Below are 221,708 nucleotides of genomic sequence, written 5' to 3' on the forward strand. Positions count from 1 at the left end.
TGCGTGCAACAAAACAGGTTGCACAAAGACCAACTGCAGCAATGCGGCTATCAGCCCCGCTGCAGCACCAGCGAACAACGCGCTGGTCAGTATACGACTGAACATGGTCTTAGTGGCAGGGGAAGCCGGTCGCGTGGCGCACGTCGTGTGCTGCGTCATGCAGCGCCGCGGCCTGTACGTGACCGGTCAGGGTGATGATACCCAGACCCAGTACCACCGCGAACATGACCGGAAGGATACCAGCGCGCGAGGCGGATGCTGTTTGCGTTTGTGTTGCCATCTTTTATTCTCCTTTGCCGCCGCACCCGACGACCGGTGTTTCAATTGTCGCCTGGCAGGTCTCCTGGCTTGCGGGTCGATGCCTCTGTTCGCCTTCCCCCTGAGAACAGGAGTGGCTGGTTGAACAGGGGCTCTCCGCTTACAGTCGCGGGGGCGGCTGTGGATTTGGCTGCCATGGCAGTCGCACCACATTCCCTCTTAGCATCCGGATGTCTCCGGCAGGACCAGACGCGTTCATTTAGCCTCTATGATGCCGCTGGTGCAATCGTCATTTGCGACCTTTTAGGTCAGATCACGCGCTTTTTCAGCAAATAGATATCCATGATCCAGCCATGATCGGCACGTGCCTTGGCACGGGTGTCCAGAATCTCCTGCGCCACATCGGTCAAAGCGCCTTTGATCAGGATTTCCTCTTTCATGCCGACATAGGCACCCCACCAGATGTCATAATCGGCCATGTCCAGGGATTGAAACGAACACTCGCCATCCAGCATTACCGCTACTTTCGAGGCATTTGCCGGCCAGCCTTCATCCCTGATCCGCCGTCCGGTGGTCACAACATAAGGCGCGCCCAGATCATTGATCGGGATGGCGTGGGCGGCCGTCAATGCCTGCAGCGCGGTGATGCCAGGGATCACCCGTGTCGTGGGCTCAGGGTCCAGCCGCGACGCGATTCGCAACGAGCTGTCATAAAGCGACGGGTCGCCCCAGATCAGCAGTGCCACTTGTCGCGCATTCGGGTGGGCCGCAATCGCCTCGTGCCAGCGCAGGGCAATGGCATCATGCCATTCGTCGACCCCGCGTAGATAACCATCATCGGCCCGACGCTTGGGAATGTCGAAATAGGCGATCTGCGGCGGAGTGTCAGTCACAGCTGCAATGATCTCTTCGCGCAACCCGGCCAGATCAGCCTTGTTCTCGCCCTTGTGCGGGATCAGGATCAGGTCTGCATCGCGGATGGCATTTGCCCCTTGCAAGGTCACGTGATCCGGGTTGCCAGTGCCAATTCCGATTAGAGACAACTCAAACATCGTCGAACTCTGCCAGCGGGCCATACAGGATCAGCGCCGGGGCTGTGCCGATCTCGGCCTCCAGCTTTTGCGACAGCGCGCCAATTGTTGCACGGTGCAGGCTCTGGTCGGGAGTCGATACGGATTCGGCCATTAGGGCAGGTGTCTCCAGCGGCAGACCATGCTCATGCAGCGCATTTACCAACAGAGGAAAGGTCCGTTTGCCCATGAACACCACGGTCGTTGCGTCCGGATCGGCCAGCGCGGGCAGGTTCAGATCTTCGGGCAGTTTGCCGCTGACATCGTGGCCAGTGACAAATTGTACCCGCCGCGCAGTCAGGCGTCGTGTCAGGGGTATTCCTGCTGCCGCCGCCGCCGCAACCGCCGAGGGGATGCCAGGGATGATTTCATATTCGATCCCGGCCGCACGCAGGGCAACCAGTTCTTCCTCCAGCCTGCCGAACAACCCGCCATCACCGGATTTCAACCGCACTACGCGAGCACCGGTTTTGGCGTAATCCACCAACAGGCGGCTCACGTGATCCTGCCTGGGTGAGGGTCGCCCGGCCCGTTTGCCCACGCCCACCAGATCTGCATCGCCATGCGCATGACTTAGGATCGGGCCGCTGCTGAGGTCATCAAACAGCACCGCATCTGCTTTTTGCATCCGGTCGACTGCTTTCAGGGTCAAAAGATCAGGATCGCCGGGGCCGGAACCTATGAAGGATACGAAACCGCTCATGCCGAGGCCTCGGCGATCAGGTGAAAGAACGTACCGGTGACGTTCCCGCGCACCGAACCTGTTTGCGGCCCTTCAGCACCTTCAGCATCAAACACCCGCGCCAGCGGTGCGTCCGGCTGTTCTACGATCGAAGAATAATGGAATTCATGCCCCCGCAGAGCCGTGTCGGCTGCAAAACCGGGCATCGGGGCCAGCAATTCTGCGCGCCGATACCCCAGATTGAACTTGCGCTTTTCATACGAGGTCACCAGCCGCAGCAGGCCTGCCATCTGATGTCGCTCGCCCTCTTTGTCGATCAAGGCCTGACCCAGCGCCATGTATCCACCGCATTCTCCATGCACGGGTTTGGATTCAGCGTGTTTGCGCAGTCCGGTCTGGAACGTGTCGGCGGCAGCCAGTGTGCCCGCATGCAGTTCCGGATAGCCACCGGGCAGCCAGACCAGATCGGCATCGGCAGCAGGTGCCTCGTTCGCCAGAGGTGAAAACGGCAGAATTTCTGCACCCGCCGCGCGCCAACCTTCCAGCAAATGCGGATAGGTAAAGGAAAACGCGGCATCGCGGGCCAGCGCAATCCGTTGCGCCGGAGGGCGCGGTAGCGCGGCTGACGATGGCCCATTGGGGCCTGAGGAAGCCGCCACCTTGATCGCCTCAAGATCCACATGTTCGCGCAGAAACGCGGCATAGCCGACAATTGCGCTTTCCAGATCAGGATGCTCGACCGCCTGTATCAGGCCCAGATGGCGTTCCGGCAGGGTCAGATCACCGCGCCGGGGCAAAACGCCCAGAACCGGCAGACCGGCGCGCTCCATACCCAGACGGGTCAGACGCTCGTGCCGGGGGCTTGCGCAACGGTTCAGGATCACACCGGCAAACGGCAGGTCGGGGTTGTACATCCGAAACCCCAGTGCAGTTGCCGCCGCTGATTGCGCCTGACCGCCCACATCCAGCACCAGCACCACAGGCCAGCCCATGCGCTGGGCGGTTTCGGCGCTGGACCCGTGCCCCAACTCGCCCGGCTTGGCGACGCCGTCAAACAGCCCCATCGATCCCTCGGCGACCACGATATCCGCACCCTCAGCCTGCGCCGAAATCGCACTCAGCAACGGGTCACCCATAGCCCAACTGTCCAAATTGAACGAGGAGCGCCCGGCAGCAGCATTATGAAAGGCAGGGTCGATATAGTCCGGGCCGCTTTTGAACGGTTGCACGGTCAGCCCATCCTCGGCCAATGCCCGCAATAGGCCCAGCATGACCGTTGTCTTACCTGTTCCCGAGGACGGGGCAGAAATCAGAAGACCCGGGGGGTTAGTCATCACCGTGGCTCCAGCTTGACCACGGGCTATCGGCACTTTGCGGACGATAGCGGCGATCGTAATCCTTTGAATACAGGCAACTTTCATCGAACCCTTCGCCTGCCAGCGCCGGGCCCACGATGATCAGTGCGGTGCGCGAGATGCTTTCATCCAGCGCCTCTTTCAAGGTGTCCAGCGTGGCGCGGATGATCCTCTCATCCGGCCAACTGGCGCGATACACCACGGCCACCGGGCAGTCCGCGCCATAGGCGGGGGTCAGATCGGCAATCACCTTGTCCAGATTGCCGATCGACAGGTGAATGGCCAAAGTCGCACCGGTGCGGGCAAAATTCTCAAGCGTCTCACCTTCGGGCATCGAGGATGCACGGCCCGGCGTCCGGGTCAGCACCACGGATTGTGCCAGTCCAGGCAGGGTCAGCTCGGTTCCCAGTGAAGCCGCCGCAGCAGCAAAGGACGGCACGCCCGGCGTCACGCTGACCGGGATGCCCATCTCTTTCAGCCGTCTGATTTGTTCACCCATCGCTGACCAGACCGACAGGTCGCCGGAATGCAGGCGCGCCACATCCTGACCAGCCTGATGTGCGGTCTCGATCTCGGCCATGATCTGATCCAGATCCATCGACGCGGTGTTTATGATCTTTGCGTCCTCGGGACAGTGACCAAGGATTTCCTCGGGCACCAGCGACCCGGCGTAAAGGCATACCGGGCAAGACGCGATGATATCACGTCCGCGCAGAGTCAGCAGGTCGGCAGCGCCCGGTCCGGCGCCAATGAAATGAACAGTCATGTTTGTCCTCCGATGGCTATGGCGCAGGTGGCCAGCCGGTCGTCTGAGATTTGTCTGGGTGAGGTCAGCCGAGCGCCGGATCCGGCAGCGGCAAGGGCGGATGCTTCGGCCACGCTGCCGGTGCCATACGTGGCGCGGCTGCGGTTCGAGCAGGTGAGGGTGCGCTGCCCGGCCAGATCGGCAGGGGCGACGAAATGCAAGGGCAGTGCGATGGCCGAGGCGAATTCGATCAACGCAGGATGTCCGTCTTTGTCCGCCACCGTGGCCAGCGCATCCACGCGCTGCCCGTCGCTGGCCCGGTCAAAGGCCGCGCGCAGGCTGTCCAACGTGGCCGTAGATGAGAATCCCAATCCCGCGACGATCATAGGGTGACGCTCCACTGCACCACCGGATAAGCGGACTTCCAGCCGCGCCGGGGGCCAAGTGCCGAGGCTTGCGCCAGTTCGATCCGCAACAGTTCGCCGCCCAGCTTGTCTTGCCACTGCGCGAGCAAAGCTTCGCTTTCCAACGTCACCGCGTTGGCGACCAGCCTTGTGCCTTTGGGTAGGGCGGCTTGCAGCCATTCCATCAGTTCGGTGCTGAGACCACCGCCGATGAAAACCACGTCCGGCAAGGTCAGACCACCCAGTGAGCCCGGAGCAGTGCCGTACACAACATTCAATCGGTCCTGGCCCAGCGTATCAGCGTTGCGCCGAATGCGTTCGGCGCGATCTGCGCGGGGTTCGATGGTTGTGGCCGTCAGGGTCGGGTCACACATCAGCCATTCGATGCTGATCGAACCCGTGCCGCCGCCGATATCCCAAAGGTGTTCGCCCCGCTGCGGCGCCAGTGCCGACAGAGTTAACGCCCGCACGGGGCGCTTGGTAATTTGGCCATCGGTTTCAAAAATCTCGTCCGGCTTGCCCGACGCCTTTGGAAAGGCGCGGCCTTCGCCTGCAACCTCAAGCCCGACGCAGACCGGGTGGTCGAATCCGCCCAGCAGCGCTTCGGTCAGCGATACACTGCGCGCCCGTTCGCGAGGGCCGCCCAGAGCCTCCATCACATGCAGGCGGGTGTCAGGAAATCCAGTTTCAGATAGGTAGGTCGCCAGTTCCGCCACTGCCTTGCCGTCCCGCAACAGAAGGATGGCGCGTACCCCCGGTGCCAGATCAGGACGCAACCGGGTTAGCGGGGCTGCGTGCAGGCCGAAGGTCAGCGTGGTCTCTAGCGGCCAGCCCAATCGCGCAGCGGCCAGTGAAAAGGTCGATTGGCCGGGCAGGGCAGTCCATTCGCCAGCCTCGAAATTGCGCGCGATAACTGAACCTGCACCAAACCAGAAGGGATCGCCCGAGGCGAGAACCACAGTCGGACGGCCCCGAAAGCCGGCCAGCATCGGAAGGCCATCGGAGAAAGGCACAGGCCACTCAACCCTCTGCGCGCCGGTTTCTGGAATCAGCGACAGGTGCCGCGGCGGGCCCATGACGATTTCGGCGCGTTCCAGCACTTGACGGCTTGCCGGTGGCAGGCCATCCAGTCCATCTTCGCCCAAGCCCAGAACGGTCAGCCACGGAGCTTTAAGCATGACACACCTCCTGATCCTTGGCGGTACGACCGAGGCCAACGCGCTGGCTAAGGCCGTGGCCGAGCAGGGCGTTCCGGCAACCTATTCCTATGCCGGACGGGTCGATAACCCCCGCCCGCAACCCTTGCCTGTGCGTGTCGGTGGTTTTGGCGGCGCGCAGGGGTTGGCGCAGTACCTTTGGGATCACGCGATCACCCACGTGATCGATGCCACTCATCCCTTTGCTGCACAAATGAGCCTGAACGCCATTGCCGCCTGCCGCGATACCGGGCTGCCGCTGGCTGCGCTGACCCGTCCGGCCTGGACGGCGCAAGACGGGGACCGCTGGCAGCACGTTTCTCATATCGACGGCGCAGTGGCTGCCCTGTCCGGCCTGGCGCAACGTGTCTTTCTGGCCGTGGGGCGGATGCACCTTGAGGACTTCGCCGCCCAGCCCCAACATCACTACCTGCTGCGGCTGGTGGATGAACCCGGTGAATTGCCCTTGCCGAATTGCGATGTGGTTGTGTCGCGCGGGCCGTTTATCGAAGCGGATGACCGGGCGCTGATGCAACGCCATGACATCGAATTGGTCGTGTCCAAGAACGCAGGCGGCAGCGGCGCGCGCGCCAAGCTGGACGCCGCGCGGGTGTTGGGCCTGCCGGTGCTGATGATCGACCGTCCGATCCTGCCACAACGACACGAACTGACGAGCGTAACGCAGGTTTTGGACTGGCTGGCTCATTCCGGTGTGAACCTCGGGGTGTAGACGATCGGGGCGCTGTTGCGATCAATCACACGGGTCAGGGATGATCCCACGATAACCACCGTCTGCATGTCCGCCATATCCGGCGTTGCCTCGGCCAGTGTCGAAACCCGGATCGCCTCATCCGCGCGGGATACGGCGCGGGCGAACAGGATCAGACGTTCGGGCTCACATTCCTCGCGCAGTATTTCCAGCGTCTTAACAAAGCCTTTGGGGCGGGATTTTGAGCGCGGGTTGTAAAACGCCATCGCGAAATCACCCTGCGCCGCCAATCGCAGCCGTTTCTCGATCAGCGACCAGGGTTTCAGATTGTCGCTGAGGTTGATGGCACAGAAATCATGCCCCAAAGGTGCCCCCGCACGCGCCGATGCGGCCAGCATCGCGGTGATGCCCGGCAACACGTCGATGGGAATTTCGCGCCATTCAACAGGGCCATTTTCCAGCGCCTCAAACACGGCGGCCGCCATGGCAAACACGCCTGGATCGCCCGAGGACACAACGACCACACATTTCCCCTCGGCCGCCATCTGCAACGCGTGCTGCGACCTGTCAATCTCGACCCGGTTGTCGCTGGCGTGCAGCGTCAGGCCGGGGCGTTCGGCCACGCGCGCGACGTAAGGGATATAGCCGACGATATCCGTGGCCTCGGCCAATGCGGCGGAAACCTCGGGCGTTACAAGGTCCTCGTTTCCGGGTCCGAGACCCGCGATCTTGACCCAACCGCTCATGGCCGCCGCCCCTGACCATGCACGATGATGATCGAGAAGTAGGGGGTGACCTTGTCACATGCCTCGGACAGTTTCGTCACGGTCTGGTTCGGCATCTGAGCGTATTCGACGATCCATGCTCGATCATACAGGCCAGCCGTTTTCAGGGCCCGTTTCACCTTTTCGATGTTGCGCCCGATCTTCATCACCACCAAAGCATCGGTCTGCGCCATGCGTTCCGCCAGAGTATCTTCGGGGAGTGTACCGACCAGAACGGTCAGGACATCATCGCCCCACGTGATAGGGTCACCGGTTGCCGTCCACGCGCCGGACATACCGGTGATGGCGGGAACAACCTCGACATCAGCTTCGTCACGCAAGCGGCTGTAAAGATGCATGAAAGACCCATAGAAAAATGGGTCACCTTCACACAAAACCACCACATCCTCACCTTCATCCGACAGGTTTTTTAAATGCGCGGCGCAGTCTTTGTAGAAGGCAGACAGCAGCTCGTTATAGCGCGGATCGGTTAGGGGGATTTCCGTGGTGACGGGATATTCCATCGGAAATTCCACAGCATCGCCGGGAATCATGCCATTGACGATCTTGCGTGCCTGACCGCTGCGGCCGGGCTTGCGGAAAAACGCCACGTGGCGCGCGTTGCGCAGTAGACGGTCGGCCCGAACGCTCATCAGGTCCGGGTCGCCGGGGCCAAGGCCGACGCCGTATATCTTGCCCGCGCTCATTCCGCGCGGCTCGCGATGGCGTTGACGGCGGCGACGGTGATGGCGCTGCCGCCCAGACGACCTTTGACGATACAGGATGGCACCGGTTGCGCCGCCCACAAAGCGTCCTTGGATTCGACCGCGCCGACAAAGCCCACCGGGCAACCGATGATGGCTGCAGGACGCGGGCAGTCGGGATCTTCCAGCATGTTCAACAGGTGGAACAGGGCAGTCGGAGCATTGCCGATGGCCACAACAGCACCTTCAAGATGCGGGCGCCACAATTCCAGCGCAGCGGCCGAACGGGTGTTGCTCATCTCGGCGGCCAGCGGACGTACGCGTTCGTCATGCAGAGTGCAGATCACCTCATTGTCGGCGGGCAGGCGGAACCTGGTCACGCCCTCGCTGACCATGCGCGCGTCACACAGGATTGGCGCGCCGTTTTCCAGTGCCGAGCGGGCAGCGGTCACAAAACCGGGTGAGAAATGCACGAACTCTTCCAGCCCAACCATCCCGGCGGCATGGATCATGCGGACGGCAACCTGCTCTTCGTCGGCGTCGAACCGGGCCAGATCGGCCTCGGACCGAATGGTGGCAAAGCTTTCCTTATAGATCGCCGCGCCATCGGTTTCATATTCATAGGGCATCAGGTCAGGTCCATGGTCATAAGTGTTTCGGGGGTCAGCCCGCGTTGGCAGGGCTCATCCCCTGCGCGGCCGTGTTTGACAAGGTCAAATCGCCCATCGCGACCGACCAAAGTGACATCCGCTGTTCCCATTCGGGCGCATCCTTTTGAGCAGCCCGAGACATGCAGGCTGCCTTCCAAATGCGGTGCCAGCGCTCGGGCGACAGCACGGGTTTCTACCTGCGCCTGCGGGCAGAACGGTGCACCGGGGCAGGCGTCGGTGGTCATCAGCGGATCGGTGCCATCTGTGACAAAGGCCGGGGCCGGGATCGCCGCCCCGCCTTCAAGCAGGAACAGCCGCCAGGGGGTCACCCGCAGGGCGGAAGCGCCTGTGTCCTCGATCAAGCTGAACAGACGCCGCGCAGGCAGTTGCCCGAATGCTGCACCATAAAGTGTGCCCAGTTCACAAATGTCAGGTTGTAGCGGTGAGCCAACAGCGTTGGCTGGGCTGCCTTGCCATTCCAGAGGCAAAGCTTGTGCTGCGACCACGCGGGCCATGCGGCGATTGTCCGAGGTTTGGTTTTCGGCAAACCATTCAGCCAACGAGATAAGCTGGTCTATGGCTTCGACTTCTGAGACGGCGCGCCCCGTCTCGCATCCATCGGCGCGAAGGATCAGGCCCTCCGCGCCGGTCTCCAGCCGGATATCCGCAGAATCCGCGGCCATCAGACGGGCCGGGCCAGTGTCGATGGCAAAACCGAATTTCGCAGGCAAGGCGGGCAGGTCTGCCAGCCGATGGATCAGGGATTGTGCCAGCCGCGCGGTCAGATCGCCCGTTTCGTAAAGCGGTGAAACCAAAATGTTGCGGCGTACTTCAATGCCCGGCTCGGCGTCCAAAAGATCCAGCGCGGAAAGTTCGGCAAGTAGCGCTTGATGATCGGCCTCTTTAACGCCACGTAATTGCAGGTTGGCTCGGTTGGTCAGGTCGATGGTGCCATTGCCAAACCGCTCGGCGAGTTCACACAGCCCTAGTGCCTGCGCTGCGTTCAAACGCGCCAACCGGGGGCGCACCCGCACCACCAGCCCGTCGCCTGACATCATTGGGCGATGTGCGCCGGGGCACCAGCCCTGAACAACAGGTTTTGAGGTGGTGGCGCTCATCCCAACCCCTCCAGATCCGCGCGGATCGAGTTCCGGCGTGTGTTCCACAACCCAGCTTCAAGCAATGCGCGGAACCGGTCCTGCATGGCTTGATGCGCTTGCGGATTGGCCTCTTGCAGGAAGGCGTCAACCTCGGCGTCACCCAGCGTCGCATCGTGGTACAGATCGAACAGGTGCGGAGCGACTGTGCCGGACAGGTGGGCAAAAGACGCCATATGGTCCAGCGTCGCCGCGATCTCTGCGGCCCCGCGGAACCCGTGCCGTTGCATCCCTGCAATCCAGCCGGGATTGGCAGCGCGGGCATGAACCACGCGGCTGATTTCTTCGGGCAGGGTACGAGCACGGGGAGTGTCGGGGTTGGTATTATCAAGATGGTACAATTGCGCGCTGCCGCCGGTGACGGTCTTGGCAGCGGCAAACCCGGCCTCGTGCGTGGCATAGTCGTTGGCCAGCAGCAGGTCGGTCTCGGTCAGGTCCTGCAGGTGGACAAAGCTGTCGGCATTGGCGACGCGTTCGGTGATGCCGGTGACATCCTGCGCGATATGGTCGCCCTCCAACGCAAAAGAGCTTGCCTGCAGCCATGCTTCACCCGCCTGCGCGCGGGCTTCATCGGTATAGATTTCAGACAGTTGCGTCATATTCACGCCATAGCTGCCGGGCGCGGGGCCAAAGACTCGCGCGGCAGGGGCTTGCCCGGCATAGGGGTTCCAATCCGGGGCTTCATCACGGTCAGACAAGGCACGGACGGCCTGACCGAACAGTGCCGAAAGCGTCGGGAACACGTCGCGGAACAGGCCCGATACGCGCAGGGTCACATCTAGGCGAGGGCGGCTGAGATCGGTGATTGGCAGCACTTCGATGCCTGACACTCGCTCGGACCCCTTGTCCCAGATTGGCTTGACGCCCAACAGGTGCAGCGCCATGGCGAATTCTTCGCCTGCCGTGCGCATGGTGGCCGAGCCCCATAGGTCGACGATCAGGCCCTTGGGATAATCACCTTCCTCTTGCAAATGCCGCCGCACCAGCTCTTCGGCCAGCTTCACGCCTTGGGTATAGGCGGCGCGGGTAGGAACCGAACGCGGATCGGTGGTATAGAGGTTCCGACCGGTAGGCAGCACATCCGACCGCCCACGATAGGGTGAGCCGGACGGTCCGGCCTCGATCCGTTTTCCCGCCAGCGCGTCAAGCAGAGCCCTGCGTTCCGCACGGACGGAAGAGGCGGGGTCAAAATTACCGGTGACCTCAGGCGTGCGACCAAAGATGTGCAACCCGTCACCGAACTGGCTTTCCTTGATATCGCAGACAAACCGGTCGATGCGGGTGATTGCCTCGGCAGTGCAGGTGGCCTGATCCAGACCTAGGTCGTTTTCCAACCCGATGGCCTGCGCCTCATCCCGGATATCTTCTTGCAGGCGGTCCCGGCGCTTGGGGTCCAGCCCGTCGGCGTTCGAAAACTCGTCCAGCAGGGATTCCAGCCGCACCATCCGGTCGGGCGTGCCGCTTTCCTTCATCGGGGGTGGGATATGACCCAGCGTGACCGCCCCGATCCGGCGCTTGGCCTGCGCGGCCTCGCCGGGGTCATTGACGATGAAGGGGTAGATCACCGGCAGATCGCGGATCAGCGCCTCGGGCCAGCAATTCGCCGACAGGGCGACCGATTTGCCAGGCAGCCATTCCAGCGTGCCATGCGCGCCGATATGGATCAGCGCATCCGCACCCAACCCTCTGCGCAGCCACAGATAAAAGGCCACATAGCCGTGGCGTGGGGTGCGTGAGAGGTCGTGGTAATCATCCTCGCGCAACTCGGGCGTGCCGCGTTCGGGTTGCAGCGCGATCAGGGCCTTGCCACGACGCAAAGCGGTGAAATTGAAAGCGCCGTCTGCTAATGCTGGATCATCCTCGGGCCGTCCCCAAACGGTTTCGAGGTCCCTGCGCAATTCATCCGGCAGATCGGCCAGCGCCGCCAGATAATCCGCAAGCGGCCACGATACCCTTGCATCCATAAGGGTTTCGGTAATGGGTTGGGCGGGGGCGGTGTCGTACCCTTCGCCCTGCAGATCGGCCAACATCGCCTCGGCTGAGGCCAGCGCGTCCAACCCCACAGCATGGGCCATCTGCCAGTCCTTACCAGGGTAAGTGGACAGCACCAGCACCGGGGTTTGATCGACCTTGGGCTTGTCATGCAAAGCTAGCCACCCGGTCACCCGGTCGATGATGGCCTCGATCCGTTCATCTTCGGCCCGGTGGGCAAATCGCGAGTATTCCAGATGTGGGTCACGTTTCCCGGGTTCTTTGAATGAGGCGATGCCCGCCGAAATCCGCCCGTCCACCTCGGGCAACACCACATGCATGGCAAGGTCGGCGGGCGAGAGGCCACGTTCCGCCTCGGCCCAGGCCTTGCGGCGTGCAGTTGACAAAGCGACCTGAAACACAGGGACATTGGCCGCGTCCAGCGGAGATGTGCCAGACGCGCCCTTGCCTGAGAATGAAGTGGCGTTGATGATGGCCGACGGCTGCATTGCTACGATATTTCCGCGCAACCACTCGGCGGCGGTTGGGGCTTTCAGCGACGGCGCGAACAGGCCCACGGCTTCGAACCCGCGCGCGCGTAGGTTACGGATCAGGGCCGCGACCGGGGCGGTGTCCGCAGAGGTCAGGTAAGCGCGGTAGAAACTCACGAGAATGCGTTTTGCATCGCCCGTGAACGCCTTTTCCACTGGGATCACGCCACGGTCAGGGCACCAGGCGCCGCACTCGGGGATGGTTTTGGCCCCCATCACAGGGCCTGCATAAAGCCCCGCCGCCAGCGCCATCTGTGCCAGCGCGGCCTGCGCTGCAACTTCGCCGCCGGTATCGCACAGATGCGCCAGCCGCCGCAGGGTTGAAACGGGTAGGGTGGAAAAGTCGTCCAACCGCGTATCTTCGCGCCCATCCGCTGGCAGGACAGCCAGCGCGATGCCCTTGTCCTGCGCCAGCGCCAGAACCTGCTGCAGGCCATAGGACCAATAAGGCACGCCGCCGATCAGGCGGATCAGAATGCCTTTCGCACCTTCCAGAGTTTGTTCGACGTAGGTATCGACGGACAGAGGGTGTTTCAGCGCCGTCAGATTGGCCAACCGCATCGTGGGCATCCGCCCCTCAGCCCCGCCACCGCGATGCCAGCCTGCCGCGAAAGCTCCGAGGTCGCTGTCCGAAAAGGACAGCACCACCAGATCCGCCGGGCTTTGGCCCAGATCGGTCGGGGTCTCGGTTTCCTCGAGCCCGTGGCTTTCGCGGAAGACGACGTGCATGGCTTACTCGGCGGCCTCGGTCACACCCACGAGGATCTCGCGGATCGCGGCCTCTTTGATGTCGTCATGTTCGGCAATCACCACCAGACGCGAGCGGCGCTCTTCGCCGGGTTCCCATGGGCGGTCGTACTGATGTCGCACGCGTGCGCCAACCGCCTGAACTAACAAGCGCATCGGTTTGCCCTGGACAGCGGCGTAACCTTTGACCCGCAGGATGTTCAGCTCATTTGCCAAGCGTTCGATATTGGCAACCAGTGCTGCCGGATCGGTCTGTTCCGGCAACTCGACGATAATGCTTTCGAAATCGTCATGTTCATGATCGTGGTGGCCATCGTGGTGCGACGGGCGTGCATCCATGTCATCCTCGGCGGCAGCCTCAAGCCCCAGTACGACGCGCACGTCCACAGCGCCTTCGGCAACTTCGACGACGGGCAGGGCGCGCGGAGCCTCGGCTGCGATCACTTCTTTGGCCTTTGCCACGCCTTCCGGGCCAGCCAGGTCAGGCTTGGTCAGCAGGATGATGTCGGCGCAGGAGATCTGATCCTCGAACACCTCGGACAAGGGCGTTTCATGGTCGATCGAGTCGTCAGCCAGGCGCTGGGCGTCGACGGCTTCGACATTCGGGGCAAAACGCCCGGCGGCGACGGCCTCGGCATCGGCCAGAGCGATCACGCCATCCACGGTGATTTTCGAGCGGATATCGGGCCAGTCAAACGCTTTCAACAGCGGCTTTGGCAGAGCCAGACCGGACGTTTCGATCAGGATGTGATCAGGGCGCGGCTCCAGTGCCATCAGCGCCTCGATGGTCGGAATGAAATCATCGGCCACGGTGCAGCAGATGCAGCCATTGGCCAGTTCCATGATATTTTCCGCCGGGCAATCGGGAATGGCGCAGGATTTCAGAATGTCGCCATCCACACCCACATCGCCAAATTCATTGACGACAACGGCCAGACGCTTGCCCTGAGGGTTCTGCATTAGATGTTTGACCAGCGTGGTTTTGCCCGAACCCAGAAAGCCGGTGATCACAGTGACGGGGAGTTTTTCGAGGTTGCTCATTTCAGGGCTCCAATCGGGGGAATGCGGGCCGCACAGTTTTTGCGGAAATGTTCGGGACGTTCGCGCCATTTGACCAGACCGTCTTCGGCGGCGAGATACTTGGTGACGCCTTCGACGATGGTGTCGACATGGTCGGTTTCGTTCAGGTTTTCGTACACAAAGGTCCAGCGGGTCGGTCCGCCGCGCAGCACTATGGAACAACCCTGATCGCAATTTGACAGGCACTCGACCGGCTTCAGCACGATACCTTCGGGCAAATCGGCGTCTTCCAGTGCCTTGTGCAGCAGGGCACCTGGACGTTGCGCATCGTCTTCAATCGGCAGGCCACGCCGACAGGTCGTGCAGACCAGCAGCTCGACTGGTGCAGTCTCGGTCACGTCTCTCATCCCCCCAAATCCTCTTTGCAGGGGACGGGGTTTCATGCGGGCCACGTCTGCACATGGACCCGACACCGGATCACCCCGTCCGGTTTCAACTTCGGGCGCTGGCAGGTCTCCCGGCTTGCGGATGTCGGGGCGCTTGCCCCGGCAGATGTCCCGCCTTCCCGGCCTTGCGGGCCAGTGGCATTGGGCACCCTCTCCGGTCACGGTCGCGGGGGCGGCTGCGTTTGACGGTTGCCCGCTGACGCATTCCCTTTTCATCCATCCGAAGATGGACACCAACGCATGCGACATGCGGCACGGGCAGGGGGCTTGTCAAGCACGAGGCGCATGGTGAAATCGTTCAAACCAAAAAAGCGACCAGCCTGTGTCAATCCGCGGCATGCGCGGCCAGCCTCTCGCGCAGCCAAGCGCAAAACAACCCTGCCGCAGCGGTCGATTGCGTAGCGCCTCGTGTACTGATCAGGTAATGCGACTGGGCAAAAGGAATCGCAGGTCCCGCAATTGCAATCGGCACAGCCTGCCGGATCGCATTCCGGGCGAACCGTTCCAGAACCGTTGCATAGCCCGCCCCTGCCATCACAAGCTGCAGTGCTGCGACCGAGGTGTCCACCGAATGTCGGGGCGGCTGGTCCGGAAGCGCGAGCCCGTTGGCCTGAAAGTACCGCGCCCAGTTGTCTTCGTATCCAAGGATATGAATCAGAGGGCCTTGCCGCAGTACGTTCAGGGTCGCGGGCGAGTCCCCGGCCCGGCATACCGGTACCAGCTTTTCATCTGTCAGCTTTTCGGACTGAACGCCGGGCCAATCGCCATAACCCAGCCGGATTTCCACATCCAAATCGCCGGGGGCCACGCTGTCATTCCAGATGTGCGAGACAAGGCGTACTGGGATCTCGGGGTGGCGAGCGGTAAAGTCGGGCAGTTCCGCCGCGACCCAATAGGTGGCTGTCGATATCGCCGCACGGATCGTCAGGGTCTGGCGCGAGGCAGGGCCGAACAGGCTGTTGGTGGACAGGGCGATGTCGCCAAGCGCACGCCGCACAGTCAACGAATAAGACTGCCCCAGCTCAGTCAGTTCCAACCGGCGGGCATTCCGGGTGAACAGCTTTTGCCCAAGCTCGGCTTCAAGCGACCGGATATGCAATGAGACCGCCGTCTGCGTCAGGCCCAGCTCTTTTGCTGTGGTGGTAAAATTCAGATGCCGCGCGGCGGTTTCAAAGCTGCGCAACCATGTGGGGTTTGGAAGGCGATCCATATATCACCAAATTATTTTGACCATAATTGGCATTATTAATCATTTTCGTTTCTAACAGACAACACAGATACTCGGCCCGAATACGACCGTCAGGAGGGAAACATGAAAGTCGGATTTATCGGTTTAGGAAATGTGGGCGGCAAACTGTCCGGCTCGCTTCTGCGCAACGGGATTGACCTGACGGTTCACGACCTTAACCCAGACTTGGTGGCCGAGTTTGTGGCCAAGGGGGCCGAAGCCGCGGAAAGCCCGGCGCAGATGATGCGGGACTGCGATGCCGTTATAACCTGCCTGCCGTCCCCGGCGGCCTCGGACGCAGTGATGCAAGATATGCTGCCCGCGGTCGGGCCGGGCAAGATCTGGATGGAGATGTCGACCACCGACGAAGCCGAGGTTAAACGACTGGGCGCCATGGTGATCGAGCGAGGAGGAGCGGCGGTGGATTGCCCGGTTTCAGGCGGGTGCCACCGGGCGGCTACTGGCAATATCTCGATTTTCGCCGGGTGTGATCGCGAAACCTTTGAGCGGATTCTGCCGTTTTTAACCACGATGGGGCGGCGCGTGCTGCACACGGGGGAGTTGGGCTCAGCCTCGGTCCTAAAAGTTCTGACCAACTATCTGGCGACCGCCAACCTGATCACCTGTGCCGAAGCGCTGGTAACGGCCAAAGCGGCCGGGATGGATTTGAACACCACTTATGAGGCGATAAAGATTTCGTCGGGTACTTCGTTCGTGCATGAAACAGAAAGCCAGGTCATTCTGAACGGGTCCCGCGATATCTCTTTCACCATGGACCTTGTCAAAAAGGACATCGGACTGTTCCAAGACGTCGCCGACCGCGCCGGAGTACCCTTGGAAATCAACCCGGTAATGATCCGCATCTTCGACGACGGTATCGCCCGCTATGGTGAACGCGAACTGTCCCCGAATATTATCAAGCGGTTGGAGGACGCGACCGGGCTGGATATCACGGCGCCCGGTTTCCCGACCGAGATGCACGATGATGAACCGGAAGAGCCGGGTTATGAAGTTATCCCACAGAGAGGTCAGGCCGAATAGCGCACACCGAGCGCAGTTGAATACCGGTTAGATAATCAAAGAAGTGGAGGCGAGTACCGGAATCGAACCGGTGTACACGGATTTGCAATCCGCTGCGTCACCACTCCGCCAACTCGCCTTTTCAAGTAAAATCAAATACTTGCTGTGGTGTGGCAGGCGTTTTAACACCTTTCGTCAGGGGCGTCCAGTGGGTTGATTGCAAAAATCCACCTCCATGTGTTGCCGCATGGCGCGGCGCGACACCAAGTCTCTGCGATCTGGTGAAACTTTCGACGTTGCAGCCGTTGCCGGTTTCTTCTGGATGTGGCAAAAGCCGGGAACACTAGGGAAAAACATGGGCGATCCAATGACAGATTTCGCAACCCGGCGCCGCACGATGGTCGATACGCAGATCCGACCTTCGGATGTAACGAAATTCCCCATCATTGACGCCATGCTGACCGTTCAGAGAGAGAATTTTGTACCTGACGCTCAGCGTGAAGCGGCTTACGCCGAAGGCGTGATCGACCTTGGTGGCGACCGTTGCTTGCCCGAACCGCGGACATTGGCCAAAATGCTGGATGCGCTGAATATCTCGAATGACGAGGCTGTTTTGGATATCGCCCCGGCTCTGGGCTATTCCACTGCGGTTGCCGCGCGTATGGCGCAGTTGGTGGTTGCCGTGGAAGAAGATGAAGATATGGCCGCCGAAGCGCAAACGATCTTGATGGAAGCAGACGCCGACAACGCGATTGTACATGTTGGGCCGCTGGCGCAGGGCGCGACCGAACACGGCCCCTATGACGTCATCATGATACAAGGCGGGGTTGAGCAGGTTCCCGAGGCATTGATCGCCCAGTTGAAGGATCACGGACGCATTGCCTGCCTGTTCGTCGAAGGAGAGCTTGGAACCGTTCGGATCGGGCATAAATCCGGCGGTCGGGTGACGTGGCGTCATGCATTCAACGCCAATGCCCCGGTTTTGCAGGCATTTTCCGCCGAGTGTGCATTTTCGCTATAATTTCATCGCTTATTTTTCTGCGACCTTGATTAGTTGAAAACATCGGCGCAAACTACGCTCAGGGCAGCGTAATTTTGATTTGAGAAGGATTTCGACATGCGTTCAAGGACAGGGGGAAAGCTAACAAAGGCGATGGCGCTGACTGCGGGGCTCGCGCTCAGTGTTGTACCAGGGCGTGCGGTATGGGCTGATAACCTGACCGACGCGTTTATCGGGGCTTACAATACAAGTGGGCTGCTGGAACAGAACCGCGCCTTGTTGCGCGCGGCTGATGAAGACGTCGCAATCGCGCTGTCAGCGCTGCGCCCGATCATCAACTGGGCGGTCGAGGTCAGTCAGAATTACAATCGCAACAGCACGAGCGCTGGTGTTGTGCGGGATGAGCCAGCCAACTTTTTCACCGGCCTCACCCTGAGCCAGCTGATCTATGATGGCGGCTTCTCGGTTCTGGGCAAGCAATCGGCGCAGGAAACGGTGCTGGCCACACGGCAAACCTTGCTGGACGTCGAACAGGACGTCCTGTTTCGCGGCCTGAACGCGTATTTGGGTGTTCTGCTGCAAGAAGAAACCGTTCAGATTCGCCTGAACAACGTGGATGTGTCTGCCGAAGAATTGCGTGCCTCTCAGGACCGCTTTGATGTGGGTGAGGTGACCCGGACGGACGTCGCGCTGTCCGAAGCACAGCTGGCCAGCTCGCAAGCGGATCTAGCGGTTGCGCGCGGTAACCTGAGCATTGCGCAGGCGGAATATGTGAACGCCGTGGGCAAGGCGCCAGGCCGTACTGCCGGTCAACCAAGCCTGCCGAACCTGCCGCGATCCGAAGGTGAAGCCGTTAGTCTTGCACAGCGCAACCATCCGGCTATTCAGTCAGCGCAACATCAGGTGCGGGCGCTGGATTTGTTCGTTCAACAGCAGCGTGCCAACCTTGGTCCGAATGTCAGGCTGAATGCTGACGCGGGCCTGCGCGAAAGCTATGACAACGATGACAGCCTCGAAGATGCGACTGTCGCGTTGCGCTTTGAACAGCCGATCTATGCCGGTGGCCGTCTGGCCGCCACGGTCCGTCGGGCAATGGCAACTCGCGACGCATCGCGCGCCAATTTGCTGAACGTGCAAAAGGATATCACCCAGGGGGTCGCGGACGCCTATGCCGCTTACCAGGCCGCCAGTGCCAGCCTAAGGGCGTCTACGGAACGGGTCCGGGCCTCGCAAGTGGCGTTTGACGGTATCCGCGAAGAAGCAACCTTGGGTGCGCGGACCACGCTGGACGTGCTGAACGCGCAGCAGGATCTATTGGACGCGCAACTGGCCGAGGTTGCATCGCGCACCGAACGGTCGCGTGCCGCTTATCAACTGCTGGATGCGCAGGGTCTGCTGACGGCTGAACGTCTGGGTCTGGCTGTCCAGATTTATGATCCTACCCTGTATTACAACTTGGTTAAAAAGGCTCCGGCGCAGATCAGCAGACAAAGTCGAGACCTGGATCGCGTCCTCAAAGCGTTGCGTCGCGACTAAGGGCCAATACTACCTGTTGTTAGGACCGGTTTGTTTAGCTACACTCGATCCCGAGGATAGAGCGGTAGAGAACAATGACGGATAAAGTCGTAAAAGCGGGAATCGAGGACGTCTTGTCCTCGATTAAGCGTCTGGTCACCGAAGAAGATCGTAAAATTCCGGGTGTTATGGCGTCATCCAACACGCGAAAGCCTGGCAGGCTGGTTCTGACCGACGCATTGCGAGTCGGTGAAGTGGCCGTGAAAGAGAAGCCTCAGCCAGAAAAAGCGGAACCGGTTTACAAGGCCGAAGATTCTGTCAAACCGATGCTTCTGCGGGCTTGTGATATCGTGAAACATGCCGAACCCGCGGTCGAACAGCAAACCACGACTGAGCCAGAGGACGGCCTGACCGGCAGTCTGAGCGCCAAGATCGAAGCGCTGGAAACCGCAATTGCCCGAACCGAAGATCAGTGGGAGCCGGACGGCGACAGCGAAGATGCTTATTCCGGCACGCCGACAAAGCCGCTGGAGTGGGCGGCGGAGGTCGAGACACCGGCAAAACCGCTGGAGTGGGCCGCAGAAGATGAGTTCAACATCACCTACTCGGCAAAGATCAGCCAAGCTGAAACGATACACGAAGACGTTGACACAGCCACAAAGGCAACCTTCGTCCGGGACCCTGCGGTCGTGGCGTCTGCGCAGGCGGTGAAATCAGAAGCAAAAGAACTGCACGTGCGGCCAACTGGCAAAAATGCGCAGACTGCAGGCAAAGACTTGCCAGTGATGAACACAGCTCCTCTGGCTACCGGACAAGGCGCGCTGACCTTGGACGAAGACGCAATGCGCGGTCTGATCGCACAGGTCGTTCGGGAAGAGCTGCAGGGCGTTCTAGGCCAGCGTATCACTCGCAACGTTCGCAAGATGGTGCGGCGTGAGATTTACCGCGCACTGGCCGAGCGCGAGGTCGATTAACCCTTAGGGCCGCTTCGGCGGCCGGGCCATACCCAGCAGGCGATCCAGGTCCATATGCTGTTCCAGATGGTCCGCCAGCGCGTCCAGCGTATCCTCGACCCCATCCTCATATGACAGGTCCGATTCTGCGCCCAACTGCTGCAGGTAGCGGGCGCGGAAAGCGTCAGAAGAAAAGATGCCGTGCAGGTAGCTCCCGCGGATGCGGCCTGTGCTGTCAGCAGCACCTTCCGGCCGCTCTTCGATCTCAAGCCAGGCGCGATCGCAATCGGGACCTTCGGTTCGGCCCATGTGAATTTCATACCCGGTGACTGGCTCATGCCCCGGAATGGTGCGTGCCGTGCGCAGTGTGACCTGCTTTTGGCCTGCCATGAGGGTGGTCACGTCCAACAAGCCCAGCCCGTCAACAGTGCCGGGTCGGCCATCGACGCCATCGGGATCGGCGATGGTTTTGCCCAGCATCTGATAGCCACCGCACAGGCCCAGCACATGGCCACCCCGGCGAACATGGGCATATAGGTCGATATCCCAGCCCTGCGCCCGGAAATAGGCCAGATCGCCGATGGTGGATTTGCTGCCGGGTAACAGCACCAGATCGGCATCACCCGGCAAGGGACGCCCGGCTGGGATGATTTCAACGCTGACCCCCGGTTCGGCGGACAGCGGATCAAGATCGTCGAAATTCGCCATGCGTTCCAATTGTGGGACAACCACTTTGCAGGCCCCGCCACTGTGCGAGCGAATGTCCATCATATCCTCAGCGGGTAATTTCCAGGCGTCATGAAACCACGGAACTACGCCCATGCATGGCCATCCTGTACGGGTGGCGATGTCGTCACGTCCCTCATCAAACAGGGAGACGTCGCCTTTGAACCGGTTGACGGCGAAACCTGTGATCATCTCAAGATCACCGGCATCCAAAACCGCCTGCGTGCCGACGATTTGCGCAATGACTCCGCCTCGGTGGATATCGCCCACCAGAACGACCGGTACATCAGCGGCACAGGCAAAGCCCATGTTAGCAATATCGCCCTTGCGCAGGTTGGTTTCAGCCGGGCTGCCGGCACCTTCGATCAGCACCAGATCGGCATCGCTGCACAGCCGGTCAAAACTTTCAAGCGCGGCATCCAACAGCTTGGACTTGTCCTTGCGATAGTCGCCCGCCTTCATCGTGCCTGCACGCTGACCCTGAACAATGATCTGAGCGCCGGTGTCCGTTTCCGGTTTCAACAGAATCGGGTTCATATCCGTATGGGTCGGACGCTTGGCAGCACGTGCCTGCAGGGCCTGGGCGCGGCCAATCTCGCCACCATTCTCGGTCACGGCGGCGTTGTTGGACATGTTCTGCGGCTTGAACGGCGCCACTTTCAGCCCGCGCCGCGTATAAGCGCGCGCAAGCCCGGCCACCAAAACTGATTTTCCGACATTGCTGCCGGTGCCCTGAATCATGATGGCGCGAACCATGGTCGTCTCCTATACGTTAGGGCGCAGATGACCTGATTTGACACCAAAGGGAAAGCCCCGGATGAACACGCCCGCGCATCTTTTGATCGGCGCTGCCGCTTTTGCGCGGCCTGCGCGGGGGGCCATTCTGTGGGCTGCGGTGCTGGGCTCGGTTCTGCCCGATCTGTCGCTGTACGTCATGGCTGGGGTGTCCTTGCACGTCTTGAGCATCCCGCCACAGGTCGTCTTTGACGAACTATACTTCTCACCAGCCTGGCAGACGGTGTTTGCCATCGACAACTCATTCATCCTGTGGGGGGTGGCGTTGATGCTTGGGTACTGGCGGGGATGGCGGTTTTTGACGGTCACCGCATCCGCAGGGCTGCTGCATCTGTCGATGGATTTCCTACTGCATGCCGGTGACGGTCGGCCGCAATTCTGGCCGCTGAGCGATTGGGTCTTTCACAGCCCGGTCAGCTATTGGGACAGTGCATATCACGCGCTTTTGGTAGCGCCTGTTTCTGTTGTTATATGTGCTGGTTCTTATGTGGTGCTATGGAACAGGGGGCTGTCAGCGCCCGCCAAGTTATTCTTTACCGCATTGTTGGGGGCCGAGATTTGGGTTGCCCGCCAATGGCTGCTGTTTTTCTGACCCGGAAATAGAAAAACGCGCCCGGAAAGTGGGCGCGCTTTTTCCTGCAGATGTCGCCTTGGTTTAAGCGGCTTCTGCCTGCTGAGCGGCATTACGACGCTCGCTTTCTTCACGCGACAGCGCGACCGAGGTACGCACGCCACGACCAACGAACTCCATCAACCCGCCGACAACCCGCTCGTTGGGGTCGATACCTGCGCAGGACAGCACCTCGCGGCCATCGCGCGAGCGGGCCCAACGGGCGATCTGTTCCGGGCCGTTGCCGTATTTCTTGTCATCGGCAATAGCGTCGTCCAGTGCAGCCAGCACAACGGCTGCGAAAAGTTTGCGTGCACGATTGCCTTGCTCATTGTTAAAGGCAGTGCCGTCAACGAAATCTCTCATCTCGTCTTCCTTGTTGTTCTTGCTCTTGCATTTTCGGCGTGACGGTCCTTATGACCTATTAGATGTGATTCGGATACAGCTAAAATGCATAGTTGCGTTGCGTCATTTGCATAGCTTGCTGCAAGTGCAGCACTAGGTCTCGTTGTCTTGTCAGGTGTGGTTACGCCAGATATAGGGACGGGAACTGACGCATCAACCGTTTGTGAAGGATTTATGTGATGCCCAAGATAAATGGGAACGAAATTCGCCCCGGCAACGTGCTTGAGCATAACGACGGGCTGTGGGCTGCTGTTAAGGTCGACCATGTAAAGCCCGGTAAAGGCGGTGCTTTTGCGCAAGTCGAACTGCGCAACCTGCGCAATGGTTCGAAATTGAACGAACGTTTCCGTTCGGCGGATAAGGTCGAGCGCGTGCGTCTTGAACAGAAAGATCAGCAGTTCCTGTACGAATCTGACGGCATGCTGGTGTTCATGGATTCTGAGACCTATGAGCAGATCGAACTGCCCGCTGAACTGTTGGGTGAACGTCGCCCGTTTCTGCAGGACGGCATGACCATCGTGGTCGAATTCTATGAAAGCGAAGCACTGAACGCCACATTGCCGCAAAAAGTGACCTGCAAGATCGTCGAGACCGAGCCGGTGGTCAAAGGTCAAACTGCTGCAAACTCGTTCAAGCCAGCCATTCTGGATAACGGCGTCAAGGTCATGGTACCGCCCTTCATCGGTCAGGATGAGATGATCGTGGTGAACACCGAAAGCATGGAATATTCCGAACGCGCGTAAATCGGTGCTTTGGCAAAACACGAAAAGACCGCGACGGCAGGGGCCGCGCGGTCTTTTTTAGTTTAGCTTTCTAGGCCGACGATATCGTTCTGGGTTCGGACCGAACAATTCCAGCATCAGGTCGTATTTGATGCGGTTGGCACTGACTTGTCGGTAAAAGGCGATCAAAAAGGCCGTGGGGCCCTGAATGCGGCCAAGACCGCTGGTGGCGGCGACCACGGTGCCCACATCCGTTTTGCCATTCAGAACCAGGTACCCGCCCAGCATCAGAACACCGACCGTGCCTGCGCCATTAATTACGCTCAGCAGAAATTTGGCGGACAGCTTCCACAGGAACATGCGGCGGCGCGTGTTGTAGATATCGTCGAACTGAGCCTCGATATCGCGCGCCACAGCGTCAATGTCTTCGGTCGTCAGCCTGTCGGTAGAGCTGCGCAATATGCGGACCCTTTCGGCAACGAAGACGTTCACCTTTCGCTGCGAGACCAGCACAATCACGATCTGCGGCACGATCATTGAAAAGGCGATCATGCCCAGCCCGGGTTGCGTTGATGAGATGTAGCCAATGACGCTGATCAGCGTGCCGATCTGCACAACCGGGTCTGAAAAGGCGCCACCGGCGAACTTTCCCAACTCCTCGGCCTCGGCGGAAATAGCCGTGGTCATGGTTCCCGAGCGCATTTTCTCACCGGTTTCACTCAGGTCCGATGAGCGCAACAAAAGCCGCTGGCGGATCATGCGGATCAGATCCTCGCCCAGCGTCCCGGCGCGATAGCCCAGCAGCCACTTTAAGGCGAGGCTCAGCAGGATGACCGACATCATGCCTGCACCCAGATATAGCAATCGCTCGGTGCTGATATCGTTCGAGGTCAGATGGTTAACGATATCGCGCTGAAACTCTAATGGCACCGCAGCAAGGCCTGCGATGGCGATGGACAGGACAATAAGAATGATTTGCCGTCCGGCGCTGGCACGCCAGATCGCAGCGTATAACTTAAGCATATGCGCATCCGTTCAGTGGACTGACCGCAGTGTGGCAGCGCCCCGAAAGGGTTCAAAGGGTACCGGGCCGCGCAACGGTTCAGCCGTGCCGGAATAGCAACATGTTAGGCGTCAAGCGTGACGGTGGCCTCGGCGGCATGCATATCGTCGTTGGCGCGGTCAAACCTCAGATAGGCGATCCCCTGACCGTTCGATTGGGTGAACAAGGTACCGGCCGGTTTGCCGCCAGATGTAATTTCGGTCCCAACGGGCGCGGTGCCATTAACCCGAACGCTACGCAGCCCTTTGCGCAACTCGGTCTTATGCTTCATCCGGGCGGTGACTTCCTGCCCGACATAGCACCCTTTTCTAAAATCGACGCCGTTCAGGCCCTCGAATCCAGATTCAAGGATATAGCTGTCGGGGGTCAGCTCGATACCGGTTTCCGGTATGCAGTGTCGCACGCGGATGGCGTCCCAATCCGTACCATCGTCGCCTTCGGCCTCGACCGTATACGCCCGCCACCCCATATCTGGATGGCGCGGGTCGGGCAGGGCGCCTGCGGGTGCCGGGCCGGTGCCGCGTTGCAGATTCAGGCCGCTATCTTCGATCGAAACATCGGCGCGTAGCTTGTACATGCCCAGCCGCTTGACGAACCCGTCGGCGATATCCTCGGCGACATCCAGTAGCACCGTATCGCCGTCACGTTTCAGAAAGAAATCCGCCAGATACTTGCCCTGCGGGGTCAGCAGTGCGGCATAAACCAGTCCCTGATCCAGCCCGGAAATATCATTGGTGACCAGCCCTTGAAGAAAGCTGTCAGTGTCCGACCCGCTAAGGCGCAGAATACGGCGATTGGGCATGGGGTGGTCCTCGTCTTTTCCCTTGGCCCCGTGATATAGGAGATCGCGTCGCCATGACCAGAGGATATCCGCCTTGCCAGCACCAATCAGCATCGTCATCCCGACCCTGAACGCGGCAGAGGCTTTGTTGGAGTCCTTACCGGCTTTGATGGAGGGTTTGCACACGGGGTTGGTCCGAGAGCTGATCGTTACCGATGGCGGTTCAACCGACCAGACCCTTGAAATTGCGGAAGAGGCAGGGGCTGAGATCGTGACCGGGCCGCCCTCACGCGGGGGGCAGTTGCTGCGGGGCTGCGCGGTGGCCAAAGGTGAATGGCTTTTGGTTTTGCACGCCGATACCGTCCTGCAAGAAGGGTGGAGCAAGGACGTCGGAGAGCATCTGCCCACGGGCAACCCCGCGGCTTTTCGTCTGACCTTTCAGGCCAGCGGGTTTTGGCCAGCCTGGGTTGCGGGCTGGGCCAATCTGCGCAGCCGGGTGTTTAGCCTACCTTATGGTGATCAGGGGTTGCTTGTGCCGCGTCGCGCCTATGACAAAGCCGCAGGTTACCCGGACCAGCCGTTGATGGAGGACGTGGCGCTGGTGCGCGCCTTGCCCCGCATCACCCTGCTGAGCACCCGCGCGGCTACGAGCGCGGACCGCTATGCGCGGGCGGGGTGGGTGCGTCGGGGCGTGCGGAATCTGTGGACTCTGACAAGGTATTTTCTTGGAGCTGATCCGGAACAGCTGGCGCAGGCGTACCGACGCTAAGCGTTGTGCGCAGTTCGACAATGGATTTGCCCAATCGGAAGGGCGCGGCAAAGCTGACCAGACACAGGGCGACGATTTGCAACACCAGTATATGCGCGTTTTCCTGCAGGTATTCCCATTCGTCTTTTAGCTTTCCGACCTGTTCAACCAGGTCATCATAGCTTTGGGCAAGGATCAGATAATCCCCGGCAATGGCGGGCACTTTCCGGCGCATGTTGTCGATCGCAACCTGTGTTGCATCGTCCAGCGTGGTGAAAACAAGGAACTGATCGATGCTGAACGCATCGGCCTTGGCGGCCATAGCGCGAATTTCCTCCTGTTCATCTTTCGCTTGCCCGCCAAGTAGGAAATGCAACCCCTGTAGCGGCGCCACTTCATTGGTCACAGCGATGAACAAAGGCAGGTCAGCATTACTGGCTGTTGAGGCCGAAAGGAATTCAACCTTATCGCACAAAACGGCGGTGTCCGGGTCATAGGCCGGATCGCAGAACCGCAGTCGGAATCGCGCGGCGTCGCGATCAAAAGCAAGCGTCGCGGCATAAGCCACATCGATTTGCCGGTCCAACCGCGAACTGTCCGAGGTGTAGAGTCCGGCCAGAACCGCCACCAGTGCGCCGATCCCGCCCAGAACGACCCAGACAAGGTCGGCCAGCTTCCATGCCCGGTGCCCGGCCGGTTTTCGAAATAGAAACGCGGTGCCAACCGAGCCAATAATAAAGAACAAGATCAGCAGGGTCAGTTGATTTTCGGTCACAAATGTCATGACACCAAAGTGACCGCGCGCCAGCGCGCTGGCAACACTCCTCACGTTCAGTTGTAGAGATTTCGCATCAATAGGGCTTGGCCTGCAGGGCAGCTATCTTGCGCTGGTCAACGGCACAATCACCGCTTCCTCCTGCGGTGGAAACCCAAACAGACTCACCGAAAACAATCTCAAAACACTGATCGAAGCTGCGTTGTGATCGGCCTCAACCTGTGCAAATAACTTGGCCGGTCCGATTTGCAGGACAGTTTCTTCCTTTACGAAAGGTTCGGATGTGACCCTGTTTGTCATTGCCATCATTTTGACGGCGGCGGTGTTGCACGCGGTTTGGAATGCGATTGTCAAAACCGCGGCTGATCGGACCACCACTCTGGGTCTGGTGGCGTTGGGGCATGTCATTCCAGCAACGGTAATGATCCTGTTGCTGCCACTGCCCAGTGCCGAAAGCTTTCCATACATCTTGATCTCAACCGTGGTGCATTTCGGCTATTATTTCATGCTCGGCAAAGCCTATCAGCACGGAGACTTAAGTGTCGTATATCCAATTGCCCGCGGTATCGTTCCGGCGCTTGTATCGCTGTGGGCGATGCTGTTGGTGGGCGAGGTACTACCGCTGCAAGCGTGGGGTGGGATCGCGCTGATCGCTGTTGGTATCCAGCTCAGCAGTTGGAAGGCATTGCGATCTGGTGTTGGCCGTTGGGCCCTTGGATTTGCGCTGGGTACGGGCTTTTGCATCTCGATATATTCGGTCGTGGACGGTATTGGCGTGCGCTTGTCCGGCAATACGCTTAGCTACTGGGCCTGGGGTGCGTTTCTGCATCTGTTTATCGCGGGGTTTGTTGGTATCCGTCGACGGAAGACCCTGGCTGAATTGCCTGCCAAAGTCTGGATGATCGGCATTCTGGGCGGGCTTGTTTCGATGACAGCCTATGGTCTTGTGCTTTATGCCAAGAACTTCGCACCGCTTGGTGCAGTTTCGGCGCTACGGGAAACCTCGGTTATTTTCGCGGCGCTGATCGGGTTTGTTTTCCTGAAAGAGGGGAACTGGATGCGGCGGCTTGGTGCAGCGGTTCTTATGGCTGCCGGAGTGGCGCTGATAGGCCTGTCTGTCTGATAGGCCTGCGACACAGCCTTGCTGAAGTCGCCCCCGATCTCTCATAGTAGCGAGAGAAAAGGGAGCGTTTTCATGACCAAAGAGATTGTTCTGATCCACGGTGCCTTTGCAGGGCCATGGTGTATGCAGGATTATGCCGGGTTTTTCCGCGACCGGGGCTGGACGGTACACACCCCCGCGTTGCGCTATCACGGCGGGGACCCCAAGGCGAACCCTGACCCGCGCCTGACCGATACCGGCGTGATGGACTATGCCAACGACATAGCAGAGTTCGTGCAGGGGTTGGACAGCAAACCGGTTTTGTTGGGCCATGCCATCGCCGGAGTTGTGGCGCAGCAGGTGGCCTCACGTGGGTTGGCCAGTGCGATTGTCCTGATCAATCCGAACGCGCCCTGGGGCACTTTGCCCGAAACCGACGACGAACGCGCCATCCCGCGTGCGTTGATGGAGGGCGGGGCGTTCTGGAAACAGCCCATGCGGGTCGAGTTCGACCTGATGGCCCCCTTCGCGCTGAACAAAATGCCCGAGGCGCAACAGCACTCGGTGTTCGACCGTTTGGGCGCCGAAAGCGGGCGGGTGATTTTCGAGATGTTTTTTTGGATGTTCGACGATCACCACGCGATGAAGGTCGATATCGACAAGGTCGACTGCCCAGTGCTGGTCGTATCAGGGACTGAGGACAGGGCGGTGAACCCCAACACCTGCCGCGCCCTGGCCGATTTGTATGGTGACCGAGCGACTTTCATGCCCGTCGAGAACCACGCGCATTTCTTGTTTATGGAGCCCGGCTGGGAAAAGCCCGCCGCGCAGATCGCGGAATGGCTGGAGCAGAAGGTGGGCTAACCCGCCCACCTTAAGCGTTCAGTTATTGGTCGAGAACGTGCTCTGCGGTTTCCACTTCATCGTGCCGTCGTCCTCACGGTGACAACGCAGCAGGCGTTCCTGGATCGTGCTGACCGTCTGGGTAACGGTGTTGTCGCCGACCAGCAGAACAAAGGCGTCCTGCGAATAGGCCATGCCGTTGTAGTAGCAGAACTTGGTCTCGGCCCCGTCCGGAATGGGGGATGCGGTGGTCAATGTCTGCTGCGCGGACGCTTGACTGGCCAGCAGCGCAACGGCCAGCCCAAGGGTTAGTGTTTTCATGTCGTCCTCCCGTTCGAAAATCTATTGTTGGTTTCATTGCGTCTTGGACGCTCGGAACCTCAATTGTCGTTCTTGAATGACGGTTTGAGAGTAAGTGTGAACGAGATCAACAGGTTAGGCAAGGGGGGTGTTTGGGAGCTGTTTGAGGAGGATCTCACGCCATCCACCCAATGCTTGATGCGACGCATCAAGCACGCGCCCGACTCGCCCCCATAGGCGGGGCACGAGGCTCGTCAGGTTACTATCAGATTTACGACCGTCCGGTTTTTTTTTGATTTCTCTTAAACAGGCCCGCTGGAGGTCAGGGAAACCCTACTTGGCGAAGCCTGTTAGCTAAGCTCAACTTCTTAGAGAACAAATGCGCACCCAAAGTTTTTGCGTGAAATGAAAGATAGTTCAATTACCAAATTTTTGATTCTTGCAGTTGCAATTTTTGCCGCTTCTATGCCTTTGGCGGCGGAAGGGCCTGAGGCTGATGTATGGACGGACTGCAGACCGACGGATACGTGTGAGATCGAATATGATCATCTTTCCAACCAATCCGCCGAGCCATTTTTATTCTTGGGTTACGTTATGGATAGTGAACAGGCGCGATGGAAACAGTTCCGAAAAGCTATTCGTAACTATCCAGATGTACAAAGCTGTTTGATCAAAGAGGAACAGAAGAAAGAAAGCCCAAACTTGCTGAAGCTGGATTGGAAAAGAGTAGGTTACGGGAGTGGCGTAGAGGTTTGCATTTTCCGTATTTCGCGAAGTCTGGGTACTCTAGATAGAATTCAAAGCTGGATGAGTTATCACGACTTCCGAGTGGTGGGATACAGCAGATACAGAAGTGAGAACTTTGTTCCTACTAGAATAAACCAACCTGTCGGGAATGTCGCAGGCTATTGGACCGTAGAACAGTATAGGGAAAGAAATCCTACGCTATTTTGGCGTTTATTTGAGTTTGACCTGATATATAGCTACGAAATTGTTTTGGGCATATCAGATGAGTTCAAAGTAGTGGGAACTCATGTCATCACGCCAACAAAATAGACTCACGCAATAGGCCTAAGCCAAATTGTCGTCCAAAACGTGGAGTGTTGGAGGCTCTTTAGGTCAAACATCCAGCTCCTCCACAAACCGCGCGTTCTCCTGAATGTACTGGACCGCATTTCGGGCTTTTCGCTCATCAGGCGCTTGCTCTTCAGTGTGGTCAATTTTGATCTCACCTATTCGATTTATTGAACTCATACAACGCGTTATGCAGCGACACAAATGCACTATTGGGCTCAACAGGTGAGGCGTTGAACAACACGACAACAGTCTCTCCGTCCGAAAATCGAAAGACGGTTGTGAAGATGCCTCGGACCCCGCCCCAATGGGTCAGGTGCTGGCCGTTCTCTTCCGGCCAGACATGCCAGCCCGACGCGTAGAAATCACTTTTGTCGTCCTGTGATGCCGTCGCCTCGAAAAACGGTTGGGGCGCTGAGGCCATGGTCCAGACCGCCTCGGCCGTGCCGATTGCCCCACCAGCGATACCCAAGCCTGAAAGCCAGCCTTGATCGTCCTTAGAACTCAGCACACGGGTCCAACCGTCGCTGCGAAGTTCCCAATTGGCCCCGGCGGGCCCCTCCAGATGGATATCGGCAACCTGCTGCAGGGCGTCTTCAGCTTCCGCCCCCAGCAGATCGGTCAGAAGGCAGAAGCCAACATTCGAGTACGCCGTCTTGCTGCCCGGCGTGTGATCCAACGGCATGGTTTGCCACACGGTCCGGGCCACTTTGGCGCAACTGGCCGACCAGTCAAGGCCAAGCCGATCGGGCGCGAAGATCGGATCAAAACTGATAGTTCTATCGAACCCACCCGTATGCGCCAAAAGCTGCCGCGCCGATACTTGTGCGGCCCGCGGGTCATGCGGCGGGGGCAGGTCGGCAAGCTCGGCTATGGGACGATCCAGGTCGATTTGGTCACGTTCCTCGGCTTTGATCAGTGCTCTGGCTGCGATGGGTTTTGTGACCGAGGCCAGGCGAAATGGCTGGTCGGTCGACATGGGCGTGTTCTCAATCGGGTCTGACACGCCAAACGCCACGACTTTGGGCTCTGCATCCGAGGGGCCGTAGGCCAGCACAGCCCCCGGAATATTATGTGTCTGAAGAAAGGACTCGACGATGTCTTCAACAGTGGCCGGTTCGCGGTAGCGACCCGCGAACATCACAATCACACCAGCGAGAACAAGAATACCAGTTGACCAGCACAGTCTTGCCTTACGTGATTTGAACATTTGGCCTCTGCACTGATTGATGTCTTTCGCGTTCGATCGTCTTAGACGTCCAACTCCTCCACAAACCGCGCGTTTTCCTGAATGTACTGGAACCGCAGTTCGGGTTTTTTGCCCATCAGGCGCTCGACCAGATCGCCGGTCTCGCCGGGTTCGTCCTCGTCGATGGTGACGCGGATTAGCTTGCGCGAGGCCGGGTCCATCGTAGTTTCTTTCAGGTCCTTGGCGTCCATTTCGCCCAGACCCTTGAAGCGTGACACGTCGATCTTGCCCTTGCCGCCCAGACCTTTCTCAAGCCATTCGTCGCGCTCGGCCTCGTCCAGACAATAGACGCGTTTTGCGCCTTGGGTCAGGCGGTAGAGGGGCGGGCAGGCCAGATACAGGTGTCCCGCGTCGATCATCGGACGCATCTGGGTGAAGAAGAACGTCATCAGCAGCGAGGCGATATGCGCCCCGTCCACATCTGCGTCGGTCATTATGATGACCTTGTCATAGCGCAGGTCGTCGACGTTGAATTTGGTGCCAAGCCCCACTCCCAAAGCCTGCGTCAAATCGTTGATCTCGGCATTGGTGCCCAGTTTCGAACTGGCCGCGCCCAACACGTTCAGGATTTTGCCGCGCAGGGGCAGCAGGGCCTGTGTTTTGCGGTCCCGGCCCATTTTGGCGGACCCGCCCGCCGAGTCCCCCTCGACGATGAATAATTCCGTGCCGTCACGTGTTGAACTAGAGCAGTCCACCAGCTTGCCGGGAAGACGAAGTTTCTTAGTGGCGGATTTGCGTTGTGTTTCCTTCTCGGCCCGTCGGCGCAGGCGTTCCTCAGCCCGCAGGATGAGGAAGTCCAAGATAGCGCCGGCGGATTTCGTGTCCGCGGCCAGCCAGTTATCGAAATGGTCGCGGACCGAATTCTCGACCAGCCGCTGCGCCTCGACCGTAGCCAGACGGTCCTTGGTCTGGCCGACGAATTCCGGTTCACTGATGAAACACGACACCAGCGCACAGCCGCCGGTAATCAGGTCGTCGCGGGTGATCTGACCGGCTTTCTTGTTGTTGATCAACTCGCCATAGGCTTTGATCCCCTTGAGGACCGCGGCCCAGAACCCCGCCACATGGGTGCCGCCTTCGGGCGTAGGGACGGTGTTACAGTAGGACTGGATGAACCCGTCGCGTGAAGGCGTCCAGTTGATCGCCCATTCGACCTTGCCGGGAGTGCCGAATTTCTCGTTAAAGTCCACGGTACCGGCAAAGGGTTGCTCAGCATAGGTGGACGAGCCATTCATCGTCTCTTTCAGGTAATCGGACAGGCCACCGGGGAAGTGGAAGGTCGCTTCGGTCGGGGTCTCGCCATCGTCGATGGCGGACTTCCAACGGATTTCGACGCCCGAGAACAGATAGGCCTTGGAGCGGATGGATTTGAACAGCCGCGCCGGTTTGAATTTGTGATGGCCAAAGATCTCGGCATCGGCGTGGAAAGTGACTGTGGTGCCGCGTCGGTTCGGGGCCGCGCCGACCTTTTCCACCGGGCCTAAAGGAATGCCGCGTGAGAACCGTTGTTCGAACAGCGTTTTATCTCGCGCCACCTGCACGACCATCGAATCCGACAATGCGTTTACCACAGATGCGCCCACGCCATGCAGACCGCCCGAGGTCTGGTACGCCTTGCCCGAGAATTTGCCGCCCGCGTGCAGGGTGCAGAGGATCACCTCCAACGCTGATTTGTCGGGAAATTTCGGATGCGGGTCGATCGGAATGCCACGCCCGTTGTCGCGTACGGTCAGGGCGTAGTCGGCGTGCAGTTCAACTTCGATCCGGTTGGCATGGCCCGCGACGGCTTCGTCCATCGAGTTGTCGAGGATTTCGGCCACCATATGGTGCAAAGCGCGCTCATCAGTGCCGCCGATATACATACCGGGGCGTTTTCGGACCGGCTCAAGACCTTCCAGTACCTCAATCGAAGAGGCGTCGTAAGTGGTGGTCGCGCTTGGCGTCAACAGATCGTCGGGCATCGGGGCTGCTCTTGTTTTTAGGTTGAGACCCATTATGGCAGGTGATGTGGTCCGGGGGAAGAGGGGCGCGAGGTGTTGTGGGCGATTGGCTGTGATCTTGATGAGTGACACCCCTGCACGAAGCCGAAGTTATTAAGGTTTTTCCGCTGTCAATCGTACCCCGCCGATCCTTCTTTGTTTCACGTCGCTGACAAATTGCGCGTACATTTTTAGGAAAGTATCCCCCTTGGACGGGTTGCCAGCGCGTTCGGCCTCGGCATCCAAGGTTTGATACATGCTAAGCCGACGCGCCAGAATTTCGCCCCAGGACGCCGTTACATCGTTGGCTGAGGCAACCGAAAATCCAGTTTTTTTCAACACAGTTTCGTACTCGGGAATGCTCAGCAGGGACTGGCAGGCAAAACGTTGGTGGTACAATTCCATCTCATCATCGGGCAGGGGCTCATGCATCACCCAATCGGTAAAGGCGAACCGTCCGCCAGTGCGCAGAACGCGGAACACTTCGGATAGGGCTTTGAGCTTGTCGGGGATATGCAAGAAGGATTCCTGACTGACCGCCGCATCGAAATGCGCATCGTCAAAGGGTATATCCATCGCACTGCCCAGAATTGGATGCACCTGATCCTGTAGTCCGACAAGCGCGTTCAGTTCCTTGGCACCGTCAACGCGGTTGGGGCTGATATCGAGGCCAGTGACGTCAACGTCATGCTCAGAGGCGTACCATCGCGCAGGTCCACAAAGCCCGGCACAAACGTCCAGAACGCGATCACCAGATTTCATCCGGACCTTGTCGGCCAGTCGGGCGTTGGCATTCAGGCCGTCATAGTGATCCTGATCATAAGGGTAGAGCTCTTGCGGGGTCACATCCTCAAGCGATCCGCGAAGGCTTGTCAGCTTGGTCAGGATATGCGGCGCGGAAATTGGGTGGTTGGCATAGAACTCAGTGACAGTTTTCTCCGCCATTTCCATGAGATACTCCCTTACTTGCGTTTCGTCAGCTTAGCCTGACATGGTGGGGCGATCCAGTTTTGTCTCAGAAGGATACGAGTGCGAAACTGGGAGGCGAAGACGCGGCACGACAACAGGGCGAGGACCATATGAGCTGGATTAAGACTGTTCCATTTGACGAAGCCACCGGCAAGCTGAGAAAGCTTTACGAGCGGGTCACCGGGCCTGACAAAAACGTGGACAACATAATGATGGTGCATTCTTTACGGCCGCATTCGATGGAAGGTCACATGGCGCTGTACAAGAACGTCCTGCATCACTCGGCCAATAAAGTCCCGAAGTGGTTTCTTGAGGTGCTGGGGGTTTGGGTCAGTTCCCTGAACCAGTGCAGCTATTGCGTCGAGCATCACTTTAGCGGGTTGCAGCGGTTGTTGGCAGACGCGGAACGGGGCGATGCCATCCGCTCCGCGATTGAGGCCGGAACGCCGGATTCCGCACCGCTGGACAACGCCCAGATCGCTGCTATGTGCTATGCGCGCAAGCTAACCGAAGCACCTGCGCAGATGGTTCAGGCTGATGTTCGCGCCCTGCGGGACGCCGGGTGGGACGATGGCGAGATCCTCGAGATCAATCAGGTCTGCGCGTATTTCTCATACGCGAACAGAACGGTTCTTGGGCTTGGATGTTCTACCACAGGCGACGTTCTGGGTCTTTCACCCAACAACTCGGATGATCCGGCGGATTGGGGGCATAGCTAGAAATCTGCCGCAGCGTGTTGAACTTCATTAGTGGAAAATTTCCTACGCTACGGCTCAAAAATTTGACCCGTGTCAAAGCGAAAATCTGCGCCTTTTGCTAGACGTTCCTGCGGATAGTGAAAAAGGAAAAATTGAATGGAAGCAGCGGCACAAATTGAACAAAAACAATCCTCTGTCAAAATTGTCCCAACACCCAATCCTGAGCCATCGCAACCCAGCCCCGAGCGAATTCGGCAGGCGTTCGAAAGCGGCAAGTATCCCTACGATCGCAAGATGGCGCGGGGCAAGTACGAGGCGCAAAAGGCGCAATTGCAGGCCGAATTGCTTAAGGTGCAGCTTTGGGCGCAAGAGACGGGGCAACGCTTTGTTCTGCTGTTCGAAGGGCGTGATGCAGCAGGCAAAGGCGGTACGATCAAGCGGTTTATGGAACACCTGAACCCAAGGCAAGCCCGCGTCGTGGCCTTGAACAAGCCGACCTGGGAAGAGAAAGGCCAGTGGTATTATCAGCGCTATGTTCAGGAACTACCTACGGTCGGTGAAATGGTGTTCTACGACCGCTCTTGGTACAACCGTGCGGGCGTTGAGAGGGTCATGGGCTTTTGTTCTCCCAACGAGTACCTTGAGTTCATGCGACAGACGCCCGAGTTGGAGCGGATGTTGGTCCGCTCGGGTATTCAGCTCTATAAATATTGGTTCTCGGTCACGCAGCCGGAACAACAGCGCCGCTTCAAAAGCCGGGAAACCGACCCGTTGAAGCAATGGAAGCTGTCGCCCATCGACAAGGCGAGCCTGGATAAATGGGACGACTATACCGAAGCGAAAGAGGCGATGTTTTTCTATACTGACACCGCCGACGCGCCTTGGACCATCGTCAAGTCGAACGACAAGAAACGTGCGCGTCTGAACTGTATGCGCCACTTTTTGTCGACGCTGGATTACCCGGACAAGGACCACAATATCGTGGGGCAGCCCGATCCCATGATCGTAGGGCAGGCGCATCACGTCATTCATCAGTCCGAGCATATTCTGGGCACTTCCCTGCATCCTGACGCGCGATGAACCAAGCGGCCAATTGCCGGCAGAACTAGTCTCACCTTGAAATTTCACTGATCACCTCTTGTCCCGGCCTCTGGCCGGGCATAAGGCTGGTGAAATGAATAAGGTAATGACATATCGCGCCCACTTCCGGGCCATTGCAGTTCTGGGCCTGCCGCTGGTCGGCGGGCATCTGGCGCAGTTTGCCATTGGTTTGACCGACACGATCATGCTGGGCTGGTACGGGGTCGAGGCATTGGCCGCAGTGACGCTGGCCAGTAGCTTTTATTTTGTGCTGTTCCTGTTTGGCGGCGGTTTCGGACTGGCGGTGATGCCCATGGTGGCGACTGCGGCCGCCGAAGAGGATGAGACCAGCATTCGCCGCTCGACCCGCATGGGGGTGTGGCTGTCCTTGTTATACGCGGTGCTGGTTATGCCTTTGCTGTGGTGGTCCCACCCGATTTTGATTGCTGCAGGGCAGGACCCGCAAGTGGCCGAGACCGCGTCGCAATATCTACGTGTCGCAGGATGGGGCCTGTTCCCGGCGCTGGTGGTTATGGTGCTGAAATCTTATCTGGCCGCTTTGGAGCGCACTCAGATCGTTTTGTGGATCACTGTGACGGCCGCTGTCGTCAACGCACTGACCAACTATGCGCTGATCTTCGGCAATTGGGGTGCGCCTGAACTGGGCGTGATGGGGGCGGCAATTGCCTCGGTGGTGACGCAGATGGTGTCGCTGGTTGCGGTCGTGGTCTACGCCGTGCGCGTATTGCCCGAACATAACCTGTTCCAACGGTTCTGGCGCCCGGATTGGGAGATGCTGTACAGCGTGCTGCGTCTTGGCATTCCCATTGGATTTACATTGCTTGCCGAGGTGTCGCTGTTCGCCATGTCCGCCTTCATGATGGGTTGGATCGGGCCGGTACCGCTGGCGGCGCATGGGATTGCGCTGAATCTGGCCTCGGCCACGTTCATGGTGCATCTGGGGCTGTCTAACGCGGCCACGATCCGTGCGGGGAACGCCCTTGGGCGCAAGGATCGACCACATCTGGAAAAAGGTGCGAAGGCGGTGACCGTGATGTCTCTGCTGGTGTCTGTTCTGACGATTATCTTGTTTGTGACCTGCGCCGAGCCGCTGATTTCTGTATTTGTCGAACCCGACGATCCGCAGCGCCCGCAAATCCTGGCCATCGGAACGGGCCTGCTGGCCATGGCCGCTTTGTTCCAGTTGGTCGACGGGGCACAGGTGATTGCACTGGGCCTGTTGCGCGGATTGCAAGATGCCAAGGTGCCGATGGTTATGGCCGGGCTCAGCTATTGGGTGGTTGGGATACCGGCGTCCTATTACTTTGGCTTTGTGCAGGGGATGGACGGGATCGGCATCTGGATGGGTCTTGTACTTGGGCTTGCCTGCGCGGCCGTCTTGCTGATGGCCCGTTTCTGGATGCGCTCGGTTCAGACCGTAGGGGTGCCTGCGGAATAGCCGCGGCTTCAGCCTTTGCTTAGGCGATCTGCCTTTTTGCGCACCAGAACGCTACGCAGGTCGTGCATCGCCAGCAACAACCGGTCGGTGACATCCTCAAGCTGTTCGTCCGACGCCTTGGATTGTGCCCATTGCGTGGTCAGATTCAGATAGTCGACCGCGCGGTGTATGTCGTCGATATCCCGTTGCGCCAGCAGGGCTTTGCGCGCGTCCATCCATCGTGCGATTTCCGCCTGATCCGCCGCTGTCAGGGTGCGCTGGCCCTGTGGCTTGACCTCGCCATTGCGGATGTTGATGACCGCGATCTGATCCATCTCGATCCGCCGTTGACGGTTTTCGGTATCGATCCGAAAAACCGCCGCGCCATTCTCGCGGACACGAAAGTAGTATTCAGGCAGTTCTGCGGTCATCAGGGGCCTCCGGATCAGGTCAGGGACGCGCAAAAGCGCTGGATACGGGTGCAGGCCTCGGTCAGGGCTTCGTCCGAGGTCGCATAGCTGACCCGGAAATTCGGTGACAGGCCAAAGGCCGCGCCAAATACAACGGCCACGTCGGCCTCTTCCAGCAGAGCAGTGGCGAAGGCCTCATCCGAGTCAATTCTGGTGCCGGCCGGAGTGGACTTGCCGATCAGTCCTGCGATCGACGGGTAGACATAGAACGCGCCTTCGGGCGTGGGGCAGGTGATACCGTCGATCTGGTTCAACATCTCGACCACCAAGTTTCGGCGGCGTTTGAACGTCTCGTTGTTCGGGGCCAGGAACGCTTGCGTTCCATTCAGCGCCTCGACCGCCGCCCATTGGCTGACCGAGCAGGGGTTCGAGGTCGACTGTGATTGAATCTTGCGCATGGCGGCGATGATCTCGACCGGTCCCGCCGCATAGCCAATGCGCCAGCCGGTCATAGCATAGGCTTTCGATACGCCGTTGCAGGTCAAGGTACGCTCATAGAGGCCCGGTTCGATCTCGGCCGGAGTGCAGAATTCGAACCCGTCATAGGCCAAATGTTCATACATGTCGTCGGACATAATCCACACATGCGGGTGTCGCATCAGTACATCTGTCAGGGCTTTCAATTCCGAACGGTTATAGCCCGCCCCCGTAGGGTTCGACGGAGAGTTGAAGATGAACCACTTGGTCTTGGGCGTGATCGCCGCCTCAAGCTGTTCGGCGGTCAGTTTGAAGCTGTTTTCCAGCGTCGTCTCGACTACGACTGGCGTACCTCCGGCCAGCAGAACCATGTCCGGGTAGCTGACCCAATATGGCGCGGGGATAACAACCTCGTCCCCGTCGTTCATTGTCGCCATCAACGCGTTATACAACGTCTGCTTGCCGCCAGTCCCGACCGAGATCTGTGCGGGCGTGTAATCCAGCCCATGATCACGCTTCATCTTGGCGCAGGCGGCTTGTTTCAATTCGGGAATTCCGTCAGGGGCGGTATACTTTGTCTTGCCCGCTGCAATGGCTGCAACAGCCGCGTCCTTGATGTTCTGTGGCGTGTCGAAATCGGGTTCACCCGCGCTCAGGCCGATCACATCACGTCCCGCCGCCTTCAACTCGGCTGCTTTGGCGGTCATCGCGATGGTTGGTGATGGTTTTACGCGTGACAGTGTCGCAGACAGGAAAGTCATGATGGCCTCAGTTTGTATGTTCAACCTGTCTGTCATAGGGTGCGCCCGAATGACGATCAAGCAGTATGAGGCCGAGACATGGAGACCCTGATGACCGACGAAAATGACTGGTATAGCCCAGAGGCAGCGACATTCGGGGACCGGCTGGCAGGCGCGCGCGAGGCCGCTGGTATGACTCAGACCCAACTGGCGCGTCGGCTGGGTGTCAAAAAAGCGACTATTGTGGCCTGGGAAAACGATCTGTCCGAACCGCGTGCCAACCGTTTGTCGATGATGGCGGGTATGATCAACGTTTCGATCATGTGGTTGCTGACCGGCGAAGGCGAAGGTATGGACGCCCCCGTCGAAGACGGCGAGGCCAATATCGAGCTGGCGGATGCGGTGGCCGAGCTACGCGCAATCCGGGGCGAGATGCGCGCCAGCGCCGAACGGGCCGCGCGGCTTGAGAAGAAGCTGCGCTTGATGTCGGAGCAGGGAAAGTGACCGAAACACGGGAAGTCAGGATCAAACGCATGAAAATGCGGTCCATGCGACGCGGGATCAAAGAGATGGATTTGATCCTTTCGGCCTATGCCGAACGTAATCTCGACGCGATGGATACAGCGGGTCTGGATCAGTTCGACGCGCTGCTACACGAAAATGATCAGGATCTGTATCAGTGGGTCACCGGGCAGGCCCAGCCGCCCGAGGGGTTTGTCCATCTGGTTTCGGATATCGCGCAGACCTTTCAAAAATAAAGAAAATCCAGCTTAACCGATTCTTGGGGAATTCGATTCATGCTGCCTGAAACAGCGCGACTGAATCGGAGGATCGGATGAGTATGGAAATGCAGGTCTCCGCGCCGGAAACCAAGGGTTTCATGACCAGCTATCTTGAAGCGCTCGCTTTGGTCGAGCGGCTGCACCGTCTGCTACTGGACGTTATAAAGGATGAGTTCGAGCGGGTGGGCGTGTTGGAAATCAACGCCGTTCAGGCCCTGCTTCTGTTCAATATCGGCGATCATGAGGTGACGGCGGGTGAGTTGAAAAGCCGTGGCTATTATCAGGGCAGCAACGTCAGCTACAATCTCAAGAAGTTGGTCGAAATGGGCTATATGCACCACCAAAGGTGTGAGATCGACAGACGCTCGGTCCGGGTTCGGTTAACGCCACGAGGACGCGAGATTCGGGATATCGTGACCGAGCTGTTCTCGCGCCATGCCGAGGGGCTGCAGACCCTTGGCGTGCTTGGGATGGAGGGAATTGATGACATCACAACCTCTCTGCGCCGGGTTGAGCGGTACTGGACGGATCAGATCCGCTATATCTACTGATCAGGGGCGCGCATCGGACAGGATCAGCCCTTCAAGCTCTCGGATCAGCTTTCGGGTCATGGCGTCCTCATAAGCGTCAAACCCCAGGGCAACCTCGACAAAGGCATCTGGCCCCAGGATGACCCAGGCGGTGTAATAGGCAGACAGCTCTCCAACCTGCACATAGCGTTTGTCGCCGTGGCTGGGATCATCCGCGCCGATGACCAGGCCGTTGATGGTGATGCCCGAAGCTTCAAGCGCGCTTTTGGCTTCCCGCGGGTGAGTGCCCAGATTGTGTTTGCCGTCGCCGGACAGATCGAGTGTTCGTTTCCAGCAACTTGTTTGGTCGGACAGCAGGTCAGCCCCAAACAGCATCGCTGAGCCAACAGCCGTACCTTGCGGGGCGGCACTGCGCTTGGTTCGGTTCAGTAAAAAGGCGATCCGGTCAAGATCGTTGCCCGAACGTATGGCGATCCAGTCTTGCAACAGACGTTGATGGCCCGGCTCGCTCCACTCGAAAATCGCCAACCGCACAGGGGCAGCAGGGTTTGACAGCAATAGCTGCACCACTTCAGGACGCTGCAAAGCGGCTGCCACACCGTCAAGTTGCAGCCGGTATTCGTGACTGTCCACCGAACCAGAAACATCCAGCCCCAGCGCCAGAGCTTGTCGGCACTCTGCCGTGGCCGAACCAGCGATCAAACTAATGACAAATGCCAATAGCCGCGTCATCTGGGCGCGAAGTCCTGCAGCACGCCGATTTGCAAGCTTGTCAGTTCACGTTCCAGCTTTCGCCGCATGGCGCGTTCGAAATCCTCGAACCCCTGTGCGACTTCTAGAAATGCGCCAGGCCCGTACAGAACATTGTTTTCGAAGTAGGGAATCAGATGAACTTCGCCCTCGAAATCGGCAGCATTGATAACCAGCCCGTTGACCACAATGCCCTCGAACGGAAAGTGGCGATAAGCGGATGCAGGTTGGAAACCGTCATTATTTGCGCCGTCCCCAGACAGGTCGATGGTCTGAAACAAACATGGTGGTGCTTGCTGCATCAGGGTCGCACCAAAAGCCAAAGCTTGCCCCATGGCAGTGGCCGAGTCACCGTCAGATCGGACTGAACGTTGTATGGTCTCTGCCGCCGTTAGCAAATCAGCTTGCGTGTTGATCATCGTCCAGTTCAGGATCATGCGCTGGGTCGAGCGGCTGCCCCACTCATACACAGCCAATGCCACGGGCAAAGGAGAGGAAAAGAACGCCTCGGTCACCTCAGGGGCGATCAGGGCAGCGGCCAGGCCCTGCCGCTGCAGGGTATCCTCGGTTGCATCCACTGAGCTTGAGATATCCATAGCCAACGCCAGGGCCAGGCGACAGGTTTCGGCCCGAAGCGGGCTGGCCAGTCCGGCCAGTCCCAGTGCTGTCAGCCAGCGGATCACCAGTGTCCGGTGCTTTCCATGCTGACCCAGGGTTCGGCGGCTTCCAGCGCGTCACCGTTCTGTAGCAACTCGACCGAGATATTGTCGGGCGACCGTACAAACGCCATACGGCCGTCGCGGGGCGGGCGGTTGATCACCACACCATTGTCCTGCAAGTGCTGGCAGACCTCGTAAATATTGTCGACGCCATAGGCCAAATGCCCGAAATGCCGACTGTCGCTGGGCAGCGCATCGTCACCATCCCAATTGTGGGTCAGCTCAATTGGGCGATCCTCTTGCCCCGGGGGCGCCATGAAGATCAGCGAAAACCGCCCCGCCTCGCTGTCATAGCGGCGGGTTTCCTTCAGGCCCAGCAACTCAAAAAACGCCATCGACTTTTCCAGATCCTTCACGCGGATCATGGTGTGAAGATATCTCAGCCCCATTGTGGCTTCCTTTCCGTTCAGGTGATGGGCTGCAGCTTAGCGCGCGGAAAATGCGTGTCGAGGGGCAGGGCGGACACAATTTTGAAAATGCGCCGCTGGGTGTACATGTCGCGGTTCCGGTCGGGGAATTGCCGATATATAGTGGTGGGCGACTCATTGCTGGAAAGGAACTTTTATGCCGCTGTCCTCTGACCAACTGGCCGAGATCGAAGCGCAACGGGCGCAATCGCATCCAACACGCCGCGTTGTGGCTGCGGGTATGGAAGATCACCTTTATACCGCTCATCAGGTGCTGGACCACGGCTTTGTGCGCGTGATCGACTATATGGGTGACGACGCGGCGATCTGTCAGGCGGCGCGGGTGTCGTATGGCAAAGGCACAAAATCGGTGCAGAACGATGAGGGTCTGATCCGCTATCTGATGCGTCACTGGCATTCGACCCCGTTCGAGATGTGCGAGATCAAGCTGCACGTCAAGCTGCCTGTCTTTGTCGCCCGGCAGTGGATACGTCACCGCACGGCAAATGTGAACGAGTATTCCGCGCGCTATTCGATTCTGGACCGCGAGTTCTATATCCCCGCACCCGATCACGTTGCCGCGCAGTCCGAGGTAAACAACCAAGGCCGGGGTGATGCGCTGCAAGGGGAAGAGGCCGCGCGAGTTCTGGATATCCTCAAGGCCGATAGCGCCCGATGCTATGACAACTATGAATCGATGATCAACCAAGACGGCCAACAGGGTCTGGCGCGTGAACTGGCGCGGATGAACCTGCCCGCGAATATCTATACGCAGTGGTATTGGAAGGTTGATCTGCACAACCTGTTCCACTTCTTGCGCCTGCGTGCCGACCCGCATGCGCAGTACGAGATCCGGGTCTATGCGGATACCATGTGCAAGATCGTCGCCGACTGGGTGCCCTTCGCCTACAAAGCGTTCGAGGATTATCGGCTGGGTGCGGTGAACCTTTCGGCTCAGATGGTCGACAGCCTGCGCCGGATGCTGGCCGGGGAAAATGTCACGCAGGAAAACTCGGGCATGACCGCTCGGGAATGGCGCGAGTTCGAAGCGGTCATTCGCAAAAGCTGATCTCGCGTATTGCGCATTATTGTGACGGAAAAAGCTAATACTCTCGCGCCTAAGCCGACCCGGCGCGAGGGTAAGGTTTCTAACCTTTGAATATTGGTCAACGGCCGGAAATTGGCCGTTGGCCTGTTTTGATCACCCGCAGCATGCGGGACTGTTTTACAGTGGCTTTAAATCAGATGCCATTTGTCGGCCGTCGCGTCCGTCTTCCAACTCATACGAGACTTTCTGATTGTCAGCGAGCCCGGTCAGACCGGACCGTTCAACGGCCGAGATATGAACAAATACGTCCTTGCCGCCCTCATCAGGGGCAATAAACCCGTAGCCTTTCGTGGTATTAAACCATTTCACGGTGCCAGTTGGCATTTCCCGTGTCTCCTTCTACTTACGCGTTGTCCCACATAATTGGTGGGGGCAGTGATTGACGTCGCCGCAATTGATTACCGTATCGCCGTAACGATACAGCGCGAATTGCGAGTTTCGTCTTTTTCAACATTGCATGGTGAAGTAAAAAATCAAGAATTTCTGAAACGTGCAGGCAAATTTGCTGAAAATTGAACCAGATACAGGAGACACCCGAAATGCGCCTTTATGGTCTGAAAAACTGTGACACGTGCCGCAAGGCTTTGAAATCACTTCCAGATACTGAGTTTGTCGACGTTCGGACCGATGGCGTACCCAAAGCGATGCTGACGCAGGCGCTGGATCGCTTCGGCGAGGCTTTGCTCAATACCCGTTCGACAACCTGGCGTGGATTAGACGATGCACAACGCGCGCGGCCTCCGCTGGAACTGCTGACAGATCACCCGACCCTGATGAAGCGCCCCCTGATCGAGCAAGACGGAACCCTGTATCTGGGATGGACGGCGGAAACGAAGGCAGGGCTTGGCGTTGCGTGACCTGATGACTATCTGAATTGACGCAAGTTAGAGGATTTTGAATGCGTAACGCTGCTATGATTTTGGGTGTCATCGCCGGTTTGATCGGGATGATCGTGGGCTTTTTCGGCTATGGCTATGTCGAACTGATTGATCGGTTTGGTGAGATCGACGGGCTGGCCGAGCAGGTGGACAACGCGCAACTCATACAGTTCGCGTCGATCATTGCGCCGCTATTGGCGATTGCTGGCGGTGCAATGGCCCATGCACGGGCCCTGATCGGAGGGGTCTTGTTGCTGATCTCAGCGGCCGGGATGTATTACGCCTTTGGTTTTAACGTGTTCACTATGTTCCCGGTGGCATTTGCGGGTGTTGCGGGCCTCCTTGGACTGGCCGCGGGTAAACCGGACGAGCCCAAGGCGCATTTCTAGATCACTTGATGTGCAGGATGCGATCGACGGACAGCGGCCCTGCGCCGTTGATCACGATCACTGCCAGCAGAAAGGACCAGAGTGTCCGATCATCCAGCAGGCTTACGGCGTTGGTGAAGTAGCTGCCCAATTCCGTGCCGTGGCCCGTGACATCTACGATCGTCTGAACCCAGACAAATGCCAGCATACCCAATGCTGCGAACCGCGACAGAAGGCCGATCACGATCAGCGTAGGTAGAAGAAACTCAGCCCAGGTCCCCGCAACAGCAATGGCCCAATGCATGATCCCCAATTGCGAGCTGTCATAGCTGACGGCTTCCATGGCTTTGGGGAAAATCTGCACATAGGCACCGTCGGACGGGAACAGGAACCCAAAGAATCCGCTACCCAGTTTGGTGGTCGCCGAATTCCAATAATACACCAGCAATGTTGCCGCAAAGACCAGCCTGGCCAAGGTCGGTGTCAACCAGCCAGAGGTCATCTCTAACCGTCCCAGGGTGTTGTTGTGCAATGAGATCAGGGCAGTCATGTTGCCAGCCTTTCGATAGTCACAGAGGTTATTGCGCCGCCTTGTAAAAGCAGCGCCAGAGTGGCCCCAAGGTCAAATTCGGGGAAATGGTTTACAGTATCTTCAAACGCGCCACCAATGGTTTGCCCGGCCTGAAGGCCCGCAATCCAGTGCGCGCCGCCTTCGGGCAGCAGATGTGGAACCGGGTCATACTCGGCCCGGGTGATCAGAACGTCTTGGGCGGTGGGATCGGGTTTGGGGGCGTCGACTTCGGTGTTGAAACGCCAGATCGAATAAATCGGCCAGTCCGAGTGCAGAACCCGCATCGACGGGGCAAATCCCAGCTGTGCCCGCATGATGTCTTCGGGCGGAACAGCCAGTGCGTCCGCCGGGGCTGGTTCGCTGTCAGCGGCGTGGTAGGAACGGCGCAAGGCAAGCTCCAATTGCGCCACGTCAGGCAGGTATCCAATATGCGAGAGCTGCTCCATTCCGGCAAGAAATTCGGGGAATTCTTCACCGTAAAACATCATCAACGGCGATGAGGGGGGATGTTTGCGCAGGAAAATACCCGACAGCCCATCCATGTTCTGAGCCCCCAGCAATTTGGTGATGACCGGAAATGCCTGATGCATCGCTTCGGTCAGCGACACCGCCACGTTGTTGCGATACACACTGAACCGCCGCCCGGCAGGTTGTGCGACCGCGTCCAGCAGTCCTTTGGGGATGGCGGCTGACGGGTTCATCAGCGCGGCGTGAAAACTCTCTTGCGAAACGCTCATGCCGGGACGCGGTCCAAGGCCGCCTGCGCACGGTCTGCTTCGGCCCGCAGCACGGGCCATTCTGGAACGTCCGTGTCCCATTCGACCAACACGGGTTTGGGACCAGATCGCTCTAGAACGTAGTCCAGCAGCGCCCAAACCGGATCAACGACTTCGCGCCCATGGCTGTCAATCAGCAGGGGGCGACCATGGTCGTCCTCATCCTCATCATGCCCGCCTAGATGGATTTCCCCCACCTTCTCAAGAGGGTAGGCATCGATATAGCCCTGCGGAGAGAATTCCAGATTGGTGGCTGAGACAAAGACGTTGTTCACATCCAGCAGCAGGCCGCACCCAGTGCGACGTGCAACTTCGCGCAGAAAATCGGGCTCGGACCAGGTGCTTTCTTCGAACGCCAGATAGCTGGACGGATTCTCCAACAACATTTGGCGACCGACGGTTTCCTGTACCTGATCGATATGCTCGCAAATGCGTGCAAGCGAGGCATTAGTATAGGGCAGGGGTAGTAGGTCGTTCAGAAAATGGCTGTCATGGGTCGACCATGCCAGATGTTCCGAGAAACTGGCCGGTTTCAGCCAGCCAACCAGGTGTTTCAATCGTGCCAGATGGTCGGCATCCAGCGGGCCTTCGCTGCCGATGGACAGGCCAACCCCATGGACCGAGATCGGAAACTTTTCCGAGAGATGGCGCAATTGCGCCAGGGGACGACCACCGTCACCCATGTAGTTCTCGGCGTGAATTTCCAGCCAGGCAACTGGCTGTGCGTGTTCAAGGATCTGTGCGAAATGCTGCGGCTTGTACCCGACGCCGGGTGCCAAAGGCAGGCGGTTCGAACGGAGTGTGTCATCCAACATTTGGCAGCTCCTTGTTCTAGAAGTAAAGGGCGGGCGAAGTCGCCCGCCCCCTGACTAGCCTAGGCCAGACTTATGCCGGTAGATCGCGGTCCTGAGCTTCCAGCGAGCCTTTGCGCGGTGTGCCGTCAGCCTCGGCCGGCAGTTCGATATCGGCGCAGGTACCTGCATCGACCAGAGTCCAGGCGTTGCCCTGATAGTCTACGGTCGAGGTGCCCGCGCAGGTTGTGCCGGGGCCCGCGGCGCAGTCGTTCTGACCGGCCAGCGAAATGCCATAGCATTTCTCTTTGGCTTGTGCGGTGGCAGTTGTGGCTGCGCCCGAAACGGCGGCTGCGACTGCGGTTGCGATAACCAGTGATTTTGCGGTGTTCGACATCTCGGTAATCCCTTTTGATGACTGCGTATGTCTGCTTGTGACAATGACAAAGGTAGTGGCTTGCGGCCCAGAGTTGAATTCACGAGCCCGTGTCTCACAAGCCCGTCAGGGCGCACAATGCCCCCTTGTAAGTTAATATACTGTTTTTGAATAAGAAAAGAGGAAATATTTCAATTCGGCCCCAAAAGCGGGGCCGAATTCATGGCAATTCCATGCCGAATGTTACAACAGATCCGGCGGTGTCGCGGCCTGTGAAAGCTCATTTGTTACAGCTTCAAGCGATTGAACCTGCGTTTGTTTTTCGCCCAGCCGGCGAACGCTGACGGTGCGTTCGTCAACTTCGCGATGACCGACGGCCAGAATGACCGGAACCTTGCCGACCGAATGTTCGCGAACCTTGTAGTTGATCTTTTCGTTGCGGATGTCTGCCTCGGCGCGGACACCGGCGGCCTTGAGCGTCTCAACCACTTCGGCCACATAATCATCGGCTTCTGACGTGATCGAGGCGACGACGACCTGACGCGGGGCCAACCAGAACGGCAGCTTGCCTGCGTGTTCTTCGATAAGAATGCCGATGAAGCGTTCGAACGAGCCCAGCGTAGCCCTGTGCAGCATGAACGGGCGGTGCTTGGCGCCGTCGGCACCGATAAAGCTGGCATCCAGCCGCTCGGGCAGGTTGGGGTCCACCTGCAGGGTCCCGCATTGCCATGTCCTGCCGATCGCGTCGGTCAGAGTGAACTCCAGCTTGGGCCCATAAAACGCGCCTTCGCCTTCTAGCAGCTCATACTCATATCCGGCGGCCTTACAGGCATCGCCCAGCGCCTTTTCGACCAGATCCCAGCTTTCATCCGACCCGATCCGTTTTTCCGGACGAGTAGACAGTTTGATCGTCCAGTCATGGAAGCCCAGATCGGCATATACCTTAGACAGGAAGGCAATGAACTTGGCGGTCTCGGATTCGATCTGATCCTCGGCACAGAAGATGTGACCATCATCCTGTGTGAATCCACGCACGCGCATGATTCCGTGCAGCGCGCCCGAAGGCTCATAACGGGCACAAGACCCGAATTCGGCCATTCGCAACGGCAGATCACGATAGGATTTCAGGCCCTGATTGAACACCTGCACGTGACAGGGGCAGTTCATCGGTTTCAGCGCGTTGATTGCCTTTTCGCGGGCATGTTCCTCGTCGACTTCGACGATGAACATGTTTTCCTGATATTTGTCCCAGTGGCCCGAGGCCTCCCACAGTTTGCGGTCGACAACCTGAGGCGTGTTCACCTCGACATATCCATCGCGCTCCTGCATCCGGCGCATATAGTCCTGCAGGGTGGTGTAGATTTTCCAGCCGTTCGGATGCCAGAAGATTTGGCCGGGGGCCTCTTCCTGCATGTGGAACAGGTTCATCTCGCGGCCCAGCTTGCGGTGATCGCGCTTGGCGGCCTCTTCCAGCATGTGCAGGTGAGCTTTCAGCTTTTCCTTGCCGGTGAAGGCCACGCCATAGATACGCTGCAGCATCGCGCGGTCGCTGTCACCGCGCCAATAGGCACCGGCGATGGACATCAGCTTGAACGCATCGCCTGGAACCTGACCGGTATGCTGCAGATGCGGGCCGCGGCACAGGTCCTGCCAGTCGCCATGCCAATACATGCGCAGCGGCTCGTCGCCCGGAATGGCGTCGATCAGTTCGACCTTATAGGGCTCGTCATTGGCGGTGTAGAAATCTATCGCACGCTGACGGTCCCAGACTTCGGTGGTCACGGGGTCGCGCTTGTTGATGATTTCCTTCATCTTCTTTTCGATCAGGCCAAGGTCTTCGGGCGTGAAAGGTTCCGCCCGATCAAAGTCATAATACCAGCCATTTTCGATGACGGGGCCGATGGTGACCTTGGTATCGGGCCAGATTTCCTGCACCGCGCGAGCCATGATGTGCGCCAGGTCGTGGCGGATCAGTTCATTAGCCTGAACCTCATCCTTCATGGTGTGAATGGCGATATCGGAATCGGATTCGATGGGCCATTGCAGGTCCCAGTGCTGGCCATTCACCGTGGCCGAGATGGCCTTTTTCGCCAGCGAGGTCGAGATATCGGCAGCCACCTGCGCGGGCGTTACGCCTGCGTCATAAGAACGTGCATTGCCATCGGGAAAGGTGAGTGAGACGGATTTTGCATCCAGGGCCATATCGGCTCTCCTCGTCGGTTTGGCGCCCACTGAACGCCCGGTTGCGGGTTATGGTGTCCGGCTCATGTGGCAGGTGCAGCAAAACCTGTCAAGTGTCGAAGGAAGCAGGACTGACGCTGCGAGACTGCAAAAATCGGGAATTGCGACCACTGGTCTGCCGTGCATGATGTGATGCAAATGGAAAGAGGGTTTCATGGCAGCTACGGAATTTCTGATCACCGCAAAAGACCGGCGGTTGGCCTATCACAAAAGTGAGGGCCATGGCCCGACCGTCGTTTTTCTGGGCGGGCTCAAATCTGACATGGAAGGCACCAAAGCGGTGCACCTGGAAGACTGGGCACAGGCGCGCGGGCAGGCGTTTTTGCGGTTCGACTATTCCGGTCATGGTGAAAGTTCCGAGAAATTCACCGATGGCTGTATCGGCGATTGGCACGAAGATACGATTGAGGCTGTGGCAGCCTTGACCGAAGGGCCGTTAATCGTTGTCGGATCATCCATGGGCGGGTGGCAGGCGCTGTTGCTTGCCAGAACGATACCCGAACGGATCGCTGGTATGGTGACCATTGCCGCCGCGCCTGATTTCACTGAGGACGGCTATTGGGCGTCGTTCAGCGCCGAACAAAAGGCTGCGCTAGATAGTGTTGGGCATGTGGAACTGCCCTCGGATTATATGGAACCCTACATCATCACCAAGCGGATGATCGAAGACGGGCGTCAACGGTTGGTGCTGCGCGACGCGCTAGACCTGCCTTTCCCGGTGCGCTTTCTGCAGGGCACGGCGGATACGGCGGTGTCCACCGAAACGGCTGTGCGGTTGCTGGAACACGCCAGTGGGCCAGATATGCGTTTATTGCTGGTCAAAGACGCAGATCACCGGTTCTCGGACGGCCCCTGTCTGGGGTTGATCGAAAATGCGGTGCTTGAGGTGATGGAGGCCAGCTGATGCAGCGCTTTGGGTGGTTTCTTGGGCGTCTGCTGCTGGCACTGATTGTTGTCGGTGGCCTGATCTATTGGTTCGGGCCGCGTGAACAGGTCGACCTGCATCCCCGCTTTGATCCGCGCAAATTCGGCGAAGGGGTTCAGGTCTACTTTGAAAGCACAGAATCCGCCTATGACGACATCGTGCCCGGAGTGGAAAAGCGCGTGGTCTGGCAAGACGGGTTCAAAGAACAACGCACGCCTGTTTCGGTTCTCTATGTGCATGGCTTTTCGGCCTCGTCCGAGGAAATCCGTCCGGTGCCGGATAAGGTGGCCGACGCGCTGGGGGCCAATCTGGTCTATACGCGCCTGAAGGGACATGGTCGCGATGGCCCGGCAATGGCCGAAGGGACGGCTACGGGCTGGATGCAGGATATGGCCGAGGGGTTGGCCGCGGCGCGGGCCGTTGGTGACAAGGTTGTTGTCATCTCAACCTCGACCGGCGGAACGCTGGCCGCAGCAGCAGCGTTGGATGAAGAACTGAGACAAGACGTGGCGGCTTTGGTCTTTGTGTCTCCGAATTTCGGGGTGAACACACCGGGCGCGTGGATTCCCGGCTTGCCGTGGGCGCGGAAGTGGCTGCCCTTGGTGATGGGGGAGGAACGGGATGTCTCTGGCCCGGACCCGGAGGTAAACACCTATTGGACCTCGGTTTACCCGTGGGAGGCTGTGGTGCCGATGACCCTGTTGGTCGAGGCTGTCTATGCGTTGGACTTCTCGAGCGCGCAGATTCCGGCGCTGTTCTGGTTTTCGGATGACGATCAAGTCGTGCGTCCTGACCTGACGCATAAAGTGGCCGAAAGATGGGGTGGACCGAAGACGGTCAATCTGGTGACAATGGGGTCAGGGGATGATCCGGCGTCGCATGTGATCGCGGGTCGGCTGATGTCCCCGGGGCAGACGGACGCGACTGTTGCAGGTATTCTGGACTGGCTGAGTGAGCAGGGGACCGAATAGTGGACCAGCGAGTAAGCTTGATCACAGTTGGGGTGGATGACCCCGAGCTTGCCGCCGGGTTCTATGAGGACATGGGTTGGAAACGGGTCAGCAGCCCCGACGGGGTAATTGCCTTTGACCTTATCGGCCAGACTTTAGGTTTGTACCCGTTGTCTGCATTGGCTGAAGAGATCGGAGTTGACGTTGACACTCTGGGCCATGGTGCGCTGACGCTCAGCTACAATTGCCGGTCAAAGGACGAGGTTGCGCAGGTGTTGGACAAGGCCGGAGAAGCCGGAGCCGAGATATTGAAACCGGCATCTGATGTTTTCTGGGGCGGGCATCATGGGTATTTCCGCGCCCCCGATGGGACGATCTGGGAAGTGGCCTTCAATCCTTTCTCTGCGCTTGCACCGGACGGTGCCTTTTGCTGGAACGGGTATGGGTAATGCGCAAGCCGGGCAGCATGTGGAGCCTTGAAACGCTTGGGCGTGTACGTCTGTCCCGGCATTTCTTCATGCGGGAATTCCTGTATTCTGAGATTGGAAATTTCCATGAAAAGCAAAACCTTCCAGACAATCCTGACCTTGCCATCGAAACGGGGCGCGCCTTTTGCCAGACCCTGCTGGACCCGCTTGAGGAAACCTTTGGACGTATCGCGGTCCGGTCCGGGTTTCGGTCACCCTCTTTGAATCAATTCGGGAATGAGAACCGGTTGAACTGCGCCCGCAACGACAACCCGTTGGAATGTCATATCTGGGATCGGGGCGAAGGGGATGCCCGGATCGCCGGGGCGTCAATCGTCATCCCTTGGTTCGCCGATCAATACGATGCGGGACGTGATTGGCGTGATTTGGCGTGGTGGATGCACGATCATCTGGACTATTCCGAAATCTGGTTCTTTCCCAAGCTCTGCGCCTTTAATCTGGTGTGGAGGCCACACCCCCATCGCCGGATCGACAGCTATATTGCACCGCGCGGGTGTTTGCTGCGCCCCGGGGCTGAGCCGGGCGAAGACCTGAAAACCCGTCGCAACCGATATGCAGATTTCCCGCCTTTCCGGGACATCAAATATCCCTGAAGTTTAACTTGCCCGAACCTGCAAAACGCCTCATCCTGAGTGCAAAGAGCATTGCTTATAAAGTTGAAGTGTTGCGAGGCCCCGCGTGATCGAGCCGCTGGTTTTACTGCCTGAAATGATGTGCGACGCACGGTTGTTTGAACCCCAGATCAACAGCTTGTCGCGGCAGCGCGCGGTTACGGTTGCACCGATTTCACTGGGCGAACGTATCGAAGAGATTGCGTCGTCCCTTCTGGACCAACTGCCGCGACGATTTGCGCTGGTTGGGTCGGGTATGGGTGGCGTGGTGGCGCTGGAGCTAGTTCGGCGCGCGCCAGATCGGGTGTCGCGTCTTTGCCTGATGGCGACGGATGCGCAGGCCGATACACCTCAGACCGCGGCGGCGCGCGAAGAGTTGTTGGTCGCCGCGAAAATAGGTCGGCTGGAAGAGGTGATGCGTCGGATAATCAGCTCGAACACGTTGGCACCGGGACCGCGGCGCATACCTATTCTGAACGACTTGGTCGCAATGGCGCTGGATCTGGGGCCAGAGGTGTTCGAACGTCAGATTCGCGCTTTGCAACGGCGTCCCGATCAGCAAGGTGGGCTGCGGCGCATCAAGGTGCCAACACTGGTTCTGTCCGGCGCGCATGACACCCTTACACCGCTACGCAAACATACCTTTATGTCCGAACTGATACCGGGTGCCGATTTGAAAGTTATTGACGAGGCCGGGCACCTGCCGACGCTCGAAGCGCCCGATTTCGTGAATGACGCGCTGAAACAATGGCTAAGCGCACCTGCTCGGGCAGCTTACGTGTAGAATTTCGCGCGCTCAGTCTTGCTGAGTATCGTCGGTGCGACCACAGGTTTGCCGTCGCCTAGGTCAAAAAACGGTGTGTTTCTCCAGCTTCCGGACAGCCACGATTTGCTGAGGCGCATCAGCATCCCAACCGCTGCATAGCGCAGTTTTTCATGCGATTGCTTACCGTTCGACTGCGGAACAAAGCCACGGGTTGTGATCGGACCAAGCCCGCTTGGATCGGAGATGCGCTTGACGTCGAACCCGGCAAAAGGAAACTTCGCGGTCCGCGCGGTAGTCGCCAGCGGCGCATTGCAGCAACTGGAATACCACCGCAACATCCCTTTGGGGCTTAGCTGCATCAGCGCAAGTTTTTCCGAGCCCCCTTCGAAGCAGATCTCCTCTGGGCTCATTTGTAGGATATTGACAGGGCCGGGGGCTGGATCGGGTTGACCGAAGTACAGCTGTGCTGCGCGGCAGTCGCGGCAAAAGCAACCGACATGGGTGCCCGAATGCACTCCTTCAGCGGTGATATGCCCGTGCAAAGTACCGCATTCGCAGGAGAAGGGCATTGGGTGGGCCGCTCTCCCGCTCATTTTGTCAGGCGATCTTGTTCTTATTGGCGGCCCGGCGTTGTGGTTTGCGGGCGTTGGCGGTCATGAAGTCGATCACCAGTGGCCGGATATTGTCACGCCAGCTGCGTCCGGCGAAAATGCCATAGTGCCCGGCTGCTTGTTCAACATGACTGGCCTTCTTCGATGCAGGCAAACCGGTGCAGAGGTCTAACGCTGCGATACACTGGCCGGGGGCCGAGATATCGTCATTTGCGCCTTCAACCGTCTTGACCGCAACATTGGTGATTTTGCCGATGTCCACCTTGTGGCCCGCGACGACGAATTCGTTCCGGGCAATTTCGCGGTTCTTGAACACACGCTCAACCGTCGACAGATAGAATTCGGCGGTCATGTCCATAACGGCCAGATATTCATCGTAGAAACGGTTATGCGCATCATGGTCCGAAGCTTCGTCTTGCATAACGCGCTGAATCTGCTCTGAGAACGCTTTGGAATGACGCTCTGCGTTCATCGACATAAAGGACGCTAGCTGCAACAGGCCGGGGTAGACCATGCGGCCAACGCCTTTGTACTTGAAGCCGACACGCTGGATCATGGTCTCTTCCAGCTGCCCCATGGTGACGCGGCGGCCAAAATCGGTCACATCGGTCGGGGTGGCATCGGGGTCTACCGGTCCACCTATCAGGGTCAGCGTGCTGGGTTGCGCTTTGGGCTCAACCTCGGCCAGATAGGCCGTGGCGGCCAGAGTCAGCGGTGCAGGTTGACAAATCGCCACCACATGAGTGTCGGGACCAAGTTCTTTCATGAAATCGACAAGATAGAGTGTATAGTCCTCTACATCGAACTTGCCTTCGGAAACAGGAATGTCGCGCGCGTTATGCCAATCAGTGATATAGACTTCGCAATTCACCAGCAGGCTTTTCACCGTCGAGCGCAACAACGTCGCATAATGCCCGGACATCGGCGCCACCAGCAACACCTTGAGGGGCTGTTCCTCGCGCCCATTGACCCGGAAATGCACCAGGTCACCAAAGGGACGTTCGACAACGGTCGTGATATCGACCAGATGGTCTTTGCCATCCTCGCATGTAAAAGTGCGGATGCCCCAGTCCGGTTTGACGATCATCCGTTGGAAAGTACGTTCGGTGACATCACCCCAGGCAGCCATCATACTAATTGCGGGGTTGGGAATCATGGAAAACGCGGGGTAGGATGCGATTGCGCTGGCAGTTGCGCCCATCCATTGGTTGGTGTTGCGCATCGTTTCCATCAGGTCGTATGTCATCATGTAGCGCATGGAAAAAGGGGCCTCCTAGATGTCAGCCAATAAGATTGGACCATTCGCCGCTTTGCCCCCCGACACCCACGACGTTATTCTGCGTAGCAGCGAGGTTAGGGGGGAATTGTTAAAATGACAACAAGTGAAGATCAGATGCCAGAACTGACCGAAGAAAACGTTGAACGCCTTAAAGAAAATATGGAAAAGGTCGAGGCGCTTTCGAAGCGGCTGATCGAAGTCATGTCGGCCAAAAAGCCTCATACCCCCGCTTTGGATGGCCCGAATCAAGAGCTTTTCGCACGAGCAGCAACAGCTTATTGGGCCGAAGCTTGGCAAAATCCGGCAAAATTGCTGGAACAACAAATAGAATACTGGGGCAAGTCGGTTCTGAACTTCGCTGAAGCCCAAAAAGCTATGACCACGGGCGAGGCCGACGATGACCAGCCCAAACCCCAGGACAAGCGTTTTTCCAACCCCTTATGGGAAACCAACCCCTATTTCCGTCTGATCCGGCAGCAATACCAGACCAACGCAGAAGCCATCGCGCAGGCCGTGGCCTCGGTTGAGGATCTGGATGCCAAGGACAAACGCCGCCTCAAATACTTCTCGCAGCAGATTGTCGACATGATGTCCCCCACGAATTTCCTGGCGACCAATCCAGACGCTCTGCAAAAGGCGGTTGAGACCGAAGGGCAGTCATTGATCAAAGGGCTGGAAAACCTTGTCTCGGATCTTGAGGCCAATGACGGCGAGCTGGTTGTCAAACTGGCCGATGAAAGCGCGTTTGAGGTCGGCGGCAATCTGGCGACCACTCCGGGCGATGTGGTCTATCGCAATCGTATGATGGAACTGATCCAGTACAAACCCGCGACTGAAACGGTGTATGAAACACCGATCGTGCTGTTCCCCCCCTGGATCAACAAGTTCTATATCCTTGACCTTAAGGCCCAGAACAGCCTGATCAAATGGATCACTGAAAAAGGCTATACACTGTTTGTGGTCAGTTGGATCAATCCTGATGAAAGCTATGCGGATGTTGGGATGGAAGACTATATCGAAGATGGCTTTCTGACCGCGATCGAAGAAACTAAGAAAATCTGCAAGGTCAAGCAGGTGAACGCGATTGGTTATTGCATTGCTGGTACTACTCTAAGTTTGACCCTGGCGTTGCAGAAGCAGCGCGGCGACAAGTCGATCAAATCGGCCACCATGTTTACTGCGCTGACGGATTTTTCCGAACAGGGCGAGTTTACGCCATTTCTGCAGAACGACTTCATTGACGGGGTTGAGGCAGAGGTAAACAAAGAAGGCATTCTGCGCTCATGGATCATGGGGCGCACCATGTCCTTTCTGCGCTCGCGCGATCTGGTCTACGGTCCAGCCATCCGCAGCTATATGCTGGGCGAGATGCCGCCAGCCTTTGATCTGCTGTACTGGAATGGGGACGGAGCCAACCTGCCTGCCAAGATGACGGTGCAATACCTGCGCGGGCTGTGCCAGCGCAATGAGTTCGCCGAAGGCGGTTTCGAACTTCTCGGGCACAAGCTGCATGTCAGTGACGTGGACGTGCCGTTGATGGCGATCACCTGTCAGACGGATCACATTGCTGCTTGGAAAGACTGCTATCGTGGTGTGCAAAAGATGGGGTCACGTTCCAAGACTTTTGTCGTCTCGGAATCCGGTCACATCGCAGGCATCATCAACCCGCCCAACAAGAAGAAATACGGCCATTACACCAACCCCGATCTGAAGGTGGACGCGGACACGTGGATGAAAGAGGCCGACTTCCACGAAGGTTCGTGGTGGCCCCTGTGGGAGGCCTGGTTGAAGAAGCGATCCGGCAAGCAGGTTCCTGCCCGCGACACCGGCGATTCGGATCACCCACGGCTTGCACCAGCACCCGGGACCTATGTGGTGGCCGATCCAAACAACTGATTTCATTTTGAAACTTAAGAATTTCTGCAATGCAGCAAGAAAAAACTTGCAATGCTGCATTGCAGCAATCATATTGTCCTCAAGCTGATGAAAGCCGGGGTGGGCCCGGTTCGGCAAAAAGGATTAGGACAATGGCAAAGACTCAAGACTTTACCGCGACCCTGAAAGACATGATGGGTGCATTCCCCGTTGACACCACCGCTCTGGAAGGTGCCTTCAAATCGACCGCTTCGCTGAACGAAAAGCTGTCGGGTGTTGCTCTGGAAGCAGCAGAGAAGTCGGCTGAAATCTCGAACAAATGGACCAAAGACACACTGTCCAAACTGACCGAGATGTCGAAAGCAAAGGCCGAGCCTGCTGAATACGCAAAAGCCGCAACCGACTTCGCAAGCGCGTCGGCTGAAGTTGCTGCTGAAAACATGGCTGCTTTCGCTGAAATCGCGAAAAAACTGCAGACCGAAACCGTCGAGCTGCTGATGGCTGCTGGTAAAGACGCTGCTGAAGAAGCAACTGTTGCTGTTCAGAAAGCCACCAACGACGTGACTGCTGCTGCCAAAAAAGCTGCAGCCACCAAGTAAAATTTGGGCGCGAGGCGCACCCACTCCTCCCATTTGGTGCAATCGCGCAGGGCAGGTCTTAGGACCTGCCCTTTCTTTTTGTTCTGCGGTCGCATAATCTCTGCTGCAACGCATCATCCTTGGGGAGGGCAAACGGTGCCAGAACAAGAAAAACCGCTGTTGATCAAGCGCTATGCAAGCCGCAGGCTGTATAACACCGAGACCAGCGACTATGTTACGCTCGAAGATATCGCGACCTTCATCCGCGATGGGCGCGAAGTGCAGATCATTGACCTGAAATCTGGCGACGATCTGACCCGGCAATATCTACTGCAAATCATCGCCGAACACGAAAGCCGGGGTGAAAATGTGCTGCCGGTCAACGTTCTGAACGATCTGGTGCGCAGCTACATGATTCCGGGTGGCGGGATGATGCCGCAATTCCTGCAAAGTTCGTTTGAGATGCTGCGCGAAAGCCAGAGCAAGATGATGGAGAATATGAATGCCATGAACCCGATGTCGCAGATACCGGGTTTCGAAGCCATGCAGGCGCAGCAACAGGCATTCCTCAAGGCGATGACCGGGGGGCTGTCAGGCAATTGGTCAGGCCCAGAAGAAGGTGAAGATGCCAATTCGGAATCGAAAGAAGATCTGGATGACATCAAAAAGCAGCTGGCTGAGTTGCAGAAAAAGCTCTCCAAGTTGAACTGACGTCTGTTGTGTTGCGCTGGCTGGTCCTGAGTGTTGCGGTGCTTTGGGCCCACCCGGTGTCATCACAGGGCGTTTTTTCAGAAGGCTGGTCTGCGGTTTGCACGATGGGCACCCAATCCGAAGAAGGGTGCGATGCCATTCGTGCGCGCGAGATCCTGGATGCGGATCAGCCCCCATGGCGTGCCATTGGGCGCCTCAATTTCGCCAGCAGGGATCGGCGGTCACATTGTACTGGCGTATTGGTGTCTGACCGGCTGGTCCTGACTGCTGCGCATTGCCTGTACAATTCCCCACGCAAACGCTGGATACCGCCCTCTAGCATCCGGTTTGCCGCTGGCTATCAACGCGGAGAGGTCACGGCCGTTGCGGGTATCGATGGGTATAAGTTGCATCCGGAACAAGGCGCTGACGGGGCGTTCGACGACCGTACCGAATTGGACTGGGCGGTTCTGGAATTGACCGAGCTTATTGGTCAAACGGTTGGTTATCTGCCGTTGGCATCTGCGTTGACGCCTTCGTCGTTTGTTGCGGGGTATTCCGGTCTTCGGCCTCATGTCCTCAGTCGGACTTTGACCTGTGCGCCGCGTCCGCTTGAAGGTGGAATGGTCTTGTCGCTGTGCCCGGTCATGATGGGAGATTCCGGTGCGCCGCTTTTAGTGGACACGCCGACCGGCCCCCAAGTCGCGGCGATCCTGTCGCGTGTGGGTGTAACCCCCGAGGGGATTACAGCCCTGTTTCTGTCGACCGAGTTGTTTGACCTCGATCCGTAAGCCTTATCAAGTTCCGTAGACGGGAACCGGACCGGTCACCTCGCCGACCGAAGCCAGTAGAATATCGGCGATCACGTCTAGTTCTTCCTTGGTCAGCCGTACAGGCAGACGGACGTCGCACGCTTTCATCAGCATGTCCCGTGTCTGCGGCAAGTCGAACTTCTCGGGCAGGAATTGCCAGTTCCAGAAGGCGCGGGCGTTGTCTTCGCTCAGGCCGAAAACCTGAACTTTGACACCGCGTGCCTCTGAAGCCGCCGCAAAGGCGCGGATTTCGGCCTCATTCATTCCGACCAGATTGAACTGGATCGAATCCGGTGCCCGGCGTTCGGGTGTCAGGGGGGCAGGGACGTCGATATGGGACGAGGTGTTCAGCCGTTCGGCCACGTAGTCGTGGTTAGACAGGCCATCCCGCACACGCCGCGCCAGTTCGGGGATCTGCGGTCGGATCACGGCAGCGCTCAGGTTGCTCATCCGCAGGTTATACAGCGGCAACTGGTTCTGCCAGCGGGCAAAGGCCTGCTCCAACTCGGGCGAGTTGTCGCCATGCGGAGTTTTGTGCTTTTTCCAGTTATGCTCATAAGCACCCGACATGATCACGGCCTGGGCCACCAGGTCGGCATCGTCGGTGATCAGGATGCCGCCTTCCCCCGCGTTGATCATCTTGTAGGACTGGAATGAAAAGCACCCCACCTTGCCGATGGTGCCAATGTTCTGCCCATGCCAGGTTGTGCCCAGCGAATGAGCCGCATCCTCGATCACCGGGATGTCGCGTTCGTTGCACAGCGCCATGATGGCATCCATGTCGGACGTGTGGCCGCGCATATGGCTGATGATTACGGCCTGTACGCCGTCCAGCTTGGTGGCGAAATCTTCCATGTCGATGCGATAATTCTCGCCGACCTCACACAGCACCGGAATGCAATCCGCATGCACGACAGACGAGGGCACGGCAGCAAAGGTAAAGCCGGGGATCAGAACCCGTGCATCCCGAGGCAAGCCCAACGCTTTGAGAGACAGGAACAATGCAGCCGAGCACGATGACACGGCCAACGCGTATTTTGTTCCCAGCAAAGCGGCAAATTCCGCCTCGAGCAGAGCCACCGGCGCATCCTGTGGCGCGGTATAGCGAAACAGGTCTCCCGATTGCATCAGAGCGTCGATGGCTTCTTTTGCAGCTGCGGGGATGGGTTCGGCGTCATGAACGTTTGGAGGAAGCGTCATATTTGATTTTCCCAAATTCTAACTTTGGGAAAGATAAAGCTAAATGGGGGGCAATAAAACCCCTCAATCGCCATGTTGGCGAAATTTCACCAATCCTTCATAGTCGGAAGGTCGCAGGTCAGCCTGCGACAGGTCCCAAAAAGTATTTTGAGCTTGCAACTTCGGGGGCAGTAAGGTGCCAATGACCCAACCTTTACGCTTTTTGTTTGATAGGTTGGATCACGGCTTTGACATTCGCACGTTTCGCCTGCTTTTGGGCGCTTTCAACGTTCGCTTCGGCAGTACATGCGGAATATGTGCTTTCGGATGGCACTGAAGTTACACCGCTTGAGATTTTTCAGGAATGCGATGTATGCCCTGAAATGATTGCCTTGCCCTTGGGTGAGTTTCTGATGGGGGCCCCTCCGGGGGAAGCAAAACGAAACTTTCACTGGGACGCAAAAGGGTTTCGACTTGCAACGCCCGAAGAGCCCTATATCGCGCATCACGAAGGGCCGGTACATCCAGTAACGGTCGATATGCCTGTGGCCATGGGGCGAAATGAAGTTACCCACGAGCAATGGATGGCCTGTGTAGATGATGGAGGGTGTGGGGGGCATTACCCAAGAGATTGTATCTCTCTACCCTACAGAGACCGATGCGCTGACATTCGCGGAAATCATCCGGTTATTGATGTGTCCTATCTGGATGCATTGGCCTACGCGCGATGGCTCAACAATAAAGTTGGGGCAGATGTTTACCGCCTTCCGACAGAGGCCGAGTGGGAATACGCAGCTCGTGCAGGGACACAAACCCCGTTTGCGCAAGGTGAAGACGTCACCACGGATCAGGTAAATTTCCACGGGAAACCCACCGAAGAAATGCTTGGGGTCAAGAGGCCAGACCTAGCGAGGCGTGGTCACCCGGTTCCGGTTGACGAGCTTGACTCCGCCAATGATTGGGGGTTGCGACACATGTCGGGGAATGTGGCTGAGTTAACGATGTCTTGTTGGACGGAAACACATCAACTTTGGAGCACGTCAAGCGTTTACTTGAATAAGGCGTTGGAGCCAGGATGTTCGGCAAGAGCAGGGCGCAATGGAGCCTTTTGGCTAGCAATGGATTTTTCACGTGTGGCCACACGGGGCAGGGTGGAGCCAACCGCGAGATCAACATCAAACGGTTTCCGTATCTTGAGAGAGTTAAAGTAAATTCGCTGGAGTTCTTCGCCCTCAAAACCCCAACCGATCCCGCAGCGCAAACCACGTCATTGCCAGAACCAGCAACGGGCTGCGCAGGGCGGAGCCACCGGGAAAGGGCAGGGCGGGGACGCGGGCCATGGTATCGAACCCTTCGGCTTGTCCCTGTATGGCCAGTGCCATCAATTGACCAGCATGGGTAGCGGTACCCACTCCGTGGCCTGAATAGCCCGAGGCCGACAGGATATTCGGCGCAACCCGCGTCAGGTAGGGCATGCGGCGCATGGTGATGGCCAGCGTGCCACCCCAAGCATAGTCGATCTTCACATCATGCAGATGCGGAAAGATCTCCGTCATAGGTTTGCGCACCTTGGCGGCTATGTCGGCGGGGAAACGGTAGCCATAACTCTCACCACCGCCAAACAGCAGGCGACCATCTGCGCTGAGGCGGAAGTAATTCACCACGAATTTGGTGTCAGCGACCGCGACGTCCTGCGTCAGGACGCGGGCGGCGTCGGCCCCCAATGGCTCGGTCGCCGCGATGAAGTTGTTGATCGGCATGACCCTTGACGCCACCCTGCGGTTCAGATCGCCCAGATACCCATTGCAGGCCAGAATAACGTGGTCGGCGGTGACCGTTCCGTTCGCCGTCTGCACCTTGGCAGGTTGGCCTTCCTCAATCCCGGTCACCTCGGTGCTTTCAAAGATGCGCACCCCGGCCTTTGCCGCGGCTTGTGCCAGACCCAAGGCAAAGTTCAACGGGTGCAGGTGTGCCGCGCCCATGTCCAGATACCCGCCTTTGTAAGAGGGCGATGGGCACAGCGCGTGGCCGGCGGCCTCGTCCAATAATTCGATCTGATCGTAACCGTAACGGCCGGATAGATGTGCGGCATGTTCGTGCAGGTCTTGCTGCTCGCCTGCGCTGAGGCCCAGAACGGCAACGCCCGGTTTCAGGTCGCAGTCGATCTGGTGCTTAGCGATGAGCGATTTGACCAGATCTTTTGCGTCCTCTGCCAGATCCCATAGCTTGGCCGCATCATCGTTTCCAACCAACCGCTCGAGGTCTTCCTGATCCATGCGCTGGGCGCTTCCCAACTGGCCACCGTTGCGACCGGACGCGCCGAACCCCACACGGTGCGCCTCAAGCAGCACCACGTTGAGCCCGGCTTCGGCCAAATGCAGCGCGGCGGACAGGCCGGTGTAGCCTGCACCAACGACACAGACATCGGCTGTCTCGTCTTTGCGGAGTGCCGGAAACCGATCCACCGGGTTGGCCGTCGCCGCATACCAACTGGCCGGATACTCGGCCTTGCGGTCGTTGGAATAGAGCAGGTTCATCGCGCACCTCAAACGTTCAGCAGCAGATGCTCACGCTCCCACGGAGAGATCACCTGCAGGAATTCCTCGTATTCTGCGCGTTTGACGATGCTGTAGACGCGGGCGAATTCTGGGCCAAGGACCTCATGCAGGGCGTCGGCCTCATCAAACAGGTCAAGCGCGCTGCCCATAACCTGTGGGATATCGCCTTCGCCTTCATAGGCGTCGCCATAGAATTGACGGCGGGGACGTTCCTGCTGTGTCAGGCCGAGATAGCCACAGGCCAGCGACAGCGCGATGCCCAGATAAGGGTTGCAGTCCATCCCGGCGATACGGTTTTCGACCCGCCGCGCCTCAGGCCCGGACAGGGGTACGCGGATACCGGTGGTGCGATTATCACGTGCCCATTCCAGATTGATCGGTGCGGCGTGGTCTTTCACGTAGCGACGGTAGGAGTTCACGTAAGGCGCCATCACGGCCAGCCCGGCGGGCAGGTGGTTCTGCAGCCCGGCAATGAAGTTATAGAACGCGTCCGTCTCACCGCCCTGTGGACCAGAGAATATGTTTTGCCCGGTCTCAGTATCGATGATCGAGTGGTGGATATGCATGGCCGAGCCCGGCTCATCCTCGATCGGCTTGGCCATGAAGGTGGCAAAGCAATCGTGACGCAAAGCGGCCTCGCGGATCAGGCGTTTGAAGTAGAACACCTCATCCGCCAGCTTGACCGGATCGCCATGGCGTAGATTGATTTCCAGCTGACCCGCGCCGCCTTCTTGCGTGATGCCGTCGATCTCGAATCCCTGGTGTTCGGCGAAATCATAGATGTCGTCGATCACCGGGCCGAACTCGTCCACTGCCGTCATTGAATAGGCCTGTCGCGCCGCCGCCGGACGGCCCGAGCGACCCATCATCGGCTTGATCCCCTGCGCCGGATCGACATTGCGGGCGACCAGAAAGAACTCCATTTCAGGTGCGACAATCGGCTTCCAACCCTTGTCGTGATACATCTGCACCACCCGTTTCAGCACGTTGCGGGGACTGAAGGGGATCGGCTCTCCATCCCGGTCATAGGCGTCGTGGATCACTTGCAGTGTCCAGTCGCCCGTCCAGGGCGCGGCCGAGGCGGTCGAAAAGTCAGGCTTGAGGATCATGTCCCGTTCGATAAACCCATCCTCGCCGGCGGCCTCACCCCAATCACCTGTGATGGTCTGGTAGAAAACGCTGTCGGGCAGATGGAAATAAGCCTGCTTTGCAAATTTCGAGGCGGGCACAGCCTTACCACGGGCGATACCGGGTAAGTCCGAGATGATGCATTCAACCTCATCCAGCCGTTGACCGTCGATATAAGTTCGGGCTGCCTGTGGCAGTTGATCTTTCCAGTCGGCCATCAGGCCCTCTCTTTCTTCAGAAACTCGGCCATCAACTGCCCGATCTTCGGATTGTCGTTCTGGGCGGGCAGGCGGTTGGCTGCCGCCTCCATCAGTGCATCGGGCACAACGCCTTTTCCGCGCGTGTTCATGAGGCCCTGAATGAAGGCATCGCCGTATTCCGGATGCGCCTGCACCGTCCAGACGTTGTCGCCATAGGCCACCATCGCGTTATGGCAGAATGTGTTTGTGCCCAACACACGCGCGTCTTCGGGCAATTCAATCACCTGATCCTGATGCCAGGCGTTCAGCGTTATGGTCTGGCCGTCATATTCATAGTCTGTGCGTCCAACGGCCCAGCCGCCTTTGAATTTCTCGACTTTCCCGCCAAGCGCCTGCGCAATGATCTGGTGGCCGAAACAGACGCCGATCAGGGGGCGCCCGCTTTGACGAATGGCACGGATCAGATCTTCAAGAGGCGGTATCCACGGGTGGTTCTCATACGCGCCGTGGCGCGAGCCAGTGATGACCCAGCCATCGGCCTGAAGCTCATCTTTTGGGAACTGCCCGTCCACGACGGCGAAGGTTTCGTAGGTAAAGCCATTGCCGTCCAGAAGCGCGCGAAACATCGCGTCATATTCGTCGAACTGGTCCTGCAATACGTCAGGAGGGTGGCCGGTCAGTAGGATGCCGATTTTCATGGGTCACCAAATTTGATCAAATTTATTCTAGCCCACCGGGTTCACGCGGGCAAGAGGGTCATACCGCTTCCAGATAGCTTAGCCAGTGTTCTTCCACCGGGCGGTCGGCAAAGCGGCGCATTTCCTGCCGCTTGGTCATGGCGAAAAAGCGGATCAGATCGGCGGGGAAGATGCGCGCTACGTTCGGGTCGGTTTCGAACGCGGTAATGGCTGAACCCCAATCTGCCGCCAGTTGCGGCAGGCTGTCGATCTCATATGCATTGCCCGAGATTGGGGCGGGGGGTTCGGTCTCATCTTCGACCCCGTTCAGCGCGGCACCCAGAACAGCGGCCAGCATCAGATAAGGGTTGATGTCGCCGCCGGCGACGCGATGCTCGATCCTCCGCGCGGTGGGGGCACCACCGGGGATACGCAGAGCGGCGGTGCGGTTTTCATAGGCCCAGCTTGCACCTGTTGGGGCATGCGCGCCGGGAACCAGCCGGGTGTAGGAATTGCCGTGGGGGGCAAAGATCAATGTGCAGCCGGGCATCGTCGACAGACATCCGGCAACGGCCCAGCGCAGCAGATCAGTGCCCTCTGGCCCGCCATTGTCGAATACGTTCCGGCCTTCCTCATCAACGACCGAAAAATGCACGTGCATCCCGTTGCCCGCGTCATCGGCGTACGGTTTCGACATGAATGTGGCCGTAAACCCATGTTTGCGGGCAAGGCCACGCGTCAAGGCCTTGAAAAGCCACGTATCATCGGCGCAGCGCATGGCATCTTGATGGTTCAGGTTGATCTCAAACTGGCCAATGCCGCTTTCGGATATCGCTGTCTGGGCTGGTATGCCCATGGCTGCGCATCCGTCGTAGAGATCGGTGAAAAACGCGTCGAACGCGTCCATCTCGGCCATGGACAAAACTGCCTCATCCGCCAGCCGCCGATCTGTGACCGGGTTGATTGGAGGCTGCGGCTGGGGGCCGGATGCGTCCAGCAGAGTGAACTCCAGTTCGGTCGCTGCGATGACAGACCAACCGCGCTGGGCATAGCGTTCCAGCACAGCGGCCAGCGCGTGCCGGGGATCCCCAGCAAAGGGCACACCTGCGTCATCATGCAAGCACATCGGGACCAGTGCGGTGTCTGCTTCCAGCCAAGGCATCGGCACCGGCCCGCGGTCCGTCGGCAGTAGCATTCCATCGGCGTCACCGGATTCAAAGACCAGCGGGCTGCCGTCGATATCCGCGCCCCATAGATCCACATTCAACGCGGAAAAGGGCATCCGCACCGCGCCTTTAGTCAGCTTGTCGGCATATGAGGGCGGCACTCGCTTGCCGCGCATCTGACCGTTCAGGTCACAGGCAGTAACGCGAAAACTGTGCAGGGCGCTCAGGTCCATCGGGGTCTCCATCCTTCGAGTTACCCGAGATGTAATGGGTTAAACGCGCCTTGTCACTAAATTTGATCAAATTATTGCCGTGGTGGTTTTGCAGCAAGTTGCTCCGCGCCAGAGGGGAACGGCGCGGAGCAGGGGCTTTAAACGAAGCTGACGCCGTTTTCAGCCATTGGCAGTTCGGCTACATGCGTGCCTGACAATGCGTTGATTGCATTGGCCAACGCCGGGGCCGAGGGTGGGGTGCCCGGTTCGCCAACACCTGTGGGTGCCTCGGCTGATGGAACGATATGTACGTCAATCGCGGCGATGTCGCCAATCCGCAGCGGCTCATAATCCGGGAAGTTGAATTGATCCACAGTGCCATCTGTCAGCGTGATCTGATCGCGCATGACATGCCCGATGCCGTAACCGATGCCGCCTTCCATCTGCGCGCGCACCACATCGGGGTTCACCGCAATGCCACAATCGACTGCACAAGTGACCTTTTCGATCTTGATGCCGTTTTCCGGATCTCCCGATACCTCGACAACCTGAGCGGCATAGGAACCAAAGGACTTGTGAACTGCGATACCCTGCGCGCGACCTGCAGGCGCGTTGCCCCAGTTGCCTTTTTCAGCCGCCAGTTTCAGAACCGTAGCTTTGCGTGCCTGATCCGGGTTGCTGGCGTCGGCAAGGTGCGACAGTCGGAACTTCACCGGATCGCGCCCTGCGGCCTCGGCAACTGCATCCATCATCGTCTCCATGACATAGCCGGTGTGGGTGTGGCCCACAGAGCGCCACCACAGTACCGTCGTTGCCTTTGGCGTGTCGGTCAGCCCAAGCGCCATTCCGGGGATGGCATAGGGACTGTCGGCGATACCTTCGATCGAGCTGTGGTCGATCCCGTCATGCACCAGAACGGATTCAAACGGAGTGCCCTTGATGACCGATTGGCCAGCTACCTGATGTTGCCAGCCAACGATGTCGCCATTGGCATTCAGGCCCACACGGACCTTGTGACCAAAGGCAGGGCGGTAATAGCCGCTGCGGATGTCATCCTCACGCGTCCAGACCAGCTTAACCGGGCGCGAGCGGTCGGTGACCACAAAGGCCAGCGCTGCCTCGACTTGGTAATCCGCATCTGGTGTCGCGCGACGCCCGAACGACCCGCCTGCCAGCATCGTCTTGATGTGGATCTTTTCGGGCGGCAGTTGGAAGATTTGCTGATACGCCATGTGCGGGCCGGTCGGCATTTGCGCACCATCATGCAAGACGATGTCGCCCTCGGCGGTCTGTTCGATGGTGCAGTTCAGAGGCTCCATCGGAGCATGCGCCAGCAGCGGGAAGTAAAAGGTCTTTTCGATGACCTTGTCTGCCCCGTCGATTGCTGCTGCGACTGCTGCGACGTCCGCCTTGTTCACGTTATAAGTTGGTTCGGCATCCAGTGCGGCCATGATCTCGGCCTTGATCTGATCCGAATGGCGGGTTTCTGCGCCCGACATATCCCAATCAACCTCAAGCGCGTCACGCGCCTGGATCGCGGCCCAGGTGTTTTCGGCGTAAACCGCGACCCCTGCCTGATTGGGCAGAACGGCGGCTGAGATATAGCCTTTGACCTCTTTCGACGCGCTGTCGTCAAAGCCGTTGGCGATACCGCCTTTTGACTCAGGGCGCTTGATCATGGCGACCATCTGGTTTGGCAGGTGAACGTCCATGGCGTACATGGCCTGACCGTTGCCTTTGATGGCAGAATCCTTGCGGCGCACGGATTCGTTGCCGATCAGACGGAATTCCGATGGGTCTTTCAGGCGCGGCTCGGCGGGCGCGTCTAGCTGAGAGGCCGCAGCCACAAACTCGGCAATCGGGGCGGATTGGTCGCCCGCTTTGACGATGCCTTCGTCGATGGTGATACCCGCGGCATCCACACCCCAGCTTTGGGCGGCGGCGGCGATCAGCATTTCGCGCGCGGCGGCACCAGCCTGACGATATTGCATCCACGAATTCGCCATCGCGGTCGACCCGCCGGTGCCCTGAAAGGGGCCGAACAGAAGGTTGTTGTAAACCTGCGCGTTAGATGGCGCGAATTCGTAGTCGATCTGATCCATGCGAAGACCGATTTCTTCGGCGATCAACGTCGGCAGGCCGGTTGCGGGACCCTGACCTTTTTCAAAGTGTTTGACGATGGCCGTCACTGTTCCATTCGCATCAATCTTGACGAAGGGGTTGAATTGCGCAGTCTCGGATGAGGTCGCAGCCAGCACGCCATCGGCACGCGCACCAACCAGCAGAACAGCACCGGCAGCGGCGGCCCCTTTCAGAAACCCACGGCGAGAGGTGTTGATGGTCATAGATCAGGCCTCCAGAATTTCGGACGCGCGCTGAATGCCGGCGCGAATGCGTTGATAGGTGGCGCAGCGGCAGGCATTGCCGTGCATGTAATCGTCAATCTCTTCGACGGATGGGGTGGGATTTTCGGACAACAGCCCAACGGCCGACATCACCTGACCCGATTGGCAATAGCCGCACTGAACGACGTCCAACTCAACCCAGGCCTGCTGAACGGCGGCGCCGATCTTGTCATTGCCGACGGCCTCGATTGTGGTGATCTCGGCATCTTCGACGTCTTCGATATAGGTCTGGCACGAGCGTACGGGCTCGCCATTCAGGTGTACGGTGCAGGCACCGCACGAGGCGACGCCGCAGCCGAATTTGGTTCCAGTTAGTTTTAGTTCATCCCGGATTACCCACAGCAAGGGCGTGCCGGGTTCGGCGTCAACCGTGTGGGTTTCGCCATTCAGTTTCAATGTCAGTGCCATGAGGGGACCTTCCGTGTTGGGCTGGTTACCTGAGTCGGTAAACTGGCGCGTTTACTTGTGGCACAGAATGTCACCCTTGTAAACTCCTGCGTTTACCTAGGATTTGACCGCCCCCTGTCAATAGGTCTATAGCTCTGACATGACCGAATGCAGCGCACCGAATGCGACCAAATACGCGCAGATCATCGAAGCTGCTGTGACCGAGTTCCAGGACAAGGGCTTTGCCGCAGCCAGCATGGATCGCATCTCGGCGCAGGCCGAGGTGTCTAAGCGTACGCTGTATAAGTATTTCGAAAGCAAGGAAAACCTGTTTCGCTCGATTGTGATCGAACTGTCCAGCCGCTTTGCCGAAGTGGTCGAAATCCGGTACAAAAAAGGCCGTGATATTCGCGAACAACTGACCGAACTGGCCTGGGCCGAAGGGCGCATCCTGATGATGCCGGATGTGATGGCGATGTCCCGGATGGTGATCAGCGAAACCTTGCGCAGCCCGGCCCTTGCTGCCGAGGCGACAGGCAAACTAGACAAAACTGCCGCCTTCATCGGCATGATGCGGGATGCAGCCGAGGACGGGCAATTGCGGATCGACGATCCGGAACAGGCGGGGCGCGAATTCATCGGCCTGATCAAAGCGCGCGCATTTTGGCCCCTTTTGTTCACCGGGTCTGTGCTGAGCGAGGCCGAAATGGCCGAAACCATCGAAAACAGCGTCGAAATGATGATCAGCCGTTATGCGGTGTAAGGGTCAAAACCCGTCACATATCATCCGCCCTGGCTGAGATTCGTCTCGAAACTGACAATTTGGCATTCCGAGTGGCACTCGGTCCCGAAATAGTGCTACAGGGCTGTTCTGAAATGATCCCCTGAGGAACAAGGCCAAGACGGGCGCGGAAAGTATGTCGAATTTAGTAAAAAACACAGCCCTGAAAGGGGGTGGACTTAGGCGCGCGGCCCGTCTGTCCGTTGCCCCCATGATGGACTGGACGGATCGGCACTGTCGCTATCTGCACCGGCTGCTCAGTGGGCAAGCGTTGCTTTACACGGAAATGGTGACGGCCCCAGCGCTGGTGCGCGGTGGGGCGATGCATTTGCTGAGATACAGCCCTCAGGAACACCCCGTAGCGCTGCAACTGGGCGGGTCCGACCCAAAGGAATTGGCGCAGGCAGCGCGGCTTGGGACCGAGGCGGGCTATGATGAGGTCAACCTGAACTGCGGCTGCCCTTCGGATCGGGTGCAGTCCGGCACATTTGGGGCGGTTTTGATGAAGGACCCGGGCCGGGTTGCCGAATGCGTATCTGCTATGCGTGAGGTTGTGGATGTTGACGTGACGGTCAAATGCCGGATCGGCGTGGATGAACAAAACCCCGAAGAGGTTCTGCCAACATTTCTGGACCAAATCCGCGCGGCCGGTTGCGAACGGGTGACGATCCACGCGCGTAAGGCTTGGTTGCAGGGTCTCAGCCCCAAGGAAAACCGCGATGTTCCGCCTTTGGATTATGATCTGGTTCACCGGATGAAGGCGGCATTTCCCGATCTACATATATCGATCAATGGGGGCATTACCTCTCTGGATCAGGCGCGAACGCATCTTGAGGCAGGGCTGGACGGCGTCATGATCGGGCGCGCGGCCTATCATCAGCCGACCGACATTTTGGCGGAAGCTGACCCGCTGATCTACGGCACCGGGCAGGCGGCTGATCCCGTCGAAGTTGTGCAGAAAATGGTTCCCTATGTCGAGGCTCACCTTGTCGAAGGGGGCCGGTTGCACCAGATCACTCGTCATATGCTGGGCTTGTTTGCCGGTCGCCCCGGTGCGCGGGCCTGGCGGCGGGCCTTGTCCGAAGGCGCGGTGCATGAGGGCGCGGGCCCCGAGGTAATGTTGCAGGCACTGGAGCGCGTGGCGCCTCTGGTCGAGGTTTGAGCGGAATAAGACACGGCCATAGGCCGCTATGGGGGGAAGATGCCCGAGACGATGTTGTTGGCCCAGATGCTGGGCCTATTACTTGTAATCGGGGCGCTGGCCGGTGTGCTGGCCGGATTGCTGGGCGTTGGCGGGGGCATCGTGCTGGTTCCGGCCTTTTTCTATGCCTTTCAGACGCTTGGCTATGGCGGCCCGCAATTGATGCAGTTGTGTCTGGCGACCTCTTTGGCGACGATCATCGTGACCTCTGTGCGATCGGTGTTGTCGCACAACAAAAAAGGCGCTGTGGACTGGGAAATTCTGCGCGGCTGGGGGCCTGGGATCGCGGTCGGGGCGATCATTGGCGTTCTGGTGGCCTCGGCGCTGCGGACCGAGGTTCTGCAGATATTGTTTGGCGTTCTGGGGATGGTCATCGGTGCCTATCTTGGGCTAGGCAAATCTGAATGGCGGTTGGGTGACGCCATGCCCAAAGGGATCAAACGTGCCGTACTGTCGCCCCTGGTGGGCTTTCTTTCGGTGTTGATGGGGATCGGAGGCGGCAGTTTCGGCGTGCCACTGATGAGCCTTTACAACACGCCCATTCACCGCGCCGTGGCAACTGCTGCCGGTTTTGGCGTGATCATCGCGGTGCCTTCGGTTCTGGGCTTTCTGTTTCTGGACGTTCCGCCGGAACACCGCCCGCCTCTGACCATCGGGGCGGTCAATCTGGTCGCCTTTGGTATCGTTGTCGCCATGACGACAATCACCGCGCCGTGGGGGGTAAAGCTGGCTCATGCGATGAACCCTAAACCCCTCAGACGCGTGTTTGCGGTGTTCCTGACGCTGGTCGCCCTGAACATGCTGCGTAAGGCACTGGGGTTATGAGCGATTTTCACGAAAATGGCTGGATCAGGTTCCCCTTCGATCCGGTGCTGGCCGAGTGGGTAGGGCACGCGCTGCCCGCTGCCCGTGCATCTGTCACTGACCCAGCCCATGCCCAATGGCTGGATTGTGAGGGGACATGGTTTATTGGCGTCGACGCGTTGGACAATGACCCGCGGGGCAGGGTTGGGCAATCGGGGGTGTTGTCCGGCCAGGCCATGGATTTCATCACCGATCAGTACGGAGAACTGCCGCTACACAAGGGGCAGGTCTCGGTCATCTACCCCGGCTATCCACGCCCGCGACAGGGCGAAAGCGCCAGCGCCGGGCAGTATCGGTTGAAGCGGGACGCGGCACATGTGGACGGGTTGCGGCCCGCGGGACCGGATCGGCGGCGGCGCGTGGATGAGCCGCATGCGTGGATATTGGGCATTCCTCTGAACGATGCCAGTATTGATGCCGCCCCCATGGTGCTGTGGGAAGGCAGTCATAAAATCCTGCGCGCCGCATTCAGAAGCGCGCTGGACGGGTATTCACGGGATAGTCTGCATCAGGTGGATATAACCGAGGCGTATCAGGCTGCGCGCCGTGAAGTATTCGACACTTGCCCACGCATCGAATTGCCCGCCAAACCCGGTGAGGCCTACCTGTTGCACCGTCATTGCCTGCATGGGGTGGCCCCATGGGGCGTCAATGCCTCGGCCGGGGCGGATGGACGCATGATCGCCTATTTCCGCCCCGAGTGCGCCGGGGGAGTAGCCGAATGGATCGAATCCGCCTAACCTCCTGCCATTATTCGGATTTGGAGGTTTTTTGATGATTACAGTCCACAGGAATTCGGACGGAGCATTGCTGGAAGTTGAACTGTCCGGCGAGGTGACCAGTACTGATTACAGCGAGGTTCTGGTGCCCGCTATCGAGGCCGCATTGACCGAACATGAAAACGTGCGTCTGCTGGCCGTCGTTCAGCCGGAATTCAAGGGTTACGACCTAAGTGCCGCTTGGGCCGATACAAAGCTGGGGCTGAGCCACTGGCGCGGATTTGATCGCATTGGCGTGGCGGCGGATCAGGGTTGGGTAAAGACCAGTATCCGCCTGGCTGCCCCGATCCTGCCATGCCCGGTACAAGTCTTTGCGCTTTCCGAACTGGAGGCCGCCCGACGCTGGATGCGCGAATCTTTGGGGTCGATTCACGTGGTTGATCTGGGTGGGCCGTGCATTCAGATCAGCCTCTTGGGAAAGCTGGACCCCGACGAATTCAGCCGGGCGGAACGGGACCTCGATAGCCTGTTGCAAGCCAAGGAGGGGTTCCGGTTGTTGATCGACTTGCGGGAATTTGACGGCTGGCAGGGTCTGTCAGCGCTGGCATCGCATTTCAAACTGGTTCGGAAACATGCCGGGATGCTGGATCGCGCGGCCATCGTTGGGGACAAAACGTGGCAACATATGGCGCAACGGGCGGCCAGTCATGTTCTGGGCACGAGAACTCAGTTCTTTGCATCTGAGGATATCGAAAATGCCAAATCCTGGCTGGCTGCCGGGTAGGCCAAGATTAAACCTGACGCTTACGTCAGGTCATGCTAGGTCAGGCTTTGTTTTTCTTGATTGAATGGTCAAAAAACGATTAGCAATGCCTTGTTCTTCCGCGTAACCACTTCGGAGGAACCTGAAAACTGAAGCGCGTCGCTGTGGGTTGCCACTCACTCACCACAAGTGTTCGAACTTGATCCCCCTCGAAGTTCAGACCAACCTGCAGCGGCGCAGATTCAGTCCATGTCCAGGATCTGGATAGAATTTAAGACTTTTTCAGGCGTGCGGCACGACCACCCCGGCGTTTGGTCAGCTGGGGTTTGCGTGAGGGCAGGTTTTCCATGATCTCAGCACGCTCGTTGCTGTCCATTTTAGACCAGCGCGAGATTTCGTCGATCGTGCGGTAGCAACCGGTACAGATACGTTCGGTCGGGTGAACGACGCAGATCTGGATACAGGGGCTTTCGACCTCGTTCCTTTTCCAAACCATGTTCGTCATTGCCGTATCCCGTTGCAACTAAAGAAAGCGCAGCCTGTCCAGCGCCCCTTGCAGAATATAACCAGCCGCGACGTGATCGATAACCTGTCCGCGACGTTTTCGTGTCGTATCCGCCTCAAGCAGTGCCTTTTCGGCCGCAACCGTGCTGAGCCGTTCGTCCCAGAACCCGATGGAAACCTCGGTCAGCCGCGACAGGTTTCGGGCAAAGGCGCGGGTGGATTGGCAGCGCGGACCTTCGGTTCCGTCCATGTTTTTTGGCAGACCCAGAATGACACCGCCAATCTCGCGGTCAGCGATCAGTTCCAGCAATCGCGCGGAATCCAGGGTGAATTTTTTGCGCCGCACGGTCTCCAACGGGCTGGCCACACCGCGCATCCGGTCCGAGACGGCGACCCCGATGGTTTTTTCGCCCAGATCCAGACCCATCAGCGCAGTCATCGGCGGCAGGGCGGCAGCAAATTCTTCGAATGCGTCGTGAATCATTGTGCAATTCCGGCCTGCAATGCGGCGGCGTCGATCAGTTCGATGGCATCGGCATTTCCGGCAAAGACTGCCATAGCCTCGTTTTTGATGTCGATGGCCCGCTGACCTTCGCCCAACACGCCAAGGGCTGCAATCAGACGCGCCCATTCCTCGGGTGAACCGCCCTCAGAGGCCAGACGTTCAGACAGTTGGTTGACCATGCCCTTGATCATTTCTTGCCGTTCTTCCGGTGTCAGTTCGGCTGCGGCGTCGACGTCACCCTGACTGGGGCCGGGGGCAGCAGGTATTTCAGGCGCGTTGAATACCCCGGCGCGGAAAGCCAGCTCGTCCAATTGGGCCCTAATGGCTTCGGCCCATGGCGCGCCGACAGGGGCATCGCGGAGGGCATCGACCCAGACCCGGTATCCAACGTCGGGGCGTCCGATCTGCACCATCATCTGCCCTAGATAGTATTGCGCCGGCCCATGGCGCGGGTCGCGTTTCAGCGCCTGCCTCAATGCCTCTTCGGCCTCGGGCGAAACATAGCCGCCCACGGACAGGATCATCATCTCGGCCAGATGGGAAAAGGCATCGGCGGGGATATCGTCGCCAGACAGCTCGATCACACGTTGCTGGGCTGCGTAAGCGGCGGGAAAATTGCCTGCATTCGCCTCGTGTTGAGCCAGCAGGATATGGCCTTGCAGATCATCGGGGCGTGCTGCAACAGTCTCGCGCAACTGATTCAGAAGATTGGCATAACTCTCATCCAGCTGCGGCAATTGTGCGGGCGGGGCGGCTGCTTCGGCTTCGGCCTGGCTGGGGCGTTCGGCACGCAGAGTTTCGGCTTGCTCCAGCCGCAGCGACAAGGGCTGATCCGGCAGCCCCGCGGCACCCATCTGGCGATACATCCAGATCGCACCGCCCACGACGACAAGCGCGATGACAGCAAAGGCGGTAACGCTGGCCCAGCGAGGAGGTCCGGCGCGATCAACCCCGGCCTGCATCTGCGCGTCGGCGGCCAGAATGCGGCGTGAGATTTCCGTGCGGACCCGGTCTGCGTCGGCCTCGCCGATAACGCCACGGGCCAGATCCTTGTCCACGCCCGCCAGCTGCTCGCGATAGACACGCAGATCATATGCCGCCGCAGGCTCACGTGTTTTGCGGCTGCGGAGCAGGGAAAAGCCCAGGAACAGGGCAATCAGCAGTGCGGTTAGAATGGTGACGACCAGGAACGACATGGTTTCTCCGATATGGCTGCCCTGACTTAGACCTCTCGGCGGGGCGACAAAAGGGACAAATGGCCGCGAGAGGACGTCATGTCGCAATAAAAGGGCGGATGTCGCAATAGTTCGATATTGTGGCGCTGTGCGGCAGGGGTAAAGTGTTCGCGCACGGCATATCTGCGCCAATCACCGAACCGGATGGATTCGCTCATGAAACACTACTCAGCCTTTGCTGTGGCGCGGGAGGCCCTGCGCTATCACACCGGATGGGAGCGCGCGTGGCGCTCGCCCGAACCGAAAAAGCGGTACGACGTTATAATCGTCGGCGCAGGGGGGCATGGTCTGGCGACCGCCTATTATCTTGGCAAGAATTACGGCATCCAGAACGTCGCCGTGATCGAAAAAGGCTGGTTGGGTGGTGGCAATACAGGTCGGAATACAACCATCATCCGGTCGAACTATCTGCAGGATCCGTCGGCGGCGATCTATGAAAAGGCGCGTGGCCTCTATGAGGACCTGAGTCAGGACCTGAACTATAACATCATGTTCAGCCCCCGCGGTGTGATGATGCTGGCGCAGACACAGCACGAAATCCGTGGTTATCAGCGCACCGCCCATGCCAATGCGCTGCAGGGCGTGCAGACCGAGTGGATTGGGCCAGAGCGTGTGAAACAGCTGGTCCCGATCATCAATATTGACGGTCCGCGCTATCCGGTTCTGGGGGCTCTGTGGCAAGAACGCGGTGGCACCGCGCGGCACGATGCTGTGGCGTGGGGCTATGCCCGCGCGTGTTCGGCCATGGGCATGGACATCATCCAGCAATGCGAAGTCACAGGTGTGCGTTCTCAGGACGGCCGTGTCGTTGGCGTAGATACCACCAAAGGCGCGATTGACTGCGAAAAACTGGGCATCGTGGTCGCAGGCCATTCAGGTCAGCTGGCCGAGATGGCAGGCTTCCGTCTTCCGCTTGAGGCGATCGCCCTGCAAGCGCTGGTCTCCGAGCCGATCAAGCCTTGCATGGACGTGGTCGTGATGGCCAACACCGTGCACGGTTACATGTCTCAGTCCGACAAGGGTGAGATGGTGATTGGTGGCGGTACTGATGCCTATAACAACTTCACTCAGCGCGGGTCCTTCCACCATATCGAGGAAACCGTCCGCGCGCTGGTCGAGACCTTCCCGATGATTTCGCGTCTGAAGATGCTGCGCCAGTGGGGTGGTATCGTGGATATGACCGGTGACCGCTCGCCCATCCTGTCGAAGACGCCGCTACAAGGCTGCTTCATCAACGGTGGTTGGGGCACAGGTGGCTTCAAGGCAATCCCGGGGTCCGGCTGGGGGATGGCGCAGTTGATGGCCACCGGCCATTCGCCGCTGACCGAAGCGTTTTCGCTGGACCGTTTCAAAGAGGGCCGCTTCATCGACGAAAGCGTTGCCGCCGGGGTGGCGCACTAAGGGCGCTGCTCGAGGTTGCCCACAAACAGAATTCAGGTCGGCCATTGTGCCGACCGACCGCCAAAAGGATGAACACATGCTGATCCTGAATTGCCCGTATTGCGGCGTCGACGCCGAAGAAACCGAACTGGCCGCTGGTGGCGAGGCGCATCTGAAGCGTTTCGGTCCGGGCTCGTCGGATGACGAGTTCCACGACTACCTGTTCATGCGCGAAAACCCCAAAGGCGTCCATTTGGAACGCTGGCGCCACGCAAATGGCTGTGGCAAGTGGTTCCACGCCGCGCGCTGTACCCAGACTCTTGAGGTGTTTGGCACGTATTCCGCACAGGTCACCGAACCTCCGAAAGAGATTAAGGATGCCATCTCGGCCAAGCGCCCCGGCTGGACTTGGAGAGAGTTCGAATGACCCGCGTCACCACCCGTAATTCCGCCTGCGAAAGGTCCGCAACATGAGCACCCGTCTCGCAAAACAAGGCCGGCTGATTGACCGGTCGAAACAGGTCACCTTTACCTTCAACGGCACCTCGATGCAGGGGTACGAGGGCGATACGCTCGCCTCGGCCCTGCTGGCCAATGATCAGATGATGATGGGCCGGTCGTTCAAGTATCACCGCCCGCGCGGCGTTGTCGCCAGTGGCGCGGAAGAGCCGAACGCACTGGTCGGTCTGGGGCAGGGCAACCGGTTCGAGCCGAACCAGCGCGCCACCACGACCGAGTTGTTCAACGGTCTGACCGCGATTTCACAGAACCACTGGCCGAACCTTGAATTCGACATCGGGGCGGTGAACACGCATCTGTCTCGCTTTCTGCCGGCTGGCTTCTACTACAAGATGTTCATCCACCCCAAGCCGTTCTGGAAACACGTTTATGAGCCGTTCATCCGCCAGTCGGCCGGTCTGGGCAAAGCGCCCGACAAAGACAACCGCGACGCGGACACCTATGAGCATTTTTATGCCTTCACCGATGTTCTGATAATCGGCGGTGGTGTGGCTGGTCTGCAGGCCGCAAAGGCGGCGGGTGCGTCCGGCGCCAAGGTGATGCTGATCGAACAAACGGCACACTGGGGCGGTCGCGCTCCGGTCGATGGGGGCACCGTTGATGGCGCACCTGTGGATAAGTTCGTGGATCAATTGGTTTCCGAACTGGAAACAATGGACAACGTTACCATGCGATTGCGCTGCATGGGCGCGGGTGTCTATGACCACGGATATGTGCTGGGATATGAGCGTCTGACTGACCATACTCCGGGCATTCAGGGCCCACGCCACCGCCTGTGGCGCATCCGTGCCAAGCAGGTTGTGACCGCAACCGGTGCAATTGAACGTCCGCTGTCTTTCGCGGGCAACGATGTTCCGGGTGTGATGCTCGCTTCGGCCATGCGCGACTATGTGGTGAACTGGGGTGTCACCCCGGGCGAGCGCGTGATCGTTGCCACCAACAATGATGATGGGTATCGCACCGCGATCATCCTGAAACAGGCCGGAGTGGACGTCCTGCGCGTGATAGATGCACGTGCCGCTGCGGGCCCGATGGCCGAAGAGGCGCGTCAGCTCGGTATCCGGGTGGACCCCGGAAAAGCCGTCGCCAAAGTCAAAGGTGGCAAGCGCGTCAAAAAGGTCGCGATCTGCAATCAGGAAGGTATCGGTGGCGCTCGCGAAGAAGTTGAGTGCGATGCAGTTGCCATGTCGGGTGGCTGGTCTCCGGTCGTTCATTTGTGGTCGCATTGCGGTGGCAAACTGATCTGGGACGACGCGAACGCCCATTTCCGTCCTGACCCCGAACGTCCACCGCTGGGCGCGAATGGCGAGGGCTTTGTCGTAGCTGCCGGTTCCGCCAACGGCCCGCTGGCGCTGAGCGATGTTCTGGCTGACGCACAAACCGCAGGTGAGGCCGCAGCCAATGGCGCGGGTTTCAAACCCAAAACAGCCGACGCGCCGAAGGTTGAAACCACGGCCGAGGCCGCGATGGAGCCGGTCTGGCTGATGCCCGCCAATGCCGAGATTCAACTGCGCATGAAGTCCTGGCTGGATTTCCAGAACGACGTCAAAGTGTCCGACGTCCAACTGGCGGCGCGTGAAGGCTATGAAAGCGTTGAACACACCAAGCGCTACACGACGCTGGGTATGGCAACGGATCAGGGTAAGTTGAGTAATATCAACGGTCTGGCGATCCTTGCTGATGCGTTGGAGTCCGAAATTCCGAAAGTTGGCACCACCACATTCCGTCCACCGTATACTCCGATCTCGATGGGGTCGATTGGCGGCGAAGCGCGGGGCGACGTGTTCCAACCGATCCGTCAAACCCCGATGCATGACTGGCACGACAAGAACGGCGCGGATTGGGAACCAGTCGGCCACTGGCGCCGGACCTATGCTTATGTCCGCCCCGGTGAATCCGTACATGACGCGGTGAATCGCGAGGTCAAGAATACGCGCGAAAACCTCGGCCTGCTGGACGCATCGACGCTGGGCAAGCTGATCGTCAAAGGCCCGGACGCAGGCAAGTTCCTGGACATGATGTACACCAACATGATGTCCACGCTGAAGGTCGGCAAATGCCGCTATGGCCTGATGTGCTCGGAAAACGGCTTTCTGATCGACGATGGCGTTGTTGCCCGCATCGATGAGGACACATGGCTGTGCCACACAACCACCGGCGGAGCGGAACGTATCCACGGCCATATGGAAGAATGGCTGCAGACCGAATGGTGGGACTGGAAAGTTTATGTCGCCAACGTGACCGAGCAATACGCTCAGGTGGCCGTTGTCGGCCCCAACGCCCGCAAGGTATTGGAGAAGCTGGGCGGCATGGATGTGTCCAAAGAGGCGCTGCCGTTCATGGAGTGGCGCGATGGCAAGATCGGCGACTTCGACTGCCGTGCCTATCGCATCTCATTTTCGGGCGAGCTGTCCTATGAGATCGCCGTTCCTGCGTCTCAGGGGCAGGCGTTCTGGGATGCTCTGGTCGAGGCAGGGCAGGAGTTCGGAGTGATGCCTTATGGCACCGAATGTCTGCACATTCTGCGGGCCGAGAAGGGCTTTATCATGATCGGGGATGAGACCGATGGCACCGTGATCCCCCAAGATCTGGGGCTGCACTGGGCACTGTCCAAGAAGAAAGAGGACTACCTCGGCAAACGCGCCCATTCGCGCACCCATATGGCCGATCCGGACCGCTGGAAACTGGTGGGGCTTGAGACTGTGGATGGTTCCGTTATTCCCGACGGTGCTTACGCAGTAGGCGACGGCGTCAACGCCAACGGTCAGCGTAATATGATCGGTCGCGTTACCTCGACCTATTACTCGGCCAATCTGGGCAAAGGCATCGCCATGGGCTTGATCAAGCACGGACCCGACCGGATGGGTGAGATCGTCGAGTTCCCGGGTACCGACGGCAAAACCTATAAAGCCAAGATCGTGGACCCGATCTTCTATGACAAAGACGGGGAGAAGCAGAATGTCTGAACCCATCAGCGCACTGAATCACGCCGGCTATGACGGTATTGTCAAAGTCGAGGAATGTGGCCTGCAGGGTATGATCACCCTGCGGGGCGACCTGTCCGATAAGGTGCTGGTCAAAGCGGTTAAGGATGCCACAGGCCAAAAAGTACCCGGCCAGCGTGAATCTCTGGTCAATGGCGACACCGGCGTTTGCTGGATGTCCACGGACGAATTGCTGGTGCTAGTGCCGTATGCCGAGGTGGAGGCCAAGTTGGCCGCAATGGCAAACGCGCTTAGCGGCACACACGCGTTGGCGGTCAATGTCTCGGACGCGCGGGCCGTATTCCGCATCTCGGGCGCCGGCGCGCGCGAGGTGGTTGGCAAATTGGCCCCGGTCGATCTGTCGGTCGAGGCGTTCCAACCTGGCCAAATCCGCCGCTCGCGCTTGGCGCAGGTGGCAGGGGCGTTCTGGATGGACGACGCCGAGACCTTCCGTGTTGTCTGTTTCCGGTCGGCTGCGGATTACGTGTTCAAACTGCTCAAGGTTGCGGCGCAGCCAGGCAGTGAGGTTGGGTTTTATTGACCTCATAAACCCCGCAGAAAAGTTACAAATAACAGCCGCCTTTCCCAAAAAAAGGCGGCTATTTTCTTTTTCATCTTGCGCAACATTTTGATGCCCTTTTATGAGAGAGGCTCAAAGGCAGTCTCCCCTTAAGATTGTATTGAATTTTAAGTGGGATAAGGCTGCAAGCTATAGTGTTATTGGTAAAATTTGAAAGCGTAAGAAGATGAAGAAAGCGATAGCCGCCTTGGCTTTGACCTTGGCTGCAACCACAGCGAAAGCTGAAGTCGTCACCTATGACTGCAACTTGCACCGGATGGAAGAAGGATGGATCGCCGAGCGTGTGATCCTGAGTGTTGATGCGGAAAACAAGCGTGCGCGGGCTTATGACGCCTACATTCATCACTATGAGGATAAGCAGCCCAAAGATGTGAAATTCAAAACAACCCGCAAGGGCGAATACAGGCTCATGTGGAAAATGAAAATTCCCGCCAGAAATAGCGGGCTTGCGTATGTAAGTTATACAGCCACACTGAACCCGGAAAAACAGCGCCTGGACATGATCGCAAGATTTCCGCAAGCCAATGTGCTGAACCGGCCATCGGGTTTTGGGGAGTGTTCAGTAAACACGATCGAGTCGCTTTACGCTTCCTGAGTTCTGCAAGCTCGCTGGTTTTGTATACTCGAAAAAAGAAAATCCCCGGAAATTCCGGGGATTTTTTTTTAACTTTCAACGCTGCAAGTGCCAAGACCGTAAGGCTTGTTAGCGGCGTTTGTACTGACGAAAGACATACGAACTTTGAGGCTGTTATCAGCGGGATTTAGGTTTGCCTGATACTTGACACGCAAATTACCACCGGCAGAAGCGCGTCGTGTTTCGGTCCAGACCATCCGAACACCCTTGTTACCACGGCTTTTGTATTTAGTGTCGATCCATTCAGGTCTGCTCGCTACCTTTGCCCAGCCGTCTTCGGCGTCCACTTGAAAGGCATAGCTCCGCGCGATCCAGCCGTGGCTGTCCTGTTTGGTCATTTTGCAATTGTAGGTAACTGTTTCCGCCATGGCGCCGTGTGCAAAAAATGCGGCCAAAGCAACAATGCTGAGAAATTTCATTTTTTTCCGATTTCCTTGTATCCGGGTACAGGAAATTTCAAAAACGGGCAGAAAGAACAAGAGGTTCCAGGCAGTTATTCAGAACGTTTTTGGGATACTGTCAATTGCGCAACAACAGTGTTTTGTATTGCGCAAGAGCGTTCGGATTCAATAGTTGTTCCGCTGTAATTGGTTGGGAGTTTTCGTCAGCGACCGCGGAATAGAAACTCAAAAGATCCAACAGGTTTTTCGTCTTCTCCAATCGATTATCCGTTGCCAACAGCGGGGCGTGCAGTGATAGCAGCAGGGCGGGGCGCTGTTTCTTCAACCAGGCAATCAGAGTGGGCAATACGAAATATTCGGCCCCTTCGATATCCATTTTGACCAGAGATACGCCGGACAGGTCATTTGCGGCCTCAAACTGATCCCATGCAATTGTCAGGGCGTCGCTGCCATGCGTGCCGTCATGCAGTAAGGAACTGGTAGAATCGCCCGGCTCGCCGCGTACCGAGGCCATGCGGGCCACGCCGAACTGGTTGGACAGCGCCACCCCAAAGGCCGACACGTTGTGGATGTCGTTCAGGTCCAGATTCCACGCCAGATACCTAAATGCAGTCGGATCGGGCTCAAAACACCACACGTGCCGGGCGCGGCGGGCACCGTAAAGCACGGTGGGGCCGATCCAGGCGCCGATATCCAGATAGTCGCTGTCGGACGAGAGATATTCGTCGAGAATGGCGAAAGTTTCGGGCTCCCACGCACCGGCTGAGGCTTTGCGCCAGAATTTCGAATGATAGGGGTCCAGATGAAACGGCTCGCCATTCAGGCTGCCTGCATAGTACCCGCGGGCGCGGTAAAACATCTTGCGCGCCTGTGTCAGCATCGCGGACCTCCGGGTTTTATTGTCACGGGCCTTGACCTATGGCGACTGTCAAAGCATTTAACCTTGGGAACCGCAACTTACATTTATAACAGGGGGCCGACATGGCTTTTGAACTTCCTGATCTTCCTTATGCACATGACGCGCTGGCAGCCAAGGGAATGTCCGCAGAAACGCTGGAATATCACCACGATCTGCACCACAAGGCATATGTCGACAACGGCAACAAGCTGATCGCCGGAACCGAGTGGGACGGCAAATCGCTGGAAGAGATCATCGTTGGCACCTACGACGCAAACGCAGTCGCGCAGAACGGCATCTTCAACAACATCAGCCAACTGTGGAACCACAACCAGTTCTGGGAAATGATGGGCCCCGGAGGCAACGCCATGCCTGGTGAGTTGGAAAAAGCCCTGACAGAGAGCTTTGGCTCGGTTGACGAATTCAAGTCGCAGTTCAGCGCTGCTGGTGCTGGTCAGTTCGGTTCGGGCTGGGCGTGGCTGGTCAAGAACGCGGACGGTTCGCTGGCTGTAACCAAGACCGAAAACGGCGTGAACCCGCTGTGTTTTGGTCAGACAGCGCTGCTGGGTTGTGACGTCTGGGAGCACTCGTATTACATCGATTTCCGCAACAAACGCCCGGCTTACCTGTCGAACTTCCTCGACAATCTGGTGAACTGGGAAAACGTTGCATCGCGGATGTAATCCTTGAACCGCAGAAGGTTCATAAAGGGCCTGCTGGCGACCACGCTGGCAGGCCTGTTTGTTGCAGCCTATGGGTTTTTTATCGAGCCCTCGCTGCGATTGCGCGTGCGCAAGTGGCGCGTGCGGCGCAAGGATTGGACAGCGCAGCCGCTACGGATCGCGGTTCTGTCCGATCTGCACGTTGGTGAGCCTTATGTCGGCCTTGATCGTGTCCGGCAGGTAGTGCGGCGTACCAATGCACTGGCCCCCGATCTGGTCTTGCTGTTGGGGGATTACGCGGGTCACTACGACGGCATCACCGCTAAAGTCGAAGCTGAAGATCTGGCTCCGGTTCTTGGACAGCTTGAGGCGCGCAGCGGAGTTTATGCTGTTCTCGGAAACCACGACTGGTGGGATGATGAGGATGCCCAACGGCGTGGCGGTGGGCCGAACAAATTCGCCACCGCGTTTCAGGGGCAGGGCATCACAGTGCTGTCCAACGAGGCAATGCGCCTGGACGATTTGGGCATCTGGCTGGCCGGGCTTGAGGATCAACTTGCCTTCAGACGCAATGGCAAGCTTGTGGGTCTGGATGATCTGCCGGGAACCATGGCGCAAGTGACCGACGACGCGCCCGTGGTAATGATGGCGCATGAGCCTGATATCTTCCCCGACATCCCGGAAAATGTGGCGCTGACTTTGTCCGGCCACACGCATGGTGGGCAGGTGCGGCTGTTTGGTTGGTCGCCGGTGGTGCCGTCCAAGTACGGCAATCGTTATGCTTATGGGCATGTACACGAAGACGGGCGCGATTTGGTCGTGTCTGGTGGGATCGGGTGTTCGATCCTGCCCGTGCGCTTTGGGGTAACGCCCGAGATCACGGTGATCGAACTGTCAGCCTGACAGGAGAAAACCCGCCTATGAACAAAGTTTCATACTGAGACGGGTTTGCACGCAACCTCGCAGTGCCTACCTTGGGTGTGGCGGAGGGAGAGAACCGCTAACCATATGAAAATGCACAGGCAACGCGCCGGAAACCTATGGTTGCGTCGGGGTAAACCTATGCCTGTTAATTGAGGGATGGCCGTAGAAACATGACAGGAGATCACGATGGTCGCACTTGAACAGGGAACCTGGGTTGTTATTGCCGATGGGGAAAAGGCGTTGTTCGTCGAGAACATCACCGATGCCGAAGACCCCAATCTGGTGGTTGTTTCGGTGGAAGAACAGGATGGGGTTAGCCGACCCACCGACCGGGCCGGGCGGCGCTTTGATACCGGGCCGAACCAGAAATCGTCGGTTGAAGAGCCGAACTGGAAAACCCACGCCAAATCCCTTTTCGTGCAGGATGTTGCCAATCTTCTAAACCGTAAGGGATTGAAAGGGGCCTTCAATCGGTTGGTTCTGGTTGCCAGCCCGCATGTGCTGGGCCTGCTGCGCCGTCGCCTGCACAGCGAGGTACTTGCCAAGGTCGTGGCTGAGGTGGACAAGACCCTGACCAACCACCCAATGCACAAGGTCGAAAAGCTTCTGACCAGCCGCCTGAACCCGGCAGTTTGACCGATTTGTCCCCCGGTGGGCGGTCTCAGCCGTCCGTCCACCGGTCAGGTCAGGAACCCGCGCAGTGTCGACATCGCCGAGGCCGGATCATCAACCCAAGTGATGTAATCCGCCAACGACTCATCCGCGAACCCCTGACCGATGACGCGCTGCACCAGCTCGTGCAGCGCGTCCCAGTAGCCACCCACATTCATGACCAGAATGGGTTTGTCATGCAGGCCCAGCTGCCGCCATGTCAGCGCCTCGAACAGCTCATCCAGCGACCCCGGGCCGCCCGGAAGCACGACCACAGCATCTGCATTCATGATCATGACCTTTTTGCGCTCGTGCATCGTTTCGGTGACCACAAAGCGGGTCAGGTCGGTTTTGCCGACCTCGCGTTTCAGCAGGTGAACGGGGATCACGCCGAATGTGTCGCCGCCAGCGGATTGCGCAGCACGGGCAACTTCGCCCATCAGGCCGACATCCCCGGCGCCATAGACCAAACGCCAGCCTTCTTGTGCCAGCATCGTTCCGAAGGCCCTTGCGGCTTCGGAATAGGCGGAATTTGCGCCATTGCGTGACCCGCAATACACACAAACAGATTTCTGAGACATCGTGAACGCTCTCCGGGGTTGTGCCTGGGCTTTTGACCCCTGATAGCGGGATTGATAGATTGGCTCAACCGCCGGGCAGAATGTGTTGAAGGCACGGCACTTGCGCTGCGGAGTGAAAGGAAAAGAATGAACGCCGAGTCGGGAAGCGGAAGCTCTGGCACCTTCACCTGGGGGGTGATCGCCGGTATCGCAGTTTTAATCGGAGCGGGTGGATTGTACTGGTCCGGTATGGTCGGGGGGGACTCGGAAGAACCGGCACCAGAGGTCGAAGTCGCAGTTCAGACCCAGGAGGACAGCGCTGAGCCCGCTGAGCAACCTGCCGAAAGTTCCACACCACCTGCCGCAGAAGATGAGCAAAGCGTCGAGGCTGCGACCCCACCTGCTGCCGAAGAGGCGGTGCCTGAAACACCGGCTGAGGAAGAGACAGCCCAAGCTGAGCCGCCTGTGAAACCGCTGTTGGATCAAATTTTTGTTGAATCGGACGGCAATACGGTTCTGTCAGGTTCTGCCGAACCGGGTTCCGAGGTCAACGTGCTGCTGGACGGAGAAGCGGTGCATAGTTTCACGGTCGATCCTAGCGGTCAGTTTGCCGAATTCGTTTCGATTCCATTCGCCGATACAGCGCGCGGTTTGACGTTGGAGACGCAGGGCGATCAACCGGTGCGCTCGGACGACTACGTGATTGCTGCACTGCCCGAACCTGAAGCTGCGGATGACGCTGTTTCTGTCGCGGATACTGCTGACGATGCAACGCAAGAACCCGAAGTGGCGCAGGCAACCGAAACGGATCAGGCGGCGTCGACCGACACAGTTTCCACTGACTTGCCCTCTTCCGAAACGGCTGAAACTGACGCGCCGTCGTCCGAAGATCAAACGGAACAGGTTGCCGAGGCTCAGGCTGAGGACACGCCGGACCAACAGGTCGCTATCCTGCGGTCTGGGGAGGACGGGGTTGAACTGGTGCAAGGTCCAACAAGCCAACCGCAGGAACCGGAACAGATCGCACTCGACACCATTGGGTATTCCGATGCTGGCGAGGTTGAACTGACAGGCCGGGTACCGGATGGATCGGCTGTGCGCCTGTATTTGGACAACCGGCTGGTCGATGATCTGTCCCCGGCCGATGACGGCAAATGGCGCAGCGAGTTGGACGGGGTCGAACCCGGCGTCTACACCCTGCGCGCTGACGAGATTGCACCGGATGGTACCGTCGTTAGCCGTATTGAAACGCCATTCAAACGTGAGGCCACCGAAGTGCTGCGCGCCGCCGAGGCGACGGATAGCCCCGAGGCAGCAGAGGATGCCCCGCCGATCCGGTCGGTCACTGTGCAGAAGGGTGACACGCTCTGGGCCATTTCCCGCGAACGGTTTGGCGACGGTGTTCTTTATGTGAAGCTGTTCGAGGCCAACCGGGCTGCTATTCGTGACCCGGACCTGATCTATCCCGGGCAGATCTTCACGATCCCCGAATAAGCTTTAGCCTCTGGCCCCTGCGGGGGCGGGGGGCTATCTCTGACCGCAGACCAGGAACGTGATGAGACGATCAGCCCCGATGCATTCAGACGATATGCCAGAAACGAACGAGCGCCGCTCAGGTTGGCGCACGATCCGCAAGGTATCACCATACCTCTGGCCCGAGGACGAACCTTGGGTCAAACGCCGTGTTGTGTTGGCAATGGGAATGTTGGTTCTGGCCAAGCTAATCGCGGTTTACACGCCAATTTTGTACAAGGGCGCGGTCGACGGTCTAGCCGGTGAGGGCGTGCCGCCCCTGGCGCTGGGTGCGGTAGGATTAACCGTAGCCTACGGTATTGCACGGATGATGACCGTGGGATTTCAGCAGTTGCGCGATGCGGCTTTTGCCCCGGTCGGGCAGCGGGCGTTGCGGGCGCTGGCGCTGGAAACCTTCCGGCACATTCATCAATTGTCGATGCGCTATCACGTGACGCGCCGAACCGGCGGCCTCAGCCGGATCATCGAGCGCGGCGTGAAGGGCGTAGAATTCCTGCTACGGTTCCTGTTGTTTTCCATCGGACCGCTGATCCTGGAATTGCTGCTGGTCGCGATCATCCTGATGTGGCTGTTCGATGTGTGGTATCTGGTCGTCGTGGCGGTGACAATTGCGCTTTATATCTGGTTCACCTTCGCGGTGACTGAGTGGCGCGTTAAATTGCGGCGCGAGATGAACGATCAGGATACTGAGGCCAACCAGCGCGCTATCGATAGTCTACTGAATTTTGAAACTGTCAAATATTTCAACGCTGAACAGCGCGAAGCTGAACGCTACGATGTCTCGATGAAAGCCTATGCTGGCGCGGCGCTGAAAACGGCTTATTCGCTGGCCTTCCTGAATTTCGGGCAGTCTTTTCTGATCACCTGCGGACTGATCGGCGTGATGGTTCTGGCCGCCATCGGTGTGCAGAATGGTACGCTGACCGTGGGTGATTTTGTCATGGTCAACGCCTACATGATCCAGATCACCGTGCCGTTGAACTTTCTGGGCACGGTGTATCGTGAAATCCGTCAATCGCTGGTCGATATGGGGCAGATGTTTGATCTGCTGGAACAACCTACCGAGGTAACAGACAAGCCCTGCGCGCCGAACCTTGCGATCAATGGCGGCGAGGTGACGCTGGACAACGTGCGGTTTGGGTATGATGCGGATCGTGAAATCCTCAAGGGCATCTCACTGACCGTTCCGGCGGGGCAGACCGTGGCTATCGTCGGGGCTACCGGCTCGGGCAAATCCACCATCGGACGGCTGCTGTTCCGATTCTATGACGTGACCGGCGGAGCTTTGAGGATCGACGGGCAGGATGTGCGCGACGTGACCCTTAACAGTCTGCATGCCGCCATCGGCGTGGTGCCACAGGATACGGTGCTGTTCAACGATACGATCCGTTACAACATCGCCTACGGCCGCGATGGCGCCACTCAGGAAGAGGTCGAAGCCGCAGCCAAGGCAGCCCAGATTCACGAATTCATTGTAACGCTGCCTGAAGGGTATGACACCAAGGTCGGTGAACGTGGCCTCAAGCTGTCAGGTGGTGAAAAACAGCGTGTCGGCATTGCGCGCACGCTGTTGAAGAACCCGCCTATCCTGCTGCTGGACGAGGCGACCTCGGCACTGGATACAGACACCGAGCAGGACATCAAGGATGCTTTGGCGCGGGCCGGAGAGGGGCGTACGGTTCTGACCATCGCGCATCGTCTCAGCACCATCGCCGAGGCCGACCGTATCGTTGTTTTAGAGCAAGGCGAGATATTGGAGCAGGGCACTCATGATGAGCTGCTGCAACGCGAGGGTCGTTATGCGCAACTGTGGAGCCGTCAGCAATCGGATGCGCAGGCTGCCTGAACCGAAACCGGCCTCCGACTGGACTATGTGATATACTGAATGGGTTTTTGGAGGAGTTGGTTTGATGCGCAGATTGAAAAGAACCTCTGTTGTTCCGGTCGTTATTGCCGTGCTGATGCCAGTGATGGCGGCGGCTGATCCCATTGTCGGTGTCTGGAAAACCGAACCGGATCGCAAGAACCTGATTTCGCATATCCAGATATCTGCCTGCGGAGACAAGTTCTGTGGTCAGATACAATCGGCCTATGACAAATCTGGGAAAGAGGTGCAGACCCCCAACATCGGCAAAAAGCTATTCTGGGATGTGGCCAGCGAAGGGGGCGGCAAATATGGCGGCGGTGATTTCTGGATTCCCATGGTCAATGTGGATGTGGTGCCGCAAATGACGTTGAGCGGAGACACCCTGACCGTGCGCGGATGCGAGCATGTTGTGTGCGGGCACCAGAAATGGACACGTCTGTCCAAGTGACCCGCTCCTTCTGACAAGATTTGTTGCAACTAAGTCTTGCGCTACGACCAGCACTCTGACTGTGGGTGATTGCCGATTGACCGATGATATTGCTCCGTTATGACGGCAGTACCAACCGAGTGGTGTTGGGCAATAAATCAGGGAAACACTAATGAAGAAGTTCTTTGCTGCGCCGATCGTTCTGGCGTCGCTGTTCGCGTCGACCGCCTCCGCCGAGGATCTGGTATTTTTGCTGGGTAATGAAAGCAGCGTCGATCTGGTCGAACTCAATGTCTCGGCAAGTGCGTCCAATGAATGGGAAGCAAACTTGCTGCAAGGCGATTACATCGCGCCGGGATACGAAGCAGACGTGTTGGTTGCTGACGGTCTGACCACCTGCGTCTATGATATTCGCGGCGCGTTTTCCGACGGGTCCAGCGCCGAGGATTACGGCGTAGACCTGTGCGATCTGGGTGAATACGTCTTTACTGACTAAGCCTGTCTGAAACGAAAAATGGCGAACCGTTGGGCTCGCCATTCTTTTATTCTGCCGCTTTTAGGGGTGATCCCGGCGGATGTTCGGGCGCTTGGGCATCTTTGGACGCAGGGGGCGTTTCGTCGCCCCAGACCACCTCGGTCGCTTGTGCCTGACGGACGGCTTTGCCAATCGCCATATCCTGCGCCAATTGGCTGGATCGACCGGACGTCGTGCGCGCCAGTGCCCGGCCCAGCCATATCGTGTAGGTCGAAACCCAAACGCGCAACGCCAACAGTGAAGGCGTCACGATCAGCGTCAGAACCGTCGCAATGCCCAATCCGAAGACCACCGCCGTGGCCAGCTGCTTCCACCACAACGCGGTGGGGCTGTTGATCGAATAACCACCATTGATGAAGTCCAGCGACAGGCCGAACATCATGGGTGTCAGACCAGCCATCGTGGTCAATGTGGTCAGAAGAACCGGACGGATACGCGCCTCAGCCGTGCGGATGATGGCTTCGATCCGGGGCATATAGCGGCTGTATTCCTGATAGGTGTCGATCAGAACAATGTTGTTGTTCACCACGATCCCTGCCAGCGCCACGATGCCCGTGCCGGTCATGATGATCGAGAACGGTTGCCCCATAACGATCATCCCGATCAGAACCCCGGTGGTCGACAGTACAACCGCCAGCAGCACCAGTACCGAGTTGTAGAACGAGTTGAACTGCGCCAGCAGGATCACGAACATCAGGCCCAAAGCACCCAGGAAAGCGCTTTGCAGGAAGGCCCCGGATTCCTCTTGATCCTCCTGATCGCCGGTCCACTCCCAGGCAATCGTGTTCGAGAAGGGGCTGGTGTTCAGCCATTCCGTCAGCACTGCGATCCGTTCATTCGGATTGACCAGCGCGAACCGCGCCCCTTCTTCCGCAATAGCTGTGCGCAGGTCCTCGACGGTTTCGGCACCGGTTAGTTGGAACAGCTCAAATACCGTGCCATCGGAGCTGGTGATGGTTGTCCCGTTGGGTTCCGCGCCTTCTTCGACCGCACGCACAACGGCCAGTCGCTGTTCGGTTCCGTCAGGGCCGTCGACTACCACCTTGGACAGGCCCGGCTCGACATCTGCTTTGACGTCATAGTAACGCTGCTGGTCGATCCGGTTGATCTCGGCCAGCTTGGCCACCGGTTGGCGGGTGACAAAGTTGGACAGCGGCACTAGCCCGTCAGGGGTGCGGACCTTGAGCGAATCCAATGTGGACAAAACTCGGTCCTGTTCAGGCAGGCGCACGCGAATCTCGACTTCTTCATCGGTGTTGTCCGGACGCATCTCGCCGAGAAGAATGCCACGGGTGACCAACTGTACCATTGCGCCAACCGTGGCGACATCAGCCCCGAAACGTCCGGCCTTGGCGACGTCCACGTCGATCTGCCAGTCGATGCCGGGCAGGGGCATGGTGTCTTCGATCTTGATCAGACCGGGCGTTTCGTCAAACACAGCCCGCGCGGCTTCGGTCGCTGTGGTCAATTCCTCCCAACCGTCGCCTTTGATACGCAGATGTACAGGTTTAGCTGAGGCCGGACCCTGTTCCAGCGGCAGGATTTCCACGATGAAACCGGGCAGTTTGGCAAGTTCTGCATTCAACTCGTCTAGAACGAAATCACCGTCGTACTCCGGGGCGATGATTTCGCGATCGAACAGACCGAAAAACGCGGGTTCGGTCAGCGTTGGGCGGTCCTCCCACGGAGTGATTTCGAACTGCACACGACCGACGGTATCTGCCGGAGCTTCGGCGCCGCCGTTGTTCTGGTTTAGGCCGCCTTCACCGGCAAAAGCGAACACGTTGGTTACGGCTGGGTGTGCCCCGATCACCTCTTCGGCGGCCAGCACCATCGCGTCTTTTTCCTGCAATGACAGGTTGCCCCGGGCCCGGACATAGGCGGTGGCCTGTTCTGGTTCGGTTTCGACAAAAAACTCAACGCCGCGGTTGTTTTCTCCGTAATACGACATCACCTGCCAGACGCAAAAACCGACTGCCATGATTGATACGAGCGGCATGACCGGGTTGCCGACCAGGAACTTTATCAGATAACCGAACACAGAGTGTTCACGCGCTGTGTGGACGCGTTCTTCCTTTTGCCGCTCGATTTTGGCGGCACTCAGGGTCACCGACCCTGCAAAGCCACCGAAGACGAACAGCAAGGCACCCGACAGCACGCCCCCGGGCAGCAGATAGTCAGGGTTCAGCATCTGCATCGCGCCCAAGAAGATCATGTACAGCGATGGGGGGACCATAATTGCGCGAACCCACCACGGGGCCACACTGCGCAGCCAATTCGAAGTTCGATCGAACGTGCGGCTCATTCGTCCGGATACGCCGCCGACGACCGGCAGGTAGATCAGCGCCACGATCAGCGAAGAGGACAGAACGAAGATCAACGTGATCGGCAGCATCTTCATGAATTCGCCGGGCACGCCGGGCCAGAACAGCATCGGCAGGAAGGCACACAGTGTCGTCGCGGTCGAGGACACGATGGGCCAGAACATCCGCTGCGCCGCCTCGACATAGGCGTGCATCGGGCCGATGCCTTCTTTGATGCGCTTATCGGCGTATTCAACCACAACAATGGCACCGTCGACCAGCATCCCCACCGCAAGGATCAGCCCGAACATCACCATGTTCGAGATGGTGACGCCCATGACCGCAAGAAAAGCAAAGCTCAGCAGGAACGAGGTTGGGATTGCAAACCCGACCAACAGCGCAGCGCGCGTACCCAGCGAGGCCAGAACGACGATCATCACCAGCGCGATCGCGGTTAGGACCGAACCTTCAAGCTGACGCACCATCGAATCGACAATGCGGCTTTGGTCGTTCGAGGTGCCAACATCTACGGCGGCCTGCAATTCGGCGGGCCATTTCTCTTGCGCTGCTGCAAGAGTCGCTTTGACGTCGTCCACTGTGTCGATCAGGTTGTAGCCTTTGCGTTTGACCACCTGAAGTGCCACCGTGGACTGGTTGTCAAACCGCGCGGTGCCTTCCCGGTCTTCGAAAGTATAGTTGATCTGCGCAAGCTCACCCATCGTCACCACGCGGTCGCCATTGACCTTGACGGGTAGGCTGTAGACATCTTCAGCGGTTTTGAATGAAGACGGGATTTTGACCGAGAAAGTGCCTTGTGCTGAATCCACCTCACCAGCAGCGATCAGCTGGTTGTTGTTTTGGACAACTGTGATCAATTCGTCGGCCGAGACGTTATAAGCCTCTAGCCGGAGCGGATCGATAATCACCTCGAGCAATTCGTCTCGGTTGCCCGCAATCCCGGCTTCAAGCACTGAATCCAATGATTCAAGATCGTCCTGCAAGTCTTTGGCGATACGCGCCATTGTTCGCTCGGGGACTGCGCCAGTTAGGTTGACGATGACGATAGGGAATTCCGAAAAGTTAATCTCGAAAAGCGAATACTGCTCAGCCCCTTCAGGGAAATCGGCCTGAGCGCTGTTCATCGCGTCGCGCACATCCGCCATGATCGCGGTCTTATCCCAGCCGAATTCGAACTCCAGCGCGATACCGGCATACCCTTCGGCAGCAGTGGCGGTCATTTCCTTGAGACCGTCCAGATCTGCCAGTTCGGTCTCCATCGGCTTGATCAGAAGGTTCTCAGAATCCTCAGCGGAAATGCCGGGAAATTGGACCGAGACGAAAAGCGCCGGGATTTCGATATCCGGTTCACCCTCTTTGGGCAGGCTGACATATGCAAACCCGCCGACAATCAGCGAGATCGCGATGAAGGCCAACACCATACGGGCCCTGTGGGCGGCCCATGCAACCAATCCTGTCATTGTGCAGCTTCCTGGTAGGTTGGTTCGACCTTAACGCCTTGCGTCACGAATTCCTGGCCGATCACAATGACATCAGAGGTTTCCGGTAGCCCATCAACCCAGACGCCTTCTGCGGTGTCGCGCAATAGCAGAATCGGCATGAATTCCACGATTTGGTCAGCGCCGACCGTGCGCACACCGATCTGCCCTTCGTTGTTCAAGGTCAGGGCGGATTGCGGCAGCAGATGGGCCTTTGCCCCGTCGGCGGCTATACGGATATTGGCCGTCTGACCATCGCGAATGGCCAGTTCCGGGTTTGGAACGGTGATTTCAACTTCGAAGGTGCGGGTCGTTTCATCCGCCGACCTGCTCAGAAAAGTTACGCGGCCTTTGACCTCAAGACCCGTGATCAGGCGCGCCGATGCTTCCGAACCGACGATGATCTTGTTTACATCCGTTTCGGGCACGAACCCCACCAGCTTGATCGGGTCTAATTGAATCACGGTCGCACACAGCGATCCGGGCTGCATCAGGCTGCCCAGTTCGGCGGTATCGCTTTCCAGCAGGCCCTTGAATGGGGCTTCGATGGTCTGACGGTCAATCTCGCGCTGGGCGGCTTTAACCTCGGCAGTGGCGGCTTCGATCCCGGCGCGAGTGGCCTCCAATCCGGCCTCGGCGGTTTTGACGCCCGCTTCGGCAGAGCGCATCGCGGCTTCGCTGGAAATCCGTCGCGTTTCCGACCCGAACCCGGTTTCCGACAGTTTCTGTGCGGCCGTCAGGTTGATTTGCGCCTCAGCAACCAGGGCATGCGCCTCTTCCAGGCGAGCTTCGGCCTCGGGGATGCGGCTTTCGGCTTCAAGTTTGGCGGCCATAGCCTCGGCCAGGCTGGCGGGGCGGGTGCCTGGGTCCAGCTCGCACAGCAGGTCGCCCGCTTCGACGAACGCACCCTTGCGCTTGGGTTCCGAAATCACGGTCGACGTTGTTTCGGCCAGAACTTCGACCTGGCGATTGGCTCTGGTCTGGCCGCGCAACAACACGGCGCTGTCAATTTCCCGTGCGGAAGAGCGCAAGACGACCACACCGATTGCATTCTGCGCCGTCCGGGGATCGGATACAGATTCTGTTTCGGATGACGTATCTGTTTCAGAGTCGCCGCGACCGGCAAATGCAAACAATGCGTCGCGTTCAAAGACCAAAAGGAATAATGCGGCAATCACCAGAATCGCATTCACGAATGAAATCAATCGCATACGGGGCCTCTCTAAAAATTCTTTGCCGATTGTCCTTCGGCGTGCATGTTTAAAAGTGGGGGCAGGCACGCGCGTTTTCTACACTAAACTGAATAGTTCGGTTCACTTTTTTTCGCAAGGGCAGCGTGACGCCGCGAAAATGTGCGAATTCCGGCCCTTGGCTTGGCAAGGTCGCCGGGGTATGACATGGCGCCATAGAAAATGTGACAGCCCAGGGAGCAGGGATGAGCGACGTCGACAGTTTTATTGATGAGGTGACCGAAGAGGTTCGCCGTGATCGCCTGTATCTGCTGCTGCGTCGTTGGGGCTGGATCGGCGTTCTGGCCGTGGTTCTCATCGTTGGCGGGGCCGCGTTTAACGAGGTTCGCAAGGCCCGTACCACCGGTCAGGCTGAAAAGCTGGGTGACGAGATTCTCAGCGCGCTTGCGCAGAATGACTCGGCCGAACGTGCAAGCAGCCTGGCCAGCATTGATGCGGTAACACCCGGCGGTGATGCGGTTCTGAACATGTTGTTGTCTTCGTCGCAGGTTGAGGCCGGGTCGCGGCAAGAGGCTGTGGACAGCCTGAACGCCATCGCTGTTCAGGGTGATCTGCCGGAAATTTATCGTGCGATTGCTACATTCAAGGCTCTGCTGCTGCAAAGTGACACTTTGCCCGTGGCGGATCGCCGTCAGCAGTTCGAAGCGCTGTCTGCGCCGGGCGCACCGCTGCGCTTGTTGGCCGAAGAACAACTTGCACTGATTGATGTCGCCGAGGGGAATGCGGACGCAGCAATCGAGCGTCTACAGGCGATGCGGCAGGACGCCGAGATTGGCGTGGACCTTCAGCAACGCGCCGCGCAACTGATTGTCGCGCTTGGCGGCGAACCGGAACCACTGGTGGCCCAGCAGGGCTGAACCGGCGGCAATTAGAATGACAGGCGAGTTCGGAGTATCATGGTGACAAGTCTTTTCTCCCGCATTGGATTGACGGCTGCGGCCCTATCGCTGAGTGTTCTTGCCGCATGTGAGGAACCCGAGGTCATCCTGCCAGGTGCCCGTGAAGACATTCGGCCCACCTCTGACAACGTGACTTTGGTAACCCAGGGTTCGAAACCGATCAGCCTGCCTGCGCAAAAAGCCAACGCCAATTGGTCGCAAAGCGCCGGGACGCCCGCATTTCGCACCGGCAACGCGGCACTGCGCGCGACGCCTCAGCGTGTGTGGTCGACCTCGATCGGGGATGGGGATTCGCGCAAGCGTCGCATCACCGCAGAAGCTGTTGTGGCCGGTGGCCTGATTTATACGCTGGATGCAGGCGCGACCGTTTCCGCGGTTACACCGCAGGGACAGGTGGCCTGGAGCAAGAATCTTATCCCGGCCAATGATGGCGACGCGGACGCGACCGGCGGCGGATTGGCCTATGCCAATGGTGTGCTTTACGTGTCGTCCGGGTTTGGGCGTCTGACGGCGTTGGATGCGAAAACTGGGGCGACCAAATGGCAAAAACGCCTGAATGCCCCAGGAAACGGCGCACCTTTGGTCAATGATGGTTTGTTGTATCTGGTAGCAGGTGATGAAACCGGCTGGGCCGTGAACACCAAGGACGGCCGCATCGCGTGGCAAGTTCAGGGTACGCCAAGCGTGGGCAATGTTCTGGGGGCTCCGGCCCCTGTGATTGCACAGGAGTTTGCCGTCTTTGCCTTTGGTTCGGGCGATATTTCCGCGTCTTTCCGCAAGGGTGGTATCGGGCGCTGGAACGCTTCGGTCGCGGGCGGGCGTCGGGGGCGTGCGGCCGCACAGATCGTGGATGTGACCGGTGGACCCATGGTAGTAGGCGATACGATTTATATCGGTAATCACTCGGGCCGCACCGTGGCATTTAACGCCACCTCGGGCGAACGAATCTGGACGGCGGATGAGGGGGCTGTGGATACGGCATGGCCTGCGGGTGATAGCCTGTTTCTGATCAGTGACCGCAGTCAGTTGGTCCGGTTGAACAGGGCAGACGGTTCGATCATCTGGGCGCAGGATTTGCCCGGTTTTGTCAAGGACAAGCCCAAGCGCCGTGGTCCAATCGTTGCGCACTATGGCCCGATCCTGGCCGGTGGGCGCATCGTTGTCGCGTCGAATGACGGTTTCCTGCGATTCTTTAACCCGGTCGACGGCACGCTGGTCAACAGCGTCGAGGTTCCCGGCGGCGCCACCACGGCCCCGGTAGTGGCCGGGCAGACGTTGTATGTCGTTTCGACCAAAGGTGATCTACACGCTTTCCGTTGATCGCAAGATGCGCTAAAGGGCGCGTCTGAGTCTTGAAAGTTGAGTATCATGTCGCTGACCCTCGCCATCGTGGGGCGCCCGAATGTGGGCAAATCCACTCTGTTCAACCGCCTTGTGGGCAAACGCTTGGCCCTGGTCGACGACCAGCCCGGCGTGACGCGCGACCTGCGCGAGGGCGAAGGGCGTCTGGGCGATCTGCGCTTTACCGTAATCGACACAGCGGGTCTTGAGGACGCGACTGATGACAGCCTGCAGGGACGGATGCGTCGGCTGACCGAACGCGCGGTGGATATGGCCGATGTCTGCCTGTTCATGATCGACGCGCGGGTGGGGTTAACCCCAACGGACGAGATGTTCGCCGAGATCCTGCGCAAACGCTCGAAACATGTGATCCTTGCCGCCAACAAGGCCGAAGGAAGCGCGGCGGATGCGGGTGTGCTTGAGGCGTATAATCTGGGTCTGGGTGAGCCCGTGCGCCTGTCGGGTGAACACGGCGAGGGGATGACAGACCTTTATGCGCAACTCATGCCGCTGGCAGATGCCGCGGCTGAGCAGGCCGAGGATGATGCCCCGCAAACCGATATCGAACTGGACGAAGACGGCGAGGGCGAGGCGCCGCTGATCACAGCCGCCAAGCCGCTGCAGGTTGCGGTAGTCGGGCGGCCAAATGCCGGAAAGTCCACACTGATCAACAAGATCATCGGCGAAGATCGCCTGTTGACCGGCCCCGAGGCTGGTATCACCCGCGATGCGATCAGCCTGCGGATTGACTGGGCCGATCCCGATGGCGACAGCACCCCGATGCGGATTTTCGACACGGCGGGCATGCGCAAGAAGGCTAAGGTGCAGGAAAAGCTGGAAAAGCTTTCGGTGTCCGACGGTCTGCGCGCCGTAAAATTTGCCGAGGTCGTGGTGGTGTTGTTGGACGCAGCCATTCCGTTTGAACAGCAGGACCTGCGCATCGCTGATCTGGCCGAGCGCGAAGGCCGCGCCGTCGTTGTCGCAGTTAACAAATGGGATATCGAAGAGAACAAGCAGGAAAAGCTGCGCGATCTGAAAGAGTCCTTTGATCGTCTGTTGCCGCAATTGCGTGGCGCACCGCTGATCACCGTATCTGCCAAGACTGGTCGGGGGCTGGAACGTCTGCGCGCTGCCATCCTGCGTGCGCATGACGTTTGGAACCGTCGTGTACCCACAGCAGCACTGAACCGCTGGCTGACGGCCATGCTGGAGCAGCACCCGCCGCCAGCCCCCCAGGGCCGCCGGATCAAGCTGCGCTATATGACTCAGGCCAAGACCCGTCCCCCTGGATTTGTGGTGATGTGTTCACATCCCGACAAGATGCCAGACAGCTACACCCGCTATTTGGTGAATGGCCTGCGCGAGGATTTCGATATGCCCGGGTCGCCTATCCGCCTGACATTGCGTGGGCAGGGTGACAAAAATCCCTATAAGGGGCGGCGCAAGAAAAACGCGGGCGCTCTGGCCAAGCATCTCAAGGGTCGCGCGTAACTGCGCCAATTTTCAGCACTTTCGGCTGAAAGGCGTGACAGTCCCGCTGCCGCAGGCTAGCATTCGCCTGTGTGCATCTGTTTTTTGTGCGCGCTGCTTGATTACAAGCAAAACGCAAATAGTTTCGTGGTGATATTAATTGGGCCAAACGTGGGGACAGGCTGAATGAATTTGCGGGAATATACGCGACAATATGCGGTACAGGACAATCGGCTGGCCGCGCTAAGCTATTTTGGGACCTTCGCCGTTTATTTCGCGTCGCTGACGCTGGCAATTATCTTTGTCGACCGCTGGTACATCATGATCCCTGCTGGGATCGTGTTCGCCTTTTCAGCTGTGCGTCTTTACGTTTTGCAACATGATTGCGGCCACCATTCCCTGTTTGAGACCCGCGAACAGAATGAATGGGCCGGGCACGGTTTGTCGCCCTTCACCTTTGCGCCGTTCGAAGTGATGAAGCAGAACCACAACCTGCACCATTCGGGGATCGGTAATCTGGAACACCGCGAAACGGGTGAGATTCACACGATGACCCTGCGGGAATGGAACGCTGCAGACTGGAAAAAGCGTTTGTTCTACCGGCTTTACCGCAACCCGTTCATTCTGGTTCCGGTTGGTGCGCTTTTCACCTACTTCATTCGCTACCGCTGGCCCAAAAACACGGTACGGTTTGGTGTGACCGGAGTTCTGCTGCACAATCTGTCGATCGTGATCTTCCTGGGGCTGCTTTATCTGATCGCGGGCACGACCGGTATTCTGGTCTGGCTGGTGTTCTCGTTGCTGGGGGGGATGCTGGGTGTGTTCCTGGTCTACCTGCAGCATAATTTCGAAGATACGTATTGGGACCGCCGTCCGGACCTTGATCCGCAATTGGCAGCCTTGCAGGGGTCTTCTGCTTTGGATTTTGGTTGGTGGTTCGACAATGCGGTGGCGTGTATCACGCTGCACGACATCCACCATTTCAACGCCCGTATTCCATCCTATCGGCTGCGGGCGTGCCACTATAACCTGCCGCCTGAATTCACCCCGCGTCGGATCAAGTTCCCCGAGGCGGTGGCGGCGCTGAATTTGAAACTCTGGGACGAAGATGCCAAGCGTCTCGTGCCATTCCCCAAAGAGGATAGACCCGGCACTCTGGCTCACGGCAATTGACGCAAAGACGTCGCCGAAACTGCTCGCAGATTAGTAGGCGTCTGGGCCCAGCGTGCATTCAATTGAAAATGTAGGGAGAGAAAGGAAGGCTTAGTAATGACCGCAGTGACCGATGTTAAAGGTGTAGGAAAGGCGCTTGGGCAGGCGCTGATCGCCAATGGGTACAAAACCGCTGAAGCCCTTGCCAAAGCCAACCCTGCCGACCTGGTCAAGGTTCCCCGAATTGGTGCCTCTAGCGCGCCTCTGTTGATCGCCGCTGCGAAAGAGGCGATTGCAACCAAGCCCGCAACGAAAGCGGCTGCGGCAAAACCTGCAGCCAAAAAGCCAACTGCGGCTAAGACAGCCAGACGCGCGCCCGCGCGCAAACCTGTGACGCGCAGGCCCGCCGCCCGGAAAACCGTTGCAGCCGCCGCTGCCGAGAAACGTGCCGAAGAGGCCGCGCGCAAAGCTGCCGAGGAAAAAGCCGCCGCGGAAGCCAAGGCGCGCAAGAAGGCGAAAGCCAAGGCCAAGGCCGAAAAGGCCGCCAAAAAGCTGCAAGAAATGGAGGCCGCGATCTCAAAGGCCAAGGACAAGGTGAAGGCCAAGGCCAAGAAGGACAAAAAGTCCAAGAAGGACGGTAAGAAAAAAGATCAGTCCAAGAAGGACGGCAAGAAAAAAAATCAGTCCAAGAAAGACAAAAAGAAGAAGGGTAAGAAAAAGACGAAGAAGTAATCCTCCTTCGCCTTACGTTCTGCAAGACCGGCACTACGCAATGCGGGTGCCGGCTTTTTTATGCCAGTGTGCCGTCCAGCTGCAGTGTTCGTTTGCCGCCCAGGTATGGCGCCAGCACTTCGGGCAGGGTCACGGTGCCATCCTCGTTCTGTCCATTTTCCAGAACCGCAATCAGGCAGCGTCCAACCGCCAGCCCAGAACCGTTCAGGGTGTGGACATATTCCGGCTTACCGCCACCTTCGGGGCGGAAACGTGCGTTCATGCGGCGGGCTTGGAAAGCACCGGTGGTCGAGACCGAGCTGATCTCACGGTACGTGTCCTGCCCGGGCAGCCAAGCCTCGATATCAAAGGTGCGGCGCGCGCCAAAACCCATGTCGCCCGTACACAGAACGACGGTGCGGTAGGGGATGCCCATTTGCTCCAACAGGTCCTCGGCGCAGCGCAGCATGCGTTTCTGTTCCTCATCCGACTTGTCGGGATGCGTGATCGAAACCATTTCGACCTTTTCAAACTGGTGCTGGCGTAGCATCCCGGCGGTGTCCTTGCCCGCGCTGCCGGCCTCGGACCGGAAACAGGCCGTGTGGGCGGTCATGCGGATGGGCAGGGCGGTTTCGTCCAGAATGTCACCGGCCACGGAATAAGTCAGCGTCACCTCGGACGTTGGGATCAACCACCAGCCATTGGTGGTCTGATAGCTGTCATCGCCGAATTTCGGCAGTTTATCAGTGCCGTACATCGCCTCATCGCGGACCAGAACCGGAGTCTGCATCTCGGTCAGGCCGTTCTTGTCGATATGGGTGTCCAGCATGAACTGGGCCAGCGCACGGTGGATACGCGCGACACCCTTCGACAGGTTTACAAAACGGCTGCCGCTGGTCTTGGCGGCGGTTTCAAAGTCCATCGCAGCGGCGACGGCGGGAATGTCGAAGTGTTCTTTCGGAGCAAAATCGAGTTCGCGCGGGGTGCCCCAACGGTTCACCTCGACATTGTCGTTCTCATCCGCACCTTGCGGCACATCCTCGGCGGGCAGGTTGGCGATGCGTGCCAGTTGGTCGGTTAGCAGCGCGTCCAGATCCTTGGCCTCGTTCTGCATGCGGGCGATTTCGGTCTTTTTCTCAGACACCAATGCGCGCAGACGCTGAAATTCATCCTCGTCCCCGCGCGCTTTGGCGGCACCGACCTCTTTGCTGGCCTTGTTCTGCTCCGCCTGGGCGGTTTCGGCGGCCAGAATCTTGGCCCGGCGGCTTTCGTCCAGCCGCAGCACATCTGACGACACCGGCGCATCCCCACGGCGCGCCAGGGCAGCGTCGAAGGCGTCAGGGTTTTCGCGAATGGCGCGGATGTCGTGCATGGTTCAGATCCTTAATGCGTGAATCGGTCTTGCAGCCTTATGCCGAGTCTTTTTCCTTATTGTAACCTTTGTAGTCTAAGAATTTATGCCACCTTTTGTGTGCTTGGTTGTGAGAATGCTTGCGACTGCTCCAGTGTTTAGGTGGGCGAAGATGCTCGGGTAATTTCACCGAGGTATCGCCGTAGGATAGTTCCAGCTGTTCTTGGGTAAGTTTAGAACCCGACAAGTCACAGTTCCTAAAAAACGCGCCTTTCAGGCTGCTGTCTTCTAAGTTCGTTCTTTTGAAAATCGTACCAACGAAAACTGATCTGTTGAGGTTCGTATCCGAAAAATGGGTGTCACCAAAAAAACTTCCATTGAATTCAACGTCGGAGAAATCGCACGCCACAACAAGGGAGTCAGTAAAATCGCACATTCTTAGGTCAAATTGAGAAAAATCTAAATTTGCGAGCGTCAGATTTTTAAAGCTACTTGTTCTCAAGTCAATAATTGTTCCTAGGTGACCTCCGGTCTCCTTAATTTGTGAGAGCGTTCGCATTGCTGTACGAACGTCAGAGCGAGGGAATTTCCAAGTTTCAATTTCTGCGATGAAGTCTTCGTCTGCGTCTTTGATTGGTGTTGCGACCTTTACTGAAACATTTTCACGAACATAGACTGAAAGTGTTTCGAGTGTGTGCTTCCTCTCAGTGGGTGTTTCTACGGCTATTTTTTCTAGCGCCAAAATGGCACCAACGCGCACCTCTAGGTTCGGGACAGTGTGCTGTTCGCCATCCTTGAAGATTGTTTTATCGGCGCCTAGCCCTTCAATCGCTTTAGTGAAGCGGTCTGTAACTTGCCCCTTTTCTCGAACCTCCGTCTGGCGGCGGCTGTATTCGGTCTGACGGCGATTATAGGACGCATTCATAACCGTAATCGGAAAAGCCACGACGACCCCCAGAACGGCGGTGGCCGCTGTGAGCTTGACCAGCGTGAATCGCCAGTCGACGCGTTCATCCTGAGTGACAGGCGCTTGAAGCCACAAAACGTCCCAGATTAGCCCTATGATCCCTATGAACAGCAGACAAAACAGCAATCCCCACAAAAGCATAGCAATCAGAAAGATGCCTGGGTTGACTTGATCTAAATTCAGACGTTGCTGAAATTGCTCTAACGGTACTGTGTGGTGTGTGCCTTTTGGGAATGCTCCAAATACCAAGAAAGTTGTCAGAAGCAGGCCTCCGGCCCAAACGGTGCCCCAGAAAATTCCTGGCTCAATAGGTAATGTAGTCAAATTCAACGTCTCGCTTTTAGGCTGTACAATGAAACGAATGCTCGCCTTTGCCAATAAGGAACGACAAGAAAACATTGAAATATAGAGGGTTAGAATAATGCTTTGTTTTTTTTGGCAAACGGCGCCTACTTTTCTGCGCCTGCCTTCGTCTCATGCGCCAGATGCCCGTCCCATTCTTCGGCGGGTATCTTCGGTTCGGGCGGATCGGCCATGTAAGACGGCGTCATGATCTGCACGTTGTTTTCGTTGAACACCGCCACGATATTGCGGTGCAGATCCGAGCGGATTTTGGGGATGATACTGCCCCGCGTCGTATAGCCATTGATCTGATAATTTATCGCGTAGTCGGCCAGTGCAGTCCACAACACGAACGGCTCGGGCTTGGTTTTGATCCCCTTGGTGCGCTTGGCGGCTTCGATCAGCATAGCCTCGACCTTCTCAGGTGGCTCCTCGTATCCGATGCCGACTGTGGTGTGCAGTAAAAGCCCACTACCATCTGTTTTCTTTGAAAAATTCACGACATCCGAATTCATCAATTGCGCATTGGGAATCGATATCAGCTCATTCTTGATGGATTTCAGGTGGGTTTCCATTAGCTTGATCTGCACCACATCGCCAATGTGGTCCCCGATCTGAATACGGTCCCCGATCGAGGTTGAGCGGCGGTAGATAACGAATAATCCAGCCAGCATGTTGGACACGACCGAATTCGCCCCCAGCGATAGCATAGCGCCAACCAATATGGTCAGGCCCTGAAACGCGGCCGAGTCCGACCCCGGAATGTAAGGAACGGCGAAAACCAGCGCGATGAGGATGACGACGACGCGGGCGATATTGAAGGTCGGGTTGACCCAGTGCTTCTCGAAATCGCCCATATCGAACGACCCTGCCTCAACGGCATCAAAGAACACGCGCATGCCCTTGATGATGTACATCGTGACCCAGGTGATCAGGGCCAGCATGATCATGTTGGGGATGTAAGAGAGAATGCCTTTGAAGATCAGCAGAACCGGTTCGGTCAGGTAGGTCAGTAGCAATTGCGCAAAATAGCGGGTTTCGGCAAAGGCGAGCAGAACAAAGGACAGGTAGTAGTAGAAGCCCAGGAAGAAGATAATCAGCAGAACGAAATTCAGACCATACCTGACCAGTGCGGCAATCGCCTCGGCCTGAACGCTTTTGGCCGTGGCGGTTTCCACATCCCGCAAGTGGCGTTTGACAAATTTCAGCGTGCGCCGTCTGATCCTACGATGCAGCCAAAGGATCGCAACGATGAAAACGGCAAACCCAAGTGTCCAGGCTGCGGCTTCGATCGCGCCGGATACGCGGGCCTGTTCCGTGCGATTAGCTCGATAGGCAAGGATGGCTTCTTCGATGGCCTGACCGTGTAGGAAGCTGAGAACATCCAGCTCCATCTGGTCCAGATCAGCATCTGCCACGGTCACAATGGACACGATCACACCATCCGCGCGAATTCGGATGCCAAGCTCGGTCTCTTCGAATGAAATGTCGACCGAGGGGTCTTCTGAGGCCTCGGCAACCTCGATGATCTTGTTCTGGACACTTTCCGCCCGTTCCGGCGCGGGCAGGGCGCTAGAGCCGCGCAGGAAGAACAGCATATCGCCGTCCACGATGACGGGGGCTTTGAAACTGTCTGTTTCCTCGGCCTCTGGTTCAACGATATCGGCGGGCGTTTCCTGTGCCCCAAGCGGTGCTGCAAGACACAAAATCAAGGTCAGCAATGACAGCAAAAGCGTCAACGATTGGAATGGTTTGTAACGAGCTGTCATTGTCCCTCCTCAGGTTTGACTATAGCTGAGTTCAGGCCTCTGGCTAGGACATATCTGCAACGCTTTGACGCGAGTTCATGCGTTGGGATCAGGTTCAGGTGGGTCACAGCACCGCCTTTGCTTGCAAAGGCGCATCTCAGGGCATAGGTTCCCGCCAAATTTGCGGAACCGTGCCGCAATCCAAAGCAAAAGGAATATCCCATGGAAGGTGGCGCATTCGCCCAGTTTCTCCCGCTGATCCTGATCTTCGCGATCATGTATTTCCTGCTGATCCGTCCGCAGCAGAAGAAGATGAAGCAACATCAGGCCATGGTCGAGGCCGTGCGCCGGGGTGATCAAGTTGTCACCCAGGGCGGTCTGATCGGCAAGGTGTCGAAAGTCAAGGAAGGCGAGAACGAAGTCGAGGTTGAACTGGCCGAAAACGTCAAGGTTCGTGTGGTCAAGTCGACTATTGCGCAGGTTCTGAACAAGACTGAACCGGCGAAGTAACTTCGCGCGACAATTCCTTGAAAAGGCAGGGTAATGCTGCAAATTAATACCTGGAAGCGGGTTCTGATCTGGTCGGTCTGTGTGATCGGTCTGCTGATGGCCCTGCCGAATGCGTTTTACACGCGCGTCGAGCAATCCAACGATGCCAAAGCCGCGATTGAGCTTGGCATCGACACCCCCGAGATGCAGGCCCAGGCCGCACAATGGCCCAGCTGGTTGCCGTCGTCGCTGGTCAATCTGGGTCTTGATCTGCGGGGTGGTGCGCATCTGCTGGCCGAAGTGAAGGTCGAAGATGTTTACGAATCCCGGATGGAGGCGATGTGGCCGGAAATCCGTGACGCGCTACGCGATGAACGCGCGACTGTTGGTACGATCCGCCGGCAGGATTCGGCACCGGATGAGATTCGCGTTCGCATCAGCCAGCCCGAGGGCATGTCCCGCGCGCTGGAGGTTGTGCGTGGTCTGGCCCGTCAAGTGCAAACGCTGACCGGTGTTGGTGCCACTGATATCGAAGCTCGCGCAGACGGTGACACCATCGTCGTGCAGTTGTCTGAGGCCGAAAAGCTGGCCTCGGACGATCGCACCGTGCGGCAGGCTCTGGAAATCATCCGCCGCCGGATTGACGAGGTCGGTACGCGAGAGCCCACAATTCAGCGCCAGGGTGCAGACCGTATCCTGATTCAGGTGCCGGGCATTGGCAGTGCAGGTGAACTGAAAGAGATCATCGGCACCACCGCTCAACTGACTTTCAACTCGGTCGTCAGTCGCGGCACCGACCCGGACGCTGTTCCGGGGATAGGGCAAGAGGTCGTCCCGTCCATTGACGAAGATGGCGTTTATTACATCATTGAATCCGCCCCGGTTGTGACGGGTGAGGAACTGGTCGACGCGCAGCCCTCGTTCGACCAGAACGGTCGCCCGGCAGTCAGTTTCCGGTTCAACACATCCGGCGCACGCAAGTTTGGCGACTACACGCTGGATAACATCGGCGCGCCCTTTGCGATTGTATTGGATGACGAGGTGATCTCGGCCCCGGTGATCCAAAGCCATATTCCGGGCGGGTCGGGTATCATCACCGGTAACTTCACCGTTGAAGAAAGCACCAATCTGGCGGTCCTGTTGCGAGCGGGTGCGTTGCCTGCGGGGCTGGAGTTCCTTGAAGAACGCACCATCGGTCCCGAGCTGGGGCAAGACAGCATCGATGCCGGTAAAGTGGCAACCATCGTGGCCTTTGTCGCGGTGCTGACCTTCATGGCGCTTAGCTATGGTTTGTTTGGCGTGTTTGCCAACATTGCGCTGATCATCAACGTCGGGCTGCTGTTCGGCCTGCTGTCGCTGATCGGGGCCACGCTGACCCTGCCGGGTATTGCGGGGATTGTCCTGACGGTCGGTATGGCGGTGGACGCCAACGTGCTGATTTTTGAGCGTATCCGCGAAGAACTGAAATCCGCCAGAGGCCCGGCGCGTGCCATTGAGCTGGGTTATGAAAAAGCCCTGTCGGCTATTCTGGACGCAAACGTTACCACTTTCATCACCGCCGTGATTCTGTTTGCCATGGGCAGCGGGCCGGTGCGCGGGTTCGCGATTACGCTGGGCCTGGGTATTCTGACCTCGGTCTTTACCGCGATCTTCGTGACGCGTTTGATGATCGTGATGTGGTTCGAACGCCGTCGTCCGAAAATGATCGAGGTTTGACATGAGACTGAAACTCGTACCCCAGAACACCTCGTTCGATTTCTTCAGCCGCTGGAAGGTCTGGCTGGGTATCTCGGCCCTGATGATGGTTGTGGCGTTTACGTCTTTCATGCTGCAAGGGCTGAACTTCGGTATCGATTTCCGTGGCGGGACCACGATCCGGACCCAATCCGCACAGGAAATCGACGTCGGCGCCTATCGCGACGCGATCTCTCCGCTGGCGCTGGGCGACGTGAGCATCACCGAGATTTTCGACCCTACCTTTGGGCCGGATGAAAACGTCGCCATGATCCGCATTCAGGCGCAAGCAGATGCCGAGGCCGTCTCGGCCGTGACGGTTACCGCCGTGGAACAGGCGCTGAAAGTGGCAGCGCCGGATATAGAATTTGTGTCCGTCGAATCCGTCGGCCCAAAGGTCTCCGGTGAGTTGATCCAGACTGCCGTGATCGCGGTGGTTTTGGCGATTGGCGCCGTGCTGGTCTACATCTGGCTGCGCTTCGAATGGCAATTCGCTTTGGGAGCAGTTGCCGCGTTGGTCCATGACGTGATTCTGACCATCGGTATTTTCTCGGAACTACAGATTCGGTTCGATCTGGCCATTATCGCGGCGCTTCTGACCATCGTGGGTTATTCGCTGAACGACACTGTGGTCGTGTTCGACCGCGTGCGTGAGAACCTGCGGAAGTACAAGAAGAAAGATCTCAAAGAGGTTCTGAACATCTCGATCAACGAAACGCTCAGCCGGACGGTGATGACCTCAGTGACCACGCTGCTGGCGCTGATTTCGCTTTACGTGTTGGGTGGGGATGTGATCCGAGGTTTCGTCTTTGCGATGATCTGGGGTGTGATCGTGGGAACCTATTCTTCGGTCTTTGTGGCTTCGACCATCTTGCTGTGGCTGGGGGTCAAACGCGACTGGTCCAAGCCGTCCAATACGGCGGGCAATCAGTTTGCCAACATCGACGCCTGATATATTCGGCCAGTCCCCAATGGGGCTGGCCGTTATCATTTTTGCGGCTTTCCTCGGCGGCGTTGTTCGCGGGTTTTCCGGATTCGGCACCGCACTGATTTTCCTTCCTCTTTCCACACCCTTCCTTGGTCCATTCGGAGCCATCATCGGCCTGACCATAATGGATATCTTCGGCCCATTGCCGAACCTGCGTCGCGCTTGGCATGTTGTGCATCGCAAGGATCTGTTGCGGCTGTTGGTGGGCTGTGCGCTGTTGCTTCCTGTAGGGTTATGGGTGCTGACCAAGGTTGAACCCGAGGTTTTCCGCTATGCCGTCAGTCTGCTGGCGCTGTTTATGCTGGCCGTGCTGATCCTAGGCTTGCGGTATCACGGCCATGTTGGTCGGGGGATGGTTGCGGGAATTGGTGCAGCGGCCGGGTTTCTGGGCGGCGTGGCGGGCTTGCCCGGCCCGGCGGTAATCCTGTTTTACATGTCGCGCCCCATACCGGTCGAAGTGATCCGCGCCACGATTTTATTGTTCCTGTTCGGGTTCGATTTCCTCCTCCTTGGGTTCCTGACCGGGATGGAGCGGATCACTTGGGCGGCGGCGGCATTGGGCCTTGCGTTGGCCGTGCCGAATTTGCTGGGCAACTGGCTAGGCGGTTGGTTGTTCCGGCCCGCGTATGAAAAGCTGTATCGCGCTGCGGCTTACCTGGCGATTGCGGTTGCGGCCTTGTCGGGCCTACCGGTTTGGGGCTAGAACACGGCCATGCGCCTGAATGAGATTTCCTATACCAACGCAGTCCCGGTTGACGGGTATGGCCCGGGCTTTTTTCGGATCGGTGGGCAGGTTTATGAGGGAGCCGTTCTGACAGGTCCCGCCGGAACCACGACCTGGAACGGGTATGAGGACAACGCGCCGCTGCTGGAACTTTCCGATACCGTGGACGTTTTGTTCATTGGCACCGGGGCTGAACTGAATCAAATTCCTGCTGATCTGCGCACGGCCCTGGAAAATGCCGGGATCGGAGTTGAGATCATGAACTCTCCGGCTGCGTGCCGCACGTATAACGTGCTGTTGTCCGAAGGGCGGCGCGTTGCGCTGGCCTTATTGCCGGTCTGATCTGTCGGCAGGGCCTGCGTCAAATCTCACCTTTTGCGCCTGACGGCAATGAGATAAGCGGGACCCATGACACTGACTGTGACCGATCTGGCCATCGCCCGTGGCGGCGTTCCTGTGCTTGAAGGGCTGAGCTTTGCTCTGCCGCCGGGCAAGGCGTTGATTCTGCGCGGGCCGAACGGGATCGGTAAGACGACCTTGCTGCGCACACTGGCCGGATTGCAGCCGCCGCTGGCGGGGCAGATTGACGGGGCTGAGGATCAGATCGCATATGCCTCGCATTCCGACGGGTTGAAGCCGACATTGACGGTGGTTGAGAATCTGACCTTCTGGGCCTCGGTCTTCGGCACTTATGATATTCAGCCCGCGCTAGACGCCTTTGCGCTGAACGAATTGTCTGATCGCCATGCTGGCAACCTGTCGGCCGGGCAAAAACGGCGGTTGGGTCTGGCGCGCATGCTGGTTACGGGGCGGCCAATCTGGATGCTGGATGAGCCGACCGTGTCGCTGGACCGCAACGCGGTGCAGATGTTCGCTGATGCCGTTCGCGCACATCTGGGGCAGGGCGGTTCGGCCCTGATCGCCACTCATATCGACCTTGGCCTGGACGGAGAAGTTCTGGATGTCGGCCGCAACAAGGCGAAACCCAAACCCATAGAAGATTTCGACGGAGGCTTCCTGTGATCGCCCTGTTGCTGCGTGACCTGAAACTGGCCTTCCGCGCGGGCGGGGGGTTTGGTCTCGGTCTGGCTTTTTTTCTGATCGTGACCGTTTTGGTGCCATTTTCAGTAGGGCCGCAATCCTCGCTGCTGTCGACCATCGCGCCGGGTGTTCTGTGGTTGGGCGCGCTGCTGGCCTGTCTGTTGTCGCTGGACCGCCTGCTTGCACTGGATTGGGAGGACGGCTCGCTTGACCTATTGGCCACCGCGCCGCTGCCGTTGGAAGCGGTAGTAACCATCAAGGCGCTGGCCCATTGGCTAACCACTGGCCTGCCACTGGTTCTGGCCGCTCCGTTTTTGGGCGTGTTGCTGAACCTGCCAGTGCCGGGGTTTTTCTGGCTGGTCGTATCGCTGTTGATCGGCACCCCGGCAATGAGTGTCATCGGCACTTTTGGCGCGGCCCTGACCGTGGGCCTGAAACGTGGCGGATTGCTGCTATCCCTGCTGGTCCTGCCGCTGTACGTGCCGACCCTGATCTTTGGGGCCGAAGTCGCGCGCCGTGGGGCGACGGGGATGGAAACCCAGACCCCGCTGTTGATGCTAGCGGGGATCACCGCCGCGACAATCGCCCTTTTGCCCTTTGCCAGCGCAGCGGTGCTGCGCATTAACCTTCGCTGACGTGGTCAAACTTTGACTGATGTCAATTGAGAACGAACCCGACTCGGACTAGATAAGGCCCATGTCTATCTCAGCCAAAGCCAACGCCCTCTGGGAATACGCCAATCCGCGCAAGTTCCTTGCCACCAGTGAACGAGTGATGCCGTTTTTCTGGGCATCATCGCTTGCATGCATCGTGGTAGGGCTGGTGTGGGGGTTCTTCTTCACACCGGATGACTACAAGCAGGGATCGACGGTCAAGATTATCTATCTGCATGTGCCTGCTGCGCTGATGGCGATCAATTGCTGGCTGATGATGCTGGCGACCTCGCTGGTGTGGCTTGTGCGGCGCCACCATGTCAGCGCGCTGGCGGCGCGTGCAGCGGCCCCTGTGGGTATTGTGATGACACTGATCGCGCTGGCGACCGGGGCGATCTGGGGGCAGCCAATGTGGGGCACCTGGTGGGCCTGGGATCCGCGCCTGACCTCGTTCCTGATCCTGTTCCTGTTCTATTTGGGCTATGTCGCACTTTGGGAAGCTATCGAAGACCCTGATACGGCGGCCGATCTGACCTCGGTCCTGTGTCTGGTCGGGTCTGTCTTTGCGCTGCTCAGCCGCTATGCCGTGAATTTTTGGAATCAGGGGCTGCATCAGGGCGCATCCGTGATGCGGGCCGCCGCCGTGACCGGGGCGGATACCGAAGAGAAGGTCAGCAATATCTATTTCTACCCACTTTTGTTGTGCATCATCGGGTTTGTACTGCTGTTCATTGCTCTTGTTTTGTACCGCACGGGCACGGAAATTCGCGCGCGCCGGGTCAAGGCGCTGTTGGCGCGGGAAAGGGTAAGCGGATGATCCCTGATCTCGGAAAATATGCCGATACGGTTCTCTGGTCCTATGCGGCCTCGATCGGATTGCTGGCGCTGCTGATTGTGTTCAGCATCGTACGTGGCCGCAAGGTCCGGGCCGAGATGGAAAAGGTCGAACAAAGGATGACGCGCAATGGCTAAAATCTCACCCCTGATGATTGCGCCGCCGCTGATTTTTGGCGCTTTCGCCGTTCTAGCGGGCATCGGCATGTTCCGCGATGACCCCAACGCGTTACCGTCGGCCCGCGAGGGCCAACCCGCGCCGCCTGTGGCGCTGACGGAATTCGCGGGCAAGACAGGGTTTGATGATGCCACGCTGCGGGACGGAGAAGTCAAACTGGTCAACTATTGGGCCAGCTGGTGCGCGCCGTGCCGGGTTGAACATCCCAACCTGCAGGCCCTGTCAGATGAGGGCATCCCCGTTTACGGCATCAATTACAAGGATCAACTGGCCAACGCCGAAGCCTTCCTGACCGAACTGGGCGATCCCTATGCCGGGATCGGACGGGACGAGCAGGGGCGTATGGGGTTGGACTGGGGCGTTTATGGCGTGCCCGAGACCTATGTGATCGATGGTGAGGGCACGATCATCCTGCGCTTTGCCGGGCCGATAACTCAGCGCGTGATCGAAAGCACGATCCGTCCGGCGTTGGAAAAAGCGGCAGGCAACTAAAGCCGCGATAGTATAACCAAATGAGAAATGAAAAAAGGCGTCCAATCGGACGCCCTTAATTTTATAGCGTGCAGGTTTAACCAGCTTTCGCCAAGTTCCGCAGCACATATTGAAGCACACCGCCATTTTCGACGTATTCGATCTCGGGCGCGGTATCTATGCGGCACTTGAGGGTGATGGTCTTTGTGGTGCCGTCGCCATAGGTGATAGTGCAGGGCACCTCTTGCAATGGTTCAACCTTATCCAGACCATCAATCGAGACCGTCTCATCCCCCTTTAGCCCTAGAGATTTCCGGGTGTCGCCGCCGGTAAATTCGAAGGGGATCACGCCCATGCCAACTAGGTTAGAACGGTGGATGCGCTCAAAGCTTTCGGCGATCACGGCCTTGATGCCCAGCAACGCGGTACCCTTTGCCGCCCAATCGCGTGAGGACCCGGCGCCGTATTGCTGCCCCCCAAACACCACAAGCGGAACGCCCTGTTCCTGATAGGCCATCGACGCGTCGTAGATCGAGGTCTGCTGACCGTCCGGACCTTTGGTATAACCGCCCTCGACGCCATCCAGCATCTCGTTTTTGATGCGGATATTGGCGAACGTGCCGCGCATCATGACCTCGTGATTGCCTCGGCGCGAACCATACGAGTTGAACTCGCGCGGCTGTACCTGACGCTCTGTCAGGTACTTACCCGCAGGCGAGGTTGCCGCAAAAGACCCCGCAGGTGAGATGTGGTCGGTGGTGACCATGTCGCCCAGAATGGCCAGAACCTTGGCGCCGTCGATGTTCGAGATGGTGCCCGGTTCGGGGCTCATACCCTGAAAATATGGCGGGTTCTGTATGTAGGTCGAGGTCGGCGGCCAGTCATAGGTTTCCTGTTGCGGAACTTCGACCGCCTGCCATTTGTCGTCGCCTTTGAACACGTCGGCATATTTCGACTGAAATGCCTCGCGGGTGACGGTTTCCTGCACCAGATCGGCGATTTCCTTCTGGTCGGGCCAGATATCTTTCATGAACACATCATTGCCGTCCTTGTCCTGACCGATCGGTTCCGAGGTCAGGTCGATATCCATGGTGCCCGCCAGCGCATAGACCACCACCAGCGGAGGGGAAGCCAGATAGTTGGCGCGCACATCCGGCGAAATCCGACCCTCGAAGTTGCGGTTGCCCGACAGAACCGAGGTGGCGACCAGATCGCCCTCGGCAATCGCTTCGCTGATTTCCTTTTGGATCGGACCCGAGTTACCGATGCAGGTGGTGCAGCCATAGCCCACAAGGTTGAACCCGATGGCGTCCAGATGCTGTTGCAGCCCTGCAGACTCAAGATATTCGGTCACAACCTGCGATCCGGGGGCCAGCGAGGTCTTGACCCAAGGCTGACGGTTCAGGCCCAGTTCATGCGCCTTTTTCGCCACCAGACCGGCCCCGATCATCACATAGGGGTTCGATGTGTTGGTGCATGAGGTGATCGAGGCGATTACCACCTTGCCCGATTCCATAGTGTAGTCTTCGCCTTTGACCGTGACTTCTTTGGCAATCGGGCGTTTGAAGGTCTCAGCCATTTCCTTGGTGAAAGCGGCTTTGGCGCCAGTCAGCGCGACATAGTCCTGTGGACGTTTCGGACCCGATATGGCTGGAACGATAGTGCCCATGTTGAGCGACAGGGTGTCCGTGTAGATAGGGGCGTAGTTTTCATCCCGCCACAGGCCGTTCTCTTTGGCGTAAGCCTCAACCAGCGCCAGGCGATCCTCGTCGCGTCCGGTATTGCGCATATAGCGCAGGGTTTCGCCATCAATCGGGAAGAAACCGCAGGTCGCGCCGTATTCCGGTGCCATGTTGGCAATGGTCGCGCGGTCAGCCAATGGCAGGCGATCCAGACCGCTGCCGTAGAATTCGACGAATTTGCCAACCACGCCTTTTTCGCGCAGCATCTCGACTACTTTCAGAACCAGATCGGTGCCGGTAGTGCCCTCGACCATCGCACCGGTCAGCTCAAAGCCAACAACCTCGGGGATCAGCATCGAAATCGGCTGGCCCAGCATCGCGGCCTCGGCCTCGATCCCGCCAACGCCCCAGCCCAGAACGGCCATGCCGTTGACCATGGTGGTGTGGCTGTCGGTGCCGACCAGAGTATCGGGATAGGCAACTTCCTCTCCGTTCTGGTCTTTGTCGCTCCAGACGGTTTGGGCCAGATATTCAAGGTTTACCTGATGGCAGATGCCGGTGCCGGGTGGCACAACGCGGAAATTGTCAAACGCCGACTGCCCCCATTTCAGAAACTGATAGCGTTCCATGTTTCGTTCATATTCGCGATCCACGTTCATCTGGAACGCGCGCGGATTGCCAAACGCATCAATCATGACTGAGTGGTCGATGACCAGATCCACCGGGTTCAACGGATTGATCTTTTGCGCGTCACCACCCAGCGCCTTGATCCCGTCACGCATTGCGGCCAAATCGACGACGGCCGGGACGCCCGTGAAGTCCTGCATCAATACGCGGGCAGGGCGATAGGCAATCTCGCGCGGGTTTTTACCACCATTTGCGCCCCATTCGGCAAAGGCTTTGATGTCATCAACCGAGACAGAAAACCCGTCATCCTCAAACCGCAGGATGTTTTCCAACACCACTTTCAGTGCCGCAGGGAGTCTGGAAAAATCACCTAGACCGGCCTCTTGCGCGGCGCGAATCGAGTAATAGGCAATGGACTTGCCGTTCACGCTCAGGCTGCGGCGTGTCTTGGCGCTATCCTTTCCAACGGAAATGGGCATTGTTGGCCTCCCTTTCAAAATATTGGGTTTGGGGATTTGCTGATTGTTTTCTGGAGCATCATTGCCGGGCATTCAAGGCTTAGATACCTTGACTTCTAAGTTGTATGCTAAGGTATACAATTCAAGGGCGATTGTTTTAAATCTCAAGAAACCTTGATTGGCGGTTGAGCGTCGATCCGTTTAAACCGGATAAGCACCCCAAAAGCCCGAGATTTCATATGTTCAGAATTACTCCTGTCACTGTGTTTGTTTCCCTGTTTCTGGCCACCTCAGCCGTGGCCGAGAATGACCCGGTTGTGGTCGAACTGTTCACATCACAAGGGTGTTCGTCCTGCCCGCCAGCCGATGAGTTGATGCATGATCTGGCACAACGTGACGATGTGATCGGACTGGCCCTGCATGTGGATTATTGGGACTATATTGGTTGGAAGGACGAATATGCCGATCCCAATCACACCTTGCGTCAGCGCGCCTATGCGCGTCAGGGCGGGCGGTCGATGATCTACACGCCGCAGATGGTTATCAACGGTCAGCAGGATGTGGTCGGTGCAAAGTCGCAGGAGTTGGAGTATCTGATCGATGCCCATCTCAAAGCTGCGCCCGAGGCCGAAGTGGTGGCGACCCGTTCGGGCAACGATGTCACGGTCGATGTGACGCCGGTCGAACTGCCAGAGGGTGAGCTTTTTGACGTGCGCGTGGTGCAGTATGCGCCGATGCGCCATGCCTCGATCCGCAGAGGAGAGCTGGCAGGGCATGAGCTGGACTATGCAAATGTTGTAGATACCTGGCAGGTCGCCGGGCAGTGGGACGGGGTGGCGCCGCAGAAGTTTTCGGCGGTGTTGACCTCGGACCTGCCAGCGGTCGTACTTGTGCAGAAGGTTGGGCATGGCCCAATCGTTGCCGCCACCAAGGTCAAGTGATCAGGGCATATCCTCGGGCTGAACGCCAAGTCCGTTCCAGGCTTTCCAGCGTCGGTGAATCCAGAACCATTGTCCCATGTGCTGCCGTACCACGGCCTCAAGATCATCATTGGTGAACTGAGTCATGGTCTTGGCGTCAGTATGCGGAACCGGGTCATGCAGGACGATTTCGAAATCAATGCCATTAGGCTGGCGGATCGCATAGCACGGGATCAGTTCGGCTTTGTATTTCATCGCCAATTCGGCGTTCAAGACGGATGTCACGGCCGGTTTGCCAAAAAACGTCAGCTCTTCCCCGCCGTGGGCGTGCAGGTCTGAGACGATGGCAATGATACCGCCGCTCTTAAGGGAGCGCACCATTTCAACCATGCCGCGGCGGCCCTGTTCGAACATGGGCGCGCCGGTTTTGTAGAACGCGTCGACATACATGTCGTTGAAATAGGGATTCGCCATACGACGATAGAGGCATCCAATGGGCTGTCCACTGCGGGTTTGCAGGGCGATCCGCGCTGCCAGGTAGTGACCGAAATGCGCGGTTATCATCATGACGGGTCGCCCTTCGGCCACGGCGGCGTCAAAGGCAGCAATGCCGGGGCCGGACACCTTGGCGCTGGCCTGCCGTTCCGTGAAGCCTTCTGGCGAAAAGTGCTCCATGATGGCGCGACCTGCATTGTCGGGTACAGCGCGACAGATGCGATTTACCTCGGCGTCCGACAGGTCGGGGCGGGTGAGCTTCAGGTTGCTGCGCACGCGCTTGGTGAACCCGACCAAAGGGGCAAGCCCGCGTACGATGGCCCCCATCGTTGCGATACGCCGTTCATACGGCAACAGCCGCATTGCCCCGATTACACCTTTCAGAAACAGGCCGGTGACATAATATTTTCGAAGCGCCCCGCGGCTTAGTTCCGACTTTTCGACGGGCATAATCTGGTCTCACCGGCTGTTGCGTTTTGCCGGGTCAGACATACAAGGCACATTCCGCGACCACAAGCATTCCTATGGCTTAAGTCGTGGTGCTTGCCTATTCCTCATTGTCTTCTTCGATAAGGGCGATCGTTCCTTCGTCAACCAGGGCACGAATAGCGCCAACAATCTGTGTCATGGCCTCTTCAGCCTCGGACTGCTTGACTTTGCCGCGTTCGCCGATTTCTTCGCGCAGGTTGTCGGCCATTCGCGATGACATGTTGGACAAAAGGAATTCGGTTGTATTTTGGTCATCCTCCGCAGTGGCCCCGGCCAACGCGGTGACCAGATCTGCCTGATCCACACTGCGGAGAACCGCCGGGACGTCGCGTGACAGAATACGGGCTGGGATATGCGTAAAGGTAAAGATCGAACGGCGCACGACACTGGCGAAATCCGAATCCTCTTCGTCTAGCGCGGTCAGCAACCCGTCTCGGGTTGAGGCCGCCGACTGGTTCAGAATTGCGCCCACGCGCTCCCCGGGACCATCCGCAAACGCCTGCGACGGCCTTTGGTCCAGCTGAGCCGCCAGCGACCAGCCGATGCGTTCTACCGCCTCGGGTGTGACATTGGCGGTTTTCGAAACCGCATAGGTGATCTGACGGGCAACAGGACCGGGCAGATTCCCCAAAAGCTGCGCGGCCTTTGCGGTTTCCAGTTTCGATAGCATCACGGCGGCGATCTCGGTGCTTTCTGCTTGTGCCATGGCAGCCAGGTCTTCGGTTGGTACCTCGCGCAGCCGTTGCCAGGGATCACCAATCTGGCGCACTCCGGCCACCTTACGCAGCCGCGCGGCTGTAGCTGGGGCAATCTTACCATCCACCGCGTCCAAAGCACCGGCCAGACCGTGCGGGAAAGACAGGCCGACGCTGTCCAGCGCCTGTGCAAACTCCTGCGCCACTGCGTCCAATGTCACACGATCCACCAGCCCCATCTCACCCAGCTGATGGGTCAGTTTTTCCTGCAAATCGTCGGGTAGATCCTCTAGCGGGATATCCGCGCCTTCATTCAGCAGCAGCCGCACGACCACGGCGGCCTTCTGTCGGTTGCTGAGCGCGCGAGGAATGACGCGAGGCGCTTCACTGTCCGCCTGATCTGTCACCGGAGCCGCCCCCGGTGCCACCTGTATCAAAGTGTTTGTATCCTGCATCTGCCTGCGGTGCCATAGTTGCGTTCCACAGGCAAATTACGGAGAGTCGGGTAAAGAAAGGCTGAAGCTTAGTAGTTATAGGTCAGCCCGGTGCGGATTGCCTCGCGCAGCGACGCCTCGGCCCAGGTGCCTTCACCACCGCGCGCCTTGATCTCGCGCCATTGTGCAATTGCCAAATCGGTTTTCCCTTCGGCCACAAAGCCCTGACCCATATAGCTGCGTGCTAGGATATTGTCGGGGTTGGTTTCGATGGCGTTGGAATAAAAGACGTTAGCCAGTTCAAGCTCACCCATTTTGCGATAGGTAAAACCCCAGTAGGTCAGCACACGATCATCGTCTTGATCCATAATGCGTAGAATATTCTGAGCGTTTTCTAACTGGCCGTCATATGCCAATTCCCGCACGGCTTCATACAGCTCATCTTGGGTGAAGTTGGTCTTGTCCGGCTTGACACAGCGCCCGGCATCCTTGTCGTAAACGCGGCCAAACAGGCATTTCTTGGTTGTGTTCGTTGGCTTGGGTGCGGCGCCGCTTCCACCGCCCGCAGCGTATGCCGCCGGTGCAAACACAAAGGCCTGAAGGGCAATAGCTGAAACTAATACAAGACGCATTTTCCTACTCCGTTCTCTCGGCTGCTCTGATCAAGCATAGTGCGATCTGATAAAAAGCTAACAATCGCGGCCTCGCTTTTATTCACAAGTAGGAAATAAAATTCTCAGCTGTTTACGATTTTCGCGCAGGTTTGGGTTTCGGAATCCCAATATGTCCCTTCTGCGCAGGACTGGGTTTGCTTGGAATGGCCAGTACAGGCCATAGCGACCGAAGCTGAAAACGTAAGGGCCAAGGCGCAGAGAATGGTGCGTATCATGCTATTTCTCCCGTTCGGAAATATACGCGCACCATAGCTGATTTTGACCCGTCTGGCAAAAGAGCAGGGCCCGGATCGCGTTGTGCGAACCGGGCCCTTTGAACTGACTGAACGGTCAGGATTTATTCGCCAAACACGCGGGCGAAGATCGTGTCGACGTGTTTGGTGTGGTAACCGAGGTCGAACTTCTCTTCGATTTCATCAGGGCTCAGCGCTGCGGTGACATCAGCGTCGGCAAGCAGTTCTTCTTTGAAGTCGGTGCGATGCTCCCACACTTTCAACGCGTTGCGCTGAACCATGGCATAAGCATCTTCGCGGCTGACCCCTGCTTGCGTCAGCGCCAGCAGAACCCGCTGGCTCATCACCAGACCGGGGAATTTGTTCATGTTCTCTAGCATGTTCTCGGGGAAGATCAGCATCTTGTCGACCACGCCGGTTAGGCGGGCCAACGCAAAATCCAGTGTGATTGTCGCATCCGGGCCGATCATGCGTTCGACCGAGGAATGCGAGATATCGCGTTCATGCCAGAGCGCCACGTTTTCCATCGCCGGGATCACCGCTGCGCGCACCATGCGCGCCAGACCGGTCAGGTTCTCGGTCAGGACCGGGTTTTTCTTGTGCGGCATGGCCGAGGAGCCTTTCTGGCCCATCGAGAAGAACTCGGCACCCTCCAACACCTCGGTCCGCTGCATGTGACGGATTTCGATGGCGATGTTTTCGATGCTGCTGGCGATGACGCCAAGGGTCGCAAAGAAGGCCGCGTGGCGGTCACGCGGGATGACCTGCGTGCTGATCGGTTCAGGCACCAGACCTAGCTGATCGCAGACATGCTCTTCAACGCGGGGGTCGATATTGGCGAAAGTGCCGACCGCACCACTGATCGCGCCGGTGGCGATTTCTGCACGGGCGTCGCGCATGCGTGACAGGTTGCGGTCCATCTCGGCATAGAATCGGGCAAAGGTCAGACCCATTGTGGTGGGTTCCGCATGGATGCCGTGGCTGCGACCGATGCGGACGGTGTTCTTGTGTTCGATCGCGCGGCGTTTCAGGGCGGCCAGCAGGCTTTCGAGGTCAGCAATCAGCAGGTCCGCGGCGCGGGTGAGCTGTACGTTCAGGCAGGTGTCAAGTACATCCGAAGAGGTCATGCCTTGATGGACAAAGCGTGCCTCTTCACTGCCGACATGCTCGGCCAGATGGGTCAAAAAGGCGATAACGTCGTGCTTGGTGACGGCCTCGATCTCATCAATACGGGCCACGTCGAATTCCACGTCCTTGGCCTTCCACACCGCCTCGGCGTTTTCGCGCGGGATGACGCCCAGATCGGCCATGGCGTCGCAGGCGTGAGCCTCGATCTCGAACCAGATGCGGAACTTGGTCTCGGGCGACCAGATGGCAACCATATCGGGGCGGGAATAACGTGGAATCATTGGCGGTGAGACCTTTTTGTGTTTGGGATAGAGCGTTGGCGCGGGGTTTAAACCCAGCCGCACAAGGGAACAAGGCACGAGTGCAAGTATGAGACGGTTTGCCCTGATTTTGGCCGTTTGGCCCGGTTTTTTGGCCGCGGAAGAGTTCCGGACACTGACCGGAGACGAGATTCTGGATGCCCTGACCGGCCAGAAGCTCGATTACGGGGACGGCGTCTGGCAGACATTCGATGAACCGATGCTGACGCAGTATTACTCGGGTCGCCCAAGCGCGGGCCGTTGGGCGGTGCGCGAGGATCGGTATTGCTCGGTCTGGCCGCCCTCTGATTTGTGGGCCTGTTATGACGTTCAGAAAAAGGGTGACGTGATCCGGTTCGTCGATGACAGCGGAGGCACCACCGACGGGACCTATGCCGAATGACCCAGCCGCGCAGCCTATCCGAGTTCGAAGGGAGCTGGAGTCTGAGCCGAACCATAAACGACGCGCGGGCAGGGCAGTTCGTGCAAGCCGAAGGTCACGCGGTTCTGCGCCCGGCTGAAAATGGGTTAATCTATGATGAAGAGGTCACGCTGCGCATTCCGGGTCAGGCCGAGATGACAGGCACCCGGCGCTACCTGTGGCGGGATGCAGGCGAAGGGATTGCGGTTCATTTCGAAGACGGACGGTTTTTTCATACATTGAAGCTGGAGCATTCGCAGTCTAGGGATCATCATGATTGTCCGCCAGACAGCTATGATGCGGTCTATGATTTCTCAGCCTGGCCGATTTGGTCGGTCCACTGGACGGTGAACGGACCGCGAAAAGCCTATGAAATGAAAACCGAATACCGCCCTCGATAGCGCAATCATCTTGAAGTCTCGATGTGAAATGGGCCATCCTGTGCCCCAATTTCCATCCGAACGTGGAGAAACGAAAATGACTACAAATGTTCTGGCCGAAGCAATCGGTCCGCGCGAGGGCACAGCGCTGCGCGTGAAACAGGTGGCCTTGGTCGCGGTGGGTATCGTTACGCTGGCGATTGCCGCAAAGATTAAGGTTCCGATGTGGCCGGTACCGATCACCATGGGTACCTTTGCCGTTCTGACCATCGGTACCGCCTATGGTGCGCGTCTGGGTCTGATCACCATGCTGGGTTATCTGTTGATCGGCGCGCTGGGTTTTGACGTCTTCGCCGGGTCCTCGGCCGAGAAATTTGGGCTGACTTACATGATGGGCGGCACTGGCGGCTATCTGGTCGGCTACCTGATGGCTACCGTACTGCTGGGCGCGTTGGCCGCGCGCGGTTGGGATCGCTCGGTCGGGAAACTGGCGCTGGCGCTGGTGCTGGCCAATGTACTGATCTATGTGCCCGGCCTGCTTTGGCTGGGTCAGCTCTATGGTTGGGATAAGCCGATCCTGGAATGGGGTCTGACGCCCTTCCTGATGGGGGATGTGATCAAACTGGCGCTGGCCGCTCTGCTGATCCCCGGCCTGTGGAAACTAGTTGGTGACGCCCGCAACTGATTTCCGAATAACCTTGTGAATGACACCGCGCCCAAAGCAATCCGGGCGCGGTTTTTTGTGGCCTATTCCAAGAGATGCTGGACAAAACCGGCCACCGCAGTCCAAGCTGCATTCAACGAAAACATCAGGTTATTTAGAAATGAGAATTTTTACTGGCTCGACTCTGGCCGCCTGTGCCGCCCTGTGGTTAGGGGCTGTGACACCGGCGTCTGCAGATACTCCTGTCACATATACCGAAGCAGGGCGCGCCCTGTTTGGCTTTTCCGTGCCCGATTATTGGGTCGTGCGAACGGGCGGTCCGCGTGAGATTGAGGATACGGAACTGGGTGATCTTCGCGCTGTCGCACGTGTCATGGCCATACGGCCTTTGACCGATGACAACGTCTGGATGGGGTTCGTTTCACCTGCTGGCGTAAAGTCAATTAAGGATGGACTGCAATATCTTGAAGATATTGATAAGTTTCTTGTTGAAGATCCCGAAGTTACCAACACGTCCGACACACGAATTGGCGGTTTACCGGCGCGGGTGATCCGGGGGACCGGTACCCGCGACGGGCGTGGCATCAACTTTACGGCCTCGGTCATTGACCTGCCAAACAGTCGCGTGGCCGTTGTTGTCGCGATCCTGCGCAATGGCGCTGATCCGGCTTATGTTGACGACCTGAATGCCGTATTCGCGTCGTTTCGGGCCTCGCAGTAAGGAGATGTGCTGATGATCACAAAACGTATCAAACGTACAATCCTTGCGCTGGGGCTTGGGGCTGCAAGTTTTACGCTTTCTGCATGTGATGGTGTTTCAGTTGGTGTCGGCTATGGATACGGTTACGACCCGTTTTATGACTCGATGCTGTGGAATGACTACTATCGACGTGATGTTGACGTAGATATTGACGTCGACCGGCCTCCGCGGCCGAAACCGCCTGCTGGCAAACCTCCGGCAAGACCAAAGCCGCCGGTTGCAAAACCACCTGCGCGACCGCGTCCGCCAGTGGCGCGACCACCCGCAGCCAGACCGCCGATCCATCGCCCGGCGCCACGACCGCGCAGATAGTTTCAGAGGGTCAGGTCAGAAGTTCCGTAGTGATATGGGCTGACCCTTCCAACGTTCTGTGTACAGGGCATTTATCTGCAATCTCCAGCAGCCGGGTACGCTGTTCCTGATCCAGCGGTCCTTCCAGGCGGATTTTGCGGCGGAACACGTCGATCTTGCCGTCTCCTGCAAAACCGGCATCCTGACCATGTACTTTATTGTGGCAGACATCGACCGAGATACCCGTCAGTGGCCACCGCTTGCGCCGCGCATACATGCGGATCGTCATCGACGTACACGCCCCCAGGCCCGAGGAAACAAAGCCATATGGCGACATGCCCCGATCCGTACCGCCATAGGATTCAGGCTCGTCCGCAACCGCGTGATGCCGGGGGCCGGATTGGATGTCCTGCAAATACCCGGAGGGATCAACTTCTGTCACGCGCACCACGCCCTCGGGCGCGCCCGGCGGTGGTGCCGGTGGGCAGAGTGTGACGTATCGCTTGACCCATGCGGCGATCACATCCGCCGCGTATTCCGCATCCGAGGCCCGCGTGATCAGGTGATCGGCATCGTCCAACGTAACAAAGCTTTTGGGATGTTTGGCAGCAAGAAAGATGGTGCTGGCATTGTCGATGCTGACGGTTTCATCCCGGGGGGCGTGCAGGACCAGCAGGGCAGCTTTCAGGTCGCCAATGGCAGGAGTCAGAGCCGTTTCTGAAATGTCGTCGACAAATGCCTTGCCGATGCGGAACGGGCGACCGCCCAGCATGACCTCGGCTGATCCTTCCTGTTCGATCTGGGGCAGTGCAGTCTCAAAATGGTGCGAGACATGTCCGGGATCGGCTGGCGCGCCCAGCGTGACCACTGCCTTGACGCTTGGGATACCAGCGCGCGCGCGTAGAACGGCAGCCCCACCCAATGAGTGACCGATCAGCAAGGCGGGAGCCATGTTTCGCCCGGCCAGATACTGCGCGGCGGCAATCAGATCTTCTACATTCGAGGTAAAGGTGGTGTTCGCGAACTCTCCGCCCGAATGACCCAGTCCGGTGAAGTCAAAGCGCAACACGGCAATGCCCATCGCCGCTAGGCGTGCAGCAATACGGCGGGCGGCGGGAATATCCTTGGAACAGGTAAAACAATGCGCAAACAACGCGGTCGCAAGTACCGGTCCATCCGGCAAATCAAGGCGCGCAGCCAGCTGGTTGCCGTCGTGACCGGCAAAAGTGATGCGTTCGGTGGGCATGACAATTCCTTACCTATCGGGATGGCCCCAATAGTGTGTGCTTCGGTCTAGGCACTCAACCCCATTGTAAGAAGCGTCACGGGAAGGTGAGGGGAATACAGATATTTGGGTCGGATTCTTGGGAGAATTCGAGGTTCAATATTTGTGATGCTTGATCAATCAAATATTCGTTTTAATTATTTCTCTCTGATGTCCATCTTGCAGGTGTCACACACAGTCAGCCAAGGAGGCTCAAATGGCACATACTGCATCCGCCCCGCGTGGCGTTGTTATTCGTCCCGATCTTTTAATCATCATTGCCCTGACCGGAATTCTGGGGTTCTCAGTGGGGCAAAATTGGCCACAGGCGGCACCGTCTACAACCGAAGCCGCCATCCCACACGAGGACTGGCATGGTAACGTCCGCCGCTCAACCTGGCCGGAATAATCCTTTATGTTAGACCCATAAGCTGAGGATCAAACGGGTATGTGCTGAGGTTTTCATACCCGTCCTCGGTGATCAGCACCTGATCTTCCAGCTTGATCGAAAAATCGCCCCCAACCTCGCCACAGGCGGCTTCGACACACAACACCATGCCGGGCTCAAGCGGATAGTCGTATGAGCCCGCAACCGCCTTGTCCGGATAAGCAACCAGAGGCCATTCATCACACAGACCCACGCCATGCATCAGGCAGCCGTATTTTTGCGCCTGAAACTTGTCGTCCAGCTTGTGTGCATTGGCGGTCAGTTCCGGAATCATCACGCCGGGTTTCAACATCTCCATATTGGTTATGATGTGTTCATGGGCGTGCTGCATGGCATAAACCATGTCAGGGCGGGGTTTCTCATCCCCGATCCACCACGTGCGCGAAATATCGATGCAGATACCGTAAGATCCGATCAGATCGGTATCAAAGGCGATGATTTCGTTCTTTTGCGTGATGCGTGGTCCGCATTCCTGAAACCAAGGATTGGTGCGCTGCCCCGAGGCCAGCAGGCGGGTTTCGATCCATTCCCCACCGCGCCGGATGTTTTCGGCATGTAGTACGGCCCAGATGTCGTCCTCGGAGGTCTTGCCGTCACCCACATTGGCGCGCGCGAACTTCTCCATCTCGGCCACCGCGGTTTCACAGGCGTGATTGGCACAGCGCATGGCCAGGATCTCATCCGGGCCTTTTACGGCGCGGGTCTTTTCGGTGACCTCTTCACCCTCCATGATCTCGAACCCTTGCGCCTCAAGCGCGCGTAGGCCGTGCAACATGATCTTGTCGACGGCCAGGCGTTTGTTGCCATCGCTATGTTCGTCGATCAGCAGCCGTACCTCGTTCGAGAACACGTCGGCCTGAACATCCACCTTGTCACCACGGTCAAAATAAAACAGGTCTGCTCCCGAGCGTTGTTCACGTACCAGAGGATTGAATTTCGACAGGAAGGGAGAGTTTTTATAGTCCCAGATCACCATGTAGCCATCGGCACACAGCAGCACGGCGCGGAACGGGTTATGAGTGTTCCACAACTGCATATTGGTGCTGTCCGTGGCATAACGGATGTTAAGCGGATCGAACATCATCAGCCCACCATAGCCACGATCGACGATGGCCTTCGTCAGGCGCTTCCACCGGTATTCCCGCATCCGCGCCAGATCGGGCAGGGCAAGCCCGGCGGCTTCCCATTCGGCAAAGGCCAGCTGCGTCGGCCCGATCTCAATCCGATCATTCTCGTTCGGGGTGCCGTCGCCAAGCGTAGCGCCCTTTGCCGGGTCAATCTTGCGGGTGTCGCGATAGTGCCGGTTCATAGTGGGTCTCCCTGCCTGCCGTCGAGCGTGGAGAATCATTTCCCCCACGTCTTGAAGGTTTGCGACCGGGCATCCGTCGCTTTTTGACCGACAATCCAGTAAACTGGTGTTAGGTCAAAGGCATGACGATCCTCCAGACCTCAATTCCTTATGATCCGCTTGCCCCACGTCCTTTGCCCGGTATCCAACCGGGCAGCATGGATGATTGGCTGCATTGTGATGATGTGTTTGCCGCGCAGATGCAGCGGCGCACGACGTTGTTGACCGAAAGACGGGCAGAGGTTCTGGCGCTGGACCCAAGTGCCGAACCTGCGGCGCAGGAGCTGTTGGACCTTGTCCTAAAGCACGCTTACCCTGGGTGTTTGGACCGGGTCATACGCCCGGACGGGCAGGGTGTTGAAATCGACCGCTCCAACCCCATGGATATGCTGTGTCGTCTGGTGCAGGAAGATTTCTGCATCCTTCAAAAGCACGGGGATGAACACGTTCTGACCGGTGCCATCCTGTGTTTTCCCGCCAGTTGGCGTTTGTCTGAAAAATTCATGCGCCCCTTGATCGACATTCATGGGCCCGTCGCCAGCTATGATGCCGATATCGCCCGCCGCGTGCAGCGCCTGTTTGATGGAATACAATCTGAACGTCCGCTTTGGCGCTTCAATGCCTTGTGGTACGAGGACGCGGAACTGCACCAACCCCGCAGTGCCAGCGCACCGCGTGATGTCCAAGAACCTGGGGTCGCGCGGTATCTGCGCAGCGAACGACAGACGCTATTGCGTCTGCCTGAAACGAAGGCCGTGGTCTTTTCAATCCATACTTATGTGCTTGAGGCAAAGCACCTGCGCAAAGCGGAAAACCCCGCCTAAGTGGCGGGGCTTCCAAGGAGGGTCTTCGGTTTAGTGCTACATGCCAAACGCGTTTGCGACACCGGCAATTGCTCCGCTTGTGCTGAGAGCGGAGATTGCGACGGAGTAGGCAAGTACCTGAGTATTAAGGCGAAAATCTTCACCTTTGATCAGGTTCACTGCGGCCAGAGAGACCGCGATCGGAACTGACACGCTTGCCACGGCCCCGGTCAATCCCCAACTGGACAGTCGCAGGATATCGCTGGGCTTATCGTGGTCGAGGGGGGGCGTATCTTCGTCCCGATCAGTAGGCTGCTCGATAGGTTCTGTCCGGAAAGCGATGCTGAGCAACTGCTCATCCGACAGCTGGATCGGCCGGGCTGCTGGTTTCAGCGCCTCTTTTTGTGGCTCATCCAGGTCTTCTTCAGTAATGACCAGCCCCGCGAACGGGCCTGTCACTGCCTCGAAAATCTGTTGTCTGTTGCGTGGTTTGGAAGGCGTCAGCGTGTTGAACGCGCTCATGAACTGTTCCACGGTCAGAACTGTGTTGGGCGACAGCCATTCGACGCGCTGCGTCGCGCAGATATCAACCATCCGATACAGGATGACCACCAACATAAGCTCTGAGATTTCACTGTCATCCAGCAGCGCTGATACCGGAGAGATTGTAATTGCCAAACGGCTCTGCGGAAGGGTCACGATCGGCCGATGGGCGGTCTTTAACCCGGCGGCACGGTCCAACCGCTCAAAACGGTCTTCTGCTCCGGTCGCCTGAGTTTCCAAAGTCAGGCGCACCAGATACTGGCTGGATACGATGCTGGCTTCGGTTGCGCTTAGCATGGTCTTACGCTCGACCAGATGGCCATAGTCTTCCAATGTCGTGGCGACGATGGCACCGAACCGCTCGATCGCGCCGTCGGTCTCACCGTCGAATTGAAGACCACCATGATAGCTGTGCTTCGTAGTCACTGCGCTGTCCCTTGTCGCATCCTGTCTTACCAAACAGGTTAACAAGCGATATGGGGCAGAATTTGGCAGAAATGGAAAAAAATCCAAATTTGGCAGGATTGATTACTCTATGGAAACCTAGACATTTTGGGGGCCACTTAATGTCTGTGGCAACAATGTGGCCGGATTGGGGTGTGCAGGCGCAGATTTGTGGCAGGTCTCAGCCGTCGATTCGGGCTGCCATAATCGCAATGGATTGCTGATAGACCGTGGCAGCGTTCCATTGCTGAATTACAGCGAAGTTGGGTTGCCCCGGCTGGTAGCCACGCCCCGGTTTCCACCCTTTTTGGCGTAGAAAATTGGCGGTTGAGGCAAGCGCGTCTGTCATATTGTAGAAATCGACCTGGCCGTCACCGGTTGCATCGACCCCATAGGTCAACGCATTGCCCGGCAGGAATTGAGTGTGCCCCAATTCGCCATGTTTGGCCCCTTGGGTTGCCGTCGTAATACTGCCTTGATCGACCAGTTTTAGCGCACCGATGGCATGTGGAATAAAGAAGTCAGAACGGCGACAATCATAGGCCAGTGTTGTGATCGCGGAAACAACCTGACTGTCCCCCATGAAATTTCCGAAACCCGTTTCCATTCCGTGAATGGCGATAAGCACTCCGCTGGGGACGCCGTATTGGCGCTCCAGCGCGGCATAGAACTGCGGGTTGCGGGCCTTGCGCTTGCGTCCTTGCGACACGATTGCGTCGGCGCCGCGTACCCGCATGAATTTGTCCAACGAGTATTTAAAGCTTTTTTGATTGCGGTCTGCCGCGATTGTACGTGTGGCGTATTGGCTTTGCGCCAGCGCCTGCAATCCCTTCTTTTTGACTCCCGCGCGTTTAGCCTGTTTGGCAAAGTCCTTCTTCCAAACCTCAAACCCGCTGCTGGTATTGCCGCAAGGGGCGCTGGCCGCAATTGTGGGCAGAGCCAGCGTAAGGGTCAGTAAAATTGCAAATCGCTTCATGAAAAGAATCCCTTAATAAGCTAAGTCCAACCGACCCCGCGATCCGAGTGGCACTTATAATGCACGCTGCAGATCCTCGGCCGTCAGGACGGGCTGAATTTCGATATTGGCGTTCAATGCGGCAAACAGGGGCTCGTTGATTTTCGGCATGCGGGCCTGATCGCTTTCCTCGAAAATGACAATGCCCATGCGTTTTCCGTGTTCCAGCGCAAAATAGGCGGCCTCGGCATTGACGTCTTTCACAAGCGCTTCGATGGCTTTTCCCAGCGATCCGTCCCGTTCTGCTTGATTGCCTTTTTCAACCGGTATTGTGAATTTCAACATCAACCGCATCGCGCCCTCCCAAAATCCTCTGATCAATACTTTGGGACGAGGCTCGGACGTTCGTGCGTGTCAGTCAAGAAGTGTTACCCTGAACGGCAAAAGGGCGCCCGGTAGGACGCCCTTTTCTTTTCTTAAGTTCAACCGCCGCTTAGCAGCTGTAGTACATGCCGTACTCAACCGGGTGCGGAGTATGCTCGTAGGTTTCGACCTCTTCCATCTTCAGTGCGATGTAGCCGTCGATCTGGTCTTTGGTGAACACGTCGCCTTGCAGCAGGAAGTCGTGATCCGATGCCAGAGCTTCCAGAGCTTCACGCAGACTGCCGCAAACGGTCGGGATATCGGCCAGTTCCTCGGCGGGCAGATCGTACAGGTTCTTGTCCATGGCTTCGCCCGGATCGATCTTGTTCTTGATGCCGTCCAGACCGGCCATCAGCAGTGCGGCAAACGCCAAATAAGGGTTCGCAGCCGGATCGGGGAAGCGGGCCTCGACGCGCTTGGCTTTCGGGCTTTCGGTCCACGGAATACGGACACAACCCGAACGGTTACGGGCCGAGTAGGCGCGCAGAACAGGAGCTTCGAAACCCGGGATCAGGCGCTTGTAGCTGTTGGTCGACGGGTTGGTGAAGGCGTTCAGGGTCTTGGCGTGCTTCAGAACACCACCGATAAACCACAGGGCTTCGTCCGACAGATCAGCATACTTGTCGCCAGCGAAGAGCGGCTTGCCGTCTTTCCAAATCGACATGTTGACGTGCATACCGGTGCCGTTATCGCCTGCGATCGGCTTCGGCATGAAGGTCGCCGATTTGCCGTAGGCGTGGGCAACGTTATGGATGATGTACTTGTATTTCTGCAGCTCGTCAGCCTGTTTAGTCAGGCTGTCGAAGATCAGACCCAGCTCGTGCTGGCACGAGGCAACCTCGTGGTGGTGCTTGTCGACCTTCATGCCCAGACGCTTCATGGTCGACAGCATTTCCGAACGCAGGTCCTGTGCTTCGTCAATCGGGTTGACCGGGAAGTAGCCCCCCTTGACGCCCGGACGATGGCCCATGTTGCCCATCTCGTACTCGGTGTCGGTGTTCCACGATGCGTCGGTTGCATCAACTTCGTAGGATACTTTGTTGATAGTGTTAGAGAAACGAACATCGTCGAACAGGAAGAACTCGGCTTCGGGGCCCATATAGGCCACATCACCGATACCCGATGCCTTCAGGTATGCTTCGGCTTTCTGAGCGGTGCCGCGCGGGTCACGCTCATAAGCTTCGCCAGTGTCGGGCTCAACAACCGAGCAGTGCACGCAGATGGTCTTTTCGGCGTAGAACGGATCGACATACGCGCTATCGGTGTCGACCATAAGCTTCATGTCCGATGCTTCGATCGACTTCCAGCCCGCGATGGACGAACCGTCGAACATAAAGCCTTCTTCCAGGAAATCCTCGTCAACCTGGTCGGCCATCAGGGTCACGTGCTGCAACTTGCCGCGCGGGTCGGTAAAGCGAACATCGACGTATTCGGCGCCTTCGTCCTTGATCAGCTGAAGAACTGCGTCCTTGCTCATACTCTTATTCCTCTATTGGGTGTTCGATTACAGGGCTTCCGAACCGGTCTCGCCGGTACGGATGCGAATGGCTTGTTCAACGGGCGAGACAAAGATCTTGCCGTCGCCGATCTTGTCGGTTTTCGCGGCGGACACGATGGCCTCGATGGCGGCGTCAACCTGGTCATCGTCCAGAACGACCTCGATCTTCACCTTGGGCAGAAAGTCGACCACGTATTCAGCGCCGCGATAGAGCTCGGTGTGACCTTTCTGTCGGCCGAACCCTTTAACTTCGATCACGCTGAGGCCCTGGACACCTACGTCCTGCAGCGCCTCTTTCACTTCGTCCAGTTTGAACGGTTTGATGATCGCTTCGATCTTCTTCATCCCGGGCTCCTATAACTCTTGTCAGAAAGGCACTGATCACGTCTAAGATCGGTCGGCAATCTGATTGCGAAAATGGCCGGGCCCTTGTGGTGAGAAATTAAGCGGTGGGTGAAATTTTGATCGACTTGCACAAAAAGTAATCAGAATTGAATCGTCAGGGGAATTTGAGATGACGGAATTGCTGACAGCCGCACAGATGCGGGCCATCGAACAGGCCGCGATTGAGTCTGGCGAGGTGACCGGGCTGGAGTTGATGGAACGGGCTGGGCGCGGCGTTGTCGAGGCTATATTCGAAGAGTGGCCAGAGCTGTCGAAAACATTGGGTCGAGCCGTGGTATTGTGCGGTCCGGGAAATAACGGTGGTGATGGGTTTGTCGTTGCGCGGTTGCTGAAAGAGTGGGGTTGGGAGGTCGAGGTCTTTCTCTATGGCGATCCCAAGAAGCTGCCGCCAGATGCGCGAGTGAATTATGATCGATGGCTTGAGTTAGGGGAGGTTATACCGCTGACCGAACAGGACATGCGCAAAGGTGGTTTTGCTGATCTTTACGTTGATGCTCTGTTCGGGACGGGACTGAAACGCGGTTTGGACGGTGAATTGTTCAACGTCGTTCGACATCTTTCTGGTGTGAATGGTGATCATTACACCGACCGCTTAGTCAGCATCGACGCCCCGTCCGGCTTGTGTTTGGACGCCGGGCGGGTGTTGCATCAAGAGCCTCCGGACCCATGGCCTCGCGAGTTTCTGGACAGTGTTCCTGCAGAGTTTCGGAACAAGGTTGCCCAAGCTGGCGGCGCGGGCGCTTTTCAAGACCGTTTTGCGCGGTTGACTGTTTGTTTCGACAGTCCAAAGCCGGGGCATTTCTTGGCGCAAGGGCCGGATTTGTGTGGCAAGCTTGTAGTTAAAGACATCGGTATCTCTATTCAGCGTTGCCGTTTTAACGGTGAACCATATGACGATGCGTTCACATTAGGCCCCAAACCTTTTCGCCGGGCGAGCCGCCCTGCATTTCTAACCCTTGCTGAGGCGCCGGGCCGCGTGAAGGACGAGCGAACATGGGGCGGGTTGCCGCTCTGTCGCTTGCCCAAATTTAGACAGCATCACAAGTTCACCCACGGCCACGCCCTTATTTGCTCGGGTGGTCCGGCTAAAACCGGTGCTGCTCGATTGGCGGCGCGCGGGGCTCTACGGATTGGGGCAGGGCTTGTGACGTTGGCGGTGCCTCCGGCGGCTCAGATGGAGGTCGCTGCGCAGGTCACAGCCATCATGTTGCAGAGGATCGAGGGGGCGGATGGCCTGACACAAGTGCTGCAGGACGAGCGGCTCAACGCATTGTGCCTTGGCCCCGGGTTGGGGCTGGAACGTGCGCGGGATTTGGTGCCAGCGGCTCTGAACGCCAAGCGCGCGACTGTACTGGATGCGGATGCGTTGACAGCTTTTGCGGATGATCCCGCAGTCTTGTCCGCGCAATTGCATGAAAACTGCATTTTGACACCACATGGTGGTGAGTTTGCGCGGTTGTTTCCGGATATTGCCGAAAAGCTGTCAGCCCCTGCAACCAAAGGCCCGGCCTATTCCAAGGTGGATGCAACACGCGAGGCCGCCAAGCGGGCAGGGTGCGTGATCTTGTTCAAAGGGCCGGACACGGTGATCGCGGCGCCGAACGGACAGTGTTCGGTCAATGCAGCAGTCTACGACCGTGCGGCCCCTTGGTTGGCTACGGCCGGGTCCGGCGATGTTCTGGCTGGTTTTATCACCGGGCTGCTCGCGCGTGGGTTTGCCCCGATGCAGGCCGCTGAAACAGCGGCTTGGTTGCATGTGGAATGCGCGCGTGCGTTTGGTCCGGGGCTTATCGCTGAAGACTTGCCCGAGTTGCTTCCTGAAGTTTTCAAACAACTTAATATATGATTTTTAGGCGAGATTTGGCCGATCCACCCGATCTTCGGCAGCATTTGGCCGACTGGTTTGCGGTGTCATCAAATCGAGTGTTTGCCAGACGCATAGCCGGGCGTCAGAATTCGCTTGGAGGGGGTCTCCGGCTGCGGTCTTCCTGCAGATAATGCGTTGATTAAAATAGGAATTATTTCTGACTTTCCTGCTCTGAGTGGCGGACATGCAATACTTTGAAAGTATCGCAAGAGGCCTCTGGAGCTATGGCGGCATGCACGCGATTGATGAGCAACGAAAGCCGGAATTTTCAAGGTGAATGAAATGACCCAGAAACTAAAACTGTCCTCAATGGCTGCGATGTTGGTTGCGACAACGGCAATTCCCGCGGCAGCGGAACTGAAATACAACAACAACAGTGGCGGTTACGTTCTGTTGTACGGACAGCTCGATCCGGTGATCGTCTCGGTCGATGATGGCGAGGAAACGGAAACGCGCTTGCTGGACAATGACCTGTCCAACAGCCGCGTCGGCCTGCGGCTGATGCAGCCCTATGGCAGCAATGAATTCATGTTCCGTTTCGAAACCGGACTGGGTCTGCCGAGTACGGGAACGGCCAACCAGAATGGAACCAACAATGACGGGTGGTCACGGGAAGACATCCGACATGTCGATTTCTCGTTAAAAGGGGGATACGGCAAGTTCTCGGCCGGGCAGGGGAGCATGGCGTCGGACGGTGCGGCCGAGGTTGACCTGTCTTATGTTGGAACGGCTTTGTATTCCTTTACGAACGACGAAAACGGTGCGTTTTTCTATCGCGGCACGGACGGTGTACTAAGCGGTATCACCGTCGGTGACTCGGCCAGTAACTTTGATGGCGCTCGCCGTGGCCGGATCCGTTACGACACCCCCGACTTCAACGGTTTCTCAGCGGCAATTGCCTATGGTCAGAACATTCTGTCCAGCAGCGACGATGATGACTACTACGACATCGCGGTTTCTTACGGCAATACTTTCGCAAATGGCGTGGAGTTTGCCGCAAGCGTGGCCTATGCGGTGCGGGATTTCGACAATAGCTCGGGTGAACGCAAAGACACGATCGGGTCCGCTTCGGTTTTGCTGCCCAGCGGTTTCAGCTTTACGGCGGCCTTGGGTACGCGTGACGACACTGCCACCGGTGCTAGCGACCCGGACTATTGGTACACCAAACTGGCCTATGAAGGGGACTGGGTGTCCTGGGGGAAAACCGGTGTCGGGATCGACTATTTCGATGGTTCGGATTTCGAAAACGACGGGTCCAGCACAAAATCCTGGGGTGTCGCCGTCGTTCAGCGGATCGACAGCATCAACACTGATGCGTACCTGAAATATCGCAACCATGACTTCGACGACACGGTCGACTTTGACAAGAACGAAGCCTGGGTTCTGGGTGCGCTCTGGAAGTTCTGATCCCGACCTTCTTGGGAATAGGCGCCCCGGGTCAGTCCGGGGCGTTTTTTTTTGTTCAAATCGGCGGTAAAACAAGGCTGATCCGGGCTTTGCCCCCTTGCACGCAGGCGGCTGGGCAAATAGAAGGCGTCAAATTTGCCCGGCGCGCCGTTTTGCGCGCCCCGAATCCTATGGGGACTACCATAATGCAGGTTACCGAGACGCTGAACGAAGGTCTGAAACGCGGCTACAACATCGTTGTGACCGCAGCCGAGCTGGACGACAAGGTTAACGAAAAACTGACCGAAGCACAGCCCGAAGTCGAGATGAAGGGCTTCCGCAAAGGCAAGGTGCCGATGGCCCTGCTGAAAAAGCAGTTTGGTCAGCGCCTGCTGGGCGAAGCGATGCAGGAAAGCATCGATGGTGCCATGAACAAGCACTTTGAAGACAGCGGTGAACGCCCTGCACTGCAGCCCGACGTCAAGATGACCAACGAAGACTGGAAAGAAGGCGACGACGTTCACGTCGAGATGTCTTATGAGGCGCTGCCGGAAATCCCCGAAGTTGATCTGAAATCGGTCGAGCTGGAAAAGCTGATTGTCAAAGCAGACGATGAGGCCGTCGAAGAAGCGCTGAAAAGCCTGGCAGAAACCGCGCAGGACTTCAAAGCGCGCCGCAAGGGGTCCAAAGCCAAAGACGGCGATCAGGTTGTGATCGACTTTGTTGGCAAAGTGGACGGCGAAGAATTCGAAGGTGGTTCGGCCGAAGACTACCCGCTGGTTCTGGGCTCGAACAGCTTCATCCCCGGCTTTGAAGAGCAGCTGGTCGGTGTGAAGGCCGAAGAAGAAAAAGACGTGAACGTCAGCTTCCCAGAAGAATACGGCGCCGAAAACCTGGCCGGTAAGGACGCTGTTTTCACCTGCACGGTGAAAGAAGTGAAAGAGCCGGTTGCTGCCGAGATTAACGACGAGCTGGCCACCAAGTTCGGTGCCGAAGATCTGGCTGGTCTGAAAGCTCAGATCGCTGAGCGTCTGGAGGCAGAGTATTCCGGTGCGTCGCGTGCGGTCATGAAGCGCGCGCTGTTGGATGCGCTGGACAAGATCGTTTCCTTCGACCTGCCGCCGTCGTTGGTTGAAGCCGAAGCCAAGCAGATCGCTCACCAGCTGTGGCACGAGGAAAACCCGGAAGTGGAAGGCCACGACCACGCCGAGATCGAGCCCACCGACGAGCACAACAAACTGGCCGAGCGCCGCGTGCGTCTGGGCCTGCTGCTGGCCGAGCTGGGTCAGAAGGCCGAGGTTGAAGTCACCGATGCCGAGATGACGCAGGCGATCATGAACCAGGCGCGTCAGTACCCGGGTCAGGAACGTCAGTTCTTTGAGTTCGTGCAGCAGAACGCTCAGATGCAGCAGCAGTTGCGCGCGCCGATCTTCGAAGACAAAGTCATCGACTACATCGTTGAACTAGCTCAGGTTGCCGACAAAGAAGTCAGCAAAGACGACCTGCAGAAAGCCGTAGAGGCACTGGAAGAGGAGTAATCCTCTTCCGCCCCCTGCCCACGGGGCACAAAAAAAACGGAGCCGTCTGACAATCAGACGGCTCCGGTGGGTGGCTTTTGATCTTATGAGGTGAGGGGGTCAGGCCTCATGAGCAAAAGCACGGGGGGTACTCAGCAGAGCAGTCTTTTGCTCTGGCGTGAAACGATCTGACAGCGCTTCGATCAGTTTAAGCACGTCTTTGACTTCGTCTTTCGATTTTGCTGAATGCATCTGTTCGACGAAGTATTTCTCAAGCTCGGTCAGCGGTTGGTGATCGACATTAGCGGGTTTTTCGGCCTTGCCGAGCGCGAACAGACTCAGCGCCTGTTCTTCGGTCAGGAAGACGTCATGTTCGATTCCCGCATAGTCCCGAATGCCCGAAATTCGTTCATCCGAGCAATCCATCAACGCCGCCATCGCAACCACTTTGCCCATTGGTTTTGCACTACCGAGGTAATCATACGGGGCATTGCCCGACCGTTGCAGAACACGGTTCATAATTGGGTCAATCACAGCGATCGAGTCCAGTACGCCTGCGGTTTTGGCGTATTCGAACGAGCCGATCATGACCTCGCTGGTCACATAGGACACTGAATTTTTGCCGCGCCCTTGGCCCAGTCGTTTGGTGTCGACACAGAACCGGGTCGCTTCCCAGACCTGTGAACTGCGCAAGGGCGGTTCACCGTCCAGAATAGAATTGAAGACATCCGCAAGCATGTGTGGACCTGTGGTCTGCAACAGGCGCATACACCCAACGACTTCCCCCTCGTCGTTGATGCTGACCACGTGTGCAGGATTCAGGTCGTCGAACATATCGCGTTCACGGCCGTCTACTATGTTGACCTCCCAGCCCAAACGATCGCCGAACACGCGGGCTCGTAGTTTGAACATTTCGTCCAGGACATCACTAAACATATGCTGGTTGATACCATCAATTACGATGATCATTTCCATCCCCCTACAGTCTGGTTACCGTGACTCGAGAGTTAACCATGTCGCGGGCGGAAACTATTGGGGGTTTCCCGTATTTTTTCGATTTTTTGCTTATCCTGGGGCGATTAAGCCCAAACCTATCGCCCGGCCAATGGCCTGAGGCGTGGTTAACGCGCCCAGTTTTTCGCGGCCAGAGCGCATGTGAACCTCGACGGTTCGGTGGGAAATCGACAAAATATCACCAATATCTTGCTGCGATTTACCCTCAGCGACCCATTGAAGGATCTCTTTTTCGCGTGTCGAAAGGGCGGGCAGGTACAATGCTTTGGCCAGAACCCCGGACTGCATAACCGTATCATGCGCATGCACAGCGGCCATTTGCAGGTCGCCCATAACTTCTCTTTTGAGCGACTCCCATTCAGCATCTGAACAATCGCGGGTCACGCTTAGTATTCCGCATTCGCCGTAAGGGCCGCGGACAGGAACGGTTAAACCACGCGGGGTAATGCCGAAGTCATGTGCATCGCGGAAAACGGCATTAAATTTTTCGTCGTGATTGAAACGGCCCCAATCGACCGGTGCAATGCTGAGAACCGACTGGTAAATTGTTGGATCAAAATGGTGGTATCCATGGCTGCCGTAATGGATTTTCCATTCGTCAGGGTAATTCGCATACCCCTGAACGTCACCTTTCACAGGATTTAAAGTGGCATAAGACGCATAGTCAAAGCCGAGTTCCTCGCAGACCGAGTTGATTATGTCTGCGGTCGACTTTTCCTGTTGGTCGAGCGCGGCCAAGTCTATGAGTTTCACCTGTCCAACCTTTTACATAGCGCTTTCCACCCCCCGAAAGCGCACAGTCTGTCCGTATTCAAGCCTACGTTGCGTCAACCGAGGTATTAAGCGCAAGGGAATTGTTAATATCGCACAGGCATAATGCGTACTTAGAGCAACAGAACTGTGTGAATCTGGGGTATTTGGGTGGAATTCCGCCGATTCTGACGCGAATTGGCATCGGATGTTTACGTTCTTTGTACAAGTTGAGCGGGAATTCATTCGGGTACAAGCCCAGTTTCAACCAGCATTCCGCGGGCTTTGGCTTCGGGCCAATACCCTTTAGCGTACAGGAAGATTGCCCTTTGCTGATCGCCATCCGAAAGCAACCAGGCGCCGCGCAGATACTTTCCGGCAAATTCCAGATTGGCATCGGCGTCCAGCAGCCCCTGTGCATTTCCGCTGTAGCCCATAGAGCGTGCCGTCGCAGGAAGGATTTGCAACAGTCCATAATAAGGCCGGTTCACAGCCCACGGGCGATGAGTGCTTTCCCGGATCGCCAGCTTGTGTACAAGCTCGCGGGGGACTTCGTAGTGATCCGCCCACTTATTGATCGAGGCCCGTAACTCAGGCGTTTCGTTGGGGTAGAGAGGGGGATCGAATGCGTCTTGCGACACCGTCTCCGGCCCTCCGCAAGCAGCGAAGGGGATCATCAGCATCATGGCCAGAGCGCTGCGGCGCAGGTAAGCGGTCATCTGTGTACTCCGAATTTCAGGGCGCGATGATAGGAAACGAGTGCCCATCTGCAAGTGTAGGCTTGAGATGTGGCCGAAATTTGCCCGTTTTGCGTGTGCATGAAAAAAGGCCGCACAAATCGGTGCGGCCTTTTCGAAATTCGATTGAACCAGATCAGGCTTTGGCTTCGTCTTCTTCAGCCGGAGCTTCTTCGGCAACCAGCTCTTCATCTTCCGAAGCAGCGGAACCGATATCGTCGAACAGTTCGGCGATTTCGAATTCAGCAGCGGCTTCTTCTTCAGCAGCCAGTTCCTGGATCGATTTGCCCGACGCCTGCAGTTCGGCTTCTTCTTCCGAACGGGCGACGTTCATCTTGATTTCAACTTCGACCTCAGGATGCAGTTTGACTGCGAGCGAGTGCAGACCCAGTTCCTTGATCGGTGCGATCAGGGCAATCTGTTTCTTGTCGACGGTGAAACCAGCCTCGGTTGCTGCGTCTGCGGCGTCACGCGGGGTGACCGAACCGTACAGAGCGCCGGCATCCGATGCCGAGCGAATCACGATGAACTGCTGACCGTCCAGCTTTTCAGCCAGTGCTTCAGCTTCTTTTTTGGTTTCCAGGTTGCGGGCCTCAAGCTGCGCTTTCTGAGCTTCGAACGAGGCGACGTTTGCCTCGGACGCGCTCAGCGCTTTGCCTTGGGGCAGCAGGAAGTTGCGGGCATAGCCGGGCTTGACGTCAACGACGTCGCCCATCTGACCCAGTTTCGCAACGCGTTCCAGAAGGATAACTTGCATGTCAGTCTCTCCTTACTTCACGGCGTAGGGCAGCAGGGCGAGGAAGCGGGCGCGCTTGATAGCACGGGCCAGTTCACGCTGCTTTTTCGCCGAAACGGCGGTGATGCGGGAAGGTACGATCTTGCCACGCTCAGAGATGTAGCGCTGCAGCAGACGGGTGTCTTTATAGTCGATCTTCGGCGCGTTGTCGCCCGAGAACGGGCAGACCTTGCGGCGGCGGAAAAATGGTTTTGCGGCCATGGTTTATGTCCTTTCGTCAGGCGTTGATCAACGGCGCTCGCGGCGGCCTTCGCGCTCGTCGCGCTTCTGCATCTGGACCGAAGGGCCCTCGGCATGCTCGTCGACCTTGATGGTCAGAACGCGCATAACATCATCATGCAGGCGCATCAGGCGCTCCATTTCCTGAACGGCGCCAGCGGGGGCGTCAGTCTTCAGGAACGAATAGTGACCCTTGCGGTTTTTGTTGATTTTGTAGGCCATTGTCTTAACGCCCCAGTACTCGCTTTCGACGACGTTACCGCCGTTGTCCGCCAGAACGGTGCCGAAATGTTCGACAAGGCTTTCTGCCTGCGCGTTGGACAGGTCCTGACGCGCGATCATTACATGCTCATACAGCGGCATGTGTACTCCTATTTCTATCAAGGCGCATTTCATAGGCGAGGCCATTTTTCCTTCGCGACCCTGCCACGAGAGGCTGCGCGATTCATAAGATTTGCGAAGGATGGCCTCATATACACGTTTGAGCGCGAGGGGCAAGCCCCGCCACAGACGCCTTGGCGGTGTCGTGCTATTAACATCCAATTAACATTGCGCTGCCCAATTCCTGACGCTTTTCGGCTCAAAGTTGTTTTTCATACCGGGGACTATCCGGAACTACCGGACCCAGAACGGCAACCTGAAAAACAGGGTGAGAGAGATGACCGCGATGAATACGAATGCATTCGAAGAGTCCGCAACCTCAGCGAACTATGAGAAATCTGTACCAGTTCTGATCACCTTTGCACCGAACTGGAAGGTTCGGATGGTACTGGCCCGCGTCCTGGGCGCCTTTCTGATCGTGATGGCGTTTTCCATGTGGTTGGTGGCCGGTTCCGCAATGGCAGCCGAAGTCTGGCCAATCAAGCTGGCTGCGTCACTTATGTTTCTGCTGGTCGGGGTTAGCCTGCTGACGATTCAGCTGCTGGATGCCCGCCCGGATGCTTATTTCGATCCGATCCGCCGCGAGGTTCGGGTTCTGCAAAAGAACGAAAACGGCCGCCCGCAGACCGTTCTGCGCCGCAGCTATGACACCTTGGGTGGTGCCCGCTTTGCCGACGATCAGGTCGAATTGTACGATGTCGATGGCAGCCTGCTGATGAAACTGCCGCTGCAATCGGCGGATGTCAGCCGAGCGCTCAAGGGGCAACTCAGTGGAAGCGTAACAATCTTCGCGTGAAATTTATTCTGTTCATCTAGGAACAGAAACTGTTAGAGAATAATACTTGTGTGCTGCCCTTGGGCAGCACATTTTCGTTATCGAGCAACCCATTCGGGTTGCATCCATAATTTTTCGGAGATTGTTATGAAATCCACCCTTCTTGCTGCTGCACTGGCCGTTTCGGCAACTTCGGCGTTTGCCAGCGCCGAGAAATACGTTTTGGACCCCAGCCACAGCCAGGTCGTCTTCAGCTATAACCACCTGGGTTATTCCACCACGACCGGCATGTTCTCGGGCTTCGAAGGCGAGATCATGTTTGACCAAGAAGACCCTGCGGCATCCAGCGTTTCTGTTTCGATGCCCGTGATTGAAATGATCACCGGTTGGAAGCCACGCGAAGATCACTTCATGACCGAAGATTTCTTTGGCGCCACCGAAGGTGACCTGGTCACCTTTACTTCGACTGGTATCGAAGTCACCGGTGAAAACACGGCCAACATCACCGGCGATCTGACCATGAACGGCGTGACCAAGTCGGTCGTTCTGGATGCCAAGTTGAACCAGGTGTCCGAACACCCAATGGCGAAAAAGCCGTGGGCGGGTTTTGACGCGACCACCACGCTGGTACGCAGCGATTTCGATCTAGGTCAGTTTGCGCCTTTTGTCGGTGACGAAGTCGAAGTCCGGATCTCGGTAGAAGCAGTTAAGGCTGAATAAGTCGCACGCGATCTTCTGAACAAAACCGCCGAGGCACGTCGCCTCGGCGGTTTTTTTATTCGGCTCGTTGCGCGACCAGTTCCACAGAAACTGCAACCACAAAGGCCAGCGAGTCCTCGCCGGGCATGGACTTGCCAACATCAAAATCCAGCCGGTTCAATTCCAACACCCCGGACATCGCGGCGGTGTTGTCCTGAAGATCAAGTGTGAAAGGCAGCACCACATCCATAGTTTTGTCGCGGATGGTCAGCGGACCGCGGGCCTCGTACCCGGTGTCGGTCTTGTAGAGGTCGGCCTTGAACTGGGCGGTCGGGAATTGGGTGCTGTCAAAGAAATCGGCCCCCATGGCCTGATCCGTAACCGTTCCAAGGCTCAGCGAAGGGATCGCGATTGTGACGTCAACTGTACCGGCTAGGCCCGGCTCAGATGGGTCTTCAAAGGCAATTGCTGCGGTCCAATCGGCGAATGTGCCGGTCACTGGGCTGCCCAGTTGGGTGATGGTAATGGACAGTGTGCCTTCTTGCACCTGCCAGTCCGATTGCACCTCGGACAGTTCTGCGGTGTCGATTGCGGCGGCGGAGTGATCCGAGAATACGCCCGTGGACCAACCACCCAACAGGACCGCACCCCAAATAGCCAGCGCAGCAACAGCGGGTAGGGCAGAGTGATGTTGGTCTGGGGGCTGAGGCACATCTGAACGGCCGGGCAGCATACGGCGTAGAGTGCTGTCCTTGTCGACCACATGGTGCTTGAGGGCACCTGCGATATGCAGGATTAGTGATCCCGCCAGAACCAGAATGAACAGCCAGTGCAGGCCCGCCGTAACCTCGGCGACATAGGGTGACTTGGGTACGAAGGGCAGATTTTGCCCAAAGGGCCACAGGATCGGAGCGAAACCTTCCGCTGCGGCATGGTGCAGCCAGCCAGTCAGGGGAACCAGAACCAGCGAGGCATAGAGCATCCAGTGTACGACCTCGGCGGCGAAGGCTTCGGGTTTGTTGTCTGCGTTCAACAGGCCGGGCTTGGTCTGGGTCATCGCCCATAAGATGCGGGCCAGCGCGACAAAAAAGACGGTGACCCCGACTGTTTTATGGAGCGAGAACAACTGAACCGCCCGAACAAGGTCCTCTTCGGTGGTGGGGATGGACGGATCATAGATTGCGTGGGCCAGATTGTTGGCGAACCATCCCAGCGGCAGGGCGGTAAAGATCAGCAAGGCGGTCAACCAGTGAAAGGTCTTGGCCACACTGCCATAGCTGGAAAAGGTGTTGGTCGAGGGCATTGGTTGCTCCGTACTGGGGTGGCTGCGTTCAACCTAAAGCCATGGGATCAGGACGCAATAGCGAGCCACGCACAGCAAAAGTGCCAGATTGCAGAGGTCAGGCAGTGCTTGTGCCGCGCCCGCGCACGGTTTACACCCCGCCGCAACCTAACGTCATCCAAGAGGTCGCAATGACACGCGCATTCGTTTTTCCGGGGCAGGGTGCCCAAACTATCGGGATGGGCAAGGCTCTGGCCGAGGCTTATCCGGCTGCTCAGGCTGTGTTCGACGAGGTCGACGAGGCGCTGGGTGAAAAGCTGAGTAGCCTGATCTGGGAAGGTGATATAGCGGATCTGACGCTAACGCAGAACGCGCAGCCTGCGCTTATGGCGACGTCAATGGCGGTGATGCGCGCGCTGGATGCCGAAGGTGTTTCGGTTACTGACGCAGCATTTGTAGCCGGTCACTCGCTGGGTGAGTATTCCGCGCTGGCCGCTGCTGGAGCTTTGTCGGTTGCCGATACTGCCCGCCTGCTGCGCACTCGTGGTCAGGCCATGCAAAGCGCCGTGCCGGTAGGCGAAGGCGCAATGGCTGCCATTTTGGGTTTGGATTTGGACGCCGTCCGCGTCGTGGCCGAGGAAGCCGCGCAGGGCGAAGTCTGTCAGGCCGCAAATGACAATGATCCGACACAAGTCGTGGTTTCAGGCTCCAAAGCCGCCGTAGAGCGTGCTGCCGAGATCGCTAAGGAAAAAGGTGCCAAGCGCGCAGTGATGTTGCCGGTTAGCGCGCCGTTCCATTGCGCTCTGATGCAGCCTGCCGCAGACGTAATGGCAGAGGCGCTGTCAGAGGTTGAAATCAAGGCACCTGCTGTGCCGCTGGTGGCCAATGTGCGGGCCGAGGCAGTCTCGGACCCCGATCTGATCCGTCAATTGCTGGTCGAGCAGATCACGGGTTCGGTTCGGTGGCGTGAAAGCGTGCAATACATGGCGGCGCAAGGCGTGACCGAGACATGGGAGATTGGCGCAGGTAAAGCGCTGTCAGGTATGGTCCGCAAGATTGATCGGGCCATTGCGGGCAAGGCCGTCAGTACGCCGGAAGACGTGCAAAAGGTCATTCAGGCTGAATCGTAAGTTGAAAACGTCGCAACGGACGTACCAAGAGGGAAACCGAATGTTTGATTTGACAGGTAAGAACGCGCTGATCACCGGCGCTTCGGGTGGTATCGGGGGCGATATCGCACGCGCACTGCATGGCGCGGGTGCCACTGTGGGGTTGTCTGGTACGCGGGTCGAACCGCTGCAAGCACTGGCGGATGAGTTGGGTGAGCGCGCGCATGTATTGCCTTGCAACCTGAGCGACCCCGAAGCAGTTGCAGCGCTGCCGAAGCAAGCCGCCGACGCGATGGGATCCGTGGACGTTCTGGTGAATAACGCGGGCATCACGCGGGACAATCTGTTTATGCGGATGTCGGATGACGAATGGCAAAGCGTGATTGACGTGAACCTGACTGCCACAGCAAAGCTGTGCAAAGGCGTATTGCGCGGCATGATGAAAGCGCGTTGGGGTCGGATCATCAACATCTCGTCCGTGGTCGGCGCGACCGGCAATCCGGGTCAGGTCAATTATGCCGCGTCCAAGGCCGGTATGGTCGGTATGACCAAGTCGCTGGCCTATGAGGTCGCAAGCCGCGGAATCACGGCAAACGCAGTGGCCCCGGGATTCATCACAACTGCGATGACGGATAAGCTGACCGACGATCAGAAATCGGGAATTCTGGGTCAGGTTCCAGCTGGTCGTATGGGCGAGCCGTCAGAAATTGCTGCGGCAGTTCTGTACCTTGCAAGCCCAGAAGCGGGATATATCACAGGAACGACCTTGCATGTGAACGGCGGTATGGCCATGTTGTGAGCGCACACCGGGGCAGGCGCGAAAGCGTTTGCGTCGGGCGTTGTCTGTGCTATAGGCGGCGCATGTATGCGGGGGTCGGCCAGTGGGTCGGCCTTCTACTTTCCCGGCAATCGGGAAACCAAACCGCCCGGACCGGGCAAAATCAAGCCAGCCTGAGCGGGCAAGGGCAGAACCGGGCGCTACGCCCTGAAATGGAATGAGGAATAGACATGAGCGACGTCGCAGATCGCGTTAAAAAGATCGTTGTTGAGCACCTGGGTGTTGAAGAAGACAAAGTGGCAGAAAACGCTTCCTTCATCGACGATCTGGGCGCAGACAGCCTGGACACTGTTGAGCTGGTCATGGCCTTTGAAGAAGAGTTCGGCATCGAAATCCCCGATGACGCAGCCGAGACCATCCAGACCTTTGGCGACGCCGTCAAATTCATCTCTGAAGCGTCCTAAGCGTTTCAAATCCTTAAAAGCGGCGCTTCCGGGCAACGGAGGCGCCGTTTTTTATGCCCGAAACAAATTCACTCTTGCTTGACGCTTTTCCGCTAAGCACTGTCTGAACAGAGGCAATTTTTTCCGAGCGGGCAGGGCATGATACGATCCACCCCGACGATAAACACGGCACGCTTGATGCTTTGCGCCATGCGTCCCGAAGATTTTAACCGGTTCGCCGAGATCTGGCGCAACCCGTGCATCGTGCGGCATATCGGTGGCAAACCAAGGTCGCGTGGTGAGGCGTGGGATTCATTCCTGCGCAATGCCGGGCACTGGCAGATGGCCGGGTTCGGGCATTGGGCGGTTTTGCAGCAATCGAATCGCCAGATGATCGGTCAGGCTGGTTTTTTCTACGGCAACCGCTCGATGGGTGAAGATTTCGATAGTTACCCCGAAGCCGGATGGATTTTGGTACCCGAAGCGCAGGGGCAGGGTTTGGGCATCGAAGCGGCCCAAGCGGCGCATGATTGGTTCGACCGCATCATGCCTGGGCCCTTGGTTGCAATGGTAAATTCGGCCAATAGCGTCTCGCAGAAACTGGCTGAGAAGCTGGGATATGTGCCGATGCGCGAAGATAAGTACAACGGGTCTGATGTTGTATTGCTGCGCCGGAATGGCCCTCCGAAACGCCATTAGTTATCAATCGCGGCAATGCCGCAAAATGTCCTCAGTTTGCCGAAACTGGTAAAATCCGGGATCGGTCCGGTGTGTATGGTACACTGGATTGACATGCGATTGAGCGAAGGAGCGGGCTCATGAGGATTTACCCTACTATGGAACTGCAGAACGGCCGGTGCGTGACGCTGGACAAGGGCCGTCTGGACAATGCCATGATCTGGCACGTGGACCCGGTTGAAACAGCGCGCAGTTGGTCGGCCGCCGGGGCCGAATGGATGCAGCTGACGGATTTCGACGCGATCGAAGGCCGTGACACCAATGCCGAGCTGGTCGAGGAAATCATCCGCTCGGCGGAAATGCCGGTGCAATTGGCCGGTGGGATGCGCGCGCGCGAACATGTCGAACATTGGATCGACAAAGGGGTCGGGCGGGTCGTCATCGGTACCTTGGCTGCGCGCGACCCGATCTTGGTAAAAGAACTGGCCAAGTTTTACCCGGATCAGATCGTTCTGGCGGTTGATGTCTGGCAGGGCTTTGTCATGACCGAAGGTTGGCGCAGTCAAAGCGCCTTTACCCCCGAAGCCTTTATCGAAGCGTTCGCGGACACCCCGTTCGCGGGTATTGTGGTGACGGATATCGACAGTGACATGGAAGATGTCGAAGCGCAGTTGGGGCTGATCTCGGGTCTTGCGGAAAAGTCCCGTACCCCCGTTATCGCCAGCGGTGTGGTGCGCACGGCGGACGATATCTCGCGCTTGGCCTATATCCACAACATCTCGGGCGCGATTGTCGGGCGGGCGCTGTTCCGCAAATCGCTGAGCCTGGAAGATGCGCTGGAAGTTGCCAAAACCGCGCACGAGCCCGTGGCGCAGTTCCAGTAAAAGACAAGTCACCCGGAAATCGCCTTTTGCCCCGCGCGGGCAGAAGGCGGTTTTTCATTTCTGAACCCTTCCAAGGGTGACAGGCGGATTTTCTTTCGGTTTTGGCAGGATGATGCCGGAAGGGATTGCGCCGTGGCTCTTGCCCCCGGCCCCCACGCCGGGGTATGAGCGGTTCTCAAATAGGAAGCAGGCAAGAGGCATTTCATGCGCAGAGTCGTTGTAACCGGTCTGGGATTAGTCACTCCGTTGGCCAGTGGGGTCGAGGAAAGCTGGTCACGGCTGCTGGACGGAGAATCCGGCGCGGGCCCGATCACGCAGTTCGATGCTGAGGCGAGCGGGGTCACCACGACCTATGCCTGCGAAGTGCCCCGTGGCGATGGTACGAACGGGACGTTCAATCCCGACGATTGGATGCCACCGAAAGAGCAGCGCAAGATCGAGGACTTTATCCTGTATTCCATCGCTGCGGCTGATATGGCCTGCCAGGATGCGAATTGGCTGCCTGAGAATGAAGAAGATCGCCTGCGCACTGGGGTTCTGATCGGTTCGGGTATCGGTGGGCTGGGTTCTATCGCGAACACGGCCAATCTGATCCGTGACAAGGGTCCGCGCCGCGTGTCGCCCTTCTTTATCCCTGGCGCGCTGATTAACTTGGCCTCGGGCCAGGTCTCGATCCGTCATGGGTTCAAAGGGCCGAACCATTCGGTTGTTACCGCCTGTTCGACCGGCGCACATGCCATTGGCGATGCCAGCCGTATCATCCGTGCCGGTGACGCGGATGTCATGGTTGCAGGTGGCGGCGAGGGTTGCATCTGTGAGATTGGCATTGCGGGCTTTAACGCGTGCAAGGCGCTGTCGACCAAGTATGCCGACGACCCTAAGAAAGCCAGCCGCCCTTATGACGTCGACCGCGACGGGTTCGTAATGGGTGAAGGCGCAGGCATTGTCGTGCTGGAAGAATACGAACATGCCAAGGCGCGCGGTGCGAAGATTTACGCTGAGGTTCTGGGCTATGGCATGTCCGGTGACGCCTATCACATCACCGCACCGTCCGAGGACGGCGACGGGGCAGAGCGTTCCATGAAAGCCGCCCTGCGCAGTGCCGGGCTAGAGCCAAAGGATCTGGATTATATCAACGCGCATGGGACTTCGACCATGGCGGATACGATCGAGCTGGGCGCGGTGGAGCGTCTGTTGGGCGATCATGCGGGCAACGCAACCATGTCTTCGACCAAATCGGCCACGGGTCACTTGCTGGGTGCGGCTGGCGCGATCGAGGCGATCTTCTCGATCCTGGCGATCCGCGATCAGGTGGCTCCGCCGACGATCAACCTGGACAACCCGGCGGTTGAGACACCGATTGACCTGGCGCCGAATGCCAAACGCGAGCGTGAGATCAACGTGGCCTTGTCGAATTCGTTCGGGTTTGGCGGCACCAATGCCAGCGTGATCTTCGGAAAGGCCAGCTAAATGTGGCGGGCTTTGGCATCAAACGCGCTGACCATCCTGGTGGTCGGCCTGTTTTTGATCGGCGGTCTGATCCTTTGGGGGCAATCGCAGTACAAGGCCGAAGGCCCGCTGGACACCGCAATGTGCCTACAGGTGAAAAGCGGCTCGAACATGACACGCGTCAGCCAGCAGCTTGCAGATGAGGGTGCCATCAGCAGCGCCATGATCTTCCGGATGGGTGCGGATTACACTGACAAGGCGCAGCAGCTGAAAGCGGGCAGTTTTCTGGTTCGCGAAGGCGCATCGATGGCGCAGATCATCGACGATATCACCAGCAGCGGTGCCAGCACCTGTGGATCCGAGATTGAATATCGCGTTGGTGTCACACGGGTACAGACCCGCGTGCGAGAGCTGAACCCGGCCACCTTGGAGTTTGTCGAAATTGCGAGTTTCGAGGCTGGTGAAGAGGAAGCCCCTGCTGAATACGTTGAAAAACGTCAGGACTCCGATACGCGGTATCGTGTTTCGGTGGCTGAGGGCGTGACCTCTTGGCAGGTGGTCGAGGCGCTTAAGGGCATTGACGCCCTGACCGGTGAGGTGTCCGAAATTCCGGCCGAGGGCATGTTGGCGCCCGACAGCTATGAGCTGGCCCCAGGAGATGACCGGGCTGCTGTGTTACAGGACATGCAGGCGAAGCAACAGTTGCGGATCAACGCGGTTTGGGAAAGCCGGCAGAACGATTTGCCGATTAGCAGCCCAGAGGAGATGTTGATCCTTGCCTCGATTATCGAGAAAGAGACCGGCGTTCCACATGAGCGCGGCCAAGTGGCCAGTGTGTTCGTGAACAGACTTGAAAAAGGCATGAAGCTGCAGACAGACCCGACAGTGATCTATGGTGTCACCAAGGGACAAGGTGTGCTAGGCCGTGGCCTGCGCCGCAGCGAGTTGCGCCGTGCAACCCCTTGGAATACTTATGTGATTGACGGTTTGCCGCCCACACCGATCGCCAATCCCGGCCTTGCAAGCCTTGAGGCCGCGGTGGCGCCGGAGGATACAGACTATGTGTTCTTCGTTGCGGATGGTACTGGCGGGCACGCGTTTGCGGAAACTCTGGATGAGCACAACCGCAACGTCGCCAAATGGCGAGAAATAGAAGCTGAGAGAAACAGCTCGAGCAACTAAGAAAAGGGCCGCGTCGAAAAACGCGGCCCTTTCTTTTTCTTATGCAGCGGGACGTCTGCGGGGGCGGCGACGTTTTGACGACGCAGGTTTTGACGTCGAGTTCGCTCCGTGCGGTTTGCGCCCCCGGAACCCACCACGATTGCGCGGTTTTTTGGGCTCGGCGTATTCAGGCATGGTACCGCTGGCGACCGGAATTTCGATCTTCATCAGCTTTTGGATCTGCAATAGCTGGTCCAGCTCATCCGGTGCGCAGAAGGCAATGGCTTCGCCTTCACGACCGGCGCGGGCTGTGCGGCCAATGCGATGGACATAATTGTCTGGCACCTCGGGCAGGTCATAGTTGATCACATAGGCAACGCCGGGAATGTCGATGCCACGCGCGGCCACGTCGGTGGCAACCAGCACGTTGATCTCACCGGCGCGGAACGCCTTGATTGCGCGATCGCGCTGTCCTTGGCTTTTATTTCCGTGGATCGATGCCGCGTTGAAGCCATCGGCCACGAGACCTTTCATCAGCTTTTCAGCACCGTGTTTGGTGCGGGAGAAGACCAACGTCAGGGCGTCCATGTCAGCGGACAGAATTTCGCGCAGTTTTTGCGGCTTTTCGCCCCGGCTGAGGAAATGCACAGACTGCGTAATCTTGTCGGCTGCCTTGCCCGGGGGGGAAACCTGCACCCTCTGCGGGTTGGTCAGGTAGGATTGGCTAAGCTCCTCCATCTGTTTCGGCATTGTGGCCGAGAACAACATGGTTTGACGCGGTGTGCCCAGTGCAGGTGCGATTTTACGCAGGGCGTGGATAAAGCCCATGTCCAACATCTGGTCAGCTTCATCCAACACCAGATGACGCACTGAACTGAGGTCAACGGCACCGCGCTCCATCAGATCGATCAGGCGCCCCGGAGTGGCAACCAGAATATCGGTACCTCGCGACAGGAACGAGATCTGTTTGCCAATGGATTGTCCGCCAACCACAGTGGCCACGCGCAGTTTCGTCTTTTGCGTCAGATTGCGCAGGCTTTCCGCGATCTGGTTCACCAGTTCGCGGGTGGGGGCGAGGATCAAAGCCTTCACCGTTTTCGGCGCAGGTTTGCCCGGTTGCGCCAGCAGATGATCAATCAGAGGCAAGCCAAAGGCCAAGGTCTTGCCGGTGCCAGTCTGGGCCAGCCCAAGAATATCATGCCCGTTCAGCGCCAGCGGAATGGCCTGGTTTTGTATCGGCGTAGGTTGGGTAAAATTGGCGCGTTTCAGCGCATCGTTCAGGGCGGGCACGAGGCCCAGCATGTCAAAGTCGAACAAATAACTATCCTTTGCAGCCCTCGGTATTAACCCAAAGGCAAGTCGTCACGGGCCGCATCTGCGACCGGCAGGGGTTGTACGAGACCTCGGGAAATGCAGGCGGCTCCTGCACCATCCGGTCGTCGCATCAAGAACCCTGCGTGATGGGGAACTATGGGTGGATCGGGCGCTGTGGGGCTGTCGATGGCCCGAATGCTCACGCGGCAGCGCTGTTTCATGGGCACATGCGGGTTGAGAGGTCGAATGTCAAGCTATTGGGCAGGGTTTTCTATGTCCTGTACGACGGTGTTGCTTGATTACTGACCCAACCCGACGGCCTGATGGATGGCAAAACCGGTTTTGACCGCGCGATAGGTCGGGAAGGGCATCCGCCCCGAGGTCTCGATATCGCGCTGGATCCAGTCGTGATTCTCTAACTGATGCAATGAGGCGGATAAGGCACGATCGGTGATGGTGATCAGATCCGACCTGATCGCTGAAAAGCGATGCGGGGTGCCGGTTAGGGCCAGGATGGGAACGGTCCACGACTTTCGAAGAAGCTTGTGCGTGGCGTCATCCGGGGCAACCTGAATGATCGCGCTGGCGATACGCGCGGCTTGGGTGCCTGCGGGGGTGAGGCGAAACTCGGGGCGTAGGGGATGGCCATGGCCGGGGTTACGCTCGAGCAGTTCGAGTTGGACGAGGTGATCGAGACTGGCCGCGAAGGCCGTTCGACTGGCGCTGGTTGCGGCGAGTAAAGGGGCTTGTCGCCCAGAAACACCGGAATGCATCAGCGCCAGAATGTTCAGTGACCATGCGCGGGAGGTGAGCTTGACAAGTAGAGCCATGTCCATAAAGTATAGTAACTATATTTAAATACAAAGGAAAGTTCAATGCCGCATGTTTCGTTAAAAAACACGATCACGTTTGCGATTTCAGTCAGGGATCGTCACGCCAGTGCGGATTGGTATCGTGACATGCTTGGGTTCGAACTTGCCCATCACATCGATGAAGCCGGGTGGAGCGAAATGCGCACCAATGTGGACGGAGTGACATTGGGTCTGGGAGAACAAGCCGAGCCGTCACCGGGTAATTGCGTTCCGGTCTATGAAGTTGGTGATATTGCCACGGCGCGTGGTGCGCTGGAAGCTGCCGGGGTGGCGTTTGATGGCCCGACGGAAACGATCGAGGGGATGGTCAGCACGGCCACATTCTATGATCCGGATCGCAATGCGATGATGCTGGCGCAAGATTTGACGGGCGGTTAATCTTAATACAGCGTACGATTGTTGTTGCGTTCGATGTTGCGTAACACATTGACTTTGCGTGCTTAATCACGTAGAAGTTATGTCATGCTAGAAGAAGTGGGCGACGGCCCCGGGGCGACCCGGTGGCCGTTTTTCGTTTCTCTCGTGCGGGGAAAACTCACGCATGAGGTCACAGGCAAACATGACTTTGATTACCCCGGAAGAGCGGATTTCTCAGACGGCTGACTTGTTGCAGTCCCTTGAAAGATCGATTCGCGATCTGCGCCAAGCAGCGGAAGAACTGCGCCAGCAGATTGGTGCCGGGGAGGATGCAGACCTTGCCGGAGCAGGCAAGCAACTGGGGCAGCTAGAGGGGCTGATCCGAAGTTGTCAGAAAGTGGAGACAAGCTTTGTCGAACAACATCACAGACAAGCCGGAATTGCCCAAGGAGGGTATGCGCTCGACCTTGAGCGCGCTCGATTTGAAATCGGGTGCAGGTTGGCTCGCCTCCGCAGATGCTGCGGTTCGGGAGAGATTTCTGAGTGAGATCGGGGAGGGGGGGCTGTGTGCCCTCCCTTTCCTGTTTGAGTTTTGGGCACTGCCACATCAGTTGCCGCCCGAGGGTGATTGGCGATGCTGGGTGATCATGGGCGGACGTGGCGCGGGCAAGACACGGGCTGGATCCGAATGGGTGCGGTCGATGGTCGAGGGGGCGAAACCGCTGGATCGGGGTGAGGCCCGCCGTGTGGCTTTGGTTGGAGAGACCTTCGATCAGGTGCGCGATGTCATGATTTTTGGTGACAGCGGGATATTGCGATGTTCGCCCCCGGACAGGCGACCCAGTTGGAAGGCATCTGAACGCAAACTGATCTGGCCCAATGGGGCCGAGGCGCAGGCATTTTCGGCACATGATCCCGAGGGGTTGCGGGGGCCCCAGTTCGATGCAGCCTGGGTGGACGAGCTGGCCAAGTGGAAGAAGGCCGGGGAGACCTGGGATATGTTGCAATTTGCGCTGAGATTGGGTGAGTGGCCGCGGGTCTGTGTGACGACCACGCCGCGGAATGTGAAGGTTTTGAAAGAGTTGCTGGCGTCGCCTTCAACGGTGCAGACGCACGCGCCGACCGAGGCGAATCGGGCAAATCTGGCCGCATCGTTTCTGGACGAAGTGCGCGCGCGCTATGCAGGCACGCGGCTAGGGCGGCAGGAATTGGACGGGGTGCTGCTGTCGGATGCCGAGGGGGCTTTGTGGACGGGCTCGATGCTGGAGACGGCGCGCGGTGCGCAGGTGCCTGAATTGGATCGCATCGTGGTGGCGCTAGATCCGGCTGTGACGTCCGGTTCAGATGCGGATGCCTGTGGGATCGTGGTCGTGGGGGCTCAGCTACAGGGGCCACCCGAGGAGTGGCGGGCCTATGTGCTGGCCGACCGGACGGTGCAGCGCGTTGGCCCGGCGGGCTGGGCGCAGGCGGCGATTGACGCGATGGATGAGTTTGGGGCCGAACGGCTGGTGGCCGAGGTCAATCAGGGCGGGCAACTGGTGGAAGAGGTGGTGCGGCAGGTGGACCCTTTGGTCCCTTATCGCGCGGTGCGGGCGTCACGCGGCAAAGTGGCGCGAGCGGAGCCTGTGGCGGCGTTGTACGAGCAGGGGCGGGTGCGCCATGTGGCCGGGCTGGACGCGCTGGAGGAGCAGATGTGCCAGATGACCGCGCGCGGGTTCGAAGGGCAGGGCTCGCCCGACCGCGTCGACGCGCTGGTCTGGGCGCTGCATGAGTTGGTTGTGGGGCCAGCGGGGGGGTATCGGCGGCCTAGGGTGCGGAGTCTGTGACGCATGGTAGCATCCGTCACCGGGCTTGGATTTTTGGTGGGAAGGTCGGTTGGAATGTTGACCTAGCAGACCGATAGAGTTAGCGATGAAGCCCATATGCGGAGAGTATTCATCATTGAGGAATTGTACCGAAGTGACTAAAAATAAGTGTGTTTTTTTATTTGTTGGGCTTGTGCTGCAAGCGGCATGCGTAGAAACCACACCTGACGAAAGTTATGTACCTTCGAAGCAATCTCTGACCACTTTTGGACCCTATGAGGTTCGACAGCACTCAGACCAACCGCTGACCACGCGGGTGAGAAATGCGTTTGACCAAGCTGTGAGCCAAGGAGACGGAGCGTTTGGAGCGTTTTACATTCGACCGGATGGCGGCTCTTGGGCAGTAGTGACAGGTCGGTATTCAGAGCATGACGCAAAACGAATGGCGAAGATCGACTGTGAGATCGTGTCTAGACAGGATTGTATCCTCTACGCTACGTTTGGTCCTCAAGATAAACCTACAGCATCCACAATACCCAATGCGCACAAAAGTGAATTGGCCAAGGCAAAACGAGACACAGTGTCGGGTAATTACCTAGCGGTTGCAAACAACCCAGCAGGCTACACAGGATTTGGCGTCAATTATACCTCCCAAGTAGAGGCGGAAAACAGTGCAATGAAAGCTTGCGCTGAAGCGACCCAAACAGGTCTGGCAAACGAAATAGCTCGATTCAGATTAGCCTACGAGTCGGCTGGATTGCTTAGATGTAAAATTTTCGGTGTTTATCGTTAACAAGCTTTGATAACTTGTCATTCTTATCGGCTTTGTCCACGAATTGACGGTCTGAAGTCGTGACCGATCTGGATCGTGGCGCCAGGTCGAGAATGCCGTTGCCCACCCCCCGTACGCCCCATTCCCAAGCCTTAAACTTCTTTCCGTCATAACTCCTTTCAATAAGCCGGGCAGAGCAGCGGCAGAAAGGAGAACAGATGGTATTCGATTTTTTGCGTCGTGGGTCGGCTGAGGCAGCGCCCGAGGCGAAGGCGAGCGCAGCGGGACCGGTGGTGGCGTGGCAGACCGGGGGGCGCGTGGCGTGGAGCCCGCGGGACGCGGTATCGCTGACGCGGACGGGGTTTTCGGGGAACCCGGTGGGGTTTCGCTCGGTTAAGTTGATTGCCGAGGCGGCGGCAGCATTACCACTGGTGTTGCAGGACCGTGAACAGCGCTATGAGACGCATCCGATGTTGACCCTAATGCGTCGTCCGAACGCAGCGCAGGGGCGGGCCGAGTTGATGGAGACAGCGTTCGGTCAGCTACTGCTTTCGGGTAATGCTTACATCGAGGCGGTGCAGGCGGAAGATGGGCTGCCGATTGAGCTGCACGTTCTGCGCTCGGACCGGATGAGCGTGGTGCCGGGCGCGGATGGCTGGCCCAAGGCGTATGACTACAGCGTCGGTGGCAAGACGCATCGTTTTTCGGCTGAAGTCATCTGTCACATAAAGTCCTTTCACCCGCAGGATGACCACTATGGATTTTCGCCGATGCAGGCGGCGGCTATGGCGATTGATGTGCATAACAGCGCGTCTCGGTGGTCGAAATCGCTGTTGGACAATGCGGCGCGGCCTTCGGGGGCGCTGGTCTGGAAAGGCGATGGCCATGGGGTGATGGCCGAGGATCAGTTCCGGCGTCTGTCAGACGAGATTGAGCAGAACTATCGCGGGGCGCGCAATGCTGGTCGTCCGATGGTTCTGGAAGGGGGACTGGATTGGAAGCCGATGGGCTTTTCCCCTTCGGACATGGAGTTTCAAAAGACCAAGGAAGCCGCCGCCCGCGAGATCGCGCTGACCTTTGGGGTCCCGCCAATGTTGCTGGGAATTCAGGGCGACGCGACCTATTCGAACTATCAGGAGGCCAACCGGGCGTTTTATCGCCTGACCGTTCTGCCCCTGGTGACGCGGGTGGCGGCGGCAGTGTCAGAGTGGCTCTCGGGCTTTTCTGGCGAGGATTTGATGCTGAAACCCGATCTGGATCAGGTGCCCGCGTTGGCTACCGAACGTGATGCGCAGTGGACCCGCGTCAGCCGTGCCGATTTCCTGACAGATGCCGAGAAGCGGTCTTTGCTGGGGTTGCCGGCTCTGGCGGAGGACGCGGATGGCTGAAGGGTATCCGCCATTCGATTGCGCGCCGGGCTTGCGTCTGGCCGCGCATGAACGGGTGGCCGAGATTCAGCATGCGCACCTGTGCAAACGGTTGGATCAGATCGAAGAAATGATGGAGCGGTTAGAGCGCCGGTTGTGGCTGACGGTCTACGGTGTGGCCGCAGTGATCCTGGCACAGGCGTTTCAGTCGTTTTTGTCGGTAACACCATGAGTTCAGAGGCTTACGAGGAGTTGTTCATGGATTTGGAGCATAAGTTTGCGCGGTTCGGCTATGGGCTGTCTGTGTCCGAGGATGCAGTGATCGAAGGCTATGCCAGCCTGTTCGGTCAGGTCGATCAGGGCCGTGATGTGGTGCAAAAAGGCGCCTATCGTGCATCACTGGATGGGCTGGTGAAGGCTGGTCAGCGAGTTAAGATGCTGTGGCAGCACGACCCGGCGCAACCAATCGGCGTTTGGGACGAAGTGCGCGAAGACGATAAGGGCCTGTGGGTCAAGGGGCGTCTGCTGGAAAGCACACAAAAGGGTCGCGAGGCGGCGGAGTTGATCCGGGCGGGTGCCATGGACGGTCTGTCGATTGGCTATCGCACTATGCGAGCCGTGAAGAATGACAAGGGCCAGCGGGTCCTGACGGAACTGGAGCTGTGGGAGGTGTCGCTTGTGACTTTCCCGATGCTGCCCAGTGCGCGGGTGGCGGCAAAGGGGGCGACCCCGGATGCCGAAGAAACCCTGCGCAGTATTGCCGAGGTGTTCAACGACGCCCGGCAGGAGCTGGCGCGACCCTAGCGCGCCTCAAACCCACCCAAGAATGGAAGTGCTGATGAGCAAGACCGAGACCCCGGCCTTGACCGGAGAGGGTGCGCCCCTGGTTCAGGAGGTGAAGCAGGCGATGGCTGGCTTCGTGAATGAATTCAAGGGCCTGAAGGCTGAAGTGAAAACCAAACTGCAACAGACAGAAGAGCGACTGACTATGCTGGATCGTAAATCAACCATCGCGGCACGCCCGCATCTTGCTGCCTCGATCACCGAAGGCGCACCGCACCAAAAGGCTTTTGACGCTTATGTGCGTTCGGGTGACGATGACGGCCTGCGTGGGCTGGATATGGAGGCCAAGTCGCTGACCAGTGCGGTCAACAGCGATGGCGGTTACCTAGTTGATCCGCAAACCGCCGAGATCATCAAATCGGTGCTGAAATCCACCGCCTCGATCCGTTCGATCGCCTCGGTCGTGAATGTCGAAGCGAACTCGTTCGATGTGCTGATCGACCACACCGATGTGGGTGCGGGATGGGCGGATGAGGCCTCGAACGCGAACGAGACTGCGACTCCATCGATTGACCGCATCTCAATCGCGCTACACGAGCTGAGCGCGCTGCCCAAGGCCTCGCAGCGCCTGTTGGACGACAGCGCCTTTGACGTCGAAGGTTGGCTGGCCGGTCGTATCGCTGACAAGTTTGCCCGCGCCGAGGCGTCGGCGTTTATCAGTGGCGATGGTGCCGACAAGCCGAAGGGCATTCTGGACCACACAAAGGTCGATAATGACGTCTGGGCCTGGGGCAATATCGGCTATGTTCCCACCGGCATCGACGGTGGTGTCGAGGCGGATGCGATTGTCGATGTGGTCTATGCGCTGGGTGCCCAGTACCGCGTGAACGGCACCTTCGTGATGAACTCGAAGACCGCGGGTCTGATCCGCAAGCTGAAGGACAGCGATGGCCGCTTCCTGTGGTCCGACGGCCTGGCAGCGGGCGAGCCTGCGCGTCTGATGGGCTATCCGGTGCTGATCGCCGAGGACATGCCCGATGCGGCGTCCGACAGCTTCTCGATTGCCTTTGGTGACTTCCAGGCCGGTTACACCATTGCCGAACGTCCCGACCTGCGCGTCCTGCGCGACCCGTTCAGCGCCAAGCCGCATGTCCTGTTCTACGCAACCAAGCGCGTTGGCGGCGACGTGAGCGACTTTGCCGCGATCAAGCTGGTGAAATTCGGCACCGCCTAAGTGGTGGCGAATCCGGGGGGCGGGCAACTGGCCCTCCGGGCGGCGGGTACGGGCCGGGGTGAGATCCCTTGCGTTGTCTAGCTGCTCCCCTCCGTCCGAGCAACGTGGGGCGGCGCGTGCCCGTCAAATTCCTGAAGTGACGACCCCCGGAGGGGGCCGAGATTGCGGAGTGAATGGATGATGTTGATCGAAGAAACCGCCATCGCGGATGCGGCGCTGCCGGTGGATCAGTTCAAGGCGCATCTGCGGCTGGGCACGGGCTTTGCCGAGGACAATGTGCAGGACGAGGTGTTGAAGGGCTTTTTGCGGGCGGCGATCGCTGCGATCGAGGCGCGCACCGGCAAGGTGCTGATTGAACGCGAATTTTATTGGAGCCTGAGCGAATGGCGCGATGCTGCAGGCGAGGTGTTGCCGGTAACCCCGGTGGTGACTGTGGGCGCGGTGACAATCCGCGATGCGGCGGGTTTGGAAAGCACAATCGCGCCCGATGCCTATCGGCTGGAACAGGACAGCCAGCGCCCTAGGCTGCGCCCAAAGGGCGCAATGTTGCCGAACATTGCGACAGGCGGCTCGGTGAAAATCACCTTTGCTGCAGGGATGTCGGCAGATTGGGGTGGGCTACCTGCTGATCTGGGTCAGGCAGTTTTGTTGCTGGCCGCGCATTACTACGAATACCGCGACGAGACTGCTTTGGGTGCCGGTTGTATGCCCTTTGGCGTAACCAGCCTGATCCAACGCTATCGCGTCGTGCGCTTTGGCGCAGGGGTGACGCAATGAAGGCGCCGCGATTGAACCGAAAGCTGGTTCTCGAAGCGCCAGTCCGAACTGCCGACGGCGCAGGTGGGTACATCGAAACATGGGCCTCGTTGGGCACGGTTTGGGCTGAAGTCACTGCACGCAGCGGGTCCGAGCGTCAGGTGGCCGGGGTGCCAGTTTCGCGCGTGAGTTACCGCATCGTTGTGCGGGGTGCGCCCGAGGGGTCATTGATGCGCCCGTCGCCGGACCAGCGTTTTGCCGAAGGCATACGGCGTTTTGTTATTCGCGCGGTCGCCGAGCGTGATCCGCGTGGCCAGTACTTGACCTGTTTCGCGGACGAAGAGGTGGCGGCATGAGCTATGGCGTTTCAGCGGCTTTGCAAGCGGCGGTGTATCAGCAGCTTTCAGGCGATACGCAGGTCATCACGCTGTCGGGCGGAGCGATCCATGACGCGGTGCCGGCAGGGGCGGTGCCCCAGACTTATGTGACGCTGGGCCCGGAAGAGGTGCGGGATGCCTCGGACCGATCGGGCGCTGGTGCCCTGCATCAGTTCACGGTGTCGGTGATGTCCGAGGCCGCCGGGTTTGGCGCAGCCAAGGCCCTTGCGGGGGCGGTGTGCGATGCGCTTGAGGATGCAGCACTGACCCTGGATCGCGGGCGACTGGTGGGGCTGTGGTTCGAACGCGCCTCGGCCCGCCGCACGGGAACCGGCGGTGCCATCCGCCAGATCGACCTGAGATTCCGCGCCCGCGTGGAAGACGACTAAGCAATCAACGGAGAGAACATATGGCTGCCCAGAACGGAAAAGACCTGTTGGTCAAAGTGGATATGAACGGCTCGGGCCTGTTCGAGACCATCGCGGGGCTGCGGGCCACGCGGGTCAGTTTCAACGCAGAAAGTGTGGATGTCACCAGCCTGGAAAGTCAGGGTGGTTGGCGCGAGCTGTTGTCGGGGGCAGGGGTGAAGTCCGCTGCGATCTCGGGTTCGGGCGTATTCAAGGATGCAGGCACCGACGAACGCGCACGACAGCTGTTTTTTGACGGTGAGACACCGAACTTTCAGGTGATCATTCCCGATTTCGGCATCGTTGAAGGCGCGTTTCAAGTCACCGGCATCGAATATGCGGGGTCGCACAATGGCGAGGCGACTTATGAGATGAGCCTGGCCAGCGCCGGCGCTTTGGCCTTCACGGCACTGTAATCCTATGGCCAATCCGTGGACGGGCGAGGTGGCATTGACCATCGATGGAGAGCGGCGGGTGCTCAAGCTGACGCTGGGTGCTTTGGCGGAATTGGAACAACAGTTGGGCACCGGGTCTTTGGTGGAACTGGTGCAGCGCTTCGAAGGTGGGGCCTATTCCAGCGGTGATGTGCTGGCATTGATCGTGGCCGGGCTGCGAGGCGGGGGCGCCGATGTCGCCCGATCGGATCTGCTGCGGGCCGAGATCGATGGCGGACCGATGGCTGGCGCCAAAGCTGCGGCTGAACTGCTGGCACGGGCCTTCATGGTTCCGGGGGGCGCATGAGCGGGTTCGACTGGCCCGTTCTTATGCGGGCCGGTTTCGTCGGCCTGCGCCTGACGCCGGATCAGTTCTGGCGTCTGACACCGGCTGAATTGCGGCTTGTGTTGGGGCAAGGGGCCGGGATGCCAGCGATGAACCGGGCGGGGTTGGACGCTTTGCTGGCGGCCTATCCGGACAAGCAACAAGGAGAGCGTGATGACGGATCGTGACGGGTTGGATGACCTGCAGGAACGGGGTGAGGCGCTGGGCGACTCGTTGGGGGATGCGGCGTCGATGGCTGCGGCATTCGACAATCAGATGAAGCGGATCAGCGCAGCCTTTGAAGAAACCGGCAAGGACGTCGCCACGTTGGAGCGCGGCATGTCCGGCGGTTTGCGCAAGGCATTTGACGGCGTGGTGCTGGACGGCATGAACCTGTCGGATGCGCTGGATGTGCTGAAGAACTCGATGATACGCACGGCCTATTCGGCAGCGATCAAGCCTGTGACCGATCACTTTGGCGGCATGCTGGCCAATACGGTTGGTAGTCTGGTGCAGGGAATTTTGCCCTTTGCCAATGGCGGCAGCTTTTCGCAGGGCCGGGTGATGCCTTTTGCCAATGGCGGTGTGGTCAGCGGCCCAACGACATTTCCGATGCGGGGCGGCACCGGACTGATGGGCGAGGCCGGCCCCGAGGCGATCATGCCTCTGGCGCGCGGGCCAGATGGCAAGTTGGGCGTGCGGACATCCGGCGGAGGGCGCGCAGTGAACGTGGTGATGAATATCACAACGCCGGACGTGCAGGGGTTTAGACGCAGTCAGGGTCAGATCGCCGCTCAGATGAGCCGCGCCTTGGGTCGCGGCAATCGCAACAGGTAACACGAGGGAGCAGCTCATGAATTTCCACGAGGTAAGATTTCCCGCCAGCCTGAGCTTTGGTTCGGTCGGCGGCCCCGAGCGGCGCACAGATATCGTGACGCTGGCCAACGGGTTCGAAGAACGCAACACGCCTTGGACGCATTCCCGTCGCCGCTATGACGCCGGGCTGGGGATGCGATCATTGGACGATATCGAGACGCTGGTTTCGTTTTTCGAAGCCCGTCAGGGGCAGATGTTCGGTTTTCGCTGGAAAGACTGGTCGGATTACAAATCCGGGGCTGCGACCGCAGACGTGGCAATGGATGATCAGGTCATTGCTCGTGGTGACGGTACAAGCACCGAGTTTCAGCTGGTCAAAACCTACAGCTCGGGCGGGTTCAGCTATGTCCGCCCAATCGTCAAACCGGTTTTGGGTACCGTGCGGATCGGTTTAGAACAGGATCAAATGCGCGAAGGCGTAGATTTTGAAGTGGATCTAAACAGCGGTCTGATCACGTTTACAGCGCCGCCGCCTGAAGAGGTGGAAGTCACCGCCGGGTTTGAGTTTGACGTCCCGGTTCGTTTTGACACCGACAAGATTCAGACCAGTGTCGCTAGTTTTCAAGCGGGCGACGTACCCAACGTTCCAGTGGTCGAGGTACGTGTCTGATGAGCGGTGATAAGCAAGGGCTGCAGACCCATCTGCAAACAGGGTTGACCACAACCTGCCGATGCTGGGCGATCCGGCGTGAGGACGGGCAGGAATACGGTTTCACCGATCATGACATGGTACTGAGCTTTGACGGGATGACCTTCAAGGCCAGCACGGGCCTGACGGCCACGGCTATCGAACAAGCCACCGGACTGTCCGTCGACAACTCTGAGGCCATGGGGGCCTTGTCCGATGCCGCGGTCACAGAAGAAGACATCGAAGCGGGTCGGTTCGACAATGCTCAGGTCCGGGCGTGGCTGGTCAACTGGGCCAGGCCTGAACAGCGTTTTCTGCAATTCAAAGGCTCGATTGGTGAGATGCGCCGCGCAGGTGGTGCATTTCACGCCGAATTGCGCGGTTTGACCGACCTGCTCAACCGACCGATGGGCAGGGTTTACCAGAAACCTTGTACGGCAGTTCTGGGGGACGGTGATTGCAAGTTCAATCTCGGCGCGCCAGGGTATCAGGCCGAGGCTGAAGTGGTCGCTTTAATTGCCGGCACTGTCCTGCAATTGAAAGGGGCAGAAGCACCGGATGAAGCCTGGTTCAGGCGGGGCAGATTGGATGTTTTGTCCGGGCGGGCAACCGGGTTGTGGGCCGCAATCAAACAGGACGACCGGATCGTGGGTGGGCGCAATGTTACGCTTTGGTCCGGGATCAGCGGCGGCCTGGCCGTCGGGGACCGGGTAAAGCTGACAGCAGGGTGCAACAAAAGTATGCACACCTGCCGGAAAAAATTCAATAACATCATCAACTTTCAGGGGTTTCCTGACCTGCCCGGTGAAGACTGGGTAATGGCGGTGCCCAAGCAAGGCAATCCCAACACTGGGGGAAGCAGACGATGAGCGGCCATAGGCAGGATATTGTCGACGAGGCGCGCGGTTGGTTGGGAACGCCTTACGTGCATCAGGCTTCGGTCAAAGGGGTGGGTACGGATTGTCTGGGCCTTTTGCGTGGTGTGTGGCGCGCGCTGCTGGGGCACGAACCCGAAACGGTGCCGAGCTATAGCATGGACTGGTCTGAGCCGCAGGGCGAAGAGCGCATGTGGGCAGCGGCCCGCCGTCACCTGATTGAAAAGAACCCCAGTTCTGCGAAGGCGGGCGATGTTTTGTTGTTCCGTATGCGCGATGGGCGTGTTGCCAAGCATGTTGGTATCGTCAGCGAAACCGCACCCGCGCTGCGGTTTATTCACGCCTATTCCGGCTATGGCGTCGTCGAAAGCACGCTGAGTGATCCCTGGCGCCGCCGGGTGGTCGCCTGTTTTGAATTCCCGCTGGAGGATGTGTGATGGCTACAATAATTCTGTCTGCAGCAGGAGCCGCGGTCGGCGGAGCGATTGGCGGCACCGTTGCGGGGCTGTCGACCGCGGTGATCGGCCGTGCCATTGGGGCAACGCTGGGCCGGGTCATCGACCAGCGGTTAATGAGCCAGTCGGTCATGGGCGGCGGCAGCGAAGTGGTCGAGACCGGGCGCTTGGACCGTTTCCGCCTGACCGAATCCGGAGAGGGTTCTCCGGTCGCTACGGTTTTCGGGCGTATGCGGGTGGGTGGTCAGGTTATCTGGGCGTCGGATTTTCTAGAAACCAAAAGCACAAGCACAACCTCGCAGGGTGGCGGAGGTGGCAAGGGATCTCCGAAATCGCCCGAGGTCACAACAACCACGCACAGCTACAGCTATTCGATTTCTCTGGCCATTGCGGTAGGGGCGGGGCAAATTTCGGACGTCCCGCGCATTTGGGCTGATGGAGAGGAGCTGGAGCTCTCAACCCTGAACATGCGTATCTATCGGGGGAACGACCATCAATTGCCGGACCCTCTGATCGAAGCCATTGAGGGCGCGGGCAACGTTCCGGCCTATCGTGGTACGGCTTATGTTGTGATCGAAGGTTTGCAACTGGCGCCGTTTGGAAACAGGGTGCCGCAATTTTCATTCGAAGTCGTACGTCAGGAACAGCCGGGATTGCCGGATACGCCGGATGCCCTGTTCAAGACCATCCGGGGCGTTGCCCTGATGCCGGGCACCGGTGAATATGCGCTGGCCAGCGAACAGATCAATTACACAAAAGGGCGTGGGCAAAGCTGGGCGGCGAATGTCAACTCTGCCTCGGGGAGGCCGGACCTGTTGACCTCAACCCGGGCGCTGCAACGTGAGTTGCCTTCCTGCGAGGCGGCCTCTTTGGTCGTGTCGTGGTTTGGCGATGACTTGCGGTGCGGGCAATGTCAAATTCAGCCCAAGGTTTTGCGCAAAGACATCGAAGGCAAGAACATGCCCTGGCGCGTGGCAGGTGTGACCCGACAGACCGCCCAAGCTGTCCGGTACGAAAATGACCGCCCCGTCTATGGCGCAACCCCTGCGGATCAATCCGTAGTTCAGGCAATCCGGCATATGAAAAGTATTGGCAAACGGGTTATGTTTTATCCGTTTATCCTGATGGATCAATTGCAAGGCAACGGTTTGCCAGACCCGTGGTCGGATGCAGCCAACCAGCCGCATTTGCCTTGGCGGGGGCGCATCACACTTAGCACCGCGCCCGGTAGAAAAGGATCACCGGATAAAACGGCAACGGCCGACGCGCAGGTGGCCGCGTTCTTTGGACACGCACGCGCCAGTGACTTTGCCGTTGGCGATGGCGAAGTGACCTATAGCGGCCCTCAGGAATGGGGTTTGCGCCGCTTCATTCTGCATTATGCGGCATTGTGTAAAGCTGCTGGAGGGGTGGAGTCTTTTTGCATCGGTTCCGAAATGCGCGGGCTGACCCAAATCCGAGGTCTGACCGGCTTTCCAGCCGTTTCCCAAATGCAAGCCTTGGCCGCCGAAGTGCGCGAAATCTTGGGACCAGGCACAAAAATCGGGTACGCATCGGATTGGAGCGAGTATTTCGGCTATCAGCCGAATGATGGACCCGGGGACCGTTATTTTCACCTTGATCCACTGTGGGCAGATGAAAACATCGATTTCGTCGGCATCGACAATTACATGCCCCTGTCGGATTGGCGGGATGGCGAGGATCACGTGGATCTCAAGGCCGGCACAGACGCGATCTATGACCTCGACTACCTTCGAGGCAATATCGAAGGCGGAGAAGGTTATGACTGGTATTATGCCTCGCCGGAAGAGGCCGAAGCCCAGATAAGAACGCCGATCACGGATGAGGAGCATGATGAGGCATGGGTCTGGCGTTACAAGGACCTCCGCAATTGGTGGTCGAACCGGCATCACGAACGCATTGGCGGTGTGCGTCAATCGAACCCGACTGATTGGGTGCCCGGCTCAAAACCTATCTGGTTTACGGAACTGGGTTGCGCGGCCATCGACAAAGGAACCAATCAGCCGAACAAGTTTCTTGACCCGAAATCCTCGGAATCCAGCTTGCCGAAATACTCTTCCGGTCGGCGCGATGATTTCATGCAGGTGCAGTACTTGAAAGCGATGTATGGCTACTGGTCTGATCCGGCAATCAACCCGCTTTCGGATCAATATGATGGTCACATGGTTGATATGGCGAACGCCTATGTTTGGGCATGGGATGCACGTCCGTTTCCAACGTTTCCGAACCTGCGAAGCCAGTGGAGCGACGGGGCGAACTATCCCCGAGGTCATTGGTTGAATGGACGGTCAGGCACGCGGAATCTGGCCTCTGTGGTCACTGAAATCTGCCACGGTGCCGGAGTAACGGATATCGACGTGTCGCGTCTGGAGGGCGTCGTGCGGGGCTACCTGGTTCAAGATATCTCCAGCGCACGCGCGGCATTGCAGCCCTTGATGCTGCGTTATGGGTTTGATGCGATTGAACGGGATGGTGTGCTGCTGTTTCAGATGCGCGACGGTCGCAAGGTGGTCGGATTGGATACAAACGATCTGGCAGACAGCTCTGATATCGAAGGCCGCGTGGAATATCGCAGAGAAGCCGAGGCCGAAATGACAGGCCGCGTTCGGTTGCGCTTTGTACAATCGGACGCCGATCATGATGTAGTGTCAGAAGAGGCCATCTTGCCGGACACTCGAACGCATTCGGTGGCCGTGAGCGAGATGCCTCTATCGCTGACACGCGCCGAAGGCCGCCAAACCGCTGAACGCTGGCTAAGCGAGGCGCGGGTCTCACGCGAGACAGCGCGCTTTGCATTGCCGCCGTCGATGTTGCATCTGGGGGCGGGCGACGTCGTGAGCCTGACCAAAGACGGGCAGAGTGCACGCTATCGCATCGACCGGCTAGAACAGGCCGATCTTCAACTGGCCGAGGCAGTGCGCATCGAACCCGGCGTCTATGCGCCATCTGATTTGCCTGACGATCAAGTGTCGATCAAACCCTTTGTGGCACCGGTTCCTGTTTTGCCTGTGTTCCTGGATTTGCCGTTGCTGACCGGGTCCGAAGCCGCACATGCCCCATACCTTGCAACGTCGGCTAATCCTTGGCCCGGCAGTGTTGCCGTCTATTCGGCGGCCAGCGACGAAGACTATGCTCTGCAAGAGGTGATCTCGGGGCAAGCGGTAATTGGATTTACCGAAACCCCGCTGAGACGGGCAAGCGCCGGTGTCTGGGATGAAGGAACGCCGCTGCGCGTCAATCTGGTTGATGGCCTGCTGGAATCGCGCCCTCGGGATGCGTTGCTGAACGGGGCCAATCTGGCCGCGATCGGTGATGGAGCACCCGGCAATTGGGAGCTGTTCCAATTCGCCGACGCCACGCTGCAAGAGACGGGCATCTATACATTGTCCGGTCGCTTGCGCGGTCAGCTTGGGACGGATGCGATCATTCCCGATGTCTGGCCCGATGGGTCGATGTTCGTCCTGTTGGATCAGCGTGTTTACCAAACCGGCTTGTTGCGGTCCGAGCGGCGCGTGAGCAAGCACTACCGCATTGGTCCGGCAACGCGCGGGTATGATGACCCGTCCTATGTACATCTTGTCGAGGCGTTCGACGGCAACGGGTTGCGCCCATACGCACCGGTGCATCTGAAGGCGATGGGAACAGCCGCAGGTGATCAATTGTCGTGGATACGTCGAACCCGGCTGGATGGGGACGATTGGGCGGGGATCGAGGTTCCGCTGGCCGAGGAAAGCGAATCCTACCTTCTGCAAATACGAACCAACGGGACCCTGGTACGGGAACAGATCGTGAGCGTTCCAAACTGGACCTACACGTCAGCAATGAAAGCAGACGATGGGATCAACGGGCCTTATGAAGTCCACATTGCACAGGTTTCAGCCAGCTACGGGCCGGGACTATTCGCCCAAGTGACAGTCGGGTGATCCACTGAATGCGCCCTATCCTGCATGGAGATGTCGCAGCGGCGGCGCGGGCCTTGCTGGCCGCGCTACCGCAGGATCGCGACCGCCTTTGTACACGTCTCATCCAAGAAGCAGCGCTGGCCGACCAATATGTCGGCCAGACGGGTAATCTTCATCCATTGTTCGGGAATGGATCTTTGATGGCAGCCGCGCGAAACAGGCGGCTGGCGGATGAACCCGGATTTGATGATGTGCAATATTGTCGCTGTTTCGAACTGGTTTTGCAGCATCTGATCCGGTTTCAGATCAGCCGGACGCACAACTGACGCATTTCGTGGCGGCAAGGTTCAGATTCAATCGACCGCCAGGAATCTCATCGCCGCAATCTTCGCAATACCCGAATTCTCCGTCATGTATGCGGTCCAGGGCGGCTTGTAACCGGTGCGTTTCGATATCCCGATTGGCCTGTTGTGCCTTGGCCATCGCCTGATTCTGCAGGGCATCCATTCTGCTAAGGCGGCCGACGGCCTGCTGATCAAGCTCAACAATGGCCTGAGCCTGCTTTTCCGCCGCGGAATGTTCTGAAAGTTCAGCCAATCTTGCCTGAATTTTCGCTTCATAGTCTGCCAAATCTGTTTCATTCATTTTCGTTACTCTGCCGATCACGGGTTTGCGTTTGGCGTTTTTCCCACTAAATGGCATTCTAGGCGCAGCAAAGGATCAAAAGCCATGTTGGAAAAGCGCAGTCAGGTTACTCCGGTCGACCCGGTTTGGAATCGTATCACGACCGAAGCTCATGCAGCGGTCGAAAGCGAACCATTGATGGGTGGTCTGGTTCACGCTTGCATCCTGCACCACCGAAGCCTTGAGCGGGCCCTCTCATACCGGGTGTCGGCCAAGCTGTGTTCGAACGAAATGTCGATGATGGTGCTGCGTGAAATCGTGGATGAAGCCTATGCGGATGACGCTTCGCTGCTTGAAGCGGCCCGTGCGGACCTGATGGCAGTCTATGAACGTGATCCGGCATGCCACCGATTGTTGCAGCCGATCCTTTATTTCAAAGGCTACCAGGCGATGCAGGCTTATCGCGTGGCGCATTGGCTGTGGAAAAAAGGGCGCCACGATCTGGCGTATTTCTTCCAGATGCGCTCGTCCGAGATTTTCGGGATCGACATTCACCCGGCGGCGAAAATTGGTAAGGGCATCATGATCGACCATGCCCATTCGATTGTCATTGGTGAAACAGCTATTGTTGGTGACAATGTCTCGATGCTGCATTCCGTAACGCTGGGCGGCACAGGTAAGGAAGAAGAGCAGCGCCACCCGACCATTGGTAACGGCGTGCTGATCGGGGCCGGGGCCAAGGTTCTGGGCAACATCGTAGTCGGCCATTGCAGCCGCATCGCAGCGGGTTCTGTGGTGCTGCAAGAAGTTCCTGCCTGTAAGACCGTGGCAGGTATTCCCGCAAAGATCGTCGGCGAGGCTGGGTGCGATCAGCCCTCGATCTCGATGGATCATATGCTGGGCAAAGACCAGTAATTCAACCTTAGTTCGAGCGGTTTTTCTTTCTGTTCAACCGCTCGAGCCGCTTTTCCTCGCGGCGCTTTTTGCGCGCCTCGATACGTTTGGCGCGCTCAGCTTTGCGCTTGGCGACTTCGGCGGGATCCGGGTTATAGGTCGAGTTCTCGCCCGGATAGCCGTTGGGTTTTGCGATCGCAGCAACGGGCAGCGACGTCGCCAACAATGAAACCACCAGAAAGCACTTGGTCGAGTTCATGAGGGTCATGGGGCACCTTTGCATCAGAACTAGCAATGCAATCAAGGTGGTGTGTTGCGTGTGTCTGAGCAACTATCGCAGCGATCACGACTGCTCACAACATGGCAGTGATTTGGTAGGCCACGCCGGGGAATGATCCGGCGTGGCCTGTGTTCAAAAGGCTTTACGCCAGCATAACCATGGGGTTTTCAAGGTTATCGACGATGGCTTGCAGCAATTCCGCACCCAACGCGCCATCAATGACCCGGTGATCCACTGACATGGTGACCGACATGACTGTGGCAACGGTAAGTTCGCCATCGTCGCCGACAACCGGTTTTTTGACGCCCGAGCCCACGGCCAGAATGCCGGCGTGAGGCGGGTTCACAATGGCGTCGAAATTGTCGATGCCGAACATACCCAGGTTCGAGATGGCAAATGTGCCGCCCTGATACTCGTGCGGTGCCAGTTTGCGTTCACGGGCGCGACCCGCAAGGTCTTTCATCTCGGTCGACAGGGCCGACAGGGATTTGGTGTCAGCATCCTGCAGGACCGGAGTGAACAGGCCACCCTCAATAGCAACCGCAACGGCCACATCCGAAGGTTTCAGCTGCAGAACTCGGTCTTCCGCCCAGACGGCATTGCATTGCGGTACTTGCTGCAGGGCGTTGGCGACGGCCTTGATGATGAAGTCGTTGACGCTGAGCTTTACGCCTCGGCCTTCCAGCTGTTTGTTCAACTGGCCGCGGAATTTGAGCAGCGCGTCGAGCTTGATATCACGGCGCAGGTAGAAATGCGGGATGGTTTGTTTGGCCTCGGACAGGCGCGCGGCGATGGTCTTGCGCATACCGTCCAGCTTGACCTCTTCATACTCTCGCCCTTCGTACATGCGGGCCACGGCATCTGCCGAGGGACCAGCCGGTGCCGCAGCGGGTGCGGGTGCCGTAGCAGGGGCCGAAGCGGCAGCAGTGGCCGGAGCAGCCGTGGCACTTTCGACATCTGCCTTGACGATACGGCCATGCGGACCGGACCCTGCGATTTGCGTCAGGTCCAGACCTTTTTGTGCCGCAATCCGGCGGGCCAGCGGAGATGCAAAGATACGACCGCCATCCGCCTTGGCCGGAGCAGCTGGGGCAGGGGCGGGCGCCTCGGACACCGCTGGCGCGGCGGCCTCGTTGCCCGCGGCGGCTGCGGGGGCAGCCGCAGGTGCGGCGATGGGCGTGGACGCGATATCATCGGCGCTTTCGCCATCTTCCAGCAGAACTGCGATGGCGGTGTTGACCTTGACCCCTTCGGTGCCTTCGGGGATCAGGATCTTGCCGATGGTGCCTTCGTCGACGGCTTCGAACTCCATCGTGGCCTTGTCGGTTTCGATCTCGGCCAGCAGGTCACCGGACGAGACGGTATCGCCTTCCTTGACCAGCCATTTAGCAAGCGTGCCTTCTTCCATCGTCGGTGACAGGGCGGGCATCAGAATTTCTGTGGGCATCTATCTGTCGCTCCTTACCGGTAAGTCACTTGTTTGACAGCGGCGATCACCTCATCGGTGGTGATCAGAGCCAACTTTTCAAGGTTGGCGGCGTAGGGCATTGGCACATCCTTGCCGGTGCAATTAATGATGGGCGCGTCGAGGTAGTCGAACGCCTCCTGCATCACTACGGACGAGATGTAGCTGCCGACCGAACCTTGCGGCCAGCCTTCTTCTACGGTCACCAGGCGGTTGGTTTTCATCACTGAGTTGATGATCGCGCCGGTATCCATGGGGCGGATGGTGCGCAAGTCGATCACTTCGGCGTTGATGCCTTCCTCGGCCAGCTTGTCGGCTGCTTCCAACGCGAACTGCATGCCGATGCCAAAGCTGACGATGGTCACGTCCGAGCCTTCGCGCCAGATACGGGCTTTGCCCAAAGGAATGGCCAGGTCATCGACCTGTGGCATATCGAAGGAGCGGCCATAGAGGATTTCGTTTTCCAGGAAGACCACAGGGTTGGGATCGCGGATCGCTGATTTCAGCAGGCCTTTGGCGTCGGCTGCAGAATACGGCATCACTACTTTCAGGCCTGGGACCTGCATGTACCATGCGGCGTAGTCCTGAGAGTGCTGTGCGGCCACGCGGGCAGCAGCACCGTTAGGGCCACGGAAAACGATGGGGCAACCCATCTGACCACCGGACATATAGAGCGTCTTGGCGGCCGAGTTGATGATCTGGTCCATCGCCTGCATGGCGAAGTTGAAAGTCATGAACTCGACAATCGGTTTCAACCCGCCAAAGGCAGAGCCAACCGCGATACCGGCGAAGCCATGCTCGGTGATCGGGGTGTCGATCACGCGCTTGGACCCGAATTCGTCCAGCAAGCCTTGGGAAATCTTATAAGCGCCCTGATATTCGGCGACCTCTTCGCCCATCAGGTAGACATCTTCGTCGCGGCGCATCTCTTCGGCCATGGCGTCGCGCAGGGCTTCGCGGACCGTTTCAGATTTCATCTCGGCGTCGGCAGGCCAATCGGGTGACAGATCAACAACTGGTGCTGCCGGCGCCGTGGATGGAGCGGGGGCCTCAACCGCCGCTGGGGCGGCCTCGGCCACCGCTGTGGCTGCAGGCGCAGCCGCGGGCAGGGCCGAGGCGTCTTCGCCTTCCTCGACCAGAACCGCGATTGGGGTGTTAACCTTGACCCCTTCGGTGCCTTCCGCGATCAGGATCTTGCCGACGATGCCTTCATCGACCGCTTCGAATTCCATTGTCGCCTTGTCGGTTTCAATTTCGGCCATGATGTCGCCGGAAGAAACGGTATCGCCTTCCTTGACCAGCCATTTGGCCAATGTGCCCTCTTCCATCGTGGGCGAGAGTGCGGGCATGAGAATTTCGGTTGCCATGTCTTAATCGTCCTCTCAGGCGTAGATATCTGTCCAGAGCTCATCCAGCGACGGCTCGGGGCTTTCTTTCGAGAATTCGGCGGCCTGGTTGACGATCTCTTTGATCTCTTTGTCGATCGCCTTCAGATCCTCCTCGGTCGCGTGTTTGCCGGTCAGCAACAGCTCGCGCACATGTTCGATCGGGTCGCTTTGTTCACGAACCTTCTGAACCTCTTCGCGGGTGCGGTACTTGGCCGGGTCGGACATCGAGTGGCCGCGATAGCGATAGGTCTTGATTTCCAGAATGTAGGGGCCTTTGCCTGCGCGGCAGTGCGCGACGGCTTTTTCACCTGCGGCTTTAACCGCCAGAACATCCATGCCGTCGACCATTTCGCCCGGTATCCCAAAGGCTTGACCTCGGTGGTAGATGTCAGCGGAAGACGTCGAACGCGCCTGAGCGGTGCCCATGGCGTACTGGTTGTTCTCGATCACGAACACCACCGGCAGTTCCCACAGCGCGGCCATGTTGAAGGTCTCATAGACTTGACCCTGGTTCGCGGCGCCATCACCGAAATAGGTGAAGGTCACGCCACCGTTTCCCTTGTACTTGTCGGCAAAAGCCAGACCTGCACCCAATGGCACCTGCGCGCCAACGATACCGTGGCCGCCGTAGAAGTGCTTCTCTTTCGAGAACATGTGCATTGAGCCGCCCTTACCTTTGGACAACCCACCTTCGCGCCCGGTCAGTTCGGCCATCACACCACCCGGCTCCATCCCACATGCCAGCATGTGGCCGTGGTCGCGGTATGAGGTGATGCGCTTGTCACCTTCCTTGGCTGCGGCCTCAAGGCCCACAACGACAGCTTCTTGCCCGATATACAGGTGGCAAAACCCGCCAATCAGGCCCATGCCGTAAAGCTGACCTGCTTTTTCTTCGAATCGGCGGATCAAAAGCATTTCGCGGTAGTAGGTTTTAAGCTCTTCCGCAGAAACATTTGGTTTCTTTGTGGTTTTTCGCGCAGCCATCGTGGCGATCTCCCCCTTCCGGACAGATAGTTTAGCGTTAAACTATCTCATAAAGCATTTCCGGCAATCTGGCGAGAGTAAATATGACGCATCGTCATTTCGCGCGGCTTCAGGCCGGGGGAACCTTCGTGCAAAGTTGGATTTCCAAGAAAAATGCCGGTCCGGCTTAGCGGATGACAATTTCGTCCGAACGGATCATGCCAAGAACCGAGCGGGCCTGCTGATCCAGCAGATCGAGGTCCAAATAAGTGTCGGACAAACGGCGGGTCAGGTTATCCATCTCGGCGATCTCGGCCTTAAGCTTGGCTAGGTCTTGTGACAGGGCGTCCCGTTCCGCTGCGATCTCGACCCGTCTGAATAGGCCATAGTCGCCCTGCACGGCGGCGAAGGTGAAATACACACCCAGCATGAAAGCCACCATGAAGAATACAACTGCGCCCAAACCGGGCCGATGGGAACGGGACACTCTGTTTACCGCCGTATGAAGTCTGCCTCAAAAACGTGCCCTTTGCGGGCATCTGTTCGCACTATGTCACAGGTGATTCGGCTTGTGAATCCCTTGATTCGCACTTTTTCGCGAATGGTCGGATTAAGTTTCTCAGCGCGCAGACTTAAGGATCTGATTGCGCGTCAGGGTTTGTTGTTCCATGCAAGCCCAATAGAACATGGGCGCCGCGCTGCCGTCACTATCCAGTTCCGGGTTGCAGGCTGCGTCGCGCGCTTTCAGCCAGGCGCGCTGTTCGTCCAATAGGGCCTGACCGTTTCCACGTGCATCGGCCATTGGTTTGACCTCAGCCCAGATACGGTTCAGTTCGCGATCAGCGATTTCCCACTTTTCCTTGGCGCAGAAATTGGCGTCGAGTTGCGTTTGCCCTTCGCAGCTGGATTGTGCCGCAGAGTAGGCAGGTATCAATATGGCGACCAGGCAGACTATGAACCTCATGACAAAATCTCCGATTCAACAAGGAGAGACTACCATGAGGCCCGAAATGCGACCAATTTTGACCTTACGCCTGACCTTCTAGGGCGGCGACGCCGGGCAGGGTTTTACCTTCCATCCATTCCAGGAACGCGCCGCCAGCGGTCGAGATATACGAGAAATCCTTGGCCGCACCGGATGCATTCAGCGCCGCGACTGTGTCACCGCCGCCAGCGACCGAAACCAGTTGTCCCGACCGTGTCAGCGCCGCCGCTTTTAGGGCCGCTGCATTGGTGGCGGTGTCAAAGGGTTCGATCTCGAACGCGCCCAGCGGGCCGTTCCAGATCAGGGTCTGGCTCTGACCAAATATGTCCGTAATGGTCGTTACGCTTTCAGGACCAGCGTCCAGGATCATTCCGTCTTCGGTGCATTGATCGGCTGGCAACACCTGATGTGGGGCATTTGCCTCGAATTTCTCGGCGACCACAACGTCCGCAGGCAGTACGATCTTACAGCCCGATGTTTCAGCCTTGATCAAGATCTCGGCTGCGGTGTCCTTCATCGCTGTTTCCGCCAATGATTTGCCAACGCTAACTCCCTGAGCGACCAAAAACGTATTCGCCATACCGCCACCGATCACCAGGTAATCAACCTTGTCGATCAAGTTGCCCAGCAGCTCTAGCTTGGTTGATACCTTTGCCCCCCCAACAACCGCTGTCACAGGGCGCTTGGGCGCACCCAGTGCGCCTTCCAGCGCTTCCAGCTCGGCCTGCATTAGGCGACCGGCACAGGCGGGCAGCAACCGCGCGATGGCCTCGGTCGAGCTGTGGGCGCGGTGAGCAGCCGAGAAGGCGTCGTTGCAATAGATGTCGCCCAGCTTGGCCATGCCGGCGGCCAGATCGGCGTCGTTCTTGGTTTCAGCGGCGTGAAAGCGGGTATTCTCCAGCAGCAGCACCTGACCGGGCTTCAAGGCTTTGGTGGCCAGATCAGCCTCGGTGCCGACGCAATCGGCGGCGAATAGAACTTCGGTGCCAAAGGCGGCTTCAAGCGTGGGGATCAATTGTTTGAGCGACAGGTTCTCGCGCCGCTCGCCACCAGGGCGACCGAAATGGGCCAGCAGGATAGGCTTGCCCCAGGCTGCGAGGATATCGCGAACGGTCGGGACGATACGCTGAATACGGGTCGCATCGGTCACAACCCCGTCAACGACCGGCACGTTGATATCGACGCGCACCAGCACGCGTTTGCCGTTCAGGTCCATATCGTCCAGAGTTTTCCAGCCCATCGCTCTATCCTTGCCATTACAACAGATTCAGGCGGTTCTTTTCCTGCATTTTGCCTTCAGGTCAATGCGTCACTTGGCATTCACGCGCGTGGCGCATAGGTATTTGCGCAAGATAAACGACAGGAGGGCCTCATGGCCGAGATCAAGGATCCCGAAAACACGATCATCATGGAACTGAAAGACGGCAATGTCGTCATCGAGCTGCTGCCGGATGTTGCCCCGCAGCACAGCGCCCGGATGAAGGAACTGGCGCGTGGTGGTGAGTATGACAACGTGGCCTTCCACCGTGTGATCGACGGTTTCATGGCGCAAACCGGCGACGTGCAGCACGGCGATATGGAAGACGGGTTCAACCTGCGTATGGCGGGTACTGGCGGCTCGTCTTTGCCGAACGTCCCTGCAGAATTCTCGAAGCTGCCACATGACCGTGGCACCTTGGGTGCGGCCCGTTCGCAAAACCCGGACTCGGCCAACTCGCAGTTCTTCATCAACTTCAAAGACAACCACTTCCTGAATGGCCAGTACACCGTTTACGGCCGCGTCATCGACGGGATGGAGCATGTAGATGCCATCGTGCGTGGCGAGCCGCCTGCAAGCCCCGACCGCATGATCAGCGTCAAGGTTGCGTCTGATGTATAAGCTGGCCGCCGCTTTTGCCCTGCTGGCCAGCCCTGCGCTGGCCACGGGCCTGCAGATCGAGATCGAAGGTGAGGGCGCCAACGGCACCGTCACCGTTGACCTATTTGATGACATCGCCCCCAAACATGTCGAGCAGATCAGTGCTCTGGCCTCTGAGGGCAAGTATGACGGCGTGGTGTTCCACCGTGTCATCGACGGTTTCATGGCGCAAACCGGTGATGTTGAATTCGGCCGTATCGGTGGAGACATGCGTCGTGCCGGAACCGGTGGATCTGATCGCCCCGATTTGCCTGCAGAGTTCTCGGATTTCAACTATGACCGCGGTGTAGTCGGCATGGCGCGAGCGCAGGATCCAGACAGCGCGAATTCGCAGTTCTTCATCATGTTCGAACCGGGTCCGTTTCTGAACGGCCAATACACGGTTGTCGGTCAGGTCACTGACGGCATGGACGTGGTGGACGCGATTAAGCGCGGTGACGGCCCGAACGGCGCTGTGATCGGTCAACCGGACGTGATGAAAAAAGTCACCGTCACCGAATAATAAAAAAGCCCCGATGCGCATCGGCATCGGGGCTTTTTTGTCTCAGTCGTCACCCATCATTTGCCAAATCAGCGCCCCGATGGCTGCGCCGATAAGTGGGGCGACCCAGAACAGCCAGAGCTGCGCCAGCGCCGGGCCATCAGCAAACAGGGCCACGCCGGTAGAACGTGCCGGGTTGACCGACGTGTTGGTCACCGGGATCGAAATCAGGTGGATCAGGGTCAGGCAAAGGCCAATCGCGATCGGAGCGAACCCGTCAGGTGCAAAGTTGGATGTTGCGCCCAGTATGACCACAATGAAGAACGCGGTCATCACGATCTCGATCACCAATGCGGACATCATTGAATAACCTTCGGGTGACGCTTCGCCGTACCCGTTCGAGGCGAACCCGCCAACACCTTCGAACCCTGGTGCGCCGCTGACGATCAGGTACAAAACGGCCGCAGCAGCAATGGCGCCGATCACCTGCGCGATCCAATAGGGGATCAGTTCTTGCGCCGGGAACCTGCCTCCGATCATCAAGCCAAGGCTGACCGCCGGGTTGAAATGCCCGCCCGAGATATGTCCAACCGCGTATGCCATGGTCAGAACCGTCAAGCCGAAGGCAAAGGAAACGCCCAACCAGCCGATGCCTACGTCAGCAACGCCAGCCGCCAGAACGGCGCTGCCGCACCCGCCCAGTACCAGCCAGAATGTGCCGAAGAACTCGGCCATGAGTTTAGGTGCCATGAAAATCCCTCCTGAAAACACTGGTTTAAGCGTAATTCAAAAATCACAATTTGTGAAATGTTAGGATAAGGAGAAAATTCTCCAACTGTGTTCAGGGATGACTTTTCACGTCCCTGTTGGCTTCATTTCTTTGCGTTGTCCCAACTGGCTGGATCCAGTCGAAACAGCTTTGACAGCTGTTTGTAGACATCGGGAACAGCGGCCTTGAGCTGCCGGGGCTGTTCAAAAAACACCTCGACCGACACGGCAAAGAACTCTTCGTGACCCACGGCACCATAGGGATCGATAACCGTATGTTGGCCATGCTCGACTGCGCGAACGTGGGCGTCATAGGCTGTCAGGAAAACACGTTCCCACTCCGCAAAGCTCTGACCGTCGCTCAGGATCGGAACGCCGTTGGTGCCCCCAGACAGGTCATCGACCTGATGCGCAAACTCGTGCAGGACGACGTTCTGCCCATCGTGATCATTCGCGGCGCCTTGCTTGCTGTGCGACCACGACAGAATGACCGGCCCGCGATCCCAGCTTTCGCCGGTGCGTACGATCTCTTTTTCACTGACGACATAGCCATCTTGCCGCCGCTGACGTGATTTGAAGGCGCTAGGATAGATCAGGATGGTTGTCAGGTGATCGTACCAAAGGTCGCTGTTAACCAACAAAAGGCTGGCTTGCGCAGCAATGGCCAGCTCCATCTCTTCGGTGACCTCCAGCCCGTCGCAGCCGTGGAACTCCACCTGGTCCAGAAAAAGGTTCACCTTGCCGTCCAGCTTGGCTCGCAGATCGGCGGGAAGGCGGAGGATCAGTGGTACCTGCTGCTCGATCAGCCTGCGCTGGTGGTCGGTCAAGGGTGTGGCCAGCAGGGTCTGCCGTGCTTGGGATTTGGACCAGTGGCGGTACAGAAAGAAGCCCACAATCAACAGAAGGACAGAGAAAAAGATCAACATGTCAGAACCCTATACCGACCACAGCAACCGGCAAGGGCAAAAGAAAAACGCCGCAGGCTGACCCGCGGCGTTTGCTTATTCATATTTAGGGGCAGTGTTACTGCTTGACCTCGGCCGCCGGGTTGGCGCCCGACTTGCCGCTGCGGCCAGGATTCAGCGGGTCGTCCTGACGCTGCACTGAACCTTCGAAATGCGCGCCGCTTTCGATGGCGATGGTCTTGTGGATGATGTCGCCTTCGACACGGGCAGACGAGGTCAGGCGCACCTTCAGGCCACGCACGCGGCCCACGATGCGGCCGTTGATCACGACGTCATCAGCGGTGACTTCGCCCTTGATGGTCGCGGTTTCGCCGATGGTCAGCAGGTGCGCGCGGATGTCGCCTTCTACTGTGCCTTCGACCTGGATGTCGCCCGTGGTTTTCAGATTGCCTGTGATGTGCAGATCCGAGGACAGAACCGATGCCGGAGGTTTGGGCTTGGGCGCGGTGCTGGCCTTGGTTTCCGCCGGTGCAGGGGCAGCCGGTGTCGCCGGAGCAGCAGGTTTTGCTGTCTCGGGGGCGTCGGATGCGGGCTCGTTGATTTTGCTCTTAGAAAACATTTCTCGCAGCCTTAATGTAAGTCATTGGATTTCTTGGCACACCGTCGACGCGAACCTCATAGTGCAGATGCGTGCCGGTAGACCGTCCAGTGCTACCCATATCAGCAATATGATCCCCGCGCGAGACCCTTTGGCCAACCTTGACCCGGATCTTGGTATTATGAGCGTAAAGAGTCTCAACCCCGAACGCGTGCTTGATTTTCACCAGCCTGCCGAACCCGGATTGCCAGCCCGCATGGGTGACGATTCCGTCGGCGGTGGCAAAGATGTCGGTTCCGTGGGCACCGGCAAAATCCGCCCCATTGTGCATGCGCCGCCCCCCGGTTTTTGGATCCCGTCGCGTGCCAAAGCCGCTGGTAAAGCGCACCACATCATGCACCGGGCTGGCAAAGGGGGCTTTTTCGGCGGCAATGCGGTACAGGTTCAGCTGGTCCATCTGTTGCAGCAACACATTCGCGCGGATTTCGTCGGGGGTCAGGTCCTCTCCGCGCGTGCTGAATGAGATGGGGGTGAGGGGGCCACCCATGCCGCTATAGCCGCGGCGGACTTCTTCGATAATACGGTCGGTGGGCATACCGGCCTGGCGGAACATTTTGTCCAGAGGCTCAACCGAGATAATCATCGCCTCTTCCAGTTGGCGGAAAATCTCGTCGCTGCGTTCCTGCATCAAACGGATTTCCAACTCAAGATCGTCGCGCTGTGCCAGAGCATCCTGTGCATCGGCGGCGATTTGGTCGCGCTCTTGTGCCGTCCGGACCAGAGCGTCGGTCATGAAATGCATTTGTTCCGGGTCGCCTGCGGCGGTCATATAAATGTCGCCGTCATCGGTCTCGACCTGCATGCTGGCCAGCTCGGTGCGGGCCTCTTCGCGTTGTTTCATCGTGGCGCGCAGGGTGGTCTGGATGACCTCGATCCCGGTCTCAAGCTCGCGGCGGCGGTTTTCCGACGCCAGCAGCTCCGATTGCATCGCCGAGATCTGTTCCAGCGCCGCGTTGAACCGGTCTTGCGCGGCCAGCGCTTCTTGCGCGCGGGCATCCCGTTCCGTCGACAGGATGTTCAGACGGTCTTGATAGGTCGCCTGATCGCGCTTGGCTTGCTCGCGGAAATTACCCGATCCGATGCTGTCCATTAGCAGGATCGCCGTGGCGACGGCGGTCCAGCCAACGAATACTGCAACGCCAGCAACGGCGAAAATCTGCGTTTCCGAGCTGAGCCGGATAAACCGCGTGTCGTTGTCAGATTTCAGAAAGACTCGGCGTTCGGGAAAATGCCGCTCGAGCAGTGAGTGTAACTTAATTGCCAGACGTGTTCGCACGCGTCTTCACCTCTCATCCCCAAGATTCGGGACCGGTCGTGAGTGATAGCCGTCCCTTTGGCGAAGTGCATAGAGGGCACGCGTGATTTGGGCAAGTTTGTAAACTAGTTCACACATGAAACCGCGTTATTCCCGCCAAATCTCGGCGGGAAATTGCCGATAACATCAATTTGCGCGCGTTTATTGCGCCGAGCCGGGCGCGGGCAGCTCCTCGGTCAGGGGCCAGTAGAAATCAGGCGGCAACCCGGCCTCGGCGCGTTTTTCTTCGTTGAAAGGTGGCTTCAACACGCCGTGAAAGTACCGGCGAACCAATTGGTGAAACACATCCTTGGGATCGGCATTCTCGCGCCCACACAGGAAATGAAACCATTTTGAGCCATAAGCCACATGCCCAACCTCTTCGGCATAAATGACTTCCAGCGCAGCAATAGCTTTTTCGTCCTTGGCCTTGCGGAATATGTCGATCATGCCGGGGGTCACGTCCAGCCCGCGTGCCTCAAGCACCATGGGAACCACGGCCAATCGACCCATCAAATCTTCGGCGGTGTCCTCGGCCGCGCGCCACATCCCGGCATGGGCGGGCAGAGCGCCATAGTTGCTATCCATGGCCTCAAGGCAATCGCACACCATCTCGAAATGACGCGATTCCTCTTCGGCGCATTTAACCCAGTCGTCATAAAACCCGACAGGCATAGGTACATGACCAAAGCGGGCGATGATGTCCCAATGCAGATCGACGGCGTTCAACTCGATATGCGCGACGGCGTGTAGCAGGGCGATACGGCCCGCTTCTGTACCCGGTTTCCGTTTCGGTACCTCGCGCGGGGAAAGCAGTTCAGGTTGATCCGGGCGTGCGGGTTGCAGCGGCGGCGTAGCGGTGCCGATCTCGATCTCTGGCGCGTCACCGCTGCGCGATGCGAACCACGCGGCGGCATGACTTTTGGACAGGGCGGTTTTTTCCCGACCATCCGCCGTTGTCAGAACCTCAGTAGCCATCTGGGTCAGCGTTTTGGGCACCATGTTTCTCCGCTTGATTGCACGCGCGGCTCTTAGACCGGATGGCGCGCGTGGTCGAGGGGCGTTACATCGCCCGTACGGCTTCCAGCACTTCATCCACGTGACCGGGCACTTTAACCTTGCGCCAGATCTTGGCGATTTTGCCATCGGCATCGATGATGAAGGTCGAGCGCTGAATGCCCATCGATTTCTTACCGTACATATTCTTTTCAACCCATACGCCATAGTCCTCGCAGACCGACGAGCCCTCATCCGACAACAGCGGAGTGGTCAGATTGTGCTTGGCAACAAACTTGTCGTGCTTGGCGACGCTGTCCCGCGAGATGCCGAAAACGTGAGCGCCCTCGTTACCAAAGGCTTGAAGTTGTTCCGAGAAACCGATGGATTCCTTGGTGCAGCCCGGCGTATCATCACGAGGATAGAAGAACAGAACGACGGTGCCGCCGCGCAGGGCTGACAATGTGACCTCGCCGCCTCCGTCGCGGGGCAAAGTGAAATCAGGGGCGATGTCTGAAACGTCGGGCATTGGAAACTCCGCTAAAGTTTTTTAAGGGCTGCCAGACATCATAGGGTGGCGCGGGCGGGTTGGAAGACGTGGATAGAAAATTGGTGCAGCACGAAGACAAAAGTGCGTCGCAGCCCAAAAAGCCCCGGCGTCGCCGGTCCCGTCGTCGTATTGCCGCGCATTTTTCCGGTTGGACGGTCCTGTCGCTGGGGCTGTTGGTCTTTGTGGGCTGGTTTTTTCTGATCGGCCAGAATCTTCATGCACCCGAATGGTTGCGAAAGCAGGTTGAACAGCGCCTTGAACACAGCCTCGGAGGGCTGAAAATCCGGTTTGGCGACGTCAACTTTATCGTGAATGAGGAATGGCGTCCCCGTCTGCAGCTGAGCGACGTGACGATCAGCGACGCAGCCGGGCAGCAGATTGCGCAGGTTTCGGACCTGCGCACCCGATTGTCGATGCGCGGGCTTTTACGGGGTCAAATCCGCCCGCGCCGCATCATCCTTCGCGATGCACAGATCGCGCTGACCCGGGGCCTGGACGGAGCATTGTCGCTGACAGTTGGTTCGGGCAGCGCCCCTGTGCAGCAAGCACCGGACCTGGCTCAACTGATCGAGCAATCGGATGATGTATTCCTGTCGCCTATCCTGTCCGGGTTGCGTTCGGTCGACTTGGAATCGCTGACGCTGGATTATCAGGATCTGCGTCTTGGGCGGGCTTGGGTATTCGACGGGGGGCATATCACTGTGACCCGCACCGGCGATGAGATGCATCTGGCCACTGGGTTTTCCGTGCTGACCGGGCGCGACTATGCAAGCTCGATCGAGGCGAACTATACCAGTGTTCTGGGTACGCCACAGGCACGGTTCGGCATTTCGATCACCGACCTGCCAGCCGAAGACATCGCCAGCCAAAGTCTTGCCCTGTCGTGGTTGCAGGTTCTCAAGGCACCGATCTCTGGGGCGTTGCGCGGCAGCATTGACGACAGGGCGGCATTGGGGCCGCTGTTTGCAACGCTAAACCTTGGAGCAGGCGCGGTGCAGCCTACGCAGGAAACGCGCCCCATTCCATTCGAGTCCGCCAGAACCTACTTCACCTACAACCCCACGCGGCAGGAGCTGGACTTCAACGAAGTTTCGGTGGTGTCCGCATGGGGCGCGTTTCATGCCGAGGGCAAGGCGTTCCTGCGTGGAATTGAAAACGGTGCGTTGGAAAGCCTGACCTCGCAGCTGAGCCTCAGCAACATCAATATCAACCCGGCCAACCTGTTTCCAGAATCGCTGAACCTGGCACGCGCCGAACTTGATATGAAGATGAAATTGGCCCCGTTCGAATTGCGGTTGGGTCAGATCATGGTCGAAGACGCCAACTATCGGTTGCTGGGTTCTGGCACGCTGATCGGCGAACCCGAGGGTTGGGCGGCGCAACTGGATGCACATCTGGACAGCATGAACGGGGATGAACTGTTGAACTACTGGCCTGAACGCCTGGCGTCAAAACCACGGCTTTGGGTCCAAGAGAATTTGTATGAAGGGCGGTTCTCGGACGTTGACTTTGCTTTGCGGCTGCGGCCAGACAGCAAACCAGATATCTATCTGGATTTCGGTTTTGACGAGGCAAAGATTCGGTTCGCCAAGACCCTGCCGCCGCTTGAGAATGCGCAGGGACAGGCCAGTCTGATCAATCACCGTTTCACCGCCACCGCTGAATCGGGTGTTGTCATCGCGGATGAGGGGGGCGCAGTTGATGCCACGGGCACGTCCTTCATCATCCCCGATACCGAGATCAAGGGGATTTCCCCGTCGATTACCCGGATCACGGCCAAAGGGAGTGCGACCGCTGCGTTGTCGCTGCTTGATCGCCCGCCGCTCAGCTTGCTAACCAAAGCGAACCTGCCGGTTGATCTGGTCGAAGGTACTGTAAATCTTGCCGGAACATTGTCGCTGCCAATGAAGAAGGGGTTGAAATTCGAAGACACCGAATTCCACTTTCTTGGTGATATCGACAATGTAGAAAGTGACAAACTGGTTCCTGGTTTTTCGGTTAGCGCCGATCAGCTGGCGCTTGAAGGCAACCAAACCGGAGTTGAAATTTCCGGCGAAGGTTTGTTTGGCGACGTTCCCATCCAAGCTGCCTGGCGACAACCAATCGGTGGTACCGAAGCGCAGCGCAGCGAGATGACAGGTCAGATCGAACTATCCCCTCGATTGATGACAGAGCTGAATGCTGGGCTTCCGCAGGGGATGCTGACGGGACGGGGGACGGCTGATATTGCGCTGGGAATTGGCGCAGGAACGCCGCCTAAGCTGACCGCATCGTCCGATTTGAAAGGCGTTGCGCTGGCTATTCCCGAACTGGGCTGGCGCAAGGGAGCGGGCACAACAGGCGCGATGACGCTTGAGGCCACCCTGGGCGACAAACTGCGTGTGGATGAACTTAAGCTGGATGCAGCCGGATTGCGTACCACCGCGTCGATCTCGTTCAACGATGGTGATTTCGACCGGGTTCAGTTCAGCTCGTTTGATCTGGGCAATTGGCTGGCGGTTCCGGCCGAACTGATCAATCGAGGTGGGGCAGTACCGGATATCCGGGTGCTGGGCGGTGTGATGAACCTGGGCCGTGCGACCTTTGGCAGTAGCAGCGGTGGTGGCTCGGGCGCGGGACCCCGGATGGACGTGACGTTGGACCGTCTGCAAGTGACCGAGACCATAGCCCTGACCGGTTTCAAGGGCGCGTTTCAAACCACCGGTGGCGTCAACGGCTCTTTCACCGCAAACGTAAACGGGGGTGCCCCCGTGCGTGGACAGGTCTCTCCGCGCGCAGGTCGCAGCGCAGTGACGTTAACCTCGGGGGATGCCGGGGCAGTTTTGCGGTCTGCGGGCATGATCACACAGGCGCGAAGCGGGTCGCTGAACGTGCAACTGGAACCGGTTGCGGGGCCTGGCAACTATGACGTGATCGCGAAAATTACCAATACATACATCAAGGATGCCCCGGCCATGGCCGCGCTGCTGAACGCTATCAGCCTTGTTGGTCTGGTCAATGAAATGGCCGGGCAGGGCATCTTTTTCTCGTCCATCGAAAGCCGGATGCGCATCACCCCGACCGAGGTCAAAGTTCTCAGCGGCAGTGCGGTCGGGCCGTCGATGGGATTGTCCTTTGACGGCACCATCAACACGGTTGCCGGAACGCTGAACCTGCGTGGCGCGATTTCTCCGATCTATCTGGTGAACGCGATTGGCAGTGTTTTCACTAAGAAAGGTGAGGGCGTCATTGGTTTCAACTATACCCTGACCGGACCGTTGCGAGACCCAAAAGTCTCGGTCAATCCGTTGTCTGGGCTGGCACCACTGTTTCTGCGAAACCTACTGAGGGCTCCAGCACCCACGGTGTCCGATGGGCCAAATGCACAGCCGATAAAACCGGATGAGCCGAAACGAACTTTCGGGGCACCACCATCAGACCGTTGAATTGGGAAGTGGGGCGCTGTATGGCGCGGCCATGAAACTCAGCGACTTTGATTTCCACCTGCCCGAAGACCGGATTGCCACACGACCTGCCAGCCCGCGCTCGTCCGCGCGACTGTTGGTAGCCAATGGCGATGCGGTATCGGATGCACATGTGTTCGATCTGCCGGACTGGCTGCAACCTGGCGACCGGCTGGTGCTGAACGACACACGCGTCATCCCTGCGCGCCTGATTGGTCGCCGACGTCGCAACAGCGCCCAGGGGCCGGTTTCGGCGGCGATCGAGGCGACCCTGTTGGACCCACAGGCCGACGGCACTTGGGCGGCGCTGATCAAACCGTTGAAAAAGGTCAAGCTGGGCGAAGAGATCACGTTTTCCGATGACCTCAGCGCCACGCTGGACCGGGTCGAAGACGGGCAGGCCTATCTGCGGTTCAACCTGACGGGTGAGGATTTCGACACCGCGCTGGAACAGGCCGGCGCAATGCCACTGCCTCCGTACATTGCCGCCAAGCGCCCGGCGGACGAACAAGACAAGACCGATTATCAGACGATTTGGGCGCGCAACTCGGGTGCCGTCGCAGCCCCTACTGCGTCGTTGCATTTCGATCAGGCACTGATGCAGGCGCTTGCAGCCCGCGGCGTCACCATCAGCCATGTGACCTTGCATGTGGGGGCGGGGACCTTCCTGCCGGTCAAGGTCGAAGATGTAACCACCCACAAGATGCACGCCGAATGGGGCAAGGTCAGCGCCGCGGCCGTCGAAGAAATCCGCGCTACCAAAGCCGCCGGAGGGCGGGTGATACCTGTGGGCACCACCGCGCTGCGCCTGATCGAAAGCGCCGCACGGTCCGGGCAGATCGAGCCGTGGGAGGGTGATACTGATATCTTCATCTATCCCGGTTTTGAATTCCACGTCACCGACGCGTTGATGACCAACTTCCATCTGCCGAAATCCACGCTGCTGATGCTGGTTTCGGCACTGATGGGGCAGGACCGGATGCGTGATGTCTACGCGCATGCGATTGAACAGAAATATCGTTTCTTTTCCTACGGAGACGCGTCGCTTTTGATCCCATAAGGGGCGCGTTGTCGGGATCGTCTACCTGCAATGTCGTAGACAAGCGCGATCAGAGCCGTTTTTCATATAAAAACGAATCCAGAGTTCAGGTCGGCATTTTTCGGAGGCCCCAATGATTCAGGTCCTGTCCAGCGCGTGGGCGCTTCTTCTTGGTATGGGCTTGCTAATGGTCGGCAACGGCCTGCAAGGCACGATCCTGGGAGTTCGGGGCGAGATCGAGGGCTTTTCGACCCTTGAGATGTCGTTCGTAATGTCAGCGTATTTTATGGGTTTTCTGGGCGGTTCGCGCCTTGCACCGGAAATGATCCGAAGGGTCGGACACGTTCGGGTGTTTGCTGCACTGGCGTCTTTCATTTCGGCCGTCATGATCCTTTACCCGTTGATGACCAATCCGTTTGTCTGGATTCTGGGTCGCTTCGTAATTGGGTTCTGCTTTTCCGGCGTGTATGTCACCGCCGAAAGCTGGCTGAACAATGCGGCCAGCAATGAAAATCGTGGTCAGGCCTTGTCGCTGTACATGATCTTCCAGATGACTGGCATCATCACTGCCCAAGGGTTGGTCTTGTTGGGGGACCCAGCTGGTTTCGACACTTTTGTTGTCGCATCTATTTTGGTTTCGATTTCTTTTGCTCCCATTCTTTTGTCAATTTCACCAACACCAGCATTCGATACTACCAAACCGATGACACTGCGCGAGCTTTTCAAAAGCTCACCTTTGGGCTGCGTCGGCATGTTCCTGTTGGGTGGTGTGTTCTCGGCTCAGTTCGGTATGGCGTCGGTCTACGGTGCCCGCGCAGGCCTGACTCTGGTTGAAATTTCGACCTTTATTGCTGCGTTCTATATCGGTGCCTTGGTGCTTCAATACCCGTTGGGCTGGATGTCGGATCGCATGGATCGGCGCTTCCTGATCATGTTGGTTGCAGGAGTGGGGACGTGTGCAGCATTGGCGGGCATGTTGTTCGGAGTCACTTTTCCAATCCTGCTGGGCGCGGCCTTCGTGATCGGAGGCATGTCGAACCCGCTGTATTCGCTGTTGATTGCCCACGCGAACGATTTTCTGGATCATGAAGATATGGCCGCAGCCTCGGGTGGTTTGCTGTTCATCAACGGTCTTGGCGCGATTGCCGGCCCGCTGATCACCGGCTGGCTGATGGGGGACAGCGTCTTTGGCCCGCAGGGGTTCTTCCTGTTCATCGCCGCGTTGCTTGCGACGATGGCTGTTTATGCGCTGTACCGAATGACGCAGCGTGCGGCGATCCCGGTGGATGAGACCGGCACCATGTCTCCTGTCTACGCGACAGCCTCGCCAGTTGCGGTCGAAGTGGCGCAAGAGGTTGCCATTGAAGCCGCCGAAGCCGAGGCCGAAACGCAAGATGTTGCCTAAGACACAAGAATATGTCGCGAATGTTGCAATTTTTTACTGTTACAATCCTGAAAAACATCCTTAAATGACCTTACGTCCCTGGGGAGGGCAACACGACGGAGTTAGGGCAATGGTAGGGCCTGAAGAAGTATTGAGTTATTGGTTAGATGAGATTGGTCCCAAAGGTTGGTATCTACAGGACGATGCCTTGGACGCAGACATTCGCGAACGGTTTTTGACCACCTGGGAAGCCGCGAATGAAGGCAAATTCTCTCTTTGGTTGACGTATCCTAGTGGGTCACTGGCCTACATCATTTTGATGGACCAGTTCCCGCGCAACATGTTCCGCGGTAGCGCCAAGGCTTTCGCGTCAGATCGCGCCGCATTGTCGGCCGCGAAATGTGCGGTGGACAAGGGGTGGGATCTCAAGATCGACGAACCAGCGCGGCAGTTCTTTTACCTGCCGATGATGCATTCGGAAAATCTGTGTGATCAGGAACGCTGTGTCCGTTTGATGTGCCAGAACATGAGTGACAGCGATAAAAGCAATCTGCTGCACGCACGAGCACATCGTGAGGTGATACGCAAATTTGGGCGTTTCCCTTATCGGAACGAAGCACTGGACCGTCCGATGACCGAACACGAAGCCGCCTATGTCGACATGGGTGGATATGGTTCGACGGTACGCGAATTGCAGGCGTCCCTCTAGGACTGCGGCACGCAACCTCGAATGGCAATAATTCGGTCGGCGACCACGTCGGCCGATTTCTCTATGGCGGAATTGATCAGCTTGTCCGGAGAGTCGGTCAACTCGGCAATGCTGGCTTGCGCGCCTTGCATTCTTTGTTCCAGATTATCCAGTTTTACCAGCGCCGTGGATATCCGCAGTTTTTCGGCAATATCTGTGACTGAGCCGCTTGATTGCACCTCGGCAAGATCATTGCGTAGCGCCGCAAGTTCCCCCCGAACGCCGAGAATTTCGTCCTTCAAGGGCGCGATAATCTGGACTTTTTCCGAGAAGACCGTGGTGACGCCCTCGACTGTCGATGCCAGTTTCCAACCTAGAAATAAGCAAAGCGCCACGAGGATGAGTGTCGCGTTGAGCAATGCAAGCAGCAGATCTTTAAGTGTTTTGGCCATGGTAAGCCTCTCGAATGATTTGCGTTTATGAAATGGCGGGCGAACCCGACATCTATGTTCTAGCCATTGAAGGATGCCCGGTATAGGCTGAAAACCGCATAAACTGATACCGATGATCCCACGTCGTATTTGTCGCGGGAATGGTGTGTTGATGCGTTTCGGAAATTAGTTTAATGGTAAACTAAATTTTCAACCGTCCTGCGCCGAGAGGGAAACATGGCTGCACAATCTTTTGATCTGATCGTAATCGGCGCTGGTCCGGGCGGCTATGTCGCTGCCATTCGTGCGGCGCAGCTGGGCCTGAAAACGGCCGTGGTTGAACGTGAGCATCTGGGCGGCATCTGCCTGAACTGGGGATGTATCCCTACCAAGGCACTGCTACGTTCGTCCGAAGTGTTTCACCTGATGGAGCGCGCCAAGGATTTCGGCCTCAAGGCGGACAAGGTCGGATACGATCTTGATGCTGTCGTTAAACGCTCGCGCGGTGTGGCGGCGCAGCTTTCAGGCGGCATCGGTCACTTGCTGAAAAAGAACAAAGTCACCGTGGTGATGGGGCAAGCGACGATTCCTTCTAAGGGCAAAGTCTCGGTCAAAACCGAGAAAGGAACCGAAGAGCTGACGGCCAAAAACATCGTACTGGCCACCGGCGCACGAGCGCGTGAATTGCCGGGGCTTGAAGCTGATGGCGATCTGGTCTGGACCTATAAGCACGCGCTGCAACCGCCGCGGATGCCCAAGAAACTTCTGGTCATCGGCTCGGGCGCGATTGGTATCGAATTCGCCAGCTTCTACAACACGTTGGGCGCTGACACGACCGTTGTCGAAGTGATGGACCGCGTGCTGCCGGTGGAAGATGCCGAGATCAGCGGGCTGGCCAAGAAAGCCTTTACCAAGCAAGGCATGACCATCATGGAAAAAGCGATGGTCAAGCAGCTGGATCGGGCCAAGGGCAAGGTCACGGCGCATATCGAAGTGAAGGGTAAGGTCGAAAAGCACGATTTCGATACCGTGATCTCTGCCGTGGGGATCGTCGGGAATGTCGAAGACCTTGGGCTTGAGGCTTTGGGCGTGAAAATCGACCGCACCCATGTTGTAACGGATGAGTTCTGCCGCACCGGAGTTGACGGTCTCTATGCGATTGGTGACATCGCGGGCGCACCGTGGCTGGCGCACAAGGCAAGCCACGAAGGCGTCATGGTCGCCGAACTGATCGCAGGCAAACACGCGCATCCCGTAAAGCCCGAAAGCATCGCCGGCTGCACCTATTGTCAGCCGCAAGTGGCTTCAGTCGGATACTCCGAGGCAAAAGCCAAAGAGTTGGGTTACGACATCAAAGTCGGTCGTTTCCCCTTTATCGGAAATGGCAAGGCCATTGCGCTGGGTGAACCCGAAGGTCTGATCAAAACAGTATTTGACGCCAAAACCGGCGAATTACTGGGGGCCCACATGATCGGTGCCGAGGTGACCGAGCTGATTCAGGGCTATGTGGTTGGTCGTCAGTTGGAAACCACGGAAGAAGACCTGATGAACACGGTCTTCCCGCATCCGACACTCTCAGAGATGATGCATGAAAGCGTTCTGGACGCTTATGGAAAGGTCATCCACATGTAATCTACGGTGGGTGGGGACTTTGCCCCCCGCCGCCCGTTCCGGGCGACTCCCCCGAGATATTTATAGCCAGATGAAGCAAGGGATCCTTAACTTCATCTGGCCGAAAACACCTCGGAGCGCGAGGCAGAGCTTCGCATGGACTCATCAGCGCGTCAGCGCGTCCAGAATGCGAGCCCAGGACCGGATGCCTTTGTGAAAGCTTTTCACGTCGTATTTTTCGTTCGGCGAGTGAATTGCATCGTCATCGTTGGCAAAGCCAACCAGCATCGAATCCAACCCAAGTTCAGTGTTGAAATAACCGACGACGGGGATCGAACCACCCATCCCGGTGAACACGGCTTCGCGCCCCCATTCGTCCGACAGGGCGCCGCGGGCGGCTTCGAACTCGGGGCGGTCCAGATTCATAACCGAAGCGGGGGACCCTTCTAGATCATTGTCCCAGTCGACCTTGGCGTCGGGCGACAGACGCTCTTGCACATGTTTGCGGATTTTGGTGCGCAAAGCGTCAGGGTCCATGTCACCGACCAGACGGCAGGTGATCTTGCAATGTGCCTGCGACGGGATCACGGTTTTCGAGCCTGCACCATTGTAACCGCCCCACAACCCGTTAACCTCAAGCGTAGGGCGCGCCCATTGCTGTTCCAGCGTCGAATACCCTTTTTCGCCATGGGGTTGCGAATAGCCGACCGAGCTTAGGTACTCGACCTCGTCAAACCCACAGTTTTGCCACTGGCGCAGTTGCTCGGCGGGCACTTCGTGAACGCCTTCATAGAACCCCTCGACCGCAACACGGCCGGTTTCGTCGTCATAGAACGAGGCGATGATCTTGGACAATTCCCGCAGGGGGTTCAGGCCGGGGCCGCCGTAATGGCCCGAATGCAGATCGATGCGGGGGCCAGTGATAGTGAATTCATCCTTGAGCATGCCGCGCAGTTGCGAGGAAATTGACGGTACGCCGCGAGATACCATCGAAGTGTCGCACACCAGTGCCAAGTCAGCTTTCAGCTCGGCCGCGTTTTCCCGCAGGAAAGGCACCAGAGACGGCGATCCTGATTCTTCTTCACCCTCGAAGAAAAAGGTGATGCGGCAGGGCAGGGAGCCATTGACGGCCTTCCAGGCCCGGCAAGCTTCGACAAAGGTCATCAACTGGCCTTTGTCATCCGACGACCCGCGACCGCGAATGACGGGGCCGTTGTCGGTGTCTTCAATGGCGGGATCGAACGGGTCGCGTTTCCACAGCTCAAGCGGATCAACGGGTTGCACGTCATAGTGCCCGTAAAACAGCACATGCGGTGCGTTGCTGTCCTCTCCGACATGGCCGACGACCATGGGGTGGCCGGTGGTTTCACGCTTTTCCGCTGCGATGCCAATACTTTGTAGGTCAGCGACCAACCAGTCCGCGGCTTGATCCACTTGCGCGTCATAGGCCGGGTCGGTCGAGATGGATGGGATGCGCAGCAGCTCCATCAGGCGATCGATTGAGGTTTGCAGATCAGTGTCGATGCGGTTCAGAACGGCGTCCAGCGACATGGGGTTCTCCTGCTTTCAAGATTTGGCAGAACCTATCAGCGCAATCGGCGCCGTCCAGTGCGCTTTGGCGGGAATATGATATAATATCGGAAACTCCGAGTGGCGCCTGCGTCGTTTCCTCGCGCCCGATGGCCGTAACTTTACTTGTCGATGCGAGTGCGAGGGGATATTTGATGCAAATCAAATGTGTGATCCCAATGTTGTCTATACGTACGGGGCACAAGGGAACGCATTGGCGTATTATCGGATTCGTCCGGTGAGAGCGTCAGAAATTTTGTCCGGCTGCAAATGCAATGGGTCGGGCATGTAAGGAGATACCGGTGGACTATACTGCTCAGCTCGATACAGCGATTGCCAAGCTGCATGATGAAGGACGTTACCGGACCTTCATCGACATCGAACGTCGCAATGGTCATTTCCCGCATGCGGTGCGGACCCGCCCGGACGGGTCGCAGCAGAATATCACCGTGTGGTGCGGCAATGACTATCTGGGCATGGGCCAGCACCCGGTTGTTCTGAACGCAATGCACGAAGCCGTTGACGCAGCCGGCGCCGGTTCGGGCGGGACCCGCAATATATCGGGGACGACCGTCTACCACAAAAAGCTTGAGGCCGAGTTGGCCGATCTGCATGGCAAAGAGGCCGCGCTGCTTTTCACCAGTGCCTATATCGCCAATGACGCGACGCTCAGCACATTGCCGAAATTGTTCCCCGGCCTGATCATCTATTCGGACGAGTTGAACCATGCCTCGATGATCGAGGGCGTGCGCCGCAATGGTGGGGCCAAGCGTATCTTCCGTCACAACGATGTTGCCCATCTGCGCGAATTGCTTGAGGCCGACGATCCCAAAGCCCCCAAACTGATTGCGTTTGAATCCGTTTATTCGATGGACGGCGATTTTGGTCCGATAGAAGAGATTTGTGATCTGGCCGATGAGTTTGGTGCGCTGACCTATATCGACGAGGTCCACGCAGTTGGCATGTACGGCCCGCGCGGTGGCGGCGTGACTGAGCGCGATGGCCTGGCGCATCGCATCGACATTATCAACGGAACCCTTGCCAAAGCCTTTGGCGTAATGGGCGGTTATATCGCCGCCAGCGAGAAAATGTGCGATGCCGTGCGTTCTTATGCACCGGGCTTCATCTTCACCACCTCGTTGCCGCCTGCAGTGGCCGCAGGGGCAGCGGCCTCGGTCGCTTTCCTAAAAACGGCGAGCGATCTGCGTGAGCAGCATCAGACACAGGCCAAGATCCTTAAGCTGCGGCTCAAGGGGCTGGGCATGCCATTGATCGATCACGGTACACATATCGTGCCGGTGATTGTTGGAAATCCGGTACACACCAAGATCCTCAGCGACCGGCTACTTGATGATCATGGCATCTATGTTCAACCGATCAATTTCCCCACTGTCCCGCGCGGAACCGAGCGTCTGCGCTTTACCCCATCTCCGGTACATGGGCCTGACGAAATGAACCGTTTGGTACAGGCGATGGACGAACTTTGGTCACATTGTGCGCTAAATCGCGCCGAACTTGCCGGTTAACCTCACGCTAAAGTGTGCAACGCGTTTGCCGCGTGTTAAGCTTAGGCTAACAAAAGTATCGGACGAATCGTTAATGGGATGATTCGCCGTTAGCGCGAAACGCGCGCAGGCAGAATGGGGCAGCAGGGATGATTGGGCGCAGATCTCAGCGCGATTCCAAGGACGAAGCCGACGTCAGGCCAAAGGGTTTTGATGATTACGAAGTGCGGCTTGGTGACAGAATGCGCGGCGAACGGGCAACGATGGGCAAGTCCCTGTTGGATGTTCAGCGCGAACTGCGGATCAAAGCCAACTACATAGCTGCCATCGAAGACGCCGATCCTGACGCGTTCGACACACCCGGCTTCATTGCCGGGTATGTGCGTTCTTATGCCCGGTATCTGGGGATGAACCCGGATGAGACTTTTGCCGCCTTCTGTAAGGAAAGCGGGTTCGAGGTTGCGCATGGCATGTCGGCCGAGGCTTCGGTTGTTCGCAAGCCCACGGGCGCGGTTCCCGCGCGCGGTCCGATGGGGCGTGATCCGTTTACCTCGCCCAACACGCCATACATTCCCGGCCGCGAATCCCTTGTCAGCCAGATTGAACCGCGGGCTATCGGCTCGTCACTGGTTCTCGTCGCAGTGATCTGCGGCATTGGCTATGGCGGCTGGTCGGTGCTGAACAAGATTCAGCAGGTACAGGTCAGCCCGGTCGAGCAGGCCCCGGTGGTTCTTTCCGATCTCGATCCGCTGGATGCGGCGCGCGACAGTGCCGAAACTGAGGTTGCCGTTGCGGCCACCCCCAGCGCCGAGGCGTTGGACCGTCTGTATCGCCCACAGGCGCTGGACGTTCCTGTTCTGGTCGCCCGTGATGCTCCGATCTCTACCTTGGACCCGCGCACTGTGGGCACCTTCCTGCCACAGGAATTGCCGAAGGTTGAGGTCGCCGAGGTCCACACTGTCGAACGCCCGGCCTTGCCGCAGGTGGTCGAGCAGATCGACACCACCTTGAAAATTGTCGCCGTGAAACCAGCCTGGATGCGGGTCACCGCAGCTGATGGAAGCGTAATCTTCGAAGGCACCCTTGGCACGGTTGAACAAGGTAATGTGTTCGAAGTTCCGCTGACGGAAGAGCCGCCTCAACTGCGTGCAGGTGCTTCGGGTTCGGTGTTCTTTTCGATGAACGGCGAACATTACGGACCGGCGGGCGCGCCGGGGACCGTCGCCAAAGGCGTTGTTCTGTCCAAGGACGCGGTTGCCGAAACCTATGCGGTTGCCGATCTTGAGGCTGATCAGAACAGCGCGCTGAAACAATTGGTGGCTGAACTTCAGGCACAGGTTTCAGAAGACCCCGCCGAGTGATCTAGCCATTGCGGTGTCCTGGCAGGCGGACTATCTAAAGACGCAACTTAGGTTGTCTTGGACCCGTCCTCATGTCGCTCAATCACGTTCGCCCGTGGCGCAATATCTACCGCCGCAAGTCCCGTCAGATCATGGTTGGGGATGTTGCTGTCGGTGGTGACGCACCCATTGCCGTTCAGACGATGACCAACACGCTGACAACCGATGTTTCGGCGACCGTGGCACAGGTGCAAGCCGCTGCCGAGGCCGGTGCCGATATCGTACGTGTGTCTGTCCCGGATGAGGCGTCATCAAAAGCCCTGAAAGAGATCGTACGCGAAAGCCCGGTGCCGATCGTCGCTGACATTCATTTCCATTATCGCCGTGGGATTGAGGCTGCCGAGGCTGGTGCTGCCTGTTTGCGGATCAATCCGGGCAATATCGGTGACGAAAAGCGCGTGAAAGAGGTCATCAAGGCGGCGCGCGACCACAATTGCTCGATCCGGATTGGCGTGAATGCGGGCAGTCTGGAAAAGCACCTGCTTGAGAAATATGGCGAGCCTTGCCCCGAAGCGATGGTCGAAAGCGGGCTGGAGCATATCCGCATCCTGCAGGACAACGATTTCCACGAATTCAAGATCAGTGTGAAGGCCAGCGACGTATTCCTATCCGCCGCTGCCTACCAGGGTATTGCCGAGGCCACCGACGCCCCCATTCACCTAGGGATCACTGAGGCCGGAGGGCTGGTGTCCGGCACCATCAAATCGGCCATCGGGCTGGGTAACCTTTTGTGGATGGGTATTGGCGACACAATCCGTGTCAGCCTGTCTGCCGACCCGGTCGAAGAGGTGAAGGTGGGTTATGAGATCCTGAAATCTCTGGGCCTTCGCCATCGCGGCGTGAACATCATCTCATGCCCGTCCTGCGCGCGGCAGGGGTTCGACGTGATCAAGACGGTCGAGGCGCTTGAGCAGCGGCTGGAACACATCAAGACCCCGATGAGCCTGTCCATTATCGGCTGCGTGGTCAACGGCCCGGGTGAGGCCTTGATGACCGATGTCGGCTTTACCGGCGGTGGGGCTGGGTCGGGTATGGTCTATCTGGCTGGCAAGGCCAGTCACAAGATGTCCAACGACCAGATGATCGACCACATCGTTGAAGAGGTCGAAAAGAAGGCAGCCGAACTGGACGCTGCGCAGGAAGCGGCAGAATAACTTAACCTCGGGTGGGCAGTTTTAGATCGCAGGCATCTGCTGTGTTGCACAGTGAATCCCGCCGCCAGATTGCCCTAATACGTCCACGTTCAGGGCAACGACCTCGCGCCCAGGATAGTGGCGATTAATTGCATCTTGCGCTAGTAGATCGGTTTCAATATCGCCGAACTCAGGCATGATCACACCATTATTGCACACTAATAGTTCACATAAGACGCGACGAAATCCAGGTCTCTGATGCGCGGTGAATGGGGCTCTGGGATCACCTCGATTTGCAGCCCTTCGGCGGCCAATCGGTCATGTGTATCCAGTGCAGACAGATGAAACGGGTCCCGCATGTCGGGCTCATCGGGCAGGTTCATCAAAACGCGCCCCGGTCCCGTGAAACGAGCCAAAGAGTCGATATGGTAGTCGGTGATATCTTCGCCCCATACCCCCTCGGACCAAATCATGCGATCTGCTCCGTAGGCGGCCAGCAAGCGCGTTTCGACCTGGTCCCGCGATAGGCCGGGATTGCGGTTCTTGTTCACCCACGAGCTTTCATGCGCCATGAGCAGCCCGTGCCCGTCCTGTTCAACCCCTCCAGCCTCGCCTTGTAAACCGCTTGGCAGCAGGGGCAGGTCCAAGTGTTCCGCTACGCGACCAGCGATGCGCGCGTCATGCGTATGGACCTGCTTCTTGCCCCAACCATTGAATTGAATCTGACGGATCGCCAACTGACCGCTTTCATTAACGACGAATACCGGCCCAGAGTCGCGACACCAAAGATCTTCGGTCGGAATGTCCCAGAGTTCGATGGCTGGCGAGAGCTTTCGCTTTGCCGATGCATGCTCAGCCGCAGAAGCCAGCATGACTACGGGCTCAAATGCGGATATGGCGTTGGCTATGTCGGCGATAGCCTGTTGCGTGTCTTCCAGATGGGCTGCATCCCAATACACCCGTCGGCTGTTAGGCCATTGCATAAAGGTGCGCTGATGGCGGGTTTCCTCGGCGGGTACAAAATAGCCCAAGTCCGGTTGCGATGCAGAGTGATTGGACCAACCCATCAATCCCAGCGCGCCTCCGGTCAGGATCAAATGCCTTCTGTTCATGGCAATCTTATATCGGTTCCCGGACGTTAAAGCACGTCATCGTTTCATGGTCCGAAAGTATTTAGGGTTTTGGACCTTCCGATTGACGCAGTGTAGGCTGGCCAGTGCGAAGGCTTGCAGGGTCGAACCCTTAGGGTCAAAGGCATTGGCATTTCGCACCATCCCTGACCCAGTTTCCCCCGCATAGCGGATGACCTTACTTGATGGATGAGTGCTTGGCGTGCAGATCAAACCATCCAACAACAACGGCAAACAGGTTGTCAGGGGAAAGGCCCGCGGCAATATTCAGCCCTTCTTGAACCTTTACAGCATCTTCATAAGATATCCATTTTCCAGGTATGTCTTCACCAAACACACCCGATGCACTGGTTATAAACTTGTGATCGGGAACCGGTCCGTGCGGCGATGAAGGTGAAATCGTTTGGTGCTCTACATATTTCTGGTTGGAAAACTTGAACCTGTCATACCCGTTCTCGTGCAAAGTCTCGAGCATATCCAGGCTTCCGTTTTCAACCGACACATATTTCGGCAGATTGGGCAGGTTCATAATTTGCGAAAGCGCAACGCTGTCAAGGCCTTCTATGTCGATCTTAACGTAAAGGATTTGCTTGGAAACCGGCCCCAATTCCTCGGAAAGATCAACCGCCGGAACAACGATCTTTTCGGCCCCGTCCTTCCGGCTTCCGATCCGCTCATTGACCGAGCTCCAGGCCGAATTGAATTTGTTTACGTAGAAAGTGACCTCATCCGATGTGCCGTCGGTTACAGCAAAATTTCTGATATCGACGCCGTCCACGCCCAGGTCTTCGAAATGCTTGGTTACCGCAGCGCACAAATCTGGGATGGCCTCTACGGCGATGACGTTGAACCCTCTTTTACGGTAATAGACCGTGTCTTTGCCGTCATTCATGCCGATGTCGACGATAATGCTTTCGCGGGCTTCGGGATACAAAGATTGAACTGAAGTTCCGTCTTCCTTAGGCAATGGCTTGGCAATCGGTTTTTTCTTGCCACGCAGAACACGACCTGCTTCGCGTACGCTTCGCGCCGCGCGGGACAGTCCAGATTTCTTGTTATCGCTCATGCGTGCCTCTGACTTTGGATAAATTACTTTAGCGTGTTCAATGCCCGAGACCAAAATCTCGTTCAACACAAAAATTTGGATTTCAAACCTTGATAGGTTTGCGTGGCAATAGGTTGCTGAACAAGTCCGACCTATTGCCCGGATACTTACACCAAAAGCGAGAGGGGGGCGGGTGAACCGCCCCTTTACTCAGCCTTGTTCAGCGCGCACGCCTTTGGCGATTTGCAGCATTTGATCCGCAGGAAGGAAGCCGCGCAGCATTTCGGTGCCCAAAACAAACGACGGCGTTCCCGAAATCTGCATCCGTTGTGCCAGGGCGCGGGTGCGGGTGATCTCATCGGTCACCTGATCGCTGTCCATCGCCTCGACGATTGCATCGCTGTCCAGACCCAAACCATCGGAAATGCGACGCAGAGAAACCTCGGTCGGTTCGCCGCCAAATTCCAGCAGCGCGTCATGAACTTGTTTATATGCGTCGTCGCCGGCCACATGTTTGGTCGCCACCGCAAAGCGCGAAGACAGGACCGAAGCTTCGCCCAGGATTGGGAATTCCTTGATCACCAAACGGATATTGCCGTCCTCAGCCAGCAGGCCGGCCACTTCAGGCACCGCACGGCGGCAATAGCCGCAGCGGTAGTCCATGAATTCGACCAGAGTAATGTCGCCTTCTGGATTGCCACCCACCCAGCTATAGCCGTCATTGAACAGTTCTTCGGCATTGGCGGCCACTAGTTCTTGGTCAGCGGCGGCCTCGGCAACCGCGTTGCGTTGTTCAAGGATGTTGATCGCCTCGATGATCACTTCGGGGTTCTCCAGCAGATATTCGCGCACCTGGGCGCCGAATTCTTCCTTTTCCGAGGCGCTAAGCGCGTTCAAATCCAACGCTTGCGCAGGGCCAGTGATCAAGGAAAGCCCCAGTAGGGCAGGTGCTGCATGTCTGAGGATCATTTCCGTTTCCTTTTTGCTTTCTTAGCGCGTTCCGAGGCAATCAGCACATCCTGCGCCCTTTGCCAACCCGGAGAGCCTTCGGGCAGTTGCCCTAAGGCCCGTTTTGCGTGAATACCCGCGTCGGCCAACCGGCCGCGCAAGGCATATCGTTCAGCGGTCACGACCGAAGCCATGCCATTATTGCCGACCTTCGCATAAGCGACCCCGAGGTCCTGCATCAGTCGGGCATTTCGGTAATCTCTTTGACGTGCCTTTACAAGCATTTGCAAGGCGTTCTTTGTCTGACCTTGCGCCAGCAATGCACGCCCGTACCCAGCCAGGATCAACGCGTCATTCGGGGCCATTTCAACAGCTTTGCCATAGGCTTTCACGGCGTCCTGCATTTGCCGGTTTTCCAGTAAAATCTGGCCCTTAAGCTCATAGTAAAACGGATCATTTGGGCGAATGGCCAGGGCGCCATCTATGGCGGCGCGGGCGTTGGCCAGATCATGGTTCTGATGATAGGCCGATGCCTCACGCATCAGGCGGATGTCTTGCGCGTCTTCCTCTTTTGCGCGTCGCATGGTCCATGTTGGGGATCGGAGGAAAGCCGACAGCTTACCCTTGACCCGTGCGAACCAATAGTCGGCATTTGGGTCCGATTTGGACCAGTCGCCAGATTGCGCTAGAAACCTTTCGGCCACGCGCAGGCGCTCGCGGCTGGTGGGGTGCGACCGCATATAGGGGTCTTGATTGACCGCGTTTAGTAACTCTTGACCTGCGAATTTTCGATGCAGTTCAACCATCCCGATGGGCGAGATACCGGCCCATCGGAGGTAACTGGCGGCGCTTTGGTCGGCCGAGGATTCTTCGGCGCGGGTATGTCCCAGAAAACTGCGCAGGGCAGCACTTTGGGTTCCTGCGGCAATGCCTACTGCGGCCTCACCACCTCCGGCGGCAGCGGCAATTAGGGCCAGCGCAGTCCCTAACCCCGCCTTGCGTTGCGCCGCGCGCAGGTTTTGCGTCCGCCGGGCCAGATGGCCATTGGCGATATGCGCGGCCTCGTGCGCGATCACGGCCTGCAGCATTTCAGGGCTTTCGACGGTCAGGATCAGCCCGTAATTCAGGTAAATCGCGCTGTAATCGATGACAAAGGCGTTGAACGTGCGGTCATTGACGACAAATATCTTGACCCGATTGGTGTTCAGCCCGGCCGCACGCAGGATCGGAAAGGCCAGTTCGCGCAGCCCATGTTCGATATCGGGGTCTCGGATCAGGCCCTGAGCGTTTGCCGGAACAAGGCTTGCCATCCATGTCACTGCCACCAGCAACAGGGTCGGGATTGACGCCACCCTGGATAAGCGTTCAAAAGCCATGGCTGAAACATGGGAGATTGGCATGAGAAACTCAACCCGGTCCGGGGTCGATCCCTTTATCGTGATGGACGTGATGGAGGCCGCGCGCCGCGCCGAAGAGGCCGGGCGCCACATAATCCATATGGAGGTCGGCCAGCCCGGCACCGGTGCGCCTAAGGGGGCTGTTAAGGCTCTGGGGAAGGCCATGGAGCAAGCCCCGTTAGGTTATACGGTCGCGTTGGGATTGCCTGAGCTGCGGCAACGGATCGCACGTCTGTATGGCGATTGGTATAATGTTGATCTGAACCCCGAACGCGTTGTGATTACTCCGGGATCTTCTGGCGGATTCCTGCTGGCCTTCACCGCGCTGTTCGACAGCGGTGACCGCGTTGGCATCGGCGCGCCGGGCTATCCGTCTTACCGGCAAATTCTGAAAGCACTGGGTTTGGTGCCGGTTGACCTGCCCACTGCGCCGGAAAACCGCCTGCAACCGGTGCCTGCAGATTTCGCCGGGCTTGATCTGCAGGGGCTGATGGTCGCGTCACCTGCCAATCCGACCGGTACCATGCTGGATCATGCGTCAATGGGCGCGCTGATCGAGGCTGCGCACGGGCAGGGGGCCTCGTTCATCAGCGATGAGATTTACCATGGTCTGGAATATGAGGCCAAAGCCGTCACTGCGCTGGAGTTGACGGACGAGTGCTATGTGATCAACTCATTCTCGAAATATTTCTCGATGACCGGCTGGCGTGTTGGCTGGATGGTCGTGCCCGAGGATCAAGTGCGCGTCGTCGAGCGTATCGCCCAGAACATGTTCATCTGTGCGCCCCATGCCAGCCAGTTGGCAGCACTAGCCGCGATGGATTGCGACGCGGAATTGCAAGCCAATCTGGATGTTTATCGCCGCAATCGCACTTTGATGTTGGACGGTTTGCCCAAGGCCGGGTTCACCAATATCGCGCCGCCTGACGGGGCGTTCTACGTTTACGCCGATGTCTCGGACCTGACCGAAGACAGCCGTGCCTTCGCGGCCGAGATACTGGGCAAGGCCGGGGTGGCCGTGACTCCGGGGCTGGATTTCGACCCAGTGCGCGGGCACCGCACGCTGCGGTTTTCCTATGCGCGATCAACGGCAGATATCGAGGAAGGTCTGATGCGGCTTCAGCGTTTCATGGTTGAACGCGGTTCGATCACAACTCCGGCGTAACCCGTTCACAAATTAGCTTCGGTCCGCTAGTCTGACCGTCAAACGATCTCGGGAAAACTTGAGGCCATGAGCAGGATTTTCTTCGCCATCGCGCTGATCTGGGCGCTGAGCAGCGCTGCGCTCGCGCATGATTTCAGCGCGCTTGCGCGGGTTTTGCCCGACGATAGCCGCATAACTCAAGATGGCCGCGCCGGAGTTCGCGTTGAACTTGGCCTCAGTCAGGGCGTTCCATACCGTGTCTTCACACTGCGCGATCCGTACCGTGTCGTGCTGGATTTTCAGGAGGTCGACTGGACCGGCCTGGACGCCGACACTTTCCTGCAAACCGACCGGATCAGTGGCGTGCAATTCGGCGCCTATGTTCCCGGCTGGTCGCGCATGGTGTTGGAGCTGGGCGCACCACTGGCCGTTGATACCTCTGACTTGAGGGTGGATCAGGTCAATGGAACAGCGCACCTGTCGCTTGGTCTGAGCGGCACCGATTTCGACAGTTTCGCCGCCAGCGCCGGGGCGCCGCGCCAGCCAGGATGGGACCTGCCGGAACCGTCGGTGACGCCTGCCAAACCCGGTCCAAACGGAACACGCCCTTTGCTGGTGATGCTGGACCCAGGCCACGGCGGTATTGATCCGGGGGCCGAGGTCGCGGGAACAAACGAGAAGACCCTGATGCTGACCTTCGCGCGCGAGTTGCGGGAAACACTGCTGCGGGCCGGGGGATATCAGGTGGTAATGACCCGTGTGGACGACCATTTTGTCAGCCTCGAACGGCGCATAGCTCTGGCGCATCGGGCGGGTGCGGACGTGTTTATCTCGCTTCATGCCGATAGTCTCTCCGAGGGTCGCGCGCATGGTGCGGCGGTCTATACGCTGTCCGACGATGCCTCGGACGTTGCCAGCCACAAATTGGCCGAACGTCACGATAGGGGCGATCTGATCTCGGGCGTGGACCTCAGCGGTGCCGACGACCAGGTGGCCGACATCCTGCTGGATATCGCGCGGCAAGAGACCAAACCACGCACCGACGCGTTGGCGCGGGCCGTGGCCGACGGGATGACGCAGCAGGGCGGGCCAATGAACAACAGACCGATCCGCACGGCATCTTTTTCTGTGCTAAAGGCGGCGGATATCCCGTCGATTTTGGTCGAGCTTGGGTTTCTGTCCAGCCCCAGAGATCTAAAAAACGTCACGAATCCAGGATGGCGCAAACGGATGGCGCGCGGAATCCTGGCCGGGCTAGAGCAATGGCGGCAGGACGATCTGGTTAAACGCGCCCTGATTGGGCAGTGACCCTGCGGCGCAAAACGGCTAAAATTGGCCATCGTGTTTTGACCCTGCGCCGGGGCACCACTATATAGGCGGCAGCGCGAGTAAAAGGCAGTAACGTGATCCGTTTCATTCTTTCGTTTTTCGGGGCAATCTTCAGCCTCGTCACCCTGGGTATCTTCATGGCTGCGCTGGTGATCGGCGCGGTGTTCTGGATGTATGGGCGCGACCTGCCCAGCCATGAATCGCTGGCGCAATACAAGCCGCCGACGATCAGCCGGATTTATTCGGGCGAAGGTCAACTGATCGACGAATTCGCGCAGGAACGCCGCTTGTTTACCCCGTCCGAAGAAATTCCCGACCTGGTGAAGCAGGCGTTCATCTCGGCCGAGGACAAGAACTTTTACACGCATCAAGGCTATGACCCGCGCGGCATCATCGCTGCCGGTGTCGAGGCTGTGAAATCCAAGGGTGAAAACGTGCGTGGTGCGTCCACGATCACGCAGCAGGTGATGAAGAACTTCCTGCTGTCCGGCGACCGCCGGGCCGAGCGCAAGATCAAGGAGATCATCCTCGCCACCCGGCTTGAGGATACGCTGGACAAGGAACAGATTCTCGAACTCTATATGAACGAGATCTTTCTGGGCCAGAACTCCTATGGTGTGACGGCTGCGGCGCAGACCTATTTCAACAAGACGTTGCAGGAACTGGCCCCGCATGAGGCGGCCACACTGGCCGCAATGCCCAAAGCGCCGTCCGATTACCATCCAGTTCGCCAGAAAGAACGCCTGCTGGCGCGCCGTGATTACGTGCTGCGCGAAATGCACCAGAATGGCTATATCGATAAGGCGACCTATGAGACCGAGGTCAATCAACCGCTGCGCTCGGTCCAAAACGGTGACTTCGAAAGCTTCCGCACTGCGCTGCCACCGCGTGACTATTTCACCGACGAAATCCGCCGCCAGTTGAGCGAGGATTTCGGCGAGGGTGAGTTCTTTACTGGCGGCTTTACCGTCCGCGCCTCGGTGGACGAAGAGATGCAGGTTGAAGCGGCCAAGGCCCTGCGTACCGCGCTGCAGAAATACGACCGCTCACGCGGTAAATGGCGCGGCACGAAAGAAGTGATCGCCGAAGATAAACTGACCGATGAAGCCCAGTGGCGCGAGGCGCTGGCGATCTTGGAAATCCCGCGCGACGTGGTGCTGCCAACGCAATGGCATCCGGCGGTGGTTTTGAACGTGGCCGATCAATCCCTAACGGTCGGTATCGAGAACGGCCCAGCCGACGGCGTTGTGCCGCGTTCCGATATCAAATGGATGCAGGGCGATTTCGCCGCCAATTTCAAACGTGGTGACGTCATCCTGGTCATGGCCGGCGAAGAAGGTCAGTGGTCGGCGCGTCAAATTCCCGAAGTACAGGGCGGATTTGTCGCGATGGACGTGAATTCGGGCCGGGTTCTGGCGATGCAGGGCGGGTTCTCGTATCAGGATACGGTGTTCAACCGTGCTACGCAGGCGCAGCGCCAGCCGGGATCCAGCTTTAAGCCTTTTGTTTACGCGGCGGCACTGGACAGTGGTTATAGCCCAGCAACAATCGTGGTGGATGCCCCGATCGAGGTGAACACGCCGCAGGGTTTGTGGCGGCCCAAGAACTCGACAAACAAGTTCTATGGTCCGACGCCACTGCGCACCGGGATCGAACAGTCGCGGAACCTGATGACGATCCGTCTGGCGCAAGAGGTTACGATGCCGGTTGTCGCGGGCTATGCTGAACGGTTCGGCGTTTACGACCGGATGGGTGCATTCCTTGCCAACTCGCTGGGGTCCGAGGAAACCACGCTGTACAAGATGGTCGCGGCCTATGCGATGTTCGCCAATGGTGGCGAACGGGTCGAGCCCACTCTGGTCGACCGAATTCAGGACCGGTTCGGCAAGACGATTTACCGACATGACGACCGCCAGTGTGTGGACTGTAACTCTAGCTGGCTTGAGCCGGACGAGTCGCCCACGATCGTGACCGATCGCTGGCAGGTTATGGATGCGATCACCGCGTATCAGCTGACGTCGATGATGAAGGGCGTGGTGGATCGGGGAACTGCGTCGAGCGTCGTTAATCTGCCCGTGCCCACAGCGGGTAAAACCGGTACGACCAACGAATCCAAAGATGCGTGGTTCATCGGCTTTACGTCCAATATCGTGGCCGGTTGCTATATCGGGTATGACCGCCCGCGCCCGATGGGACGGGGGGCCTATGGCGGCACAATGTGTGGCCCTGTTTTCCAAAGCTTTATGGAAAAAGCTGTCGAGAAATATGGCGGCGGTCCGTTTGAAGTGCCCGAGGGTGGCCACTTTATCAAAATCGACCGTTTCAGTGGCGCGCGCCTGCCAGCGGATGCGACCGGGGATTATGTCGTTGCCGAGTATTTCCGCGATGGCGTCGACGGCTTTATTGACCGCGTGTATGACGGCGGCTTTGCGGTTGGTTCGGACCTGCCGCTGTTCGAAGAGGTCAACACCGGCCGTCAGGTGACCACATCAACCGGGAATACCGTCACTGTTGGCCCCAATGCCAGCCAGGGTGATCTCTCGACCGGTGGGCTTTACTGATAACCGATATGTTTCGGGGCTCCGCTGTCTTGTGGTGCCCCGAACCTCTTGCTATCACGCAGGCCTGATTGAGCAAGTTGGGACAAGACCATGCGCGCCGAAACCCAGAATACCGTGGCGGAAATTGAAAAGTCGCTGGAGCTGCTGGCGCAGCGTATGGACTATGAAACTGCGCCCCACCGCCTTGAGGAATTTAATGCGCGCGTCGAGGACCCCAACCTTTGGGACAACCCCGAGAACGCGCAGAAACTGATGCGCGAACGTCAGATGTTGGTTGATGCCATCGAAACCTATGAAACCATCAAAACCGATCTAAGCGACAATATCGAATTGATCGAACTGGGCGAGATGGAGGAGGACGAAGAGGTTGTCACCGACGCTGAAAACGCCATCAAAAGCCTGAAAGCCAAAGCCGCCAAGAAAGAGCTGGAGGCGCTGCTAGATGGCGAGGCTGATGGCAATGACACCTTCCTTGAAATCAACTCGGGCGCTGGTGGCACGGAAAGCTGCGACTGGGCCTCGATGCTGGCGCGGATGTATGTGCGTTGGGCCGAGAAAAAGGGCTATACCGTCGAGCTGCAATCCGAGACCTCGGGTGAAGAGGCGGGGATTAAATCCGCCGCCTACAAGATTTCCGGTCATAACGCCTATGGCTGGTTGAAGTCTGAAAGTGGTGTGCACCGGTTGGTGCGGATTTCACCTTATGACTCGGCGGCTAAGCGGCATACGTCGTTCAGCTCGGTCTGGGTTTATCCGGTGGTTGATGACAATATTGAGATCGAGGTGAACCCCTCGGACATCCGTATCGACACATACCGGTCCTCGGGCGCGGGCGGTCAGCACGTGAACACCACCGACTCGGCAGTTCGGATCACGCACATTCCGACCGGGATCGTTGTGACCAGTTCCGAGAAGTCGCAGCACCAAAACCGCGATATTGCGATGAAAGCGCTGAAGTCGCGCCTGTATCAGCAAGAGCTGGATCGCCGCAACGCGGATATCAACGCTGCGCACGAGGCCAAGGGCGACGCGGGCTGGGGAAACCAAATCCGGTCCTATGTCCTGCAGCCTTATCAGATGGTGAAGGATCTGCGCACCAACCATGAGACATCAGACACCAAGGGTGTGTTGGATGGTGATCTGGATGGGTTCATGGCAGCCACACTGGCGTTGAACGTGGCGGGCAAAAGCCGGTCCGAGGCGCAGGGCGACTAAGGCGGGCAGGGGCTTTGCCCGGTCTCCGCAAGCAATGCCTCCCCCGATAAATTTTTAGCCAGATGCAACGGATCCCGGCTTTCTGTGGGAACGGAAAAGATTCATTTAAACAGTGGGTTTAAATGGGGGGATGCCCCGGCTAGGTTGACCTTGCAAAAGGGACGAACCTGGGATGAATCTGAGCCAAGCAACTGCAAGTGACCTGTTGAACGCGCTGACGGACCGGCAGATGTCGGCGCAAAAGGTGATGCAGCAAACGCTGGAGCGGATTGGCGGGGTCAACGAGGCCGCGAACGCCATTGTGGCTTTGCGCGAGCGGGATGATTTGATGACCGAGGCCCGCGCTTTGGATTCTGGTCCAATCCGTGGCCCCCTGCATGGATTGCCGATTGCGGTCAAAGATCTGGTGAACGTGGCGGGGATCGTAACGTCGCAGGGATCTCCGATTTTTAGGGATCACGTTGCGCAAAGGGATGATCTGATTGCCGCGCGGATGCGGGCGGCCGGGGCGATCCTGATCGGCAAGACCAATGTTCCCGAATTCGGGCTGGGGTCCCATACTTTCAATCCGGTCCATGGCGCGACGACGAACCCTTATAATCCGGCCCGGACCTGCGGCGGGTCATCCGGCGGCGCGGCGGTGGCGCTGGCGACCGGGATGGTGGCGCTTGCGGATGGGTCAGACGCGATGGGCAGCCTACGCAACCCGGCGGCCTGGAACAATGTTTACGGGTTTCGGCCAAGCTGGGGGCGGGTGCCGTCGGAACCGGTAGGTGATGGCTTTCTGCATCAGCTGTCCACGCTTGGCCCGATGGCGCGCAGCCCAGAGGATCTGGGCCTGTTGCTGGACGTGATCTCAGGGCCGGATGTGCGGCAGCCGTTTGGTGGGGCCACCCCCATAGTGTCGCCGGTGCAGGCGGCAGACATGCGCGGCGTGCGGATTGGGTGGCTGGATGACTGGGGAGGGGCTTATCCATTTGAGGATGGCGTACACGCGCAATGTGAAAGTGCTTTGAATGTGTTCACTCAGCTGGGGGCCGAGGTCATCCCCGTTGCGCCGCCATTTGAGGCCGAGCGCCTTTGGGAGAGTTGGATAACCTTGCGATCCTGGAGCGTGGCCGCAAGCCTTGCGCCGCTTGCAGATCAACGTGACGTGTTGAAAGACACGGCGCAATGGGAGTTGGACCGAGGGCAGACTCTGACGGCGATGCAAGTGCATGAAGCCAGCGTCATCCGGTCCGAATGGTTTCGATGCGTGGCAGAGTTGATGCGTGGTTATGATGCCATGGTGTTGCCGTCTGCGCAGGTTTGGCCCTTTGAGATTGAGACGCCATACCCAACGGAAATTGCGGGGCGAAGGATGGATACCTATCATCGGTGGATGGAGGTCATGGTGCCAGTCAGCCTGATCGGCTTGCCCTGCCTGTCAGCACCGGCGGGTTTTGGAGCCAACGGATTACCGATGGGAATTCAGGTGTTTGGTCCACGCGGCTCCGACGCCCGCATCCTGTCGATTGGCGCAACCTATCACGCCGCCACCATGTGGCCGCAAAAACGACCGGCCCAACCATAGGGTCGGCAAGGGAGGAGGACAGAACATGGACAAGCCATTTGGTGTTCCGGAAATGGGGCCGGTGAATTTGGGGATGTTGCGCGAAGCCCTGCGCCGGGCCTGGACAGACTTTCGTCGGGCTCCGGTTTTTGGGCTTCTGTTTGCGGGGTTTTACGTGCTGGCCGGTTGGTTCATGGCCTGGATCACCTTGCAGACGGGCACGTCGTACTGGTTGGTTCTGGCTGCTATCGGGTTTCCTTTGCTGGGGCCCTTTGCGGCGGTAGGGATGTATGAAGTCTCGCACCGGCTGGAGCAGGGTGAGACCTTGGAATTCAAGTCTATTTTCGGAGTGGTGGTGCAGCAGGGGCGCCGTCAGTTGCCCTCGATATGCGCGATTATTGTGGTGATGTTTTTATTCTGGTTCTTTCTGGGCCATATGATCTTTGCCCTGTTCATGGGGTTGTCGACGATGACAAACGTGTCGACCTCGTTAGAGGTGTATTTGACCGCCAACGGGTTGACGATGTTGGCTGTGGGAAGCGTTGTGGGCGCTGTGTTTGCGACGGTGCTTTATATGATCACCGTACTTTCCATCCCCATGCTGTTGGACCGAGAGCTGGATTTCGTGACCGCTATGATCGCCAGTTTCAGCTATGTCCGTGATCATTTCAGCGTCATGTTGTTGTGGGGAATCTTTATCGCCATCCTGACTTTTCTAGCCATGATTCCGTGGTTTTTGGGCTTGTTTTTTGTGCTGCCGTTGTTGGGGCATGCTAGCTGGCATTTATATCGGCTGATCACTCAAGCGTCGGGCGAAAACGCTGCGTGACGTCAGCTTGCCGCTTGCTGAAGCGAGCGTTCTGCACGGCGGGCGGTTCGCGCCGCTGCCAGAACGGCCGAAGGGTCTTCGCCCAGATGACGCAGTAGAATGCGCCGGGTGGTTGTCTCGCTGGCGGTCGTTCTGGACAAGCAGATTGCCACGCCGCGCCACCGGTCCGAATGCTCATCGGTCCCGCGCGTCACCAGATAAATACGGCTGTTTTGCGAGGCTCGGCTGGACATCAGGATATAAATCTGCCGGCCAGCACAGGCGGCGATGCCTTGCACTTCACGTTCTGTCGGAGCGGCGCTCGGCATGCCAGGGCGCGGCTCATAACCACGCACCAGCGTGCATTGCGGCAACCGGCGTGCGTGAATCAACCGATGACGCGAGGGCTTAGGATCATCCAGTTCGGTCTCCGTCGCATAGTAGAACCCCGCCGGAAACAGGTTCTCGGTCAGTGTTGTGGGGCCCGAGCCCAGAAAATCTGTAAGGGCAGACGCTGCGGGATGTGTCGGAGAGCGGTCGATCTCGTCCAGCGGGCGCAGCAGAATACGGGCGTCCACTTCGAAAAACCGGCAAATCCGGTCAAGTACGTCAGGTCTTGGAAAACTCTCGCCACCAAGGTATCGGTTGAATTGCGTCCGGTTGACGCCCAATTGTCGGCAAAGTTCTGATACTGATGTATATTGCTGCGCAAGTTGTCTGAGATTGGCGCCGAACATCCTGCGCAATTCGTCCGGGTTGCGGATGTCTTTGGTCATAGGTGTCCCAGGTTCTCGCGACTTGTTTTATAGTACGCAACATGTTCGACCTGACGGTCGACATAACGCACATATCGTACAGATGACACGAACGGGCGCATCCCAACGCCACGTCACCCCCAGAGGCTAACGTCCAATCTTACAAACGCAATAGGCTTTATCTTGTTTTGTGTGATCTTTTTGGGCGCTTTGGCGCCAATAAACGTTATTCGGCCAGTTTTAGCTTACAAGGCAGCATGACAGGCCAGAGTTTCCCCACCCATACGCGAGCCGACAGGGTGGGGTAAATGTTACTCGCCACGCAGCAGGGCCGCAACGCCAGTGCGGGCCACTTCGACCAGACCCAGAGGGCGCATCAGATCGGCAAAGGCGTCGATCTTGTCCGGGGCTCCGGTGATTTCAAAAATGAAAGAGTTCAGCGTGCTGTCGACCACGTTGGCGCGGAAGATATCGGCCAGACGCAGCGCCTCGACCCTTTTGTCGCCTGCGCCAACCACTTTGATGATCGCCAGCTCCCGCTCGACCGCGTCGCCTTCGACGGTCAAATCATGCACGTCGTGAACGGTGACGATACGACCCAGCTGCGCCTTGATCTGCTCGATAACCTGCGGCGTACCGGTGGTCACGATGGTGATACGGCTCAGATGCCCGGTGTGGTCAACCTCGGCTACGGTAAGGCTTTCGATGTTGTAACCACGGCCCGAGAACAACCCGATTACACGGGCTAGGACACCGGGTTCGTTTTCGACCAGAACCGCAATCGTGTGGCGTTCTTGCACGTCCGAAAAGGTCGGGCGTAGGTTATAGGCCGAATGGCGGGTAGAGCCTTTTTTGATATGTAGGGCAGACATTTACGTCCCTTTCATCATTCTTGTGGTGTTGGGCGCTCCGCCGCGCCCAACAAATTTCGTCAAACCAGAACCGAGCCTTTGGAATCGATCACGCCCTGTGTTTCGGCCTCGCCCAGCAACATCTCGTTATGTGCCTTTCCTGACGGTATCATGGGGAAGCAATTCTCGTGCTTTTCCACCAGACAGTCAAAAATCACCGGACCGTCATAGTTGATCATCTCCATGATCGCGTCATCCAGATCGGCGGGGTCAGAGCAAAGGATGCCCTTGGCGCCGAACGCCTCGGCCAGCTTGACGAAATCGGGCAGCGCTTCGGACCACGAATGCGAATACCGCTCGCCATGCAGAAGTTCCTGCCACTGACGTACCATGCCAAGGCGTTCATTGTTCAGGATGAACTGCTTCACCGGCAGGCGGTACTGAACAGCCGTGCCCATTTCCTGCATGTTCATCAGCCACGACGCCTCACCGGCCACGTTGATCACCAGCGCGTCCGGATGCGCCATCTGCACCCCAACAGAGGCCGGGAAACCATAGCCCATCGTGCCCAAACCACCCGAGGTCATCCAGCGGTTGGGGTCTTCGAAGCCAAGATACTGCGCCGCCCACATCTGATGCTGACCGACCTCGGTTGTGATGTAGCGGTCGTGCTTTTTGGTCAGCTCTTCAAGGCGTTGCAGCGCATATTGCGGTTTGATGGTCTTTTCGCTGTTGGTGAACGCCAGGCAATTCACCTTGCGCCAGTCGCTTATCTGGGCCTGCCACTTCTTGACGGCGGCCGCATCGGTTTTGCGGCCGCGCGATTTCCAGACCTTGAGGATATCCTCAAGCACATGTGCCACATCACCGACAATCGGGATGTCCACGCGGATCACCTTGTTGATCGATGACGGATCAATGTCGATATGCGCCTTTTTCGAGTTCGGCGAGAATGCATCAATCCGCCCGGTGATCCGGTCGTCGAACCGTGCGCCGACATTGATCATCAGGTCGCAGTCATGCATCGCCAGGTTGGCCTCGTACAGGCCGTGCATCCCCAGCATGCCCAGCCAGTTTTCACCCGACGCCGGATAAGCGCCCAGACCCATCAGGGTCGAGGTGACCGGAAAGCCCGTCGCATCAACCAATTCGCGCAGCAATTGGCTGGCAGCAGGGCCCGAGTTGATGACGCCGCCGCCAGTGTAAAAGACCGGCTTCTTTGCGGTCTCGATTACCGCAACCAGTTCGGTGATCTCTTCCAGATCGCCTTTCAGAACCGGTTGGTAGTGCGATGTTGACGGTTTTGGCGCGGTATATTCACCCGAGGCAAACTGAACGTCTTTGGGAATATCGACCAGCACCGGCCCGGGGCGGCCCGAGATGGCGACGTGAAATGCCTCATGCATCGTCTCAGACAGCGAATCCGTGTCCTTCACCAGCCAGTTATGCTTGGTGCAAGGGCGGGTGATACCGACTGTGTCGGCCTCTTGAAAGGCGTCCGAGCCGATCATGAAGGTCGGAACCTGCCCAGTCAGAACCACAATCGGGATCGAATCCAGCAGCGCATCGGTCAGGCCGGTCACCGCGTTAGTGGCGCCGGGGCCAGAAGTCACCAGTGCAACGCCGGGTTTGCCGGTTGACCGGGCATAGCCTTCGGCGGCGTGAACCGCGCCCTGTTCGTGGCGCACCAGAACGTGCCGAATGTCGTTTTGCAGAAAGATCTCATCATAGATCGGTAGCACGGCGCCACCGGGGTATCCGAATACCGTGTCCACGCCCTGATCCTTGAGGGCCTGAACTACCATTTTTGCGCCGGTCATCTCACGTGTCATCTGCTTTGCTCCGTTCGCGACATGTGTCTTGCGTTTAGCATAAAAAAAGCCCCCGAGATTTTTCGGAGGCGCATGGGTTCGATTATGGTTTACCGTTACCGGCCCATGCGCGTGTTTCCTACGATTACGACTAGTGCTTTCATCGCCAGAGGCTCCTTTTCAGCTTGGCAGGGACATTATGGGCGGGCGAAAGGGGCGTCAACAGGCAATCGTACCAATTTTGTAACCTGAGATGCAGTTTTTGCGACATTTTATTGCGCAGATTGCCGCAGGTTGGGAATTTCCGCGAATTTTTGCCCGCTCATGATGATTTGGGCTGGCAAATGGCAGGTCTGAAAGCGTCAAGGCAATGTCTAAAATTGACATGAGCGACCCGGCTCTGTGCGGCACGCTGGTCTCAGTTGAACAGGTAAGGGAGGCGAAGAATGTTGCAGGACCTCATAGATCTAGGGCGGTATCCGATCGATCGGCCCGGGTCGCGGGGCTATGATCAGACGATTGCAGATGTGCGGAAAGAACTTGATCAAGACGGCTGCGCGGTTCTGCCAGGATTTGTGCATGAGGACGGTTTGGAGTTGCTGGTGCGCGAGGCGGATGAGGTTGCCCCACAAGCGCATCGCTCTTTCAACAGGACCAACGCCTATTTCACCAAAGATGATCCGCGCTTTGGGATCGGGCATCCGATACGCCGTTTTTATGACCGCTCAAACGCCTTTGTTCCCGCAGATAATTTCCCCACGTCGGGTCCTTTGCGGCGGATTTACGAATATGAATGGTTCATGCCTTTTGTCCGTGACGCATTGGACGAGCCCGAGGATCGGTTCTTTCGCTATGATGATCCGCTGGCAGATGTGATCATTAACGTGGTCGAAGAGGGGCAGGGCTTTCCCTGGCATTTCGACACCAACAACTACACCGTTACGCTGGCCATTCAGAATGGAGAAGTCGGGGGCACCTTTGAATATGTGCCGAACCTGCGCACGGCCGAGGACGAAAATTTTAAGTCCGTGGCCTCGGTTTTGGACGGAGACAGGGCACGGGTCCGAGAGCTGGAGTTGCAACCGGGGGACCTACAGATTTTCAAGGGACGGTACGCGCTGCACAGGGTGGCCCCAGTAACGGGTGCGCGCACCCGATACGTTGGGATTTTCTCATTCGTTGAAGCCGAAGGGATGTGCGGCGGGGTTGAACGCACACGACAGCTTTATGGGCGTGTGTTACCGCATCATCATGCGCGTGAAGGGATGCGAAAGGATCAATTGCTGGACTGAAAATTCTGGGGTTAAAATAAAGAGGTTTTCAGCGACCGGAGGGTCCGATGCCTAAGATTATACAGCTTACGCCATTTGTTCTGTGTTCCTCCCTGCAAAAGCAGATTGATTTCTATTGCGATCGTTTGGGATTTTCTTGCGGGTTTCGGCAGGACAATTACGCTTTTTTGTCATTGGGGTCCGTGGCCATTCGGCTATTGGAATGCCCGCCGCGCGATGATGGTCGCCCGTTGGGAGAAGATCAGTCGTTTTACATAGACGTCGACGAAATCGACGATTTGTACGACAGCTTGCTGCCGGGATTGGCTGATCTACCCGAAGGGCGCGTGCGCCCGCCGTTTGATCAACCCTATCTGCAGCGCGAGTTTCACGTTATCGACGAAGACGGGACGTTGGTATTCTTTGGACAGGATATCAGCCCGAGGGGGTAGGCCCTCCCGCCCGTTGTCAATACACCTGCGGCGCATCTCCTCCGGTTAGGCCGGGCAGCGCTGCGCGCTGCGGGCGTGTTTAGAAACCGGGGCTGGTGCCTTGCAGGACACCGTGTTCCAGCGCGTATCGGGTCAGGCCCGCAGTGGATGAGATACCCAGTTTGCGTTTGATGTTCTTGCGGTGAGTTTCCACCGTGCGCACAGAGATTTCCAAGGTCTGCGCCACCTCTTTGTTGGACTTTCCCTGCGCCAGTTCCAGCAGGATGGTCTGCTCACGGCCGGTCAGCGCCTCACGTGCGCTGTCTTGTTTGGGCTGCAGCGACCCGCTGGCACCGGTGCAAAGGTACTGTTCGCCGCGCATCACCGCGTCGATGGCCTGTTTGATCTCATCCGTCGGTACGTCCTTGAGGACATAACCCTTGGCCCCGTGGTTCAGTGCGGTCGAAATGTATTCGGGGCTGTCATGCATCGACAGGATCAGGATGCGGGTCTCGGGCAGGCGCTCCAAAATCATCTCGGTGGCGCTGAGCCCGCCTAGGCCAGGCATGTTCAGATCCATCAGGATCACATCGGGGGACAGATCGGCAACTTGATCAACGGCTTCTTGCCCGGTGCCTAGTGTGCAGACCACTTCGATGTCGGGATAGCTTTCAAGGATCGACTGAATCCCTTCGGCCACCATCGGGTGGTCATCCACGATCAGGACCCGGATCGACTGTGCGCTCATGTACCGGCCTTTCGGTTCGGAGTTGCGTCTTCCTGCGGCGGAAGCAAGTGGCTAAGCGGCAGGGTAACCTCGATCACGGTGCCGCCGTGCGGGCTGCGTGATGACAGAATACGCAGTGATCCGTCAAGCTGTTCGATGCGTTCCTGCATGTTGCGCAGCCCGATCCCGGTGCTGACGCCTTCAGCCTCGCGGGGCAGGCCGCGACCATTGTCGGTGATGCGCATGGTGGCACCCTTTTTGTGACCGCGCAGATCAATTGTAACATGCGTTGCGTCGGCGTGGCGTTCGATATTGGTCAGGGCTTCTTGTGCGATACGGTAAAGGGCGATCTTGGCGTCCTGATCCAACCGGTTTCGAAACACGACGGTCGAGAATTCGGTCTCAATCCCCGTACGCTCGCGGAAATCGTCGGTCAGCGCCTTCACTGCGGGGCCAAGGCCCAGATCGTCCAGCACACCTGGGCGCAAATCGCGGCTGATGCGGCGCACCTCGGTGATTGCGGTGCCGAGATGCTCTATCCCCTTGTCCAATGGGGCGTGGGCCCCGTCGTCATCGCCCCGCGCAAGCCGCCGCCGGGCATTGTCCAGCGCGTAGCGTACACCGACGAGTATCTGGCTGATCCCGTCATGCAGTTCGCGCGCCACTCGGCCCCGCTCTTCCTCTTGCGCGTCGAGAACCCGTTGCGTCAGTTCCTTCAGCTTGGCATCCGCCAGCCGCCGTTCCCGGAAATTCAGGAGCATGCCGGATGCAAAAACGACCAGCACTGCCGCCAAAGTAATACCGCCGATATAATAGAATGTCCGGCGCACACGGGCCTCGACCTCGGCCCGGGCTGCGGCGATCGAGGCGACAACGTCGTCAATGAACACCCCGGTTCCCACAGCCCACTGCCAGCTGGGAAAGCTGGTGACGTAGGTGATCATCTGTGCCTCTTCCCCGGTCGAAGGTTTGGGCCACAGATAGGTGTGATACCCCGCACCTTGTCGGGCGATCCGGATCAGTTCGTCCACGACTGGTGTGCCCTCACTGTCGGTCAGGCCGCTCCAGTTCTTGTTGATCAGGTCGGTTTGGCGCGGGCTAACCAGATTGGTACCGTCATAGTCATAGACAAAAAAGAACCCGTCATCGCCGTAGATCATTGCCGACAGTATTTGCGCGACCTGATCCTTGGCCGCCTGGTCATCGGGTTGGGCCGAGCCGTAGACAAAGTAAAATCCGTTGCGAGCTTGGGTGACATAGTTGCGCAGTTCGGCCTTTTTGGCTTCGATCAGCTGTGCCTCAAGCTGATCGATTTCACGTTCGGCCAGTTTGCGCGACTGATGCGCGACGAGAATGGCAATTGCCGCCACGGCCACAATCAGCGGCAGTGTTGCCAGCAGCGACAGCTTTTGCGCGTAATTCGGTCGAAAGACGTTGCGGAATCTCCCCATATCTCTGCGATAGGCAAATTTCACAAAAAAAGCAAAGTCGGACCGTTCAATGCCGGGAATAGGTAGGTGCCGAGTAAAAAATCGCGGTGAATCCAGCGGTTTGACCCAACGAATGACCGTTTCTACGTAGTAGTAGGTATTTTCATCTTCAATTGCATGGATATGATCCGCCCCATCGACAACGATCAACTGCCCCAAGAGGCAGACCATGACTTTGGGAGGACTGACTATATGGATCGTCGTTCATTTTTGAAAACCACGGCACTAGGCAGCAGCGCGGCTGCAGCTACCGCGCTGGCAGCACCGGCATATGCGCAGGGCAAGCGGACCCTGACGATGGTGACATCATGGCCGCGTGGCTTTGCCGTTCTGGATGACGCAGCCAGCTATATGGAGCAGATGGTCGGCGAGATGTCCGACGGTCAGCTGACCATCGACAAGAAGGCCCCGGGTGAACTGGTGGGCGCGCTGGAAGTGTTCGACGCCGTGTCGTCGGGCCAGGCTGACATGTACCACTCGGCCGACTACTACTTTATCGGTCAGCACCCCGGTTACGCTTATTTCACCGCTGTGCCGTTTGGTGGTACCGCGCAGGAACTGACCAACTGGTACTACCATGGCGGCGGCGAAGAGCTGCACGACGAGCTGGGTCAGATCTTTAACCTCAAGGGCCTGCTGGCCGGTAACTCGGGCTCGCAGTCCGGTGGCTGGTTCCGCAACGAGATTAACTCGGCCGCAGACTTCAACGGTCTGAAGTTCCGTATGCCTGGTCTGGGTGGCAAGGTGCTGGGCAAACTGGGCGCCTCGGTTCAGAACATCCCCGGCGGCGAACTGTATCAGGCGCTGTCTTCGGGTGCGCTGGACGGTCTGGAGTGGGTTGGCCCGATGGCGGACGAACGCGCCGGCTTCCAGGAAGTTGCCAAGGTCTACTACACCGCGGGTTTCCATGAGCCGGGCTCGGGTCTGGCCGCATCGGTCAACCTGGATGTCTGGAATGACCTGACACCGGCACAGCAGGCGATCCTGCGCTATGCGTCGATGGCCACAACCCACTATCAGTTGGCCGAAACACTGGCCAACAACGGTGCCGCACTGGCGCGTCTACAATCGCAGGGCGTCAAAACGCTGCAATTCTCGGACGACGTCTGGGACGCGTTCGGCCAGGCATCCGCCGAGGTCATGGACGAGAACATGAATGACGAGTTGTTTGCCAATATCCGCGGTTCGTTCGAAGAGTCGCTGGCGACGTCGGCCTCGTGGATCAACAAGTCGGATGGATACTACGTCCAGCAGCGCGTTCGTGTTCTGGGTGGCTAAGTAGGCGCCGGAAATCTCAGAGGCCTCACGAAAGTGGGGCCTCTTTTCAATACATATTCTCTGAATCCTGCGACCCCTGCTAAGGTGAAAGTCACAGATATTCAGCTGAGTGAGGGACATCATGGACGACAGCAGCTCGGTTGGTTTGACCGACGCTCTTGCCGCAGTTGGCGGCGGGATTGTCTGGGTTCTGCAAAATCTGGCCCAAGCCTTCTACAACATTGGCTACGCACTGACCCATCCAAGCCTCTGGCTGGATTGGTCCGATAAAGAAGCTGTCATGCGCTTCGTCTACTATGGCGGATCGGTTGAGTTCTTCTTTGCCGTTTTTGCAGTTTTTCTGGTTATCACGATCATCGGCATGGTCCGCAACAACTTCATGTGGGGGTGTGTGCGCGGACTTGAGGGGTTCACCAACACGCTGGGCCGTTTCTTTGCCTGGGCCGGTCTGCTGATGGTGCTACAGCAAATCATCATCGTGATCATGCAGCGGATTTTCACCCGCCCCGACATCGTGATCGCCTTTGGCATTCCGCTGCAATACGACATCAGTTGGTACGCTGAAATGTTGAAGTTTTACAACGCTTTGGTGGTGTCTCTTTGTGTAGGGTACACCTTTGTGCAGGGCGGGCATGTGCGGGTTGATCTGTTCTATGCCCCGGCACGGTTCGGCACCAAAAAGGTGATCGACATGCTGGGCTCGGTGTTCTTCATGATGCCGCTGGCGGTGCTGGTCTGGATGTATGGCTGGTACTTCATGTGGCGGCACCTGATCGTGCCGAAACCCTCGGCCAGTGACACGCTGGAGCGGTTGTTGCTGAAATCGAAGGCGATGCGCTGGAATGTCGAAACCATCGGCTTCAGCCCCAACGGTTTCACTGCGTATTTCTTGTTCAAGATCATGCTGGTGGCCTTTGCCGGGCTGGTCTTCCTGCAAGCAATAGCATTCCTGTACCGGTCGTATCTTGAATACGTGGAAGGACCGGACAGTGCTGGAAAATACCTCGACAAGGATAGCCTTGGTGAGGGTGAAGAAGCCTACGAAGGCGCGCATTAGGGACGGAGAACCAGACAATGCTATTCGGACTTGATGGCGTCGAGATAGGCCTCATTATCGTATTTTTCTGCCTTTTCGGAGGCATCCTTTCCGGGTTCCCGGTGGCTTTTGCCATCGGTGGGGCTGGTATCATCTCATTCGGGATCATCGCGGCATTGGACAGTGCCGGGTTGCTGGTGCATCAGGCCATCGACTCGGGCACGCAGGCCTATCGGGATCTGGTGAATTCGGGCGTCAAACCTGACACCATATCTGTTTTCCGATACCCGGAATTGCCAACCATTGGCGAGCCGGTCTTCCCCTCTGGCTGGGAAACTGCGCTGGACCGCAACGTCTCGTTCATTGTGAACCGTATCAACGAGCGTGTTCTGGCCGGGCAATCCATCGAAACCCTGTTGGCCGTGCTGATGTTCGTCCTGATGGGCATCACGTTGGAGCGTTCAAAGATCGCCAACGATCTGCTGACCACAATGGCGCGTGTTTTTGGCCCGTTGCCGGGTGGTCTGGCCGTGTCGATCGTGGTTGTGGGCGCGTTTCTGGCGGCCTCGACCGGGATTGTGGGCGCGACCGTTGTGACCATGGGTTTGCTGGCGCTGCCGACCATGTTGCGAAACAACTACTCGCCTGAACTGGCAACCGGTGTGATCGCGGCCTCGGGGACGTTAGGGCAGATCATTCCGCCCTCTATCGTGATTGTTCTGCTAGGCACGCTGGCTGGTGATCTGTATTCGACCGCACAGGAAACCCGCGCGGTTGAGGCCGGGTGTACCGACGCGCTGACCTATCTGGGTGAGCCTGCGGTGGTCTCGGTCGGCACATTGTTCCAGGCGGCCTTGCTGCCGGGGATCATGCTGGCCTTGCTGTATGCGCTTTATGCCTTCGGCTATGCGTTGATGAACCCCGAAAAGGCCCCGGCCGTGGAACTGGGCGGCGGTGGCGGTGAACCGATCACCCGCGGTGAAGGCCTGACCTGGCTGCTGGGCGCGCCCGTCGCGCTGATCGTGGGTGCCGTTCTGCTGGGCAGCACGGGTGTGATCGGCAGCCAGAACATCACTGTCTCGGCCTTTTCGGATATCGGCGAGGGTGCTTCGCTGCGCACCAACGTATCTGAGGAATGCAAGGTCTCGATGATCGAACTGCACGGTCAATCCGCCTGGGATCAGGCCGTGGCCGAGCAGCAAGCGTTGGATGAGGCGGGCGGTGTTTCTCAGGCTCAGCGCCTGACCGAAGAAGAGCTGGCCGCTGCGCAGGAGGCCAAGATTGCCGCTACTGCACCCATTGGTACTGGTGTCGCGGTTATAGTCGTGCTGCTGGGTCTGACCTTGCTGTTTGGCCGCGGCATTGCGCCGTCGCAGTCTACACAACCACTGATCATCGGATCCATCGGCCTGTTGTTGATGGTGCTGGTGGATGTGCTGCTGATTGCGCCGACGACCTCGTCAGGGGTGGCCTTCGTGATCATGGCGATACCCTTTGCGCTGGCGATCTATGGCTGCAAGTTCGCGGCTGAACGCTGTGCCACCAATGATTTGATCCGTGTGGTCTTTCCACCGCTGGTTCTGATCATCGCGGTGCTGGGTTCAATCCTTGGCGGCATTACCAACCCGACACCGGCGGCTGCGCTGGGTGCGGGCGGGGCGATCATGCTGGCGGCATATCGCAAGCTGCAGGATCAGGGGCGCTCGGGGAAAGTGATCATCTGGTCGACCTTCGCCGTCATCATCTGCATGCTGATGGGCATAAATTTCGATCTGCGCATCAATCAAGGCGATGTCTCGGTCGAAAGCTGGATCGCCTTTATCTTTGCCTACGCGGCTTACCTCTATGCGCTGTTCGGATTGATCTTTGCCTGCTGGGTTCTGTTCTCAAGCGGAGTTCTAACCCCGGTTGTGCGCGAAACGGCCAAGGTGACGTCGATGGTCTTTACCATCCTGATCGGATCGCAGCTGTTGAACCTGGTGGTAATCTCATTTGGGGGTGAACATTACATCCAGCAATTCCTACGCAGCTTTGACAACGAGTTCACGGTCTTCCTGATCGTGATGTTGGTGCTGTTCATCCTGGGCTTTGTGTTGGATTTCCTCGAGATCATCTACATCGTGATCCCCATCGTGGGCCCGGTGATCTATGGCGGGTCGTTTGACCCGAAATGGGTGACAATCATGGTGGCGGTGAACCTGCAGACCTCGTTCCTCACGCCACCGTTCGGGTTTGCGTTGTTCTACCTGAGGGGGGTTGCACCGAAAGAGGTGACGACGGGCCATATCTATCGTGGGATCATACCATTTGTGATCATTCAGGTGGTGGGGATTGGCATCCTGTGGTCCTTCCCGTCGATTGTAACCATCGTGCCGGATCTGATCCCGAATTGATTGGTTACTGTGATCCAACGGAAAAGAGGGCCAATTGGCCCCCTTTGCTTTTTTAGATTGTTGAAGGGGCCAGCCCCTTCTTGGCCTGCGGCCATTTCAACCACGAGAATTTTTTTGGCCAGATGAAGGCAGATCAGGTGAACTGAATCAGGTCCCAGCGATTTCCGAACGGATCGCGCCAGACGGCGACCCAACCGTAGGGTTCTTGTCTGGGGTTTTCTTCGAAATGGACGCCTTTGTACAACATTTCGGCGTGATCGCGTTCGAAATCATCCGTTTGCAGAAAGAAGCCAACGCGGCCTCCGGTCTGATTGCCCACGGCGGCGATCTGGCTTGGACCGTCTGCCTGCGCCAGCAAAAGTGACCCGGTATCTGATCCTGGAGGAGACACCAGCACCCAGCGTTTGCCACCGCCCAGGTCAACGTCTTGCGTCAGGGTGAAGCTGAGTTTTTGGGTGTAGAACGCAATAGCTGCATCGTAATCCGGCACCACAAGGGTGACGGCGTATAGTGTTTGACGCATGGAAGTTTAGCCCTTGGTCGGGTGGCGGTCGGGCAGTTGAATACTGGCGACCTGCTCGGCAATCGGCGCGGTCGATAGCGGGTGGTGCTTGCCGTCCGCCAGTTCAGACGGATTGTTGATACGCTTCCAGTTGCCTTGGATATAGGCTTCGAGCCCTGAAAACCGCGCCTTGTACCCCATCTTGGGACTGCCGGGTACCCAGTAGCCCAGATAGACGTAGGGCAGGCCAGCCTCTCGCGCGATGTCGATGTGATCGAGGATCATGTACGTTCCCAGAGAGCTTTGCGGCTGTTCAGGGTCATAGAAGGAATAAACCATGCTAAGCCCGTCATCCAAAACGTCAGTCAGGCTGACGGCGATCAGCTCTCCGTTTTCGGGGTCGGCATATTCCACCACGCGGCTGCGGATCGGAGTTTCTTCGATCATTGCGGCGAATTCGAACACATCCATATCGGCCATACCGCCATCGGCGTGGCGTGTGTCCAGATAGCGGCGGAACAGTTCGTATTGCTCATCAGTTGCCCAAGGCGAGTTTGCACGGCGCTGTAGGTAGGCATTGCGTTTGGCCGTGCGCTTTTGGCTTTTGCTGGGGCGAAAAGCCGACACGTCGATGCGGGCCGACAGACAGGCTGCGCAATCAGTGCAGGATGGGCGATAAAGCACGTTTTGAGAACGGCGAAACCCCTGTTGCGACAAGGAATTGTTCAGCTGATCGGCACCTTCGCCCTGTAGGGCGGTGAACAGCTTACGCTCCATCCTGCCCTCAAGGTAAGGGCAGGGTTGCGGGGCCGTCACATAAAATTGCGGCGCGATGGGCAGCGTGTGTCGCATGAAGGTTCCGTGTTTCCTGACACAGGATGATAACAACGGTTCCCTGAGCCGCCAAGTGATTCAATTGGCAGATATTTAAGCCCGCTGGTTGATCATGACCGTGCCAAGGAACGAATCCGTTAGGCCCTGACAACGTGCGCTGGTCAGCATCATGATGACCGAGATGATCTGAACCACGAAAAACGCCATGCTGATGAAATACCCGGCGGTATGAGCCACGGCTTTGCCCATATCCAGACGGGACCCGAATGCGTCCCGCAATTCAATGCCCATGAAACGCATGCCCAGTGTCGCCGATCCGTTGGCGATGGTAACAACGCGGTAAACAAAGCTGATGACGCCATAGATCAAG

General features: G+C 58.0%; 228 protein-coding genes, 1 tRNA gene, 1 pseudogene and 2 riboswitches (2 of these 232 cut by a window edge). Of the genes and pseudogenes, 124 read left to right on the forward strand and 106 right to left on the reverse strand.

Annotated elements, in window-relative coordinates; translation table 11 throughout:
- From ACR0AL_RS00270 to cbiE, 8 genes are all read right to left on the reverse strand, one after another.
- On the reverse strand, positions 1-105 hold the 5' end (the start) of the coding sequence (locus ACR0AL_RS00270; protein WP_170349259.1) for a CbtA family protein. Its footprint begins 594 nt before the window's first position; the window shows 105 of its 699 coding nt (coding positions 1-105); its start codon is at positions 103-105; its stop codon lies off the left edge, out of view.
- A 4-nt stretch (positions 106-109) separates the two neighbouring features.
- On the reverse strand, positions 110-280 hold the full coding sequence (locus ACR0AL_RS00275) for a CbtB domain-containing protein (RefSeq protein WP_170349258.1): 171 nt from the start codon (positions 278-280) through the stop codon (positions 110-112).
- 36 nt (positions 281-316) lie between these two features.
- Positions 317-523: riboswitch (cobalamin riboswitch) on the reverse strand.
- A gap of 43 nt (positions 524-566) precedes the next feature.
- A complete protein-coding gene (gene cobF / locus ACR0AL_RS00280) occupies positions 567-1,310 on the reverse strand; it encodes a precorrin-6A synthase (deacetylating) (protein ID WP_170349257.1) in 744 nt (247 codons plus the stop codon).
- Positions 1,303-2,031: a uroporphyrinogen-III C-methyltransferase gene (gene cobA, locus ACR0AL_RS00285; RefSeq protein WP_170349256.1), complete on the reverse strand. Its 729-nt coding sequence runs from the start codon at positions 2,029-2,031 to the stop codon at positions 1,303-1,305. The genes cobF and cobA overlap by 8 nt, the downstream gene beginning before the upstream one ends.
- A complete protein-coding gene (locus ACR0AL_RS00290) occupies positions 2,028-3,344 on the reverse strand; it encodes a cobyrinic acid a,c-diamide synthase CobB (protein ID WP_170349255.1) in 1,317 nt (438 codons plus the stop codon). The genes cobA and ACR0AL_RS00290 overlap by 4 nt, the downstream gene beginning before the upstream one ends.
- Positions 3,337-4,131: a precorrin-4 C(11)-methyltransferase gene (gene cobM / locus ACR0AL_RS00295; RefSeq protein ID WP_170549646.1), complete on the reverse strand. Its 795-nt coding sequence runs from the start codon at positions 4,129-4,131 to the stop codon at positions 3,337-3,339. Before cobM ends, ACR0AL_RS00290 begins: the two co-directional genes overlap by 8 nt.
- Positions 4,128-4,496: a cobalamin biosynthesis protein gene (locus tag ACR0AL_RS00300; RefSeq protein WP_170349253.1), complete on the reverse strand. Its 369-nt coding sequence runs from the start codon at positions 4,494-4,496 to the stop codon at positions 4,128-4,130. The genes cobM and ACR0AL_RS00300 overlap by 4 nt, the downstream gene beginning before the upstream one ends.
- Positions 4,493-5,692 carry a precorrin-6y C5,15-methyltransferase (decarboxylating) subunit CbiE gene (cbiE, locus tag ACR0AL_RS00305; protein WP_480661555.1) on the reverse strand — a complete coding sequence of 400 codons (1,200 nt, stop codon included), beginning with the start codon at positions 5,690-5,692 and terminating at the stop codon, positions 4,493-4,495. The genes ACR0AL_RS00300 and cbiE overlap by 4 nt, the downstream gene beginning before the upstream one ends.
- On the opposite strand from cbiE, the gene ACR0AL_RS00310 reads away from it, so the two are divergent.
- Positions 5,691-6,440 (forward strand): cobalt-precorrin-6A reductase, encoded by a 750-nt coding sequence (locus ACR0AL_RS00310; protein WP_480661557.1) that lies wholly within the window; start codon positions 5,691-5,693, stop codon positions 6,438-6,440. The two genes, cbiE and ACR0AL_RS00310, sit on opposite strands and share 2 nt — an antisense overlap.
- On the opposite strand, the gene cobJ is transcribed toward ACR0AL_RS00310, so the two are convergent.
- From cobJ to ACR0AL_RS00350, 8 genes are all read right to left on the reverse strand, one after another.
- Positions 6,413-7,165, reverse strand: coding sequence for a precorrin-3B C(17)-methyltransferase (gene cobJ / locus ACR0AL_RS00315; protein WP_480661559.1), 753 nt, complete (start codon positions 7,163-7,165; stop codon positions 6,413-6,415). The two genes, ACR0AL_RS00310 and cobJ, sit on opposite strands and share 28 nt — an antisense overlap.
- On the reverse strand, positions 7,162-7,890 hold the full coding sequence (locus tag ACR0AL_RS00320) for a precorrin-2 C(20)-methyltransferase (protein ID WP_425080360.1): 729 nt from the start codon (positions 7,888-7,890) through the stop codon (positions 7,162-7,164). Before ACR0AL_RS00320 ends, cobJ begins: the two co-directional genes overlap by 4 nt.
- On the reverse strand, positions 7,887-8,516 hold the full coding sequence (locus tag ACR0AL_RS00325; RefSeq protein WP_480661561.1) for a precorrin-8X methylmutase: 630 nt from the start codon (positions 8,514-8,516) through the stop codon (positions 7,887-7,889). Before ACR0AL_RS00325 ends, ACR0AL_RS00320 begins: the two co-directional genes overlap by 4 nt.
- Positions 8,516-9,655: a cobalamin biosynthesis protein CobG gene (locus ACR0AL_RS00330; RefSeq protein WP_480661563.1), complete on the reverse strand. Its 1,140-nt coding sequence runs from the start codon at positions 9,653-9,655 to the stop codon at positions 8,516-8,518. The genes ACR0AL_RS00325 and ACR0AL_RS00330 overlap by 1 nt, the downstream gene beginning before the upstream one ends.
- Positions 9,652-12,945 (reverse strand): cobaltochelatase subunit CobN, encoded by a 3,294-nt coding sequence (gene cobN, locus ACR0AL_RS00335; protein ID WP_480661565.1) that lies wholly within the window; start codon positions 12,943-12,945, stop codon positions 9,652-9,654. Before cobN ends, ACR0AL_RS00330 begins: the two co-directional genes overlap by 4 nt.
- A gap of 3 nt (positions 12,946-12,948) precedes the next feature.
- A complete protein-coding gene (cobW, locus tag ACR0AL_RS00340; RefSeq protein ID WP_170349245.1) occupies positions 12,949-14,004 on the reverse strand; it encodes a cobalamin biosynthesis protein CobW in 1,056 nt (351 codons plus the stop codon).
- Positions 14,001-14,390: a DUF1636 family protein gene (locus ACR0AL_RS00345; protein WP_170349244.1), complete on the reverse strand. Its 390-nt coding sequence runs from the start codon at positions 14,388-14,390 to the stop codon at positions 14,001-14,003. The genes cobW and ACR0AL_RS00345 overlap by 4 nt, the downstream gene beginning before the upstream one ends.
- 83 nt (positions 14,391-14,473) lie before the next feature.
- Positions 14,474-14,682: riboswitch (cobalamin riboswitch) on the reverse strand.
- A gap of 72 nt (positions 14,683-14,754) precedes the next feature.
- Complete coding sequence (locus tag ACR0AL_RS00350; RefSeq protein WP_170349243.1) at positions 14,755-15,639, reverse strand: LysR substrate-binding domain-containing protein; 885 nt, start codon at positions 15,637-15,639, stop codon at positions 14,755-14,757.
- A gap of 102 nt (positions 15,640-15,741) precedes the next feature.
- On the opposite strand from ACR0AL_RS00350, the gene ACR0AL_RS00355 reads away from it, so the two are divergent.
- A complete protein-coding gene (locus tag ACR0AL_RS00355) occupies positions 15,742-16,698 on the forward strand; it encodes an NAD(P)-dependent oxidoreductase (RefSeq protein WP_170349242.1) in 957 nt (318 codons plus the stop codon).
- Between the two features lie 44 nt (positions 16,699-16,742).
- Here the strand turns inward: ACR0AL_RS00355 and ACR0AL_RS00360 are convergent.
- Positions 16,743-16,816: transfer RNA gene (locus tag ACR0AL_RS00360), tRNA-Cys, on the reverse strand.
- A 228-nt stretch (positions 16,817-17,044) separates the two neighbouring features.
- Here ACR0AL_RS00360 and ACR0AL_RS00365 point away from each other — a divergent pair.
- The 3 genes from ACR0AL_RS00365 (at position 17,045) to ACR0AL_RS00375 (ending at position 20,166) form a co-directional block, all read left to right on the forward strand.
- Positions 17,045-17,698 (forward strand): protein-L-isoaspartate O-methyltransferase family protein, encoded by a 654-nt coding sequence (locus ACR0AL_RS00365; protein ID WP_170349438.1) that lies wholly within the window; start codon positions 17,045-17,047, stop codon positions 17,696-17,698.
- A 96-nt stretch (positions 17,699-17,794) separates the two neighbouring features.
- Positions 17,795-19,213, forward strand: coding sequence for a TolC family outer membrane protein (locus tag ACR0AL_RS00370; RefSeq protein ID WP_170349192.1), 1,419 nt, complete (start codon positions 17,795-17,797; stop codon positions 19,211-19,213).
- Positions 19,214-19,287: 74 nt separating this feature from the next.
- On the forward strand, positions 19,288-20,166 hold the full coding sequence (locus ACR0AL_RS00375; RefSeq protein WP_480661567.1) for a hypothetical protein: 879 nt from the start codon (positions 19,288-19,290) through the stop codon (positions 20,164-20,166).
- A gap of 3 nt (positions 20,167-20,169) precedes the next feature.
- On the opposite strand, the gene ACR0AL_RS00380 is transcribed toward ACR0AL_RS00375, so the two are convergent.
- Complete coding sequence (locus tag ACR0AL_RS00380; protein WP_170349191.1) at positions 20,170-21,627, reverse strand: cobyric acid synthase; 1,458 nt, start codon at positions 21,625-21,627, stop codon at positions 20,170-20,172.
- A gap of 61 nt (positions 21,628-21,688) precedes the next feature.
- Here ACR0AL_RS00380 and ACR0AL_RS00385 point away from each other — a divergent pair, with 61 nt between their 5' ends.
- Positions 21,689-22,258, forward strand: a complete 570-nt coding sequence (locus ACR0AL_RS00385) for a cobalamin biosynthesis protein CobQ (RefSeq protein ID WP_170349190.1) — start codon at positions 21,689-21,691, stop codon at positions 22,256-22,258.
- 63 nt (positions 22,259-22,321) lie between these two features.
- Here the strand turns inward: ACR0AL_RS00385 and ACR0AL_RS00390 are convergent, their stop codons facing one another.
- Positions 22,322-22,642 (reverse strand): DUF6280 family protein, encoded by a 321-nt coding sequence (locus tag ACR0AL_RS00390; RefSeq protein WP_008757056.1) that lies wholly within the window; start codon positions 22,640-22,642, stop codon positions 22,322-22,324.
- A gap of 218 nt (positions 22,643-22,860) precedes the next feature.
- Here ACR0AL_RS00390 and efp point away from each other — a divergent pair, with 218 nt between their 5' ends.
- The gene (gene efp, locus ACR0AL_RS00395; protein WP_170349189.1) at positions 22,861-23,424 is read left to right on the forward strand and encodes an elongation factor P; all 564 of its coding nucleotides are present in this window, start codon (positions 22,861-22,863) and stop codon (positions 23,422-23,424) included.
- A 57-nt stretch (positions 23,425-23,481) separates the two neighbouring features.
- On the opposite strand, the gene ACR0AL_RS00400 is transcribed toward efp, so the two are convergent.
- Together ACR0AL_RS00400 and ygfZ are read right to left on the reverse strand one after the other, a co-directional pair.
- Positions 23,482-24,426, reverse strand: a complete 945-nt coding sequence (locus tag ACR0AL_RS00400) for an ABC transporter transmembrane domain-containing protein (RefSeq protein ID WP_170349188.1) — start codon at positions 24,424-24,426, stop codon at positions 23,482-23,484.
- 104 nt (positions 24,427-24,530) lie between these two features.
- Positions 24,531-25,268: a CAF17-like 4Fe-4S cluster assembly/insertion protein YgfZ gene (ygfZ, locus tag ACR0AL_RS00405; protein ID WP_170349187.1), complete on the reverse strand. Its 738-nt coding sequence runs from the start codon at positions 25,266-25,268 to the stop codon at positions 24,531-24,533.
- Positions 25,269-25,341: 73 nt separating this feature from the next.
- Between ygfZ and ACR0AL_RS00410 the strand changes: the two genes are divergently transcribed.
- From ACR0AL_RS00410 to ACR0AL_RS00420, 3 genes are all read left to right on the forward strand, one after another.
- A complete protein-coding gene (locus ACR0AL_RS00410; RefSeq protein ID WP_170349186.1) occupies positions 25,342-26,016 on the forward strand; it encodes a TIGR04283 family arsenosugar biosynthesis glycosyltransferase in 675 nt (224 codons plus the stop codon).
- 1,037 nt (positions 26,017-27,053) lie between these two features.
- Positions 27,054-27,893 carry an EamA family transporter gene (locus tag ACR0AL_RS00415; protein ID WP_480661569.1) on the forward strand — a complete coding sequence of 280 codons (840 nt, stop codon included), beginning with the start codon at positions 27,054-27,056 and terminating at the stop codon, positions 27,891-27,893.
- Between the two features lie 72 nt (positions 27,894-27,965).
- A complete protein-coding gene (locus ACR0AL_RS00420) occupies positions 27,966-28,736 on the forward strand; it encodes an alpha/beta hydrolase (RefSeq protein ID WP_480661571.1) in 771 nt (256 codons plus the stop codon).
- Between the two features lie 18 nt (positions 28,737-28,754).
- On the opposite strand, the gene ACR0AL_RS00425 is transcribed toward ACR0AL_RS00420, so the two are convergent.
- Complete coding sequence (locus ACR0AL_RS00425) at positions 28,755-29,036, reverse strand: hypothetical protein (protein WP_170349183.1); 282 nt, start codon at positions 29,034-29,036, stop codon at positions 28,755-28,757.
- A 384-nt stretch (positions 29,037-29,420) separates the two neighbouring features.
- Between ACR0AL_RS00425 and ACR0AL_RS00430 the strand changes: the two genes are divergently transcribed.
- A complete protein-coding gene (locus ACR0AL_RS00430) occupies positions 29,421-30,071 on the forward strand; it encodes a hypothetical protein (protein WP_170349182.1) in 651 nt (216 codons plus the stop codon).
- A 172-nt stretch (positions 30,072-30,243) separates the two neighbouring features.
- Here the strand turns inward: ACR0AL_RS00430 and ACR0AL_RS00435 are convergent, their stop codons facing one another.
- From ACR0AL_RS00435 to ACR0AL_RS00445, 3 genes are all read right to left on the reverse strand, one after another.
- A complete protein-coding gene (locus ACR0AL_RS00435; protein WP_425080391.1) occupies positions 30,244-31,299 on the reverse strand; it encodes a serine hydrolase domain-containing protein in 1,056 nt (351 codons plus the stop codon).
- A 41-nt stretch (positions 31,300-31,340) separates the two neighbouring features.
- The gene (gene parE / locus ACR0AL_RS00440; protein WP_170396358.1) at positions 31,341-33,299 is read right to left on the reverse strand and encodes a DNA topoisomerase IV subunit B; all 1,959 of its coding nucleotides are present in this window, start codon (positions 33,297-33,299) and stop codon (positions 31,341-31,343) included.
- A 132-nt stretch (positions 33,300-33,431) separates the two neighbouring features.
- Entirely contained in the window at positions 33,432-34,262 is an 831-nt protein-coding gene (locus tag ACR0AL_RS00445; protein WP_170349179.1) for a class I SAM-dependent methyltransferase, read from the reverse strand.
- 134 nt (positions 34,263-34,396) lie between these two features.
- Here ACR0AL_RS00445 and ACR0AL_RS00450 point away from each other — a divergent pair, with 134 nt between their 5' ends.
- The 3 genes from ACR0AL_RS00450 (at position 34,397) to ACR0AL_RS00460 (ending at position 37,523) form a co-directional block, all read left to right on the forward strand.
- On the forward strand, positions 34,397-35,005 hold the full coding sequence (locus tag ACR0AL_RS00450) for a peroxidase-related enzyme (RefSeq protein ID WP_226688271.1): 609 nt from the start codon (positions 34,397-34,399) through the stop codon (positions 35,003-35,005).
- A gap of 135 nt (positions 35,006-35,140) precedes the next feature.
- Entirely contained in the window at positions 35,141-36,064 is a 924-nt protein-coding gene (gene ppk2, locus ACR0AL_RS00455) for a polyphosphate kinase 2 (protein WP_170359173.1), read from the forward strand.
- 106 nt (positions 36,065-36,170) lie between these two features.
- Positions 36,171-37,523, forward strand: coding sequence for an MATE family efflux transporter (locus ACR0AL_RS00460; RefSeq protein ID WP_480661573.1), 1,353 nt, complete (start codon positions 36,171-36,173; stop codon positions 37,521-37,523).
- An 8-nt stretch (positions 37,524-37,531) separates the two neighbouring features.
- On the opposite strand, the gene ACR0AL_RS00465 is transcribed toward ACR0AL_RS00460, so the two are convergent.
- Together ACR0AL_RS00465 and ACR0AL_RS00470 are read right to left on the reverse strand one after the other, a co-directional pair.
- Entirely contained in the window at positions 37,532-37,933 is a 402-nt protein-coding gene (locus tag ACR0AL_RS00465; protein WP_170349175.1) for a hypothetical protein, read from the reverse strand.
- A gap of 14 nt (positions 37,934-37,947) precedes the next feature.
- Positions 37,948-39,150, reverse strand: coding sequence for a pyridoxal phosphate-dependent aminotransferase (locus ACR0AL_RS00470; RefSeq protein ID WP_480661575.1), 1,203 nt, complete (start codon positions 39,148-39,150; stop codon positions 37,948-37,950).
- A gap of 90 nt (positions 39,151-39,240) precedes the next feature.
- Here ACR0AL_RS00470 and ACR0AL_RS00475 point away from each other — a divergent pair, with 90 nt between their 5' ends.
- From ACR0AL_RS00475 to ACR0AL_RS00485, 3 genes are all read left to right on the forward strand, one after another.
- A complete protein-coding gene (locus tag ACR0AL_RS00475; RefSeq protein WP_170359165.1) occupies positions 39,241-39,633 on the forward strand; it encodes a helix-turn-helix domain-containing protein in 393 nt (130 codons plus the stop codon).
- 29 nt (positions 39,634-39,662) lie between these two features.
- Positions 39,663-39,887, forward strand: coding sequence for a succinate dehydrogenase assembly factor 2 (locus tag ACR0AL_RS00480; protein ID WP_170359163.1), 225 nt, complete (start codon positions 39,663-39,665; stop codon positions 39,885-39,887).
- Positions 39,888-39,964: 77 nt separating this feature from the next.
- Positions 39,965-40,462 (forward strand): MarR family winged helix-turn-helix transcriptional regulator, encoded by a 498-nt coding sequence (locus ACR0AL_RS00485; RefSeq protein ID WP_480661577.1) that lies wholly within the window; start codon positions 39,965-39,967, stop codon positions 40,460-40,462.
- Here ACR0AL_RS00485 and ACR0AL_RS00490 read toward each other — a convergent pair whose 3' ends face one another.
- The 3 genes from ACR0AL_RS00490 to ACR0AL_RS00500 are packed head-to-tail and all read right to left on the reverse strand — an operon-like array spanning position 40,463 to position 42,299.
- A complete protein-coding gene (locus ACR0AL_RS00490; protein WP_425080396.1) occupies positions 40,463-41,173 on the reverse strand; it encodes a DUF1194 domain-containing protein in 711 nt (236 codons plus the stop codon).
- The gene (locus ACR0AL_RS00495; RefSeq protein WP_170349170.1) at positions 41,170-41,874 is read right to left on the reverse strand and encodes a DUF1194 domain-containing protein; all 705 of its coding nucleotides are present in this window, start codon (positions 41,872-41,874) and stop codon (positions 41,170-41,172) included. Before ACR0AL_RS00495 ends, ACR0AL_RS00490 begins: the two co-directional genes overlap by 4 nt.
- On the reverse strand, positions 41,871-42,299 hold the full coding sequence (locus ACR0AL_RS00500) for a VOC family protein (protein WP_170349169.1): 429 nt from the start codon (positions 42,297-42,299) through the stop codon (positions 41,871-41,873). The genes ACR0AL_RS00495 and ACR0AL_RS00500 overlap by 4 nt, the downstream gene beginning before the upstream one ends.
- 175 nt (positions 42,300-42,474) lie before the next feature.
- On the opposite strand from ACR0AL_RS00500, the gene thyX reads away from it, so the two are divergent.
- Positions 42,475-43,386 (forward strand): FAD-dependent thymidylate synthase, encoded by a 912-nt coding sequence (thyX, locus tag ACR0AL_RS00505; protein ID WP_170375946.1) that lies wholly within the window; start codon positions 42,475-42,477, stop codon positions 43,384-43,386.
- A 156-nt stretch (positions 43,387-43,542) separates the two neighbouring features.
- Here thyX and ACR0AL_RS00510 read toward each other — a convergent pair whose 3' ends face one another.
- On the reverse strand, positions 43,543-43,749 hold the full coding sequence (locus ACR0AL_RS00510) for a cold-shock protein (protein WP_010439113.1): 207 nt from the start codon (positions 43,747-43,749) through the stop codon (positions 43,543-43,545).
- Positions 43,750-43,800: 51 nt separating this feature from the next.
- On the opposite strand from ACR0AL_RS00510, the gene ACR0AL_RS00515 reads away from it, so the two are divergent.
- From ACR0AL_RS00515 to ACR0AL_RS00525, 3 genes are read left to right on the forward strand one after another with little or no spacing between them, the layout of a single operon-like run.
- Entirely contained in the window at positions 43,801-43,941 is a 141-nt protein-coding gene (locus ACR0AL_RS00515) for a hypothetical protein (protein ID WP_170410402.1), read from the forward strand.
- A 23-nt stretch (positions 43,942-43,964) separates the two neighbouring features.
- Entirely contained in the window at positions 43,965-44,282 is a 318-nt protein-coding gene (locus ACR0AL_RS00520; RefSeq protein ID WP_170410399.1) for an ArsC/Spx/MgsR family protein, read from the forward strand.
- Between the two features lie 41 nt (positions 44,283-44,323).
- Complete coding sequence (locus ACR0AL_RS00525; protein ID WP_170349165.1) at positions 44,324-44,692, forward strand: hypothetical protein; 369 nt, start codon at positions 44,324-44,326, stop codon at positions 44,690-44,692.
- A gap of 1 nt (position 44,693) precedes the next feature.
- Here ACR0AL_RS00525 and ACR0AL_RS00530 read toward each other — a convergent pair whose 3' ends face one another.
- The 5 genes from ACR0AL_RS00530 to thrS form a co-directional block, all read right to left on the reverse strand.
- Positions 44,694-45,221, reverse strand: a complete 528-nt coding sequence (locus tag ACR0AL_RS00530; protein ID WP_170349164.1) for a DoxX family protein — start codon at positions 45,219-45,221, stop codon at positions 44,694-44,696.
- The gene (locus ACR0AL_RS00535) at positions 45,218-45,979 is read right to left on the reverse strand and encodes an HvfC/BufC N-terminal domain-containing protein (protein ID WP_170349163.1); all 762 of its coding nucleotides are present in this window, start codon (positions 45,977-45,979) and stop codon (positions 45,218-45,220) included. Before ACR0AL_RS00535 ends, ACR0AL_RS00530 begins: the two co-directional genes overlap by 4 nt.
- A complete protein-coding gene (bufB, locus tag ACR0AL_RS00540; protein ID WP_170349162.1) occupies positions 45,976-46,833 on the reverse strand; it encodes an MNIO family bufferin maturase in 858 nt (285 codons plus the stop codon). The genes ACR0AL_RS00535 and bufB overlap by 4 nt, the downstream gene beginning before the upstream one ends.
- A gap of 70 nt (positions 46,834-46,903) precedes the next feature.
- The gene (locus tag ACR0AL_RS00545; RefSeq protein ID WP_170349161.1) at positions 46,904-47,206 is read right to left on the reverse strand and encodes a BufA1 family periplasmic bufferin-type metallophore; all 303 of its coding nucleotides are present in this window, start codon (positions 47,204-47,206) and stop codon (positions 46,904-46,906) included.
- A 222-nt stretch (positions 47,207-47,428) separates the two neighbouring features.
- Entirely contained in the window at positions 47,429-49,387 is a 1,959-nt protein-coding gene (thrS, locus tag ACR0AL_RS00550; RefSeq protein ID WP_170349160.1) for a threonine--tRNA ligase, read from the reverse strand.
- 193 nt (positions 49,388-49,580) lie between these two features.
- Here thrS and ACR0AL_RS00555 point away from each other — a divergent pair, with 193 nt between their 5' ends.
- The 5 genes from ACR0AL_RS00555 (at position 49,581) to ACR0AL_RS00575 (ending at position 53,184) form a co-directional block, all read left to right on the forward strand.
- Entirely contained in the window at positions 49,581-50,330 is a 750-nt protein-coding gene (locus ACR0AL_RS00555; protein ID WP_170349159.1) for an alpha/beta hydrolase, read from the forward strand.
- Positions 50,330-51,322 (forward strand): alpha/beta hydrolase, encoded by a 993-nt coding sequence (locus ACR0AL_RS00560; RefSeq protein ID WP_480661580.1) that lies wholly within the window; start codon positions 50,330-50,332, stop codon positions 51,320-51,322. Before ACR0AL_RS00555 ends, ACR0AL_RS00560 begins: the two co-directional genes overlap by 1 nt.
- Positions 51,322-51,750, forward strand: coding sequence for a VOC family protein (locus ACR0AL_RS00565; RefSeq protein ID WP_480637113.1), 429 nt, complete (start codon positions 51,322-51,324; stop codon positions 51,748-51,750). The genes ACR0AL_RS00560 and ACR0AL_RS00565 overlap by 1 nt, the downstream gene beginning before the upstream one ends.
- 17 nt (positions 51,751-51,767) lie before the next feature.
- Positions 51,768-52,382: a hypothetical protein gene (locus tag ACR0AL_RS00570; protein WP_480662527.1), complete on the forward strand. Its 615-nt coding sequence runs from the start codon at positions 51,768-51,770 to the stop codon at positions 52,380-52,382.
- An 85-nt stretch (positions 52,383-52,467) separates the two neighbouring features.
- The gene (locus tag ACR0AL_RS00575; protein ID WP_480661582.1) at positions 52,468-53,184 is read left to right on the forward strand and encodes an alpha/beta fold hydrolase; all 717 of its coding nucleotides are present in this window, start codon (positions 52,468-52,470) and stop codon (positions 53,182-53,184) included.
- Here the strand turns inward: ACR0AL_RS00575 and ACR0AL_RS00580 are convergent.
- Positions 53,175-53,735, reverse strand: coding sequence for a DUF6151 family protein (locus tag ACR0AL_RS00580; RefSeq protein WP_480661583.1), 561 nt, complete (start codon positions 53,733-53,735; stop codon positions 53,175-53,177). The two genes, ACR0AL_RS00575 and ACR0AL_RS00580, sit on opposite strands and share 10 nt — an antisense overlap.
- 28 nt (positions 53,736-53,763) lie before the next feature.
- Positions 53,764-55,035, reverse strand: coding sequence for a polyhydroxyalkanoate depolymerase (gene phaZ, locus ACR0AL_RS00585; protein WP_170549572.1), 1,272 nt, complete (start codon positions 55,033-55,035; stop codon positions 53,764-53,766).
- 114 nt (positions 55,036-55,149) lie between these two features.
- Here phaZ and ACR0AL_RS00590 point away from each other — a divergent pair, with 114 nt between their 5' ends.
- The 4 genes from ACR0AL_RS00590 to ACR0AL_RS00605 all read left to right on the forward strand — a co-directional run bounded on the left by ACR0AL_RS00590 (position 55,150) and on the right by ACR0AL_RS00605 (position 58,990).
- Complete coding sequence (locus ACR0AL_RS00590) at positions 55,150-56,952, forward strand: PHA/PHB synthase family protein (protein WP_170549570.1); 1,803 nt, start codon at positions 55,150-55,152, stop codon at positions 56,950-56,952.
- 131 nt (positions 56,953-57,083) lie between these two features.
- On the forward strand, positions 57,084-57,530 hold the full coding sequence (locus tag ACR0AL_RS00595; RefSeq protein ID WP_170349152.1) for a phasin family protein: 447 nt from the start codon (positions 57,084-57,086) through the stop codon (positions 57,528-57,530).
- A gap of 135 nt (positions 57,531-57,665) precedes the next feature.
- Positions 57,666-58,220, forward strand: a complete 555-nt coding sequence (phaR, locus tag ACR0AL_RS00600) for a polyhydroxyalkanoate synthesis repressor PhaR (protein ID WP_170349151.1) — start codon at positions 57,666-57,668, stop codon at positions 58,218-58,220.
- Between the two features lie 104 nt (positions 58,221-58,324).
- Positions 58,325-58,990 carry a trypsin-like serine peptidase gene (locus ACR0AL_RS00605; RefSeq protein WP_480661586.1) on the forward strand — a complete coding sequence of 222 codons (666 nt, stop codon included), beginning with the start codon at positions 58,325-58,327 and terminating at the stop codon, positions 58,988-58,990.
- 6 nt (positions 58,991-58,996) lie between these two features.
- On the opposite strand, the gene ACR0AL_RS00610 is transcribed toward ACR0AL_RS00605, so the two are convergent.
- On the reverse strand, positions 58,997-60,211 hold the full coding sequence (locus ACR0AL_RS00610; RefSeq protein WP_170349150.1) for a DegT/DnrJ/EryC1/StrS family aminotransferase: 1,215 nt from the start codon (positions 60,209-60,211) through the stop codon (positions 58,997-58,999).
- Between the two features lie 227 nt (positions 60,212-60,438).
- Between ACR0AL_RS00610 and ACR0AL_RS00615 the strand changes: the two genes are divergently transcribed.
- Positions 60,439-61,401 carry a formylglycine-generating enzyme family protein gene (locus tag ACR0AL_RS00615; protein ID WP_170375919.1) on the forward strand — a complete coding sequence of 321 codons (963 nt, stop codon included), beginning with the start codon at positions 60,439-60,441 and terminating at the stop codon, positions 61,399-61,401.
- Between the two features lie 21 nt (positions 61,402-61,422).
- On the opposite strand, the gene ACR0AL_RS00620 is transcribed toward ACR0AL_RS00615, so the two are convergent.
- The 6 genes from ACR0AL_RS00620 to ACR0AL_RS00645 all read right to left on the reverse strand — a co-directional run bounded on the left by ACR0AL_RS00620 (position 61,423) and on the right by ACR0AL_RS00645 (position 68,944).
- On the reverse strand, positions 61,423-62,727 hold the full coding sequence (locus ACR0AL_RS00620; RefSeq protein ID WP_480661588.1) for an NAD(P)/FAD-dependent oxidoreductase: 1,305 nt from the start codon (positions 62,725-62,727) through the stop codon (positions 61,423-61,425).
- A gap of 8 nt (positions 62,728-62,735) precedes the next feature.
- On the reverse strand, positions 62,736-64,094 hold the full coding sequence (locus ACR0AL_RS00625; protein WP_170349147.1) for a glutamine synthetase family protein: 1,359 nt from the start codon (positions 64,092-64,094) through the stop codon (positions 62,736-62,738).
- Positions 64,094-64,774 carry a type 1 glutamine amidotransferase gene (locus ACR0AL_RS00630; protein ID WP_425080404.1) on the reverse strand — a complete coding sequence of 227 codons (681 nt, stop codon included), beginning with the start codon at positions 64,772-64,774 and terminating at the stop codon, positions 64,094-64,096. The genes ACR0AL_RS00625 and ACR0AL_RS00630 overlap by 1 nt, the downstream gene beginning before the upstream one ends.
- A 58-nt stretch (positions 64,775-64,832) precedes the next feature.
- Positions 64,833-66,152 carry a glutamine synthetase family protein gene (locus tag ACR0AL_RS00635; RefSeq protein ID WP_480661589.1) on the reverse strand — a complete coding sequence of 440 codons (1,320 nt, stop codon included), beginning with the start codon at positions 66,150-66,152 and terminating at the stop codon, positions 64,833-64,835.
- A 137-nt stretch (positions 66,153-66,289) separates the two neighbouring features.
- A complete protein-coding gene (locus ACR0AL_RS00640; RefSeq protein WP_480661591.1) occupies positions 66,290-68,476 on the reverse strand; it encodes a xanthine dehydrogenase family protein molybdopterin-binding subunit in 2,187 nt (728 codons plus the stop codon).
- Positions 68,477-68,479: 3 nt separating this feature from the next.
- A complete protein-coding gene (locus tag ACR0AL_RS00645; protein WP_170349143.1) occupies positions 68,480-68,944 on the reverse strand; it encodes a (2Fe-2S)-binding protein in 465 nt (154 codons plus the stop codon).
- 139 nt (positions 68,945-69,083) lie between these two features.
- Here ACR0AL_RS00645 and ACR0AL_RS00650 point away from each other — a divergent pair, with 139 nt between their 5' ends.
- The 5 genes from ACR0AL_RS00650 to ACR0AL_RS00670 all read left to right on the forward strand — a co-directional run bounded on the left by ACR0AL_RS00650 (position 69,084) and on the right by ACR0AL_RS00670 (position 73,272).
- The gene (locus ACR0AL_RS00650; RefSeq protein ID WP_480661593.1) at positions 69,084-69,686 is read left to right on the forward strand and encodes a TetR/AcrR family transcriptional regulator; all 603 of its coding nucleotides are present in this window, start codon (positions 69,084-69,086) and stop codon (positions 69,684-69,686) included.
- A gap of 154 nt (positions 69,687-69,840) precedes the next feature.
- Positions 69,841-70,866, forward strand: coding sequence for a tRNA dihydrouridine(20/20a) synthase DusA (gene dusA, locus ACR0AL_RS00655; protein WP_480661595.1), 1,026 nt, complete (start codon positions 69,841-69,843; stop codon positions 70,864-70,866).
- A gap of 39 nt (positions 70,867-70,905) precedes the next feature.
- Positions 70,906-71,730, forward strand: coding sequence for a sulfite exporter TauE/SafE family protein (locus ACR0AL_RS00660; RefSeq protein WP_480661597.1), 825 nt, complete (start codon positions 70,906-70,908; stop codon positions 71,728-71,730).
- Positions 71,727-72,509, forward strand: a complete 783-nt coding sequence (locus ACR0AL_RS00665) for a hypothetical protein (protein WP_480661599.1) — start codon at positions 71,727-71,729, stop codon at positions 72,507-72,509. Before ACR0AL_RS00660 ends, ACR0AL_RS00665 begins: the two co-directional genes overlap by 4 nt.
- Before the next feature lie 34 nt (positions 72,510-72,543).
- Complete coding sequence (locus ACR0AL_RS00670; protein WP_480661601.1) at positions 72,544-73,272, forward strand: SpoIIAA family protein; 729 nt, start codon at positions 72,544-72,546, stop codon at positions 73,270-73,272.
- A 250-nt stretch (positions 73,273-73,522) separates the two neighbouring features.
- Here the strand turns inward: ACR0AL_RS00670 and ACR0AL_RS00675 are convergent, their stop codons facing one another.
- From ACR0AL_RS00675 to ACR0AL_RS00690, 4 genes are read right to left on the reverse strand one after another with little or no spacing between them, the layout of a single operon-like run.
- Positions 73,523-73,756 (reverse strand): DUF1289 domain-containing protein, encoded by a 234-nt coding sequence (locus tag ACR0AL_RS00675; protein WP_170359116.1) that lies wholly within the window; start codon positions 73,754-73,756, stop codon positions 73,523-73,525.
- A gap of 18 nt (positions 73,757-73,774) precedes the next feature.
- Positions 73,775-74,239 (reverse strand): Holliday junction resolvase RuvX, encoded by a 465-nt coding sequence (gene ruvX / locus ACR0AL_RS00680; protein WP_170349136.1) that lies wholly within the window; start codon positions 74,237-74,239, stop codon positions 73,775-73,777.
- A complete protein-coding gene (ccmI, locus tag ACR0AL_RS00685; RefSeq protein ID WP_170359114.1) occupies positions 74,236-75,456 on the reverse strand; it encodes a c-type cytochrome biogenesis protein CcmI in 1,221 nt (406 codons plus the stop codon). Before ccmI ends, ruvX begins: the two co-directional genes overlap by 4 nt.
- A 26-nt stretch (positions 75,457-75,482) precedes the next feature.
- Positions 75,483-75,653 (reverse strand): hypothetical protein, encoded by a 171-nt coding sequence (locus ACR0AL_RS00690; RefSeq protein WP_170349134.1) that lies wholly within the window; start codon positions 75,651-75,653, stop codon positions 75,483-75,485.
- Here ACR0AL_RS00690 and ACR0AL_RS00695 point away from each other — a divergent pair.
- From ACR0AL_RS00695 to ACR0AL_RS00715, 5 genes are all read left to right on the forward strand, one after another.
- A complete protein-coding gene (locus ACR0AL_RS00695) occupies positions 75,652-76,896 on the forward strand; it encodes a sarcosine oxidase subunit beta family protein (protein ID WP_170349133.1) in 1,245 nt (414 codons plus the stop codon). The two genes, ACR0AL_RS00690 and ACR0AL_RS00695, sit on opposite strands and share 2 nt — an antisense overlap.
- 76 nt (positions 76,897-76,972) lie before the next feature.
- Complete coding sequence (locus ACR0AL_RS00700; protein ID WP_170349132.1) at positions 76,973-77,302, forward strand: sarcosine oxidase subunit delta; 330 nt, start codon at positions 76,973-76,975, stop codon at positions 77,300-77,302.
- Positions 77,303-77,345: 43 nt separating this feature from the next.
- The gene (locus ACR0AL_RS00705) at positions 77,346-80,360 is read left to right on the forward strand and encodes a sarcosine oxidase subunit alpha family protein (protein ID WP_480661604.1); all 3,015 of its coding nucleotides are present in this window, start codon (positions 77,346-77,348) and stop codon (positions 80,358-80,360) included.
- Positions 80,353-80,919 (forward strand): sarcosine oxidase subunit gamma, encoded by a 567-nt coding sequence (locus tag ACR0AL_RS00710; protein ID WP_480661606.1) that lies wholly within the window; start codon positions 80,353-80,355, stop codon positions 80,917-80,919. Before ACR0AL_RS00705 ends, ACR0AL_RS00710 begins: the two co-directional genes overlap by 8 nt.
- 205 nt (positions 80,920-81,124) lie before the next feature.
- On the forward strand, positions 81,125-81,553 hold the full coding sequence (locus tag ACR0AL_RS00715; RefSeq protein WP_170410341.1) for a hypothetical protein: 429 nt from the start codon (positions 81,125-81,127) through the stop codon (positions 81,551-81,553).
- A gap of 68 nt (positions 81,554-81,621) precedes the next feature.
- Here the strand turns inward: ACR0AL_RS00715 and ACR0AL_RS00720 are convergent, their stop codons facing one another.
- Both ACR0AL_RS00720 and ACR0AL_RS00725 read right to left on the reverse strand, forming a co-directional pair.
- Positions 81,622-82,011, reverse strand: a complete 390-nt coding sequence (locus ACR0AL_RS00720; RefSeq protein WP_480661608.1) for a hypothetical protein — start codon at positions 82,009-82,011, stop codon at positions 81,622-81,624.
- Between the two features lie 100 nt (positions 82,012-82,111).
- Entirely contained in the window at positions 82,112-82,873 is a 762-nt protein-coding gene (locus ACR0AL_RS00725) for an FkbM family methyltransferase (RefSeq protein ID WP_480661610.1), read from the reverse strand.
- Between the two features lie 101 nt (positions 82,874-82,974).
- Here ACR0AL_RS00725 and ACR0AL_RS00730 point away from each other — a divergent pair, with 101 nt between their 5' ends.
- The 3 genes from ACR0AL_RS00730 to ACR0AL_RS00740 all read left to right on the forward strand — a co-directional run bounded on the left by ACR0AL_RS00730 (position 82,975) and on the right by ACR0AL_RS00740 (position 85,113).
- Positions 82,975-83,574, forward strand: a complete 600-nt coding sequence (locus ACR0AL_RS00730; protein ID WP_113789565.1) for a superoxide dismutase — start codon at positions 82,975-82,977, stop codon at positions 83,572-83,574.
- A 3-nt stretch (positions 83,575-83,577) separates the two neighbouring features.
- Complete coding sequence (locus ACR0AL_RS00735) at positions 83,578-84,456, forward strand: metallophosphoesterase (protein ID WP_170349126.1); 879 nt, start codon at positions 83,578-83,580, stop codon at positions 84,454-84,456.
- A 207-nt stretch (positions 84,457-84,663) separates the two neighbouring features.
- Positions 84,664-85,113 carry a host attachment family protein gene (locus ACR0AL_RS00740; RefSeq protein WP_170349125.1) on the forward strand — a complete coding sequence of 150 codons (450 nt, stop codon included), beginning with the start codon at positions 84,664-84,666 and terminating at the stop codon, positions 85,111-85,113.
- A 44-nt stretch (positions 85,114-85,157) separates the two neighbouring features.
- Here the strand turns inward: ACR0AL_RS00740 and ACR0AL_RS00745 are convergent, their stop codons facing one another.
- A complete protein-coding gene (locus ACR0AL_RS00745; protein ID WP_170349124.1) occupies positions 85,158-85,709 on the reverse strand; it encodes an LOG family protein in 552 nt (183 codons plus the stop codon).
- Positions 85,710-85,835: 126 nt separating this feature from the next.
- Here ACR0AL_RS00745 and ACR0AL_RS00750 point away from each other — a divergent pair, with 126 nt between their 5' ends.
- From ACR0AL_RS00750 to ACR0AL_RS00765, 4 genes are all read left to right on the forward strand, one after another.
- A complete protein-coding gene (locus ACR0AL_RS00750; RefSeq protein WP_480661612.1) occupies positions 85,836-87,182 on the forward strand; it encodes a LysM peptidoglycan-binding domain-containing protein in 1,347 nt (448 codons plus the stop codon).
- 79 nt (positions 87,183-87,261) lie between these two features.
- The gene (locus ACR0AL_RS00755; RefSeq protein ID WP_480662529.1) at positions 87,262-89,067 is read left to right on the forward strand and encodes an ABCB family ABC transporter ATP-binding protein/permease; all 1,806 of its coding nucleotides are present in this window, start codon (positions 87,262-87,264) and stop codon (positions 89,065-89,067) included.
- A 64-nt stretch (positions 89,068-89,131) separates the two neighbouring features.
- Entirely contained in the window at positions 89,132-89,536 is a 405-nt protein-coding gene (locus ACR0AL_RS00760) for a DUF2147 domain-containing protein (RefSeq protein ID WP_170359090.1), read from the forward strand.
- Between the two features lie 151 nt (positions 89,537-89,687).
- Positions 89,688-90,011 (forward strand): hypothetical protein, encoded by a 324-nt coding sequence (locus ACR0AL_RS00765; protein WP_480661614.1) that lies wholly within the window; start codon positions 89,688-89,690, stop codon positions 90,009-90,011.
- A gap of 46 nt (positions 90,012-90,057) precedes the next feature.
- Here the strand turns inward: ACR0AL_RS00765 and ACR0AL_RS00770 are convergent, their stop codons facing one another.
- Positions 90,058-93,831, reverse strand: coding sequence for an efflux RND transporter permease subunit (locus tag ACR0AL_RS00770; RefSeq protein WP_480661616.1), 3,774 nt, complete (start codon positions 93,829-93,831; stop codon positions 90,058-90,060).
- On the reverse strand, positions 93,828-95,060 hold the full coding sequence (locus ACR0AL_RS00775; RefSeq protein ID WP_480661618.1) for an efflux RND transporter periplasmic adaptor subunit: 1,233 nt from the start codon (positions 95,058-95,060) through the stop codon (positions 93,828-93,830). Before ACR0AL_RS00775 ends, ACR0AL_RS00770 begins: the two co-directional genes overlap by 4 nt.
- Positions 95,061-95,284: 224 nt before the next feature.
- On the opposite strand from ACR0AL_RS00775, the gene ACR0AL_RS00780 reads away from it, so the two are divergent.
- From ACR0AL_RS00780 to ACR0AL_RS00800, 5 genes are all read left to right on the forward strand, one after another.
- Positions 95,285-95,956, forward strand: a complete 672-nt coding sequence (locus ACR0AL_RS00780) for a hypothetical protein (protein ID WP_170349117.1) — start codon at positions 95,285-95,287, stop codon at positions 95,954-95,956.
- 39 nt (positions 95,957-95,995) lie between these two features.
- Complete coding sequence (locus tag ACR0AL_RS00785; protein ID WP_480661620.1) at positions 95,996-97,318, forward strand: PQQ-like beta-propeller repeat protein; 1,323 nt, start codon at positions 95,996-95,998, stop codon at positions 97,316-97,318.
- A 48-nt stretch (positions 97,319-97,366) separates the two neighbouring features.
- Positions 97,367-98,830, forward strand: a complete 1,464-nt coding sequence (der, locus tag ACR0AL_RS00790; protein ID WP_170349115.1) for a ribosome biogenesis GTPase Der — start codon at positions 97,367-97,369, stop codon at positions 98,828-98,830.
- Between the two features lie 165 nt (positions 98,831-98,995).
- On the forward strand, positions 98,996-99,982 hold the full coding sequence (locus ACR0AL_RS00795; protein ID WP_170349114.1) for a fatty acid desaturase: 987 nt from the start codon (positions 98,996-98,998) through the stop codon (positions 99,980-99,982).
- A 96-nt stretch (positions 99,983-100,078) separates the two neighbouring features.
- Positions 100,079-100,693 carry a helix-hairpin-helix domain-containing protein gene (locus ACR0AL_RS00800; protein ID WP_480661622.1) on the forward strand — a complete coding sequence of 205 codons (615 nt, stop codon included), beginning with the start codon at positions 100,079-100,081 and terminating at the stop codon, positions 100,691-100,693.
- 58 nt (positions 100,694-100,751) lie between these two features.
- Here ACR0AL_RS00800 and serS read toward each other — a convergent pair whose 3' ends face one another.
- The 3 genes from serS to ACR0AL_RS00815 form a co-directional block, all read right to left on the reverse strand.
- Positions 100,752-102,044, reverse strand: coding sequence for a serine--tRNA ligase (gene serS / locus ACR0AL_RS00805; RefSeq protein WP_170375861.1), 1,293 nt, complete (start codon positions 102,042-102,044; stop codon positions 100,752-100,754).
- Positions 102,045-102,081: 37 nt separating this feature from the next.
- Positions 102,082-103,314, reverse strand: coding sequence for a pentapeptide repeat-containing protein (locus tag ACR0AL_RS00810; RefSeq protein ID WP_480643960.1), 1,233 nt, complete (start codon positions 103,312-103,314; stop codon positions 102,082-102,084).
- 125 nt (positions 103,315-103,439) lie between these two features.
- Positions 103,440-105,101: a mechanosensitive ion channel family protein gene (locus ACR0AL_RS00815; RefSeq protein ID WP_480661624.1), complete on the reverse strand. Its 1,662-nt coding sequence runs from the start codon at positions 105,099-105,101 to the stop codon at positions 103,440-103,442.
- A 201-nt stretch (positions 105,102-105,302) separates the two neighbouring features.
- Between ACR0AL_RS00815 and yajC the strand changes: the two genes are divergently transcribed.
- The 10 genes from yajC to ACR0AL_RS00865 all read left to right on the forward strand — a co-directional run bounded on the left by yajC (position 105,303) and on the right by ACR0AL_RS00865 (position 112,213).
- The gene (gene yajC / locus ACR0AL_RS00820) at positions 105,303-105,590 is read left to right on the forward strand and encodes a preprotein translocase subunit YajC (protein ID WP_058280646.1); all 288 of its coding nucleotides are present in this window, start codon (positions 105,303-105,305) and stop codon (positions 105,588-105,590) included.
- A gap of 33 nt (positions 105,591-105,623) precedes the next feature.
- Positions 105,624-107,285 carry a protein translocase subunit SecD gene (gene secD / locus ACR0AL_RS00825; RefSeq protein ID WP_480661626.1) on the forward strand — a complete coding sequence of 554 codons (1,662 nt, stop codon included), beginning with the start codon at positions 105,624-105,626 and terminating at the stop codon, positions 107,283-107,285.
- Between the two features lies 1 nt (position 107,286).
- Entirely contained in the window at positions 107,287-108,255 is a 969-nt protein-coding gene (secF, locus tag ACR0AL_RS00830; RefSeq protein WP_480661628.1) for a protein translocase subunit SecF, read from the forward strand.
- The gene (locus tag ACR0AL_RS00835; RefSeq protein WP_254438707.1) at positions 108,236-108,994 is read left to right on the forward strand and encodes a sulfite exporter TauE/SafE family protein; all 759 of its coding nucleotides are present in this window, start codon (positions 108,236-108,238) and stop codon (positions 108,992-108,994) included. Before secF ends, ACR0AL_RS00835 begins: the two co-directional genes overlap by 20 nt.
- A gap of 9 nt (positions 108,995-109,003) precedes the next feature.
- Positions 109,004-109,357, forward strand: coding sequence for an Mth938-like domain-containing protein (locus ACR0AL_RS00840; RefSeq protein WP_480661631.1), 354 nt, complete (start codon positions 109,004-109,006; stop codon positions 109,355-109,357).
- A gap of 66 nt (positions 109,358-109,423) precedes the next feature.
- The gene (gene ccmA, locus ACR0AL_RS00845) at positions 109,424-110,038 is read left to right on the forward strand and encodes a heme ABC exporter ATP-binding protein CcmA (RefSeq protein ID WP_480661633.1); all 615 of its coding nucleotides are present in this window, start codon (positions 109,424-109,426) and stop codon (positions 110,036-110,038) included.
- Positions 110,035-110,691, forward strand: a complete 657-nt coding sequence (gene ccmB, locus ACR0AL_RS00850) for a heme exporter protein CcmB (RefSeq protein WP_170349106.1) — start codon at positions 110,035-110,037, stop codon at positions 110,689-110,691. The genes ccmA and ccmB overlap by 4 nt, the downstream gene beginning before the upstream one ends.
- A 61-nt stretch (positions 110,692-110,752) precedes the next feature.
- A complete protein-coding gene (locus ACR0AL_RS00855) occupies positions 110,753-111,526 on the forward strand; it encodes a heme ABC transporter permease (RefSeq protein ID WP_480661635.1) in 774 nt (257 codons plus the stop codon).
- Positions 111,523-111,681, forward strand: coding sequence for a heme exporter protein CcmD (gene ccmD, locus ACR0AL_RS00860; protein ID WP_170349104.1), 159 nt, complete (start codon positions 111,523-111,525; stop codon positions 111,679-111,681). The genes ACR0AL_RS00855 and ccmD overlap by 4 nt, the downstream gene beginning before the upstream one ends.
- Positions 111,674-112,213, forward strand: a complete 540-nt coding sequence (locus ACR0AL_RS00865) for a DsbE family thiol:disulfide interchange protein (protein WP_480661637.1) — start codon at positions 111,674-111,676, stop codon at positions 112,211-112,213. Before ccmD ends, ACR0AL_RS00865 begins: the two co-directional genes overlap by 8 nt.
- A 76-nt stretch (positions 112,214-112,289) precedes the next feature.
- On the opposite strand, the gene acnA is transcribed toward ACR0AL_RS00865, so the two are convergent.
- The gene (acnA, locus tag ACR0AL_RS00870; RefSeq protein WP_480661639.1) at positions 112,290-114,980 is read right to left on the reverse strand and encodes an aconitate hydratase AcnA; all 2,691 of its coding nucleotides are present in this window, start codon (positions 114,978-114,980) and stop codon (positions 112,290-112,292) included.
- A gap of 218 nt (positions 114,981-115,198) precedes the next feature.
- Here acnA and ACR0AL_RS00875 point away from each other — a divergent pair, with 218 nt between their 5' ends.
- Positions 115,199-115,900 (forward strand): DUF1223 domain-containing protein, encoded by a 702-nt coding sequence (locus ACR0AL_RS00875; RefSeq protein ID WP_425080427.1) that lies wholly within the window; start codon positions 115,199-115,201, stop codon positions 115,898-115,900.
- On the opposite strand, the gene ACR0AL_RS00880 is transcribed toward ACR0AL_RS00875, so the two are convergent.
- From ACR0AL_RS00880 to purB, 4 genes are all read right to left on the reverse strand, one after another.
- Positions 115,901-116,824: a lysophospholipid acyltransferase family protein gene (locus tag ACR0AL_RS00880; protein WP_480661641.1), complete on the reverse strand. Its 924-nt coding sequence runs from the start codon at positions 116,822-116,824 to the stop codon at positions 115,901-115,903.
- A gap of 97 nt (positions 116,825-116,921) precedes the next feature.
- Positions 116,922-118,013, reverse strand: coding sequence for a flagellar motor switch protein FliG (locus tag ACR0AL_RS00885; RefSeq protein ID WP_170349099.1), 1,092 nt, complete (start codon positions 118,011-118,013; stop codon positions 116,922-116,924).
- A 68-nt stretch (positions 118,014-118,081) separates the two neighbouring features.
- Positions 118,082-118,624 (reverse strand): tetratricopeptide repeat protein, encoded by a 543-nt coding sequence (locus ACR0AL_RS00890; RefSeq protein WP_170410300.1) that lies wholly within the window; start codon positions 118,622-118,624, stop codon positions 118,082-118,084.
- A gap of 379 nt (positions 118,625-119,003) precedes the next feature.
- On the reverse strand, positions 119,004-120,308 hold the full coding sequence (purB, locus tag ACR0AL_RS00895) for an adenylosuccinate lyase (RefSeq protein WP_170359046.1): 1,305 nt from the start codon (positions 120,306-120,308) through the stop codon (positions 119,004-119,006).
- Positions 120,309-120,396: 88 nt separating this feature from the next.
- Between purB and ACR0AL_RS00900 the strand changes: the two genes are divergently transcribed.
- The 4 genes from ACR0AL_RS00900 to ACR0AL_RS00915 all read left to right on the forward strand — a co-directional run bounded on the left by ACR0AL_RS00900 (position 120,397) and on the right by ACR0AL_RS00915 (position 122,512).
- Positions 120,397-120,729 (forward strand): hypothetical protein, encoded by a 333-nt coding sequence (locus ACR0AL_RS00900; protein ID WP_170375843.1) that lies wholly within the window; start codon positions 120,397-120,399, stop codon positions 120,727-120,729.
- The gene (locus ACR0AL_RS00905; protein ID WP_425080433.1) at positions 120,726-121,148 is read left to right on the forward strand and encodes a DUF6314 family protein; all 423 of its coding nucleotides are present in this window, start codon (positions 120,726-120,728) and stop codon (positions 121,146-121,148) included. Before ACR0AL_RS00900 ends, ACR0AL_RS00905 begins: the two co-directional genes overlap by 4 nt.
- Before the next feature lie 76 nt (positions 121,149-121,224).
- A complete protein-coding gene (locus ACR0AL_RS00910; protein ID WP_170359042.1) occupies positions 121,225-121,812 on the forward strand; it encodes a biotin transporter BioY in 588 nt (195 codons plus the stop codon).
- A gap of 139 nt (positions 121,813-121,951) precedes the next feature.
- On the forward strand, positions 121,952-122,512 hold the full coding sequence (locus ACR0AL_RS00915; protein WP_425080434.1) for a hypothetical protein: 561 nt from the start codon (positions 121,952-121,954) through the stop codon (positions 122,510-122,512).
- 361 nt (positions 122,513-122,873) lie between these two features.
- Here the strand turns inward: ACR0AL_RS00915 and ACR0AL_RS00920 are convergent, their stop codons facing one another.
- The gene (locus tag ACR0AL_RS00920; RefSeq protein ID WP_425080435.1) at positions 122,874-124,088 is read right to left on the reverse strand and encodes a bifunctional alpha/beta hydrolase/OsmC family protein; all 1,215 of its coding nucleotides are present in this window, start codon (positions 124,086-124,088) and stop codon (positions 122,874-122,876) included.
- Between the two features lie 235 nt (positions 124,089-124,323).
- Here ACR0AL_RS00920 and ACR0AL_RS00925 point away from each other — a divergent pair, with 235 nt between their 5' ends.
- Positions 124,324-124,515: a hypothetical protein gene (locus ACR0AL_RS00925; RefSeq protein WP_480661644.1), complete on the forward strand. Its 192-nt coding sequence runs from the start codon at positions 124,324-124,326 to the stop codon at positions 124,513-124,515.
- Positions 124,516-124,519: 4 nt separating this feature from the next.
- Here the strand turns inward: ACR0AL_RS00925 and dddP are convergent, their stop codons facing one another.
- The gene (gene dddP / locus ACR0AL_RS00930) at positions 124,520-125,863 is read right to left on the reverse strand and encodes a dimethylsulfonioproprionate lyase DddP (protein ID WP_480647052.1); all 1,344 of its coding nucleotides are present in this window, start codon (positions 125,861-125,863) and stop codon (positions 124,520-124,522) included.
- 122 nt (positions 125,864-125,985) lie between these two features.
- On the opposite strand from dddP, the gene ACR0AL_RS00935 reads away from it, so the two are divergent.
- Positions 125,986-126,726: a heme-dependent oxidative N-demethylase family protein gene (locus tag ACR0AL_RS00935; protein WP_170533026.1), complete on the forward strand. Its 741-nt coding sequence runs from the start codon at positions 125,986-125,988 to the stop codon at positions 126,724-126,726.
- A gap of 36 nt (positions 126,727-126,762) precedes the next feature.
- On the opposite strand, the gene ACR0AL_RS00940 is transcribed toward ACR0AL_RS00935, so the two are convergent.
- From ACR0AL_RS00940 to ACR0AL_RS00960, 5 genes are all read right to left on the reverse strand, one after another.
- Positions 126,763-127,674, reverse strand: coding sequence for a hypothetical protein (locus ACR0AL_RS00940; protein ID WP_368040055.1), 912 nt, complete (start codon positions 127,672-127,674; stop codon positions 126,763-126,765).
- A 199-nt stretch (positions 127,675-127,873) separates the two neighbouring features.
- Complete coding sequence (locus ACR0AL_RS00945; RefSeq protein WP_170349087.1) at positions 127,874-128,668, reverse strand: lytic murein transglycosylase; 795 nt, start codon at positions 128,666-128,668, stop codon at positions 127,874-127,876.
- A gap of 54 nt (positions 128,669-128,722) precedes the next feature.
- Positions 128,723-129,001, reverse strand: a complete 279-nt coding sequence (locus ACR0AL_RS00950) for a hypothetical protein (RefSeq protein ID WP_170349086.1) — start codon at positions 128,999-129,001, stop codon at positions 128,723-128,725.
- Positions 129,002-129,140: 139 nt separating this feature from the next.
- Positions 129,141-130,547, reverse strand: a complete 1,407-nt coding sequence (gene glnA / locus ACR0AL_RS00955; RefSeq protein ID WP_170359023.1) for a type I glutamate--ammonia ligase — start codon at positions 130,545-130,547, stop codon at positions 129,141-129,143.
- A gap of 27 nt (positions 130,548-130,574) precedes the next feature.
- The gene (locus ACR0AL_RS00960; protein ID WP_058280621.1) at positions 130,575-130,913 is read right to left on the reverse strand and encodes a P-II family nitrogen regulator; all 339 of its coding nucleotides are present in this window, start codon (positions 130,911-130,913) and stop codon (positions 130,575-130,577) included.
- 169 nt (positions 130,914-131,082) lie between these two features.
- Here ACR0AL_RS00960 and ACR0AL_RS00965 point away from each other — a divergent pair, with 169 nt between their 5' ends.
- From ACR0AL_RS00965 to tig, 3 genes are all read left to right on the forward strand, one after another.
- Complete coding sequence (locus ACR0AL_RS00965; RefSeq protein ID WP_480661647.1) at positions 131,083-132,819, forward strand: NAD(P)H-hydrate dehydratase; 1,737 nt, start codon at positions 131,083-131,085, stop codon at positions 132,817-132,819.
- Between the two features lie 303 nt (positions 132,820-133,122).
- On the forward strand, positions 133,123-134,247 hold the full coding sequence (locus ACR0AL_RS00970) for a porin (RefSeq protein WP_170375824.1): 1,125 nt from the start codon (positions 133,123-133,125) through the stop codon (positions 134,245-134,247).
- A gap of 185 nt (positions 134,248-134,432) precedes the next feature.
- Positions 134,433-135,764 carry a trigger factor gene (tig, locus tag ACR0AL_RS00975; RefSeq protein WP_170359017.1) on the forward strand — a complete coding sequence of 444 codons (1,332 nt, stop codon included), beginning with the start codon at positions 134,433-134,435 and terminating at the stop codon, positions 135,762-135,764.
- Positions 135,765-135,863: 99 nt separating this feature from the next.
- Here the strand turns inward: tig and ACR0AL_RS00980 are convergent, their stop codons facing one another.
- From ACR0AL_RS00980 to rpsF, 6 genes are all read right to left on the reverse strand, one after another.
- Positions 135,864-136,712 carry an acyl-homoserine-lactone synthase gene (locus ACR0AL_RS00980; protein WP_170349081.1) on the reverse strand — a complete coding sequence of 283 codons (849 nt, stop codon included), beginning with the start codon at positions 136,710-136,712 and terminating at the stop codon, positions 135,864-135,866.
- Between the two features lie 96 nt (positions 136,713-136,808).
- Entirely contained in the window at positions 136,809-137,510 is a 702-nt protein-coding gene (locus ACR0AL_RS00985) for a helix-turn-helix transcriptional regulator (protein WP_170349080.1), read from the reverse strand.
- 239 nt (positions 137,511-137,749) lie between these two features.
- The gene (locus ACR0AL_RS00990) at positions 137,750-138,190 is read right to left on the reverse strand and encodes a lytic transglycosylase domain-containing protein (protein WP_170349429.1); all 441 of its coding nucleotides are present in this window, start codon (positions 138,188-138,190) and stop codon (positions 137,750-137,752) included.
- Positions 138,191-138,380: 190 nt separating this feature from the next.
- Complete coding sequence (rplI, locus tag ACR0AL_RS00995; RefSeq protein ID WP_170349079.1) at positions 138,381-139,001, reverse strand: 50S ribosomal protein L9; 621 nt, start codon at positions 138,999-139,001, stop codon at positions 138,381-138,383.
- A 12-nt stretch (positions 139,002-139,013) separates the two neighbouring features.
- Positions 139,014-139,241 (reverse strand): 30S ribosomal protein S18, encoded by a 228-nt coding sequence (rpsR, locus tag ACR0AL_RS01000; protein WP_005982441.1) that lies wholly within the window; start codon positions 139,239-139,241, stop codon positions 139,014-139,016.
- A gap of 27 nt (positions 139,242-139,268) precedes the next feature.
- Positions 139,269-139,622: a 30S ribosomal protein S6 gene (gene rpsF, locus ACR0AL_RS01005; protein ID WP_170349078.1), complete on the reverse strand. Its 354-nt coding sequence runs from the start codon at positions 139,620-139,622 to the stop codon at positions 139,269-139,271.
- 295 nt (positions 139,623-139,917) lie between these two features.
- Between rpsF and ACR0AL_RS01010 the strand changes: the two genes are divergently transcribed.
- Both ACR0AL_RS01010 and ACR0AL_RS01015 read left to right on the forward strand, forming a co-directional pair.
- Positions 139,918-140,436, forward strand: coding sequence for a hypothetical protein (locus ACR0AL_RS01010; RefSeq protein WP_170349077.1), 519 nt, complete (start codon positions 139,918-139,920; stop codon positions 140,434-140,436).
- A 126-nt stretch (positions 140,437-140,562) separates the two neighbouring features.
- Positions 140,563-141,135, forward strand: coding sequence for a YceI family protein (locus tag ACR0AL_RS01015; protein WP_480661649.1), 573 nt, complete (start codon positions 140,563-140,565; stop codon positions 141,133-141,135).
- A 55-nt stretch (positions 141,136-141,190) separates the two neighbouring features.
- On the opposite strand, the gene ACR0AL_RS01020 is transcribed toward ACR0AL_RS01015, so the two are convergent.
- Positions 141,191-142,417, reverse strand: coding sequence for a cytochrome b/b6 domain-containing protein (locus ACR0AL_RS01020; protein WP_480661651.1), 1,227 nt, complete (start codon positions 142,415-142,417; stop codon positions 141,191-141,193).
- Positions 142,418-142,587: 170 nt separating this feature from the next.
- Between ACR0AL_RS01020 and fabD the strand changes: the two genes are divergently transcribed.
- The 7 genes from fabD (at position 142,588) to mltG (ending at position 148,919) form a co-directional block, all read left to right on the forward strand.
- Complete coding sequence (gene fabD, locus ACR0AL_RS01025) at positions 142,588-143,526, forward strand: ACP S-malonyltransferase (protein ID WP_480647042.1); 939 nt, start codon at positions 142,588-142,590, stop codon at positions 143,524-143,526.
- 40 nt (positions 143,527-143,566) lie between these two features.
- Positions 143,567-144,304: a 3-oxoacyl-[acyl-carrier-protein] reductase gene (gene fabG, locus ACR0AL_RS01030; protein ID WP_170359008.1), complete on the forward strand. Its 738-nt coding sequence runs from the start codon at positions 143,567-143,569 to the stop codon at positions 144,302-144,304.
- Positions 144,305-144,513: 209 nt separating this feature from the next.
- Positions 144,514-144,747 (forward strand): acyl carrier protein, encoded by a 234-nt coding sequence (locus ACR0AL_RS01035; protein WP_008756330.1) that lies wholly within the window; start codon positions 144,514-144,516, stop codon positions 144,745-144,747.
- Between the two features lie 138 nt (positions 144,748-144,885).
- Positions 144,886-145,425, forward strand: coding sequence for a GNAT family N-acetyltransferase (locus ACR0AL_RS01040; RefSeq protein ID WP_170549459.1), 540 nt, complete (start codon positions 144,886-144,888; stop codon positions 145,423-145,425).
- A 119-nt stretch (positions 145,426-145,544) separates the two neighbouring features.
- On the forward strand, positions 145,545-146,288 hold the full coding sequence (locus tag ACR0AL_RS01045; protein ID WP_480661653.1) for a 1-(5-phosphoribosyl)-5-[(5-phosphoribosylamino)methylideneamino]imidazole-4-carboxamide isomerase: 744 nt from the start codon (positions 145,545-145,547) through the stop codon (positions 146,286-146,288).
- A gap of 204 nt (positions 146,289-146,492) precedes the next feature.
- Positions 146,493-147,758 carry a beta-ketoacyl-ACP synthase II gene (gene fabF / locus ACR0AL_RS01050; protein ID WP_170349070.1) on the forward strand — a complete coding sequence of 422 codons (1,266 nt, stop codon included), beginning with the start codon at positions 146,493-146,495 and terminating at the stop codon, positions 147,756-147,758.
- Positions 147,759-148,919, forward strand: a complete 1,161-nt coding sequence (gene mltG / locus ACR0AL_RS01055; RefSeq protein ID WP_170349069.1) for an endolytic transglycosylase MltG — start codon at positions 147,759-147,761, stop codon at positions 148,917-148,919.
- 39 nt (positions 148,920-148,958) lie between these two features.
- On the opposite strand, the gene ACR0AL_RS01060 is transcribed toward mltG, so the two are convergent.
- Entirely contained in the window at positions 148,959-150,215 is a 1,257-nt protein-coding gene (locus ACR0AL_RS01060) for a DEAD/DEAH box helicase (RefSeq protein ID WP_480661655.1), read from the reverse strand.
- Between the two features lie 296 nt (positions 150,216-150,511).
- Positions 150,512-151,042: a winged helix-turn-helix transcriptional regulator gene (locus ACR0AL_RS01065; RefSeq protein WP_368040133.1), complete on the reverse strand. Its 531-nt coding sequence runs from the start codon at positions 151,040-151,042 to the stop codon at positions 150,512-150,514.
- 45 nt (positions 151,043-151,087) lie between these two features.
- Between ACR0AL_RS01065 and ACR0AL_RS01070 the strand changes: the two genes are divergently transcribed.
- The 20 genes from ACR0AL_RS01070 to ACR0AL_RS01165 all read left to right on the forward strand — a co-directional run bounded on the left by ACR0AL_RS01070 (position 151,088) and on the right by ACR0AL_RS01165 (position 166,784).
- The gene (locus tag ACR0AL_RS01070) at positions 151,088-151,462 is read left to right on the forward strand and encodes a VOC family protein (RefSeq protein ID WP_170349066.1); all 375 of its coding nucleotides are present in this window, start codon (positions 151,088-151,090) and stop codon (positions 151,460-151,462) included.
- Positions 151,463-151,643: 181 nt separating this feature from the next.
- The gene (locus ACR0AL_RS01075) at positions 151,644-151,988 is read left to right on the forward strand and encodes a hypothetical protein (protein WP_480661657.1); all 345 of its coding nucleotides are present in this window, start codon (positions 151,644-151,646) and stop codon (positions 151,986-151,988) included.
- Positions 151,897-153,267 (forward strand): DNA-packaging protein, encoded by a 1,371-nt coding sequence (locus ACR0AL_RS01080; RefSeq protein WP_480661659.1) that lies wholly within the window; start codon positions 151,897-151,899, stop codon positions 153,265-153,267. Before ACR0AL_RS01075 ends, ACR0AL_RS01080 begins: the two co-directional genes overlap by 92 nt.
- A gap of 133 nt (positions 153,268-153,400) precedes the next feature.
- Positions 153,401-154,039, forward strand: a complete 639-nt coding sequence (locus tag ACR0AL_RS01085; protein WP_480661661.1) for a hypothetical protein — start codon at positions 153,401-153,403, stop codon at positions 154,037-154,039.
- A 197-nt stretch (positions 154,040-154,236) separates the two neighbouring features.
- On the forward strand, positions 154,237-155,406 hold the full coding sequence (locus ACR0AL_RS01090; RefSeq protein ID WP_480661663.1) for a phage portal protein: 1,170 nt from the start codon (positions 154,237-154,239) through the stop codon (positions 155,404-155,406).
- Positions 155,399-155,617 carry a GTA head formation protein, RCAP_rcc01685 family gene (locus ACR0AL_RS01095; protein ID WP_058280601.1) on the forward strand — a complete coding sequence of 73 codons (219 nt, stop codon included), beginning with the start codon at positions 155,399-155,401 and terminating at the stop codon, positions 155,615-155,617. Before ACR0AL_RS01090 ends, ACR0AL_RS01095 begins: the two co-directional genes overlap by 8 nt.
- Positions 155,618-155,643: 26 nt before the next feature.
- The gene (locus ACR0AL_RS01100; RefSeq protein ID WP_480661665.1) at positions 155,644-156,189 is read left to right on the forward strand and encodes an HK97 family phage prohead protease; all 546 of its coding nucleotides are present in this window, start codon (positions 155,644-155,646) and stop codon (positions 156,187-156,189) included.
- Positions 156,190-156,223: 34 nt separating this feature from the next.
- A complete protein-coding gene (locus tag ACR0AL_RS01105; RefSeq protein WP_480661667.1) occupies positions 156,224-157,402 on the forward strand; it encodes a phage major capsid protein in 1,179 nt (392 codons plus the stop codon).
- Positions 157,403-157,579: 177 nt separating this feature from the next.
- Positions 157,580-158,179, forward strand: coding sequence for a head-tail connector protein (locus ACR0AL_RS01110; RefSeq protein ID WP_170349060.1), 600 nt, complete (start codon positions 157,580-157,582; stop codon positions 158,177-158,179).
- Complete coding sequence (locus ACR0AL_RS01115) at positions 158,176-158,514, forward strand: phage head closure protein (protein WP_170349059.1); 339 nt, start codon at positions 158,176-158,178, stop codon at positions 158,512-158,514. Before ACR0AL_RS01110 ends, ACR0AL_RS01115 begins: the two co-directional genes overlap by 4 nt.
- Positions 158,511-158,924 carry a DUF3168 domain-containing protein gene (locus tag ACR0AL_RS01120; RefSeq protein ID WP_480661669.1) on the forward strand — a complete coding sequence of 138 codons (414 nt, stop codon included), beginning with the start codon at positions 158,511-158,513 and terminating at the stop codon, positions 158,922-158,924. Before ACR0AL_RS01115 ends, ACR0AL_RS01120 begins: the two co-directional genes overlap by 4 nt.
- A gap of 20 nt (positions 158,925-158,944) precedes the next feature.
- A complete protein-coding gene (locus ACR0AL_RS01125) occupies positions 158,945-159,358 on the forward strand; it encodes a phage major tail protein, TP901-1 family (RefSeq protein WP_058280596.1) in 414 nt (137 codons plus the stop codon).
- Positions 159,359-159,362: 4 nt separating this feature from the next.
- Positions 159,363-159,683, forward strand: a complete 321-nt coding sequence (locus tag ACR0AL_RS01130; protein ID WP_480637010.1) for a gene transfer agent family protein — start codon at positions 159,363-159,365, stop codon at positions 159,681-159,683.
- Positions 159,680-159,889, forward strand: coding sequence for a rcc01693 family protein (locus tag ACR0AL_RS01135; protein WP_480637009.1), 210 nt, complete (start codon positions 159,680-159,682; stop codon positions 159,887-159,889). Before ACR0AL_RS01130 ends, ACR0AL_RS01135 begins: the two co-directional genes overlap by 4 nt.
- On the forward strand, positions 159,876-160,538 hold the full coding sequence (locus ACR0AL_RS01140) for a phage tail tape measure protein (protein ID WP_480637008.1): 663 nt from the start codon (positions 159,876-159,878) through the stop codon (positions 160,536-160,538). The genes ACR0AL_RS01135 and ACR0AL_RS01140 overlap by 14 nt, the downstream gene beginning before the upstream one ends.
- A 16-nt stretch (positions 160,539-160,554) precedes the next feature.
- Entirely contained in the window at positions 160,555-161,187 is a 633-nt protein-coding gene (locus tag ACR0AL_RS01145) for a phage distal tail protein, Rcc01695 family (protein WP_480637006.1), read from the forward strand.
- The gene (locus ACR0AL_RS01150; protein ID WP_480661671.1) at positions 161,187-162,074 is read left to right on the forward strand and encodes a DUF2163 domain-containing protein; all 888 of its coding nucleotides are present in this window, start codon (positions 161,187-161,189) and stop codon (positions 162,072-162,074) included. The genes ACR0AL_RS01145 and ACR0AL_RS01150 overlap by 1 nt, the downstream gene beginning before the upstream one ends.
- Positions 162,071-162,517, forward strand: a complete 447-nt coding sequence (locus ACR0AL_RS01155) for an NlpC/P60 family protein (protein ID WP_170349052.1) — start codon at positions 162,071-162,073, stop codon at positions 162,515-162,517. The genes ACR0AL_RS01150 and ACR0AL_RS01155 overlap by 4 nt, the downstream gene beginning before the upstream one ends.
- Positions 162,517-166,479 (forward strand): baseplate multidomain protein megatron, encoded by a 3,963-nt coding sequence (locus tag ACR0AL_RS01160; protein ID WP_480661673.1) that lies wholly within the window; start codon positions 162,517-162,519, stop codon positions 166,477-166,479. The genes ACR0AL_RS01155 and ACR0AL_RS01160 overlap by 1 nt, the downstream gene beginning before the upstream one ends.
- Positions 166,480-166,487: 8 nt before the next feature.
- Positions 166,488-166,784: a DUF7742 family protein gene (locus ACR0AL_RS01165; RefSeq protein WP_170349050.1), complete on the forward strand. Its 297-nt coding sequence runs from the start codon at positions 166,488-166,490 to the stop codon at positions 166,782-166,784.
- Here the strand turns inward: ACR0AL_RS01165 and ACR0AL_RS01170 are convergent.
- A complete protein-coding gene (locus ACR0AL_RS01170; RefSeq protein ID WP_170349049.1) occupies positions 166,765-167,103 on the reverse strand; it encodes a TraR/DksA family transcriptional regulator in 339 nt (112 codons plus the stop codon). The genes ACR0AL_RS01165 and ACR0AL_RS01170 overlap by 20 nt on opposite strands.
- Positions 167,104-167,187: 84 nt before the next feature.
- On the opposite strand from ACR0AL_RS01170, the gene cysE reads away from it, so the two are divergent.
- A complete protein-coding gene (gene cysE, locus ACR0AL_RS01175) occupies positions 167,188-167,997 on the forward strand; it encodes a serine O-acetyltransferase (protein WP_170358963.1) in 810 nt (269 codons plus the stop codon).
- A 7-nt stretch (positions 167,998-168,004) separates the two neighbouring features.
- Here cysE and ACR0AL_RS01180 read toward each other — a convergent pair whose 3' ends face one another.
- The 7 genes from ACR0AL_RS01180 to ACR0AL_RS01210 form a co-directional block, all read right to left on the reverse strand.
- Positions 168,005-168,244 carry a hypothetical protein gene (locus tag ACR0AL_RS01180; RefSeq protein ID WP_480647017.1) on the reverse strand — a complete coding sequence of 80 codons (240 nt, stop codon included), beginning with the start codon at positions 168,242-168,244 and terminating at the stop codon, positions 168,005-168,007.
- 154 nt (positions 168,245-168,398) lie between these two features.
- A complete protein-coding gene (locus tag ACR0AL_RS01185; RefSeq protein ID WP_425080460.1) occupies positions 168,399-169,703 on the reverse strand; it encodes a pyruvate dehydrogenase complex dihydrolipoamide acetyltransferase in 1,305 nt (434 codons plus the stop codon).
- 14 nt (positions 169,704-169,717) lie between these two features.
- The gene (locus tag ACR0AL_RS01190) at positions 169,718-171,088 is read right to left on the reverse strand and encodes a pyruvate dehydrogenase complex E1 component subunit beta (protein WP_170577651.1); all 1,371 of its coding nucleotides are present in this window, start codon (positions 171,086-171,088) and stop codon (positions 169,718-169,720) included.
- 15 nt (positions 171,089-171,103) lie between these two features.
- Complete coding sequence (gene pdhA / locus ACR0AL_RS01195) at positions 171,104-172,093, reverse strand: pyruvate dehydrogenase (acetyl-transferring) E1 component subunit alpha (protein ID WP_170349044.1); 990 nt, start codon at positions 172,091-172,093, stop codon at positions 171,104-171,106.
- Positions 172,094-172,259: 166 nt separating this feature from the next.
- Complete coding sequence (locus tag ACR0AL_RS01200; protein WP_170349043.1) at positions 172,260-172,559, reverse strand: FtsB family cell division protein; 300 nt, start codon at positions 172,557-172,559, stop codon at positions 172,260-172,262.
- A gap of 132 nt (positions 172,560-172,691) precedes the next feature.
- On the reverse strand, positions 172,692-173,036 hold the full coding sequence (locus ACR0AL_RS01205) for a lysozyme inhibitor LprI family protein (protein ID WP_480636993.1): 345 nt from the start codon (positions 173,034-173,036) through the stop codon (positions 172,692-172,694).
- A gap of 64 nt (positions 173,037-173,100) precedes the next feature.
- Complete coding sequence (locus ACR0AL_RS01210) at positions 173,101-174,297, reverse strand: phosphoglycerate kinase (RefSeq protein WP_480661676.1); 1,197 nt, start codon at positions 174,295-174,297, stop codon at positions 173,101-173,103.
- A gap of 132 nt (positions 174,298-174,429) precedes the next feature.
- Between ACR0AL_RS01210 and ACR0AL_RS01215 the strand changes: the two genes are divergently transcribed.
- Positions 174,430-174,936 (forward strand): peptidylprolyl isomerase, encoded by a 507-nt coding sequence (locus ACR0AL_RS01215; RefSeq protein WP_170349040.1) that lies wholly within the window; start codon positions 174,430-174,432, stop codon positions 174,934-174,936.
- The gene (locus ACR0AL_RS01220; protein ID WP_170396176.1) at positions 174,929-175,477 is read left to right on the forward strand and encodes a peptidylprolyl isomerase; all 549 of its coding nucleotides are present in this window, start codon (positions 174,929-174,931) and stop codon (positions 175,475-175,477) included. The genes ACR0AL_RS01215 and ACR0AL_RS01220 overlap by 8 nt, the downstream gene beginning before the upstream one ends.
- 42 nt (positions 175,478-175,519) lie before the next feature.
- Here ACR0AL_RS01220 and aqpZ read toward each other — a convergent pair whose 3' ends face one another.
- From aqpZ to ACR0AL_RS01250, 6 genes are all read right to left on the reverse strand, one after another.
- Complete coding sequence (aqpZ, locus tag ACR0AL_RS01225; RefSeq protein ID WP_170358950.1) at positions 175,520-176,206, reverse strand: aquaporin Z; 687 nt, start codon at positions 176,204-176,206, stop codon at positions 175,520-175,522.
- A gap of 122 nt (positions 176,207-176,328) precedes the next feature.
- Positions 176,329-177,150 (reverse strand): M90 family metallopeptidase, encoded by an 822-nt coding sequence (locus ACR0AL_RS01230; protein ID WP_480661678.1) that lies wholly within the window; start codon positions 177,148-177,150, stop codon positions 176,329-176,331.
- A 97-nt stretch (positions 177,151-177,247) separates the two neighbouring features.
- The gene (locus tag ACR0AL_RS01235; protein WP_170349036.1) at positions 177,248-177,748 is read right to left on the reverse strand and encodes a bactofilin family protein; all 501 of its coding nucleotides are present in this window, start codon (positions 177,746-177,748) and stop codon (positions 177,248-177,250) included.
- A complete protein-coding gene (locus ACR0AL_RS01240; RefSeq protein WP_480661680.1) occupies positions 177,738-179,063 on the reverse strand; it encodes a DUF5930 domain-containing protein in 1,326 nt (441 codons plus the stop codon). The genes ACR0AL_RS01235 and ACR0AL_RS01240 overlap by 11 nt, the downstream gene beginning before the upstream one ends.
- A 180-nt stretch (positions 179,064-179,243) precedes the next feature.
- Positions 179,244-180,083, reverse strand: coding sequence for a ferritin-like domain-containing protein (locus ACR0AL_RS01245; protein ID WP_170349034.1), 840 nt, complete (start codon positions 180,081-180,083; stop codon positions 179,244-179,246).
- A 61-nt stretch (positions 180,084-180,144) separates the two neighbouring features.
- Positions 180,145-180,606, reverse strand: coding sequence for a peroxiredoxin (locus tag ACR0AL_RS01250; protein WP_480661682.1), 462 nt, complete (start codon positions 180,604-180,606; stop codon positions 180,145-180,147).
- 68 nt (positions 180,607-180,674) lie between these two features.
- Between ACR0AL_RS01250 and ACR0AL_RS01255 the strand changes: the two genes are divergently transcribed.
- From ACR0AL_RS01255 to ACR0AL_RS01270, 4 genes are all read left to right on the forward strand, one after another.
- On the forward strand, positions 180,675-184,052 hold the full coding sequence (locus ACR0AL_RS01255) for a YhdP family protein (RefSeq protein WP_368040132.1): 3,378 nt from the start codon (positions 180,675-180,677) through the stop codon (positions 184,050-184,052).
- A 31-nt stretch (positions 184,053-184,083) separates the two neighbouring features.
- Entirely contained in the window at positions 184,084-185,130 is a 1,047-nt protein-coding gene (gene queA / locus ACR0AL_RS01260) for a tRNA preQ1(34) S-adenosylmethionine ribosyltransferase-isomerase QueA (RefSeq protein WP_170349427.1), read from the forward strand.
- 112 nt (positions 185,131-185,242) lie between these two features.
- Positions 185,243-186,514 carry an MFS transporter gene (locus tag ACR0AL_RS01265; protein WP_170349031.1) on the forward strand — a complete coding sequence of 424 codons (1,272 nt, stop codon included), beginning with the start codon at positions 185,243-185,245 and terminating at the stop codon, positions 186,512-186,514.
- 109 nt (positions 186,515-186,623) lie between these two features.
- Positions 186,624-187,202: a DUF924 family protein gene (locus ACR0AL_RS01270; RefSeq protein WP_170358939.1), complete on the forward strand. Its 579-nt coding sequence runs from the start codon at positions 186,624-186,626 to the stop codon at positions 187,200-187,202.
- Here the strand turns inward: ACR0AL_RS01270 and ACR0AL_RS01275 are convergent.
- The gene (locus ACR0AL_RS01275; RefSeq protein ID WP_170349029.1) at positions 187,199-187,633 is read right to left on the reverse strand and encodes a hypothetical protein; all 435 of its coding nucleotides are present in this window, start codon (positions 187,631-187,633) and stop codon (positions 187,199-187,201) included. The genes ACR0AL_RS01270 and ACR0AL_RS01275 overlap by 4 nt on opposite strands.
- Positions 187,634-187,849: 216 nt before the next feature.
- Here ACR0AL_RS01275 and lpdA point away from each other — a divergent pair, with 216 nt between their 5' ends.
- Positions 187,850-189,244: a dihydrolipoyl dehydrogenase gene (gene lpdA, locus ACR0AL_RS01280; RefSeq protein WP_170410206.1), complete on the forward strand. Its 1,395-nt coding sequence runs from the start codon at positions 187,850-187,852 to the stop codon at positions 189,242-189,244.
- 144 nt (positions 189,245-189,388) lie between these two features.
- Here the strand turns inward: lpdA and ACR0AL_RS01285 are convergent, their stop codons facing one another.
- Positions 189,389-190,774, reverse strand: a complete 1,386-nt coding sequence (locus ACR0AL_RS01285) for a M20/M25/M40 family metallo-hydrolase (RefSeq protein WP_170349027.1) — start codon at positions 190,772-190,774, stop codon at positions 189,389-189,391.
- Between the two features lie 320 nt (positions 190,775-191,094).
- On the opposite strand from ACR0AL_RS01285, the gene hemA reads away from it, so the two are divergent.
- From hemA to ispG, 3 genes are all read left to right on the forward strand, one after another.
- Positions 191,095-192,318 (forward strand): 5-aminolevulinate synthase, encoded by a 1,224-nt coding sequence (gene hemA / locus ACR0AL_RS01290; RefSeq protein WP_170410202.1) that lies wholly within the window; start codon positions 191,095-191,097, stop codon positions 192,316-192,318.
- A gap of 128 nt (positions 192,319-192,446) precedes the next feature.
- Entirely contained in the window at positions 192,447-193,658 is a 1,212-nt protein-coding gene (locus ACR0AL_RS01295; RefSeq protein WP_170349025.1) for a helix-turn-helix domain-containing protein, read from the forward strand.
- Between the two features lie 71 nt (positions 193,659-193,729).
- On the forward strand, positions 193,730-194,851 hold the full coding sequence (gene ispG / locus ACR0AL_RS01300; RefSeq protein ID WP_480661684.1) for a flavodoxin-dependent (E)-4-hydroxy-3-methylbut-2-enyl-diphosphate synthase: 1,122 nt from the start codon (positions 193,730-193,732) through the stop codon (positions 194,849-194,851).
- Between the two features lie 21 nt (positions 194,852-194,872).
- Here ispG and ACR0AL_RS01305 read toward each other — a convergent pair.
- From ACR0AL_RS01305 to ACR0AL_RS01320, 4 genes and pseudogenes are all read right to left on the reverse strand, one after another.
- A pseudogene (locus tag ACR0AL_RS01305) lies at positions 194,873-195,942 on the reverse strand (agmatine deiminase family protein).
- Between the two features lie 196 nt (positions 195,943-196,138).
- Positions 196,139-197,026: an FkbM family methyltransferase gene (locus ACR0AL_RS01310; protein ID WP_170349022.1), complete on the reverse strand. Its 888-nt coding sequence runs from the start codon at positions 197,024-197,026 to the stop codon at positions 196,139-196,141.
- Positions 197,027-197,215: 189 nt separating this feature from the next.
- Positions 197,216-197,974, reverse strand: coding sequence for a DsbA family protein (locus tag ACR0AL_RS01315; RefSeq protein WP_170349021.1), 759 nt, complete (start codon positions 197,972-197,974; stop codon positions 197,216-197,218).
- Positions 197,971-199,353: a M48 family metalloprotease gene (locus ACR0AL_RS01320; RefSeq protein ID WP_170349020.1), complete on the reverse strand. Its 1,383-nt coding sequence runs from the start codon at positions 199,351-199,353 to the stop codon at positions 197,971-197,973. Before ACR0AL_RS01320 ends, ACR0AL_RS01315 begins: the two co-directional genes overlap by 4 nt.
- Here ACR0AL_RS01320 and ACR0AL_RS01325 point away from each other — a divergent pair.
- From ACR0AL_RS01325 to ACR0AL_RS01350, 6 genes are all read left to right on the forward strand, one after another.
- The gene (locus ACR0AL_RS01325; RefSeq protein WP_170410192.1) at positions 199,352-200,515 is read left to right on the forward strand and encodes a pyridoxal phosphate-dependent aminotransferase; all 1,164 of its coding nucleotides are present in this window, start codon (positions 199,352-199,354) and stop codon (positions 200,513-200,515) included. The genes ACR0AL_RS01320 and ACR0AL_RS01325 overlap by 2 nt on opposite strands.
- Before the next feature lie 66 nt (positions 200,516-200,581).
- Positions 200,582-201,802 (forward strand): N-acetylmuramoyl-L-alanine amidase, encoded by a 1,221-nt coding sequence (locus ACR0AL_RS01330; protein ID WP_480661686.1) that lies wholly within the window; start codon positions 200,582-200,584, stop codon positions 201,800-201,802.
- Positions 201,803-201,897: 95 nt separating this feature from the next.
- Positions 201,898-204,384, forward strand: a complete 2,487-nt coding sequence (locus ACR0AL_RS01335) for a penicillin-binding protein 1A (RefSeq protein WP_480661688.1) — start codon at positions 201,898-201,900, stop codon at positions 204,382-204,384.
- Positions 204,385-204,474: 90 nt separating this feature from the next.
- Complete coding sequence (gene prfB / locus ACR0AL_RS01340) at positions 204,475-205,599, forward strand: peptide chain release factor 2 (RefSeq protein WP_170349016.1); 1,125 nt, start codon at positions 204,475-204,477, stop codon at positions 205,597-205,599.
- Positions 205,600-205,771: 172 nt separating this feature from the next.
- The gene (locus tag ACR0AL_RS01345) at positions 205,772-207,172 is read left to right on the forward strand and encodes an amidase (protein WP_170349015.1); all 1,401 of its coding nucleotides are present in this window, start codon (positions 205,772-205,774) and stop codon (positions 207,170-207,172) included.
- A 25-nt stretch (positions 207,173-207,197) separates the two neighbouring features.
- Positions 207,198-207,980 (forward strand): DUF2189 domain-containing protein, encoded by a 783-nt coding sequence (locus ACR0AL_RS01350; RefSeq protein WP_170349014.1) that lies wholly within the window; start codon positions 207,198-207,200, stop codon positions 207,978-207,980.
- 2 nt (positions 207,981-207,982) lie between these two features.
- Here the strand turns inward: ACR0AL_RS01350 and ACR0AL_RS01355 are convergent, their stop codons facing one another.
- From ACR0AL_RS01355 to ACR0AL_RS01365, 3 genes are all read right to left on the reverse strand, one after another.
- Positions 207,983-208,735 carry a helix-turn-helix domain-containing protein gene (locus ACR0AL_RS01355; protein ID WP_226688333.1) on the reverse strand — a complete coding sequence of 251 codons (753 nt, stop codon included), beginning with the start codon at positions 208,733-208,735 and terminating at the stop codon, positions 207,983-207,985.
- A 290-nt stretch (positions 208,736-209,025) separates the two neighbouring features.
- Entirely contained in the window at positions 209,026-209,586 is a 561-nt protein-coding gene (gene ilvN / locus ACR0AL_RS01360) for an acetolactate synthase small subunit (RefSeq protein ID WP_170349013.1), read from the reverse strand.
- 59 nt (positions 209,587-209,645) lie between these two features.
- Positions 209,646-211,397 carry an acetolactate synthase 3 large subunit gene (locus tag ACR0AL_RS01365; protein ID WP_480661690.1) on the reverse strand — a complete coding sequence of 584 codons (1,752 nt, stop codon included), beginning with the start codon at positions 211,395-211,397 and terminating at the stop codon, positions 209,646-209,648.
- A gap of 425 nt (positions 211,398-211,822) precedes the next feature.
- Here ACR0AL_RS01365 and ACR0AL_RS01370 point away from each other — a divergent pair, with 425 nt between their 5' ends.
- Entirely contained in the window at positions 211,823-212,668 is an 846-nt protein-coding gene (locus tag ACR0AL_RS01370) for a HalD/BesD family halogenase (protein ID WP_170349011.1), read from the forward strand.
- A gap of 47 nt (positions 212,669-212,715) precedes the next feature.
- Positions 212,716-213,099 (forward strand): bleomycin resistance protein, encoded by a 384-nt coding sequence (locus ACR0AL_RS01375; RefSeq protein ID WP_170349010.1) that lies wholly within the window; start codon positions 212,716-212,718, stop codon positions 213,097-213,099.
- A gap of 79 nt (positions 213,100-213,178) precedes the next feature.
- Here ACR0AL_RS01375 and ACR0AL_RS01380 read toward each other — a convergent pair whose 3' ends face one another.
- Positions 213,179-213,826, reverse strand: a complete 648-nt coding sequence (locus ACR0AL_RS01380) for a response regulator transcription factor (RefSeq protein WP_170349009.1) — start codon at positions 213,824-213,826, stop codon at positions 213,179-213,181.
- A complete protein-coding gene (locus ACR0AL_RS01385) occupies positions 213,823-215,256 on the reverse strand; it encodes a cache domain-containing protein (protein ID WP_170349423.1) in 1,434 nt (477 codons plus the stop codon). Before ACR0AL_RS01385 ends, ACR0AL_RS01380 begins: the two co-directional genes overlap by 4 nt.
- A 231-nt stretch (positions 215,257-215,487) precedes the next feature.
- Here ACR0AL_RS01385 and ACR0AL_RS01390 point away from each other — a divergent pair, with 231 nt between their 5' ends.
- The 3 genes from ACR0AL_RS01390 to ACR0AL_RS01400 all read left to right on the forward strand — a co-directional run bounded on the left by ACR0AL_RS01390 (position 215,488) and on the right by ACR0AL_RS01400 (position 220,002).
- A complete protein-coding gene (locus tag ACR0AL_RS01390; RefSeq protein ID WP_170349008.1) occupies positions 215,488-216,573 on the forward strand; it encodes a TRAP transporter substrate-binding protein in 1,086 nt (361 codons plus the stop codon).
- A gap of 121 nt (positions 216,574-216,694) precedes the next feature.
- Entirely contained in the window at positions 216,695-217,630 is a 936-nt protein-coding gene (locus ACR0AL_RS01395; protein WP_170349007.1) for a TRAP transporter small permease subunit, read from the forward strand.
- A 17-nt stretch (positions 217,631-217,647) separates the two neighbouring features.
- Positions 217,648-220,002, forward strand: a complete 2,355-nt coding sequence (locus tag ACR0AL_RS01400; protein ID WP_170358907.1) for a TRAP transporter large permease subunit — start codon at positions 217,648-217,650, stop codon at positions 220,000-220,002.
- A gap of 133 nt (positions 220,003-220,135) precedes the next feature.
- Here the strand turns inward: ACR0AL_RS01400 and ACR0AL_RS01405 are convergent, their stop codons facing one another.
- The 3 genes from ACR0AL_RS01405 to ACR0AL_RS01415 form a co-directional block, all read right to left on the reverse strand.
- Complete coding sequence (locus tag ACR0AL_RS01405; RefSeq protein ID WP_480661693.1) at positions 220,136-220,525, reverse strand: VOC family protein; 390 nt, start codon at positions 220,523-220,525, stop codon at positions 220,136-220,138.
- 6 nt (positions 220,526-220,531) lie between these two features.
- Positions 220,532-221,356 (reverse strand): arginyltransferase, encoded by an 825-nt coding sequence (locus ACR0AL_RS01410; protein ID WP_170349004.1) that lies wholly within the window; start codon positions 221,354-221,356, stop codon positions 220,532-220,534.
- A 75-nt stretch (positions 221,357-221,431) separates the two neighbouring features.
- Positions 221,432-221,708, reverse strand: partial view of an RDD family protein gene (locus ACR0AL_RS01415; RefSeq protein WP_170349003.1) — the 3' portion only. Its footprint extends 155 nt past the window's final position; only the last 277 of its 432 coding nucleotides appear in the window; its start codon lies off the right edge, out of view; its stop codon occupies positions 221,432-221,434.

Source organism: Ruegeria sp. BB1 (genome assembly GCF_056539465.1).

Excerpts from the sequence above, each read along its gene's own strand:
- ACR0AL_RS00855 (WP_480661635.1), top strand. The coding sequence starts at position 110,753 with ATGTCTATCTCAGCCAAAGCCAACGCCCTCTGGGAATACGCCAATCCG.
- ACR0AL_RS01190 (WP_170577651.1), bottom strand. The coding sequence starts at position 171,088 with ATGGCAACCGAAATTCTCATGCCCGCACTCTCGCCCACGATGGAAGAG.
- ACR0AL_RS01295 (WP_170349025.1), top strand. The coding sequence starts at position 192,447 with ATGATTGGGCGCAGATCTCAGCGCGATTCCAAGGACGAAGCCGACGTC.
- ACR0AL_RS00675 (WP_170359116.1), bottom strand. The coding sequence starts at position 73,756 with ATGACGAACATGGTTTGGAAAAGGAACGAGGTCGAAAGCCCCTGTATC.
- ACR0AL_RS00350 (WP_170349243.1), bottom strand. The coding sequence starts at position 15,639 with ATGGATCGCCTTCCAAACCCCACATGGTTGCGCAGCTTTGAAACCGCC.
- ACR0AL_RS01170 (WP_170349049.1), bottom strand. The coding sequence starts at position 167,103 with ATGAATGAAACAGATTTGGCAGACTATGAAGCGAAAATTCAGGCAAGA.
- ACR0AL_RS00740 (WP_170349125.1), top strand. The coding sequence starts at position 84,664 with ATGGTCGCACTTGAACAGGGAACCTGGGTTGTTATTGCCGATGGGGAA.
- secF (WP_480661628.1), top strand. The coding sequence starts at position 107,287 with ATGAGACTGAAACTCGTACCCCAGAACACCTCGTTCGATTTCTTCAGC.
- ACR0AL_RS00390 (WP_008757056.1), bottom strand. The coding sequence starts at position 22,642 with ATGAGAGATTTCGTTGACGGCACTGCCTTTAACAATGAGCAAGGCAAT.
- ACR0AL_RS00290 (WP_170349255.1), bottom strand. The coding sequence starts at position 3,344 with ATGACTAACCCCCCGGGTCTTCTGATTTCTGCCCCGTCCTCGGGAACA.
- ACR0AL_RS01035 (WP_008756330.1), top strand. The coding sequence starts at position 144,514 with ATGAGCGACGTCGCAGATCGCGTTAAAAAGATCGTTGTTGAGCACCTG.
- ACR0AL_RS00365 (WP_170349438.1), top strand. The coding sequence starts at position 17,045 with ATGACAGATTTCGCAACCCGGCGCCGCACGATGGTCGATACGCAGATC.
- rpsR (WP_005982441.1), bottom strand. The coding sequence starts at position 139,241 with ATGGCCGCAAAACCATTTTTCCGCCGCCGCAAGGTCTGCCCGTTCTCG.
- ACR0AL_RS01390 (WP_170349008.1), top strand. The coding sequence starts at position 215,488 with ATGGATCGTCGTTCATTTTTGAAAACCACGGCACTAGGCAGCAGCGCG.
- ACR0AL_RS00785 (WP_480661620.1), top strand. The coding sequence starts at position 95,996 with ATGGTGACAAGTCTTTTCTCCCGCATTGGATTGACGGCTGCGGCCCTA.
- ACR0AL_RS00445 (WP_170349179.1), bottom strand. The coding sequence starts at position 34,262 with ATGGCGGAGAAAACTGTCACTGAGTTCTATGCCAACCACCCAATTTCC.
- ACR0AL_RS00935 (WP_170533026.1), top strand. The coding sequence starts at position 125,986 with ATGACGATCCTCCAGACCTCAATTCCTTATGATCCGCTTGCCCCACGT.
- ACR0AL_RS00910 (WP_170359042.1), top strand. The coding sequence starts at position 121,225 with ATGACTACAAATGTTCTGGCCGAAGCAATCGGTCCGCGCGAGGGCACA.
- ACR0AL_RS00720 (WP_480661608.1), bottom strand. The coding sequence starts at position 82,011 with ATGAAATTTCTCAGCATTGTTGCTTTGGCCGCATTTTTTGCACACGGC.
- ACR0AL_RS00470 (WP_480661575.1), bottom strand. The coding sequence starts at position 39,150 with ATGACTTTCCTGTCTGCGACACTGTCACGCGTAAAACCATCACCAACC.
- ACR0AL_RS00915 (WP_425080434.1), top strand. The coding sequence starts at position 121,952 with ATGAGAATTTTTACTGGCTCGACTCTGGCCGCCTGTGCCGCCCTGTGG.
- fabF (WP_170349070.1), top strand. The coding sequence starts at position 146,493 with ATGCGCAGAGTCGTTGTAACCGGTCTGGGATTAGTCACTCCGTTGGCC.
- dddP (WP_480647052.1), bottom strand. The coding sequence starts at position 125,863 with ATGAACCGGCACTATCGCGACACCCGCAAGATTGACCCGGCAAAGGGC.
- ACR0AL_RS00745 (WP_170349124.1), bottom strand. The coding sequence starts at position 85,709 with ATGTCTCAGAAATCTGTTTGTGTGTATTGCGGGTCACGCAATGGCGCA.
- ACR0AL_RS01045 (WP_480661653.1), top strand. The coding sequence starts at position 145,545 with ATGAGGATTTACCCTACTATGGAACTGCAGAACGGCCGGTGCGTGACG.
- ACR0AL_RS01345 (WP_170349015.1), top strand. The coding sequence starts at position 205,772 with ATGAATCTGAGCCAAGCAACTGCAAGTGACCTGTTGAACGCGCTGACG.
- ACR0AL_RS00420 (WP_480661571.1), top strand. The coding sequence starts at position 27,966 with ATGACCAAAGAGATTGTTCTGATCCACGGTGCCTTTGCAGGGCCATGG.
- ACR0AL_RS00730 (WP_113789565.1), top strand. The coding sequence starts at position 82,975 with ATGGCTTTTGAACTTCCTGATCTTCCTTATGCACATGACGCGCTGGCA.
- ACR0AL_RS00750 (WP_480661612.1), top strand. The coding sequence starts at position 85,836 with ATGAACGCCGAGTCGGGAAGCGGAAGCTCTGGCACCTTCACCTGGGGG.
- ACR0AL_RS00610 (WP_170349150.1), bottom strand. The coding sequence starts at position 60,211 with ATGACGCTTCCTCCAAACGTTCATGACGCCGAACCCATCCCCGCAGCT.
- ACR0AL_RS01325 (WP_170410192.1), top strand. The coding sequence starts at position 199,352 with ATGAGAAACTCAACCCGGTCCGGGGTCGATCCCTTTATCGTGATGGAC.
- ACR0AL_RS01150 (WP_480661671.1), top strand. The coding sequence starts at position 161,187 with ATGAGCGGTGATAAGCAAGGGCTGCAGACCCATCTGCAAACAGGGTTG.
- ACR0AL_RS00780 (WP_170349117.1), top strand. The coding sequence starts at position 95,285 with ATGAGCGACGTCGACAGTTTTATTGATGAGGTGACCGAAGAGGTTCGC.
- ACR0AL_RS01350 (WP_170349014.1), top strand. The coding sequence starts at position 207,198 with ATGGACAAGCCATTTGGTGTTCCGGAAATGGGGCCGGTGAATTTGGGG.
- ACR0AL_RS00635 (WP_480661589.1), bottom strand. The coding sequence starts at position 66,152 with ATGGACCTGAGCGCCCTGCACAGTTTTCGCGTTACTGCCTGTGACCTG.
- ACR0AL_RS00435 (WP_425080391.1), bottom strand. The coding sequence starts at position 31,299 with ATGTTCAAATCACGTAAGGCAAGACTGTGCTGGTCAACTGGTATTCTT.
- ACR0AL_RS00450 (WP_226688271.1), top strand. The coding sequence starts at position 34,397 with ATGAGCTGGATTAAGACTGTTCCATTTGACGAAGCCACCGGCAAGCTG.
- cobN (WP_480661565.1), bottom strand. The coding sequence starts at position 12,945 with ATGCACGTCGTCTTCCGCGAAAGCCACGGGCTCGAGGAAACCGAGACC.
- ACR0AL_RS00490 (WP_425080396.1), bottom strand. The coding sequence starts at position 41,173 with ATGACGCGGCTATTGGCATTTGTCATTAGTTTGATCGCTGGTTCGGCC.
- fabD (WP_480647042.1), top strand. The coding sequence starts at position 142,588 with ATGACACGCGCATTCGTTTTTCCGGGGCAGGGTGCCCAAACTATCGGG.
- ACR0AL_RS00355 (WP_170349242.1), top strand. The coding sequence starts at position 15,742 with ATGAAAGTCGGATTTATCGGTTTAGGAAATGTGGGCGGCAAACTGTCC.
- phaZ (WP_170549572.1), bottom strand. The coding sequence starts at position 55,035 with ATGCGCTACATGATGACATACGACCTGATGGAAACGATGCGCAACACC.
- queA (WP_170349427.1), top strand. The coding sequence starts at position 184,084 with ATGAAACTCAGCGACTTTGATTTCCACCTGCCCGAAGACCGGATTGCC.
- ACR0AL_RS00725 (WP_480661610.1), bottom strand. The coding sequence starts at position 82,873 with ATGCTGACACAGGCGCGCAAGATGTTTTACCGCGCCCGCGGGTACTAT.
- ygfZ (WP_170349187.1), bottom strand. The coding sequence starts at position 25,268 with ATGCCCAATCGCCGTATTCTGCGCCTTAGCGGGTCGGACACTGACAGC.
- ACR0AL_RS00800 (WP_480661622.1), top strand. The coding sequence starts at position 100,079 with ATGACCGCAGTGACCGATGTTAAAGGTGTAGGAAAGGCGCTTGGGCAG.
- ACR0AL_RS01010 (WP_170349077.1), top strand. The coding sequence starts at position 139,918 with ATGACCGCGATGAATACGAATGCATTCGAAGAGTCCGCAACCTCAGCG.
- rpsF (WP_170349078.1), bottom strand. The coding sequence starts at position 139,622 with ATGCCGCTGTATGAGCATGTAATGATCGCGCGTCAGGACCTGTCCAAC.
- ACR0AL_RS01020 (WP_480661651.1), bottom strand. The coding sequence starts at position 142,417 with ATGCCCTCGACCAACACCTTTTCCAGCTATGGCAGTGTGGCCAAGACC.
- cobM (WP_170549646.1), bottom strand. The coding sequence starts at position 4,131 with ATGACTGTTCATTTCATTGGCGCCGGACCGGGCGCTGCCGACCTGCTG.
- ACR0AL_RS00310 (WP_480661557.1), top strand. The coding sequence starts at position 5,691 with ATGACACACCTCCTGATCCTTGGCGGTACGACCGAGGCCAACGCGCTG.
- ACR0AL_RS01285 (WP_170349027.1), bottom strand. The coding sequence starts at position 190,774 with ATGTCGCTGGACGCCGTTCTGAACCGCATCGACACTGATCTGCAAACC.
- ispG (WP_480661684.1), top strand. The coding sequence starts at position 193,730 with ATGTCGCTCAATCACGTTCGCCCGTGGCGCAATATCTACCGCCGCAAG.
- cysE (WP_170358963.1), top strand. The coding sequence starts at position 167,188 with ATGTTGGAAAAGCGCAGTCAGGTTACTCCGGTCGACCCGGTTTGGAAT.
- ACR0AL_RS01230 (WP_480661678.1), bottom strand. The coding sequence starts at position 177,150 with ATGTTGATCTTTTTCTCTGTCCTTCTGTTGATTGTGGGCTTCTTTCTG.
- ACR0AL_RS00925 (WP_480661644.1), top strand. The coding sequence starts at position 124,324 with ATGGCACATACTGCATCCGCCCCGCGTGGCGTTGTTATTCGTCCCGAT.
- cobF (WP_170349257.1), bottom strand. The coding sequence starts at position 1,310 with ATGTTTGAGTTGTCTCTAATCGGAATTGGCACTGGCAACCCGGATCAC.
- ACR0AL_RS01205 (WP_480636993.1), bottom strand. The coding sequence starts at position 173,036 with ATGAGGTTCATAGTCTGCCTGGTCGCCATATTGATACCTGCCTACTCT.
- ACR0AL_RS01245 (WP_170349034.1), bottom strand. The coding sequence starts at position 180,083 with ATGGTGCCCAAAACGCTGACCCAGATGGCTACTGAGGTTCTGACAACG.
- yajC (WP_058280646.1), top strand. The coding sequence starts at position 105,303 with ATGGAAGGTGGCGCATTCGCCCAGTTTCTCCCGCTGATCCTGATCTTC.
- ACR0AL_RS00665 (WP_480661599.1), top strand. The coding sequence starts at position 71,727 with ATGAGCGATTTTCACGAAAATGGCTGGATCAGGTTCCCCTTCGATCCG.
- thrS (WP_170349160.1), bottom strand. The coding sequence starts at position 49,387 with ATGGCCCTGGATGCAAAATCCGTCTCACTCACCTTTCCCGATGGCAAT.
- parE (WP_170396358.1), bottom strand. The coding sequence starts at position 33,299 with ATGCCCGACGATCTGTTGACGCCAAGCGCGACCACCACTTACGACGCC.
- ACR0AL_RS01380 (WP_170349009.1), bottom strand. The coding sequence starts at position 213,826 with ATGAGCGCACAGTCGATCCGGGTCCTGATCGTGGATGACCACCCGATG.
- ACR0AL_RS00480 (WP_170359163.1), top strand. The coding sequence starts at position 39,663 with ATGAAAATGCGGTCCATGCGACGCGGGATCAAAGAGATGGATTTGATC.
- ACR0AL_RS01385 (WP_170349423.1), bottom strand. The coding sequence starts at position 215,256 with ATGGGGAGATTCCGCAACGTCTTTCGACCGAATTACGCGCAAAAGCTG.
- thyX (WP_170375946.1), top strand. The coding sequence starts at position 42,475 with ATGCCGCTGTCCTCTGACCAACTGGCCGAGATCGAAGCGCAACGGGCG.
- ACR0AL_RS00775 (WP_480661618.1), bottom strand. The coding sequence starts at position 95,060 with ATGCGATTGATTTCATTCGTGAATGCGATTCTGGTGATTGCCGCATTA.
- ACR0AL_RS00920 (WP_425080435.1), bottom strand. The coding sequence starts at position 124,088 with ATGCCCACCGAACGCATCACTTTTGCCGGTCACGACGGCAACCAGCTG.
- ACR0AL_RS00945 (WP_170349087.1), bottom strand. The coding sequence starts at position 128,668 with ATGAAGCGATTTGCAATTTTACTGACCCTTACGCTGGCTCTGCCCACA.
- efp (WP_170349189.1), top strand. The coding sequence starts at position 22,861 with ATGCCCAAGATAAATGGGAACGAAATTCGCCCCGGCAACGTGCTTGAG.
- acnA (WP_480661639.1), bottom strand. The coding sequence starts at position 114,980 with ATGCCCATTTCCGTTGGAAAGGATAGCGCCAAGACACGCCGCAGCCTG.
- glnA (WP_170359023.1), bottom strand. The coding sequence starts at position 130,547 with ATGAGCAAGGACGCAGTTCTTCAGCTGATCAAGGACGAAGGCGCCGAA.
- ACR0AL_RS00400 (WP_170349188.1), bottom strand. The coding sequence starts at position 24,426 with ATGCTTAAGTTATACGCTGCGATCTGGCGTGCCAGCGCCGGACGGCAA.
- ACR0AL_RS00325 (WP_480661561.1), bottom strand. The coding sequence starts at position 8,516 with ATGCCCTATGAATATGAAACCGATGGCGCGGCGATCTATAAGGAAAGC.
- ACR0AL_RS01400 (WP_170358907.1), top strand. The coding sequence starts at position 217,648 with ATGCTATTCGGACTTGATGGCGTCGAGATAGGCCTCATTATCGTATTT.
- ACR0AL_RS00625 (WP_170349147.1), bottom strand. The coding sequence starts at position 64,094 with ATGGCCGACTGGAAAGATCAACTGCCACAGGCAGCCCGAACTTATATC.
- bufB (WP_170349162.1), bottom strand. The coding sequence starts at position 46,833 with ATGTTGGATGACACACTCCGTTCGAACCGCCTGCCTTTGGCACCCGGC.
- ACR0AL_RS01140 (WP_480637008.1), top strand. The coding sequence starts at position 159,876 with ATGACGGATCGTGACGGGTTGGATGACCTGCAGGAACGGGGTGAGGCG.
- ccmI (WP_170359114.1), bottom strand. The coding sequence starts at position 75,456 with ATGTCGTTCCTGGTCGTCACCATTCTAACCGCACTGCTGATTGCCCTG.
- ACR0AL_RS00795 (WP_170349114.1), top strand. The coding sequence starts at position 98,996 with ATGAATTTGCGGGAATATACGCGACAATATGCGGTACAGGACAATCGG.
- ACR0AL_RS00970 (WP_170375824.1), top strand. The coding sequence starts at position 133,123 with ATGACCCAGAAACTAAAACTGTCCTCAATGGCTGCGATGTTGGTTGCG.
- ACR0AL_RS00990 (WP_170349429.1), bottom strand. The coding sequence starts at position 138,190 with ATGCTGATGATCCCCTTCGCTGCTTGCGGAGGGCCGGAGACGGTGTCG.
- ACR0AL_RS01410 (WP_170349004.1), bottom strand. The coding sequence starts at position 221,356 with ATGCGACACACGCTGCCCATCGCGCCGCAATTTTATGTGACGGCCCCG.
- ACR0AL_RS00660 (WP_480661597.1), top strand. The coding sequence starts at position 70,906 with ATGCCCGAGACGATGTTGTTGGCCCAGATGCTGGGCCTATTACTTGTA.
- ruvX (WP_170349136.1), bottom strand. The coding sequence starts at position 74,239 with ATGATTCACGACGCATTCGAAGAATTTGCTGCCGCCCTGCCGCCGATG.
- ACR0AL_RS01115 (WP_170349059.1), top strand. The coding sequence starts at position 158,176 with ATGAAGGCGCCGCGATTGAACCGAAAGCTGGTTCTCGAAGCGCCAGTC.
- ACR0AL_RS01095 (WP_058280601.1), top strand. The coding sequence starts at position 155,399 with ATGGCTGAAGGGTATCCGCCATTCGATTGCGCGCCGGGCTTGCGTCTG.
- ACR0AL_RS00525 (WP_170349165.1), top strand. The coding sequence starts at position 44,324 with ATGCGTAACGCTGCTATGATTTTGGGTGTCATCGCCGGTTTGATCGGG.
- ACR0AL_RS00700 (WP_170349132.1), top strand. The coding sequence starts at position 76,973 with ATGCTGATCCTGAATTGCCCGTATTGCGGCGTCGACGCCGAAGAAACC.
- purB (WP_170359046.1), bottom strand. The coding sequence starts at position 120,308 with ATGATTCCACGTTATTCCCGCCCCGATATGGTTGCCATCTGGTCGCCC.
- cbiE (WP_480661555.1), bottom strand. The coding sequence starts at position 5,692 with ATGCTTAAAGCTCCGTGGCTGACCGTTCTGGGCTTGGGCGAAGATGGA.
- ACR0AL_RS00980 (WP_170349081.1), bottom strand. The coding sequence starts at position 136,712 with ATGATCATCGTAATTGATGGTATCAACCAGCATATGTTTAGTGATGTC.
- ACR0AL_RS00590 (WP_170549570.1), top strand. The coding sequence starts at position 55,150 with ATGACAACAAGTGAAGATCAGATGCCAGAACTGACCGAAGAAAACGTT.
- ACR0AL_RS00385 (WP_170349190.1), top strand. The coding sequence starts at position 21,689 with ATGAACACGCCCGCGCATCTTTTGATCGGCGCTGCCGCTTTTGCGCGG.
- ACR0AL_RS00705 (WP_480661604.1), top strand. The coding sequence starts at position 77,346 with ATGAGCACCCGTCTCGCAAAACAAGGCCGGCTGATTGACCGGTCGAAA.
- ACR0AL_RS01320 (WP_170349020.1), bottom strand. The coding sequence starts at position 199,353 with ATGCCAATCTCCCATGTTTCAGCCATGGCTTTTGAACGCTTATCCAGG.
- ACR0AL_RS01065 (WP_368040133.1), bottom strand. The coding sequence starts at position 151,042 with ATGGCTCTACTTGTCAAGCTCACCTCCCGCGCATGGTCACTGAACATT.
- ACR0AL_RS01070 (WP_170349066.1), top strand. The coding sequence starts at position 151,088 with ATGCCGCATGTTTCGTTAAAAAACACGATCACGTTTGCGATTTCAGTC.
- ACR0AL_RS01375 (WP_170349010.1), top strand. The coding sequence starts at position 212,716 with ATGCCTAAGATTATACAGCTTACGCCATTTGTTCTGTGTTCCTCCCTG.
- ACR0AL_RS01315 (WP_170349021.1), bottom strand. The coding sequence starts at position 197,974 with ATGATCCTCAGACATGCAGCACCTGCCCTACTGGGGCTTTCCTTGATC.
- tig (WP_170359017.1), top strand. The coding sequence starts at position 134,433 with ATGCAGGTTACCGAGACGCTGAACGAAGGTCTGAAACGCGGCTACAAC.
- ACR0AL_RS01180 (WP_480647017.1), bottom strand. The coding sequence starts at position 168,244 with ATGACCCTCATGAACTCGACCAAGTGCTTTCTGGTGGTTTCATTGTTG.
- ACR0AL_RS00530 (WP_170349164.1), bottom strand. The coding sequence starts at position 45,221 with ATGACTGCCCTGATCTCATTGCACAACAACACCCTGGGACGGTTAGAG.
- ACR0AL_RS01395 (WP_170349007.1), top strand. The coding sequence starts at position 216,695 with ATGGACGACAGCAGCTCGGTTGGTTTGACCGACGCTCTTGCCGCAGTT.
- ACR0AL_RS00865 (WP_480661637.1), top strand. The coding sequence starts at position 111,674 with ATGGCTAAAATCTCACCCCTGATGATTGCGCCGCCGCTGATTTTTGGC.
- ACR0AL_RS00380 (WP_170349191.1), bottom strand. The coding sequence starts at position 21,627 with ATGGTTCGCGCCATCATGATTCAGGGCACCGGCAGCAATGTCGGAAAA.
- ACR0AL_RS00710 (WP_480661606.1), top strand. The coding sequence starts at position 80,353 with ATGTCTGAACCCATCAGCGCACTGAATCACGCCGGCTATGACGGTATT.
- ACR0AL_RS00715 (WP_170410341.1), top strand. The coding sequence starts at position 81,125 with ATGAAGAAAGCGATAGCCGCCTTGGCTTTGACCTTGGCTGCAACCACA.
- ACR0AL_RS01250 (WP_480661682.1), bottom strand. The coding sequence starts at position 180,606 with ATGCCCGACGTTTCAGACATCGCCCCTGATTTCACTTTGCCCCGCGAC.
- ACR0AL_RS00840 (WP_480661631.1), top strand. The coding sequence starts at position 109,004 with ATGCGCCTGAATGAGATTTCCTATACCAACGCAGTCCCGGTTGACGGG.
- ACR0AL_RS00520 (WP_170410399.1), top strand. The coding sequence starts at position 43,965 with ATGCGCCTTTATGGTCTGAAAAACTGTGACACGTGCCGCAAGGCTTTG.
- ACR0AL_RS00770 (WP_480661616.1), bottom strand. The coding sequence starts at position 93,831 with ATGACAGGATTGGTTGCATGGGCCGCCCACAGGGCCCGTATGGTGTTG.
- pdhA (WP_170349044.1), bottom strand. The coding sequence starts at position 172,093 with ATGGCTGCGCGAAAAACCACAAAGAAACCAAATGTTTCTGCGGAAGAG.
- ACR0AL_RS01040 (WP_170549459.1), top strand. The coding sequence starts at position 144,886 with ATGATACGATCCACCCCGACGATAAACACGGCACGCTTGATGCTTTGC.
- ACR0AL_RS00815 (WP_480661624.1), bottom strand. The coding sequence starts at position 105,101 with ATGACAGCTCGTTACAAACCATTCCAATCGTTGACGCTTTTGCTGTCA.
- mltG (WP_170349069.1), top strand. The coding sequence starts at position 147,759 with ATGTGGCGGGCTTTGGCATCAAACGCGCTGACCATCCTGGTGGTCGGC.
- ACR0AL_RS00890 (WP_170410300.1), bottom strand. The coding sequence starts at position 118,624 with ATGCGTCTTGTATTAGTTTCAGCTATTGCCCTTCAGGCCTTTGTGTTT.
- ACR0AL_RS00965 (WP_480661647.1), top strand. The coding sequence starts at position 131,083 with ATGACGGAATTGCTGACAGCCGCACAGATGCGGGCCATCGAACAGGCC.
- ppk2 (WP_170359173.1), top strand. The coding sequence starts at position 35,141 with ATGGAAGCAGCGGCACAAATTGAACAAAAACAATCCTCTGTCAAAATT.
- ACR0AL_RS00765 (WP_480661614.1), top strand. The coding sequence starts at position 89,688 with ATGAAGAAGTTCTTTGCTGCGCCGATCGTTCTGGCGTCGCTGTTCGCG.
- ACR0AL_RS00645 (WP_170349143.1), bottom strand. The coding sequence starts at position 68,944 with ATGGCACTGACATTGAAACTGAATGGCGAAACCCACACGGTTGACGCC.
- ACR0AL_RS00460 (WP_480661573.1), top strand. The coding sequence starts at position 36,171 with ATGACATATCGCGCCCACTTCCGGGCCATTGCAGTTCTGGGCCTGCCG.
- rplI (WP_170349079.1), bottom strand. The coding sequence starts at position 139,001 with ATGCAAGTTATCCTTCTGGAACGCGTTGCGAAACTGGGTCAGATGGGC.
- ACR0AL_RS00425 (WP_170349183.1), bottom strand. The coding sequence starts at position 29,036 with ATGAAAACACTAACCCTTGGGCTGGCCGTTGCGCTGCTGGCCAGTCAA.
- cobJ (WP_480661559.1), bottom strand. The coding sequence starts at position 7,165 with ATGAGCGGTTGGGTCAAGATCGCGGGTCTCGGACCCGGAAACGAGGAC.
- ACR0AL_RS00510 (WP_010439113.1), bottom strand. The coding sequence starts at position 43,749 with ATGCCAACTGGCACCGTGAAATGGTTTAATACCACGAAAGGCTACGGG.
- ACR0AL_RS01110 (WP_170349060.1), top strand. The coding sequence starts at position 157,580 with ATGATGTTGATCGAAGAAACCGCCATCGCGGATGCGGCGCTGCCGGTG.
- ACR0AL_RS00950 (WP_170349086.1), bottom strand. The coding sequence starts at position 129,001 with ATGCGGTTGATGTTGAAATTCACAATACCGGTTGAAAAAGGCAATCAA.
- ACR0AL_RS00755 (WP_480662529.1), top strand. The coding sequence starts at position 87,262 with ATGCATTCAGACGATATGCCAGAAACGAACGAGCGCCGCTCAGGTTGG.
- fabG (WP_170359008.1), top strand. The coding sequence starts at position 143,567 with ATGTTTGATTTGACAGGTAAGAACGCGCTGATCACCGGCGCTTCGGGT.
- ACR0AL_RS00570 (WP_480662527.1), top strand. The coding sequence starts at position 51,768 with ATGTGGAGCCTTGAAACGCTTGGGCGTGTACGTCTGTCCCGGCATTTC.
- ACR0AL_RS00545 (WP_170349161.1), bottom strand. The coding sequence starts at position 47,206 with ATGTCGAACACCGCAAAATCACTGGTTATCGCAACCGCAGTCGCAGCC.
- ACR0AL_RS01330 (WP_480661686.1), top strand. The coding sequence starts at position 200,582 with ATGAGCAGGATTTTCTTCGCCATCGCGCTGATCTGGGCGCTGAGCAGC.
- dusA (WP_480661595.1), top strand. The coding sequence starts at position 69,841 with ATGTCGAATTTAGTAAAAAACACAGCCCTGAAAGGGGGTGGACTTAGG.
- cobW (WP_170349245.1), bottom strand. The coding sequence starts at position 14,004 with ATGAGCAACCTCGAAAAACTCCCCGTCACTGTGATCACCGGCTTTCTG.
- ACR0AL_RS00320 (WP_425080360.1), bottom strand. The coding sequence starts at position 7,890 with ATGAGCGCGGGCAAGATATACGGCGTCGGCCTTGGCCCCGGCGACCCG.
- ACR0AL_RS01265 (WP_170349031.1), top strand. The coding sequence starts at position 185,243 with ATGATTCAGGTCCTGTCCAGCGCGTGGGCGCTTCTTCTTGGTATGGGC.
- ACR0AL_RS01355 (WP_226688333.1), bottom strand. The coding sequence starts at position 208,735 with ATGACCAAAGACATCCGCAACCCGGACGAATTGCGCAGGATGTTCGGC.
- ACR0AL_RS01310 (WP_170349022.1), bottom strand. The coding sequence starts at position 197,026 with ATGAGCGATAACAAGAAATCTGGACTGTCCCGCGCGGCGCGAAGCGTA.
- ACR0AL_RS00560 (WP_480661580.1), top strand. The coding sequence starts at position 50,330 with ATGCAGCGCTTTGGGTGGTTTCTTGGGCGTCTGCTGCTGGCACTGATT.
- ACR0AL_RS00875 (WP_425080427.1), top strand. The coding sequence starts at position 115,199 with ATGTTCAGAATTACTCCTGTCACTGTGTTTGTTTCCCTGTTTCTGGCC.
- ACR0AL_RS00880 (WP_480661641.1), bottom strand. The coding sequence starts at position 116,824 with ATGCCCGTCGAAAAGTCGGAACTAAGCCGCGGGGCGCTTCGAAAATAT.
- ACR0AL_RS00695 (WP_170349133.1), top strand. The coding sequence starts at position 75,652 with ATGAAACACTACTCAGCCTTTGCTGTGGCGCGGGAGGCCCTGCGCTAT.
- ACR0AL_RS00535 (WP_170349163.1), bottom strand. The coding sequence starts at position 45,979 with ATGAGCGTTTCGCAAGAGAGTTTTCACGCCGCGCTGATGAACCCGTCA.
- ACR0AL_RS01075 (WP_480661657.1), top strand. The coding sequence starts at position 151,644 with ATGACTTTGATTACCCCGGAAGAGCGGATTTCTCAGACGGCTGACTTG.
- ACR0AL_RS01405 (WP_480661693.1), bottom strand. The coding sequence starts at position 220,525 with ATGCGTCAAACACTATACGCCGTCACCCTTGTGGTGCCGGATTACGAT.
- ACR0AL_RS00370 (WP_170349192.1), top strand. The coding sequence starts at position 17,795 with ATGCGTTCAAGGACAGGGGGAAAGCTAACAAAGGCGATGGCGCTGACT.
- ACR0AL_RS00500 (WP_170349169.1), bottom strand. The coding sequence starts at position 42,299 with ATGGGGCTGAGATATCTTCACACCATGATCCGCGTGAAGGATCTGGAA.
- ACR0AL_RS00690 (WP_170349134.1), bottom strand. The coding sequence starts at position 75,653 with ATGAGCGAATCCATCCGGTTCGGTGATTGGCGCAGATATGCCGTGCGC.
- ACR0AL_RS01365 (WP_480661690.1), bottom strand. The coding sequence starts at position 211,397 with ATGACACGTGAGATGACCGGCGCAAAAATGGTAGTTCAGGCCCTCAAG.
- ACR0AL_RS01270 (WP_170358939.1), top strand. The coding sequence starts at position 186,624 with ATGGTAGGGCCTGAAGAAGTATTGAGTTATTGGTTAGATGAGATTGGT.
- ACR0AL_RS00630 (WP_425080404.1), bottom strand. The coding sequence starts at position 64,774 with ATGAAAATCGGCATCCTACTGACCGGCCACCCTCCTGACGTATTGCAG.
- ACR0AL_RS01145 (WP_480637006.1), top strand. The coding sequence starts at position 160,555 with ATGAATTTCCACGAGGTAAGATTTCCCGCCAGCCTGAGCTTTGGTTCG.
- ACR0AL_RS00580 (WP_480661583.1), bottom strand. The coding sequence starts at position 53,735 with ATGCCCTTCTCCTGCGAATGCGGTACTTTGCACGGGCATATCACCGCT.
- ACR0AL_RS01235 (WP_170349036.1), bottom strand. The coding sequence starts at position 177,748 with ATGTTTTCTAAGAGCAAAATCAACGAGCCCGCATCCGACGCCCCCGAG.
- der (WP_170349115.1), top strand. The coding sequence starts at position 97,367 with ATGTCGCTGACCCTCGCCATCGTGGGGCGCCCGAATGTGGGCAAATCC.
- ACR0AL_RS00670 (WP_480661601.1), top strand. The coding sequence starts at position 72,544 with ATGATTACAGTCCACAGGAATTCGGACGGAGCATTGCTGGAAGTTGAA.
- ACR0AL_RS00485 (WP_480661577.1), top strand. The coding sequence starts at position 39,965 with ATGAGTATGGAAATGCAGGTCTCCGCGCCGGAAACCAAGGGTTTCATG.
- ACR0AL_RS01105 (WP_480661667.1), top strand. The coding sequence starts at position 156,224 with ATGAGCAAGACCGAGACCCCGGCCTTGACCGGAGAGGGTGCGCCCCTG.
- ACR0AL_RS00430 (WP_170349182.1), top strand. The coding sequence starts at position 29,421 with ATGAAAGATAGTTCAATTACCAAATTTTTGATTCTTGCAGTTGCAATT.
- ACR0AL_RS00275 (WP_170349258.1), bottom strand. The coding sequence starts at position 280 with ATGGCAACACAAACGCAAACAGCATCCGCCTCGCGCGCTGGTATCCTT.
- ACR0AL_RS00640 (WP_480661591.1), bottom strand. The coding sequence starts at position 68,476 with ATGACCATCAACACCTCTCGCCGTGGGTTTCTGAAAGGGGCCGCCGCT.
- ACR0AL_RS01090 (WP_480661663.1), top strand. The coding sequence starts at position 154,237 with ATGGTATTCGATTTTTTGCGTCGTGGGTCGGCTGAGGCAGCGCCCGAG.
- ACR0AL_RS00605 (WP_480661586.1), top strand. The coding sequence starts at position 58,325 with ATGGGCACCCAATCCGAAGAAGGGTGCGATGCCATTCGTGCGCGCGAG.
- cobA (WP_170349256.1), bottom strand. The coding sequence starts at position 2,031 with ATGAGCGGTTTCGTATCCTTCATAGGTTCCGGCCCCGGCGATCCTGAT.
- ACR0AL_RS01130 (WP_480637010.1), top strand. The coding sequence starts at position 159,363 with ATGGCCAATCCGTGGACGGGCGAGGTGGCATTGACCATCGATGGAGAG.
- ACR0AL_RS00330 (WP_480661563.1), bottom strand. The coding sequence starts at position 9,655 with ATGAGCGCCACCACCTCAAAACCTGTTGTTCAGGGCTGGTGCCCCGGC.
- ACR0AL_RS01120 (WP_480661669.1), top strand. The coding sequence starts at position 158,511 with ATGAGCTATGGCGTTTCAGCGGCTTTGCAAGCGGCGGTGTATCAGCAG.
- ACR0AL_RS01185 (WP_425080460.1), bottom strand. The coding sequence starts at position 169,703 with ATGCCCACAGAAATTCTGATGCCCGCCCTGTCACCGACGATGGAAGAA.
- ACR0AL_RS01135 (WP_480637009.1), top strand. The coding sequence starts at position 159,680 with ATGAGCGGGTTCGACTGGCCCGTTCTTATGCGGGCCGGTTTCGTCGGC.
- ACR0AL_RS00960 (WP_058280621.1), bottom strand. The coding sequence starts at position 130,913 with ATGAAGAAGATCGAAGCGATCATCAAACCGTTCAAACTGGACGAAGTG.
- ACR0AL_RS00375 (WP_480661567.1), top strand. The coding sequence starts at position 19,288 with ATGACGGATAAAGTCGTAAAAGCGGGAATCGAGGACGTCTTGTCCTCG.
- ACR0AL_RS00885 (WP_170349099.1), bottom strand. The coding sequence starts at position 118,013 with ATGCAGGATACAAACACTTTGATACAGGTGGCACCGGGGGCGGCTCCG.
- ilvN (WP_170349013.1), bottom strand. The coding sequence starts at position 209,586 with ATGTCTGCCCTACATATCAAAAAAGGCTCTACCCGCCATTCGGCCTAT.
- ACR0AL_RS01370 (WP_170349011.1), top strand. The coding sequence starts at position 211,823 with ATGTTGCAGGACCTCATAGATCTAGGGCGGTATCCGATCGATCGGCCC.
- ACR0AL_RS01215 (WP_170349040.1), top strand. The coding sequence starts at position 174,430 with ATGGCCGAGATCAAGGATCCCGAAAACACGATCATCATGGAACTGAAA.
- ccmA (WP_480661633.1), top strand. The coding sequence starts at position 109,424 with ATGACACTGACTGTGACCGATCTGGCCATCGCCCGTGGCGGCGTTCCT.
- ACR0AL_RS00905 (WP_425080433.1), top strand. The coding sequence starts at position 120,726 with ATGACCCAGCCGCGCAGCCTATCCGAGTTCGAAGGGAGCTGGAGTCTG.
- lpdA (WP_170410206.1), top strand. The coding sequence starts at position 187,850 with ATGGCTGCACAATCTTTTGATCTGATCGTAATCGGCGCTGGTCCGGGC.
- ACR0AL_RS00465 (WP_170349175.1), bottom strand. The coding sequence starts at position 37,933 with ATGACCGCAGAACTGCCTGAATACTACTTTCGTGTCCGCGAGAATGGC.
- ACR0AL_RS00620 (WP_480661588.1), bottom strand. The coding sequence starts at position 62,727 with ATGAACCTGCTCTATTCCAACGACCGCAAGGCCGAGTATCCGGCCAGT.
- ACR0AL_RS01165 (WP_170349050.1), top strand. The coding sequence starts at position 166,488 with ATGCGCCCTATCCTGCATGGAGATGTCGCAGCGGCGGCGCGGGCCTTG.
- ACR0AL_RS01210 (WP_480661676.1), bottom strand. The coding sequence starts at position 174,297 with ATGGGCTGGAAAACTCTGGACGATATGGACCTGAACGGCAAACGCGTG.
- ACR0AL_RS00475 (WP_170359165.1), top strand. The coding sequence starts at position 39,241 with ATGACCGACGAAAATGACTGGTATAGCCCAGAGGCAGCGACATTCGGG.
- ACR0AL_RS01125 (WP_058280596.1), top strand. The coding sequence starts at position 158,945 with ATGGCTGCCCAGAACGGAAAAGACCTGTTGGTCAAAGTGGATATGAAC.
- ACR0AL_RS01100 (WP_480661665.1), top strand. The coding sequence starts at position 155,644 with ATGGATTTGGAGCATAAGTTTGCGCGGTTCGGCTATGGGCTGTCTGTG.
- ACR0AL_RS00555 (WP_170349159.1), top strand. The coding sequence starts at position 49,581 with ATGGCAGCTACGGAATTTCTGATCACCGCAAAAGACCGGCGGTTGGCC.
- ACR0AL_RS01155 (WP_170349052.1), top strand. The coding sequence starts at position 162,071 with ATGAGCGGCCATAGGCAGGATATTGTCGACGAGGCGCGCGGTTGGTTG.
- ACR0AL_RS00345 (WP_170349244.1), bottom strand. The coding sequence starts at position 14,390 with ATGAGAGACGTGACCGAGACTGCACCAGTCGAGCTGCTGGTCTGCACG.
- secD (WP_480661626.1), top strand. The coding sequence starts at position 105,624 with ATGCTGCAAATTAATACCTGGAAGCGGGTTCTGATCTGGTCGGTCTGT.
- ACR0AL_RS01015 (WP_480661649.1), top strand. The coding sequence starts at position 140,563 with ATGAAATCCACCCTTCTTGCTGCTGCACTGGCCGTTTCGGCAACTTCG.
- ACR0AL_RS00300 (WP_170349253.1), bottom strand. The coding sequence starts at position 4,496 with ATGATCGTCGCGGGATTGGGATTCTCATCTACGGCCACGTTGGACAGC.
- ccmD (WP_170349104.1), top strand. The coding sequence starts at position 111,523 with ATGATCCCTGATCTCGGAAAATATGCCGATACGGTTCTCTGGTCCTAT.
- ACR0AL_RS01080 (WP_480661659.1), top strand. The coding sequence starts at position 151,897 with ATGCGCTCGACCTTGAGCGCGCTCGATTTGAAATCGGGTGCAGGTTGG.
- ACR0AL_RS01220 (WP_170396176.1), top strand. The coding sequence starts at position 174,929 with ATGTATAAGCTGGCCGCCGCTTTTGCCCTGCTGGCCAGCCCTGCGCTG.
- ACR0AL_RS01160 (WP_480661673.1), top strand. The coding sequence starts at position 162,517 with ATGGCTACAATAATTCTGTCTGCAGCAGGAGCCGCGGTCGGCGGAGCG.
- ACR0AL_RS00650 (WP_480661593.1), top strand. The coding sequence starts at position 69,084 with ATGACCGAATGCAGCGCACCGAATGCGACCAAATACGCGCAGATCATC.
- ACR0AL_RS00595 (WP_170349152.1), top strand. The coding sequence starts at position 57,084 with ATGGCAAAGACTCAAGACTTTACCGCGACCCTGAAAGACATGATGGGT.
- serS (WP_170375861.1), bottom strand. The coding sequence starts at position 102,044 with ATGCACGACATCCGCGCCATTCGCGAAAACCCTGACGCCTTCGACGCT.
- ACR0AL_RS00900 (WP_170375843.1), top strand. The coding sequence starts at position 120,397 with ATGAGACGGTTTGCCCTGATTTTGGCCGTTTGGCCCGGTTTTTTGGCC.
- ACR0AL_RS01275 (WP_170349029.1), bottom strand. The coding sequence starts at position 187,633 with ATGGCCAAAACACTTAAAGATCTGCTGCTTGCATTGCTCAACGCGACA.
- prfB (WP_170349016.1), top strand. The coding sequence starts at position 204,475 with ATGCGCGCCGAAACCCAGAATACCGTGGCGGAAATTGAAAAGTCGCTG.
- ACR0AL_RS00760 (WP_170359090.1), top strand. The coding sequence starts at position 89,132 with ATGCGCAGATTGAAAAGAACCTCTGTTGTTCCGGTCGTTATTGCCGTG.
- aqpZ (WP_170358950.1), bottom strand. The coding sequence starts at position 176,206 with ATGGCACCTAAACTCATGGCCGAGTTCTTCGGCACATTCTGGCTGGTA.